Genomic DNA, 230,686 nt, shown 5'->3' on the forward strand with positions numbered 1-230,686 from the left:
ATAAATGATACTCGAATCTAAACCGGCCTGCCCCGTATAATACGTAAGTGCTAAAGTCGGCACTTGCCATGTCTCGTTTTTCTTTAATAAAGCAAACAACCGATCGGCTTTCGCTTCATCGTAATGCTTGGCTGCTTCAATATCCGACTCCATAAATTCATAGTAGTAAGTCGTCTTTCTAGCATCTGCACGAACCTTTTCTTCCTGATCTGAGGTTGCAAGAAACATACCGATCAAGTGTTCAATACTTTTCAACCCAAGATTCGAAGCATCTTCAGCACGTACACCCATAGGCAAATGTCCTGATACATGTATCCCTTGCTTGTTGGCCTCATCCATAATATGCAGCAAAATAGACTCGGGAATATGAGCATATGGCTTTATAAAGCTTGCTCCATGCCCTTTCATCGCTTGAACGGCTTCCCTTGCTTCTTGCTCCGTTCGAACATTAGGCTCTCGATACCATGGTGGATTGGTATCGAGTATGGAACCAGGATGCATAATTCTCGGAGCCAGCACTCCCTTCGCTAACAAGTTATGCCGTCCTTGAATATCATCCGCTCCAGCCCCCATATCTCTTAATCCAGTGACGCCATTGGCTAGCAGCAGCGGAAATGCCGTCTCATATTGATCATTTAGATGTACATGCATATCCCACAATCCTGGGATTACATATTGCCCAACTGCTGGATACACCTTTGCTCCCTCGGGTATAGGTACGAATTCTTTTGAATCGATACGCGCGATTCGGTTGTTCTCGATAACAATAGATTGATTAGGGATCAGTTCGCCCGATTTAACATCAACAATAGTAACATCCTCAATGACCGTTGTGGCGACAGCTTTTGTTTCCACTTGCTCAAATGTTTTGAATAAAGAGGGCACATATACAACCATTACAAAACAGGTTAAACTTGCAATTACAGCAACCAATAATAGACGACTACTACTATATTTCCCCATTACCATTCACCCCATTTAACAACATTTCGTAACAGCATATTCATATCGTAATCTAACAAGCTTCATACAGTGTGAGCTCCATATTAGTGAAAGGCTCGCACAATTTCCAGACAATATAATCCAATTAATTGAAAATAGATACAAAAAAAAAGACTGCTAACGTTCAAGATAGTATTCTTGATCCGATGCAGCCTTTCCCCATTCTATATATTTTTATTGTTCGTTGTTGCTATTGGTTTTTGTTTCACTGTAAATGACGTCATCTGCTTCCACACCCATTCAAATGGACCTAGCTTGAAGTAGCGCAGCCATACATGAGAGAACATAATTAGGATAACTACAATAAGCAGCCACATGGCAACAGGGAACCATGCAAAGTGTGCTTTGGCGAACCCATGTAAGTTTAGTCCCCAACCGTAGAAAATAATCGAAGCAAGAATATTTTGCATAATGTAACAACTTAACGCCATTTTACCGACCTTTTCAACGCGAGCAGCCAGCCAATTATCCTCCCGCTTCTCCATCAGCTTCGCAATAAGTGCCATATAGCCAAGTGCGAGCAGCGGTGCAAACAAATAGCGCTGGGACATGGCAAACAGTTCGGGACTCGCTATAACTAGCAGATGCAGTGGTCCACCTACACCCACACCCCAGATTAACATTTTACGGCGAATGGCTTTACCCTTTTCATCAGCAGCGAATGCACCTGAACGCATGAGCATGACACCTGTTAAGAAGAGAAGGATGTTCATAGGAATGATGAATATCGCTTCAGCACGGAAAATGAGGAAATGTTCAAGGCGGAACAATACTTGATCCCACCAGCTTCCAGTCGTATATACAGCTGTATCCATCCCCCCCATCCCAGCATCTCCACTTGACATAGCCATCGTCAACATGACCATAAACGCAACATGAATACTTCCAGCAATGATCATCGCCCATTTGATTGCTTTTGTACTCCGCTTAACAATATAAGCAACAATGATAGCAGTGACTGCATAACTCATCAATACGTCATATTCCATGACGAGAATAAAATGAATGAGTCCATCTAAAAATAGCAGGAAAGAGCTCCAAATATAAATGCCTGGCCATGGCCGAAGCTGCCGCTCTGCTTGGCGTCGCTTAATTTCTAACCCGACACCGAACAGAATCGTCAACATCCCTAGAAATTTCCCATTCACGAACAGCGTAAATAACGACTGTACCATCGCTTCTGCACTAGCCCAGAATGGTACTCCTGCTTGCCCCGTAAGAAAATCAATTTCACCTACCGAAGCAAATATCCAAATATTCGTTCCTAACGTTCCAATGATGGCGAATCCTCTCAAGATGTCAAGTAATCGAATTCGCTGCATAACTCCACTCCTCCTATTTATCTCAATCTATTATGTCAAGCCATCTTAGGTCAGCTTCCAAGTGCAGAAGGCCTCCTTCGACAAGCCAGATCATATCTTTATCACTCTGCTCATCTAAGCTGTTCTTGAATTGAGTTAGGCTCAATATCTCTTTAATGACGAGGCTCCGCTGCTGCTTGATCATTTCTTGAACCGCCCCAAACCCTATTTTTCTGGCACATAAAATTTTGAAAAAGAACTCATCTCGCAGCAACGATCGCTCCACAGGCTGCATCAGCCAACTTCTCAGCTCTACTCGCCCAGCTTCTGTAATCTCATACTGCTTGCGGTCCTTTGCATCTTCACCCAACGTCTCTACGAACTCATCTCTAACGAGCCGATCGAGTGTTGTATACACTTGCCCCGTATTCAGCTGCCATTTTTGATAGACGAGCTCATCAAACTGTGTTTTAATCTCGTATCCATGTCTCGGCTTACTATAAACAAGTCCTAGAATGGCATGCTTTACAGACATTTGACCACCACTTTTGCGCTATAATTATGAATCACTTGCTCGTATGCTATTCATATTTCATCGCGTACGCAATGCTCCAATTGACTGCTCGATACGCTGGCAGCAAGCACGCTAACAGGGATATGCCAATACTTGTCGCAGCAGCAGCGAACAGATCTTTCCATGGAATGATGAACTGAATGGGAAGATGAAGATAATATCCTTGAATGACCGTTAAATACATCGAACCCAATCCAACTAAAATACCGATGACAGCTGCTATTGCACCGATGATGAATGCTTTACTAAGCAGCAGCTTCACAACTTGCCAACGGGTAAAGCCTACAGCTCGCATCATCCCCAGCTCTCGGGCATACTCAACTGTGTTCATAAACATAGTGTTCATAATTCCAATTGCCGCAATAAAAATGCTCAAATAAATAATGAGATTAATAATGCCAAATGTCTTCTCTAGCTGTTGCTTAGACAAAAACATAATGTCACTCATCGTCCCTATGCTTTTAATTGGCATATCATGTTTGGCTAGCAATGTTTCCTTTAACAAAGTAGGGTTATCCGTTTCAAGTATAGCCATATTGTTATGTGGAAGCCCGATTGACTCCGCCAACGTACGCTGAGAGACGAATCCATTATTGTTCGCCATTCCCCAACCGACTGTTCCTATGACAACAAGCTTTTTTACTCCACTCGGAGTTTCTAGTTCAAAGATATCGCCCTCCTTACCTCCCCACTCCCGAAATACTTCTCTATCGAGCACAATGGTATTTGGACTCTCTAATAACCTTGTATATTTGTTCAACTCACTACTCAAATCTTGATTCACGATAAAAGATTGTTCAGCGCTGTTCAATTCCAAGAGGCGAGTCCAATGCTGCGTATGCTGAGGCTTCCAAGGTAGAAAATAGCTTGCATACGTGGAAATTTGACGGACACCCTGTATCTGACTTAATTCTTGCACCTGCTCGTTTGATATCGCATTCGCATATTTCACAGTCACAACAGGTGTACTAGACGATTGTTCGAGGTTCATATAGAAAGAGTTTCCTAGTGCACTAATATAAATAAGCATCGTTATTCCGAAGCTCAAAATGGTAGAAGACGTCATAAAATGGCGACTTGTGCGCAGCATTTGTTTTGAAGACATGCTGCCTTCTCTTCCAAATATCAATCGATTCAGTGGTCTTATTGTCCAGTGAACGATCCGAAACAAGTAAGGGAAAATGAGTGCTAATCCTATGAACAAAGGCAGGAACGTTATCATATGATCAATAAATAAACTACCAATAATACAAAGGAGACCGATCATTAATGCAATTTTCCGCTTCGGTCCTTCGCTTTGCTTATCCACTCGGCGAAGTGCATACGATATCGATGTTTCACTTGCTTTTGCTACAGGACTCCATACTGCAATGACAGGCAGCAAAATGCCTGCAATTATAGACAAAATAACGGCCTCTTTCAAAGCCATTTCATACGGCAGTGCATTACCAAACACATTAAGCAGCATTTCCTGTAACTGAATAGCAAGTATAGCTCCTACTCCAATCCCAATTATGCTGCCGATGAAGGCAAGCAGAACAACCTCACGCAAAATATGTCCTTTTATTTGAAGTGAGGTGTAGCCAACCGCTTTCATAATGGAGAAATCTCTTCTGCGTTCAGTAACATTAATATAAACCGTGCTATACATGATGAATGATCCAATTAGTAGGCCTAGCCCACCGATTACGTATAATGTCTGGTATAGCTCTCCCAAACCGCGAACGGCTAGCTGTGTATCTGCAACAGAACGCTGCACATACAGCGCAGGATCGCTAGATATCGCTCGTTCAAGGCTTCGTTTGACTTGATCCGATGAGACTGACTTATCGCTTATCAGCATAACAGCGTGAACTTGTTCATCCACATTAGTTATTTGCTGAGCAACAGCAAGCGGCACAAAGACGTCTACCGGATATAAACGATCTCTCGCTTGCCTCGAATTATTCAGTTGCGATGTATTTTCAATGATTGCTGCAACTTCTAAGTATGAAGAAGCATTCGGCGATGTTGCCTTCAGATAAATGCGATCCCCTACATCCACTCCCCTTAGCTGTGAAGTAACTTGATCAATAACAAGCCCACTAGATGTGAATTGACCCTCAACCACCTTCAGATCAAGAACAGGACTCGCCAAGTCACTCACGCCAATGAGTCGTATATTTTCAAAGGGAACCTCTTGGTTATCTCCTTCTATTCGATCAAGCGGTCGAACGAATGCCATTTCTGCTACAGCAGATTCCACCCCATTAGCAGCTTGCAGCTCCTTCACCCAACGTTCGTCAAATGCTCCCTTTTCACTCGATACCAACCAATCAAATCGCCCAAACGCATCCACAGTGAAAGAATGGATCCATTTATTCGTGGTTTGTACCATACTAATCGTCGCGAGCGTGGACGCTACTCCAATTACGATAGCTAATATCGTCAGTATGGATCGGACTTTTTTATCTTTTATATTCCGCCATGAAACTCGCCAGGATTGCATCCGTATCGCCCTCCTCGCGCGTGGTATCAGATTGGACGCTACCATCCTTAATCATTATGATTCGATCCGCATAGCCAGCAGCTAGTATGTCATGCGTAACCATAATAATGGTGTGACGCTCTTCTTTGTGGAGTTTGGTAAGAAGCTGTAAAATTTCAGTCCCACGCTTGCGATCCAAGTTCCCTGTAGGCTCATCAGCCAATATAAACCGAGGATTTGCGGCCAGGGCACGGGCAATCGCGACACGCTGCTGCTGCCCACCACTCAGTACATTTGGGAATTGCTGAGCTTGATTCTCTAATCCCATTAAAGTAAGCAGCTTCAGTACTCGTGTTTTGATTTCAAGACGGGAAACATGGTCTGCTTCCAAGGGCAGTGCCACATTTTCTTCAACAGTTAGCGTCGAAATAAGCTGATAGTCTTGGAAGACAAAGCCTACATTGCGCCTGCGGAACAACGTTCGTTCCTTCTCCGACAATTGATGCATGGCAATATCGTCAATAAGAACCTCACCTTCCGTAGGGAGATCAAGCCCGCCGATAAGCTGCAACAAGGTACTTTTCCCAGCCCCACTTGGTCCCATAATTGCAACGAATTCACCTTTTTGAATTTTTATATTAAGTTGATGCAGCGCATGAAATGGCTCTTTGCCATTTATAAATGTTTTCGTTACTTGTCGAGTAACAATCATCATTCTCAACTCCTGACTGTGCCACAGCTTCATAAATTTAGTAGTATTCAATGGGCTGTTGTTAGACAGCACATATGGATCACCCCAACAGCTTAAGCGCCACAATAGCTCCGATAATTCCAAATATAAATAACATTCGCAGTACATTTCTCGGCTCTTTGAACAAAAGCATACCAACAATTGCACCACCTACTGTGCCAATACCCGTCCATACGGCATAGGCAGTAGATAGCGGAATCGTCTTCAGTGCTTCTAACAAAAACGCAAAACTTATCATAAATCCGCCAATAAGGATGACATTATTCATAAAGTTGTCTTTCTCAGAGGCCCTCTTTATGCCGATAATTCCAATGACTTCGAAGCAGCCAGCTATAATTAAATACATCCACGGCATTACCCTTCACTTCCTTTACTCGTTACTTTGAGCCCGATAATACACAACAGAAGGAATAAAATAATGCCTACTCTAGCTAAGCTAATCCCGTTAGAAACAACGGCCTCCACGACTACGGTGCCTACTGTACCAATACCAGCGAACACCGCGTATACCGTACCGACAGGAAGCACGGAGGTTGCCTTAATAATAAGGTCAAAACTAATGATTAATGAGATAATTACCGCGAACATGGGGACCGCTTCATATTTGAAGCCTGAAGCCCACACGATCTCTAATGCCCCTCCTAATAATACATAGAGCCATGCTTGATTTGTTGATAAACGTTTTTTGTTACTCACTTTTACAACCCACCCATCTGGACGATTAGAACTATATACTGAGTATATGAATTTATTGGAAAAATGCAACAGTGTTTTTTCAAGTTCTTTACATTTGTGTGATGTAACTGATTTGCTATGTCCATTATTTATGTTCTAATCGTAGGTACATCAGTGGATTGGGAGTACGATCTGGTTTACTTGTAGCAACGTTTTTGATCGTACAACACGCTTGTGTACATTATGTGTAAACAAAAGACTAACACTATCAAGGTTACATAATAATTATTATGTTAATATATAACATAAAAAAACGCCCCGCGTTTTGAGGGACGTTGTTACGCTATAATTTCACACGAATCCATTCGATCGATTACATTTTACTTGTCGCGAATCTATTTACCTTATTCTCCGCTGCTGTAATGGCAGTAAGTAGAGCTTCACTCCGCCCTTCTTGAACTCTTCTAAAATAGAGAGAACGCAACACATTTTTGCTATTAACTCGCGCAATTACTTGTTCACGGCTTCTCGGTCTGTCGGCACATTGCGCCAAATTGCTTATCCACTCAACGATCTCCGCTAGGGGCAATCGTTCTGTTTCAATCATAACATCTATGATATTAGTAATGCGTTCATCCTCTTCTTCGTTAAAGATATGAATACCGTTATACAATACCTCTTGAATAGCGGAAAGCACTTCTCGTTGTACCGTTGCATCGCTTTCCGAACACTGCACGAGCTCAACAAACATATCTGCACCATGAGCAGCACTGTGAGCCCAACCTCCTTCTTCTAAATACCCGCGAAGGTCCTTCTCTTCTGCGTAATAGCGAAGCAGCTCTTTTTTGAGATGCTGAAATTCCGCGATATCTAGAAATGGCTGTTGTCTGTGGCGACGTACGATCAACACGATAGCTAGAGCCGTGAATGTCCTTGTAAAAACGGTTTGATCGTTCTGGCTTCCAATCCCATTGAACAAATGCTCATCATCAAGCAGCACTGCTAACAGACTGCGTAATTCCTCTTCCGAAAGCTTATTTCCTTCCTGAATCCACATATAGAATGTCGGATAGATCAAATTATCCCGTAACTCAGAATCAGGATCCCCAATGTACTTCAGCATCCGTGGAATGAAATCTTGAATCCTTTCTCCTTCTCGAACCTCATATTGCTCCTTCTCAATTCGTTGTAGATCCAGCTTTAATTTCGCTCTGATATCGTTCATTTGTTTATCCCCTTTAACAAAATTAATATTTCCTCGATTACAATTTCAGGTTCGTCATGATGAATATAGTGCCCGCTGTTAGCTGCAATACGAAATGTACTTACTTTTGATGTCGATAGACGCTGTACATCTTGCTGCAGCTTCTGTTCAATCTCTAGTATTGCTTGACTCGGCCATTCACCCTCCCCTATATCCGGCAGCCCCCTTGTAATAATGGAGAGTGGAATATCACCTAAGCAGCTATGCTCAGTGACTTGCTTATAGCTTTGTACCTTATCCATTTTTTCGCTGTTCAACAGTGGATTTTCGTAATATTCTCGATTCCCTTGAATCAGCTTTTTAGGGAGTACTTGCTCATAAGCAAGCTCTTTGTACGCAGGTGCCGCATCTACGAGAACGATGCCAGCAATTAGCTGTGGATGAAGACTCGCGTACAGTCTCGCAACTAATCCCCCAAAAGAATGACCTACTAATATGTATGGTGGCTTTACATTTACCGATAACAACAATTGAGATAGCTCATCAACTAGATCTCGACACGTCCGCAGTCCCGCGGCAGCCTGACTCCTACCTAATCCCGCTCTATCATAGGAAAATGTCGATGTTTCTAGAGATGTACGATCTTGAATGTCTTTCCATGTCTCACAGCTATCGCCCATCCCTGCGATAAATACAACACTCGGTGAACCTTTATAAAAATATTTACTATACAATTGAACATTATTACAGGAATGAACACTTTCAACATAATCATTTTGAAGCAATGGATCACCTCTATTCCTATGTTATATACCTTCTTTTCTATGTAAAAATATTACTCTCTTATTTTGATCTATCAGAATGGAATTGTCAATTTATTCTAAAATATTTATGGGATATCGCTTTTAATGAACGAGTTGCTGGTACTTCCCTCTTGATTCGTATCTCCAGCAAAGGTTAATGAAAGTATAACTACTGCCCATCATGTGGTAACATGAATATAGGCAAGACTGACATCAAGTTGAAGCGTCAAGAAACAGAAAGGATGTGTAACTATGCAATACCGCAGACTAGGTAGAACAGAACTTAACGTATCTGCTATTGGTATCGGCACGTGGCAATTTGGTGGTGAATGGGGTCATCAATATACCCAAGAAGAGGCCGATCGAGTATTACATACAGCAAAAGAAGAAGGCATTAATTTTGTTGATACGGCGGAATGTTACGGAGACCATTTATCCGAGTCCCTCATTGGAAATTTTCTGGCTCGTGATAAACGTGAAGACTGGGTCGTTGCAACGAAATTCGGTCATCAATTCCACTCCCATTTGAATCGTACAGATCGGTTCGATGCGGAGCATGTGCTCACACAATTGGACAAATCATTGCTTGCATTAAAGACAGAATATATTGATCTGTATCAATTCCACTCTGGAAGCGATGAAGCTTTCGATCAGGATGATCTATGGACACTGCTGGATAAGCAAGTAGAGGCAGGAAAGATTAGACACCTCGGTATTTCTTTAAATAAGAGCAACAGTATGCATCAAACAACTCGTGCCCTTTCTGTAGGTGCCAGCACGATTCAAATTGTGTACAATCGCCTTGAGCGTCAACCTGAACAAGAGGTATTCCCTACATGTGAAGCAGATGATCTTGGTGTGCTTGCTCGCGTACCATTGGCGAGTGGTTTCTTAAGTGGCAAGTACAAACCAGGTGTAACCTTTGCCGACAACGATGTAAGAAAACGCAATGAAGGCATTGAACTAGACGAAACGTTAAAGCAAGTTACGCTCATTCAGCAAAATGAAGTTCCAGCGGATGTTCCGATGGCTCAATGGGCATTAGCGTGGTGTCTTCGTCACCCTGCGGTCGCTTCCGTTATTCCAGGCTGCAAAGATGAAGCACAAGTTCGCAGCAATGCACGAGCTGCTGCTTTGCTAGACGCGGAGCATCCTTTAGTTACTTCTAAATAATATGAGATTCACACGAAAAGACCGGTTCAATCGAGCCGGTCTTTTGGATCGTTCATTATTATAATGTGGTCAGATCTAGTGAGCATACAATTTTATTATGATAAATCACCTTCTACTTCTTTATATCTTTCCAGCACTGTTGACTGCATTACTCGCGCTATCGCAGAAGGAGTATGCATAGTATCATTCGCTACGAGCTGGGATGTATTTTATATATACAGCATGAAGCAAGAGTAAAAGCAGTATTGGGACGATCCAGACAAGGAAAGAATATTGGAGAATGTATGGTAAGGAGAGGTCCGGCACAGGAATAAATTCATTGGTTTCTAGATTCACCCATAGAAATAAACGAACCGTAAGATCATGTGTTGCTTGCATAATAATTGCGATAGCTGCAGGCTGCCATGTACGATATTTTCGTAACAAATACACGCACATGATGATATTAATAACAACAATGATATATAAAGAACAAAGAAAACTAATGTATGCTATAATTGCACTGCTAAAGAGCGCTGCGTAGGCCTGATGCTTGCGATATCTAAATGCGACAACGGTTAATAAGCAAGACCAACCAATTAACATTAATAGCAGCACTACCCATGGTATTGTCACAGCACTAATGAACGGTAACAAATAAGAAGTTAGTCCAAAATGACCGTGAAACACAAGAAACAGTACGATGTTAAATCCAATAAACGTTACAATCAGTGCCCATAACGGAGTCTGTTGTTTGCTGCTTGTTCGCTCTCTTAGAATAGGATCACATTGTATCATTTCAATTGCTTTTGCAGCACTTTCTTCGACACTATATCCGCGAATCGTGTAGTCACGGGATAACATATACAGCTGCTTTTTCGTTCTAAGTACGAGTGAAGAGGACTCATCTGATGAACCCAACCGTTGAGATAACCGTTCCAAATATCGTTCAATTGCCTCCATCGTTTGCCCCTTCCTGTTTTGGAATCGTGAGTATAGAGTCAAATGTAACATACATCTTCCATTATTGGGAAGGTAATCATGACATATTTCTACAAAATCCTGCAAATATTCATACGTAAACCTAACGAGCTAGCATACAAAGACAAGGTAATAACGAAGAGCAATACATATCCACGCACTACATTGACTATTTCTTGTTCAACGGACAAAAACCATCTGTACAGTGCCCAACCGGGATGATCATCCTGCCCCCTGCAATCCAATTATAGAGCTTCTTCCCAGCTGCCGTTTTGGCCAGCAGCGCAAGCAACGGATACAATGGCCATAACGGAACCACCAGCTTAGAAATGGAGGTAACCGCATGAATCCCTGATTGAATAGAATTGGATGCAATCCACCTAACATGCAGTTCCTTTTCAACCTCCTCGATAGTTACACCATACTGCCCCAACTTCGTTATTAGCTCCGGCTCGCGTATCGATACAAATTGAAGGGACTTGAACCAATCCAGCTTTAACAGTCGCTTATGAATTTGTTGGCACAAAGGACACCAACTGTCATACCATACTTCCAGCTTTGCCGTGCGACTGGCATTCATAAGGACTACCCCTCTCTTGAAAAAATTCAATATGATAACAACATAAAGATAATAAATCACGAATATATTTACATATAAAATATTATGTTAACATCATTTTATATTTACCTTTATTGCCCTTACCTATCTTATGCCTTACCTATATCAGAAAATGTTAACTTTCTCCACTCGACATCAAATACCTATTCGCTATTTTCTGCCTTGCCTAAATAAAAGAAAGAGACCCATCTGTAGTCTGACAGGTCTCTGGAACTGCATAAATAAAAATTAGAATATAGTATCAGCGATTTACACACACTGTATTGCCTTGATGACTCTTGTTAATTAAATCATATTGAGATTTTTAGAATGCATTATTTCCAGACAATATTCATCTCCCCGAATGATTCCTTGCTCTCACTTAATCCTTCTTCATCATCCGTCCCTATCAACTGTACTTCTCTCTTTGACAAAACGATGGTTTCTTGTGGATGAGATATTTTTCATAAGCAGATTAAGAAATATACGAAGCGCAAAGAACAATTTCCACATGAATGGTTGAGGCTTAAACAACGTCCAACGACACAGCATCTAATTGGATCACTATTCTCCTCAACAGTACCTGTCAATAAGTTGTCTTCTTTTGTGATAGCAGTCCTCACGAAATAAAACAGGTTGAAGATATTAAACCCTCCAACCTGAGAAAAATATCTATTACACGATACTAACTCTACTGAAATCAATAAGATCTGGATCTTCTTCCACTAGTATATCTTCAAATTGTGACCATCCGTATCGAAGAACATAGTCAGCTTCATTCGCTGTGATTGGTATCATCCATACCTGAACAATGGGTAATTCTTCACCCGATTCATACACATGAAACTCCTCTGGATAATATGCTGGGCTTGATACGTAGAGCGCTTCTAACGAGCTTCCTTTAAACACAATACCTCTTGGACCAATGACTTGACCACGCAAATAAGGAGAATGTGCTTGCAACGCTTCTAAACCTAATTGCTGCAACACCTGAACGACCTCATTCTCTCCAAAATCTTCATCAGTAATCATAAATAACTCGTGTCTTATTAATTTATTTGAACTTGAACATTCAAGTTTATGATGACTTATCCCTAACGTTGAATATGTGACTGTTCCTTGAAATGGACCTCTACAATATTTCACAACATCAAATGGTAGCTTCTCACCTTTGGCATCGGTACTCCAGCCTTTTTCAATAGTACCTAACTCTTTTTCGAGAAAGTCAATATACGTACTCATTTTAGAAGTTTACCTCCTGTTACCTTTACTCCTATTACAACTCGGACACTCTAACCTTGTCCCATTTTGATTATTTAACACTTGTTTTCGAGTAGAGTTTTGGAATAATCTATTTGTCCAAACAGGTGTATGGTCAATGTTCCAGTCTCTCTTTTTTCCTGAAGAATGAGGTGTTTTCCTTTGCTGTCCTTCAGTACCGCTACATCCGTGTGACAATAAAGATAATCATATACGTTTCTTAGTCTTTGGTCATCGTAACCGGATTTCCTGAATCATCCCATGTATATTGAACGGTAATTTCGTTCTTTTCGTTCGTCTCATAGATAACGTTATCTCCATCATAGAAGTAGTTTGTCGTTACAGATGGAGTGATAACTAGAGTCCTCTTGCCTGTTTCATCGTAATCTGCTTGGAATAGAACTTTTCCATTCTCGTCTTTAACAAGAATCAATTGATCATGTTCATTGTAACGATACTGACGTTTACCATCCGCTGTCAAGTTTCCACTCTTGTCATACGTGTAGGCAATACCATCGACACTTTCTAGCTCATGAGGTTTCAATACTCTCCACGTTTCCATTTTTGTCATAATGATAAGTCGCTTTATCCATTACTTGACCAGTTGTGCCCGTATTGATATACGACTTCAACTGATTACCTTGGTCATACGTCAAATCTGTCGTTGCGCCGTTGGCACGGAATTGACAAGCATCAACTTTTTTCCAGTTAATAATTATAATTGACCGATTTATCACGTTGCAGAGGATATTGTAACTTTCCTAACATACAAAAAAGACCTATCTGTTATATCAGATAGGTCTGCCCCACTGCTCTACAAAAATAAGTAAAATACCATCAGAAGATTGCTCATATCTACTTACCAATTACTCAATAAGTCCCGCAGTAAACAGCGCCAGATCTAGATGAGCCGCAGCAATGCGCGTTTTCTCTTCATCACCGAGTATTTCTAGCTGCTCAATCGCGCTTTTCAAATTACTTAAATTATCTTTCATCGCATCTGTCGATTCATACTTGAAGGCCGCAAGTCGTGTCTCCATCGACGACATTGGCTGCTTATAAACTTTAACAATTTCTTGTGCAAGATCCGTTTTTTGTTGGTAGCTCAGCCCATTCACATACTCCATATTTCCATATTTCGTAGTGAAATCTTGATTGAATCGTTTTAGCAGCGCAATATACTCTTGTCCCCATTTTTCAAACGAAGTACGTTCTTGTTCTTTCTCCTGCTTTATGCGCTTTTCTTCATTTTCCTGATTGATTCTCTCCTGTTCTTGTTCTTTCAAAAATGCTTCGTACTCTTCTTTGTTCTGCTCAGGAAGTAGTGGTTGATTAGGATCTTCCCAATGATAGCTGATCTTCTCTATAAGATCATTTGTATTAATTCCATTTGCTCTAGCAATTTGAGCTGCTGACATCGCTTCCTGATAATGCTTAGCCGCATATAATTTGAAGGCAGCCATTTTGAAATCTTGTGCGGAATAGATAACGCTTAATGCTGCCCCCTTATTTTTAGCTAACAAGCTAGTGAACCGTTTCTCGAAATCATGCTCTTGCAAAATATGATCTGCCAACCAGTAGTTCACTTGGCTCGACTTAAGCAATTGCTTTTGTAACCGGTCCTTATTATTTTTGAACAGTTCAATTTCCGTCGTTTCGTAGAGTTGATTGAAATGAATGACCATTTGTGCAAGTACTTGTGGATTCTTTGCTCCGCCTTTTGCATTGTAATGCTTATAAATGGAGTCCACCCATTTTGTACTCGTGTCATTATATTGTGTTACGTACGTTTTTACATTCGCTTTAGCTTTATCTACGACTTTTTTCTTTGCTGCAATATTTTTTTGAATGGCTTTTGAAGGGGCACCATAATAAAATACGGGAACCTTCTGATTATATCGGTTATATGCGGTTCCCTTTTTAACATAGTAATGATAACCGGAATACCAGTCACCCGTCATGTTACTCTTGTCTGGATTAAGAATGACGATATTGTTGGAATTTGATAGGTCACCAAGCTGATGACTGCTTAATGATCTTGCAGTCCCCCATAACATGGTATTGCTGAAGCCGTGTCTAAGCTCACCTTCGATATCATAGCGGTTTTCATTCACAGCATTTTCATAACTCTGGTTCGCCTTATCCAAAGCCGCTAAAGCCTTGTCCAAGTTACTATCTCGCTGCTTCATCACTTGCTTCATAGAATTGTCAATCGCTAGCTTATCTGGCATAAGTGGAGTTGTATGCTGTACATATTTCGCTTTACCATTGACAATCTTTTCAATCGCTACCATAGGAACGTAGATGCTATTTTTTGAACTGCTCACTGGATGAGAAACATTTACACTTACATTGTTAAGCAGTATCTTATTTGATCCTAATTGAAGCACTGCTTGTGTAGATCCTTTATCGTGAGAAAGAGTTTTCGTAGAAGCATCGTAAACCAAATTAAGATTGAATGCTTCATTAACTACCTCGTAATCGACGTAGAGCATCTTGTCCTTTGTAAAATAAGAAGTGTCTCCCCCGATAAATGTAAACCGTTTGTTCCACTCCACCGTGCTTTCCTCATGTACTACAATAGATGCCGGATTTGCATTTGACTTATTTGCCACAGCTGCATTACCGTCAAACAAAATGGTGATTAGCATAAGCACTGCGACGAATCCTGAAACCCATTTCTTTTTACTCATATTTACCCCTCCGTATGAATCTAGCTGCCTAGTACGTATGAACCATTCACATTTTACCACAATGTGGATCAACTAGCTTGTATAAAATGGAGCTGCGCTTTGATTTGATCAAGAGGGTAGATTCATCTATTTATATTAACATATTTATTATTATGTTAACTTTATTTTATGATGCTATGTACTTCCTATACATAGAAAAAGCTGCCTCCATAGTCATTTAAGACTTCAAGAGGCAGCAGGCATCTACTCTTCATTCACTCACTATTTATCCAAACCCTTTATAGATATCAAGTTATTTTTTTCACATACATTGTTATGCCATTTACTCCGCTAACTAAGCGTAATAAGCATTCATAAGTTTTTGCGTTTCTTGTTGCTCCCCTTTTTCATTGAGAACTCCTTGCTCTGTCCAGCAAGTACGACAAGCTTCTTCGGTAGCGCAAAGATGTGTGTCATCACACATGTAGCATAATTGAAGGAAGTTACGTGTTACGTTCTGCTCTTTATAGTCAAATGTTGTGAATGTTCTCATCGTTATCACTCCTCTTCTGGATTGATTTAACTATACCATGAAAGGGTGAATTATTATGTGAATTAAATCACAATATAAATTAATAAAATGTGCTTCCTCCTACAAAAAAGAAGCACATTCTTGGTTAAGGTATCAACCACATATAGATGGGAACGAATAAAATAGACGTAATGACACCAGCTAAGCCCATGGCAAGCCCACTGAACGAGCCCTGCTCTTCCGAATTGGCAAGGCATCTTGCCGTCCCGATGCCGTGAGCAGCCGTACCCATGGCAAGTCCGATCGACATGTCATCTCGGAAGCCGAACTTGTGTAGAATCGTAATGCCGAATACACTGCCGAATAACCCTGTGCATACACTGAATACAGCAGCAAGTTCCGGAACACCTTGCAGCACCTTTGTAATCTCAATTGATATTGGTGAACTCACGGACTTTGGCAGCATACTGAGTATGATTTCTTGTGCATCTGTAAGAACCCACAGCATAAACGCTACGCTTACGATGCCGATAACCGATCCGCATACGATCGAAATTATGATCGGTTTGAGTTGTTGTGCAATTTGTTCCCGATGCTTGTATATAGGTACACCTAACGCCACCGTCGCGGGTCCAAGCAGCATCGAAAGCCATTCCCCACCAACAGCGTATGCCTCCAACGGAATGTCGGCCGCAATAATGATAGCAATCAACAGTCCTGCACTGATTAGGATAGGATGAATGATAGGATAACGTCCTTGCACGTAGCGTGCCAATAAATAGGCGCCGATTGTTGCCGCAATACCTGTTATAATAAGAAGTAATTCGCTAAATGTCATAGCATTGTTTCCTCCCTCTTGTTAGTTGGAGAGGAAACAGACTGTTGAACCTGTGTAGAATCCATTAATGGTTGTGATTTCCAACGACGCGCAGACCATGCAGTAGTAAGTAGGACTGCTGTCGTACTGCCACCGATGCCAACTAAAATGCTAAACCAGTGTTCGCCAAGCAATGGTGCAAATGCGATAATACCTACTACATATGGAATGAAAAACAGCAGCATATGCTTCAATAGAAATTGGGCGGCTTGCTCTACCCATTCTAAACGGACCAAGCGCATATATAATGCAGCTAGAAATAATAGCAATCCTATGACATTGCCAGGTAAAGGAATGTTTCCATTATGCTGGAGCCATACTCCTACGAGATGAAATAAAGCAAGGATGAAAAATCCAAGCAGGCCGTACATACTCCATCACCTTTCTATCGTGTGTTAAACTTGTGCGGGACACAACATTTTCATTATACTACGTTATGGAGAGCACTGTGTAACGATTATCATAACTATGATAATTTACGCTATTTACGAATGACTATATAGATGAAAGAGGAGAATTATTATGATTGTTAAAACAGAACAAGAAATCACAAGCCTTAAAAAGATAGGACAAATCGTTGCACTGACGATTCAAGAAATGAGAAAGCATACACGTGCTGGTGTCACAACACGTGAATTGGATGAAATCGGTGCACGTGTACTTAGTGAGCACGGAGCATTGTCAGCACCAAAAGTAACCTATGACTTCCCAGGCTATACATGCATTAGCGTTAATCAAGAGGTAGCACATGGTATACCAGGTGATTATGTGATTAAGCCGGGAGATCTCGTCAACATTGACGTTTCTGCGCAGTTCGATGGATATTTCGCGGATGCCGGTCAGTCTTTTCAGGTCGAGCCTTATGATTCCAAGCTTACGCAGTTATGCGATGATACCTATGAGACGATGATGAAAGTCATCTCCCAACTCAAACATGGCGTACGCCTGAACGAAATCGGCAAAACCATTCAGCAAGAAGCGAAGAATCGCGGTTATGCCGTAATAAACAATTTGTGCAGCCACGGCATCGGCAAAGCGCTGCATGAGTATCCGCAGCAAATTCTTCCCTACTATGAAAAGGGTGATAAACGCACGTTGAAAGAAGGTTTGGTACTCACTATTGAGCCCTTCCTATCAACGGAAGCGGACTTTGTACTGCAGCAATCAGATGGCTGGACACTCAAAGTTCCTGACCAGAGCTTTGTTGCTCAATTTGAACATACGATTATCATCACGAAAGACGAACCAATCATCTTAACGACTGTTTAATCGGAAGTGCAGTAAGCTGATAAATTAGAATACCTATAAATAAAAAATATGTCCCCTTACCTGAATGATGAAGGGAATGTAGTGCTAAACCATCAGCACCCACATTCACCCATTCACTTCAATAAGGGGACTTTTTTCTGTGTAACTTATTGGTCGTGCACAAGGAAACGCCTAACAGTTGTTGCTTGGCTTATGCTACTACTTAATAAATAGTTTAACTACGTCTGTATCTACATCCACATCGACAACTTCTGTGCCGCTTCCTCTTTCTGCTTATCACTAACATGCGTATATACCGTCGTCGTCTGAATAGACGAATGACCGAGCATTTCTTGGACAGTTCGAATATCTGTCCCGCTGCGTACAAGCATCGTAGCAAAAGAATGCCGCAGCTTATGACAGGAATAAGAGCGTTTGCGCATCGTAGTTGCTTGCCCCATATCTTGTTGAAAACGTGCAAAAGTCTGCTCTGCGATCAGCTGAATATTCCGAATCGATAGGCGCCTTCCCTGTTGAGATACAAATATAGCATCTTCGCCAACACGTCGTGGTTGCTTGCGCTCTTGCAGCGCTTTATTTAATTGCTGAATAACCGGCTCAGGTAGAGGTATCGTTCTCCATTTTCTCCCCTTACCGAACACTTCGATGTAACCTCGATCGGGTCGATAATCAGATATGTTCAAGCGATGAACTTCACTCACCCGCAATCCCCCATAAGCCATCAACATTAACACCGCCATATTTCGCTCACGGTACTTTCCATCTGTAAGCTGTACGACACTTCGCAGCTCTTGCGGTTCCAAGTAGACAGGAGCTCGATTCATTTCTGTCTTCGATTTCTTCACCTGCAGGGCAGGATTCGTCTCTGCCAAGTCAAATTCATTAAGTGCCCGATAGAAACTGACAAGTGCACAGTGTTTACGGTTACGTGTTGCATCACTAACTCCTGCTGCTTTTACCTGTGATAAATACGAGACGATCTGCAGCTTCTTCGCATCCTGCACACGTTTGCCTTGAAGGCTGCGCAAGAAACTATACAAATCTCCCATATAATTGCGTTCCGTATAGACGGTGTATCCCGCATTTGACATCCACAAACGAAAAGCTTCGATCTCCTCAGCGTAATGCTCGGTCAGCTCTGCTCTCGTCCAGCTCTCCATAGTGTTCTCCTCTCTGCTATAACTCTCATTATTCCTATTCGAGTTGAGCTCTATTTCCCTACTATATCAACGTAAAAACGCATGAAAATAACTGCATATAATCATTATTATACGCAGTTTTAGTTTGTGGGCGCAAATTATTTGTTTTATGAGGCGTAATACATGTTTAAAATGACGATAATTGGACTGCTTCTTGGATTCCCACCTCCAAAGGTTTTCTCATATAAGATTTCCATGTAAAATGAAGCCTCATTTCTAGACTAGGTCAAAATAAAAAAACTCGCCTCCCACGAAAGGAAGACAAGTTTTAATGTTATTTTTCATTTTTCATATCATCTTACTTCGTCTCACTATTAGCATTCATTTGAGCTTTCTTTTTAGCGCGAAACTTGCGGAATATAAACCACACGATTGCAATAACTACAAATAGTACAGCACTGATGATTGTAAAATATTCATTAATTACATTTTCAGCTAATGAGCCGTAAATATAAAACAAAATCCCTACAATATAAAATTTAGCTGCTCGTCCGATCGCCGCGTACCCCATCAATTTCCATAGCGGGAAATTGGTGCTGCCTGAAAGAATAGTAAAGATTTTGAACGGAATAGGTGTAAATGATCCTAGAAAAATAGCCGCTTCCCCATGACGATTAAACATTTCAGTTGCAGAATCGATCCATTCTTTTTTCAGTATTTTATTTAAAAACGATCGTCCTGCCACTTTCCCAATCCAATATCCAATTGGTGAGCCCAATAAACATCCAATAAATCCAACAGTAGCCAGCCATAAAGCATTGGAAGGATCAACTATACTTAAGGATACTTGTGTAAAGAAGGCTGGAATCGGGAAAATAATCGCATCAATAAAAGCATGGATCATCATACCCCATATCCCGAATTCCTCCAGGAATTTCAATATAGAATCTACCATTCAGTTGTTTCGCTCCTCAATTTTATCTGTATTTATATTTCCAACAATAAGTTTGTTTCTGTTCCCCATTTGTTCGTTCATTGCAATTGCTTCCCTCTTTATCATATGGGGCAAAAATGAACAAAAAACCAAGAAAAAATGATTTTTGTCTCAAATTTTCCTGAACGAAACCTTCATAACCTCTATCTTACCATAGATACAGTTAGAGCTCCTCAACTATATATTGACTTCTTACCTTTTTTTCATGGGATGAAAGGACAATATTCGTTGATGGTGTTCCATATTTCATTGCCTCGTCAATAAAACGCTCCAAACTTTCCACGGAGTGCGTAGCCACTTTTGCAATATAGCTTATTTCCCCTGCTACACGGTAGCATTCCATTACATCAGGATGATGGTTACAAAAATGAGATAGCGCCTTACAATCTTTAGACTCAAACAAAATAAGAGCCATGATGCCACGATCTAACTTCTTTAAAGATACACTGGCGTGATACCCTTCAATTGTATCGTTATCTTCAAGCTTTCTTACTCGCTCAATGACAGCAGGTGATGATAAATGAACGATCTCCGCCAATTCTTTCATTGAAATTTTAGCATTCTTCTGCAGCTCTTCTAGAATTTGCTCATCAATTTTGTCCAAATCTATCCCTGCCTTTCTTTATAAAGAATTTTAAGGCAATAACCATTGTAAGTAAAGCAACGCCCTATGTTAACCATATTCAGCTTATGTGTTGCATGATAATTATTATCTAAAATAATGGGATAGGAGGCGATCAGATGAAAAAAGTATTATTGCTATTAGCGGATGGATTTGAAGCTGTAGAGGCAAGTGTATTCACGGATGTTTTGGGATGGAACAAGTGGGAAGGTAATCGGGCCACAGAATTAATCACCGTTGGCTTGCGACAGCAAATAAAATCTACTTGGAACTTTACCATTCTCGTTGAAAGAGTTGTAAGTGAGATCGATCTTGAAGACTTTGATGCACTTGCTATTCCTGGAGGATTTGAAGAGGCTGGCTATTACAAAGATGCCTATGATGAAAGATTTCTCGAAGTCATAAGACATTTTCATGCTAATCGTAAACCAATTGCTACTATTTGCGTGGCATCCTTACCCTTAGGTAAAAGTGGAATTTTGCAAAATAATCGGGCAACTACGTATAATCATCCAACAAGTATCCGCAAAGAACAATTGCGTGCATTCGGAGCAAATATACAAAACTCACCTATCGTTCAAGATGGACATATTATCACTTCATCCAATCCTGCTACAGGCTTCGATGTTGCGTTCCTTCTACTTGAGACTCTAACATCTACAGAAAATACTAAATGTGTTAAAGAATTAATGGGGTTTAATAACTGATCATAAAAGGAGCTTATATTACCGTAAAAATAGTCATATATGCTCCTTTTATCTCCCCTCTTTTATGCTTTCGATCCCCAAGATAAGGACTCGCGGTCTATTTTAATGTAGGTTATGATTTTGTAAACTAATACCAACAAGTAGGTGATTCATCAACGTAACCTATCATAACCCTCGACATTCTATTACTTGACTGCTATAAATGATAGCGTTTAAACAAGTAGGCAACCTACAGCGAGCATCATCTGCAACGAAATTTTCTATAAGGCGCTCTTTTCGCTTCCCATGCCCGTTTACACCCATACCTTTCACTAAAGCTCAGATGATTCAAAATAACCTGCCTCACAAGATTATATTAATTACTATATGATATTTTCTTTAAATAAGGTTCCCAACTCTAGTTATATGATCTATAATAAGATCACTTTATGAAAGGAGGTGAGTATGAACATAGCTGGCGATTAATTAATAGGAGGTGCATGGACACATAAATTAGATTATTCATAGCACGCTTTAGCATCATCTTTTACAGAAGCTAATCACATAGGCCACAAGTGCTTTGAATTCCATTCCAATACCCAAATCCATGTTAGGAGGAATAATAATATGATACAAACACGTACTTTATTAAATCCTTTTAAAAATGTTCCATTTCTTGCGGCATTTGCAATGACATTGTTACTCGCTCTTGTTTCTGTCGTGTATGCAGAACAAGCTTCTGCACATGGTTATATCGAATCTCCACAAAGCCGTTCTTACAAATGTAAATTAACGACAAACATTAACTGCGGCGCTGTACAATATAATCCACATGACCTTGAAGGACTTAAAGGTTACCCTGCAGCAGGTCCTGCTGATGGCCAAATTGCAAGCGCAGGAAGATCTGCGTACAGCGCGCTAAATGACCAATCGGCTACTCGTTGGGACAAAGTTACGCTGAATGGCGGAGCAAATACATTTACTTGGCATTTAACAGCTGCACACGTTACAACAGATTGGAAATACTACATCACGAAAAAGAACTGGGATCCTAGCCAACCGCTGAAACGCTCTGACCTTGAATTGTTCTGTTCTGTATACGATGGCGGTGCTAAACCTCCACAAAAAGTTTCTCATTCCTGTAATGTTCCTACTGACCGCTCCGGCTATCATGTTATTCTTGGAACTTGGGATGTTCATGACACAGCTAACGCATTCTACCAAGTTATCGATGTTAACTTGATCAACAACGGCACTGGTCCTCAATTGCCATCCGTTCCTGGCAACATCACTTCTATCGTTCAAACGCTGAACAGCATCACATTGAACTGGTCTGCATCCACTGCATCTTCTGGCATCAGCTACTATGAAGTATTCCGTAACGGGGCACTTGTTGGTTCCCCTACTTCACCTTCTTTTGTAGACACTGGCTTGCAAGCTAACACTTCCTACACATACACAATCAAAGCTGTAGACAATAATGGCAATAAATCTGCTGCTTCAGCACCTGCATCATTCACAACGAATAACGGCGGCGGAACGACTGCTCCAGCATGGAGTTCAACTCAAGTATACCTTGGCGGAGCCAAAGTTTCTTACAATGGCGCTATCTATGAAGCGCGTTGGTGGACACAAGGCGAGACTCCAGGCGTAGCTGCAGTTTGGAAAAAACTCTAGTAAGCTATTAACAACAAACAACCTTGCTCCTTTTCTGGGGCAAGGTTGTTTTATACTACTCTACTTTCATAAATGTATATGTTTATCGATCATGCCTATCTATTACATGAAAGTAATGCTGCTCGCTATTCATAGGTAATAAAGGAGTGAAATCATGAATGCAATTGATCTAATCATTTTCAATTTGGAGGAAGTTAGACGTAGAAGTATAAAAGTATGGCAAGCTATCCCCGATGAAATGCTGCATTGGAAACCAGATGAGAAAGCCTTTACATGTGCGGAAATGATTAGACATTTAGTACAAGCTGAATTTTTGTATCACCATGTACTTTTGAATAGAGGGGGTGCAGCATTAGCAAATTTGCATAATCCTTTCGAATCGAAACCATTCATTTCTGTAAATAATGAGCTCGAGTTCTCACAGCCTTATCACGAGAAATTTTTGGAGTATGTAAAAACCATTCCTATCAACGATTTAGGACATGTCCAAATCGACCTATATGATCTAGGTGGTTTTATTAGACCCCTCGGGGATATGCTACTCCGTATTGCTTACCACGAGTCTGTCCACACAGGTCAACTGCTAGATTATATGAGAACGACGGGGATTGACCGCCCTAAAATATGGGATTAAATTTGAAGTGAATTTGGATGATACAGCGTTTAATTAATAACAACCTCGCTCCTATTTTATCGGGGCAAGGTTGTTTTATTGAGGATCACGCCCTTCTTTCGAATACTCCATCATTGGACCTACTGTCCAATCCTATTCGGTAATGATTAATTCCGTCTTATTATCTGATAAACAGCGAAATTGCACGACATGTAGTTGGTCTTTAGGGAAATCTAGAGGCATTCCTACGGAAACAGGATCGATCTTGTTCCCTTCCTGATCGGCCATGTTATGAATATACGAAATACTATCCATAGGCTCTATGTTCGTATAGTGCCAAATACTGTACATATCTTCATACTCAGGAGCGCTCATACAAACTAGTTTTGTACCTCCTTCTCTAAAATCCATCTAACAAGTTTCATTATTTACATATGTTTAGATTTATTCTTAAATAAAATTATTTACAAAAGGAAGTTCACAACTCTATTTCCATGATCTATAATATAAACATTGTGAAAGGAGGTGTACTTTGCTAGAGCTTCTAACTTGAAGGAGGTGTCGTGTACTCGTTAATTGCAGCTATATTCATAGCATGCTTTTGCATGATCCCTTAATAGGGAGTATTGGCACAAATGCATGAGCAGCTTTTGAACTCATTTAACCCAAACCCTGTTAGGAGGAATAATAATATGATACAAACACGCACGTTGTTAAACCCTTTCAAAAATGTCCCTTTTCTAGCGGCATTTGCTATGACTCTTCTACTTGCTCTTATCTCGGTAGTATTTGCTGAGAAAGCTTCTGCACACGGTTACATTGAATCTCCACAAAGCCGCGTTGTAAAATGTAATAAACTTATTAACCTTAACTGTGGGGATGCACAATATAATCCCAATGACCTTGAGGGTCTTAAAGGCTTCCCAGCTGCAGGACCTGCTGATGGCCAAATTGCTAGTGCTGCTAAACCAGCCTACGCTGCACTTAATGCGCAAACAGATACTCGTTGGCATAAAACTACGATGAATGGTGGACCTAACACATTCACTTGGTTCCTGACTGCTAATCACGCTACTACGGACTGGAAATATTACATCACAAAACCTAACTGGAATCCTAACCAACCTCTGAAACGTTCTGATCTCGAATTATTCTGTACATTCACAGATGGCGGAGCAAAACCACCAAAAACCGTTTCCCATACATGTAACGTTCCTACTGATCGCTCTGGCTACCACCTCATCCTCGGAACTTGGGATGTTCATGATACTGCAAATGCCTTCTACCAAGTCATCGACGTGAACCTAGTTAACAACGGTACAAGCCCTCAATTACCATCTGTTCCTGGCAATATTACTTCTATCGTTCAGACTCTTAACAGCATCACATTGAACTGGTCTGCTTCCAATGCATCTGCAGGTATTAGCTATTATGAAGTATTCCGCAATGGCACTCTTGTAGGCTCGCCTACTTCACCTTCTTTTGTAGACACAGGCTTGCAAGCTAACACTTCCTACACATACACGATCAAAGCTGTAGATAATTCCGGTAATAAATCCGCTGCTTCCGCAGGCGTTACATTCAAAACTTTAACAAACGGTGGTGGCACAACAGCACCTGCATGGAGTGCAACCCAAGCTTATCTTGGAGGAGCCAAAGTTTCTTACAATGGCTTTACCTATGAAGCTCAATGGTGGACACAAGGTGAAACTCCTGGTGTTGCTTCCGTGTGGAAAAAGCTATAACCTACATGAATTAGTACCTCAAACAACCTTGCTCCTTTTCCAAGGACAAGGTTGTTTTTATTCTTATCGTCCGCATTTGTTTAATCTATTAAAAACTTCAATCTAATCATCTAAAAATTTATATAAATGGAAGTTTCCTTCTTCCATTCTATGATCTATAATAGAAATACTTAGGAAAGGGGGTGCATCGTTAACTAATGTATGAAGGAGGTGCCGTAACAACCTGAAAGCGATTACAATCTAATCTCTATAGCGCAGCTTCAACACACAGGATGATATACGCTGCCTACCTCGTTTTTACCCACCCAAAACCATTTTAGGAGGAATTAGATTATGATACAAACTCGTACATTGTTAAACCCTTTTAAAAGCGTTCCTTTCCTTGCAGCATTCGCAATGACACTTCTATTGGCTTTGATTTCTGTCGTGTTTGCTCAACAAGCTTCAGCACATGGTTACATCGAATCCCCTAAAAGCCGCTCATATAAGTGTAATCAGCTTATAAACGTAAATTGTGGACAAGTCCAGTACAACCCACACGACATTGAAGGACCGAAAGGTTTTCCTTCAGCTGGACCTGCAGATGGTCAAATTACAAGCGCTGGCCGAGGAACGTACAGCGCACTTAACGCACAAACCTCTACTCGCTGGGATAAAACAACACTAAGCGGTGGACCGAACACATTCAAATGGCATCTTACCACTCCACATGCTACAACAGACTGGAAATACTATATCACGAAGAAAAATTGGGATCCTAACCAGCCAATTAAGCGCTCTGACCTCGAACTCTTATGTACGTTTGCAGATGGCGGTGCTACACCAGCTACATCCGTTTCACATACATGCAACGTTCCTACTGACCGCACAGGATATCATGTTATCCTTGGCACATGGGATGTGTTTAATACAAACAACGCCTTCTATCAAGCAATCGATGTAAACTTGGTTAATAGCGTAACTGCTCTTGAATCTTCATCCACTCCTGGCAACATTGCTTCCATCATTCAATCCCTTAATAACGTTGCATTAAATACCGTTAGTTCCAATCAAACAAGCTACTTCGAAGTATTCCACAATAATACAGTGTAGATTTCACTACTTTATGACGGCCCTAGAGCAAGCCTACGTGCAGCTCAAATGAGCGCCAATATAACATACGTTCTAATGTTTACATCAATAACCTTGCTCCATTAATCGGGGCAAGGTTATTTAATTACTATCAGCTTCATAATTAAAATCCTGCCTGTGTACGACAATGTTCCGCAAGCAGTGCTGTAGCATGATTGAGGCGATCTTTGATCTTCCAGTGTTTATAAATATGCAGCCCCGGCTTAGAGTTGACTTCAAATAACCATGCCTTTCCCTTTTGGTCCACTCCGATATCCAGCGCAACTTCCCCAACAGGCTGCTTGATGCACTTCGTCACCTGATTCGCTACCTGAAGGCTAAGAGTAAGAATCCCTTTTTCAACCGTTGTCGCTTTTAATCCAAACACAGGTTTCAATACTTCTTGCACTGGCTTAATCCATCCGCCATGAGTTGTAACATTCTGACTACCAAAAACATTGGCCCCAATTGCGCTAATCTGCCACTTATGTTTGCCGTCTTTAAAGAGATGTACACGAAAATCAAAGAAATCGTTGTGGAGCTTGGCTAATTGAACATCTGCCTGCACAATATAAGACGCTCGCGTATTTTTACCTACTATTTCATAATATAGCTTGGAAAGATCTTTAGATGTAGATACCATATACCTCTTATTAAATCGTGCTTCCTTAATGAAACTTCCATCGATACCCTTCTTAATTTTATAAATTCCTTTTCCTTGGGAGCCTGTAACTGGCTTAAAAAATACCGCTTGATGGCTAGCAAGCAGCTGTGTCACCTGCGTAAGTGTAGGTGCGATAACACTAGCCGGCAAATGTGAACGAATGGCAGCATGCTTCATTAAATATTGATGGATTGTATCTTTTCGAAAAATAAACGGTGGATTAAATAGCGGAATATGCCGCACACGTGCTTGATGAAGGAACTGCCGAACGTGCGGTCGCTCATATACCTTGTACGGGACGATACGATTATAGATAACATCTGGTATCGGAAGCGGCTGCTTATTCACTCGATACTCGCCTAGCGCACTTCGTGACAAGCTGCGACCATGAATCAATTCTTTCGACCAGTTCACTTCACTAGGAAGAAACGTCACCACAACACTTGCATGCGCGTTCAAATGTCGCTGCATAAGCCCCGCATGATCCGTAATTCGTGCATAAACAATGCCTATAATAGGTCCGAGTCGCAGCTTACCATTCTGGTATGTTAGATGCAAACTTTGTACAGACGGCAGCAATAGCTTTTTTTGCAGCATTTTGGATAGTTGAATCGTGCTAGCATTTCCTTGTTTAGTGGAACGAATCACGGCTTTTACATTTCTCCCACCTACCTGCACAACGTAAGACTGTCCGTCTTTTAGCCCCCACCGAGTATGGAGCGCGTTAGGCAGCATTAGTTCATCAGCGGATGTGCTTACCCACTGAATGTGGACACGTGTAGATCGGCTCAATCGACTCACCTCTTCAGTACCATATCGTAATCTAGGTGATAGAACGAATAATACGATGCTTCCTTAATATTTGAATGATATAGGCAGCTCGATGTTTGTAAGAGTGTCTTGCTACTGCCCGTAATGCGTGCTGCTGCATTTCTTTTCGTTTTTTCGGGTTATTCAAATAATACGTTAACCATGTAAACGTTTCTTGTTCTGATGACGTAACGATACAGTCCCTACCTGGCTTGAATCGGCGTCTTACTTCAGGTGTATCTGCTGTTATCATGCAAGCACCCGAGGCCAAAATCTCATAGGTGCGTTGTGTGAGACGATCTGGAGAGTTCTGTGGACATAATACAATGTCAGCTGAACTATATACTTTGTTTGCTTCTGTATAGGTTAGATATGGGTGGAGCCATTTGCGTGGAATTGGCCGTCTAAACATTTCCCTCAATCGACGCCAATCGTTTCCGTATATATTCAGTGTATAGCCTTCGGACAAAGAAGGATTAATCATATGTTTAAGTGTCTTGAATCTAAAGTCGTTCGGTTTTCTTGAATAATAAGGAGCATACCCATTGGCAACTAGTGCTAACTGTGTTTTATATTTGGGTTGAACAGCTGTTGGATGATGGACACTTCGATGATGACCGAAATCTAAATGAGCGGCTGGTATTTTTCTTCGTTTGTATTTAGGAACGGATGCTCGATGTATCGTAAACACAAAATGAGGCTTCACCCTTCGTATATAAGGCAGAGAGAAACGCTTCATGAATCCCGGGTCCTCTGTCGCCCAATAAACATGAGGAACATGGGCAGCCTGCAAATGTTTAGATAAGAATAGCTGTTTCTCTAACGTATCATTAGTAGGCGTCCAACCCATCGTTATGATTAGCTGAGGACGGAATGAAGCGAGCATACGAGGCAGATGCTCATCGGATGTACAAATTGCTACTTGATGCCCCAAATCACGAAATCCGTTTGGCAGTCCGTATTTCCACATCGGATGGTCTTCTACAAATAATATCCTCATGCAATCCTCCCTTTTTGCTCCATGAACATCATGATAACGTTGCTATGAGTATATGCCAACGATTATCACTAGGTAATGGACAATTGCCATACTGTAGTGAGATCAATTATTCTATTCGGAAACCGTACAACATAAAAAAGCTCTTTCATGTTAAAGGATTAACACGAAAGAGCCACTCTACAGTTTGTTTTTTAAGAAGATGTTTCAGCTTATATGGCCAATTCACCGTGTTGTGCTTTTCGTTCAATGTGAGCCATTCGTAAGAACAATGCTACAGCACCTATAGCTAAGCCTGCAATTAGGCCAACCCAATATCCATAGGCCTCAAGCGAGGTAGTCTGAGCAAGTACATATCCTACAGGAAGCCCTACAATCCAGTACGAGCAAAACGCAATAATAAATACGGACTTAACATCCTTGTAACCGCGCAGTATGCCTTGAACAGGTGCTGCAATAGCATCTGATAACTGGAAAAATATCGCATATACCATAAATACTTGCGTAAGCGCAATAACTTGCGGATCGTTTGAGTATAAACGAGAAATATTTTCATTGAACAAAAATAAAAATACCGCACAAAATACAGACAGCGATACCGCAGATAAAATGCCAATGCGAGCATATTGCTTAGCATCCTGAATTCGTTTCGCCCCAACTTCGAATCCAATTACAATCGTCATAGACATTGCAATGCTCAGCGGTAGCATATACAACAAGGAAGCAAAGCTCAACGCAGATTGATGAGAGGCAATCGTAACGGTGTCGTAATTGCTCATTAACAATGTGACTGCGGAGAATACGCTAACTTCGAAAAATATCGACAAGCCTATTGGTACTCCTATCGTCAGTACCTCTTTCCAATGAGCAAACGATATAGCTTCAAATTGTCCAAGCATACCTAACGAACGCATCATTTCATTTCTCTTCATTAAGATGACCGCAATAATGAAAATGACGATATACGTAATAGCTGTCGCTACTCCAGCACCTACTCCACCTAGTCGAGGCATTCCAAACTTACCGAAAATGAAGCAGTAGTTGAGAAATACGTTGATTGGAAAAGACAATAATGTAATGAACATCGTAATTCGCGTTTGCCCCAAGCCATCTATACTTGCACGAAGCACTGTGTATAAAAACAATGGAATAACACCAATACCGAGAGCGGACAAATATTCTCTGGCTACGCGTGCAACCTCTGGCTCAAGCGTCATCCAATTAAATATTGGGTCAAGTACAAATGCCCCGATTACAATAACTGCTGCACCAACGATTATAGATAAGTAAGCGGCTTGAATAAGGCTTGATGCGATTTTATCTTTTCTACCAGCCCCTACATGCTGTGCGATAATCGGCGTTACCGCTAGGAAAATACCGCTCAATCCGGTGTACACCGGAACCCATATACTTACAGCCATAGCAACTCCGGCTAAATGTTCTGTGCTAAATTGGCCAGACATGATCGTGTCGAAGAAACCCATTAACTGCATCGTAACTTGTGTAACTAATATTGGTAGTAATATGGCAAGCAATTGTTTAATCTTCTGCTTGCGTGAATATGTCTGAATCATATGCTGCACCTTTCTCATTTTAATAAGTCGATTCAATACTGATTTAAACGCTCTACATAGTGTATATGTTTACACATGAAAAAGAAAGAAAATCATGAAAAAAACTGTGATTTCAAAATAATAGTGAAAATCGTTACATGTCATCTCTTCATCGGCGCTTTAGCTTTTGATGGAATGCACATATAATAATAGATATCATCATAGGAATAGGGTTACATGTAAACAGTATTAACTTATGAATTGAAGGAGTAACAACATGTCTATTCAAAAAACTAAAGACCGCGCTCGATTGGATGAAAAACTCCCGTCTATGCCGTGGTTCGTGCAACAATATATCGAATTTAAGATGCCAGACTTATCTCCCTCCACTCTATTGGAGTATGTACGGGACTATGAAATTTTTTTCAACTGGCTGATCGTTGAAGGAATTAGCAAAGCGACCACCATGCAAGAAGTAACTCTATTAGATCTTGAATCACTTCGTATGGAGCATGTTACATCGTTCCGTATTTATCTCACTACGTACAAGGAGCAGACGAACAGCAGAATTACAGTATCTAGAAAGCTATCTTCACTTCGCTCCTTGTTCCATTACTTGAGCCAAATAGCAGAGGATGAGAACTTCTACCCGCTCCTGAAACGTAACATTATGGCAAAAATTGAGATTAAGCGAGTAAACAAACCGAAGGATACAGCCGCCAAGCTAAAAGGGAAATTACTTGAAGAAGAAGAGCTCGGAGAATTTATCGACTACGTGCGCGAAGGCTATGCAGCAGATGTGGCAACCAATAAGCAAGCCTTATATTCACATGAGCTAAATGCCATACGTGATGCCGCTATCGTCAGTTTAATCTTGAATTCTGGCCTGCGTGTAAGTGAAGTTGTGAATTTAAATATCGAGGATATCGATTTGAACAATAGGCTTTTGTATGTATTCCGCAAAGGTAACAATGATGAGACGTTCAAGACTCCCGTTTACTTCCGTGAACGAGCGAAAATGGATCTTGAGCAATACTTCATGCTCCGCTCTACTCGATATCACGCCCCTAAGCAAGAGAAAGGCTATTTCTTAGCCATCAAAAATGGAGAAAAAGTGGGCAAGCGCATGACCAAACGAGCCATGCAGCAAATGATACTGAAATATGCAAAGCTGTTTGGCAAGCCTGCCTTAACGATTCACAAGCTGCGCCATTCCTTTGCTACCGATTATTATTTGCAAAATGATATTTACAAAACGAAAGAACAACTTGGCCACGCCTCAACCGAAACGACAGAAATCTATGCTCATCTAACAGACAAAACGATGTCTGAAGCCATTGATAAGTAACTGTGTACATAGTTTACATACAGAAAACTCCCCAACGTTCACTCTTCTTGTGAATGATTGGGGAGTTCTGTATGTACGCTAATTTACAGAGCTACTGACAAAGCTTTATAGAAGACATGCCATGCAGCATGAACGACCTGATCAATTTCGTGTTTTTGCAGCTGTTCGTAATGAATACCTGCGATTACCGTGACCGTAGTTCGCAGCCGTTTTGCCGCTTCCAGCGCCATAGGCTCAGACAATATTGCTTCTTTATGACCCGGCACAACATGCGTCATCGTATAAATTTGCTCAGGTGATCCTGTATGACCAGCATTTTTATAATTCTTCATACCTGTATCACTAGTAGTCATTGATATCGGTATCTCATCTCCCGTTAGACATGTATCATTCACGCTGCAAATACACTCGTCTACATCGGATATAACCACTGACTCAACATAGTAAGCTGTAGATACAGCTCCAATATGATGATGATGAGTATGAATTCCTCCTGACAACCGAATCAGATAATCCCGACCCAGTTGCGTAACCTCACAAGAAATTGTATGTTCCCAACTCAGCGTTAGGAGATTGTCTTTATCATTCATGCGTTTAAATAATCCCTCTAATTTCATCGAGCGATTGAATATTTTCTAGCTCCATATAGCTGTTGATGCCTGCTAATAATTCCTCTCCAGCACGCAGGTTCATAAAGTTATACGTACCTATTTGCACGATGGACGCACCTGCCATAATGAATTCGATCACATCAGATGCCGATGCAATTCCTCCCATACCCATGACCGGCACTTCTACTTGTTTGGCTACTTCATGCACCATCCGAAGCGCAATCGGCTTGATAGCAGGGCCGGATAGGCCTGCATACATATTTTTAAACACACTTGTACGTTGATAAATATCAATCTTCATTCCTGTGAATGTATTCACTAAAGAGATCGCTTCAGCACCTTCTTCTTCACACATCACAGCCATATGAACGATATTTTCCGCATTCGGTGATAACTTTACAGCCAAGGGCAGCGAGGTCATCTGACGCACTTCTCGAACCACTTCCCTTGCCACTTCTGTCTTAATACCGAATGCCACTCCCCCTTCCTTAACGTTTGGGCATGAAATATTCAGTTCTATCATATCTACGGCTCGACGATTTTGCTTACGCCTCTCTTCAGCATCCTGCGTTATTTTCATCGCGCCAAGTACATATTCCTCTATATTGCTCCCACCAAGATTAGCGATCTTCACAGGTTCGATCGTTTCCCAAAATCTCATTTCCTCGCGCAGAAATGCATCAATCCCTGGATTCTCCAATCCAATACTATTTAACATTCCTCCTGATGTCTCCATAAGACGGGCGCCGCCATTGCCTTTACGTGGATGCAGCGTCAGCCCTTTACAAGAAATACCGCCTAGTTTATTGATGTCGTACATCTTGGCATACTCCTTGCCAAATCCAAAGGTACCAGATGCCATAACTATTGGATTACGGAAGCGTATCCCAGCAACTTCACAAGCTAAACTCTTCATGCCAGTCAACCTCCTCAGCTAAAAATACAGGACCATCTGTACACACTTTCTTATTTCCTTGTTTCGTTGATGTGGAGCATCCATAACAGGCTCCGATGCCACAGGCCATCCTTTTCTCGAATGAGACATATACCTTGACATCGAGCCCTTTGGTCAAGTTGGCAACCGCCTTCATCATTGCATACGGGCCGCAAGTATAGACATAATCGTAGCGGGACCATTCAATATGCTCCAGAACGTTACCGTTCACACAAATGTGCAGTTCATTTGCATATGGCTTATAAGCCTCCGTCAAATAAGATTGATCACGAAAGCCTAGAAAAATATCGGGTTTATTGCGGAACTGTTTGGCTGTGTATAACAGCGGTGCAATTCCAATACCTCCGCCAATTAATGCAACACGCCCCGACTGATTCACGAAACCATTCCCAAAAGGCCCTTCAAGCTGAATGGAATCTCCTTCTCTCAATTTCGCGAACAATCGAGTACCTTCTCCAACCACCTTGTACAAAAATTCAATGTGATCATGTTCAACATTGCACACACTGATTGGTCGCGACAGGATCGGATGGTTCTCCCACGCTCGAAGCATAAAAAACTGCCCCATGTTCACTTGAAAATGTCCTTTCACTTTCATCGCGTATATTCCCTCAGCAATACATTCGTTAGATAAGATTGTGTGCACGGCTATACTCCTTTGTAAGCATTCAACATCTTAACTATGTCATGCTTTAGAAAGGATCAACTGTGAAATGAATCACAGTTTGAATGACGGAACCTCGAAAGTTGACAAAGTGTTCAGAATATTAGCAACATATGCTACATGGTGCAGCCTTAATCGTTCACATAAATGGAATTTAAAATGTTGTCCCATGTAGATTCAAAATACCAGACCGGATCACGGGGTACGAGTACAACACACAAGGATGGATGCTTATGATGGCAATCCATAATATCAAAAACGTCAGCTTGTCTTATATATAGAAATACATATGAACCTGCCACCTGTTTATCCAATATATGAAGTGTTTCTTCCATTGGATAATTCCCGCTTTCCTCCGTGCGAATAAATAATATTCGCTTACCCGAAGACATGTCATCCAACATTCGCTTAATTCGTCGATTCAACTTGCTTATCACTTCAGGATACTGCTTCAACTCGGCTAACGTATTTTGATAGACATCGAAATCATGGACAGAAGAAACCTGATAGAACGTATCTTGTACGATATAATGCGCTTTTTGATAGCTTAGATCGCCAGTAATCGTAATATGTTTAAGTGACAAGAAATCTTTAAATTTTGCCTCCAACAGACGGTTGACATGAGGTAAGGATCTAGAAGTCATCCAATCTAACGGCCCGCTACATGGGCGAAGATTACGTGATTGAAGTTTGATAGCAGGCAAACAAGAAGATCCTAAACTATAAATCGCATCATATCCTCCGCGTACTTGTGCGAGATTCATGACAACACTCTCCCCTATCAATTTATATAGATTATGAAATTCCAAGAGAGGGAGTGTTGGCGTTTGTCGCTTACGTAACGCTTTTCATAGACCATCTTAAGTCAATTGACAACAACTGGAGTTGTGAACGGAGTCCATCACATGCATATCCCCATTTCTTACAGGACATAACAAGAGAACAGCAGTTTACGGAAAGGAGGGTACATAATATGCAACGATTGCTTTTTATCATTTTGCTGGGATTAACCTTATCTGGCTGTTCTAACTCACAGCAAGTACATCAGGATGTTGTATCAACGACACATGATCTGACAACGCCTGACACAGCTGAACAGCAATATAAGCCCGAACAACACAATTATTATGTTCCAACACTTCCCGGTTCAAAATCAAACATTTCAAATAGTAAGGAAAAAAGTAAGCTTGCTCCACAATCCGCTGCGGAAACTAAGAAAGTGAAGCAGCCTGAAAAACAAGTTGCCTTGCATCAATCATCACAACAAAAAACTCGTTCTACCCAGCAACGAGCACGACAACAAATCCAAATGAAACAACGCGTGAGCAAAAGATTATCGATTGCTCAACTGCACAATAAATATCCCCAGTTATTTAAGTTAAGAGGGAGTTCCCAAGCTGGCAAAAAAGTCGCACTCACCTTTGATGATGTGCCTGACCAAACGATTACACCTGTTATACTCGATATTTTGAAGCAAGAAAATATTAAAGCGACATTTTTCCTAGTCGGCTATCGTGCAGAACGTAATCCTGCTATCGTAAAGCGCATGGTGGACGAAGGTCATATTATTGGCAACCATACGTACAATCACCCGCTGCTAACGCGTCAAGATTTGCCCAAATTTATTCGACAACTAAGACAGACGGAAACGATTATCGATGACATAATTGGCTATAAGCCAAGGTATTTCCGTCCTCCTTTTGGAGAAATTACTGAAGAACAGCTTCGATGGGCCGGCAAACACGGTTATTTGGTCGTAAATTGGGATGTAGATTCCAATGACTGGCGAGGAATACCAGCTGCCGTTATGGAGAACAATATTATAAATGAAGTGTCTCCAGGGTCCATTGTTCTTCAACATGCAGGTGGAGCAGGCAAAAAGGGCTATCTAGACAATACCGTTAAAGCATTGCCTTCTATTATTAAACGCCTTAAGGCACAACAGTATGATTTTGTAACCATCCCTGAATTATTACATGGTTCGAAAAACAAAAAGTAACGTAGTAAGGGACCAATCACACTTAATGCGTTGGTCCTTTTTTTGTTTACATAATAAATATTATGTTAAATATATATTTAATTGAATTTTCCAACTCCCTAATTTACTACACTAGCATCCATTTCTATGATCTCTTCCAGTCGTCCATACCATTCTAATTAATCCTCATATATTGATAATGGGGGTGATTAGAATGGCAAAATTTCTTGATGGCCAAATATCACAAAATGCTAGCTATGCAGGTTCCATCTCTATTCCTGCAACAACTGCGCCTGCTTTATTTGGAACACTCGGATTAAATCTTACTGGCGCAGGTCCGAATGTTCGCGTTAATTATGAAGCTACTGTATCTTTGTTCAGTCTTCTTGGTATTCTCACCACTGCAACGATTACAGTTGTTCGCATAAGCGGTGGTGTGCCTGTGGTTGTTTATACAGCAAATCAAACTCTACCTGCAATCGCTCTAACTACATTTAATTTCACAATATCCGGGATTGACAATAACGTTCCTGTTCCTGCTGCACCAGGCTTCGTTACCTATCAAGCCTTTATCAGTGTAGGCGGCTTGCTCTTAGCTAGCCGTGTTGGTCCAGAAAGCTTTAGCGCAATTGCTTCCTCTGACTAATTGCAGGTTCCATCATTCTTCTAGGCGGATTGTATAATTCGCCTTCTTTCTGCTTATACTATGTAAATCAAAAGAAGCCGCGACATACACGGCTTCTTTCTCCCAAACAAACTATAGTCATTGACTTGCAACTTTACTTCTCTACTATTACTTCAACACGTATACTTGCACGTCTTGTACACCAAATTTACGAGCTTCTTTTTGGCTTAGCGGCAAGAAAATATCAACTTTGTTCCCTTTAATCTTACCACCTGTATCTGTTGCTGTTGCTACTAGACCACCTTCTGGCAAATGCTTAAACTGGTAACCTGTAATAAATAGCTTCGTACCAAGTGGAATGACATCAGGGTCTACTGCTACCGTACCTAGCTTAAGTGGATTACCTAGCGCGTCAATTGGGCCCCAGCCATTTTCACTTGGATGATCTGTATAGGATGTAGCTTTCATGTTATAGGAACGTTTAAACGTCATAGGTTTACCGTTAACACTAATTACATTTTTCGGTGACTTGCTAACTTTTTCGTCTGAGCTTGAGCTTTTACGATCCGCCGTTGTCACCTTTACAGGTTGAGCAGCTTTACGGTTAGTCTCTTTATCATCAGACTTAGCTGACTCTTGCTTTTCTTCTTGCTTTGGTGCAGAAGCTTGCATAGGCTTATCTGCATCCTTCAAACTTACTGCCATCACGGCTGGAATGCCCTGGTCCATATTTCCCCATATCTCTTGTTCATTTATCATAGGGTTCGCGGCTTCTTCAGCTGGAATGCTCGCTGGAACGCTCTGAGCCTGCTCTTCTAATTCTGTTGCGGTAGTAGACTCCGCATATACAGGTAGTATTTGAATAATCAAGATAGCTACCAATAGTACTCCTGCAATTTGTAACGTCATTTTTTTATTCATAAATATCCTCCTTGAAGCATGCGTCCATTACAATTTCCATGGACTAACATCAACGCGGTGATCATAACATAGAATTCTAGCCTATGATCAGGTAGTTTCTGTAAAAATGCGCAAGTTCACGTGTGCCAACGACTTCAATCACTTGATCTATTGTTTGGAAAATGACATTTCTGACTTTATTTTTACATATATATCCTTTCTCGCAACACCCTTTTTCTATTACCCATCATTGCAAAAGTGAAACAAAATCAAGCAATACGAAGCAACTATTAATAGGTCTCTCCTCTATTAATAAGCCATTCAAACATAAAAAATAGGTTAATGAAACGTCATTTTTACGCTCCACTAACCTATTCCCTTGTTTAAATCAGTTATGATCAGTCCGTATTACCCTACGAATCGCTTACTGAAATACGTATAAACCCCACAGACTAGTACGCATATTCCTGTACCTATCAACAAGCTTTCTACCCGCACTACATCAGCCAACGGCCCGAAAAGGATCATTCCTAATGGCAGCGCACATGAACTAGCAATCTGGACGAAGCTAAATACACGGCCATGCATAGAAGGCTCGACTTTTTCCTGTAGTAAGACCGTAATCGGCGCATTAAAGCACGGCATTGTGATTCCTATTAGTACATTACATATTAAATATACGAGAAATAGTGGTGCGACTCCTAGCCCGATCATCATCAATCCATAAAGAGCACATGCAACTGCCGTTGTATGCATGCGATTCCGAAACCCTCCCCATGCTGTAATCAAAGCACCACCCATTACTGCACCTATGCCAAACGTCATTTCACTCGCCGTCAGTCTCCACATTTCAGCCCCAAAAGAGCGACTTACCATTAGAGGTGTTAAAAAGGCTGCTGGACTAGCTAGTATCATAATAGCTACCAATAACATGAGCAGTCTTTTAATGAACGCATGAGCTCTCAAGTATGCGAACCCTTCCGCGATTCCTTGTAAGTTCGATTTACTCTGATTCTTTGGTAGCAAATAAGCTGGCAGTCGCAGCGTTAACAGAATACAAATTCCAACGCCTGCCGTTATTACATCAATCAATAAAATGCTCTCAATCGGTCCAATTGATAAAATGGCGCCACTTGCTGCTGGAGAGAGAACCATCATTAACGACGTAATGGTGCTGTACATTCCATTTACCTTCATTAGCTGTTCTTTCGGAACAAGCTGGGGAATTAACGCATGAATGGCTGGTGTTTGTATACCAGTACCTGCTGAACGAATCAACAATACGATAAAGAGCAGCCACACATTTTTATACCCTGCCAGAAATAATATAGCCAGTATCAATGTTGCAGCAGCAATCATCCCATCAGATACGATAATCATTTTTTTACGGTTATAACGGTCCACCCAAACACCTGCGAATAAAGAAATGATAATTTGCGGCACAAATCCACAAACCGTAGCAATGGTCATCATTGTCCCCGATGAAGTCGTGAGCGTGATATACCAAACGATTGCGTACTGCACTAATGAAGAACCAAACAAGGTAATCGTTTGTGCAGTTAGAAATAATGAGATTTGAGACTTCCAGTTATGATTAGAGCTATCCATGTTATCGTTTACACCTCTTCTAAGATTTCAGCTAACTAGATACGTTCTCCACTTTCAGCAGGTTAATTTCGACTCCTCTTTTCCTTATAAAATAAAAAAAGCAGAAAGCTGCGTCATTAGACGCTAACTCTCTGCTTCGTGATTAGGTTGTACCAAATGAGTACAACCTTCTCGATTCAATGAATGTGTATACCCCATTGATATCGCCACAAACACAAAGAGCCATAGACAAAGCATTGTCCATGGCTCCTTAATCTACTTAGACATCGGCAAATAGTCATAATTAAATAAGCATAGAAGCCCTACACTTTTTAACCAGACGATTCAGCCGATGAATATAGGAAACATCACATTTCCTGATTAAGCTCCGTACAACGCTTCATCGTATACGTTTGTGCGGAGCGAAGTTTCATCACAAGTTTAACATGTTTAATATAGAGCATTTCATGCACCTTCCTTGTTCATTAAGGCGAATTTTAGCATAGTTTTCTAAATGGGGTCAAGTGAACATCAGCCCTTCAGCATGCTAAGCAATGCGTAGTTGGTACGTGTTAGCCTGGGCCTCAATTAAAATACAGAGGGCTACATGTTTACATAATATATTTTATGATAACTTATCTTCGAAATCTCCCAAATCGTTCCTAATTTCCTTCCGACAATATTGCTTTACATGAAAAATAATGAAAAACTATTGCCAACATAGCCCAACATAGGTTAAGTTAGAGTCAATTGCATAGGAACCAATCCGGGGGCTTGAGTGAGTCAGGCTGAGATTGTAGCCGTAACTGCTACTGACCGTATATCTGAACTGGATAATGCCAGCGTAGAGAATTGATATCGAGAACTTTGTGTATTCAACCGTCTATACGTCTGCGTATTCAGGCGGTTTTTTTATGCAAATTTATAGAAAAAGAGGGGTAACCATCATGCAGCAAACATCTAAAGGATTGAAGTTCTCTGACGTGCTCATTACCGTCGTCATTGCACTCGTATTCGGAGTCCTTTTCAAAGTATGGGATCATGTCTACAGTGCTTCGAAGCTTCTCTTTCCTCAATCCGGTCAATTGACTTATGGATTATGGTTTATGGCAGGCCCATTCGCCTACTTACTACTTCGCAAGCCTGGTGTAGCATTCCTAGCAAGTTCAGCGGCCGCTGTCATTTCGATGCTGCTCGGCTCCACATGGGCATTTGAAACGGTTATTTATGGTGTCGTACAAGGATTAGCAGCAGAACTCATATTTTTACTTGTTCGTTATCGCAAACATAGTCTTGTTGTAGCAGGTGTCGCAGGTATGATGTCTGCGGTCGGTTCCTTCTGTGTTGACCTGTACTTCGGTTATGCTGACTATGAAACATGGGTACTCGTTTTGAAATATGGCTTGCGTTTCTTCAGTGCCTTTGTATTCTGTGGAGTATTCGCTTACTTCCTTGTTCGCGCACTTGAAGCAACAGGCGTAACGAAGTCTATTCGTCCACTATCGCAATCTGACTATGCGGCACTTGATAAATAAACGTTGCAGCGTTGAATAAGTGCAGTATGGATTGAGGTGTAATTCATGAACGTAACACAACATAGTTCAGACCTATCTATCACCAATCTAAGATTAAAATTTGCAGGAGAGTCGTCCTTTATATTTAAGGACCTCTCCTTCTCTGTTCCTCAAGGTCAGAAAGTATTATTACTAGGGCCAAGCGGCTGCGGTAAATCTACACTGCTGCAAGTGCTGAGCGGGATTATTCCTGCTTCCATAGAAGTTCCTATGAAAGTTGACGCGATACAGAAATCTGACAGCTGGGGATTCGTTTTTCAAGATCCAGACACTCAATTTTGTATGCCTATGGTAGACGAAGAATTAGCATTCGTGCTAGAGAATCTATCCATCCCTCGTGAGCAAATGGAACCAGGCATGACCCGTGTATTAGAAATGGTTGGTCTGCATCTTGACGAACTGCATGTTCCTATCCAGAGCTTTTCTCAAGGTATGAAGCAGCGCTTAGCACTTGCAACAGTGCTCTTACTTAATCCTGAAGTGTTATTTCTCGATGAGCCTTCTGCCCTGCTTGATCCCGATGGCACCATTCAAATATGGAAGGCTATCAAAAATGTCGCCAGCGAGAAAACCGTTATTATCGTTGAACATAAAATAGAGCACGTCATTTCCTTCGTTGATCGGGTTGTCCTATTCAATGACCAAGGTGCAATCATTGCCGATCATACACCGGATTTTGTATTCTCAAATTATAAAGAAAAATTGATCCAATACGGCATCTGGTATCCTGATGTGTGGAAAGACTACTCGCAATCTGATACATACCTATCGATTATGAATGAGAAGCATTTGTATAGCCAATCACCTTCTATTCCAACATTATTACGAAAGCAACCGCCATTGTTATGGCTGCATCAATTTGCAGGTTATCGTGAAAAACAACGCAGGATCTATGTACGAGAAGCTGCCGTACATACAGGTGAATGGATCGCGATCACCGGAGAAAACGGGGCTGGTAAAAGTACGTTCCTCCTTTCCCTTATGCAGCTTCTGCAGACGGATGGGACATACGTTATTGAAGGGCATTCTATTGTACAAACACATAGTCGGCTCAAGAAACATGCACCACCAAGTCAGTTGGCTTTTGTTTTTCAAAATCCCGAAATGCAATTCGTAACTGATTCCGTGTATGACGAAATAGCCTTTGCTCTTCAATTAGACAATCAACCACAAAAGGAAATTGATCGTATTGTCAAAGAAATGCTTCTGTCCTTTCATTTGCATGTGAATGAAGATCGGCATCCGTATCAGTTATCAATCGGACAGAAGCGCCGACTTAGCGTTGCCTCTGCCATCATTCAGAATCAGCCTATTTTACTGTTGGATGAACCTACATTCGGATTAGATGCAAAAAGCACATTTGCTATGCTGGAACAACTAGAACAACTACGAGCTGACGGAGTATCCATATTGATGATTACTCATGATCCGAATATCATTCAATATTTTTGCGACCAAGTTTGGGACATTCGCGAGGGAAAACTATCGAGTATTTCTAAAATACAAAGAGCGGCAGAAGCAACCACATCTATACATGATCACAACAATGAGGCAGATAGGATTGAAAGAAATATCCTTCACTGCGAAGCCGCAGCAGAGAGGAGTACATAGATGAAACTGTTCACTCCTCAAAAAGAAACGTGGTTCTATCACGTCAATCCAGCATTCAAGTTTTTATTAATATTGATAGCACTCTTAGTCACCTTGTTCAATCGGAATTTCGCATTCGCACTTCACTTACTTATCCTCTACATTCTATCGTTAGTACTGTGGAGCGGCTATTCTTGGCGAAAATTATTGCTGTTATTAGCACCTTTCATACTTATATTTATTTCTACCGCATCAACAATGATTCTGTTTGGCAAAGGCGATGTGATCTGGTGGACATGGGGCATTATTAAAATTTCAGAAGAAAGCTTTTTTCGTGGACTTCTACTATCGATGAAAACGGTCAGCTTCGGGGTTATGGGCTTATTGTTTGTATTAACAACAAAGCCGCTATTATTTTTCTACGCGCTCATGCAGCAATTTCATTTACCGCCAAAGTACGGATATAGCTTTATCGCTGCCATTCGTTTACTACCAACGGTATGGGAAGAGTTTCATACTCGGACCAATGCTTTAAAAATACGCGGTGTTCGATATAAAGCAGGTATAAAAGGTATATACGAACGTATACGGCTGTATGCCGTACCGTTACTTGCTCAAAGCATTCGTCGTGCGCAGCGTATTGCCGTTGCCATGGAAGCAAAGCAGTTTCACATCGGCTCTTCACGTACCTATTATTATGCGACGTCCTATTCGCGTTTAGATGCTGTATTGTTGCTCATTATCGTCGGCCTATTGTTATTCGCATACACAAGCGCACAGTATATCCCCCTATTTGAATGGGAACCACCGATACAACAGTAATTTTCTAATGAAATGAACCAACAGACGCGTACATCATATATGTTTTGTTCATTACAGATAAACAGCATCACTTGAATCACAGTACACAAAGGCCGTCCTAGTAGCATGGACTTTCCCTCGTAAGGGACCGTTCATACTCCAGAAGGACGGCCTGTTTTGTACGATAATTATTGCTCATACATGCTTCAACCTAATTAATTACTTTTCTTAAAAACTCTTGCGTACGTGGATGCTTAGGAGCTTGGAACACTTCCTCAGGTGTCCCCTCTTCTACAATGTTGCCGCCATCCATAAATAAGATGCGATCGCCTACTTCTTTGGCAAAGCCCATTTCATGTGTAACGATAACCATTGTCATACCTTCTTGAGCCAATGACTTCATTACTTCAAGCACTTCTCCAACCATCTCAGGATCAAGCGCCGAAGTTGGTTCATCGAATAACATCACATGCGGCTTCATAGCTAAGGCACGTGCGATCGCAATCCGTTGTTTCTGTCCACCTGACAGTTTGCTAGGATATACATGGGCCTTATCTGACAAACCTACTTTATGAAGCAGATTCATAGCAATTTGTTCGGCTTCACTTTTCGACTGCCCTTTCACCTTAATTGGCGCCAGCGTTATATTATCTAGCACAGTCATATGAGGGAATAGGTTAAATGATTGAAACACCATCCCCATCTTTTCACGCGTGTTATTCACATCATGGGCTTTCTCATTGATACACTGACCTTCGAAATAAATCTTGCCATCGCTTGGCTCTTCGATCAAATTCATACAGCGAAGTAGCGTGCTTTTACCCGATCCGCTCGGTCCGATCACAACCACAACTTCACCTTGTCTAATTTCAGCATTAACACCTTGCAAAATATGCAGCTTTCCGAAGCGCTTATGCAGCTGTTCAATTTTTATCATTTGTGTTCAACTTCCTTTCCAGCCTGCCAATTAACTTGGACATTGAGAATGTCATGATGAAGTAAACAATTGCTGCCCCTACTAAGGATGGGAATGGTTGATACGTTTTCGTCCGAATGAGATCCGCATTGTACATTAAGTCCGCAAGTCCGATAACCATAACGATGGACGTTTCTTTAATGATAACGATAAATTCATTACCGATAGCTGGCAATACCGAGCGCAGTGCTTGTGGAATTACAATAAAACGCATCGTTTGTTTCTGCGTCATTCCAAGTGAACGCGCCGCTTCAACCTGCCCTTTATCTACACCTTGAATTCCAGCACGGAAGATTTCTGCCAAGTAAGCAGCACTATTTAATCCAACTGCAATGACACCTGCTGTAAATTTGTCTACTTGAATAGGAAGTGCGAAATAAATAATAAGCAACTGAACGAGTAGTGGCGTTCCTCTGAATACTTCAATATAAGCAGTTGCAAGCCATCTTAATGACTTAACCTCTGATAAACGCATAAATACAAGACCGAAGCCTAGAATTACACCAAATAGAATCGAACATAGCGTAAGTAATAAGGTGACTCCTGCACCTTGTAAATACATCTCTTTATATTCCCACAGCGTTTCAAAAACAGCCATAACATCTGACGCCCCTTTCTCTGTCTACATAACAAAGGACGGCCTATCAGCCGCCCTCTTTATACCAACATTCAACTCGTTTATTGGGAATCGGACAATGCGTTCGCTTCCGTAATAAACTGATCCAGCTTGCCTTCGTCTTTTAAGCGCTTGATCGTCTTGTTGATGGCATCTTTCAGCTTATCACTGCCTTTCGGAATTGCTACCGAGTAGCCGTCTCCGATTGGTTTAAGGGCAATAGAACTAACTGTAACCTTGTTATTATTACTAGCGTAAGCAGCAGCTACCGGCTTCTCTACAAGCACAGCGTCTACACGATTTGTTTCCAAAGATAGAACAAGGTCATTTACTTTTGGCAAACGATCAGCCTGTGCATCAGGAATCTGCTTCAATACCTCTTCAAACGTACTTCCACTTTGCACACCGACTTTTTTGCCTTTCAAATCTTCAATGGATTTATATTTGTCAGCGTCTTCTGCACGTACGAGCACACCAACTTCAGCTTGATAGATTATATCTGAGAATAACATTGCCTTCTCACGCTCAGGAGAACGATCAATTCCCGCAAGTGCCATATCAGCGTTTCCTTTATTAATTGACTCTAGCACAACGTCAAATTTCATATCTTGAATTTCTAGTTCTACTCCCAAATCCTTCGCAATTTCTTGCGCTACCATAATATCGTAACCAACAATTTGGTCTTTACCATCGATATCTTTATGGAACTCAAATGGCGGGTAATCCGCACTTGTTGCCATTACAATCTTCTTATTTTCTAGAACCGTATCGTACTTATCTTTGTTAGAGCCACAGCCTGCTAGCACTGTCATAACGAGCATACATACCATTAATAGAAGCAATAGTTTTCTCTGTTTCATCTGTAATCCCCACTTTTGTCTGTAGTTGTCATGTCTATGTTTGTTATTATACATACTTATGCATAGTTATACAACAACTTTTTTTTAAATCTCTTTTTATAGTAGATAGGAATAACATTCTCAATTTTCGTTATTTATAATACAATGGTTAATATATTAATCGTTGTATTCGCAAAGGAGCTGCTTATGAGCACAAAGACACGAATTGCAGAAGCCATTGAACAGAACCAGGCAGAATTTATTGAGATATCAAGCTTTATCGCGGCTAATCCTGAGCTAGGCCATGAGGAATTTTTAGCATCAGAACGACTTATTCAGTGCTTGCACAACCATGGTTTTACAATTCAATCACCTGTATTAGAGATTCCAACTGCTTTCATCGGGACATATGACACGGGTAAACCTGGACCGATTGTTGCATTTTTATGTGAATATGATGCATTGCCACAATTAGGGCATGCATGCGGTCACCACTTAATATGCATGATGAGCATCGGCGCAGCTGTTGGCCTCAAAGCTGTAATGGACGATATCGGTGGAGTTATTCGCGTATACGGCACACCTGCCGAAGAGACTGCGGGAGCCAAAGTTCCTATGACAAGAGCAGGTCTATTTGATGATTGTGACATTGCGATGATGGTACATCCTTTCTATCAGTACGAGCAATCTGGTACTTCACTCGCTATGGATGCCATTAAAGTCGAATACTTCGGCGAGGCGGCACATGCAGCAGCTTCACCTTATAAAGGTATTAATGCATTAGATGCAGTAATTCAATTGTTTAACGGTGTAAATGCAATGCGTCAGCAAGTACGCAGTGACGCGAGAATACATGGTGTCATTACTAACGGTGGCCAAGCGCCTAACATCATCCCAGATTACGCTGCAGCTGAATTCTATGTTCGCTCTGCTGACCGTCCCTATACAGATGAACTAAAACGCCGTTTCCAAGCTATTGCTGAAGGAGCTGCACTGCAAACAGGATGCACAGTCAAAGTCCATGAAGATCCTTGCGCTTATGACGAGCTTCGCACGAATGAAGTGCTGTCACAGTTGTTTAACAACAACCTGATCCAAGCAGGTATTCAATCAGACGAAATTAAGATCGGTAAAGACCATGGTTCACTGGACCTTGGCAACGTATCCACACGGGTACCTACGATTCACCCGTATGTACCGATTACACATGAGCCTTATGATCTGCATACGATCCCGTTCCGTGATGCAGCGCAACAGCCTTATGCCTATGAACAAATGATTTTCGCTTCCAAAATGATGGCTTATACTGCCTATGACGCTGTATCGGATGCTGAACAACTCGCACGAATTAAAGCCAGCTTTACTTTAAAATAGATGCATACAAAAGGAGCTTCCCCACATCTGTCTAACAAGTAGTAGTGTGGATAAGCTCCTTTTTATATCGAATCATTACTTCCTTTATTACATGCTTATCACGATTCAACGTCTCGTCTTATTCCGAGTGAATTGTCATCTCGATTGGAAAGCTGATAAATACAATGGTGCAACCAGGCTGCGAATGAAAAGTCATCGTTCCTCCATGTCTCTGTACGATGCTATAACAGATGGCAAGCCCTAGTCCTGTTCCCGTTTCTTTAGTAGTAATGAATGGGGTACCCGCTTGTTGCAATACAGATGGGTCAAAACCAGCCCCTTCGTCTTCCACTTCCAAAATAACGTTATTACCCTCATATTTTGTACGAATACGCAGTACCTTGTTAGCCTCCATCGCTTCTAGTCCATTGCGTATAATATTGTGCAGCAGCTGCCTTATTTCCTTCTCGTCCAACATAATATAAGGAAGTGATTTCAAGTCCAGCTCAATATGCTGACAATTAACAGTCGCGGTAGCTTGAACTAGCGGATAAATATGTTCAATAATATCATTTATCGACTTCGGCTGAAATTCTACAATTTTATGCTGGGCCAAAGTCAAATATTCGGTAATGATTGTATTTGCTCTTATAATTTCATCCATCATCGTATCAAAATATACATGCTCATGCTCATGTTCTGGTTTATTGCGCAGCAATTGCAGAAATCCTCTTACTGTCGTTAACGGATTCCGTATTTCATGACTAATCGCCGCTGCCATCTCTCCTACGATTTTAAGGGCACTCATACGCTTAATCTCTTGTTCGAGCGCAGCCTGCTGCCGCATCGTAACCAGCATATCGTTCATGTTCTGTGTCAATTCTCCCCATTCATTATCCCCACGAACACTAATCTTTCCACTTAAATCCCCAGCAGCTATTCGTTGTGACGCCTCCACTAAAGTTCGAAGTGGACGTGTTACGAAACGCTTCATCCACCAATAAACAAATGCATAAATACTTACTAACAGAGCGACCCAAACGCAAAAAATAATAAAAAACACCTTCATCAGTGTCTGGTCTACTACTTTGGTTGGTAGAAGAATGACCGCTTGCCAATCAGCCTCTTTAATAGGAGTCGAAATCATATATTGCTGTTCGCCCTTATTATTTGTAATTTCTATTTGAGAGGTCATTTGTTGTTCATTCATTGGCGCGAGAAATTCATATTCAGATTGTGCTTGTGTGTCATCCCACTTAAAGTCCGAGGCGCCCGTATCAAGCAACAATTGTCCTGTTTTGTTCAACAGGACTACCTTACTTTTTGGATGGATACTGAGATGACTGGAAATTTGGCTGAGGTCTTGGAATCGCAGATCAACGCCTGCAACCCCTATGAGTTGATTATCGTGATCATAGACAGGTGTGCTAATCGAAATAATGGGAATATGGGTAAAATGATCAAGGTAGGGTGACGTGATGTATGTACTGCCTTTTTTGACAGGACCATGATAATAATCATATCGAGGGTCGTCGCGTAGCTTAGCTGATGACTCATCTAACCACTCTGGGATAGTTATGCCTTGCAGCTTACCTTCTAAGTTGTAACCATACCACGACGTATATTTTCCTTGCTTCTCATAATTGGATTGATAGGAATACCAGTAACCTGCAACATAGGGGTTCGTTTGACTAGCAAACTTCTCTATTATATTGTTACGCTCTTCCTTTGAGTCTTCTCTCACATAAGTATGTTGAATCATACGGGCATACGTTTCTAGAAGCACTTTCTGCTGGCGGATGATCGCATCGACTTCAGAAGCTGCGATCATCGCTTTTTCTTTATAGTCTTGATGAACATAGCTTTGGATCGTTGTACGTATCGCCTCTGAGGACAATATGAAGATGAAAGTAATCGCTATTGTAACCGTCAGAACGAGCCGTACGACCATTTGATCATGTATCGTCCGTCGTCTCATAACTATCCCCCGACATACTATTATTCACTCTCTCATAGGTGATATTCTACAGGTGATATTCTAGATGTAACAAACTTGCTAACTTCCTCTAGGTCAAATGGCTTCGTGAAGTAAGCAATAGCTCCGGCTCCCTTCGCTTTGCGTACGAGTTCCTTTTCTCGGTAGGCTGAAATGATAATGACCTCTGTCTTGGGTCGCAAAGCACGCAGCTGGTGCAACCAGTCTATTACATTCATATCAGGTATACGGACATCCATAATAACAATAGAGCAGCGATGAAGCTTAATGATGTCCATTGCACGACATCCCGTACTCGCCTCATGCACCTCAACACTTTCCGATTGAAGCGCTTCCCTTAATAGCAATCGAATAGCAGGCTGATCATCAATAATCAATATGGAGGCAGGCTTATCCGGCATAGGCACTTCCTCCGACTTAATAAACATGGATGGCACTGCTTGTTCACGCAACACTTCTAGCTCTTGGCTCTGAAGTCGCTTACGATAACCTTTACATATTGCATATACAAGGAAAGGAACAGCCGCCATAGTTGTAGCGAACCATAAAGTCTGCATTGCTTGTTTCTCCTTCCCGATTATGTGGGTCAACATACTTATCTTTCGTCTTCATCTTCGACAATGATCGACGAACTCCCCATTCGCTTCCAACATAAACCGACACCTCTTTATTATAGTATGAAAGTTCAATTTAGCCTATTATTATTTGAGATCGAATAAAGCCGTTGGCATTGGCCAACGGCTTTATTCTAGAAAATCAAATCCTCATAAAACGCATATACTTATCTACTCTTCATCTTCTGCAACTCGTGCGGGCGGCACATAATCCAGCGGTAAATCAACGATAACCGTCGTACCTTTACCTTGTTCGCTGATAATACTCATTTCACCACCATGAACTTTTACAATCTCATCCGTTATCGCAAGACCTAAGCCAGTCCCACCATGCTCTGGATTAACTTGGTAAAATTTATCCATAACTTTGGTAAGATGTTCCTTGCTGATTCCAATTCCAGCGTCAATGATCCTCACTTCATAATGCGTATGCGTTCGTTTTAAACGGACTTCTATCCTAGATTTTTCAGGTGAAAACTTAATTGCATTATCCACCAGATTGAGGAATACCTGCTTAAGACGATTGGCATCACCATTTAACTGTTCATCAGAATCACTATTGGTCATATCATCATTTAAAGTTAAACTTATTTGTTTCTGCTCTGCTTTCATGCGAACCTGAAATAGTGTTTCTTGCAGCAGTTTATAAAGAGACAGCGGCTGCCAATTCAGTTGCAGTCGATTCTGCTGCAGCTTAGAGAAATCAAGTAGTTCCTCTACAAGTCCTATTAATCGATCGGTTTCTTTAGAAATGATATTGAGTCCTAACTTCGTCTCTTCATCGACTTGATTCATATTACCTAGCAGCAGGGTCTCACTCCAACCTTTTATCCCGGTTAGCGGCGTTCTAAGCTCATGAGAAATGGAGGATATGAAATCATTTTTAAGCTGATTACTTTTCACGATTTCTTTGGCCATATAATTGAGTGTCCGAGCAAGATCACCCAACTCATACTTATAACCTTCCTTAGCCCTGACTTGGAACTTCCCTTTAGCCATCTGCGCCGAGACAATCGTTATCTCATTAATCGGCTTCACAATAGAATCCGCCAGACCGACACTAATTAGGAAAATAATAAGCAGCACGGCAATAGAAATAAGAATGGAAAGCATAATGATGCTCATAATTTTACTATTGGCCGCCTCTAGCGATGTTGTCATTCGCAAAACATAAGATACATTACCATTAGCCAACAATGGTGCTGAGACTGACATTACAGTCTCGCCCGTTTCAGGAACCTTCCCAATCCAACGCTCAATCTTGGCATTGTTCGCTGCAACTAAAAAATCTGATGTTTGCACTTTCTCTAGAACGGGAAAGTTTGACGAAGTGATAAGCACTTTACCTTCTTTGTCAAGAATTTGTACCTCTGCATTGTCTATGTTGAAATAACTGTGCAGCTCTGGCAGCCAACGTTCACTGTTTTCATCTGCTAAAATACTCGTGTAGGTCTTATAGTATTTCATACTATTCGTGGCATGACTCTCTAAATAGTTCGAGATCGTATCGTAATAATAACTCCGTACGAACACGGAGAAGATGATTTGCAAAATTAACATCGTTAAAAACACTACGATAAAATAATGCAGTACGACCGAACGGCGTATACCTGGCTTTATGATAAAACGATTGCCTTCCATTTATATCCATGTCCCCAGACGGTTTCTATATATTTTGGTGAAGATGGTTCATCTTCGATCTTTTGACGCAGACGACGAATGTTGACGTCAACGATTTTGGGATCGCCCATGTAATCTTTGCCCCACACATGATCCAACAAAATGTCGCGACTAAGCGTGACATCTTCTTTTTCCATAAAATACTGGATCAAGGAGAACTCTGTAGGTGTCAAGTCAATTGCCACTTGGTCCTTCGTGAAACGCTTCGCAATGAGATCCAATGTGAATGGCCCTGATTGATACACCACTTTTTGCAACGACTGCTGATAAGAATGTACACGACGCAGCAGTGACTGAATGCGAGCCACCAGTTCAGTAGGACTGAACGGTTTACTGACATGATCATCGGCACCAACGGATAAAGCGTATACTTTATCTTGCTCTTGTACTTTAGCTGTTAAGAAGATGATACCGATCCGCTCATTATGCTCACGCACACGGCGACATACTTCGAAACCATCCATACCAGGCACCATGACGTCCAATAACGCGACGTCAATTCTCGGATCTGCCATTAGTTTTTCAAGTGCTTCTGGTCCATTGGAAGCTTCAACAACCTCAAATCCATTTCGTTTTAGATTAATAACAATAAAACTGCGGATAGATTCTTCATCTTCAAGAATAAGTATTTTTGTCAATCGATCCAGCCCCTCTTCCCATTTCTTAACGTTTCGTCCTATTTATTCGTCTTTACGTCTTTGTTCTCTTCCAATGGAAGCTTAGGCTTCAAGTCCAATACATCTTTACTGTTAATGCCTATGACTTGATCGCCGTACGCAGCGAGATACATCCACTTATCCTTATAACGTTCCCAGGATCTAACGCTAAAGAATCTTATTTCGGCCAGCGGTTCATTCGTAAACTGATCGATAAATAAAATGTGATCGTCTACTTGCGACTTGGTGTCAATCGTCACTCGCCCATACCACGATCTTGGCAGGGTGAATTGGAACCGATCTTGATGATCACGATATTGCTTCTCAACAAGTTGGAATCCATCCTGACCATCCCATTGATAGTAATTTGTGAAGTAAGGAATTTCATATTTCTCATACAATTCCCATCCGCTAGGTTCTTCAAGTGAAGCAATCTCAATAATATTGTCAGCATTTATATCTACACTGCGAATCACATTAGCTTTATAAGTTAAGTTTTCACTAAGGATATTTTTCAGCTCACCATTTTCAGTTAAAGTGACAACTTGTGTTAAACCTGTATTCGATTCGGTTGATGCGTCTAGAACAAGGCCTCGTTTATTTTTCGAAATAAAACCTGACGTAACATAATTAAAGTTATGTGCTTGGCTATCTAACTGTAGTTCTCCTCTTTTAACAAAAGTATTCTCCCTATAACCAAACATACTAAGCTCATAAGGGGAATCTTTTCTCTTGTTAACGATAAAGAGCTCATCTTTCTTATCTCTGTTCAAATCATCAATAACAAATTGGGAATAAGGTTGCTCGAACAACTTCGGCAGCCCAGAATCGGTATACGTATATACAACTAACCCTTTCGTTAGTTCAACATCTCCTGGACCGTATCCCACTACAATCTCAGTGCGATTGTCTTCATTAAAGTCCACTAGCTCCACACGATCCAAATTAGGTCCCGCACCTGCAAAGTTAATTAACTTTTTCCATACAGAGCCATCATATTTGAGAATCATACCGTGTATACCATCCGCTCCGTCTGGTCTGTAAAACGCTATTGCCTCATGAATTCCGTCTCCATCAATATCCCCTGTTCGAATGGCACTATTGTCCTTGGAATTCAGCGGACGGATGAGAACACCATTCTCCTTCTTGATTTCCTGATCAACAACGGAATTCAAATCCTCTTGCACTTCAGGAAGTTTAGGAACCCTTAGCAAAGATATAGGATCAGCAACTACTTGACATCCAGATAACAATAGCGTTAACGCAACGAGCATAATTGTGCTGCGGCGGCGTGCACGCCTCTTTTTCACTTTCATCCCTCGATTCTTTCGTACCTAACATAAATTGTGCTCATTATTCCAATCTTCAAGCTTTATCATGCCATCATACCTATCCATGTTAACCTCTGAAAGCAGAGCTATGTTGCTTCCATTGATACAGCCCTAAGACTACTGTGACAATATCTAAATCATACTATTTTTCGAGCAAATAGGAAATCAATACAAACGATTGCTCCACCGAGTCCTGCTTCGCTCCTACTCGCTACCTTACTTGCAAATCTATCAATCTCCATCTTCTCATTATAAAAAAAAAGAGACATCCTTAGGTGACAAACCCATTACAATTTGTCTAAAGATGCCGTAATCTTACAATTTGTGGACATAGCAATCAACACTCATCCTAATCCTCAGCCTCTTTCACTAGTAGTACAATTTATTAAGAGGGCTCTGTTCATCCATTAGCGGCTGCAAAGCATATATGGATATAGGAAAATACACAAATCCATAAACATATGCGGCTAGTTGATATAAATCATAAAAGAGTACAAGAGACTTATCGGTTAAGTAAAAAGGCTGGTCCGGTGCGATTGCTGTAAAAGGTTCCAACGTCGGAATCTCTCGCTCCTGAATCTGTCTAGCGACATCTTTACTTAAAAATGCCACATAAGGCGCACTCGGACGAAATAATTCCGCCAACGTATAATGATGACCGCTGTTCACATCAAAGGTTAATCCACGCTGATACGTCATACCATGTGCTGCACCTTTTGTGTATCCATAAACCGTAAGTGTAAGACTAAGCAGTTCACGTTCATTTAACTTGATTTCATACGAGCCTTGAACCTCGGTAGTTTCATTTTCTTCATACCCCGTTAGACGAATCAAATCTAGAACATTGCGGTATATCATTTGATTGATTTGCACGGCAGCATGCGCATACTTCTTATCATCCACTTGCGGAAAAATAACTTTCAAGCGAGGCTTGTGAATGACATACGAACGTATTTCAACTGGTAAAGGATATAAGGTCATCGCTATTCCCCTTAACATACTGATGATTGTGAACATTACACTCATCCTATGACAAGAGTCATGTAAGCGTGACTTTAGCCTAAATTAATATCTGATATCAAATTCCTACAAATTCTAATTCCTACAAATAGAACACCATTAATAAAATGAAAAACTTCAATCAATTTATGGATAGCCGTTGCTTTTCCGTCTGAAGTAGTCTGCGTCCCATCACATCTACTTCTATTCTACCATCAGCAAGCCCAATAACACGAGTCGCATATTTTTCAGCGAGTTCTACCTGGTGCAGGACAGCTACTACCGTCACTTGTTCTTTCAAAGCCAGTTCACGCAGTGTGTTCATCACGCTTTCTGCTGATTTCGGATCTAACCCAAGTACTGGCTCATCAACTAACAGCACCTGCGCACCATGAACTAATGCGCGAGCGATAGCAACCCGTTGACGCTCTCCACCACTTAATTCTGATGTCAGCGTATGAGCCTTGTCCAACAGCCCCAGACGTTCCAGCGTGTCCATCGCGCCCATATAGTCATCATTCCGCACCATACCTGTCATCATACGCCATAAAGGTGTTTGTTGGGATCGGCCGATCAATACATTTTTCAGTGCTTTTCGATTCACATTCAATACAGGTGTTTGTTCTAAGTACGCACATTCACGTCGTATTTTTCGTTTTCCTGACCATCCTTGTGCAGTAATAGTATGATCACCCATACGGTATGTACCACTTGTCCATGTTTGCTGCATTGCAAGGCATTTTAACAGCGTTGATTTACCGCTACCACTCGAACCTACGATGCCAATAAATTGTCCCTTTTCTATCTCAATATCGATTTGCTGCAGAGCTGTCTCAGAAGGCGGATATACTTTGCTTAAATTTTCTATTTTTAGCATGTGATATGCTCTCCTCTCCACGAACCAAACTATATGTATAGTCTAAAAAAGGTTGTCCCATTCGCGCAAGCAAATCTTTCACCTGCATGGAATAAAGACAACCTTAAAAGCGCTAGAGCACTTCATTTCACTATTTATAATATTACATTTACAGCACGATTACGAATCCGCTGCTGAACGTATTGTTCCTCGGAACTTGAAGCCAAGTACAGAGAAAACTATAAAGAAACAAGCAAGTATATAGAATATACTTCCTATCGAAATATATTTGATACCCATTCCTGCTAAGTACGGGCCTAACAAGCTGCCGATACTAAAATGCAAGGACGCGAGCATGTTTGCTGAGGGCAAATATGCTTTTGGAAGTATGTCTGCTGCGTATGCAAGTCCAAGTGAAAAGAAGGAACCTACGAAGCCACCAGCAAGCATAAACAGAATAAGCAGCATCCATGTATTGTCGCCTACCATTGGAATGAACACAAATACGAGACCGCCTATAATTCCGCAAATCATCAGTACAGCTTTACGGTTCCAACGATCACTTAGCATGCCAAGCGGCAATTGCAAAATAAGGCCGCCTAAACCGAAGAATGGAAGCAAGTAAGATATCGATGCTTCGCCCATGCCTAGACGCATCGCATAGACAGGGAAACCACTGTTCATAGAAGCTTCCATATATCCGAACAACATCGCGGGCATTAAGGCAAACCAAGCCCATTGATAAGAACGGCGATAGCGCTGTGGCGGCTGTTCCATACCAGTTGATGCGTCCGCTTTGCGATCAGGCAACATCCACCAAACAATAGCTAAAATAATGATAAACAACACCGCTGTTACAATAAAAGGTGCTGCATCGTTTATTTTCAATAAATTGATTCCTAATGGCCCTAGACTGAACCCTACCCCATACGCCATTCCGTATAAAGAAATGTTGCGTCCACGACGATCTGCTGGGCTAATCGATACAGCCCATAATTGAGTAGCATAGTGCAAAGCACTATCACCCATTCCTACAATTAAACGAAGAACGATCCAAAACCCAATGCTTGGAATAAGTGGAAACAGCAGCATTGCTATCGTTACCGCTATCATTCCGCCTAGCAGCATACGCTTAAATCCCACTTTAATCAAAATTCGCTCAACGAAGAACATCATACCAAATACGCCAACATATAGCGCTGTAGCATTTAGTCCGTTTATATCAGACGGCACACCCATGCGCTCCAAGAAGATAGTAAGCAACGGCAATAACAAGCCTTGGCTAAGACCCGTTATCATAACAACCGCAATCAAAATAACAAATTGCCATGTAGGAGACGTTGTTGTACGTCGTGCTGTAAGCATATTCTCCCTCCACATTATGTAGTTTTTTATATAAGTTTTACACACAAAAAAACATGAATTCGTTTAACGAATTCACGTTGTTAGTGTCAACATTTCAATATTATAGTGGACAACTGCTGTAAACACAATTCATAATGAATAAGGAATAATGCCCAATGCAATTCTATAAGAGATTGTTCAACCACATCCATGTTGACATCGTTGGACACTCATCATTAAGGAGGACCGTGTAATGGCCCTTCACATTCGAGTCGAATGTTCAGCCGTTTACGAGTTTATCGGTAGTTTCATGCTGTTCGTGCAGCGCAAATGGATACATAATGTAGATGATGGCTTAGAATGGGTTCGAGATGTTGAACAGCAGGCTCCTGACTCATTCCTTATTCGTTCTTCTCAGCTTCAGAACTATTGCATTAATGAGTTCGATATGTTATTCGCCGCATCGCTCAAGTTAAATCATGCGCACCATGTTTCTTTGTTTTTGACTCAATTGCAAGAGATGAGCGACAATGCTTGGTTGAGCCTATTTGCTGACAGCGGACTGCCATACGATAATGAGCAAGTTATCAGATTAAGGCAAGATTATATCCCATTACTTCATGAATGGTACGAGCACTATTTTCGTTGGTCTGTGCCTAATTGGGAGCCTATTCTCATTCAAGATGCCGCAGAGAAAACACGCCTATTGCATAAGATGTCTCCTGTAGATTTAATTGAGCTTGCAACCAATGGAGCTGTCTTTGAAAATAACGATCACATGCGTGAAGTCGTGCTAGCTCCAATGTGGCATTACCGACCTATTATCAACACTTGTACGTTTACAAATACAACGCTAGTGTTATACGCAACAGATTCCGAAGAAGAAGACGATGTTCCACCTAAGTCACTTAAGCGAATGATTCACGCATTATCTAGCGATGTTCGTTTAAAAATGCTGCGATATCTCTCGCACGAATCTGTCACTTTTTCAGAACTTGTATCCTTTGTTCAGCTCGAAGAAAGCACTGTTCAGCAGCATCTCGTTATTTTACGTGCTGCGGGCTATATTCGTACGTTTTGGAATGGCAAAGTAGAACGAATTTTCCTACGCCAAGAAGGAATTGCTGATCTATCCGCATTTTTAGAAAATTATGTACAGTCTTGATCGATCGTCATGCAAGAAATAATGTTCGAATGTATACGAGTAAGTCAACATTGAGCGATTAATTTCCAGATGACCGTCAAGCTCCATGGAGGTGAATCGCGATGAGCCAATCTACACAATCCGTCAAACAAACGTTATTGTTCGATCTGGATGATACGCTTATCCACTGTAATAAATATTTTGATATCGTCATTGCTGAATATTTGAAATTAATGAGTCGTTGGTTCGTTGCCTATCGTGTTATGCAACAGGACATTTTATCTATTCAATCACGCTTCGACTTAGAGGGTGTAAGTGCGAATGGATTTGTCAGCACACATTTTCCACAGTCTTTAGTAAAATGCTATGAATTTTTGTGTGAACAAACTGGACGTGCCTATTCACAAGCTGAGTACGAGATTTTGTGGAAGCTCGGGCTCAGCGTATACGAGATGGAAGTTGAGCCGTACCCAGGCATGCTGGAAACATTAAATCGATTACGTGATGAAGGGCATGATCTTTTCCTATACACGGGTGGCGAGACAGTCATTCAACAACGTAAGATTGAACAAATGAAACTGTCTGTTTACTTCGATGACCGTATTTTTATACGGCAACATAAGACAACGGAGGCTCTATCCTCAATTCTCCATCAACTGGAGACGGATCCGTTGCAAACTTGGATGATAGGTAATTCTTTGCGCACCGACGTAATCCCTGCCCTTACGAACGGGATCAATTCTGTCTATTTAAAACAGAACAATGAATGGGCCTACAATCTTGTAGATGTAACCGTGGAGCCTAAAGGTGCATTTTATACGATTGATCGACTAACATCCGTACCTGATGTGATCCAACAATGGTGTACAGACCGGGACGTTCGCGTCTTTTAAGTTCAGCAGCAATCTATTGCGATCACTATATGTACCTGTTCATGTAGCAAGGTGCTTCATCAGAACCCCCTTCGATGTTTGTAAAGGAGTTTAGGTAATTTCCTTTTCCATCGTAGGGGTATTTTTGATGCTCGATTATAAAAAAACACTCCAAACCTACATACAGCGGAGTTTGGAGTACTTACGTCATATTGTGTTGGTCAGCATGTATAGATTTACTGCTATCACTTAGGCTTGTCTTTATCCGAAGCTTTGAATTGAAAAGTAATTTTTGAATCTGTAGCGTTCCATACTAAAGCTGCTTCGAATACTTTATCACCTTTTTTGAAGCCCTTCAGCATCGAAGTTTCTCCCTTAGCGAGCAATCGCTTCACCGTTGCAGAAGATATTGCCTTACCAAGAATCTTTTTCGATACCGTGAACCGGCAATTTGGATATCCTGTACAACCATACATCACTTTCTTATCTACTACAGGCTTTGTGCATATCGGACATGGCCCTAGTTCATCAGAGTGAGCATTCCCCTTTCCATGACTAGGAGAATTCTGCTCTTCTTGTTCAAGTGGTTGGATGACAAATGACCAGCTCTTCTCATTATCAATAGCATCTTGGATCAGTTTATGGGTTAATTTTTTGGCCTGTTCCATAAACGATTGCGGTGAGGCTTGTCCTTGGCCAATCTCATGCAGACGCTGCTCCCACTTCGCTGTCATCTCCGCTGAAGCTAATACACTTTCACCAAGTGCATCAATAAGCATAATTCCTTTAGGCATGGCATAAACCATGTTTTTCTTTACATCGATATACTTCCGATCTTTCAGCACAGAAATAATACCTGCTCGGGTAGCTTCAGTTCCTAGCCCTTCTGTCCGTTCTAATACTTTTTCCAGCTCAGAATTGTCTAAGTGTTTGCCCGCCGTTTTCATTAATGTAATTAATTGACCCTCTGTATATCGCTTAGGAGGCTGTGTTTTACCTTCCTTTACTTGAAGACTCGTAACATGGCCTACTGCACCTTCCGCCAACTGTGGAGGAATCATCGTCTCCTCGTCATCATCTTCCTGTCGATACAGCACTTTGCGCCAGCCTTCTTGCATAATCTGCTTGCCTTTGGTTACGAATGTGTCTTCCTCAGCGACTGTTGTCGTTAATTTCGTATAATTAATAATCGCTTTTTCATAATGCGCTGCAATTAATCGCTTGGCAATCAGTTCATAAAGACGCCTTTGCTCTTCTTTCAAACGCATTAGATTGGGAACTTGCTCAGTCGGTACAATTGCATAGTGATCACTCACTTTAGCAGCATTAACAAATCGCTTGTTACCAATTATCGATGCATTTGGCAGTGGGTAGTAAGATGCCAAAGATTCAAACCGGGACAGCTTCTGTAGAATATCTGGGAATTGCTTCGCCTCTTCTTCTGTTACATAAGCTGAGTCAGACCTAGGATAAGATATGTATCCTTCCAAATAAAGCTGTTGCAAAATGTTCAATGTTTGCTGCGGTGAATATTTGTAAATTTGGTTCGCAGCAGCCTGTAAAGCAGACAAATTGAACAACTGCGGAGGTTGAAATTCTTTACGCTCCGTATGAATGCTCGTAATTGTAGCAGGTTTATTCTCACAGCGCACGCGTGCTTGTTCTGCCTCCTCAGCAGAAGCAAAGCGCGTTTGCTCTCCTTTAAACCAAGTACCCTCGTAGTTCAGACCATCCATGTCAAACTGAGCTTTAAGCTCCCAGAAAGGTTCAGATTTGAAGTTCTGAATCTCCTTCTCCCTAGCTACGATCAATGCCAAAGTCGGGCTTTGTACGCGACCTGTTGAAAACACTTCTCGCACTCCTCGCCGTTGGAACAACAAGGAATATACCCTAGAGCCATTCATACCCACAAGCCAATCTGCACAAGAGCGGCTTACCGCCTCGTAATATAAGTTCCTTGTCTGTTCTTCTTCCATTAAGTTGGAGAAGCCTTGAACAACAGATTTGGGTGTAAGGGAAGAAATCCATAAACGTTTCATTGGTTTCTTTACACCGCTCAACTGAATAATAATTCGTACAATGTATTCCCCTTCTCGCCCAGCATCACTTGCAATAATAATTTCTTTGACATTCGGACGCTGAAGCAAGCCTTTTAATAATTGAAATTGTTTGGCTTTAGATGGAGTGACTTTGTGTTGAAACTTCGGCGGCAAAATAGGTAAAGTGTCCAAATTCCATCGTTTATAAATGGGATCGTACGCCTCTGGTGGAACCAATTCACAAATATGCCCTACCGCCCATCCTACATAAGCACCCTCTGGGAACTGGGAACATGGAGCAATTTCAATATAGCCTTGCTGTTTCTTATGCTTGAACGGAGCTGCTAGCTTCGCCCCTTGATCTGGCTTTTCCGCAATAATTAGCTGCAAACGGTGCAACCCCTTCTCAAGAAGTAAAAAAGGTCGAGATCCTCACCTCGACCTAACTTTATCAATAGCCATTATTTTATCACATGTCAAAAATGTACTCAATCCATCTTGAATCCTATTGACCGTTGGCTAAGTCTAATCATCGTCACCACTGCCCCTGTGGAATAGCTTCCTAATATTATATAAGCTTGATAACACTAACTGCTGGTGCACCTATAGTTGCTGCCGTTGCAAATACATTGGTAAGAGTAAGTATGTTAGGCGCTATGCCTGTATTAAATACTGCACTGCCGCTAAATGCAGGTTGTATAGTAGCATTAGGTGCTGAATTGGCCACGGCATTAATAGAGCCCGTTATTTGCGTTCCGTTCAGGAACAAAGCAAGTCCTCGAAGAGTACCCCCCGCTAATGCACCTGCAGTTGCATTCCAAGTAGCAAAATAGGTTTGGTTAGGGGCTAGAAGTATATCTGTTGAACCCGCAGCATGCGTTATCGCAGTACCATTTAAGGTAGCAGTCGTAGTAAAAGGAACGCTGGCATTGCCTGCCAAGACAACGGTTCCCGTATTTGCCACTGTAGCATTGTTCGCCGTTATTAATGGCCCGGTTGGGCCCGTCACTCCGGTCGCTCCACGACATTTACATTTGTGATCTTTTCTTTCTAGTAAAGTCTTCAATAAATGAATACATGATTCTATTGCGCGGATAAGTTCATTATGGCATCTTTTTATACATACCGCTATTGCAAGAAGTTGTTTGAACAAAATCAATAGCTTTTCAATTAACACTTTTGCAGAAATGCGATCTTGCTCTATAAAAGTTTGTATCATCTTTATTTTTTTTCGTAAATTCAGTTTTGAACACATCAGATATACTCAAATCATTCATAGAATATGTTAAGTGATTTAGCAGGCGATTCAATTGCTCTTTACGTTTTTTTCAGGACTCAGCATACATTGTTGGCTCAAACTTACCAAATCATAAAGTTGTTTAGTTAGCATTAGTTAGCATAGAAGCTTGCTGAGATGTTATGGCACCGTTACTTTTACGTCCAACATGTTTTCTTTTTTATCGCTTTTCTTTTGCCCACAGTTTTTTTATTAGTTCGTTTTAAACGTTTTCGTTTGGCATATTCAAACTGCGTAGAACCTTCTGGTAATTGCTCCTTCGTAGTGCTTCTTCTAATTATAGCTATGTGAATCACCCCCCCTATATCATTACCATATGTAGTTGTATTGAAGATGGATTATAAACTGGGGGGATACACAAATACATTAGAAAGATTAACAATTGATACATATACCTAGCACCTAAAAATAAATGCTCCATATGGAATAAATCAACAAATGTGTAGCACAGCCTTTTCTACAAATGAATTTTTATATATTGGAAAAATATAGAACTTTAATGTAACTTAGCTGTTCTTATACTTATATGAACTGTAATCTCTGTCCCCTTTATCTGACTTGTCCCAAATAATTATCAAAAAACGGTTCCTTCACAAAAAGTAAAGGCCGAGATCTCCTCTCGACCTAGTATCATATAGAATTCAAATTTTAACATGTAATGATATTCTCAATCTAATTAACTAACTCTAATAATCGTTACTGAGGCACCTGGAGCTGTCGTTGCCAAAGTAGCTGCACCCAGTAAACCGAACAACTGTAAAGATAAGGTTGCACCAGCTGGTATTGAAGCAATAACGTTCGCCTCAAATGCACCTAATGCAACGGTTGGCGCATTAATGGTTGCGGCTAACGGCGTGCCATTTACAATTATTTGTGTACTGACAAGAACTGAAACGGCTAAATTGATTCTATACGCGATATAATAATGCCCGGCTGGTGCTATTGTAAATATAGTGTTGGCGCCATTAATCGTGATTCCTGCGCCTATATCTTGAGCATTAGGAAGCGGAACGTTAGTACCGCCTAAAACTACTGCAATTACTGTTCCTGATGTATTCGCAGCAAACGCATAGTTATTTGTAACTCCTATGCCAGTAGCGCCGGTTGCTCCCGTTGCTCCTGTTACTCCGGTTGCCCCTGTCGCTCCCGTTACTCCTGTCGCTCCCGTTGCTCCTGTTGCTCCAGTTGCTCCTGTTACCCCGGTTGCTCCCGTTACTCCGGTTGCTCCCGTTGCTCCTGTTGCTCCCGTCGCTCCTGTTACCCCGGTTGCCCCAGTTACTCCGGTTGCTCCGGTTGCCCCTGTTACTCCGGTTGCTCCGGTTGCCCCTGTTACTCCGGTTGCTCCTGTCGCACCTGTTGCTCCCGTTACCCCGGTTGCTCCCGTTACTCCGGTTGCCCCGGTTACTCCGGTTGCTCCTGTCGCACCTGTTGCTCCCGTTGCTCCCGTTGCTCCCGTTACCCCGGTTGCTCCTGTTACTCCGGTTGCCCCGGTTGCTCCCGTTACTCCGGTTGCCCCGGTTGCTCCCGTTACCCCGGTTGCTCCTGTTACTCCGGTTGCCCCGGTTGCTCCCGTTGCTCCTGTCGCTCCCGTTACCCCGGTTGCTCCTGTTACCCCGGTTGCTCCCGTTACCCCGGTTGCTCCTGTTACTCCTGTCACTCCCGTTACTCCTGTTGCTCCCGTTACTCCTGTTACCCCGGTTGCTCCCGTTACTCCTGTCGCTCCGGTTGCTCCCGTTACTCCTGTTGCTCCTGTTGCTCCCGTTACCCCGGTTACTCCGGTTGCCCCTGTCGCTCCCGTTGCTCCTGTTGCTCCCGTCGCTCCTGTTACCCCGGTTGCTCCCGTTGCCCCGGTTACTCCCGTTGCTCCTGTTGCTCCTGTTGCTCCCGTCGCTCCTGTTACCCCGGTTACTCCTGTTGCTCCCGTTACTCCTGTCGCCCCAGTTACTCCCGTTACTCCTGCTCCTGTCACTCCTGTCGGACCAGTTACCCCGGTCGCTCCCGTTGCTCCTGTTGCTCCCGTTCCCCCGGTTACTCCTGTTACTCCGGTTGCCCCTATCGCTCCCGTTACTCCTGTTGCTCCCGTTACTCCTGTCGCCCCAGTTACTCCCGTTACTCCTGTTGCTCCTGTTGCTCCCGTTACTCCTGTTGCTCCCGTTACTCCTGTCGCTCCAGTAACTCCGGTTACTCCTGCTCCTGTCACTCCTGTCGGACCAGTTACCCCGGTCGCTCCCGTTACTCCTGTCGCTCCTGTTGCTCCCGTTACTCCTGCTCCTGTCACTCCTGCTCCTGTCACTCCTGTCGGACCAGTTACCCCGGTCGCTCCCGTCGCTCCCGTTGGTCCTGTAGCTCCAGTAACACCTCGAATTTTACATTTATCTTCAATTTTTTTAAGTAACTTTTCTAATACTACAATCGCAGATTTTATATTATGAATAAGTTCTTTATGACATCCTTTTAAACATACTACTATTGCGAGTAATTGTTCGAGCAGAATTAACAACTTTTCAATTAACGCCTTCACGGAAAAACAATCCTGATTCATTAAGGTTTGAATGTTTTTAATTGTCTTTCGCAAATTAGCCTTTAAGGTGTCATATATACATAATTCGATAACAAAACTGTTTAATCTATTCAGTAGGTGATTCAATTGCTCTACGTACTTGTTTTCGGGATTCAATATGCACGGTTGAATAAAAGCTACCAAGCTTTGAAGTTGTTTAATCAGAACTGAAGATTGTTGAGGCGTCAGCACACCATGACCTATTTTATTTCGCAACCCATTCTTTCTCTTTTTCTTCGCTATCTCTTTTCTCTTCCTTACTGTTGTCTTCCCTAATCGCTTTAACAATTTTCGTTTCGCATATTCAAATTGCGTAGAGCCTTCTGACAATTGCTCCTTCGTTCTACTCCCTTTATTTGTAGCTATGTGAATCACCTCCTCTACCTACACCATATGTAGTTATACCTAATATGGATTATAGGAATGGGAGATTGTATAATTCAGTATCTTTTGCAACCTAATCTTCATAAGATGCTGCATAGGCATGTGATTACACAAAACAGCTCTGTTACCTCTCTTATGTCATATGATTTAAGACATTAATTATTCACCCCCTAAATAATAACGAACAAGGTGAACCTGATGAACAAACACAACTACCGCATATTAATAGGCAGCCCTATACATCAAAAGCCTCACATACTAGCAGAATTCCTCCAATCGTTGCTTCAACTGCATCCGCAGCAGATTGAATTTCATTACTTTTTCATTGATGATAATATCGATTCAAAATCCCGAGAACTCCTTAGCGAGTTCCAAAAAAGCACGGATTGTGCCCTTATTATCCGTTCTGATGAGCAGCAACATTACGAGTGTAATGATACAACTCACTATTGGCACGCCGACTTAGTCTGGAAAGTAGCCGCTTTCAAAAACAGAATCATGCAACACGCAATTGATAATAAATTTGAATATGTGTTCCTTGTTGACTCCGACTTAGTTCTACACCCAAATACGATAGAACAGCTAGTCAAAGCCGATAAACCGATCGTCTCGGAAATTTTTTGGACGAAATGGATACCCGAAGCTTTGGAGCAACCTCAAGTATGGCTGTATGACGAATACACTCAATGGGAACATCGCCCTGATGAGCTGCATGTATCTGAAGAAGAGCAAATACATCGATACACACAATTTTTGAGCAAAATGAAAGTACCCGGATTATACGAAGTAGGCGGACTTGGAGCCTGTACATTAATTCGTCGGGATGCCCTATTAGCCGGAGTATCATTTACACGAATCTCAAATATATCGTATTGGGGCGAGGATCGTCATTTTTGTATTCGAGCTGCAGCATTAGGTATTCCTCTGTACGTCGACACGCATTATCCTGCCCTTCATCTATATCGGGAATCTGATCTTGAGGAGTATCTTCAAAGTAAATCTCAAAAAAAACCAACCCCTACAAATTACGAACACACTCCTCCTATAGAAAACAGTAGTGAGATTCCAATTCCTATTACTGTCCGCGAGCGTCCTAAGCTTACGTTGACTATGGTTGTCCGAAATGAGGCCAATCGTTATCTCCGCCAAACGCTAAGTATGCATCGTGAATACATTGATGAAGCTGTCATTATCGATGATGGCAGTACCGATAACTCTTCAGACATATGCAAAGAACTGCTAGGAAACGTGCCACTTCGCCTCATTCGAAACGAACGTTCCAAATTCAGCAATGAGATTCAGCTACGACAGCAGCAATGGATAGAAACGGTGCAGACAAACCCGGATTGGATTTTAAATCTGGATGCCGATGAGCAATTTGAATCCAGATTTGCCGACCATATTGACGATATGCTCAAGGCCAATTCTATCGATTGCTATTGTTTCCGTCTGTTCGATTTATGGAGTGAGACACATTACCGTGAAGATCAATATTGGCACGCCCATCTTTATTACCGTCCATTTTTGATTCGCTATCGTGAACATTTTCAACCTATCTGGAAAGAAACGCCACAACATTGTGGCAGATTCCCGCTCAATGTACTGGAACTTAGTCATCAGCTTTCTCCACTTCGATTGAAACATTTGGGCTGGGCAAAATATGAGCACCGTCTTGAAAAATACAATCGCTACATGCAATTGGATCCAGGTGCACAATATGGTTGGAAAGAACAGTACGACTCTATCTTGGATGAAGAACCTATACTCATCCCTTGGTCACAATCCGAATTTTAGAGAAATGGAGACCTATTCATCTATGTCCACCATAATCCACACGCTTCCTCTGCTTATTCGTAATTCACCATATGATCAACTTGACCTCAGCATGTTACAGCAGTGTCTGCAAAGCTTGAGCTTTAGTGAACAGCCTGTTGTCGTAATATACAATCAAGGCAGTATGAGCAATGATGAAGTGAACCAAATTTGTCAATTGATTGGATTGCCTTTTCATCTTCTAGGCTCGGAAACTAATATTGGGATTGCTCAAGCTCGACAAAAATGCTTTGAATTTATATGGGAGAACTACCCTAACACCGATTTTATTTCTGAAATCCACGTCGATATGATTTTCCCACCTAACTGGTATCAACCTCTTATTGATCATTTAGAACAATCCGAAGAACCTCTTATCTCTCCAGGAATACTGACCGCTGAAGGAGTTCTTCAACCGCTCGGAACGCATGTAGAAGTCCCTTCTTCCTATGAACAATTGTGTTCATTGCTCAATAGCTGCTCACAAACATCTGTTATGAGCGCCTTCGTTCATCCTGTAATACATCGTGCAAACATTCTACGCGCAATTGGGGGGTATGATATTCGTTTTCTCCGCGGTAAACAAGGGTATGAGGACGATAGTTTACTACTAGCGTATTTATATTACATGGGTCTTAGGAGCAATTGGCGACCAAAATGCTGTCTAACTTCTTGGGTGTATCATGCCACCTTAGCTCAGCGTATGAGTTTGCCTGATAAACATTTGCATTTTGCACAAAACGAGCATGGATTGATTGAACAATATGGAGCACATGGTTTACAGCATCTCCAACGCCTATATCCTGACTCAACCATATTTCAGCAACTATTAGATACTTGGCTTGCAGCACGAGATAGGCCTCACTCTACACACATTGATAATTACGAACGGAAATAGGAGTTGTGTACATGAAACAAGATCAAAAAGAAATTTGGGATCGATTATGGTCGCACGAAGTGTCCTATCAATGGGACCCATTAAGTCAAACGATTCTAGAATCCCTTACCCACTCCATTGGAGCAATATCTGGACGCTCCATGTTCGAAGCAGGATCTGGAACAGGAAAAATATCACTCCGTCTATCCCAACTTGGAGCAAATGTGACTTTAGCAGACTATTCCCAAATGGCATTAGAAAACAGCCGTGCTGCGTTCGAACAGCATCAATGCAAAGCTGATTTTATATTAACGGACATAAGGAATACACCTGTTGAAAATAATAGCTATGACGTTGTTTGGAATGCAGGCGTGCTCGAGCACTTCACTTATGAGGAAAAAGTGCAAATATTGAAGGAAATGCGAAGGATAACGAAGCCTGATGGCATGGTCATTATTTTCACACCTAACGCACAAAGTCTGCCATACCGCATAGGGAAACATTACGCAGAACAATCTGGTGCATGGATGTATGGTATAGAAGAGCCTGTTTTGTCTTTACAGGACGAATTTCAAGACAGTAATATTACGTTGCTGAATGAACATTCCATTGGCTTTATAAATAGTCTGGACTTCCTTGATTTTGTGCCTAATTCTAATGTCCTTAAGACGCAATTAAGAGTATGGTATGAGCAATTGGATAGCGTGGAACAAAGTTGGTTTCCAGGCTATTTGCTTGCCAGCATCGGAAGAGTATCAAAAACCTGAATAATATCATGTCACTTAAATAAGCTGCGACTAGTTAAACTAGTGCGCAGCTTTTTATATTTTACATTTAAAATTAACAACATATCTTATTAGTATAATGAAATAAGTGCAAACTTTTGATTAAGGTAACATTGATGAGCCCATCAAATATTTATCTACCTCTCGCGCAGCTTCACGTCCTTCATTAATTGCCCATACGACTAGGCTTTGTCCACGACGCATATCACCAGCAGTAAATACTTTGTCTACATTTGTTTTGTAAACGCCATATTTTGCTTTTACATTCGACCAACGATCCGTCTCTATACTTAATTGCTCGGGAATTGTCTGCTCTGCTCCATCGAAACCGATAGCGATCAATACAAGATCCGCCTTGAATTGGCGTTCCGTCCCCGGAATTGGTTGATAAATTTTACGTCCTGTCTCGTCAACAATACGTTCAATTTGAACCGTTTCAAGCGCATTGACACGACCATTTTCATCACCGATAAACTTGGTTGTCATAATCGAGAATTCACGTGGATCACGTCCGTAAAGAGCCTTTGCCTCTTCTTGTGCATAATCAAGCGTATACACGTTCGGGAATTGTGGCCAAGGATTATTCACTTCATCGCGCTCTAGCGGAGCCTTGGCATGTGTACCAAACTGTGTAACACTTGCACAACCGTGGCGGAGTGCAGTCGCTACACAGTCCGTACCCGTATCGCCACCACCGATTACGACTACATGCTTATCTTTGGCATTAATGTATTGACCGTCTTCTAAATTGCTGTCCAAGAAGCTCTTGATCGTTGTGTTCAGGTAATCCATTGCATAATGGATCCCTACTAGTTCACTGCCTTCGATCTTGAACTGACGCGGTCTTGTAGCTCCACCGCAAAGTACAACAGCATCATAATCTTTCACAAGTTGTTCAGATGAAATATCTTTACCGATTTCGGTATTTGTAATAAACTGCACACCTTCAGCAGCCAACAAGTCAACTCGACGCTGAACAACACCTTTACTTAGCTTCATCGTTGGAATACCATAAGTGAGCAATCCACCGATCCGATCAGCACGCTCATATACCGTTGCGAGATGACCCGCTTTGTTCAACTGTGCCGCAGCTGCTAGACCAGCAGGTCCAGAACCAACAACAGCTACCTTTTTGCCTGTACGCTTCTCTGGCGGTTGTGGAGTAACCCAGCCTTCGCTAAAGCCTTTATCGATAATCGCTTGCTCGATCGTCTTAATCGTAACTGGCTTGCCAATCAATCCTACGGTGCACGAACCCTCGCATGGTGCTGGACATACACTCCCTGTAAATTCAGGAAAGTTATTTGTCTTATGCAAGCGATCCAATGCCTCTCTCCATAGTCCACGGTAAATTAAATTGTTCCATTCAGGAATCAAATTGTTGACCGGGCAGCCTGAAGTTCCGCCTGTAAGCTCGATTCCAGTATGGCAATAAGGTGTTCCGCAATCCATACAACGAGACCCCTGTGTACGGAGCTCCTCTTCAGACATATGCTTATGGAATTCTTCCCAGTCTTTAATTCTCTCTAGTGGATCACGATCAGCAGGAATCTGTCGTGTGTACTCCATAAATCCTGTAGGTGTTGACATGCTAGTTCCTCCATCCGTTCGTCTGCGTATCTATTTATTGAAATTTTATACATCAATATAATACGTAATCCCTAACACAAGCAAGAAGGAAATACATTGTCCGACAAATAATTATGTAAAGTTTAGCGTAAATAAACAGAAAACCATATAGAGAAAATATCGTTTAGTTTGCACTGCTTTACACTAATAAAGGGGCATATAAAATAAGCCCCTACTATTTGTTACGCTCGTATACGGTGAAACGATGAGGAACTGGATTTTTCTCGTCCATTGCTCCTTCTGTTTCCTCAACAAGCACCCACTCGGACTGATCATAGTCAGGGAAATAATCTGTACCTTCAAATTCTGCATCAATGAAGGTAATTAATAATCGATCCGCATGCGGCATAAAGAGGTGGTAGATCTCTGCACCGCCCATGATCATGATTTCTTCTTTCTCTGCAAGTTCCAGCACCATTCCGAGATCGGTAATGGTTTCAACACCTTCAGCCATCCATTGTGGATTGCGTGTTAATACAAGATTACGCCGCTTTGGAAGCGGACGCCCTATAGAATCATAGGTTTTTCGCCCCATGACAACCGTTTTTCCACTCGTTACACGACGAAAATACTGCATATCATTCGGCAAGTGCCACGGCAACGCATTATTCCGACCAATTAATTGATTACGATCCATAGCCCAGATCATATGAATACTCATTCCGGCGTAGTCCCCCCTACTACTAGAAATTCATCACAAGTATTAAATTGCAACTGGAGCTTTAATACCAGGATGATATTCATACCCTTCGAATTCAAAATCCTCATAGCAGTAGTCAAAGATGGATTCAGGTTTGCGCTTAATCACTAACTTTGGCAATGCAAGCGGTTCTCGAGATAATTGGGTGTGTACTTGCTCCATATGATTCGAATAAATATGCACATCTCCGCCAGACCAAACAAACTCTCCCACTTCCAAGTCGCACTGCTGTGCAATCATATGCGTTAACAAAGAATAGCACGCAATATTAAATGGAAGTCCCAAAAACGTATCTACAGAGCGCATATTTAGCATGCAGCTGAGCCTTCCATCTGCTACATAGAACTGAAATGCGTAATGGCACGGAGGAAGTTTCATATTATCTACCTCACCTACATTCCAAGCAGAGACAAGTAGACGACGAGAATCTGGATTCGTCTTAATTTGTTCGATCACATTTGTAATCTGATCGATAACGCGTCCGTCTGCCGCTTCCCACTTACGCCATTGAGAACCGTATACAGGTCCAAGATCTCCGTTCTCATCAGCCCATTCGTTCCAAATTCGAACCCCATTCTCTTGCAAATACTTAATGTTCGTATCACCACTAAGAAACCAAAGCAGCTCATGAATGATGGATTTTAAATGAAGTCGTTTCGTTGTTACAAGTGGAAAACCTGCTTGTAGGTCAAAACGAAGTTGACGCCCAAATACGGATACCGTACCTGTACCTGTACGATCTTCCTTCCTAACACCGTTGTCTAATACTTCTTGTAGTAGGTCTAAATAATTTCTCATGCTGATAAATTCCTCCGTTCTTTCCCTAACTATCTTAACAGTGTACCATTGCAATGAAAAAAAATCATCATTGACAAGGCTTTCATTTCAATACGAAAATTTTCTCAATGCTAATAAAGATTCCTATCATCAATCTGTTTTATTCATTGGTTCCTAAGCCAGAAAGCAAACCCCTACTCGTACTAATTCAATATCGCTAGCACAAAAAAAGTCCCTGTCGTCGAATAGACAACAGGGAAAAAATAAACCATATAGAACCGTAACAAATAAAACAGAATTAATAAGAGAATAAAGTTACCTTAGCTATGGATCGGATGACCCAATACAACCTCAGCAGCTTCCATTACGATTTCACCCAATGTTGGATGAGCGTGAACAGTCAATGCCAAGTCTTCCAATGTAGCTGCCATTTCAACAGCCAAGCCCAATTCTGCGATCAAGTTAGATGCTTCAGGACCCACGATTTGGGAACCTAGAACGATACCTGTCTCAGCATCAGCAACGATTTTCACGAAGCCATCAACGCTTCCGCCAAGGGACAACGCACGACCGTTAGCTGCATATGGGAACTTACCGGATTTAACGTTCAAGCCTTTACCTTTTGCTTCGGATTCGGACAAGCCTACGCTTGCGCACTCTGGATCCGTGAAGCAAACAGCTGGCATAGCTTTGTAATCAACAACGCTAGGCATACCTGCGATTGCTTCAGCAGCCACTTTACCTTCGTAAGAAGCTTTGTGTGCCAATGCAAGACCAGGAACGATATCGCCGATAGCGAAGATGTGTGGAATGCTAGTACGACCTTGGTGGTCAACTTCAATAATTCCACGATCTGTCATTTTAACATTGATCATATCAAGACCAAGCTCACCGTCAGTGTTTGGACGACGACCAACTGTAACTAGCAAGTACTCTGCAGTTACTTCTTTCGTCTCTCCGCCAACATTGAACTTAACAGTAACATCTTTATCTGTTTGCGTAGCACCTTCAGCTTGCGCACCAGCAAAGATCTCAACGCCTGTTTTCTTCATGTTTTTGGACACGATTGTAGTCATGTCTTTGTCAAATCCAGGAAGAACCATGTCAGCGCCTTCGATGATTGTTACTTTTGTACCGAACTTGGAGTACATTTGGCCAAGCTCTGCACCGATGTATCCGCCACCGATAACGATCATGCTCTTAGGAATTTCAGGCAATTCCAACGCTTCTGTGGAAGACAAGATGCGTCCACCGAACGGGAATGCTTTCAATTCAATTGGGCGAGAACCTGTAGCGATGATACAGTTCTTGAACATGTAACGAGGTGCTTCTTGATCATTGAAAACACGTGCTTCGTTTTCGTTGATGAACATTGCTTCACCTTTGAATACTTGCACTTTGTTCTTTTTAAGAAGCGCACCAACGCCACCTGTAAGTTTTTTAACTACGCCGCCTTTGAATTGTTGAACTTTGGAGAAGTCAACTTTGACGTTCTCCGCTGTAATACCAATTTCAGAAGCGTGTTGTGTTACTTCGTACTGATGAGCTGCGCTAATAAGAGCCTTGGAAGGAATACAACCACGGTTCAAGCACACGCCGCCAAGCTCAGACTTGTCGACGATCAATACGCTTTGTCCTAGTTGAGCAGCACGAATTGCTGCTACGTATCCACCAGGACCTGCCCCGATTACTAGTGTATCAATGTTTAAAGACGCGTCTCCTACTACCATTGCTTATACCTCCATGACCAGCAGTTCTGGGTTAGCCAACAACTGCTTGATATAGTTCATAAAGTTTTGAGCTGTAGCGCCATCGATTAGACGGTGGTCGAAGCTCAAGGACAATGCCATAACAGGTGCTGCAACAATCTCGCCGTTCTTCACAACTGGCTTCTCAGAAATACGTCCTGTACCCAAGATCGCAACTTCAGGGAAGTTGATGATCGGAGTGAAGAACATACCACCTGCGGAACCGATGTTTGTGATTGTAATTGTAGAACCTCTCAACTCGTTAGGAGCAAGCTTGCCGTCACGACCGCGTGCTGCCAAGTCACGGATATCATCAGAAATCATCCAGATGCTACGACGATCTGCGTCCTTAATAACAGGAACGATCAAGCCGTTGTCTGTATCTGCTGCGATACCGATGTTGTAGTACTTTTTGTACACGATTTCTTGTGCTTCTTCGTCGATCATTGCGTTCATAACAGGGAACTGACGTACCGCTGCTACCAATGCTTTCACGATGAATGGCAAGTAAGTAACTTTCTTGCCTTTTTGCTCCATAACCGGCTTCAAGCGGTTGCGGAATGCAACAAGTTCTGTAACGTCAACTTCGTCCATAATTGTAACGTGTGGAGCCGTGTAAGCAGATTTAACCATAGCGTTGGAAATCGCTTTACGGATACCTTTGAACGGAGTGCGCTCTTCTTCTTGTAAGCGATCAGCTGCTGGTGCCGCTGCTTTGTCAGCTTTCGCTGCTGGAGCTGCAGTCGTTTCAGCTGCTTCTACCTTAGGAGCTGCTGCTGGAGCGCCACCTTTGGAGAATGCTTCTACGTCTTCACGAGTGATCTTGCCGTTATTACCTGTTCCAGGAACGTCAGCAATGTTAATGCCAAGCTCACGAGCGAACTTACGAACGCTAGGAGTTGCCAATACTTCACGGTTAGGAGCTGCAGGTGCTGGAGCCGCTGCTGCTTCTGCTTTAGGAGCTTCAGCTGCTGCTGGAGCCGGAGCTTCTTCCTTCGCTTCTTCTGCTGGAGCAGCTTGCTCAGGAACGTCGCCTTCCGCATCGATAATAGCTACAACTTCACCCATGTGCATTACTTGGCCGTCTTTTGCAAGAACTTCAAGTACAGTTCCGTTCACAGGACAAGGAACTTCTACGATTGCCTTGTCATTTTGTACTTCCATGATAATGTCATCATCAGTTACTTTGTCGCCTGGCTTGATAAGCATTTTGATAATTTCGCCTTCATGTAGTCCTTCACCAAGCTCTGGGAAACGATATTCAAACTTTGCCACAGGTAGGTACCTCCTTCACTTCTATAACGGTTCTATCTATATTAGAAATTCAATACTTTGTTAACTGCAGTTACGATACGTGCAGGAGATGGCAACCATTGATCTTCGATTTGAGCAAATGGGTAAACCGTATCTGGACCTGCAACGCGAAGTACTGGTGCTTCAAGGTGAAGAATTGCTTTCTCGTTGATTTGAGCAATAACTTCTGCCGCAACACCGGATGTTTTTTGAGCTTCTTGAACAACGATCGCACGGTTTGTCTTCTTAACAGACTCAACGATTGTATCGATATCAAGCGGCAACAACGTACGAAGGTCGATAACCTCAGCTTGTACGCCTTCTTTTTCAAGCTCAGCAGCAGCTTTCATAGCTGTGTGAACCATAAGTCCGTAAGCCAAGATTGTTACATCTTTACCTTCGCGAACTACTTTGGCTTTACCGATCTCAACTGTGTACTCACCTTCAGGTACTTCGTCACGGAATGCATGGTACAAGTTCAAATGCTCCATGAAGAATACAGGATCGTTTTCACGGATTGCAGAGATTAGCAAACCTTTTGCATCGTACGGGTTGGAAGGTACGATAACTTTGATACCTGGAGATTGAATAAGCAAACCTTCCAAGGAATCCGTGTGAAGCTCAGCCGCTTTAACGCCACCACCGAAAGGTGTACGGAATACGATTGGCGAGTTGTAACGTCCACCGGAACGGTAACGCATACGAGCTGCTTGAACAACCATTTGGTCAAGTGCTTCATAGATGAAACCTACGAATTGAATCTCAGCTACTGGACGGAAACCAGTTACACCAAGACCTACTGCCATACCACCGATTGCAGACTCTGCAAGCGGCGTATCGAATACGCGCTCTTCACCAAATTCTTTTTGCAATCCTTCTGTCGCACGGAAAACGCCACCAACATGACCTACGTCTTCACCGAAAACAAGGACGTTAGGATCTCGTTTCAACTCGACGCGCATTGCGTCGCGAATCGCTTCTTTCATATTCATTTGTGCCATTGATTCGTATCCTCCTTACATCGTCGCAAAGTAATCTTTGCCTGTCCGCTCATCGAATTATTTCGAACTTCATCTATATAAATGAAATCTTATTGGAAGTCTGCTTTTTGCTCTTCAAGGTGGTGTGGCGTTACTTCGAACATTGTGTCGATTAGGCCAACAACAGTCATTTTCTCTGTTTGCTCTGCACGCTTGATTTCTTCGTTTACTTTCGCTTTTGCTTCTTCTTTTACGCGAGCTGTATCTTCTTCAGTCCAAAGACCTTTGCTCTCAAGGAATTTACCAAAGCGAACGAGAGGATCTTTAACAGACCATTCAGCTTCTTCATCTTTAGTACGGTATTTAGAAGTGTCATCCGCCATGGAATGTGGACGGTAACGGTATGTCAACGCCTCGATCAAAGTTGCACCTTCACCGTTGCGACCACGCTCAGCAGCCATTTGAACTGCTTTAATAACAGCCAATACGTCCATACCATCGATTTGCATACCGTGAATACCAGCTGCAACTGCTTTGTGAGCAATAGACTTAGCTGCTGTTTGCTTCGAGAATGGCGTCGTGATTGCATAACCGTTGTTTTGTACAAAGAAAATAACAGGTAGGTTGTATGCACCTGCGAAGTTCAAGCCTTCGTAGAAGTCACCCTCGGAGGAACCGCCATCACCTGTGTAAGTAATTGCAACATTTTGTTGCTTTCTAAGTTTGAAGCCTTTAGCGATACCCATTGCATGCAAAATTTGTGCACCAATGATGATCTGTGGCATCAATACGTTAACACCCTCTGGAATTTGTCCACCATGTTGGTGACCACGAGAGTACAAGAATGCTTGGTATAGTGGCAAGCCGTGCCATACGATCTGTGGCATATCACGGTATGCAGGTACTACGAAGTCTTCTTTGTTAAGTGGGTATACACTACCTACCATGGAAGCTTCTTGACCAGATACTGGTGCGTAGAAACCAAGACGACCTTGACGACCAAGGTTGATTGCACGATCATCCCATGCGCGTGTAAATACCATACGGTACATAATTTCTTTCAATTGATCATCGCTCAATTCCGGCATCATGTCCGGGTTGACGATTTCGCCTTCTGGTGACAAGACAGATAGTGTTTGTACATCTTCCGTCTGAACTTCAAATGGGAACTTGCTCATCATTTTCACCTCAATAAAAGTTTGAAGATTTTGTTTCTCTGTTATAGAATTATTATACACCTGTTCTACTCAATTGGTCAAAAGAAATAGCGGAAAAAGTGAATATTTTGTTCTCTTGTAGCTATAACAGTTTCTTTTAACTACTATAACAGGATAAAACAAATCAGTCTAGTTCCAGTGATATTTAGCACATACATTTTGATATGTATTGTGTTCAACTTCTAGATCCATTACGCTCTATACTTTCAAGATTAATGAATGTGGACAGTTGATTCGTTCTTAGTGTTAACCAATTTCGATAAAATTTTGCATAGGTGGTGTTGCGAATGTCAGATTCCGCATACTTCAAACGTACAATTGTTAAGCATGATGTTTCTTCATCTATATTGCCTACAGGAACTCGCTCGCTGCGAGTCTATTTACCTCCAGGTTTCAACGAGATTCTCAGCTACCCTGTCGTTTACTGCCAAGATGGCGAGGACTTCTTCAACTTTGGTCGCATCGCTACAATCGCTAACAAACTGATACTTGATGGCGAAATTGAGCCTATTATCATTGCAGGCGTTGATGTCGACAAAAAAGTCCGCACCGAAGAGTATTCACCAGATGGAACATTGTTTGAAACGTATACAAGATCATTTGTGGAAGAAGTCGTTCCTTTTGTAGAAGCAACTTACCCTGTACGTACCGATTGGAATGACATCGTTTTAGCAGGAGACTCATTAGGCGGTACAGTGTCCTTGCACCTTGCTCTTAAGCAGCCTGAAAAGTTCAAGCAAGTCATCTCCTTATCGGGAGCATTCTACTCTGCATCCTATCAGATTCTAGCCGCTCAACCTGATTTCAGTTGGCTTCGTATCTTTATGATTGTTGGGTTGCAAGAGACTGCGTATGAAACAGACCGTGGTGTATTTGATTTCTTGCAAATTAACCGCGACGCCAATCAGCTACTTTCCGAGCGCGGAGCTCATGTTCATTATGAAGAGCATGACGGGCAGCATCTATGGGGCTTCTGGCAAAAACATATCCCAGATGCTCTTAAATATTATTTTGAAGTCTAAATTTTACTAGCAGCATGGTTGAAGGACTGACTGATTCCTGTAGTTGCTCGTTTGTGAATAACGATTTTAGCTATTAGCTACGACATAAAGAAAGAAGTGACATGCAGCGTGCATGTCACTTCTTTCTTCTGTTTACTTCTCTAGAAGTTTCTTAACTTCAGCAGGAAGTTAACAGGGCTATCGTATTTCTATCTATTTTACATCTATTACAAGGAATGCTCTACGCGAATTCGCTGAAGCAATCGCTCACAACCCGCTTCCACTAAACGATAGACTTCCTCAAAGTTACCCGTATAATATGGGTCAGGAACATCCGCAATTTGCTCCTCAGGTAGCAGCGTCATAAATGTAAACACATGCCCTGTAGCTGTCGATGACCCTTCCCAAGCAATTACATTCCGCTCATTACTTGTATCCATACAAACGATATACGTAAACTGCTTAAAATCTGCAGCTGCGATTTGTCGAGCTTGTTGACCTTGATAAGAAATGTTTCGCTTATCCAGTAACTGACGAGTACCTTCATGCGGTTGATGACCAATATGCCAGTCACCAGTACCAGCACTATCAATGGATATTACGCTAGATAACCCTAACTCCGTTACTTTTTGCCGCATAACCGCTTCCGCCATTGGCGAACGACAAATATTACCCAAACATACAAACAACACAGATACCATAATCCTATTTCCTCCTTCTCTTGCTACCATTGTAGCCGCATCATTTCTGCTTTTCAACATTTGTCAACTTTGCAGCTAGTAACTTGGTCATAATATAATTATCCTATATACTAGATATAGAAAATACATACCTGTACCGAATATTAGAGGATTGATGAAGGAGAAAAGAAAATGTCACAACAGAAGCAGCAGCTTTCTCATATATATAATGAAACAACACAAAAGCTGCACGCTGTAATCGTCGCTGGCGGTGAACAGCCAGCATGGATCGTAAATGAACTCCAATCAGCAGATATCATTATAGGGGCTGATCGTGGTGCATTATTTCTCGTAAAGCATGGCATTAAACCTACCCTTTCGCTAGGCGATTTCGATTCCGTTGATGAGCAAGAAGAACAGTTTATTGCTGAAAACAGTGAACGAATGGTTGGCTTTGACGAAGTAGACAAAGATTATACCGATACTGAGCTGGCCTTGCATTATGCAATTGAATATGGAGCAACTTCGATTACTATGTACGGCACGACAGGAACACGACTAGATCATACTCTTGCTGGCATTCATCTCCTCCGGCAAACCTATGAAGCAGGCATACCTATGAAAATTGTCGATGAGCACAATTCTATCCAACTTACCGGAGATTATTTAAAAATTGACAAAGACAGATATACGTATATGTCACTGATTCCACTAAGTATGGATGTTACTGGTATCTATTTAGATGGTTTTGTTTATCCTCTTTCAGATGCAACCCTGACAATTGGACAGTCATTAGGTGTAAGCAATCGTTGGAAGGAAGAGCATGGCACCATAAAGATCAATAGCGGACTGGTCCTCGTCATTTGTAGTCGAGATTAATACACTTTCCCTAGTCATCAAAAAGCTCTTTGCCACGGATGACCACAGCAAAGAGCTTAACTAGGATTGGATGAACCTCATTTGAAGATACTATTTATTTAGTTATACAACAAATAGAAGTACATCTTTCTTACTTTATACGTATAACAATTATATTTTCATTTTCCCTGCATTTTTTTGTTCTGATATTTCAATCAATTCACTAACCGTAACGAACTGGTATCCTTCATTTAATAGAATAGGAAAAAGACGTTTGACAGCCTCAACGGTTTGCTCTCTTTCCCCGCCTCCATCATGAAGCAAGACAATAGAACCGTTCTTCATATTTTCTAACACTCTATCAAAGATAGCATCCGCTCCAGGATATTCCCAATCTCTTACATACATATCTCGTGACCAAAGTGCTAATCGATAGCCCATTTCTTCAACACGCTCTAATGTTTCCATACGAAACACACCGTAAGGAGCTCTAAACAGTTGACTCCGCGTCTTTGCGTGAGTAATGATGGCTTCCTCTGTAGTTATTATTTCTTTATCGACCTCATCATTAGTTATTGTAGATAAATTTGGATGGAAATAGGTATGATTACCAATCTCATGGCCTTCTTCCACAATACGCCTTGTAATGTCGGGAAATTCATCTACAAATTCTCCAACTACAAAAAAGGTTGCTTTTGCGTCATATTGCTTAAATAAGTCTAGTAGTAAGGGGGTATATTCTGTAGGACCATCATCAAATGTGAAACAAACGTATAATTCACTCTCATCAGGTAGCCTGACATCTCTTATAATCCGATGATCAAGATTGTCTACTAATTCAGGATTTTCACAAAATTCTCGAAAGTCAACAATATCAGCTGCCATATACAATCACCTTCTCATGTAGAATTGGAATTACCCATGTTATATTAAGGAGAAATTGAACGTATTTCACATATGATAAATTAAAAGATGTTGGACTTTTTGACGTGCACAAATAGTTTCGAGTGTTACTGTGTTATAAACTTTTCTAAGCAGTAGACGTTCAATTAAAGAGGCTAGTATGTTACATGGAGTAAATTTCTGGTATGTGCCTATATTATCACATTTGAGGTTAAAGAGTCTCATTTTATTTACTATATTGAGTAGTATTTAGGCAATTTTTATAATACCTATACCCATATGCTAATGCTAATGTTATTACCACTTATTTTCCCCTTGCAATGTGTGATTACAAGAATACAGAAGAAGAGGTAATGAAATTAAAAAAGAGACTGATAAAAAAGCTCCTACGTCTTGTAGGAGCTAGAGAACAAAGTATATAAAATGATATCGTTATGTTATTTGTACATTGACTTATTCAATTTTGAACCAAGGAGCTAATTGTTTGTATATCTGAATCGCCCCTTGCTCAGCACCTAGCTCACTAGATGCTATCGCAGAGATTACTGCCACACCATCCGCTCCTGCTTTAACGACCGGAGTAACACGCTCAGCATGTATCCCCCCGATAGCAACAATGGGAACTTTGACACCAGCTCTACGCATATCCATAATTAATGACGGACCAATAACAGGATGAGAATCCTGCTTTGTCTGGGTAAAGAATATCGGTCCCACTCCAATATAGTCTGCCCCTTCATACTCTGCATCGAGAGCCTCTTCCACGTTATGGGTGGATTGACCAATAATCGTCCCAGCAGGAAGAAGTTTGCGCGCCTTCGTTAATGACATATCCTCTTGCCCTAGATGAACGCCATCTGCCCCCAACTGTGCAGCCAGCTGTACATCATCGTTTACAATAAACAATACGTCATGTTGACGGCATAAATCTCTGAGTCGCGTACCGAGTTCCATTCGTTCATTTTCATTAAGACTTGTTTCACCAACCTTCTCTCTCCATTGAAAAGAGGTAATACCGCCTTTAATTGCACTCAGCAAAGTCTCTTCAATGCCTTGAGGACAATTTACGGAACCTGCAACAAACATAAACATCAATTTTTTATGTAATGACACAACGAATCTTCCCCTCTATCAAGCATACGCGTAGCCCAATGATTAACTGGGCCATGTCCATTTCCAACAGCAATCGGATATTTGATCGCCATATGAATATACTGCTTTGCTTTTATGACCGAGTCAAGCACAGAATATCCCTTTGCCAAGTAAGCCGTTATCGCTGAAGATAACGTACACCCTGTCCCATGGGTTCTCATCGTATGATGTCGCGGCCCTTCAATCCACCAGCCTTCAGCACCGTCATAAAGCAAATCAGCAGAACAATCCTTATCTGGTCCATGTCCACCTTTTACAAGCACATTTCGTGCTCCTAGATCATGCAATCGCTTAGCTGCTTCCAATTGGTTATTACGGCTATGAATGACTATCGACGCTAGCGCAGCCGCCTCAGGGATATTAGGTGTTATAACGGTAGCAATCGGCAGCAAATGTGTTCGCAGCTGTTCAACCGCATTTTCTTCTAGGAGGACCGTCCCGCCTTTAGCAATCATAACAGGGTCAACGACAATATTAGGCCAATGAAAATTTGCCAAACGTTCAGATACAAGGTGTATGGTTCCGCCATCTGCAAGCATCCCTGTCTTTACCGCATCTGGACGAACATCTTGTTCAAGTGCGTCAAATTGAGCTGCAATATGTGCAGCAGGAATACGGTGAACATCATGTACACCAAGCGTATTTTGAGCCGTAAGTGCTGTTATTACACTCATACCATAGACTCCACACTCTTGAAATGTTTTAATATCAGCTTGGATACCCGCTCCACCACTGCTATCTGATCCTGCAATAGTTGCGGCGCGAGCCGGCACCCTTAATGACTCAGCAGTTGAATGGACACTTGCAGACTCTAAAGAGGATCCCTCTTCCCTTTCCCATGGTATTTTATCAGAACTTTCCAATGCTGAGAAATAGGCTTCACCGCTCAGTGTATAGATTTGAATAGGCTGCTCAGCCCTCATGTCGGCATGCCTTCTAGTGGGCTGCTAGCTGAAGCATAGCGCTTCATGGGAATACGACCCGCTTCATACCCTAGTCTCCCAGCCTCTACCGCCCACTTCATAGCTTCGGCCATCTTGATTGGATCTTTTGCTCCTGATACGGCTGTATTTAACAATACCGCATCCGCGCCAAGCTCCATTGCCTTAGCAGCATCGCTCGGCGTTCCGATGCCGGCATCCACAATTACAGGCACCGTTGCTTGCTCAATAATGAAAGTAAGATGATGTGGATTCAACAATCCGAGTCCTGTTCCAATCGGAGATGCGCCAGGCATTACGGCATGCACGCCAAGTTCTTGTAATCTTCTGGCTAATATAACATCATCGGATATATAAGGCAGCACGATAAACCCTTCGTCCAATAAAATCTCACAAGCACGATACGTTTCTAATGGATCAGGAAGAAGTGTTTTAGCATCACCGATGACTTCTACTTTAATCATATCGCACAGTTCAGACGCTTTTGCTAAACGAGCAATACGTACAGCTTCTTCCGCTGTAGACGCACCGGCTGTATTCGGTAAAAGTGTATACTTATTCAAATCTAAACTTTCTAAAAAGTTTGGTTGGTTCGGCTCAAATACATTCATTCTTCTTATAGCAAACGTTAGTATTTCCGTCTTAGACACTTCCACAGCCTTACGCTGGATATCAAAGTCAGGAAACTTCCCTGTTCCTAACAGTAATCTCGATTCAAATGCATGTGGTCCGATACGTAAAGGTGATCTCATTATTTTTATCCCCCTCCAACAAAATGTACAATTTCGATCCGATCCCCATCTGACAATAGCGTTGTTTCATATGCTTGTTTGGCAATGATATTTCCATTAAGCTCAACAATTACGATTCGCTGTTCCATTTGCAAATGACACAGCAACTGATAGATATGATTTTGTTCTTCAGAGAAATCAATTGAGTCTCCGTTTATAATCAGTTTCATATTCACCAACCTCTCTAATCGCTGCACACTATTACCCGATTATCTATGTCAGCTATGATTTCAATGAACAACCTGCGGCATAGGCGTATGGCGTAGTGGATCAAAGGCACTCATCCAAGTCCAGGGCATATTCCCCGTTTGAATCCAAGAAGCGACACCAATTCCTGTAGCTGCACTTAACAATATACCGTTGCGATAATGCCCTGCCGCCAACCACAATCCTTTAATGTGGGAAACCAGCCCGATATAGGGAAGTCCATCCGAAGTGGCTGGCCTAAGCCCCGCCCATGCAGTGACAAGCTCTGCTTCATGCAAGCTCGGAACGTACGATATCGCATTTTGAATCAAATTCGTAATTGACCCTGCGCTTACTTTTCGATCATAGCGATATGGATGAGAAGTGGCGCCTATGTATACATGTCCTCCACTCTTCGGAACGATATACGTTCCATTACCATACAAGATCGAATCAAATGCAGTGTCCATGCGTACAACGGCCAATTCCCCTTTAACAGGATAAAAATGAGTGCGAACATCTGTCTGATCATTAAAGCTGTTACTATCTACTCCAGCACATACAACTACATGCTCTGCAGTCCATGTCCCCTCAGTTGTTTGGACACCTCGAATAGCACTATTTTCATATATAATTTTATTTACTTCCTGGTATTCTTTAAACTGAACGTCTCTTTTTCGCGCCGCTACTATTAATGCTTCCATCAGCTTCACTGGCGAAACATGACCTTCCTGAGGTACTTCATATACACCATATATAGTAGGATTAATATATGGATACATTTCTGCTCCAGCAAGTAGATTTCGCCAACTTATATGTCCGCCAGTTTCCACCTCTTTTGCAGCATTTTGAAGTTCTGCACCAACTAAAGTCTGTTCCTGCTGCGAATGCACAGGAATGAGTAAGCCCTTCCGCCTAAACTCCAAGTCCACTTCACTATCCAGCCATAATTGTTCTGCCCATCCAGAAAAAAGATCAAGGCTCGTATAAGCAAAATGAGCAAGATCTTTATTGTCAAATCGCTCAGCTGTTGGTGCTAGCATACCAGCAGCAGCTCTTGATGTACCATGACTCAACTCGCCTCGCTCCAATACGGTTACCCGCATCCCAAGCTTTGCGCACTCATAAGCTACAGCGCACCCGATAACACTTCCGCCAATCACCAATACATCAGAATGTCTTGAATGGTTCATGTCTCCCCATCCCTTCCATGCTTTTCCCTTAATTATCTGCATTCATGAACATCACTTTGCATGCACACTGCTGAGCAATGCTTCCCGAAAGATACGAGCAGCTACTCCAGGTGACTCTGCGTTCCAAATGCCAGACATTACAGCAACTCCTGATCCACCTGCCGCAACAACGTCCACAATATTCTCTGGTTTAATTCCACCTATCGCAATAATAGGTACATCCACTACTTCTCGGCATGCCTGCAAACCAGCCAATCCACGTTCCGGAATCCCAGGCTTACTTGACGTATCAAACACATGACCAAACAATAAATAATCAGCACCATCTTGTTTCGCAAGCGCAGCCTCAGCTTCGTTATGTACAGATACTCCTACCGTTAATTGTGGATATATACGTCTAACCATTTTGCAAGGTAAAGAATGATAGGCGAGTTGCACCCCTTTCGCTTGAACGGCTGCTGCAACATCACATCTGTCATTAATGATCCACTTCTGAGTAGGTATTCCGTAGTTCTTACAGCTTTCAACTACCTCCCACAGCCTTTTCGCTGGCCATTCTTTCTGTCGGAGATGTATAAAATCTGCATAGTCTGCTATCTCAATAGCAATACGTATGACCTCATCTACCTTTTGCATCGGTGGAGAAATTACATGTAGCCAAGGTACAATCATCATTCGTTATGCCTCCTCAAACAACAATTGCTTCTCTTTTTGTAAAAAGAATTGGAGGAAGTGGTGATGGAACGATAAGTAAAAAAGGACCACTCTTATAGAAAGAGTGGTCCTTGGTCTGAGCAATCCGATAGCTACAACGTAATAAATACACGCAATAGGCACATATCTATGTCAACCACCGACGATAACGTATCTAGTTACAACGCATATCGTGCAGCTCATCATAAAGGCATACTTACATTATGTACGCTTAGATCAACATATTGTAGAACTATTCTACAATACTGGGCGCTAATCTAAGGATACACAAGCCTTTAAAATAGACATGTCGGTTTTATCATTCCAATCCACACTTCCCTACGCTGGTATAATCCAGATCAGGTCGTTAAGAGTCCGAAGCCTATGCTTCATCTCAGCCGATAACCGGCCCCCCTAGTGTTGGATAGTTCTGGTATGTTTTGCTTCGTAAGTGTAACATGAATACGATGTTTTGGAAAGAGAGGAATCCCAATAATGGGGACACACTTAGAAATGCTAATAAATGATTCACATTTACGTCGTCTCCCCATCAATAACATCTCTTTACATAATACCCTTTACTCACAGCTTCTCGCTCGCTCGCAAAGGTTTCGACATAGGAGGAGGGTGCACAACGTTCTGGATAAGCGACCTTTACATTATTTTCAATCGAAGCAAACCATGTTTCACGCTGCAAAATTCGTGAACCTCCCAGCGCATAGTGATTGTACGTAAATGCACCAACCTGCATCCCCTGTATGAACGACATGATACTTATATCGTTAATCGTATTATTCCACTGTTCGGTTGGTATCATCGGCATCGTAAAGAGGTACGATACCCCATTGCGTCGTGCCCACTCATTATGGTGATTGATATAGTATGCAAGTTTGTGTTGAATCGTTTGAATAATTGTCATTCGCCGCACTCCATCAAATCGCACTTCATCTTGAAGTAGCGAAAGGCTTGATTGATGCTTCAATTCATGCTGATAACCACTTATCCATGTACGTGTTGATGAATCATACACGGTTACATAATCATCTAATGTGAAAGTGTACACGTTACCTTGTTCATCAACATAAGAATATGGCTGCACTGGCTCCCAGACATGACCAATTCTCTCGTCCCCCTGTACGGTTGCATAGCGATCATTTACATAAAAGTATGCACCATCATAACCAATGATTGTGATTGCAGGAATATAAAAAAATAAAGCTTGTTGAGCTACTACATCGTCTTCAATATCCAAATTAACATAAATAGAATGAAGTAAAGTAGTTACCGCCTGCTGTTTATTCAGAATTAGCTGTTTGTTCGATTCATATGAATCATCCGTTGCTTTCCAAGCAGCCGTCTCTTTTAATATTTGAGACGCATCATCTACTGCATTGTTCATCCAACGATTATACTGCTCTTCTACAAATAGCTTATAGCGGTATTCGTTAACTTGCTGTCGATGCGACCAACTAAACGGAAGTATGATGCAGACAAAAAAGATGGCCCATTTAATGAGTCTCATTCCGCACCATTCCTCCTATTGGTATACTAAAAGCAACTGCCGGATCTGCATCAAACGTAAGCCAACGTGTTAATCTACTTGAACGAGTCTCATCGAGCCTGTGCAGTGTAACTTGAAAGTAATCCCCTGCTTTTAAGCGGTATAAGCGAGAAGAGTCCGATAATCCCACAGATGTGTTAGGGAAGAGTTTATTCATCATGCCTTTATGATGGACCAATTGATAATGCATCATAAATTCATTTTGAAAAGAGTTATGCTGTACTGGGTCAGTATATGTAGGAACATAATGTTTCTCGTAATGCTCCATTTCAATGTCATAAACGTAACCCGTCCGATGAAGATCCTCCATTAACGATTTCCACATTTGAGGAGTAATTACACCTTTATCACGAACAGCGTCGACATAAGCAGTGGCAACCTTCATTGCAACTAACTCACTCAGCTCATCATGACGTTGAAAAGTATCTCGTAATGGAAAAATAAACAATAGCAACATGACTAACATTAGAGCAAGCCAGACACGCATGGCATCTACCATACACTCACCTCTTATCTGTATTGAATTCGAAGCAAGCGACCAGATGCATCACGGTTATGCTTAGGCACATACATACGATGAACACTTATTAAATGAACTGGCATATCCTCCAGATCCATATTTGGGTGAAATGAATAACCATCCACTTCAATGACTACGTTGGAATCTTTCAGTTGTGTCAACATCGAAACGATATCAGCTCCTTTAGTGCTTAGTGGAGCAGTGATTTCTAGCGTCTCCTGAACCGTGCGGTCCTGTCTTCCTGAATCTAATAGCAATGCGTTCAACAATTTACTAGAGTGCTGATAGTAGTTGACGGCCATACTTAAAGCGCCTACAAATATGAGGATAGCGCAGGAAAAGGCGATAAGTTCTCGAACATTTTCGTTCATAGTGCACAATCAACTCCTGCGCATTTTTATACATCCATACACCCTTTAACTTCTACCTAATATTTACTGCTGTTCAAACACAATTGCTCTTGTCACATTTGAAGTATCTACGATTAATTTGGCAAGAAATTTTCCACTTGGATTTACATATGTATCCAAAGACTCCTTCGTCGCCAGTTCAATTTTATCATTACGTGTATTATTCGAAATCTTGCCATCCGAATCAACGTTAGCTCCGTAGAACATACCAGGATTATTTGCAGCCTTGTCCTTACCTGTTTTGACCCAAATTCCAAATTGATCTTTTTGATGGAACTTACGAATCGCATTTATAACTTGTGATCCACTTACAGTTGTGTTGTCATACACTGTGAAGGATGCTTTACTTAACTCAGTCTGAATTGCTGAAAACTCATTTTGTGCTGTTTTAGTAGCTTCTTGAGCGGATACAAATAACAAGACAACTATGGTAATTAAAGCAATCGTAAGAAATATACCTGCGGCTACTTTTAAAGCCGATTGAGCATTATTCATTGAACATGTCCCCTTTTGTAAATTGATTAAGTAATATTAAATAATGAAAGTTACAACCTCTGAATTTGGGTAAAAGAATGATGCATTTGTTGTGCACTAAGCCAAACTAAAGGAATAACAAGATACATAAATACAATCGCATACATAGGAGCAAACCCAAACCATCGACCCCAGACTGCCTTTGATTCTATTATTTTCTCTTCTTCCTGCTTGCGCATATCTTGTTCATACCACCATGATTGCTCCGCATCATCAAATGCTTGCTTGATCGGTATTTGATCAAACGCCAGTTCCAACTGATCAACAAATCGAACAAAATCAGGATAAGGTATATCTTCCTTTAATTGCTGTAATGATTCCTCTGGACCACTGTCCCAATGAAGCAAACATCGATGAATAGCTTCTTTACAGCAAACGGAACTCCTCATCATCCAATCAAGCATCTGTTCAGAAGTCATACGCTCAAATGCACGGAGCAAAAGCGCCAATGAGTAAAAATGACTTAATTCCAGACGTATCTCCATATTACGAAGCCTCTTTTTAAAAAGAAGCATGCCCGTGGGGGTATAGTAAGCTATAACACTTAGCATAAAGGCCACCAGCAGTTCCCACCACCATAACAAACCTATCTCTTGTTCATAAGCTAGATTCAGGAGGTGTTTGCTTAATTGCACAGCGCGCTCCGGTGTCCAGTCAGCATATGTTCGTACAGCTTGCTCTTGAACATAATGTTCTTGTTCTGCACGATTGGAAGTTTTCAATGTAGCCTCACTTACCCATTTCTTATGGAGAGCTACCTGCTCAGCGTTCCATTCAGATACTATGGACTGGCTATAAGCAGAACCGTCCCATTGTACAGTGCTTTTTGCATCACCACGTGGCAGTACTCCCCACAATGGAGAAATGGACTGCTGTTGCTGTATAACGATATGGATGACAATTGCCATAATAATAGACAGCAGCATGATTACTGCAGCATATGCTAATCTTGTAGCGTACCACCGTTCCAGTGACAACGACTCGTTAGCATCTTTAAGAAGAAATGCATTTGCACTTAAACGTGATGAGGGTATACCTCTCATCCATCGATAAACAATTGAACGTACAATCTTTAAACGTAAAATATCAATATTTTTTCTAGCCGCTTCACTTTTAGGTTTTTCAGCAATACTTTTCCTCCATTGAAGCTGCTCTAATAACCAGTGGCTTACAATAACAGTCAAAAGAACAATTACTTGTACATACCATCCGATTCGGCTATCGTAGAATTGAGTCATATCAGGAAAATATGCTCTACCCCATTGCTCGATGGGATTTGCAAACAAGATTGGAATGACAGCAATCACTTTTAATCCCTTTAAGAATGTATCTAACCTCGTGCGCATTAGATGTTCTGACTGCATATCACGAATCATCATAGATAAGCCTTGCAAAAACGAAGAGCGATTATCCTCTTTAGGGTCACCATATTCAGCTACTAGTCGAGCTAATCGTGCAAATAAGCGATAATGACGATTCGGTGCTGCATCATCATACTTTACAAGAGCTTCATCTGTATCATACTCATAAATACAAGCAAGCAATCTCGACAGATGAGGCCGAATTAATGGTGAAGCACGTTCTAGCGCTTCTTCCACAGCGAGCTCAACCATTTGATGACGCTGATAAGCATGTCTAATTGTTGAAAAAGCCTGCGCAGATTGGCTAAGTACCTTTAATTCCGCTTGCTGAGCAAACATTTGTATACAAAGATCATCAGCTACGCGAAGTACAAGTATAAGCATAAGAAGTGAAATCCAATCCTGTTCAAAACTAATAAATATGAATAAAATTCCACTCAGAACAATAATGATTGCCCAAAGTACAAAAGCAACTTTTTCCCTCAGTAATCGTTCATCATACCCATATATTATTAATAGCTGTTGATATACTTTTGCACGTTTATGCTTAAATCCAACAATTCTCCCGAACCAGTAATAGCTTCGCTGTAAAAATAACTTCATTATATTTGTCTGGCGATTCTTAGATTTAAACGTAACTTGTTTGTTCCATGGCTGCTGCATCATACGTTGAGACAATTTCCATAATAGTAACCCTATAAGCGCGAAAATAATTGCTACTAACAGTAATGAGTTAAGCGACAACATTCTCCCTCCCCGATGCTATCCACTCTCTAAATAATTCTTGATCGTAGTCGGTCATCTGCGAGAGCATCGCTTGTATATGTACGTCAGAAATTTCATTCACCCAAACATATCTATCATTTTGGAACTCAATAATATTTTTGTAAGTATGAGAGCTGCTGTTAGCTTGATCATCATAATACTGAATAGCTGCACTTCTATAGTCCATCCAAGAGTTTGACGATGAAGTTGATACATCCTGTTGATGGATATCCTCTTTTCCTAACTGTCTATTGAAAGTTTGATTACCATTTGTCATTTCCGAGGGAACACATTCAGTAATCCGTTCAATATAGCGCATTCCATTTGCATTTCTGCTTAAATGGATATTAAAATGTATAACTTGCACAACTTGCTGCTCTGCAATTCGTTCATTATGAAACATACCTGTCTTCAACAAAGAATTTCGCAAAGCCCCTATTAAATCAGGAAATGTCTTAGCGTGATGTGTAAATACCGTAAACAGACTCGCCACTTGAGCCATTTGAATCATCCAAGCTGCTACTGGATCGGTTGCAACCTCCCCAAGAATATGAACAACTCCATCTGTTTTCTTTTGCACATCCAAACCTGATTGTCCAGAAATATTTTCCGTTTCTCTCAAAGTTAAAATATTGCGATTGGGATATAGTTGCCTTAAATGAAGTTCAAATGCCTGCTCCTGAACTCTCAAAGGATAAAAAGCGTAGATGGATTGAACTAATGCCATTAAAAGTGTCGTTTTGCCAGACCCTTGAGCACCTGTAACAGCGGTAATACGGGCTCCCTTCATCAAAAATTGGAGCAATCGAATTACATCTGCAGACCCATCAGCTGAAATAAGATGAGATAATGAAGGCTGTTCACGCTCAAACTTACGTACAAAAAATGCCCAAGACTCTGAAAATGGCGGTCTCATAACAACTACCCGAGAACCATCCTTCATGTCATTCACACGATAACCATCTACTTCTGTCAGCGGCCCTGGTGCACCATGTTTGTAAATGGTTTGACATACACGTTTTAATTCTCTTTCACTCTCAAAGCTGAGAAAACCGAGACGGATAGACTTACCTTGATAAAACATCCATACACTATCGTATGAGCGTGGAATTTTCGAAGTATGAATGCCACTCCTTGAAGCTGAATGGGATGAGCCTGTAGCTATACCAGTAGACATAAGCGGCGCAGATTGAATCAAGCCATTTACCCCTCCTGAAACCCCTTCTATTCTCAGATCTCGCAGCTCATCGATAACGGACAAACCTTTATATCGCTCATAAATACGTTGAGCAATGATCCTAATTCGCTCTTCATGCTTCACAACCGGACGTTCTTGGCGATACGCTTGACTGACATCATGCTCATCTACAACATAACCGAGCTCCTCTTCACCCTCTATGTCTCGTTGAGTCTTAATTTGATCCCAGCCGTAACGTTGTACGATCTCATGCATAGCTTCTAGACCATAGCGCTGGAAATATAAATATAGTAAAATATCGAACTTATCTTTGGCTGAAAGCTGAATTGGATCATCAAATGGAACAAGCATCTCCCAGTAGTCCTTGGAAGGTTTTAATAAAGGTCGTATAATTTCCACAATAATATCTTTCACGTATTCCTTTTGCAGCCGATCACCACTATGACAGGAGCGCAGTGACTGTCTTATCATCGTTCGCCTCAACAGTTCCCTGCGATACATCTCATCATTTGAGAAATGATCTAAAAAAGGGTCCGCTGTCCATTTTTGAAGTTGATCGCGAACGATCTGATCGAGTTCCTCCCAAGTCAATGCAGATGGCACAGCTGCTTCCTGATTGGATTTCTGCTTTAAGCGAAGCCGATACAACATCCACAGTATAAGTAGGAATACGACACCAACCAACATTAATACCTGTATGTAGTAATCACCTATCCATTCCATCTTCTTCCCCCTTCACTTGCTTTGCGATTAGGAAGAACTGCCTCAGATAATAGCTGTTCTGAAAGTTGATCCACATAATTAAGCAAGTTTAAAGCGCCTGGCTTGTTGTTACGATACTGTAGTTGTAAGACATAATGTACAAGATGCCCCTCATTGGCATAGTGTCTCAACTGCGTATCGTAAGGTACCGCGTATATCAACTTTCCACGCATATGCTTTTTCAGATTGGCTAAATTTAAATGCGCCTCAGGGTCATAAGAAGGTACCACCCAAATCTGTTTTTGATCGAATCCATATCCATTACTACTATAAAGATACTTGGGATCACGCCATAAACTCACATCTCTTTGATCTTGGGTAAGCAATGTAATGGTTCCTGCGCTGTAGGCTTGCTCTTGCACACATACGTTCATTTCCGTCTGATTTTTACTCTGCTCTTCAAATCTGGCGTCCCGCCGCGGGAGCTGACGGTCCCAATCCCAAAGAACAACATCATAAGCATTAGCCGAAACCTGCATAAGTGTACGCACGTCATAATCGGAGCAAAATCGTTCATTCGTTATTCCTCGTTGGACCGAATTATCATATCTATCAGCTACGCGAAGTACATCTAGACCAGGAATAATGGGAGAGGTACATGCAATAAACATGGGGATATCCAGCAATTCATTTTGAATGAGTCTTTTATATTCTCCCCAGCCATCTGGCACTGACAATTGAGTCAGCTTTTGATCATAACTTCCTGTATGCATAGAAGCGCGAATGAAATATTCAAGCCCTTCCCCCTCGTCATCCCGATGAATAAGTAACACTTTAAGTCCAAAACGTGTAACTAATTCGATGCCAAGTAGAACTGTTGTTAATGATGATCCAAACGCGCGTCGCGAACCATTTTTTATAAACCAATGTTTACATGGCTTCATGCCACCATCGCCCTTTCTTATCGCTTCGCAGCAGTTTTCGCCAGTTACGATCAGATATTGGCCCGCAACTTCGTTCCAACCATATTCGCCATACTGAACGTGCTGACTTCGTATACTTAGACAAATCCATCCTCTCATGCACTTCGTTATAGAGATATGCTGTCCAATTTTCTTCTTCGAATGGTATAAATATAGCTTCCTCTTTTGGAGTAACGTATATAGACTGCAGATGCTCCACAATATAAGCAACTTCTTTAGCATGATCCACGGTATTTAAAATGAGTAGTCGTATTTCACGATTCAAGTCTACTTCATGAAGCAGGCGGAACGACTTTATCCATTCCATATTACGATGAATAGCAAAAGCCTCTACCGTTTGTACCATGACACGTTCACGAGCGCTTATAAAGGTAGTAGCATCACAAAATGTAAGTCGATCTGTATCTATTAAAATATCATCATATGAATCAAGTTCTATCTCATGCTGCCGGCTTAGTTGCATTAATTCTTCCCAATGAAGTATGCCAGACACCGTATCCATCCCGTTCCAACGACACCACTTCTCCTTATTTATCCAAGTTTGATTTCGATACGTTAGCCATGGCATATTCATCGCATCAACGAGTAATACTCGTCTCCCAGCACGTGTAAGTAAAGTGCCTAATCCAAGAATAAAATCCTGTTTATTACATGCGCCTACGAAAAAGCTGATATTAGACATTCACAATCACCCCTTGTTTCACGGTGTAACCGACAGGCTAGAACTATCGTTCTGATATTCCCCAACCTCAACCAGATCTTTATACGTTGAGGTATTGCTTTGATTGGCACCTGGAGCCATATTGTTGCTATTTGAATGAACACCATTCATCGACTTCGTAGGGAGTTCATTCTGCTCAACTCCTACTTCATTATTGTTCATTTGTTGTTTATGTGAGGGCTGTTTCTCTGACTGCTGTCCTTGTTGCTGCTGTTCCGTCTGGTCTCCTTGTTCTGTAGAAGTAGATTGTCCAACAAATGGTGCTTCACGATTTGAAACTTTGCTTTGCCCAGTAAAAGGAGATACCGTTGAGGAACTAGAACCAGAATTATTAGAGCCAGAACCATTACCACCACTTGATAGTACTGTGCTATTTCCATAACTCGTAGCAATTGCCCCTGAATCCAAGGTTACACTAGAACCTATTTGAGATTGGCTATGTTTAATTAAGTCTCCTTCTAAACGCTTCCTAGCTTGTGCTGACATTACGATGTTGGCATCCTTGAGTAAATTCGGGTTGTTGTGTATGAGTTGTGTTACATGTTGATTGATCGGATAATTAACGATTGCTCGTTCTTGTACATAGGCATCGACATAACGCAAGGCATATATTTGACCTCCGTTCAAGTAAGCATCCACACAAGCGCTGGACATCGTTAACAACTCATGCTCTGACATATGGATCCAAATAGTAGAATCTTGAATGCGATGTACTTTCTTATGGGAGAGAACTACATAGTCTTGTCCATCGGGATACCTAATCCGCACATCAATTATCTGATTAGATTCAAGTGCAAGCGGCAATTGAATGACTCCTGTTTCAATCCAACGAATATCCCGACCGATCGATCCTTCATTTCCGACCATAGAGTCTATTAATGGAACGTTAGCTGCTAAATCTATCTTTGCAATGCTTCCTTTTACATCTTTAGGTTCAAGTACGTGCTCCGGAATTAACCTTTTGGGTAGCTCTATTTGTTTTAAATCTGACGCATGTAGCCTTGAACCTGCAACTTTGGATTTTGCAAGTACCCAAACTTGCTGTTGATCTTCTTTCTCTTGTCCTTGAATGATTTGCTCACTTAACTGAGCTTTTTTCATCCAATCCTCTCTTTCTATTTGCCAATTACGCTCAATCCAAATAATATAACCTCCACTAACCGTTGCCATGATGGTAGCTGTCACTACTACACCAATTGCAACCTGCTTCGTTCGTCTTGACCATCTGCCAATCAAGCAAGAACCCCCTTCATCTATTATTTCCTCTTGCTCCAAGAGAACCATCTTCGCTTCTGCTCTTGTACCTTCATCCAGGATTGCAGCCATTCTTCTAAATCCGATCCACCCTTAAATGGATTTGAGCATGTGGGAACGGAGATTATGCTATGGCATTTCAACTGTAAACGTGATGAGCGTAATTCTTCCTCTTTGGCATGTGGCAGAGCAAAAATCCATTGTTGATAATTTAATTCAAGTAAATTGTTCGAGGCCGCTCTAGTATCATCATCCCTCCAAGGAGCTGTTGAACCTAATAGTAAACTGTATGAAGCACGAACAAATTCCTCATCTAATCTACGCTTTGCTCCAATCACACCAAGATCCAGAACAATAAAGTCATATTCCATTTGCAGCTGTGTTACTGAAGATATGGTTAACCCTCCAGAGTGTTCACCCAATTCAATGTAAGAAACCCCTTGCCACTGCCAAACTCTGTTATTCCAATCTTCCGCACAATCACCTTCAACGGATGACAGGATAGAATGGACAACAGAGCGACTTGACTCCGCATTCGAAACATAAGCGACTTTGCCACGGTTACTTCTTGCAAGTCGATGCGCAATCATTAAGCTCATATGCGTACAACCTAATCCTGAAGCTATACCAGCTACAGCAATCGTTACAGCTCGCTGTAATCCATGGTTGGCCTTCCCATGTTGATTCCGCTGTCCTTTATCCATAAATTCATAGGCTGCAGGAAGAACCTTACTATCGGCATGCGACAACAACTCTCTTTTTAATTCATCCGCAGATTGATATCTCGCATTAGGATTCACTTCCATTAACTTAGTGAGAATTCCATAAAATGATGTAGGAACATCTTCATTAAGCATCTGTGTACGAAAAGGTTCCATTCCGCGCCAGCGTCCTTCAGATAACACGTAAGCTAGCAATGCACCAATGCCATAAAGATCAGTACGAGCGTCACTTTGCTTGCCCTCGTGCTGCTCAGGTGCAGCGAAGCCTACTGTTCCTAACTTCATCGTATCCGCTGACTCAGAAGGTTTCATTTGTCTAGCAATACCGAAGTCAATCAACTTTATTCGATGCTGCTCAGCTAACATAACATTAGAAGGCTTCATATCTCGGTATATAATTGGTGGGGTACGTCCATGCAAATAACTTAATGCATCACACAATTGAAGACTGTACGCAATCGTCTCGTCAAACGAAAGAGTGGTTCGCTTTAGTCTCTCAGCAATTGTCTCCCCTTCAATGTACTCCATAACCAAAAAGGCGTGCCCATCTTCATCAGGTGAAAAAAAATCAACGATGAGTGGTAAATTCGGATGTCGAAGTTCAATTAACCATTGAGCTTCCCTTATAAGATGTTCGCGATCATGTGCAAGCGGGATTGATTCTTTAATCGCCCAATACTTGCCCATCAAACGTTCATCTTGCGCTAAGTACACATAACTCATGCCTCCGACGCCTATTAGACGCTTAATTCGATAACGTTCGTGCAACAATGCACCTGCCATTAACTTCGTAGGAGCACGCACTCCACAAACCTCCTTGAAGTAGCCATTGTAAAATAATTAAGGTTGGAAAACGCAAAAAACCCGAATACAGCCAATTAGGCGTATTCGGGATGCTTTCCCTGAAAAGGTTACGTTTATGTTATTGATGTCATTATAGATTCAATTCCATCATTTGTCTATAGCTTGTTTGTAAAATAGCACCGATTAATTTTTAAGCATATACAATGTGATCTCATCACGATTATGGAACAATTGCTTCGCACGAACGATCGTGGCATGCTTTTCGAACATTTCCATGCAATCACGTATCGTTTGCAGCGGCTTCTTATGCATCAACTTCACAGTCACAATTAATGTACCACCATAAACAAGAGAATCTAGAAGCTGAATGACTAGCTGTGCAGTATGCTTCGGACTCCAACTCATATCACATACAATTAAATCAAACTCATTTGGCTCAAAAACTACCTCAGCAGCATTTCGTCCATAATAAGTAAAGTTGGGGTGCTCCATGAGAGTCGGATGCATTTTGGCCGGATCCACAGCCGTTACATGAATGCCACGCTCTAGCAATAAACTGCTCCATCCCCCTGGTGCTGCACCTACATCCAAACCATTTCGATAGGCAGAGAAATCCAATCCAAATACACGTTCTGCTTCTAGCAACTTAAATTTTGCACGAGAAATTTGTCCATCTTCACGGCGGAAACGGATAGCTCCACCCGGCCAATCAGACTGCTGATTAGCGAAAGTTGCTAAGCCTGCATATACTTGCTGCTCATGTTCAAACAAGGTTAAGATGAAATCTGGTTGTTGAACGGCTGCCGTAATATTTTGCTTCGACCACACAGATTGAATAGCAGAACGCCATTGGAAAACAACTTCTTTATCACTAGTATCTTCTGTTTTCACTTTCTTAGGTGACGTTCGCACATGAACAGCCCCAGTCGATTCAGCTTGTATAGACAGACCGCTTCTTTCTAGTAGCGCCTCCCATAATTGCTCGGCATCTTCTTCACTAACGACAGCATCAACCGGAAGAATGATATGAGCAGGATAGACATCACGAATAAAGATAGCTGGCTCACGACGAAGAAGATCCCATACCGCTCCTTCTGATTCAGGAAGTTCCATAAAAGCGACTTCTCCAGAAACTAGTATCGTACTCTTCAATTGACTATACTTCCTTCGCAGTTCTTCCTGCGCATAAGGAATATAGCCATGATTAGCTGTAACGATCCAGTGGGATCCTAGTTCATAATTACGTGTTGGGTGTATTTCATTACTGATTACTGACAACTTATTTTTCCTCCAAGCATTACTACGACTTTATGCGTACCCAAGGCCGGCCTTCCATCCAGTTCACTGCAATAGGCAGATCAAAAGTTTCGGAGAGCTTTTCTGGAGTAAGTACATCTTCTTTAGGGCCAGCGGCTACGAGTTTTCCTTTGTGCAGCAAAGCTACATGTGTAAATAACGGTACAATTTCTTCAAGATGATGAGTGACATGTACGAGATGTACGTCGTTTGCAAGTAATTCCGGCAGGTCTGTAAGCCACATTTCTCTTTCATAAAGATCGAGTCCTGCACAGGCCTCGTCCATAATGAGCAATTTGGGGTTATTCATCATAACACGTGCCAATAAAATTTTTTTGCGTTCCCCTTGTGAGCACAACCCAAATGGCTGTTCTGCTAAATGAGCAAGTCGTACCATACGAAGCTGTTCCACTGCTCTCTCCTTAAGGATATCCGTTTCCTTATCAAACAAACGCAAATGCGCTTGTAAGCCGGTAGCAACGATCTCCCACACAGGATCCCGCAATGTTAATTTTTCCACAAGTGATTGACTTATATAACCGATCTCTTTCCGTATTTCCCGAACATCACATCGACCGTATGTATGACCTAGAACACGAACTTTGCCTGAGCTAGGAAAGTGATATCCTAGTATCATTTCAAGCAGCGTAGATTTGCCAGAACCATTTCTGCCAAGTATCGTCCAGTGTTCTCCAGCCTTCATTTGCCACTGTAAAGGATATATAATTGTGCGATCTTGACGTTCAAATGTTACATCATCGAGATGAATCATCCATGCCGCCTCCTCTTAACCGCTCGTACAGATAAGGGATAGAATGAAATGCATATATTTTCTGCGGATTTGCAAAGGTATTTTGTGAAATCAAACGTTGTTGATTGTGTTTCACTGCAACAGTACGCCAAACAATTAGACAAGGTACACTTTCCACCTGATACGCCTTAGCGAGATCAGGCACTTCATTAACATTTAAGCGTTCAAATTGCAGTTCGGGCAGTAAATGCTCAACAACATCCAGCATTCGGCTAGTTACATGACAAGTACCGCACAATGGACTATACATATATAAAAGATCGATATCGGACGGAACCTGTCCATTCTTTAGGGCTTCACGTAATTGGTCAATCATTATGCTCATTTGCTTAAGCTGCGAACTTGCTCGATTACATGAAGTGGCATGGGCCCATTAAATAGTTCAACCTCATACGGCTTGTTCATATACAGCATCTCGTACATACGACGCCGTCCTCTATCACAAGAGGTGTGCAAATAAATTCGTTTTGCATACAATCCTCGATTGACCATCTCTGCAACTAGCTCTGTACCTGTCGGTTCATCAGGACCTAAGTCATGATCTAACGATAAAATATCGACTTCCGCACCTTCAAGGAGTAATATACACTCCTCCATGTTCCGTGCTAATACAAATCCATCCGGGCATTTGCGCCAATCGTCAAGATACACATGGATCATCTTCGCGCACCCTTTCTATATTACAACGTTTTTCAATATTTCGCGCTAATAATTAATGTAATTAATTATTTTGATAGAAGCGATTAAGCATATCGTAAATACATGTTAATTGGAATATTGCAGTGTTCTCAAGATTTCCCACTCCGCCTGATGAAACGATACATCGCTCGCAGGTGTCTCCAATACATTCATTACTCCATTTAATTGAGGAGTAGATAAAAGCTCCTTCATTGCCGCCAATGGTATTTGTCCTTTACCAAGCTGTGCATGGCGATCTCTCAGAGAGCCGTATGGTTCTGCTGCATCATTCACATGAACAACTTCAACATCATCCCAATAACCTACGCGCTCTCCGTGAAGTATTAGTTGCTCTGTACCTGATTGATCATCTGCATGCCATAAACCACTCACATAAGCATGACACGTATCAAAGCAAAAGCCTATTCGATCCGGATCCATGCACAATTGTTTGATTTGAACATGTTCTTCGAACGTCGAGCCGATACCGCCATGTAATCCTGCTTGATTCTCCAATAAAATGAGTGTTGGCCCTTTATACATGGTCAGTACAGCATTTAATGTGGTTAATATATCGCGATATCCTTCTAGACGATTAGACTTCTTTACAATTCCGAAATGAACAACAACACCAATTGCACCTGTTGCTTCAGCAATTTCCAAGTCATTGCATAGGCTATGCACATGCTGTATAGCCACTTCTGGTTGATCTTGAATCGATGTCGCCAAATTCAAGGGATAGGCAGAATGAATAACCGAGCGCAATCGATATTGTTCCATCAATTGACGACAACGCTCGGCCTCAGCTGTGCTAAAATGTTTCACCTGCAAACTGCGCGGATTCTTTGAAAAAAACTGAAAGCTCGAACAACCATTCTGTTCAAATAAAGCAATCGCTCTTTCAGCCATGCGAACATATCCACCACTTAACTTAATGTGGCATCCATAGCTGAGCTCATTAGCCATGTATACAGACAGCTTCAGGTGCATGCTCATGCTGACAGGAAGAACAGTATACCGCTACTTTTCCGCTTATCACTGCATCAGACAGCTTCGTGCGACACTTACTGCACGGTTCACCTTGTCGACCACTAACTGCATAAAAAGTACTTTCTGGCTGTTCAATCGCTTCTTGAAGCCATTGAACCATACTATTGTATATCGCTTCCCAATCAGAGGAGGATAACGTCTCTGTTTTTACAGTTGGCACAATTCCTGCCCTAAAGCATATTTCGTCTGCGATTGCGGGAGAAATACCAGCAATCAGCGCTTGATTTGTTAGCGCTGTACGAAGTGCAGTACGTCGCTTTGCAAATCGATTTTGGAACAATGCTGCATTTAAATTACGGCTTAGGGGCTCAAGCCCCCACTCCTTCGCAATATCATCCATTTCTTTCGCACTTAGCCATTGAAGTGAAAGAGTCCGTGCACCCGTCACATCCCAGCTACCTTGATCAAATGAAATGCGCAGTTGCGGTTGAATAGCAGTATTTCCGGTTACTGCTATAGTCTCAGTATTTTCATTGATGTCTGACTCTTCATCTGCTACAGCCGCACTATGGAACAGTGCACCATTCCCTACCGTCAACAGCAACCTTCTGCCATCATCTAAATGAAACACAATTCCTTTAGCACGACGCTCCACATATAACAATTGTCTTCCTACAAGACCTTGTTGCAATTGCTCAATGGATACATTTGCCCAAGATTCTTTAAGTAGCGAAATTGCTCTAAAGCGCTGCCCTACAAACAATTGGTTCAACTTTTTACGTTCTCGCTCTAATTCTGGTAGTTCTGCCATCTATTCCAACGCCCTCTCTGTATCATTATTTTCTCTGATTTGCTCGAACAGCTGCCTAACTTGCTCAAGATTATCGAATACATAATCAGGGAGGTCATTACTGTTCTCTCTATACGATGCATAAGATGACTTTGAGGTCACTCCTGTAAGCACTAAAGCCGTAAGACATTTTGCTCGAATACCCGCTTGAATGTCTGTCAACAAATTATCTCCTACCACTATCGCCTCAGCAGGCGTACAATCAAGCTGTTTAAGTGCTACCTCCATAATGATTGCTTCTGGCTTCCCTATACAAATAGGTTTTACCCCAGATGCCGCCTGAATAGCTGCTGCAATGGTTCCTGCACCAGGAGAAATTCCCTTATCTGAAGGCAGCTGTACATCTGGATTCGTTACAATAGAAGCTGCGCCCTTACGTATTGCTATTGAAGCAGCTTCCAACTTGCTATAAGTAAACTGTCGATCAAGTCCTTGAACGACAACATCAATATGCTTTTGTTCTACGACTACAGGGTCATTCGTCCAACGGATATTACAATCCGTTAACGCCTGCTGCAATCCTTCTTCACCTATCATAAATACAAAAGGATCTTTGTAATGGTCTCGAATATACGCAGCTGCCGCCTGTGCAGAAGTCAGCACATCCTCTGTTCGCGCTTGTATACCCATTTCTCCCATAAGCGCTGCTATTTGCTGCGGCGTACGAGTTGAGTTATTGGTCACAAACAAATACGGTACTCCCCACTCCTGCAAGCATTCAATTAAGTGATCAGCTCCATCGATAGCTTGAGATCCGTGAAACATGGTTCCGTCCAAATCAATGAACGCATGAAGCTTGTTCGATATTGTTTTGCTCATGGCGACGTTGTTCCTCTCTAGTTGTTTTTATTCCAATAACGGTGAAGGCAAAAACTCCGCTCAACACAATAATCGCACCGATCCACTGCTGCACGCTCATCTGCTCACTCAACAATAAGTAGGCGAACAGTCCTGTAAATATAGGGTTTAGATTCAAAAACACTCCTGCTTGTGTCCCCCCAACGCGTTGCACGCCAATGTTCCAGAACATCATAGCTGCAACTGTTGCACCAATACTCGTATAGGCAATACCTACCCAGAACCAGGTATCCCCTGTTGTTGAAATCACGTTCTTCCACTCCAATGGCAGCATGATTAGTACACCAATAATACCTCCCCAGAACGTGGACAAAAACGGTGATATGTACATCATAGCCCATTTTGATGCAATTGAATATATGCCCCAAATGAGAACAGAACCTAGCATCCATAAATCGCCAATATTAAATGACATTAACCATAAACGTGATAAATCACCTTGCAGGATGAAATAAATAACCCCGGTAAAAGAAACACACATTGCGACGATTTGCAGTGTATGTAAACGATCACGATAAACGATAAAGCTCAATAGAGCAATCATAATGGGATTTAATGCTGATATTAAACCTGTATTAGTAGCCGTTGTGTGTTCTAGCGCATAAAACATGCACACGTTGAACAGTATTACGCCAGTAAGACCCATTAACAGAAGCGGCAGCCATGCAGCTCGTGGAGGAACTATTTTCTTTTCTTTTATCAATACAATCGGCAGCCATACGATAACCGCTATTCCCCAACGAAATAAGACAAGTGTCATTGGCTCCGCATGATCGACAAGTAATTTGCTCGCTACAAAGTTGCCTCCCCACAGCATGCTTGTAAGGACAAGCAATGCGTAGATGAACCCTTTCATACGCATCCTTCTTTCTTAGTCGTGTGCGATACCGAACTAGTCTGTTTGTTTAGAAGAAGCGATTACTTTATCAACCCAACGCTCAACCGCATACCCATCTGACAAGGTAGGTGCGATATCAGTCCAACGATTGTCTCCCGTCATTCGCAAAATAAAATGATGAAGAGCAGCAAAATGACTGTCTTGGAATACGCCAAGCGTAGCCTTTTCATCTGGCAGTAGTTCCAGACTATCTGGTGTTGGTAAACTTGGTACAGCACCACTAATTAAATGCACAACGGGCATCCGATCTTTTTCCAAATCACACGTCATGCTTCCTTTAGTCCCCACAATATGAATACGGAACGCATCTGATCCGTAAGCAATGCGAGATACTTCTATCGCTCCCCTTACACCCGTTTCTGTTTCTAAATGCATGGAGGCCCAGTCATCGACATGTACTTCAACTTGTTCTGCAGCATGTACAGCGCTTGGTCTGTTTTTAACAAATGTATGCGTACGTCCATCCACTTGTTTAAAGTTTCCGAACCAATGACGAACAAGATCAAGGGCATGTACACCAATGTCCGTAATCGCCCCACCACCAGACAATTCATCACTTAATCGCCAACTAAATGGGCGATCTGCATTTAAATATCCTGAACGCATGTACGCAATATTACACTGCAATACATCTCCGATAATCCCTTCTTTAAGACATTCACGTATCCGCATAACTGCCGGATGGTAGCGGAATGTAAAAGCTAGTTGTTGCGGATAGTGCGCTGGTACAGTGGCTAATAACTTAGCTGTTTGTTCTGCTGATTCTGTCACAGGTTTCTCGCAATAGACTGCTTGATTGAATTGCATGGCCGTTTTTACCTGTTCAGCGTGAAGTGCATTAGGGGTACAAATACTCACTGCCTGCGATTGACCGCGTTCTAATGCTGTTTCCAGTTTATCTGTTACATAATTAAAACCAATTTGCTTCGCTTGCTCTGCCAAAACCCCTGGCCTTCTTGTGACCAACGAATCCAATACAGGAGTGACAGGCAAACGTTTAATGATAGGCAATGTACGTAGCGCCACTAGATGTGTCTTCGCAATCGTACCAAATCCGATAATCGTAAACCCAATATGATGCATGGTGAGTGTCCACCTTTCTTTTCTAAACCATATGTAATTCTAAGTCATTAATGGCTTCCTGTTGTAAGTTGCTTCATTCATTGTAAATAACGAAAAGCATCGTTGCAAGCAAGTTCTATACCCAATACTTCGACATCATGAGATATAGCAACCTGTCGAAATGATGCCTGCTGTTATTTATCCAGTCGCTTTTTCATCTATCTGTCACATCCTGCGCTTTCCCGGAAAATAATCCGTATTGGAAAGATGAAAAAAACGGCTTACGCCGTTCCTTCCTCGTCTTCTGCGATTGTAACAACATGATGCTCTAGGGCAAGTACGGTGTTAGGAAATACATTTTGTGCCTCCGCTAAAAGTTCATCCATCTGTTCCCCTTCTTTGTATCTGGAACTGAAATGATTCAGCGCAAGCTTCTTCGCACCAGCATCCTTTGCAATCTCTGCAGCTTGTTGTGCGGTACTGTGACCATATTCATTTGCATTATCGGCTTTGTCGTGCATATAAGTAGCTTCATGAACTAGTAAATCAGCGTTACGAGCTAATCGCACTGCATTTTCACAAGGTTTCGTGTCTCCCAAAATAGCAACTGTTCGTCCAGGAATCGGCTCCCCTAATACGGAAGCAGCAAACAATAATTCCCCATTCGGCAATTGTACATCTTTACCTTGCTTAAGCTGACCATATACAGGTCCCGGTGGAATCCCTTTATCTCGCAGCAGTTCGAACTTAAGCTTACCAGGACGATCCTTTTCTACAATACGATAACCAAGTGTAGGAATTCGATGCGAGAGCTGCATCGCAGTTACAGCGAATTGTTCATCTTCCCATACTACTCCAGGTTCAATTTCCTTAATTAGCAACGGATAGGAGACCTCGGTTCGGCTTACTCCGAAACAAACTTTCATGTAATCGCCAATTCCTTTAGGCCCAAATACCGTTAATGGAGTCTGACCACCTTGATAAGAGCGACTTGAAAGGAAACCCGGCAATCCAAATAGATGATCACCATGTAGATGCGTAATAAATATAAATTCACATTTGCTCATTTTTAATGGCGAACTCAACAGCTGGTGCTGGGTGCCCTCACCACAATCAAACAACCAAAACGTGCCCCTTTCCTCAGTTAAGCGAAGTGCGAGGCTGCTCACATTTCGCGTTGTCGATGGCATCCCTGCTCCTGTTCCTAAAAAATAAATGTCCATACTAACACCCCGTTCTCAATCTAATGAGGCTCGTTGCCTGTAAATTTGACTCATACGTCTAAACGTTACCTATATTTAGCTTGTAACAAAGCCCCTGCACCGTAATGACGGACAGAGGCTACTTATCCTACTACTATTATGATTCCTAAATCACACTTTATCTACATTAAAATATTGAGCTTGTGGATGTGCAAATACCATCGCACTTACAGATGCCTCTGGCTCCATCATAAATCCTTCTGTTAATTGGACACTTATATCTTCTGGCATCATAAGCTTGAATAGCGGCTCTTGATCTTCAAGATTCGGACATGCCGGATAGCCAAAGGAAACTCGAATTCCTTGATAACGAGCGCCAAAACGCTCCTTCATCGTCATCGTATCAGGATCGGGATAGCCCCATACTTCCCGCATCATATGATGAATTCGTTCTGCCAATGCTTCTGCTAGTTCTAATGCTAAAGATTGCAATGCATGCGAGCGTAAATACTGTCCCTCCTGCTTCCAAATCTCAGCCTGATCACGAATCCCTTCACCTGCAGTAACAACGAGGAAGCCAACGTAATCCATTACACCACTTTCTTTTGAACGAAGAAAGTCTGAAAGACACAAAAATGGCGCTACCTTTTGACGAGGGAAAGTAAACGTATGAAGTACTTCCTCTTGACGTTCGGGATTGTAAATATGAATCGAATTCCCCTCAGACTGAGCTGGGAAAAAACGATACATGGCATTCGCACGCAATTGCCCCGTCTGTTCACCATGTATAAGAAGCTCATCTATCGTCGCTTTTAACTCTACTGCCTTTGGATCTTTAGCAGCTAAGAGCTTGTCTATCGTTCCTTTTAAGCCTAGATGGTGGCCTAATAGCATTTGCATATTCACATAAGGTACAAGCTGCTTGGTTGGAATATCACGAATGACGTGGCGATTCAAATCAGGTGGTAAATACACCTGCGCCTCTCCAATAGCAGAGCGTTCCACTCGTGTTAATTCAGGCAGCTGTTGCTCTTCTTCCGTCTCACTTGCTAGTCTTTCCTTATGCGCTCTTAATTCTTCCACCAATATAGATCGTTCATTCGCGTCCATTAGCTTATTAGCCAAGTCCAATCCATCCATTGCATCTTTGGCATAGAGAACAAGACCATCGTATTCTGGACTTATGCGATTTTTAGTGAACTTACGTGTTAACGCAGCTCCACCTACCATAATAGGAACATCGATTCCAGCGTTGCGCATATCTTGAGCTGTAATAACCATTTGCTGTGCTGATTTTACAAGTAAACCTGATAATCCGATAGCATCCGGCTTCTCCTTACGATATGCTTCGATTAGCTGTTCAGGTGGGACTTTGATGCCTAAGTTCACAATCTGGTATCCATTATTGGATAAAATGATTTCCACGAGATTTTTACCAATATCATGCACATCGCCTTTTACAGTAGCGAGCAAAATCTTACCCTTAACCGCACTCTCGTTCTTCTCCATAAAGTTTTCCAGATGAGCGACAGATGCTTTCATTACTTCAGCACTTTGCAATACTTCCGCAACAATCAGCTCGTTGTTGTTGAATAACCTTCCTACCTCTTCCATGCCTCTCATTAATGGCCCGTTAATTACCTCAAGCGGTGTATATTTTTCCAGGGCCAATGTTAGATCCGGTATAAGACCTTCTTTGGTTCCTTCAACAACGTAAGACGCAAGACGTTCTTCCAATGTAAGGTTGCTAATCTTTTCTTTCTTCTCTACTTTACGATTGCGGAATGCCGCTACAAACTCTGCTAAAGTCGCATCATTTGTGTTATACAGCAGCTCTTCAGACAACTTGCGCTCATGATCAGGAATCGATGCATAACGCTCAAGCTTTTCTGTATTTACAATCGCGTAATCCAATCCTGCCTTTGTACATTCATATAAAAACACAGAGTTAAGCACCTCACGGCCAGCCTCAGGAAGACCGAATGAAATGTTACTTACTCCCAATATAATTTGACATTTAGGCAACGCTTCTTTAATTAACCGGATGCCTTCAATCGTTTCTTTGGCAGAGCCAATATATTGTTCATCGCCAGTACCTACTGGGAATACGAGTGGATCGAAAATAATATCTTCGGATCGTATCCCAAAATCATTTACGAGAATATCGTGAGAGCGCAGCGCGACTTCTAACTTATCTTCTCGTGTAATAGCCTGTCCACGCTCATCGATTGTTCCAACAACGAGCGCTCCCCCATAACGGTGAACGATAGGCACTACTTGCTCGAATTTTTCCAACCCATCTTCAAGGTTAACGGAGTTAATTATTGCTTTACCTTGTGTATGTTTCAAAGACATCTCAATTACTTTTGCATCCGTTGTATCGATTACAAGAGGTACTTTTACTTTCTTAACGACTTCTTGTAAAAAGGCAGTCATATCTATCGTCTCATCGCGATCAGGATCCTGTAAGCAAACATCAATGACATGTGCACCATTTTTCACTTGCGCACGCGCCACTTCAGCAGCTTCTTCAATTTTCCCTTCAGCGATTAGACGTTTGAACTTGCGTGAACCTAATACATTCGTGCGTTCCCCGACCATATAAGGGCGACCGCTATCTTCTATGTACACCGTCTCAATACCAGAAACAGCTGGTGGATGATCGCCATATTCTCTTCTCGGCTCATACTTCGATAACGTTTCTGCAAGCACACGAATATGCTCTGGAGTCGTACCACAACAACCTCCAGCTACGTTGAGCCATCCTTGCTCAGCAAAGGCAGCAATTTTACGGGCAAGTGATTCCGGTGATTCGTGATATAGACCATTTTCATCTGGCAAGCCCGCATTTGGATAACAACTAATAGCTGTCTTCGCTATACCTGCTAATGTCCTTATATGATCACGCATAAATTCGGGACCTGTTGCACAGTTTAAACCGACCATAATAGGCTGCAAATGCTCAAGCGATATGTAGAAAGACTCTATATTCTGCCCTGCTAATGTCGTACCCATCGGCTCGATCGTACCAGATATCATTAATGGTAGCGTTATACCTGTAGCCTCCATTGCACGTTGGATCCCAATAGATCCCGCCTTAACGTTCAATGTATCTTGAGAGGTCTCTAACAACATGACATCTACGCCAGCTTCAATGAGTGCCAAAGCTTGATCATAATACGTTTCGATAAGCTCATCGAATGTGACCCCACCAGTCACAGATAACGTCTTTGTCGTAGGTCCCATAGCACCTATAACATAACGAGGATGTTCAGGAGTCGAATACTTCTCCGCCGCCTCAACTGCTAATCTAGCAGCTTCTAAATTCAACTCTCTTGCACGATCTTGAATATCATACTCTGCTAATACGAGACTAGTAGAACCGAACGTATTCGTTGATATTAAGTCTGCACCCGCAGCCAAGTATTGTTCATGAATATCACGAATGATATCAGGACGTGTAGCAACTAATATTTCATTACAACCGTCTAAGTGTTCCCCACCAAAGTCATCAGCTGTCAAATTAGCTTGTTGAATCATAGTGCCCATAGCACCATCTAGTATAAGAATGCGCTCTTGCATGCGCGCGGTTAATAATGGTTTCGTCATCCGCCTGCCCACCTCTGTCTCAAAACGTTAGAACTAAGTGTAGCAGAAGTCCATCCAATAGGAAAGAATAGGTTTTCCTGTGTGAGTAAAAATGTTTCTTGCCCAATCATTTCCTCTGTACTATAATACCAAGTAAACCTAATGGAATAATACAATTGGAGAAGCGAGGGATCGGCTATGGCACAAATTCGAATCCGCAACACGAATGAAACGATAACCGGAGTGGAGCAAATACGGGAATATTTGAATAGTGTTGGAGTTTTGTATGAACATTGGGATGGAGCTAAACTTCCTGCTGAGCTTAAGGAGAAGTTTATACTTTCAGATGAAGAGAAACAACAAATTTTATCCGTCTATGATACGGAGATTCGGGATTTAGCCTCTCGTCGTGGCTACTTAACTTGGGATATAGTCGCATTATCTGATGCTACGCCAAATATCGAAGAACTGCTAAAGAAATTCGAACAAGTCCATACTCATACCGAGGATGAAGTTCGTGCTATCACAGCAGGCGAAGGTTACTTCATTATTAAAGCTTCTGAAGAAATCGGTTATATCGATGTGCTTGTAGAAGTAGGAGATGTTATTTCCGTTCCTGAAAATATCGCTCATTTCTTCACACTGACAGATAAGCGTCAAATTGTAGCTGTTCGACTATTTATTGAGACTGAAGGATGGATTGCTCATCCTTATGAAGATCCTGCTTTTGTAAAATAATAAAATAATTCAAAGCCCCTAATCCCTCAGGTTTAGGGGCTTTTTTATGTATGTAATTCTATTTCATTTTTCTTACGTATTACTTAACTTTAAATTCTTTTTTCGGCATTGAATGCAGATCTCGTGCATCAACATGAGAAATAACCGTATATGTTCCTGGTTTATCAAAAGTATGTACAAACTCATACTTCCCATCTTCGCTCCATTTCCCTTCGTAGCGCTGATGTTCTTCCCCATCTAACCACCACTCAAACACTACCTTAGCATCATCAACAGCGGCTTCCTTTTGCGTAACACGAGCAATAATGGTTACTTCTTCATTGGCCTTCACGGGTTCAGGTACTGTAAGATCAACTTGTATAGGAATAAGTTTGGCTGCAGGCACTGATGAATCTGTTTGCTGCTTAGTATGTGCACTATGTTGTTTCTCCTTGCCAGTTCCCCCTTCACTTGAACACCCTGCTAGCAATGTCATTGCAACGATAAGTGAAGCCATAACTTTACGCAAAAGACACACCTTCCTCATTTTATGAAATCCATACCTATGCTATTACGTTAACACATCCTACTATAACAAAATATGGATAACGCTAAACAGCTAATTCCGCTCGCTTATGTGAACAATTTATGACATGAACTATGCTATGCATGAAGATGACTAATAAATAAAAATTAACTAACAACAGATATGAAATGGCTTATACATCATAGCCGACTAGTATGTTAATAACAACCAACAAAAAAAGCCCGTCAAATGACGGACTTTCCCCTAATTAACGATCTCCTGCTTCTTGTTAATGGAATCAATTACATCAAACAATTCATGCAAAGACTGTATAGCATACTCAGGTTTAATATCACCTGTCAATGGCTTATCATTACGATTCAACCATGCATTATGCATACCTATGCTCACAGATCCTTGAATATCCGTCGTCAATTTATCTCCAACCATCAAGCCTTCATGAGGACGTATATTTAATAATTTCATAGCATGTTCAAATACGATTCTTGACGGCTTTCCTTCAGAAAAGCGCCCGGAGATAACTACGTGTTCAAAGTAACTCGATATAGCAGGTACGCCATCCAACTTTTCTTGTTGCAGACACGGAGCACCATTCGTCAATAACAAGAGTGGATAATTAGCTTTCAGCTTCTTGAGAACTTCGAACGTATCCTCATAAACATAAGGTCTTCTCCGACGCTCTTCCATAAATCTCTCCGCACAAGCTTGTCCTAACTGCTCATTATCAACACCTAGACTTCTAAGTCCCTCTGTCCAAGCGGCTACACGATACTGTGGTACTAATTTCTGTAACACACGGAATTCTTCATGCTCACCGCCAGTAAAATGAGCCCACAGCGCTTCAAATGGATTAATTCCAATATTCTGAGTAAACGCATATGTCTCATAAGTAGCATACAATTGACGTGCAGAGGCACGAACGGCTTCCTCCAACTGCTTCGGAGCTACACCTGACTGTTCATTTGCATACTGGCACGTTGCGTCAAATGCTTCTTCTACACTGCGTTCATCCCACAATAACGTATCATCTAAATCAAACAATACCGCCTTAATCGTCATCGTTCCCCAACTCCATTACTTCGACAATTTTTCGTATGCGATACCATGCTGCTCAGCAAATTTAATTAAACGCTCACCCATTGCGTCAGTATCATAGCGATTCATAACGCGCGAGAACACCCAGTTTGCGCCCTTTTTCTCAGGCCATATCACGATATAACCTGGCTGGATCGTAATTTTCTTAATACCCTTAGCCTCAAGGACACGAAGACGGTTCCACTTTGGAGTAGAGAGAGAGTCTTTCGATACCTTTAAATAAGGTCGACGTACAAACAAAATAACCCCGAGTGCGACATATGCAATAACGGTCACCCAATATAGTGTTGGAGACTGAGCCATTGCTACAGCGTTACCAAGAAATGCATATAATAAAGATACAAAGATCAGAGTAGACGGCAAAATAAAGTTACGACCTTTAAAGTCATCGTATTGTTCACTACCTACTTTTATTTCTTTATGTCCAGATTTCTGACGCTGCTTATTAAGTGTAGCACTATTTTTGCGTACTTTTCTTTCCCAACTGCGAGACATCGCGGTCCGACCTCCTACTATAATCACTATAGCACATCAACTATAACGAATTCCTTCAATTAAGGACATGAACAATTAATGTACAATATCTGACGAAGAATCCTTACCATTTTCCTCTTCATCTTCTACCCATTGTATTGTGTCCAAATTGTTGCGAACCTGTTGACGGAACAGTCCCAAGTATTCTTCGCGCAACTTCGCACGCTCAGCAGTTTCTTCTTCAGTCAATCCAATTGTCTTATGCTTGCGAGCCAATTCATTAATGCGCGCAATCATATCATCGATGTTCATTGTATTACCTCCGTCTTTACTAGCATATCCTTTACTTTGACACGGTAGCTGGTTAATGTCAAGCAAACTGACGCTAATAAAAAGAGTGCCACAACCGTACATTGTGGCACTCAAATATTATTCAACGATCTAATGAAGAAACGAATGGAATCTCAATTATTTCCCCCACTTGAAGGTGTCTTCCGACTAAATTATTATGCTGCAAAATATCATATACATGTTGTCTTATATCATCTCCGTCATTCATGTACTCCTTAGCTAGAGCCCATACCGTATCCCCCGGCTGAACGATTACTTGCAGCATATTTTCTTGATCCTCTGTTCCCCCCGACCAAGCCTGAACAATAGAACCAAAAGTCACGGAAAGCATAAGTATTAGTAGAGTAAATAATCCTAGCCTCTTTCCACTAAGAAAATGACGTCTCTTCGGTGTATGTAAATGTGTCTCACGTTGACGATAAATGGATTGATAAGTTGTGCGCATACGAATTCCCCCAAACGCTTGTTCTTAATTTCGATCAATAATGTAACACGAACATTTGTTTGAGTCAACGCTTTTTAAGAACCTACGTTCCCTTTATTTTTATTTTGAAATTATCATTATTGCTATGGCTAGCATTTATCTATTAAAACAAACATTTTTTTTAGAACTTACGTTTGTACGAACGGTAGTTCTATGGTATAATTTCTGACAAAAGTGTACTCATTGGAGTTGATAACTTTGTCAAAAATATCGAGCCGTCAACAAGCGATACTCGAATTCATAAGAAATGAAGTTCGTCTTAAAGGATATCCACCTTCTGTGCGAGAGATTGGAGAAGCGGTTGGATTAGCATCCAGCTCAACGGTACACGGTCACCTAGATCGCCTTGAGAAGAAAGGGTTCATTCGTAGAGATCCAACTAAGCCCCGTGCTATTGAATTGCTCACTCATGAACAATCTGAGCGCATGCATGATTTCTCCAACACTATCGCGCGTGTTCCAGTCGTTGGAAAAGTAACTGCAGGCGAGCCTATCACAGCAACTGAAAATATTGAAGATTATTTCCCATTACCTCTTCATATGGTAGGAGATGATTCAAATACGTTTATGTTGACTGTTTCAGGTAACTCGATGATCGAAGCAGGCATACATAACGGAGACTATGTCATCGTTCGCCAACAGCAAACTGCTTCTAACGGAGATATCGTTGTTGCTATGACAGAAGATAATGAAGCGACTGTGAAAACATTTTACAAAGAGAAGGATCATATTCGCCTACAACCGGAGAACTCCAGCATGGAGGCTATTCGACTCCAGCATGTCACGATTCTAGGCAAAGTAGTTGGTCTATTCCGCGATTTCCATTAATGAATGAAATGTTCACCTGCACTTCAACATCTAGCAAGCACAATAATCATCAATAAAAAGGAGCTTTCCACATTTGGGTTTTAACCAATGGGACAGCTCCTTTTTGCTTCCTCATATTAATTAAGTAGTGATCCTATACTAATCGTTCATGAAAATTTCTGGATCTCCATCCATTCTATATCGTGGTCCCGATCGGATATCATTTCACTAAGCAACTTCATTTCTGACTCTATATCAGCTATTTCACTTTCTATTATTACTCAATCATTTTGCAAAGTGGTAATCAACGTTAGACGCCCCATTTGCTCTTTACGTCTATTGCTTAGCTCCTGTAGAATCTCTTTATAGCTTTCACGTACTTGTATGAGGTCTTTACGAGTCTGTTTGTACTGCTCCAATAGTTGCTCCATGTTATCACCTCATTGCTTGTCCGATCCGTATCATGCTACTATAGCTGCGTAATATACTCTTGCTTCTGTTGCGATGCTCCATGTCCGTCCGTTATACGCATAATACCTTCTAACGCTTCGTTTAGTCTCTTTACTTCTTGCAGCCAAAATGTGAGTGCTTTCGCATCGATCTGCTCGCACATCTCCAGCCCGTTTTCCAGTCACGTTCTGTGGCTGGCTGTGCCTGGTTTGATTCCCTTTGCTATTCCGGTTTTTGCAAATCGATCCAAACCTCATTCAGTGTAGTCCGCATTGTCTATTACTCCTTTCATTTATAAAAATAAACAGGACAATTTCCGTTTAATCCGTCGCGTCCATAAGATGGACCAAAATAAAGGAGATGATTAAATGTATTTTAATAATAATCAAGTAAATGGGTTTATTCCTTCTGTTCCTCCTGCATTGGTTCAGATGCCCAACAATCATTATGTTCAATATACATCCGTGCCGGTAAGATTGACACCAAATCGAGACGTTGAGTTCAATTACCAACTAGCAGATTCTAACGAGCATGGACCAGGGTTTAAACTATACAAATGGAAATTTATGCTTAATCGTAATGAGGTCCTAGTTTGTCGCTTACTTGCGGCACCGTCTGAAAAGGTAATTAGTGCAGGTTTTGATACTGGTCCATTAGCTCCTGTAAATGCAATTTCGAATTATCCACGATCCAATAACTACTGGATTACAGTGCTCCAAAATACATCGCCAGAAAGATTAGATTTATTCCTTTATTTGATTGTTAAAGTATAGGGGCAGCTTACGCTGCTCTTTCGTCTACTCATTACCTGTACCTCCTGACTCCCCAATTATGGATAGTAGAGCTGCTTTACATATAGCTTCGGGGGCAATTAATCCCCTTACAGTTGCGCTTATTCCGCGCTGCACCCGTAAAAATATACACTCGTAACAAAGTTCGATCAAATTCCCAGCTATAAAGCTGTTCATATATATTAGTGAAATTATAAAGGAGTGATATTTATCGCAACATTTACAAAGCACAGCACGGGTTGGGAATATCGCTATGTTTACAAATATCCTATTACTAAAAAGAAACGCGAAAAATCAAAAAGGAGCTTTGCAAGAAAAGCAGTTGCGGAAAATGACCTGAACGAATTTAAACGCCAATTAGCGATCGGTATAGAAGTAATAGACATGCCATTGAAAAATTATTTGGACCGTTGAATAAACGATTATAAAAAAGGAACCATTAGAAGAAATACACTACTCTCACATTAAAACAACATTAATACACACATAATTCCCTAATTCCAAAACATCATGCTCAAAGAAATCAAACCTATTATGTATCAAAAATTTATCAATAGTCTTTTAGAAAACAAGTATAGCCGCCGTACTGTCGAAATAGCCCATAGCACTATGCATAACGCTCTTGAAAAAGCAGTTACGATTGGAAAGTTGGAAAAGAACCTTGTAGAGGAACTATTTGGCGACACCAAAACATTTAACTCCCCGAGAGTAATAAAAATCAGCCAATCTCTAATAAATGATCTAAAGGATCACATGAAATATCAAAACCTAAATAAATTAAACATGAATGATAAATATCACCATAAGTTAAATCTAGTGAAGCGTGCAGATTTACCGTCAATACCAATCCACGGACTAAGACATACACATGCAGTAATAATGCTTGAGGCTGAAGTGGATATGAAGTACCTTCAAGAGCGACTCGGACATGGGAGTATGCAGATTACTTCAGATGTCTATTTACACATTTCTAAAAAGTTAGAAGCGAGGAACATGGATAAATATGAGGACAAGCTCAATGCACTCTTTATTGACTCACAGAAAAAGTAGTTGGGCATTTGTTGGGCATCTAAGAAAAAAATGCTTTAATCCCTAAAACACCCACAAAAATAAAAACCCCCAAAGCCTTACGGCTCTAGGGGTTGGAATGATTAATATAAGGTCATGTATTGATCGCGTTCCCATTGGTGAACTTGAGTGCGATACATATCCCATTCGATTTCTTTCAATTCGAAGAAATGTTGTGTCGCATGTTCGCCAAGCGCGCTGATGATAACTTCGTCTTTCAACATTTCATTCAAAGCTTCCTTCAAGTTTGCAGGCAAGCTAGGAATGCCTTCCGCTATACGCTCTTCTTCCGTCATCACGTAAATATTACGGTCTGTAGGAGCTGGGAGCTTCGTATTTTTCGTAATACCGTCAAGACCAGCTTTCAAAATAACTGCCAAAGCCAAGTAAGGGTTAGCAGATGGGTCTGGGTTACGAACTTCTACACGTGTACTCAAGCCACGGGAAGCTGGAATACGAATCATCGGACTGCGATTGCTCGCGGACCATGCAACATAACAAGGAGCTTCGTAGCCAGGTACGAGACGCTTATAAGAGTTAACTGTTGGATTCGTGATCGCTGCAAAGCCACGTGCGTGCTCTATCACACCTGCCATGAAAGAACGAGCATCTTTGCTCAAACCAAGCGCATCTGATTCGTCTACGAACGCATTTTCTTGTCCATTGAACAAGGAGATGTTGCAATGCATACCAGAACCATTTACACCGAATAGCGGCTTAGCCATAAACGTTGCATGCAAGCCATGCTGACGAGCAATCGTCTTAACAACGAGCTTGAACGTTTGAATTTGGTCTGCTGCTTTAATTGCATTAGCATATTTGAAGTCAATCTCATGTTGGCCAGGAGCAACTTCATGGTGAGAAGCTTCGATTTCAAAGCCCATCTCTTCGAGCTTGAGTACGATCTCACGGCGACAGTTCTCACCAAGATCAGTAGGAGCAAGGTCAAAGTAACCACCTTGGTCATTCAGTTCCATCGTTGGATTGCCTTTTTCATCTGTCTTGAACAAGAAGAATTCTGGCTCAGGACCAACGTTCATAGCTGTGTAGCCCAATTGTTCTGCTTCTTTAAGCGCACGCTTCAAAATACCGCGTGGACAACCAGCAAATGGAGTTCCGTCTGGCATATAAACGTCACAGATTAGACGCGCTACACGGTCTTCCTGTACCCAAGGGAAGATAACCCAAGTATCCAAATCTGGTACAAGATACATATCGGATTCTTCAATACGTACATAACCTTCGATAGAAGAACCATCAAACATCATCTTATTATCCAATGCTTTTGGAAGCTGGCTTACTGGGATCTCAACGTTCTTGATAGTCCCAAGCAAGTCTGTGAATTGAAGACGAATGAAACGAACATTTTGTTCTTTAGCAATCTGCAAAATATCTTCTCTTGAATAACCCACGTGGAACCTCTCCTTTACCTACACATTTATTTCCTAAAGAAACGGGACAACTCACCTTGAATAAGAGATACCTGTCCCGGTCTCTTGCCGGCCAATAGTTGCTGTTTCAGCATCCGATGCAATTGAAGATCTGACATTTCTTTGCGCTTCGTCTCAGAATCTTCACTGAGTACAGTCGCTTCATCAGAACCTTTAGACATCGGGTTCAAAACTTGCTTAATTCCTGCTATGTTGACGCCTTTCTCTATCAATGCCTTAATTTCAAGCAAACGCTCTACATCATTAAACGAAAATAGACGTTGGTTACCTGAAGTTCTTGCTGGCATTATCAATTCATGTTGTTCATAGTAACGAACCTGACGTGCCGTCAAATCCGTCAACTTCATGACGATACCGATTGGGAACAACGCCATATTTCTGCGAATTTCATCGCCCATCGCTCATCAACCTTCCTCAATTCATTCATCACGAATTACCTTTATTTTACCGTTGGGAAACAAATGTGTCAACCGATGTTAGCAAAACTAACAAAGAAATTTCGTACACAGGTTTGAAACTATAGTTTAACTGCTACTCTGCAGCATTACTACCTACTCGATCGTGAGCAAGTTACGGTCAATCATCGTTTGCACTGCAATCAAAGCACCCAGCTTGGCATGAGCATAAGTTAGACCACCCTGCATGTACGCCGTGTAAGGTTCACGAATCGGTGCGTCCGCTGACAATTCAAGACTTCCACCTTGCATAAAGGTACCCGCTGCCATAATGACTGGATGCTCATACCCAGGCATGTCCCAAGGCTCTGGCACAACATGAGCGTCTACTGCAGAAGCTTTTTGAATTCCTTGTACGAATGCAATCAAGTGATCAGCAGAATGGAAGCGAATCGCTTGAATGAGATCCGTGCGAGAAGCCGTCCAACTCGGAGACGTAAGGAATCCAAGCTTTTCAAATAGCGCCGCCGCAAATACACTCCCGCGTACTGCTTGTCCAACAATACTCGGTGCAAGGAACAGACCTTGATAAATAGAACGAGTCGTTCCAAGCATTGCGCCAACCTCACTGCCGATTCCCGGCGCCGTTAAGCGCTGAGCAGCTTTATCCACATAACACTTTTTGCCTACAATATACCCACCTGTCGCAACAATACCACCGCCAGGGTTTTTAATTAACGAACCTGCCATGATATCGACACCATGCTCAGTAGGCTCTGATTCCTCGGTAAATTCACCGTAGCAATTATCTACAAACACAATGACATCAGATTTAATTTGCTTAACTCGCTTCACCATCTCAGCAATCTGCTCTACAGTAAATGAGGCTCTCCATCCGTACCCACGAGAACGTTGGATCCCAATCACTTTCGTTTCAGGACGAATGGCCTTTTCAACTGCTTCCCAATCAATATCATCTTGATCGTTAAGTGCCACTTCATCATAGAGAATACCCCAGTCGCGCAGCGAACCTGTCCCGTCTCCTTCTTTGCCTATTACCTTGTGCAAGGTATCGTACGGTGTCCCGCTAATATACAACAACTGTTCACCCGGTCTAAGCACGGCAAATAGCGCCGTAGCAATGGTATGCGTACCCGACACAAAGTGCGGTCGAACCAATCCTGCCTCAGCGCCAAAGACATCAGCATATACCTCATCCAGTACTTCTCGGCCACGATCATTGTAACCATAACCTGTTGAGCCTGCAAAATGATAATCACTTACCCGGTGTTTCTGAAATGCCTGAATGACTTTCCACTGATTGCGTTCAGCAATCTTCTCTATCCCACGAACCTGCACAGCTATCTGATCTTCTACTAACTGCTCAAAATGTTGTAACTGTGATGACAATTGCATGACATTAATTTCCCCTTGTTATCATTTAAGCTGATTCATATATAAACATAATACCGAGACACAAGTGCTGTGCACGATACATTAAGTATTACGAGTTCTCACCTTATGAAAATCAAATCTATGTTATACATGAGCTACCGCAAGTTTACCTATGAATAACATAAGATGCAAGCTTTTACCCTTGAACTTCTGATTCCGCCTTATCCAATCGCACACGAAGACAAACTGCTTCTTCATCATGATCCTGTTCCAGCACTTGACCTAGACGATAAGCAAGAGCAATTAAATCACCGCGATTCGCAGGGATGCGGTAGGAAACTGTTTTTCCTACAAGCTGTTCTTGAACAACTAATGAGACACGCTCCAAATCCTGCTTATCAAGCGCACTCACCAGCATATGTGTGCGATCTTGGTGCAACAACTGCAATCGTTCCTGCGAACAGAGATCCCGCTTATTGTATAGTATAATTTCTGGTTTAGAGCCGGCGCCCAGCTGTTGTAAAATATCATTCACAACGCTCATTTGAGCTTCTCTCATTTCACTTGAAGCATCAACAATATGTAAAATCAAATCCGCCTCGTTCACTTCCTCTAAAGTCGCTCGGAACGCTGCAACAAGATCATGAGGCAGATTTTGAATGAATCCAACCGTATCTGTTAGTACAATTTCTATTCCATTGGGCAGTTGCCAATTTCTTGAGGTAGGATCCAACGTCGCAAATAACTGGTTCTCCACATACACATCCGCAGCTGTTAATTCACGTAGAAGCGTAGACTTACCAGCATTCGTATATCCGACCAAAGCAACTTGAATCACACCACTCTTCTTCCTCCGTTCACGATGCAGCGTGCGATGTCGGACAACTTCTTTTAGTTGGCGCTTCAAATCGGTAATACGATTGCGAATATGCCTACGGTCGGTTTCTAGCTTCGATTCACCAGGACCTCTCGTACCAATACCACCACCGAGACGCGAAAGATTTTTCCCATGTCCAGATAGTCGAGGCAGCAAATAAGATAGCTGTGCCAATTCAACTTGAATAATACCTTCTCTTGTTTTGGCACGCTGAGCAAATATGTCCAATATAAGCTGAGTGCGATCAATAATTTTTGCATCCAATGTTTCTTCCAAGTTCCGTACCTGAGCCCCTGATAAATCTTGATCAAAAATAGCAGTGTTGGCACCCAGTTCATCCATAACTACCCTTAGCTCTTGCACTTTCCCCTTGCCTATGAACCATTTTGGATCTCTAGTGTCTCTAGACTGCTTCATCGTCGTAAGTACGTCTACACCTGCTGTCTCTGCCAATTGCACAAGCTCTTCTAGTGAATAATAAGGGTCGATGCCGCTTCGCTTCACTTCATCCGTTATAAGACTTACAAGTACAGCGCGATGTATAGTCGTCGTTTGCGTATCATGACTCGTTGTTCGCATTCGTATAAGGAATCTCCTTTGACGTCAGTGTCGATTAGTAATCAGTATACCTTATTTTCGCTCCACCATTAAATCATCGATTCTTAACGTCATTAACTCTTGCTTACTAGGCGACTGAACCGGGTATTGCTGAAGCAATCTTACCGCTTGATTGCGCATCGCCTTTTCCATCACATTGCGCACATAACGAGCATTGCTAAAAATATGAGAAGTTTGTATTTTCTCTGTAATGACCATTTCCTTCAACTGTTCCAATGCCTGCGGCATTAAGACATAGTCTTGTTCCTTAGAGATGGATTCAGCAATCTGAATTAATTGATCAACCTGATAGTCTGGAAAATCGATTTGAATTGGAAACCGAGAAGGCAACCCTGAATTCGTCTGCATAAACCAGTCCATTTCATCGCGATAACCAGCTAATATTAGAACAAATTGATTTTTATGATCTTCCATCGCTTTTACAAGACAATCAATGCACTCCTTACCAAAATCTTTTTCCCCACCACGGGCCAAACTGTATGCTTCGTCAATAAACAATACGCCACCCATCGCCTTTTTAACTAAATCCCTAGTCTTTTGTGCCGAATGCCCAATATACTCTCCTACCAAATCAGCTCGCTCCACCTCAAGGAGATGGCCCTTGCTCAATATACCAAGCTTCTGGAACATCTTTGCCATGATGCGCGCTACCGAGGTCTTACCTGTTCCCGGATTTCCTTTAAAAAGCATGTGATAGACATGGGATGGGCTTAACAAGCCCGCTTCTTGCCGCCTTTGATTCATTTGAATAACAGCGTACAACTCGAACGCAATATCTTTAATATGCTGTAAGCCTACAAGACGATCAAACTCTTGACTCACCTCACCAAAAGCACTGTGCTGAGATTGAGTAAGCATTGCCGATTCTGCAAGCTCGGTTGTTGCAGCCGCAGGCTCCGATCGAGGTGCTGATGTCTGTTCGTTTGGTCGCAATACAATGTTAATTTGGCGTGAAGGACGCGACTTCGCCATCGCCATCTGAGACGCTGAAGATACATTACGCATCTGCACCCTGTTCACCTCATTGTTAGTTGTTAAATTCGGGAGCGACCACTTCTTGTATGTATACAAGCGGTCACGTACTCAGCTTATTCGGCTAGACATGTCCATATGTTTGTCACTACAACCACAGCTTGTCCCATTTCCATTTCGTATAGGCTAAGCTTTCTCGTAAAGGGTGCCAAATCGGTGATAACACCTCACTCTCTACCGTCTCCACTTCTATTGCAGCATACTGTAACGTCTCTGCTATTTCACGTGCTCTCGTACCATGAAAATCATGAGTAACTATCGTGATGCTGTCCCACTGATTATTTAAAACGATCGCCTTAGCATATAATAAATTTTCTAACGTGCTTGTGGACTGATCCTCTTCTAACACACGCTCTTGTGGTATCCCTTGTTCGACCAAATAACGTTTGCTCCCCTCTGCCTCAGAGTACAAGTCTTGGGAACCTCCTTTCCCGCCTGTAGCGAGAATATATTCAAACCGTCCCTGTTGATATAATTTCACAGCTAAATCCAGCCTTTCTCTTAACCCCGGGCTTGGCTTAGCCCCCCACATAGACGCACCAAGGACGATACCTACATCCGTTTTCTCTCCTGTCGATGCACCACCTGCTTGCGCAATTTTAAACTGCGTATATCCAAACCACACACAACCTACTAGTAATAAAACAGCAAATAGAATCATCATTCGTCGGAACATTTTTCGCCAGGGATTTGACCGTTTGCTCGAATATCTTGATTTCATCTTACATCCTCCTGTTCATTCTTCGGTTGAGATATAGATAAAAAAAGAGACACGCAATGTTTTCTGATGCGTGTCTCTGTCTCTGTAGGCTATCTCATTTCAGTTGTTACATACTGAATAAAATGCATTCACACAACTGCGTTAGGCAGCATATCGCTCATTCATTCTATTCATTCCTGTTGTAGCAGGTGGTAGTTGACTTCCTTCTGCTGGAGGCTGTTCCGGAATGACTTCACCATTAGAGGAATTGGAACCTGGAGTACCTCCCCCTTCTATAGGGTCAGTAACTTCAGTTGATCCACCGTTTTGACCACTATTTTCGTTCCCACTACCATTGTTATCTTGGCCATTTCCATTATTACCAGCGTTATTGCCATTGCCGTTGCCATTGTTGCCATTGTTGCCATTTCCATTGTTCTGTCCGTTATTATTTCCACTATTGCTACCGTTGTTACTGCCATTATTGTTGCCGTTTCCTTCGCCTGTACCAGATTCATTTCCTTCTCCACCTGTATCCGGTTGCTCTGGATCAGTCGGCGTGGTTGGATCAACAGGCGGTTCTGTTACTTCTTCTTCAGCTGCAATGGAAACAGGAACCTCACTTGACTTCGCTTCGCCTTCTATCTTGCTTGAAGTGGCTACTACGTAGTACGTGTACGATTCACCAGGAAATACTCCGATATCTTCTGCATTCGTTGACTTAAGATCACCAAGCAACTTTACAAATTGCTGCTCTTTAGCAGACTTGCGATACAATTGATAAACAGCATCATCGCCTGGTACTGCAGTCCAATTCAACGAAACCGTCTTCGTATTCTCCGAATATGCCGCAGTTAAACCTGATACTGTAGTTGGCTGCTTAGGAGGTTCAGGACGCTTCACATTATCAGGTCTTTGGAACGAGCCTGAATCTGTCCCTTTAAGCGCCTTGCTCATAACTTGTGAGAATAGCTTCGCAGGTTGAGAAGAACTTCCTCTTAACACATGATCACGGTCCGTTCGGTCGTATCCCATCCATACAGATGCTGTCCACTGCGGTGTATAGCCAACAAACCAGAAATCACGAGCACCTGGTCCGTTGTAGCCCGGAATACCATGTTGGGAAGACCCCGTCTTACCTGCTACAGGTCGATCTATCTGTGCTGCTGTACCTGTACCGCTGTTAACAACTTCTTGCATCATCTGCGTCATATAATAAGAAGTTTGTTCACTCATTACTTGTTCAGGTTGAACCTTAAGCTTATAAACATCTTTACCTTTACTATCCTTAACGAGCTTAATCGTATAGGCATCATAGTATTTACCACCATTTGCAAATGCGTTGTATGCCCTCGACATTTCTAACGGTGAAGTACCATGCGTCATTCCACCCAACGTCAAAGCTAGAGAATAATCATCTTTATGCAAATCAATGCCTAGCTTTTGAGCGAACTCATAACCTTGCTTCATGCCAATTTCATTTAGCAACCATACTGAAGGCAAGTTCGTTGAACGCTTCACTGCTGTCGTCATATCAATCGCGCCAACATATTTATTGCGCCCGAGATCAGTTGGACAATAGCTGCCGAAGCATTGTTTGTCATCACGCAAGGTAGACCATGGATACCAGTCCCCTGTATCAACTGCAGGGCCATATGTCGCGATCGGCTTCATTGTCGATCCAGGCTGGCGCTTATCCGTTACACGGTTGCGGCCTTTCTTCTCATAATCACGACCACCCATCATCGCCATAATCGCACCGTTGGAGTGATCTGTGATAACCATAGCTGCTTGTGACTTGATTTCATCTTTGCTCTTTTCAAAGTTACTATCATCATTGAACTCATCATACATAACTTGCTGTGCATGAGTGTCCATTGTCGTATAGATGGTATAGCCACCACGATACAATTGATCCTCTGTTAGGCCAGTTACCGTTTCCGCTTCTTGAACCATGTAATCAAGATAGGATTGGTACGCTGTATTCGTCTTCGACTTCTCTTGATGCTGTTTGCCTACACTCGGATCATATTCCACATCCCATGCTGCTTTCATTTGCTCTTCTGTGATGTAGTTCTCCTCACGCATTAGCTTCAATACGACCTGCCTGCGCTGCTTCGATTTTTCAGGATTCGATATTGGATTATAGTGAGATGGAGCCTTCGGGATTGCAGCTAATGTTGCCATTTCCCATATTTCCAGATCATTCAAATTATCCTTACCGAAGTATGTCTTGGCCGCTGCCTTGACACCATACGCACCTTTACCAAAGTAAATTCGGTTCAAGTACATGGTCAATATTTCTTCCTTCGTGTAATGATTTTCCAATGATACAGCTATCGATACTTCCGTTGCTTTACGGAAGAACGTCTTGTCGCTTGTTAAAAACATATTTTTAGCAAGCTGCTGAGTGATCGTACTTCCACCCTCTACAAGACTTCCAGCCATTATATCTTTCACCATCGCACGTCCGATAGACCACAAATCTACACCTTGGTGATTCATAAATCGCTTATCCTCTGTTGCAATAAATGCTTGACCAAGATGTTCAGGAATATCCTTGTACTCTATAATATCACGGTTGCTCACTTGTTGACCCAGCTTAGCAATCTGCTTCCCGTTTCGGTCCATTACGATAGATGCTTCAGCCATCTTGAACATATCAGCTTCTTTATATTCTTTCATTAGGCGTTCACCATTCAACATAATGAACAAGTAGCCACCAACCGCACAAAAGATCGCGAAAGCCGTCGTGAAAAAGAACAACCACCACGTTTTTTTCCACGTCCACGTTTTCTTTTTGCGCATTGTCGGCTTTGGCTTTTTCGGTGATTGCGTTCGAGATAGTTTATCTTGATTTGCCATTTTCTCCGACTCCCCTTACATCATTCTTGCGTCTCCAGCATAAAGTAATTCTGAAGCGCAACTTTATGTCTTTACCCTTGCATGAATTGTCTAGAAACATCTTGTACAAGCACAATAGACAATGATTAGACGGCATACGAATAGAAGTTCCCTTCAATGAAACATGATACACGAAAATAAGCCCACTGTATAATCACGTCAACATCACTTGTAAATGATATTTTACCTGCTTTATCGTTCACCCACAGCCCATTCACCCCAGTAATGAAAAGAACAACCCGTTGGGGTTGTTCTTAAGCACCACTATACATTTGACGTACTGTGCCTTCAAAAAGTTTCATTCCGAATGCTAGATCTAATAACTGTAAACATTATTAATTGTCATTTTGTTGATCTTGCATTAGGGATACGTTACGCAGCGGCGTAAATGTCGAGATGGCATGCTTATATACCATCTGCTGGCGGCCGTCACTGTCAATAACGATTGTAAAGTTGTCAAATGCACGGATTACACCGCGAATTTGGAACCCGTTCGTTAAGTAAACCGTAACAGGTATGCTTTCTTTACGAAGTTGATTTAGGAATGTATCTTGGATATTGATGGATTTGTTCATCGTCCGTACCCCCATATCATGAGATTGATTGTGTTGAAATATATTCAACCTGTTATCGAAACTTTCCTGCTAACAAACTGCAAATTTGTAAGAAATGTTCTTCTGCTTCATTTCCATCCGTCACATCCACCCAATGAATATCTTTCATCCGGCGGAACCATGACAATTGGCGTTTCGCGAAGTGGCGCGTGTCTCTCTTCAACAATTCAACTGCCGATTCGTAGGAGCGTTCTCCAGCTAAGTACGAGGCTATTTCTTTGTAGCCCAAGCCTTGCATAGCAACAAGAGAACGATCATAGCCTGCTTGCAGCAAACTTTCTACTTCCTTGACAAGCCCTTGTTCTAACATTTCATCAACACGTGCCTCTATACGTTTATATAGCAGTGACCTATCCATTGTCAAACCTATTATACATAATTCATAGGGAGACACACGTTCTTGTCCCTCCAATTGCTCGGACATTGTGCGCCCAGTCATGTGAAAAACTTCCAAAGCTCTTATCACTCTTCGCGTATCGTTAGGGTGCAGACGTGCAGAAGATGAAGGATCAATTGCCGCCAGGCGGTCATGAAGTGCCTGTGCACCAAACTGCTCGGCATAAGAAGCCATTTCCGTACGAAACGACTCATCCCCACCACTCTCCGAAAATTCAAAGCCGTACGCGACGGATTCAACATACAATCCAGTTCCACCAACGATAAATGGAAGTTTATTTCGTGATGAAATATCTTCGATTAAAGAAGTGCATCGTGTTTGGAATTCAGCAACAGAGAAAGACTCATCAGGATTATGAATATCCATCATATGATGTGGGATTCCTTCACGATCTTTCACTGCCAACTTCGCCGTTCCGATATCCATCCCCCGATATACCTGCATGCTGTCTCCAGATATAATCTCAGCATCAAATTTCTTTGCGATATCCAAGCTCAATCGGGTCTTACCTACAGCTGTTGGCCCGACCAACACAAGGAGAGGTGTTCGAGTATTACTTGTAGCTGTCAATTGCAATCACTCCATACGCCAGTTTAGAGCCGGTTTGCACCGTGTCTTCGAATCCGAGTCGCTTGAACTCGCCACTATACTTCAACTCTTTCAAGACGATAGATCTGCGTGCTACTCGTTTCGCTTCTACAATGACGTCTTCATGAAGAGCCTCATGATTCGCTACATTACGGAGCGGATCAATAGCTGCAGAAGTACGAACAGGCTTGCGGAACATCGGATCAAAGTATACGACGTCCACCGAACGGTCGGGAAGGGACTTCAACAAGTCCAAGTGATTGTTATGAAGCATTTCAATACGACGCATTGCTTCATTGACTACTTCCAGCTCTGTCGTATAAATTTGCAAACCCTCTCGCACAAGTGCATACATGGCCAACTCACTCTCACAAGCAATTACTCGGCCCGATGCTCCTGCTGCGACCGCAAATACGAGCGCATCTGAGCCTAGACCAGCTGTACAGTCAAGAATGGTATCACCAGCTTGTACATTTGCTGCACGAATCATGACATCCTCTATCCCACTAAGATGCCGCTTAATTCGCAAGTACGCCATGCTTGGATGATAAAATAAATCTGTTTTGCCAACCTGTGTAAAACGCACTTCATCATCGGTAAGGACAATGAATTGATCATCGCCAAGCCTCTTCATTATACGAGGCAAAGACTGCTTTCTGCGTTCGACAAACGGGACTTCGATATGCTTCGCTAGCTGCCGCGCCCGCTCTATCACGGCTTCCGAAGTCATATCCCCTGTCGTAATAATCATAGGTTCCTCCTCATTATAAACGGTTTTGAAACATAAACACAAATGATCATGCTGTATGAAGAACCTAACTTCAAGAATGCTACATTATTCGCTTGAACATTTTTTCCAAATCCGTAGTTGTGAATTTAACAATTATTGGTCTTCCGTGCGGACATGTATAAGGTTGTATACATGCCCCAAGCTGTACTAGCAGTGCATTCACTTCGAGCTCGGTTATACGCTGATTCGCTTTAATCGATGCCTTACACGAACACATAATGGCCGCAGCTTCACGAATTTTACCAATGTCTATCGCCTTTTCCTCAAGTACCCAATCAATCATTTCTTGAATAATAGCTTCCTCGTCACCTTGCGGGAACCAGTACGGATGGGAACGCACTAAGAACGTTTGTTGACCGAACGGCTCTAGACCAATTCCAACCTGCTCTAGTAAGGGCAATCTATCCAAAATCCGTTTTGCCTCATTCGGTGTAAATTCAATCGTTAATGGGATTAACAATTCTTGTGACGCATCTGCTGGCTTTGCAAATTGCTCACGGAATCGCTCATAGTTCACCCGTTCATGAGCAGCATGCTGGTCAATAATATATAAACCCTCTTCATTACTGCATAATAAATACGTACCATGCACTTGTCCAACATAGTGAAGTGCCGGGAATGCAGGCAAAGAAACATCATCAACCGGCAACTGAGACACAGCCTGATTCCAACTAGTAGTAGATGTACGATAAGTATCTTTTGAGCCTAGTGTTGAACTAGCTGAAATAGATTGCCTATTTGAAGGACGAACAGCATTTTGCTTATATTCCGAACTATCCTTCGACTCGCGCCATGCTGAAGATGGAGAGGTTGTACGAGATCCGTTCGCTGCTGATCGTGGACGTTGCTCATCATAATATGACTTAGCTACATCCAGACGTTCGGCATCTTCTGAATTCTCACTTTTCTCCCTATTCGTTACAACGCTTGATGTCAACTTGTTGCTCACAGCCCCCGAAGCATCTATGACAGTCTCCACTGCCGGATCTTTTGTAGCTTGTGGATGTGAAATCTCGTTCTCCATCCGCTGTTTATCTTGTTTTCTGCTCTGCTCATACGATGCACCAGATTCACGGTCCAATTTTGCACCAGTTAGAGGCGTTTGCTCGCGCTCCCGCACATGCATATTCACCGTTGGCTCTGGAGGAGCAGACAAGGCTCCCATGCCTATTTGCGACTCATTGCCGCTCACACTGGAAGCAGTCCAGTCCAGGCTAACTTGTTCCACCATTGTGCGAACTTTTGCCTTTGGAGGCGCTGCTAATGGGATCAAAGGTTGTCCTAGCAATTGATCATGAATTGCTTGTTCTACGAATTGGACAAGCTCTGCTTCCTTACTGAATCGAACTTCCATTTTCGAAGGATGAACATTGACATCGACTAACGTAGGGTGCATGGACACCTGCATCACCAGTAACGGGTAGCGATTAATAGGAAGCAAGGTATGATACGCACGTAGAACCGCCTGATTTAATGGAAAACTCCGAACATAGCGTCCATTCACAAACCATGACATCGCATTGCGGTTTGATCTAGTGAGTTCAGGTTTCCCTACATAGCCCTCAAGTCGATAATCTAAATGTTCTGCTTCGATGCGTACCATTTGCTTGGCGGTATGCACCCCATATATCGCAGCAATCACTTGCAGCAAATCACCGTTCCCGACAGTTTGCAATAACGAATTTCCATTGTGCTTCAATGTGAATCCGATACTCGGATATGCCAGTGCCATGCGATATAAATAGTCAGAAATATGGCCTAGCTCCGTCTGAATGGATTTCATATATTTCAATCGAGCAGGCGTATTGTAGAACAGCTCTCGAATCGTAAACACCGTTCCTTGCATCGATTGCACATCTTCATTCACCATACGCTGGCCGCCCTCAATGACGAAACGACGACCCAGTCCGGTCGTCTCAGACGATGTGATAACTTCCACCTTGGACACCGCTGCAATACTCGGAAGTGCTTCTCCGCGGAAACCAAGACTGCGGATAGCAAACAGATCCCGATTCGTACGGATTTTACTAGTTGCATGACGCTCAAACGCCGTCTCCACGTCTTCCGCTTGAATACCTGAGCCGTTATCCTTGACTTGGATGAGCTGAAGTCCACCTTCCTCGACACTTACATCGATATGTTTAGCGCCAGCATCGATTGCATTTTCAACAAGCTCTTTGACAACAGATGCTGGACGCTCAACAACTTCACCCGCTGCAATCTGGTTTGCCAATTGCTCCTCCATCACTTGGATAATACCCATATTTGTTCCCTCCCCGCAGTCTTTTACTTTTTACTATTTTTCACCAATCACTATTCTTGTACATACGAAGCACGCCGCTAGAATTATAAAATATACAGCGTGCAATGTACCTACTTGCTAACGCTTTATCGCCTGACGTGCCTCACGCATAAGGGCATGCAGCTGATTCATCGCTTCAAGCGGCGTCAACTCCAGCACATCTACCTCACTTAACTTTTCGATCAGCTGACGATATTCGTTATTGCCAACCGAATGATCAGTTTCTATAGAAGCTGCTGCTTCTCTTTCATACGAAACAGCAGACTCATGTAAGCTTTGGGCTTCTTTCTTAGCAGCTGTCGCAGCTGCAACCGAAGCTCCCGTAGAAGGAGCCGACTGAACCACTTCGCTTCTTTCGCCAAACAAATCAAGCTGTTCGATTGCTATCGCTTCATAATGAATAGGCATCTGCTGTTGCTGCTGCTCATGCTCACGGTCAACATCACGGATAACAGTTTGTTCCTGACGTTCAATAACAGCCTGCTTTTCCTTAACAAGATGAGTCTGATTCGGTACATCTGACTCATAATCCGTTAGCAAATCATATGCTCGATCTATAATGGATTCCGGCAATCCTGCCAATTTAGCACAATAAATACCGTAACTTGTACTTGCAGCTCCGTCTACCAATTTGCGCAAAAATGTGACGTCACTGCCACTCTCTTGTACAGCCATCGATACATTGCGAAGCTTATCCAAATGGTCTGCAAGATGTGCTAGCTCATGGAAATGTGTCGATACAAGTGCTTTACATCCAATATGATGATGGACATATTCAATAACCGCTTGCGCGATAGACATCCCTTCGCTCGTTGAAGTTCCACGTCCAAGCTCATCAATAATGACAAGACTGCGCTTCGTTGCCTTCGCAGTCATGACTTGAATATCCATCATTTCAACCATGAACGTACTCTGACCGCCGATCAAATCATCTGCTGCTCCAATACGGGTAAAAATACGATCAACCAACGGGATGACCGCATGTTCTGCTGGTACGAAGCATCCGATCTGAGCCATCACATGAAGCAAAGCCACTTGTCGCATGTACGTACTCTTACCTGCCATGTTAGGTCCGGTAATTAGTAGCATCGACGCAATTTCTTCACTCAGTTGAGCATCATTCGCCATGAAGCTGCCTTGCTGCATCACTGCCTCAACAACCGGGTGACGGCCATTTTTCACATCAAGATGATAGCCTTCATGAACTTGCGGCTTCACAAATCGCTGCTTCGCACTAACCGCCGCTAACGATTGATACACATCAAGTTGGGCAATCGCTTCCGCTAAATGCTGCAATCTGCGGACATGTCCGTTGATACGCTGTCTAAGCTCACTGAACAACTCATACTCCAAGCCAACCATTTTATCTTCTGCCTCAAGTATGAGTGCTTCCCGCTCCTTAAGCTCAGGAGTGACGAATCTTTCAGCATTAGCTAAAGTCTGCTTGCGCTCATAACGTCCTTCTGGCAAAGAGGATAAATTGGACTTAGTCACCTCAATAAAGTAACCAAACACCTTATTAAAGCCCACTTTGAGTGACTTAACCCCTGTCACTTCACGTTCTTTACGTTCCAGTTCGGCAATCCAGCGCTTGCCGTTAACACTTGCTTCACGAAGCTTGTCCAAATAATCGTGATAGCCATCTTTAATAAGATTACCTTCACGAACAGAGATCGGAGGCTCATCTTTAATCGCGGTCTCAATCCATTCCTTAATATCTGAACAAGGATCCATTGATTGAGCCAACTGCTGCAGCGTATTCGAAGACGTCGCCATACAGCGCTCCATCAGCGCAGGTACGCGTTCTAACGAAACCTTTAATGCCGTTAAATCTCTACCATTTGCTGTACCGAATGCAATACGCCCAACGAGACGCTCCAAATCGTATACGGATGATAATTGTTCCCTCAGCTCTTCACGAGCAATAAAATCGTTATATAACGTTTCTACAGCCTCAAGACGTTGATCGATTGATTTCCGATTCAATAACGGCTTGTCAATCCAACGACGAAGCATACGCCCCCCCATGGAGGTTTCTGTTTGATCAAGAAGCCATAGCAATGAACCTTTCTTCGCTCTTTCTCGCACCGTTTCTGTTAGTTCAAGATTGCGTCGAGTAAATGGATCCAGGACGAGATATTGATCAGGCTCTAGTTCTTGAATCGTTGTAAATTGACTTAATGAACGCTTCTGGGTCTCGTGCAAATACGACATCAGCAAGCTAACAACTTTCTGACGTTCTTTATCCAAACGTGTCCACACAGCTTCTCCAAACTGCTGGCGTGTCAATGCTTCATTAGTATCTTTCCAGGCCGTAAACAGCACTTGACGGTTCCAAGTCATCGTCAGCGGCTTGACCGTATCCAGCAGATGCTCATCACCTATCATTTCACTAGGCACATATACGTTTACCTCATCGAGCAGCCAATTGCCCTCCATCGGTGCAGAAGAAACCGTAAGTTCCCCTGTAGACAAGTCGCATGCAGCCCAAGCATGCTTACCTTCCAGTTCCGTAACGGCTAACAAATAACGGTTGGCCTTCTCTTCAATCGTTTTGCCATCCATCACTGTGCCGGGCGTCACAATACGAACAATTTCGCGGCGTACAACTCCTTTCGCCTCAGATGGATCCTCTACTTGCTCGCATATGGCAACTTTGTAGCCTTTTTCGATCAAGCGCTGAATATAGTTCTCAGCAGAATGATGGGGCACACCGCACATCGGGATCTTCTCCTCAGATCCTCCGCCACGGCCAGTCAATGTTATCTCCAACTCTCTTGATGCCAACAATGCATCATCAAAGAAGAGTTCATAAAAATCTCCAAGGCGGAAAAATAAAAAGGCGTCCTTCGCCTGTTCTTTCACTTTTAAATATTGTTGAATCATTGGCGTGTATGTGGCCATCGTCAACCCCCATTGCCATTCTTAAAGTACGTTTGCTCATATCACAGTTGTTGAATACTCTCTTTAACTTATCTAGTATAACAAAAAAAGCACAGGAGCTCACCCCGTACTTTTCATCGTTTCATTCTATGACTTAAGCATGTATCCAGGCATTCTTGACATCCGTATGTTCTCTCCAGCTCCACTCTTCGCGCAATCGTTGAGTCAAGTGAGACAACAATAACTGCTGCTTGTCATCTGCGAACACCTTCAGCTCTGTCAATCGATGAATGGCAAGATCTTTATAGACTTGCCGCGCATCCTCGGTATATGCAGTAATAATTGGAGCACGTGCAGCCTCTCGTCCTGGCAGCTTCCAGTAATGACGTACGATGATTTCAAACACACTCAGCAGTTCCGCACTTAAAGACGGATCCACAAAAAAGTTCCATAACGTTCGATATTCAAAGCCACCAGCTCCATTATGTGGATGCTGACGCACATCACCTAGTGTTCCATAACCCGCTCTTCGCCTATGCTCACTTCGCTCTCGTTTCTGCTCTAGAAGCGAGCAAGGCAACGCCAAGTAAGTGTCCAACGCACGAATAAGCTCAGTAGTACACATTTTCCCTGCTACATGCAAATGAGCCCCGATTGGAAACCGATTTAAAGGTTTCGATCCTGCCAAGCACGAGATGACAGAGCCTTGATCATGATCTCCCTGCTGTAATGAAATTGAAGCTGCTCGCATCAATTTACGGGTCGTAGAAACTAATGACACAGCATAATCAGTTGGCTGCGGACGAAGCTCTAATAATGGATATATAACCTTTCCATTAATCCGTACCGCATCACACCCAACTTCACCAGCCAAATCAAAAAATCGGGATGCCGGTATAATTTTTCTGTTTTCAGCATCGTACAAAATAAACTCCGCATCTAAGCCAAATGATAAATCTAATCTTTGTCGACCTTCACTTCCACGCTCTTCACCTAACAATATCGCATCTAGTTGGATTCGCTCCTCATACTTTCTCCACACCCACTCCGGATCCCTCCGAGTAACGGGAGCTGCTCGTACAACGGTATCCCCCTCCTGAGGCTCATCCAATGCATAGCAACGCGGATTCGAGCTCGGATCATTCTGTATAGGTATTACCGTCGCATCACTTGTACTTTGAATGGTGACAGAGCACGTATCCCAGCCAAGTGCGTAGGCAGCCCGCTCCGCCATCCTTGCCAGCCTGCGATAAGGTGGATCAGACCATTTTGTAATAGGCCGATGCATACCGATTACCTGCGGCATACTGTGGCAGTGTGCTGCCGCGATAACTTCGCACTGATACACCCAAAAGGTAACCGTACGAATGTACTGAGAATCCTTGGTTCGATACGAATCATTCCAGACCGCATCATAGGAAGTTGGCAGGGCAAATTGCCGCAGCCTTCTCACCATTGTCCCGTTTTGCCACGGGCGCGCATAGCGATTCAGTACTAGCGCTCTGCCCTGCGGATGAACTGCATCCAATTGTTTAGCAATATCCACATAGTTCCCTGTTGTTCCAATAAGCCAATGGATTTCCATCTGATGCGCACGATCTTCCAAGCTGTGCAGCCGTTTGATGTTAATACTAGAAGATCGATTAAGCTCCCACGGCAGCCAATTTGTTCGAAAAGTGGTCGTCTTCGCCACCGAATGAACCTCCTTTTATTCCATACCTGAAAAAAAAGCAGCAAATGAATCACATATTTAGAAAAAAAGAGGGCTCCCGCCCTCGTCGAACATGCTGCCTATGCATATAGTGATGTTGTACAGGAAACAAGAAGCCGCCGCATACGGCTGCGGCGAGCTTATGTTTCTTCATCCGGTAAATATGGCTCTAAATCTTCATAATCATCGCTTGAATTCGCACTGCTAAAATCTAAATACTTGTCTTCCAGATCGGATGCGCCGTTTGGATTAACAACGACCCATACCTTCGTTTCAGCGACCATTTCCACAAGAAATTCCCGCTCGACACGAATGATAACACTTGTTCCACTTGAAGAAACTGTCGCTTCCACACAACTAGGTTCTTGGGTAGCTTCTGCGGCTACTTCTACCGTAGCTGCACGGTGATGTGGATCAACATAAGCTAACGATACAAGATCGGCATATGATACCGTCTCTTTAGCAACATCGGTCTGTGAGTTATTATTGTAGGAATACCAGATGTTGATATCGTAAGTACCAATTACCTCAATCCCATCCCCCGCCCGCACCGCCTCATATTGATGGTTTATAATCCATGCCCCCAATATGCTGGTCGGATTGTGAGGCGGAGTGACCGTATGTGTGACGACGGAGAACTTGCGACCTTTACCGCAAATCGCTTTCGTAATGATTTCACGGCTGTGGTTCTTATCTCGAATTGCCATCCTATGGACCTCCTCCATACAATCATTCTTTTAAAGTGTATGCAGGACATAGGCGAATGTTGATAAAATGAAGCACACTAAAATTATTTTCCTTGTCCATCACTGTCATTAGCCGCCATACTCAGGTCTTTTCACGTCATCGCAACATTGGTCGATACACTAATTCGCTATCGATTTTCCTATACATAATATGATTTTCCCGCTCGGCACATGCAGTGAAGTACCACTGCCTTTTCCTTCACTCAACGCTTTCCCTATGTAAAATGATAAAAAGCCGACCCTTCAGGATCGACTTCTCTTTCTTATGCAAAACATTTTCCAAAAGCGATTACCCTTCAACGGTCAGCTCTTTCTTATCTTTCTTTGCCACCTTCAAATACACTCTCAACTCACGGAATACTTGAAGAATTGCAGCTCTTACCTCCAACTCCTCACGTGTCGTAGGCAGCGGAAGTTCACGAAATTGCGGCTCGAGTTCATTAAGCAACCGTTCCGTCGTTCCTGTATATAGCGGATGCTTCACATCTTCACTCAATTGCTCAAATAAGTTAGCTACGAGTTGGTTGTACGGCATCGTTTGATAAATTTGCGACAGCAGCTGCATTAAATTTTGAATAGAGTCCAATTGTGTCTTGCGCATATAGAAATATAACAGCCATTTCTCTTCAACCATCTCTTCTTCAGATGGCAGCAATCGGTTCTCCAGCGCCTTAGAGGCAGTTGCGATACCGCTCTCAATATTGGCAGCAGTATCAATCATTTCTTTGCCGTCCCACACATAAGCGGCATCCCTTAAGTTACGACTGAGCTGCAAAAAGATAGCAGAGAAGCAGGCATCGATTTCTTTGCGAATATCCCACAGCTTTTCGTGTTCCTTGGGCATGTAAGCCAAATTGACTAGTGTGGCCGCACCTAAACCACAGCTAAGCAGCAGCACTTCATTCCAAAGAATATGTAGCGTTACTTGCCCCTCCGCATAAAGGTGAAAAACCACAACGGCACTCGTAACGATGCCTTGCTTGAAATTCAAACGTGCCACCAATGGGAACGTTAACAATATGTACGCCGCCAGTACCCACAAATGGAAACCAAATAGTAAAAACAAGCACGATGCAACGGCAAGGCTAACAATGGAAGCGAAAAATCTGGCAGAGGTTGAGCTGATACTCTTTTTACGTGTAACTTCTACAGCGAGTATAGACAATGTCCCTGCACCAAGATGATTATCTAATCCAAGTAGATCAGCTACAATAATGGCGAGAATGGCTGCAATAGCAGTCTTAATAACGCGAAATCCTACGAATCCAAATAACATGATGTTCACCCTCTATCGATTGGATCGTTTATGGTTAGTATGTGACTACTTTTCAACATCATACCACGTTCGCATGCAGCCTGTCCGCATCTAACACCCTGTAGCCTCACTTCACTTTATACTTATATTAGATAAGTATGAGCACGAATTTATATGGCTTATCAAATGGACAAAACAAAAGCGCTCCCATTCGGGAACGCCTTTGCTAAAGATGTTACCTGCTATTTTACATCATTTAAGCACTTCGTTTAAGCAATCAATTAAGTGGTTACATCCGTTTCTTGAGCTGTATCTTGGCTGCTAGCTTCATCATTCGCTTCCAACGTACTTGGTAGTACAACGGAAGCTAAAATAATATCTTCTTGTGTGAACAAGGATACCTCCTTAGGCCATGACACATCCTTCACAAGTAGCTTTTCGCTAATGTCAAGCGAAGATACGTCTATTTCAATGGAAGCAGGAATGTGATCCGGCAACCCTTCCACTTCTACACTTGTTTCTTGGATATCCAATATGCCTCCGCTTTTCGTACCTGGAGCAATTCCTATATATTCAAGTGGTACACGTACTTTAATTGGTTTGTTCTTATCTACCTTAATCAAATCCACATGCTGCCATTTCTCATCTTGCCGCTGGACATCTTTAATCATGACAGGAATCGGTTTCTTCCCATCTACAACTAGATGAACAACATCGGTTAACCCTTTCGAGCGAACATAATTGATGATTTCTCTAGCATCCACACTAAGGGAAATACTGTCTATTCCTTGCCCATATACAACAGCCGGCAATCGTCCTTGTTTCCTTAATCTTTTTGAGGTCGAACCACCCTCAACTTTCCTGCTTTCCGCTTTTAGTTGGAAAGACGTGCTTGTTGTGCTCATCATTAACAACCTCCTCGTCGGTAGCTACTCACGGTCGAGCATGTTATCGACGTCTATTTTTACGTGAGTGAAATTTGGTATAACAGATATTTACCCAGTTCCTTCGCGCTTATAACCAAACAAGAAGAAAATTTTTATTGCGTGATAAGCACAGTTGTATTTCATCTATGGCAAACTCCCGCTGCTAAATCGCACTTTACTTACTGTTTGCATGGCCAATAAGTCTTCGCTCCAAATAGGAAACGGCTTCATACATTATCGTAGCAACTATCGCAATCAGCACTAGAGAAGAAAGGACAAGCGTAAAGTTAAACACTTGAAATCCATATATGATTAAATAACCAAGCCCTACTTTGGACACGAGAAACTCGCCAACGATGACACCCACCCATGCAAGACCTACGTTCACCTTTAGCGTAGATACAATGGACGGAATCGTTGCTGGAAAAATAACTTTACGGAATACAACACTTTTGCTGCCGCCAAATACTTTCACAACTTTCACATAGTTCGAATCAACCTCGCGAAAGGCGTTATATACAACAAGGGTCGTAATAAGCACTGTGATCGACAACGTTGTAGCAACAATGGCCGTAAAGCCAGGACCAAAGCCGACGATGAACAAAGGGCCTAAGGCGACTTTAGGCATACTATTAAATACAACCATGTATGGATCGAGCACGTTGGCTAAGTACCGTGACCACCAAATCACTACCGCTAATAAGGTACCGAATACAGTACCGAGCGCAAAGCCCACCAACGTCTCTCCTACTGTCATCAACAAATGCGGCCATATACTGCCGTCCGCAAAGTCTTTCCACAGCTGCACTCCTACTTTGGAAGGATAGCTGAAAAGAAGCACGTCAATCCATTTGAAGCGTCCAGCCAACTCCCAGCATACGAGCATCGCCGCCAACAAACTAAATTGCGTGACCGTGACACGGGTGCGGTGTGAACGTTCTGACTTTTTATATTTAGCAAACGTATCCGCCATGAGCGCCTTCGCTTCTGGAGAATAGTAAATGGCTGAAGTTTCCGCTCGCTCCCTGCTCATTTCACATCCCTCCCGTCTGATTATCAGAGGCTTCAAGCTCTTTCCACAGCTCGTGGAACCAATCATTGAAACCTGCCTGCTCACGGGCAAAAAATGGGGTTGCAGAGCGAATCGGTTCTGGAACATCAAATACGCGTCGAATGCTGCCTGGATTGCGATTCATTACAAATACACGATCGCTGACAGCCAACGCCTCCGATAAATCATGCGTCACAAGAATGGCCGTCTTCTCATGCGCCTTTAACGTATCTACAACAAGGTCTTCGAGCTGCAGCTTCGTCTGATAATCGAGCGCAGAGAAAGGTTCATCGAGCAAAAACAACTCCGGCTCAGTGGCCATCGTCCTTATAAGCGCGACACGCTGGCGCATTCCTCCTGACAATTGGTGCGGAAACAGTCGCTCTGTTCCTTCTAATCCCATGCCTTCAAGCATCCGCACAACGCGTGATCGACCGGCCTCATTCAGTTGATTCGTTAATTCTAAACCCATACATGCATTGTCCAAAATCGTCCGCCATGGAAACAAGTAGTCTTGCTGCAGCATGTAGCCGACCCGGGAGGAGCTGCCTATTACACGTTCCCCATCTACAAAAACGTTACCTTTGGTTGGAAAATCAAGCCCTGCAATTAACGACAACAAACTAGTTTTCCCACATCCACTCGGGCCAACAATACTTACAAACTCACCAGGATATATTTGTAAGGATACATCCTCTAGCGCAAGCTGTGCCCCTCGCCCTGTCACATAAACATGCGAAACGTCTTGGATTTCTACCATTGTGTGCATGCAGCTGCCTCCTTTCGGCTCATACTCAAATGACACGGTCTCATTTCACCGTTTGCTTCGCTTGCTCTGCGAAGCGGTTATTAACTAGACGTTCAAGTGGAACATCCTGCTTCAATTCCCCAGCAGTCCGCAGCACATCATGCAAGTTGTTCCATTCCTCTTGCTCGAACACCCCATCAGACGCATAAGACCCTTGCTCTTTATATCGTTTAACTGCATCGATAACGATTGAGCGATCCGCATCTTTAAAATAAGGGAGTATCGCATCTGCGATATCCTCAGCAGAGTTAGTAGCTACCCAGCGTTGAGCGAGTTGCAAAGCGTTCGTGAACTTCTGCACCACATCAGCTTTTTCATCTAAATAACTGCCTTTAGCCATATAGGCCGTATAGGGCAATTGCCCGCTCTCTATCCCAAAGGAGGCGACAACCGTACCGCGCCCTTCTCGTTCAAATATAGAAGCTTGAGGTTCAAACAACTGAACGTATTGACCAGTTCCCGATGCATACGCGGAAGCAACATTTGCAAAATCAACATTTTGGATCAAATTCAGATCCTTCTGAGGATCAATGCCATGCTTGCGCAAAGTAAATTCCCCAGCCATTTGCGGCATGCCACCTTTACGTTGACCAAGGAATACGCTTCCTTTTAACTCATTCCAATCAAACGTCCCATCATGCTCTCTCGCCATTAAAAAAGTGCCATCCGTTTGCGTCAGCTGTGCAAAATTAATGACTGGATTGTCCGCTCCCTGCTGAAATACATATATAGAAGTTTCAGAGCCTACCAAAGCAATATCAATGCCCCCAGACAGCAATGCCGTCATCGTCTTATCTCCACCGGCCGTCGTCTGCAGCTCCACATCAATTCCTTGTTCAGTAAAAAAACCTTTAGCTAATGCGACATACTGCGGAGCGTAAAATACCGTGCGAGCTACTTCGCCTACACGAACCTTTGGCTTTCCGCTATCATTGCCGCAAGCGGCAGCAAAGATAGACAGCATTAACATGACAATCAAAGCACATGCATAGAATCGAAAGCGCAGCCGCATTGTCATAACCTCCTTCATTAGTTGCTTGATATAGTCATACAGCTTATGCAACAGCAGAAGTGATGGTTAACGCCTATAACTTTGCTCAGTTCCTTGCTTGTCTCGTTACAGCGCATAACAAAAAGCCGATCTGCTTGCATCACGCAAACAGATCGGCCCAACGATGAAGTTCTCAACAATAAACGTAAATTGGAGAACTGATCATTCGCACAAAATGAAACACACCACATGTGCTCGTTATATTAACGGCTCTTCACTAACATAGAAATAGCCTCTTGAATCACTTCATCTGGACTTTCACCCGCTTCAAGCTGCTCTTGCACACACTTCGCCAAGTTAGCTCCGATAACGAGTCCGATCGTTCTATCCACAGCTGTACGTGCAGCTGACAACTGTGTAATCACATCGCGACAATCCTCACCGCGCTCTAGCATATTAAGAACGCCTCGAATTTGGCCTTCCACCCGTTTCAGTCGATTGCGTATCGCCTCTTGATGTTCCACATTTACACCCCCTACTTCCATTTGCCAACATTAAATAAACAAATTCAATCCTGCCTCTTCTGCATCTCCCAAATAAGTAGCGACACCACCTAGTTCAACACCATCGATAAGCTCTTGATGTTCAATACCCATCAGTTCCATGCTCATCGTACAAGCTACGAACTTGACTCCAAGCTGTTGTGCATTAAGAATCATCGTTTCCAGATCATCCACATTGTTGCGTTTCATTACATTTTGAATCATTTTTGGACCAATGCCCGCAAAATTCATTTTCGATAAAGGAAGACTGTCCGCACTTTTGGGCATCATCATGCCAAACATTTTTCCAAACATATCTTTATCCGTTTGAGCAGCCGCTTTCTGTTTCAGCATATTTAAACCCCAGAACGTAAAGAACATCGTCACCTGTTTACCCATCACCGCCGCCCCAGTAGCGATAATGAAGCTGGCGATTGCTTTATCCAGATCGCCACTGAACACAACCAGTGTCGCATTATTTTTCTCAGCAGTTGGGCCAGCACTTGTTGCAAGCGTATTTGGATTTATTTCTTCTGAGTCAGGCCTGGGACATTGTCCTTTTTGCACATATACAACAAGCTCATGATTGACGTTCTCGGTACGCAGCATCGTATTTCCTGTCTTCTCCGTCCATTGCTTCACATCTGAAGCGAATCCTGGATCCGTTGCTTTAATTTCAATCACATCGCCTGTATCAGCACGTTCTACCGCCTGATATAACTGCACAATTGGACCAGGACATTGCAATCCTCTTGCATCAATCACTTGTTTCGGCGCAGTAGCCATAAAAGTTCCTTCCGAATTCGATCCAGATTGATTCGATTGATTAGCTTCTCTTTCTTTTTTCATATAACTATAGGTCTTGTATCCACCATCGACGTTAAACACTTTAAAACCGTACTGCTCGAGCATTCTTGACGCAATATACCCTCGTAAGCCTACTTGACATGATACGTAAATCGGTTGATCTTTTGGCAAAGTAAGATGAGCTTGGCGCAAGTCATTCAACGGAATATTTGTAGAGCCCGGAATGTTCCCAGCTTGTACTTCCAATGGTTCGCGCACATCGATAAGTAGTGCTCCCGATCCAATCAAACCGTCCACTTCGTGCCATTGAACTGTATCTACAAGCTCGTCCATCATATTCGATGCGATATAACCCAACATATTGACAGGGTCTTTAGCAGAAGAATACGGCGGTGCATAACACAACTCTAGATCAGCAAGATCATATACCGTTAGTCCACCACGAATCGCTGTTGCTAATACATCAATACGTTTATCCACACCATCCGCCCCGACACCTTGAGCACCTAGTATACGGCCATCTTCAGGCGAGAATAGGAGCTTCAAAGATATCGCCGCTGCGCCTGGATAATATCCAGCATGTGATACAGGATGCGTATGAACGACACGATATGGAATGGAAAGTCGTTTAAGCGTCTTTTCATTATTGCCTGTTGAAGCAACTGTGAGCTGAAATACTTTCGCAATAGAAGAACCGTAAGCACCCTCATATCGAGCTGGACGTCCTTGAATAATATCCGCTACAAGACGACCTTGGCGATTCGCCCCCCATGCAAGCGGTACATAAGTTGGCTGCCCGTTCACACGGTCTTTCACTTCAATAGCATCACCTAGTGCATAAATGGACGGATCACTGGTCTGTAACTGCTCATTTACACGAATTGCGCCACGCTGTCCCAGCTCTAAGCCCGATTCTTTAGCAAGCTCGTTTTCTGGCTGTACACCGATTGCTAATACAATCATATCTGTGTCCACACGTCTACCACTTTCACAAATAACGGACTTCCCTTCGTTTTCAAACGCAGAGACACCTTCACCTAGCAGTAGTTCTACACCATTTGCACGCATATTTTGATGTACTATCGCAGCCATTTCCTCATCAATCGGGTTCATTACTTGATTGCCGCGTTCAATCATCGTTACTTCCAATCCACGCTCGCGCAAGTTTTCAGCCATCTCAACGCCGATAAAGCCACCGCCAATTACGACTGCTTTTTTAGGCTGTTGCTCATCCACATACGCTTTAATACGATCTGTGTCTGGAATATTTCGCAATGTAAACAACGCCTTTGTTTCTTCAATACCTGGAATATCCGGTCGAATTGGCTTCGCACCTGGTGACAAAATAAGAATGTCATACGGTTGATCATAAACGGTACCGTCTTGTACACGTCGTATTTGCAGCACTTTGCGATCACGGTCAATGCGCACCGCCTCACTCCAATTTCGAATATCCATTTGGAATCGCTCTGACATGCCTTTTACCGTCTGTACGAGCAATTTGCTGCGCTGCTGGATCGCACCTCCTATGTAATAAGGAAGTCCACAGTTAGCAAAAGAAATATGCTCACCGCGTTCCAACAATATAATGTTGTCTTTCTCATTCAAACGGCGCAAGCGTGCTGCTGCTGATGCCCCTCCCGCTACTCCACCAACGATAACGATTGTACGTGCTTGATTACTTTGTGGCTGGTTCATTCCAAAGTCCCCTCTCATTTAAACGAATCATATACCCACAGGGGTATGTATATGTGCAAAAAAATATCTAAATACCTATAGGGGTATCCTAACACCATTCATAAGTCATGTCAATTCCTGCGATTTGTTACAGCCTGTTCACACACCATACACCGCATTTCCTCGAATTTGTGATACGCTTTGAACAAGATAGTTAGACTAACCATGTACACGTACACAAGGAAGTGATTCCATGAGCATCATTCAAACAAATCAGCTGCGTCCTGAGCTGCAATATGTATGGGAAGAAGCCCAATCTTTTGTAAGCAACAGTTACGCCGAGCTAGGACATTCAGCTGCTATTATACAGCGTCGTTTAGACAGTATCTTCGCAGAGCTTCACGAGAAAGGCACTTATGCACATACGACAGAAGAACTTGAATATGGTGCAAAGTTAGCTTGGCGCAACAGCAATCGCTGTATTGGAAGACTATTTTGGCAGTCTTTGACTGTTTTTGATGCGCGGCATCTTCATACAACAGAGCAATATGTCGAGGCTATGCTTACACATATCCGCTATGCTACAAATGAAGGCCGTATTCGTCCCACTGTGACTATTTTCCGACCTACAGAGCCTGGCAAGCCTGCTCCGATGCGCATCTTAAATTATCAGCTTATTCGCTATGCTGGCTATAATACGACTACAGGCATAATCGGTGATCCACACTCTGTTGGCTTAACGGAACAATGCGAACAGCTCGGATGGAAAGGCAAGCAAACGAACTTCGACCTCTTGCCGATCATGCTGCAACAAGCAGGTGAACCTCCACAATGGTTCGAGCTCCCTGAGCAGGATATTAAACAAGTGAAACTGCGGCATCCATCCTACGCGTGGTTTGCTGATCTTGAATTGCAATGGTACGGCGTCCCTATTGTATCCAATATGCGACTAGAAATCGGAGGTATTTCATACGAAGTAGCCCCATTCAATGGCTGGTATATGGGAACCGAAATTGGCGCGCGGAATCTCGCCGACACGGATAGATACAATATGCTGCCCGCAATTGCGGATCGAATGGGACTAGACATGTCATCACTCGCCACACTTTGGAAAGATCGAGCCTTGGTTGAGCTTAATGCCGCTGTACTACATTCCTTTAAAGAAGACGGTGTCAGTATTGTAGACCACCATACGGCAGCATTACAGTTCGCCCAGTTCGAGAAACGTGAGCAAGATCAAGGTCGAAATGTTACAGGAGACTGGACATGGCTCATTCCACCCGTGTCGCCAGCAACAACACATATTTTCCATAAATCCTATGACGATACGTACAATCGTCCGAACTTCTTCTACATGGAAGAATCAAAATAGGCAAATGAACCGTATCAGCTCCAACTTTGTGCTTGCGAAGCATTCGAAGTTGGAGCTTTTATTATACAATCATAAGCTTGATAATCCTTCCACTATTTTCTAGAATAAAGAATGAAGGAGTGATTATATATTGTTGATAACATGGCAGCATCATGATTTTTCCTTGTTGGAATTGGATGATAGGCAGTTGGTAGACACCTGCTTCAACCCTCTCATTCAAGCATTCAAACAAGTACGGATTCACAACGGAGATGAAGCAGCATTTTATGATGAACTAACGCGTGGACAGCAAGCATTGTTTATATTTCGAGTATATTATGACCACGCAATGGTTTCTCAGGAAGAGCTGTATTGGTGGAGTGCTTATTTTTATGCCCAGCCACGCAAATGGTCTGCGCTCAAGCGAGGAATCGAGTATTTACATGCCGAAGACGCATTCCAGCTTGTCACAGATATCGAACATCTGCTTGCAACTAGAGAATTTCCTCGACAGATAGACAATTTCACCATTACGATGAAAGATCTTGAATCTGATCCTCCTTTACTAACAGCCTTTGAACACTACTATACTAAGTTTCAGCAATTATCGGATGCTGCAATCCAACATGCAGCTCAATATATTCGCGGCAACTTAGACGAATTTGTGCAACGTACATCAGATTCCTAATGCTTAAATATCACTTTGTTCATAACGAAAAGCGCCATGACCGTAGCATGGACATGGCGCTTGATTTCATTTGCGGTCTTTGTATCACATTGCGATTGCCCATTGTGACTCGATGAGTCAACTTCACAACATTACAGCTTATAGATATCTTTCGTCTTAGCTGTCAAATAATCAACAAGATACTGCGGATTTAATGGCTCGCCTGTCATCTTCTCGATTATTTCTGCAGGCGTCAACAAAGAACCATATTGATACACATGCTCGGTAAACCATTCTTTAATTGGCAGCAGATCGCCTGCTTCGATCTTCGCATCCACATCTGGCATTTCCTGACGTAGCGTATTCATCATTTGCGCGCCGTACATATTGCCAAGTGAGTAGGATGGGAAGTAACCCAATCCACCAAATGACCAGTGCACATCTTGCAGCACCCCTTCTCCATCATGAGATGGACGAATGCCTAAGTAGCTCTCATACTTGCTGTTCCAAGCTTCTGGAAGCTCATCCACTGACAAGTTATCATTAATCAACATTTTCTCAAGTTCATAACGAATGATGATATGTATATTATAAGTAACCTCATCCGCTTCAATACGAATTAAAGAAGGTTCAACACGATTGATCGCACAGTAGAACTGCTCGACATCAACATTAGCTAGTTGTTCCGGATATCTGCGCTGTAGCTCACCATAGTAACGTTTCCAGAACTCACGGCTGCGTCCCACGATATTTTCCCACAAACGGGATTGAGACTCATGGATACCCATGGAGGTGCCTGTAGCCAATGAAGTACGAGCAAGATCCGAGCTGATGTTCTGCTCATACAAGGCGTGACCACCTTCATGCAAGGAACTAAACACCGCACTTGTCACATCATTTTCCAAATATTTCGTCGTGATGCGAATATCCTGCGTATTGAGTCCGATCATAAATGGATGTGCGCTCTCATCCAGTCTGCCCGCTTCGAAATCATATCCAATCTCCCCAAGCAAATAGGAGCTGAAATCCTTCTGTATTTCGATGTCATAAGCTTCTTGTAGGAAGTTTGCATCTGGTTTGTTCGTTGATTGCTGCACTTCATGTACAAGCGGCACCAACTGATCTTTTAGTTGGCCAAAAATACTATCCAGCTGTGCTGTAGTCAAATTAGGCTCATACATATCAAGGAGCGTGTCATAGCGTGTATCTTTGACACCCCAGTAGTCGATGAACTGCTGTGTCATCGTAATAATATTTTGCAAATACGGCTTAAACAGTTCGAAGTCGCCTTTATTCTTCGCCTCTTCCCAGACTGTCTCCGCTTTGGATGTTAGGACAACATATTCTTCATACAGCTTTGGCGGGATAAGCTTGCTGCGATTATATTCCCGGCGAGCGTCTTTCACCATCTTCTTCATCGGTGCATCTAGGGAATCAAACTGCGCTTCTAGTTGATCCAAGCAAGCACCCATCTCTTCCGAAACAGAGAGTTTGAAAACTTCAGATGAAATCTTACCGATTGCTTCTGAACGAAGCTCTGCACCTTTACGAGGCGCTCCTGTACGCAAATCCCAATGCATGAGTGAAACGGCCTCACTATATGCTTTCATCTTCGAAATGATATCCAAAAATTGCTGTTCAACTGTTGATAGCGTTGTCATTTCCATCCACTCCCTGTTGTAATAGGCTACCTCTTGATGATACGCCCTACACCATATATAATCAACAAGCAAAAGGACAAGAACAACTTAATTTGTTCGTCTATGTAAGTGGGGAAATTCCATGCATACATACTTACATAGTTGTTGGATGATGTAGAAAGGAGCGTTGTCGCTATGGACTTGCAATTTACTGAACTAGCGCTCCAAGCCATCATGAATCGCGGAGTCGATGAACACGCAGTTATCAAGCTTGCTTATGATACCGAAGGCTGTGGTTGTGCAGTCAACGGTGTACCAGCCCTTTGGATTATGAACGAAGAAGACGTGGAATCCTTTGATGAGCTTATTAGCTCCAATGCACCGTGTCGAATTGTTATCCATCGTCAGCATGCTGTATTTTATGAAGATTACTTAACGCTAGATTTGACAGCTGACAAGTCATTCCGCCTGTACGGCAGAGGACAAACCTATTCGAACCATGTACGCTGCGAGGACAAACGTCATCGCTGAATAAAAGGGGGAATTGATTTGACTAACCAACCACTTACTAACACATCTCAGGAATCATCTGCTACGAACTTAACCAGCATCTTGGCGTATAATGAGCAGTTCGTAAACCGACATGAGTATGAGCAGTATTTGACAGACAAGTTTCCTGACAAAAAAATGGTCATTTTCACATGTATGGATACTCGCTTAGTTGAGTTATTACCCAAAGCGATGAACCTACGTAACGGTGATGTCAAAATCATTAAAAATGCAGGGGCTATCATTTCACAGCCATTCGGCTCTGTCGTGCGCAGTGTCCTCGTTGCTATTTATGAGTTAGAAGCAAACGAAGTTGTCGTAGTTGGACATTATGAGTGCGGCATGACAGGCTTAAATTCAGAACGTATCGTGGAAAAAGCGAAGCAGCGCGGTGTAGATGATCTCGTTCTGGACACACTTACAAATTCGGGAATCAAGCTTCATCACTGGCTGCGCGGCTTTGACAATGTGCAAGAAGGTGTGCTGAACAGTGTCCGCATTTTACGCAACCATCCATTGCTTCCTTCTGATATTCCTGTACACGGAATGATTATTGATCCGACGACAGGCAAGTTGGATCTCGTTGCAGACGGATACGAATACTTAGAGCAGAAGGCCAAAGGAATCCAATCCAATCAAGGCTCGGATGACCAAACTTGCTCCACACGTTAATATATTGTACAAGCATGAACTGGTAAGGGGTTGTTCGCAGCCCCTTTTTCTGGTAACCTTAATCGTAATGATTACTTTTAGTATCGAAAAGGAGGCCACACCGGTTGATATCATCTATTAAACGATCTGATGACCCTGCTGCCCATCCTTCTCCTCGTTTACTGCAACTCCCTCTCCTGCTCCCATTACTACTATTGCTAACGCTAGTTGGTGTTCTGGCTGCACAGCCACTCGCATCAAATGCCGAGCTTTGGCGCACATTTACAACCGTATTCGTTAGTATTTTACTTGAAGCAATGCCGTTTCTGTTATTGGGCATCATTCTATCTTCGCTTGTTCATGTATTTATTGCCCCAGACTTCTTTCGTAATATGGCTGTTAAGTGGCCCCGACCAGTACTTGTTGTTTTCGCAGCTTTAGGCGGTATTCTGCTGCCTATTTGTGAATGTGGGATGATTCCTGTCGTGCGAAAATTTATGCAAAAAGGCCTTCCACCCGCAGCAGCCGTTACCTATATGTGCGCAGCGCCTATTTTAAATCCAATCGTATATGCTTCAACCGCCACCGCTTTCCCAAGTGCTCCTTGGATGGCAGTTGGACGTATGGCTGTAGCCTTTTTCGTCGTCCTAACCATAGGTTGGATCGTGTCCATAATCGTGCATCGCCGCCATACTTTTTTGCTCATTCATCCGGAATCCTATCGTGAGACAAGCACTCATGCTAAAAATCAAACCTACATACCACTCCCTAACAAATTAAGACATGCAGCCGATCATATGGGCAAAGAGTGGATGGAGACAACGGTATATTTAACGTTCGGCGCATGTATTACGGCCCTGTTTCAGACCTCATTTCCGCGCAGCCTAATAGTGGACGCGTCATGGATGAATCCTGCATTAGAACATATCGGGCTAATGACCCTTGCTTATTTACTATCACTCTGTTCCACATCAGACGCCTTTATCGCCGCATCGTTTACAAGCATGCTTGCACCAGCTTCCTTACTTAGTTTTCTCGTATTTGGCCCCATGATGGATCTAAAAACAACGCTCATGATGATGACCGTTTTTCGAAAACGCTTTATTTTATTGCTAGCTTGCTTGCTACTCCTTATCGTGCCATTGTTTGCAACTATATTTATTTCTATCGTTTTGTAACATCCTGAACTATTTTCAACCAATATATGAATATTCTATTAATGAAAAGGAGTATAAAGGAGTGATAACGATTGAATACAAATTGCTCTTCACTGAGGTCTGAACGCAAGATGAAGCTGTTTTGTGCGTTTTTGTTACTAGGATGGAGCATAATGATCGTGTACATTACAAAACAACAACTTATGCCGTTGTACGTAGCACCGCGGATGGAATGGCTCGTAAAAGGCTCCGCACTCGTCTGTTACATTCTTGGTATTTTCCAAGTTTATATGGCTGCCGTTCCCGCTAAACATCATTCACCTGCCTGTAATTGCACATCACTGGAAACGAAGCACAAACGAGGATTTGCGAACTCTTTGTCCTCTTGTTCTGCTGCAATCACGCTATTATTACCCTTCATCTTGTCCTATATTTGGCCACCGATGCCACTGTCCAGCCAGACAGCTGCTCTAAAAGGCGTTCAATACGCACCATCTGCTTCACTTAAGCAATGGACTTCTGGTCAGGCTTCATCGCCAACAGATGCTGGTTCTTCTCCTAAGTCAGACTCTACAGGCCCGGTCTATGAACCCAGCAACAGTTCGGATCAACAAGAAGTCGAGGAAGAGAGTCAATCAAATAAGGTTGGACAACCAAGTCAAGCTAGCAGCGAACCCCGATCTGCAACAAATGCTAAAGCTCCTATTTTTGAAGCAGATGAATTTACGCAAATATATGCAGATTTAGCAAAGCAGTTATACAACAAAGAAGTCATCGTCGTTACCGAAAAACAGTACATGGAAATTATATTGACGTTGGATTTATATAAAGAGCAATTTGCAGGTAAACGCATACGAATACCTGGATTTGTGTATCAAGACAAGGAGATGGAGAAAGGTAGATTTGCAATCGCCCGTTTCTCCATGCAGTGCTGTACTGCTGACGCCTCACCATTCGGCATTTTATCAGTCAACAAGACGAAACAAAATGTCAAAGCAGATGAATGGGTCGAGGGAGAAGGTGTACTTACGATAGCCAAGCATGAAAATAATCAGGTTATGCTGCTAGAGGTCGATACACTGCGTTCGATACCTGCTAAAGAAGATCCCTATGTTTACCCCGATCTAGATTTCGGCTCCTAAATGTAAAAGGGTGCTCCCGTCAACTTGGACGAAATGGCACCCTTTTTTACTGTGTTTATGCTCTAAGCATATGTTGCAGCTCAACATACAATTGCTCAGCATCCATCTGTTCGCCGATTAAGACGATGACATCATCGATCTCTCCCTGCGGTCTGATAGGGATAAATTCCGTCTGCCTATACGCAAATTGAAACATGTATCGTGTCGTCGTGTCACTAAACGTAACGATACCTTTAGCCCGATATACCTGCTGCGGCAGCCCCTTAAGCCACTGTTCAAACGTATGACTGTCAACAGATGTAGGCAACGCACGTGTCCAGACAGTTACATGTGCATGTGAAGATTGATGATGCGCATGCGCTTCACAACCAACACCATGAACATGTTCTCCTTGACAAGCACAAGATGAAGGAATAGTTGATACCTCTTCTCGTTGGTAGGAAACATTACTCAGCTCTTCACTTAACATCAAGCTGCGCTGCCACTGCTCAGGCTTCACTTGTGCTTGTTCTGCATAAACAATCGTCGCTTCCTTATTCCATTGTTTTAATTGCTGTTCTACTCGTTGAATATCCTTCTCTTGTACGAGATCGCATTTGTTCACAATTAGCAAATTCGCGGCCCGAATCTGCTCTTGCAGCAAATGCATCATCTTGCGGCTCGGTTTGCTAACTGCAGCAGCATCATCTATCCAATGAGACATTTGCAGTGAATCAACCAATGTTACAATATGAGTCAATTGAATAGGAGCATACAGAGAAACATCTGTTAACGCATCTACTAGCTCCATTGGCTCCGCAATGCCTGTACATTCCACGTATACAACATCTGGCTGATGGTCCTGTACCAGCTCCAATAACTTCATGCCAAAGTCGCCTCGGATCGAGCAGCATATGCAACCACCAAGCAGTTCTTCCATATTCACTTCCTCAGGCAGCAGCTGCCCGTCTAAATTCACATCTCCTGCTTCATTCATAATAACCGCAGGCTTCATTCCTTGCTGTAAACATTGCTGTGTCCACTGCTGTAGAAGCGTTGTCTTGCCGCTCCCTAGAAAACCAGCCAAAATAACAACCGGTATATCCTGACGTTCACTAGAGGAAGTAAGTAAGTCCATTATTGAATGATTATGTTTCATATAACTCTCTCTTTCTCGGCTGCATTCTTCAAATTATTGGTATTCCGCTGTCCGCCGTTCAATATAAGCGGAGACAGCGACATTTGTCCGCGACTCTTAAATAATAGCCACCATATCGGAATTAACAGCAATACGAATACAATGGATACCCAAAAAGCTGCTTGTATACGGTTTACTGTCACTACATGTCCACCAGTGGAAGTATGCCCTAGCATGACAATTGCCGAATAAATAGCGATGGAACATGCACTTAGCAGTTGTTTCACCCAATTAGACAGAGCCGATCCTTGAGCTACATGTTCATTTTCCAGACATACCATGCTCATATGATTGCCTGGCGTCGTTACCAAGCTAACACCAACGCTGCGAATAAACATCGCACTGATGACCACAATAAGCGAAGCATCGCCATTCATAGAAGCTAATAACAGTGATCCAATAAGCATCAGTAATAACCCCGAGAACAGTAGTCTCTGTGGCCCTACCACATCATACAATCTCCCTACTATTGGCGCAAGTAAGACCATAACGAAGGAAGGGAATAACATGATCCAGCCGCTGTCAGCCGCACTCCACCCTTGTACATCCATCAAATAGAGGGGCATCAAATAAGTACCTGCATAAAGCGCTAGCGTTACGACCCCATTCCATAGCATCGTAAACTTCCACAAACGATTTTTAAATAATCGCCAATGAAGTAAAGGCTGCTTGTCCGCAGCGCTACGATAAACGAGCCGCACAAGCATTGCGCTTCCTGCCACCGCTACCATTCCATACCCCCAACCTCCTCCAAACCAATGATGGATTTGGCTTAAGCCAATGATTACACATGCGCTTCCCGTACCGGCCAGCACGAATTGTCTCAAGGGGAACGCAACATAGGAGTGCGACATAGATTGTCGTGGCAGCTGACTAAGACAAACTAACATACAAATATTAAGTACTCCAGTGAATAGAAATAAACTTGACCATCCAAACTGAACGTACAACCATCCACTTATAACCGGTCCAATCGCAGGCCCCAACATCGCCGCCATGGACCACCAGCCCATAGCCGATGCTCTTTTTTCTTCAGCGATATGATGATAAATCAGTGAAATCGTTAACGGCGTAATCACGCCCGCACATAGTCCTGACACAATACGAATGACCACAAGTGACTCCCAATCCGTTAACAAGCTGCCCGTACATGAAAATATCGCAGATATAGCGGTTGCTACCACCAGTACCTTACGTATCCCCCACCGTTCCATCACATATCCAGAAAGTGTCATCGACACCCCAGCAGCTGCCATGAATCCAATTAAGGACCATTGAGCATAATCAATGTTTATGCCCCAGTAGGCCTTCCATATCGGAATCATGACCGTATAACCGCTTATTCCATACATCGACATAAACACACCAAGTAAGGAACATAACAAAAGTGAAATTTCTAATTTTTTTCTGTTATGTATAAAAATCCGCCCCTTTTCAACTTAATCTCTACTTTTATGATTAAAATACTTGCCTATTAGATTTTTTTTCTTATAATGTAGTTGTTCCCATCTCGCACGGCACGTTCAGTGAGGTACATGTATGGATGAACGATATCAACTTCGAATTAGGAAGGAGTTCCTGATATGTTAAATACGTTATCCTATGGTTTGTTGGGGTTGTTAGCCAAAGAGCCGTGTTCTGGGTATGATTTAATGCTGCGTATTCAACCATTCTGGCAAGCGAAACATAGTCAAATTTACCCGTTGCTCGCCAAGCTGGAACGTGAGAACTACGTACAATATGAACGCATTGAGCAGAGGGACAAGCCAGATAAGAAAGTGTACACGATAACCGATTTTGGACGTGAAGCTGTTATGGAGTGGCTTGGTGAACCACCTGCCGAAACCGCTTTCCGAGACGAATTAAGTCTAAAAGCTAATTGCATCTGGATGACTGACCGCAATACAGCAGCCCCTCTATTCCTCGCTCGCATGAAGCAGCTAGAGACCAAGATTGCCTATTACGAAAAGTTATTAACTCGCATCCCTGAAGAAGAACGTCATATTCGTTCCAAACATTTTGGAGATTATATTTTGTTGAATCGTGCAATTTCTCTCGCAGAAGGACAAATCGAGTGGTGTAAATGGGTTATTCAAATGCTTGAGGACGGACAAGATGTGTAAACAAGCGAATAATTGAAGCAAGATACAACCGCAGATTATCCCAACGGACAACTGCGGTTGTTATTTATTATTGCCGTTGTTGTATCGCAGCATGACGAGCTGCAATCACTTCGGAACGATCTCTAAGACTGTGACGATGAATCAGTTCTTCACTCCAGATAGGAGGTTCCAACTTCCATTCCAGCGATTCGCTAAGACACTGAGCTTTACACTGCTCTAATAGTCGATCGTCTGAAATAGGGAGATTCATTACTTCAAAAGCTTCAATAGGCTCCGACTGCATACTTTGTTCTGCATCTTCTTTTACTTTCGCAACACGTCGATCTATTTGCACGAGCAGCTTTTCTTTATCCAAACCCAAAGAATTCCAATCCAAATCTTTGGCATCATTTTGAACGAGAGTCAGCATTTTAAGAGCGCCTTTGCTGTTTCCTCTGCGCTCATGGTACAGGCCAACTGCAATTCTTACGAGTGATAACCATAATGTCCGTTTGTCAGCATCTAGCTCTTCCTTCCACATTTCTTCCATAATTTCATGACATTCGAACCAGTCACGGGTAACGTGAAACTCTATTAAATAACGAACATAATCGTGATTATACATATGTCACCAGCTTCCTCAAGAACATTATTTCCATCTCTATTCAATTTCCATGATTATTGTAACAATTACAAATGTTTTTTGAAACCATTCGTGACTTTATCCGTAAACAATCTTTAAGGAAAACAAAATTATATGATTCATCATCTGAGGAGGCAATTATGCGTAAATTAATGGCAGCTTTCATGGCTATTACACTTCTATTCGCCGTAACGGCACCTGGTATCGTTGACGCTAAGAAGCGCAGCGGCGGTGGTTTCAGTTCAGGGGTTAAGAAATACAACCCAGCGCCGACGAAGAATGATTCTGGCGTATCTTCTACAAACAAAGCAAACCAACCAACGAACAAAGCTACAACTACAACTCCACCTAAGACTTCTAAGCCTAGCTTTGGCGGCAGTTTCCTTAAAGGGATGATGATCGGTGGACTTGCTGGAATGCTATTTGGTGGATTGTTCGGTGACATGGGAATGTTGGGTAACATTCTAGGTCTTATGGTCAACGTATTTGCAATCGTACTTCTATTCATGGTTGCATCGATCATATTCCGCAAATGGCGCGATTCACGTAAAGCTCGCTCTTCACATGGAGGATTCAACTAATGACACTACGATTGTCTATGGACGAGCTTGTTAATGCAGTATGTCTCAATATGGCCATGCGCAGACAAGTTCAACCTACAGATGTCGAGGTAGAATTATGCTGGGAAGAACAATATGGATTTACCGCTCAAGTATGGATTCAAGGCCGACAGCAATATTTAGTAGAGATGAATCTACTAGAAGCGATTGAGCAGTATGTTCACCAACAGTACGGTCATCGTGTTTTCCGTTCTGATATCCAGCTTGATCTCAATGATGACGAAATGTGGGCAGACGTTAACGTCTCTGCTTAATCTTCACAATAACCATTTCATTCTATGAATTACAAAGCGGCTTCTCTACGATGTAACATCGATAGAGAAGCCGCTTTTTTATTGCATCTTTATGGCAAGAATGGCGTGAAATCCGCTTCTATTAAATATTTTTAATCAAAAACGGTCGTTTTGTTACAACATTGTCTTCTCTTTTTAAGGTTGGTTTAATGTTGACTGTTTATTATAAATTCATAGATAACATATACGTTGTAATGGAGGTACAAGTTATGTTGAAAAAAACTGTATATATTGAATTCCAAGATCGCCAAATCCCAGTGTTTTGCACAACTATTTCACATAAGAACACATTCTCCCTACTTAAAGATGCATTGAATCGCAAACTATTCACAGGTAAGCGTGCCATCAAGAAATGTCTTGATACGCTTATAAGTATCGAGATCGTTGGTTCAGAAGCTATCTTGCACTCGAAATGGGAAAATGACACACTCGCTTTATCTTTGTACTAGGTAGAACTAAGAATCATTTAACTCTCGACCCCGACAAATGAGTCTGTCACACTCTGAAGCTCACTTTTCATGGATTGAAATGACACGGAGTGGCTTGCCCGGCAACGGCGTAATAGACGATATTGTCTCGCTATCTAGATTCCACCAAGCGATATATGGCTCTTTACTTACGCCTGACAGAAGAATGTAATTTTCAACCCAACTATGAATACGAATAGAAGAATGGCGCATTGCTCCTTCGAGAGTGATGCGCTTTCTTATTTGACCGTCTCCCCCCCCTCGAATCTCAAGGGTACGATCATCTGTACAGTGGATGAGCAATTGTTCAGGGTGATCTTGCGAGGTTACGATCTGATCAGGCCCTTCTCCCGTGTGAATGACTTTAGAGGGAACGTGCAACGAATGCAAATGCCAAATACGCAATGTATTCTCCATCGCACTACATGCATACAACCAGTTATTATCTATGCTAACTCCCACATCTGCTACTAATGCTCCAGCCTGAATCGTATGTGTAATCTCCCCAGTTGTAATATCTAATATTCTCATTGTCGATGATGTATGACTCGTAAATAGTATCCTTCTTCCATCTTGCAGCGAATGCATTTGATAAGGTATAAAGCCAATACCATAAGGGCCGCCGACAAATATCTTTTTGTCTCTTAAAGCAATGAAACGCATTTGTTGAGATGCTCCGAGCATCCCTGCATAGCAACGTACTTCAAATTGGTTGGTAAATGGTATAATGCTGTCAAAGGAATAACTTTCATCTGTAGCTGTATAACGTTCGACCTGATCCGTCATAGGATAGATTCGTATCCAATGCCGTCCTCCCTGCTCCATTACCAATAACGTATTACCTTGTGCCTCTTTTTCTAAACCGTTTAGTCTGCCCTGCTTCCATTCCCAGCGCCAAACAATGTCTAAGTTCTCATCTAGGAAAACCACAACATTAGGCTCGCATAGAACAGCGAATTGAGCCATACGAATCACCCGTATAATCAGAGTAGCTGCGCACAATCTTCTCAACCTTATTTAGAACCTTGCTTCTCTACATTAACAATTCGCTAGCTAGTAGCTCCCAAGCGTCGTCATTTCCATACCATGATGAGCCAGTAGGCATGAGATATTGCAGCGTATTTTTATTTCTTGCAATCAACTCTGGCTGTTTACAATCACTAGACTCATTTACCAACAACAATTCGAACGGATATTCACGCAAGGTAGATATCGCTTCTTCTAACAATGGTATGTCTTGTTGTGCATAACCCATCCTAATAAGTGTAATTGGCTTATCCATCCTCACATCATCTAAAAATCTACGAATACGTTTCTCCAATGTTTGATAATAGCGCTCATAGTTATACAAAGGGGGTTCTTCCTCAACAACAGGAAAGTCATGAAAGGAATGACAATCCCATTTTCGATCTACTACATGGTAATACAGCCCGTTATCAGTAATGCCGAGAATATCCAAGTTGTCTCTGTCCATAAACGAAGAGAAATTGGATTGAATAAGTGAAGCCGTCAGACCTGCATCAGGCATACCGAACCAATCTAGTGGATAAGAAGCTTGCCTCAAACCTAATCGTCTTATTTGATAGGCTACCGAACAGCTTCCTCCTATACCGATTACAACACGATTTACACGAGATAAAGCAATCAATATCCGTCCCCCTTCCTTTGTAGTGTATATTATGCGGCTCCAACGACAAGTGAATGTGTATACAACGCGGCAGATTAAGAAAAGGGGATGAGCCTAATGCCCTCCCCTCTCGACGCTTCATAACCATTTATTTAACGATTAGTCAGAGACCGCTACAGCACTCAAGCTTTCTGGACCTGTACGGTTGGCTAGATTGATACCACTACCTAGCACGTAAGCAGTATAGATTGGGAAACTAGGCGTTGTCGGAACGTTAAAGTCTGTTGCTGAAACCGTAAAAGTAAGAGTATCCAGGGCGTTGACAGGAAGTGCTGTTGTTGCCGAATAAATTTGGGTTGTGTCACGGAAAATTAGAATCGTTACCGTTCCTAATACTGCTAATAACGTCGTAACGGCAACCGTGGCACTCAACTCTACTCGTGTGTTTGTTGTAGCTGTTGCTAAATTGATGCCTAATGTTCCAAATAAGACTGGAGCAGCAGTTAGTGGAACTGCGATCGAACCTGCATAACTTGCATTTTGCGAAATTTGACTATCTACAAATGTAGACATTGGCTTCACCTCCACTATTACTATATGTATTTCACAAACTCTCGCTTGGACAAATGGTAGATTTATCAAAAATAGACGGCAAAATATTCTTGACACGATACATTTTGTATCATAAAGTACAACTATCAGCTACATCATTCACCATATCTGACTAATCTAATAAACGAAGGAGTATTCCCATATGACGATCGGAGAAAGATTGCGTCGCCTGCGCATTTCTCGCAAACTATCGCAAGAGGAAGTAGCAAGATATATTGGCGTGACGCGTTCGGCATACAGCCATTACGAAATAAACAGCCGACAGCCTGTGTATGATACAGTTCGTAAACTTTCGAATCTATTTGACGTATCCATTGACTATCTTATAAACTCCGACCTGCAAGATCACGAGCCCCAAGAAACAAAAAGACTGCTTCAACTATGGCAAGCCATGGATGAGCAGTCACGAGAGCAAACTCTTCATATGATGCAACATGCTATGAAACAATCAAATTCAAAATTATAAGTCATATACAGGAAGTTCGATATGAAAAGTACTTCCTTGCCCATATGCACTTTGTGCCCATATTCGACCATGATGTAGTTCTACAATTTCTTTGGCAATCGACAACCCTAATCCACTACCACCTACAGCAGAATTGCGAGATTTATCTTTTTTGTAGAAGCGATCAAAAATATAGGGCAAGTCTTCTGGATCAATCCCAACCCCTGTGTCGTTAATTGACATATGTATACAAGATTTAGATACAACATATTGAAAGCGTATGCTTATCTTTCCTCCGGTCGGGGTGAATTTAACGGCATTATATATTATATTATCCAAAACTTGTGTCATTCTATCCAAGTCCATTCTAAGATTCAAACTTACCGGAGGGGCATCTCGATACGTTAAATTGTAACAAGCAAACATCAGTCCCCTTGCACGCAATTCTAATTCATATTGTTCTTCAATATGAGAAATGAAGCGCTCCAAACGCACATCTACCATTTCTACGTTGACCTGGCGAGCCTCCAACTTAGATAATTCGAACAAATCCTCAATCAAATGATTCAAGCTATTAATTTTGTTAAGCATAAGTTTTACATATTTCTTTTGTTCGTCAGGTTCAACAATAACGTCGTCGTAGAGTGCTTCCAAATATCCTCTTATTAACGTCATCGGAGTTCGTAAGTCATGAGATATATTCGATAACAAATGTCTGCGTGAGCGTTCCATCCGTTCCAACTCATCATTTTTGGATTCTAAACTTTCATTCATCCGCACCAACTCTGAAGTACGGTGTTCAATCCTCGTTTCAAGGCCAGCATTTAACTCTCGTAATTCGAAGTAGAGCGATTCTACATCCCCCATTGCCTTTGAAATACGTCTAGATAGCATTAGAGATTGTATAAGTACACAAATAACAAGCCCAAATGGAGCCAAATCCCGAATAGGGGCAAACCCTTGGTAGTATAAAATATCATTAAAAATAAACACTGCAAAAATAATAAATCCTAATAAGGTGATCGTGGCACCAGTCCGCTGACTCTGGATAGCACGAACCGTAACGATAATGGAGAACACGACAGCAAAAACGATATAGATTTGATATAGAATAAGAATTGATGTGAATAATAATGGTGATAGCGTCAAAGTAATGAGTAAAAATAGAATACCAATGCCTATCAAAGTGAAGTAGAATTTTTGAAGTGATTCTTCCTTAAATAAATAATGAACAAAGCTGACACCCGCCATTACAGCGATCGTAATTAGACAGTAATCTAATCTTATGACCCCAGTCCATCGATACCATGAAGTCCAATACATAAGCATCACATCGCCTAGAGTAAGCATTCTTACAGCAATAGCGAGGCATAGCAATCCAAAAAAGAATGTAAACTTTTCTCTTCGCCTTCCCAAGAACATACCGAACTGATACAACCCGATAATAAATAGACATCCAAAAATAAGCGAATCCTTGGCTGTCTCCAGTTTGCTTTTACGAGTCATTTGATTTACAGTACCAATCTCTGGTGCGGCAGAAATCCCGCCCTTATAATGTGCAAAGTTTGCTACTTGGATAACGAGGTCCAATTTGTCTTTTGGTGCAGGAATCATAATTAAACGATTTCTAAAAGAAGGGACTGCTGCATCAGCGTTATTTGCCACTACACCTTCTCTTATGTACAGCTTGCCATTGACCCAAATGTTATAGGAGCTAAATGCGCCAGGCATCCATAAGCCAAGAAGCACTTCAGATGATTTTTTAAAAATTTGAACTCGATAGGTTGCATAGCCTGTACCGCTAAGCGGAACCCCGTTCAATTCAACTTGATTCCACAACTTCGGGACAGATACATAATGCTGATCTTTGCCTGGAGCAAACATTTCTGGTGTACGCAGCTCATTCCAATTGAACTCCCACTTTCCGTTAAGCGTAACAGCCCCGTCTTTTTCAAAATTCCAATTTCGCAAATTCAATACACCATATTGCACTTGTGGTGCAATCTTGGATTGTGAAATATCTCCAATAAGTTGAATTACTATGATAACTAATACTGCTAATGCTACAAATGCATGAAAGGATAGCTTTTTGATGCGAAAACACCCCCAGTACACTTACTAACTGCCATATATAAATTCCTGCTTGGCTTATTCGACAAATACCCTCACTTACTGAGTTGTCATCTTCTACCATTGTTCGCTATAATATGAGATGTGGAGGTGAATAGCCAAGATGAGTGCTGCCAGAATACTTGTAGTAGATGATGAAACTGAGATTACAGAGCTAATCTCCTTGTATTTAAGACGGGAGGGATTTCAAGTCGTAGTTGCAGACAACGGCTATGATGCACTGCAGCTCGTTGGTGAAGTGAAACCCGATCTTATTATACTTGATATTCTACTAAAATCATTAGATGGGATTGAAGTTTGTAAAGAAATTAGAAAAACTTCAAATGTCCCCGTCCTTTTCATCAGTTGTAAAAGCGATGATGTTGATATTATTTTGGGCCTAACTATTGGCGGAGATGACTACATAACGAAACCATTCAGTCCGAGCCAATTAGTTGCACGCGTAAAGGCGCATCTTCGACGTACGACTTTGCATAAATCAGCAGAAAACAACACGCTGCTAGCCTATCCCGGCTTAGAGATCGATCTTAATAGTCACACCGTCAAAACAAATGGACGTCTTATCTCTCTGTCATCTAAAGAATTCGATCTGCTTTCACACCTAGCTCAGACCCCAAATAAAGTATTTCGCTTGGAGCAATTGTACCAGCTAATTTGGAATTCTGAAAGCTTTGGTGATACAAGAACATTAATGGTTCATATCAGTAATCTTCGCAAAAAAATAGAACCCGATCCCACCAACCCGCGATATATTGTAACGGTAAGAGGCGTAGGCTACAAATTCCTTGCGAATGAGTAGCTTTTTTATCTATGTCTCACCTTTCCTTATCTCACAGTAGAATGAACCCCTTCTTTTGTAGTACAATAAGATTTAGTGATTTTTTTGATGACAAGGAAGGAAGACTGGATATGCTATACATGGAGCAAGATTGGAAAGACTACGAATTAATAGATACTGGCAATGGTGAAAAATTGGAGCGCTGGGGCGATGTCGTTCTGCGTCGTCCAGATCCGCAAATCATATGGCCAATCTCTAATGAGAATCATCAATGGAAAAATGTACACGGACATTATTCTCGCAGTTCTTCTGGTGGCGGGCAATGGAATATGAAGAAACCCATCCCAGATCGCTGGTCGATTCAATACCGTGATTTGAAGTTCCATATCAAGCCAACTAGCTTTAAACATACGGGACTATTCCCTGAACAAGCAGTAAACTGGGCATGGATGATGGACAAAATAGCAAATGCGAATCGTCCCATTAAAGTGCTTAATTTGTTCGCTTATACGGGTGGAGCTACTTTAGCATGCGCTTCAGCAGGAGCAGAAGTATGTCATGTCGATGCAGCTAAAGGCATGGTTCAGTGGGCAAAAGAAAATGCTCAGCTATCTGGCCTTGCAGACCGTCCTATACGTTTTATTACGGATGATGTATTCAAGTTCGTACAACGTGAGCAACGTCGTGGCAATAAATATGATGCGATTATTATGGACCCGCCTTCTTATGGTCGTGGACCTAACGGTGAAACGTGGAAACTAGAAGAGAGTCTATATCCATTTTTGGAGTTCTGTACGACAATTATGTCGGACAACCCTTTGTTCATGTTAATTAACTCCTATACAACAGGGCTTTCCCCTACTGTATTGGAAAATTTGTTAACATTGACGATGAAAAATCGTTACGAAGGCAATATTACTTGCGGTGAGATCGGTTTACCAATTACGAACTCTGGCATGGTTCTGCCTTGCGGCATATTAGGACGTTGGGAGTCATCTTAATGAGCGACTCCTACCCATCCATCCCCATTGTATTTGAGGATAATCATATACTAGTTGTAGAAAAGCCTGTGAACATATTGTCACAGGCTGATTCTACTCAAGATTTAGATATGCTTACCCTACTTAAGCACGATGTCAAAACTCGCTATAACAAGCCTGGTAATGTATACATGGGGCTTGTACATCGGCTAGATCGCCCTGTTGGTGGAGCTATGGTATTTGCTAAAACATCCAAAGCAGCTTCCCGCTTGTCCGATACCGTACGGAAGCATGAGCTAGACAAGCAATATCTCACGGTCGTTCACGGCCGTCCTGCCGCCCTATCTGGGAGCCTAACACACTATTTGTTGAAGGATACACGCACAAATAACGTACGTGCTGTACCCGCTCATACGCCTGGAGCCAAAGAAGCTCGTTTGGACTATGAAGTTCTAGAGCACAAAGAAGGACTGTCCCTCATACGAATCCAGCTTCATACAGGCAGATCACATCAAATTAGAGTCCAAATGCAAACGATTGGCTGCCCGCTATACGGAGATCAACGATATGGTGCTAACGTGAACAAACCTGGCCAGCAAATTGCCTTGTGGTCTTACAAATTAGCATTCCCTCATCCTACATTGAAAGAACAGATGAGCTTCACTTGCAGCCCTCCACAAGTTTATCCGTGGGATATGTGGGATAATTTGTAGTGTTAATACACAATGATCATCATGGATACGAACAACTCCTGCAGACGCAGAACAATTCGTAAGCATGATACGAGCGATACGAATATGTGCATAATAGAATAGGTTGCCGCAGCTGCGCTTTTATCACAGCTGAGGCAACCTATTCTTTGTTTCTTTGAAGAAAGAGCATGGTCAATTAATGTAACATAATTTCTTAAAAAATGATTGTTTATAGGTAAATCTGAAGACACATTAAGCTGATACATATATAAGAAATAGAGCCTCAAGTTACTATTCTAAGGATGTCAAATTGGATGATGTGCGGATTCAGCCAAAGAAGAAGCTGCGACACTTGTCAATTCTGCTTGTTGCTTCTTCGTCGTATTCGTGAGCTGATCGATTGGTGATTGAGTGAGCTTATGAAGTAATAACAACAATAGTTGCTGATTGTGTGCTGAAATTCGATTTAGCAGTTCATTCCAGTAAGATTCACGTGCAGCTAAGCCTCTGTTCATCTCTTGTTCTCCAAATGAAGTTAAACTAACCCATACGATACGCCGATCTTCTTGATCACGCTCGCGGCTTATTAATGCGTTCTTCTCCATGCGGTCCAACAATGTCGTTACAGCTGCTGCTGTCGTTTCTAAATAAGGAATTAATGCGGAAGGCTTCAGACGCTTATGTTCTGCCACCTTTTCCAACACAATAAGCTGACTGTCCGTCAAACTAGGGGCTAACGCCTCGTCCATAACGTTGCGATAATCTTTTGTTAATTTAGACCATACTTTCGCAAAATCGTGAGCATGCATCCGATCACCCTCTCCAACACTGTCCCGTACCTACAAAAACAACTAAATTATACCACAGTTGTCATTCATGGTCACGTTCCCTTTCACATATGTTTACAAATGCTAAGAATGAGCGTGCTACACAATGTCAAACTTGTCATATCGTTCACACTGTGCCTAATACCTTCATACAATAAAGTAGGCAATCTCATTTCTGAAAATGAAAGGAGCATGAGGATGGATACGTGGAAGCTGGAATTATTCAACCGTGCAGTTCATGCCGGCATTATAAAAGACCCACAATGGCAAGACCGATTGGATGAACCGGTACCACTGTGGGTCGTGTTGGAGTTAACGATGAAATTAAATGAACTGATAAACCCGCCTCATAAACCTTATGACTGATCCAGCGTCGTTCTATGCATGCTGAGGAGGATGGAGCGCAAATAAATCGACTATCTGCTCATCCTTCTCCAATGGAAGCAATGCTTTACCTATCGACTTTCTATCCATGAGTGGAGCCCGTTCGGTTAACACGGATAGCGTACGTCCACTATCAGTTAATGCGAAAATCGGATAAGCTTCCTTACTAAAGAAAGCACCCATAATAGCAGAGCCGTTTGGCTTTACACGCTTCCCTTCCTTGAACTCAAAGCTAGCCATTCCTTTACCGCCTCGACCCTGCTGGACATAATCAAGCAGCAAAGAACGCTTGCCCCAGCCCAAATCGGTCAAGATCGTAATTTCCCCTTCATCTCCATGCACACTGAGCGCAGTAACAACACAATCCTCATCCTTCAGCTGTATGCCACGTACACCAGCAGCAGCTCGTCCCATTGGATTGATTTCATTTTCTGCAAAACGAATGGACATGCCTTGCTTGGTAACAAGAAGTAAATCATTAGACATATCTGAACCATAAACTTGGATAATCTCATCTTGGTCAGCCACTTTACATGCAACAACTGCCGCGCTTCGATTCGTCTCATATTCTTTAAGCAACGTTCGCTTTACTTGTCCTCGCTTCGTAACAAAAACGAGTGATTGTAATTCATCTTCAAACGACTTGACTGGAATTACGCCGACAACTCGATCCTCTTTGGCAATGGGAATCACGTTGACAATAGCAGTTCCATTATCTTTCCACTTGAACTCAGGCACAAGATGCACAGGTAGTGAGAAGTATTGACCTCGTTGTGTAAACAACAACAATCGATCAAGTGTATTCACTTCGAACACATGTCTAATTTGGTCCCCTTCCTTCACGCCGGAACCGTTCCATTCTCCACCTGAACGATTGAATGAAAGCATACTAGTGCGCTTTACATATCCATCATTGGAAACCGTTACGATTACATCTTCTGAATTAACCATAACTTCAAGATTGACTTTGATTTCCTCAATCTCACCTTGTACAACAGAACGACGATCAATCCCATAGCGATTACGAATATCCGTCATTTCTTTCTTGATGACTTGTAACAGCTTTCGTTCGTTACTTAAAATAAGCTGGAGCTCTGCTACCTTTTTCTTAATCTCATCTAACTCTTTCGTTAATGATGTTAGTTCTAAATTCGTTAAACGATACAATTGGAGAGTTAAGATTGCGTCTGCTTGACGTTCCGTGAATCCGAATTGGTTAACGAGATTAAGTTGTGCATCTTGGCGATTTTTCGATGCTTTGATAGCTGCAATAACTTCGTCTAATATATTAAGCGCCTTTACTAGTCCCTCTAATACATGCGAACGATCCAACGCTTTATTCAAATCATATTGTGTACGCGCAGTTACCACATCGCGTTGATGTTGAATATAAGCCTTCAATATTTGAATAATGCCAAGCTGTTGTGGCGCCTTATTCACGATCGCAACCATATTGAAGTTGTAAGTAACTTGTAGATCCGTCTTCTTGAACAAATAGTTCAAAATACCTTGCGCATCCGCTTCTTTCTTTAGCTCAACCACAATGCGCAATCCATCACGGCCACTCTCATCACGAACTTCAGCAATGCCATCCACTTTCTTCTCTAAGCGAATGTTCTCCATCGCTGTAACAAGGCGCGACTTCACAACTTGATAAGGAATCTCCGTGATAACGATTTGTTGCTTGCTACCGCGCAAATCTTCAATCTCGGTCTTTGAGCGAATGTAAATTCGGCCTTTTCCAGTTCGATAAGCTTCCCGGATTCCTTCTTCACCCATAATAATGCCTCCGGTTGGGAAGTCAGGACCTTGTACGATCTGCATCACTTCATCAAGTTCCATCGAAGGCTTATCGATCATCGCAACACAAGCATCAATAATTTCACGCAAACTGTGCGTAGGTATCTCGGTAGCAAATCCAGAAGAAATACCGCTGACGCCATTCACAAGTAAATTTGGGAACCGTGCTGGGAGAACAGAAGGTTCTTCCGTTGTATTATCGAAGTTCGCTCTAAATAAAACGGTATCTTTTTCAATATCACGAAGCAGCTCGTTCGCAATTGGCGATAGTCTTGCCTCTGTATAACGCATTGCTGCTGCTGGATCGTCATCTAGGGAACCCCAGTTTCCATGCCCATCTACGAGTACATGAGACATTTTCCAAGGCTGTGCCATACGTACCATACCGTCATAAATAGATGAATCACCATGCGGATGATAATTACCCATTACATCACCGACGGTCTTTGCAGACTTACGATAAGGCTTATCTGATGTATTACCAGAATCATACATCGCGAATAAAATACGTCGTTGAACTGGCTTCAAGCCATCCCTAACGTCAGGAATGGCTCTGTCTTGAATAATGTATTTGGAGTATCTACCGAATCGGTCACCAACTACGTCTTCTAGAAACGCAGGCTTGAACTGTTCCGATACGCTCATCTCTAATCACCCTTCTATTCTTCGAACTCCGTAAAGTCCACGTTCTCTACAATCCAACGCTTTCGCGGCTCGACTTTATCACCCATAAGTGTCGATACTCGACGCTCCGCTTTAGCAGCATCTTCAATCTGTACTTGTAACAACGTTCGTGTCTCCGGGTCCATTGTCGTTTCCCACAGCTGATCCGGATTCATCTCACCGAGTCCTTTATAACGCTGAATTTCAGCTTGCGAACCTAACTGTTTTAAGTAATTGTTCAATTGTTCCTCTGTCCATGCGTATCTGACGGAAGTATGCTTCCCTTTTTTGTGAGTTATCTTGAACAACGGCGGTTGAGCGATGTAAACTCGTCCCGCGTCAATTAGCGGCTTCATATAGCGATAGAAGAATGTTAGCAGCAATACTTGGATATGTGCTCCATCCGTATCGGCATCGGTCATAATAATGATTTTGGAATAGTTGCATTCGTCCAGTTCAAACTCTGAACCAACGCCTGCTCCAATTGCGTGAATAATCGTTCGGTACTCGTCATTTTTCAGAATATCTGCAAGCTTAGACTTCTCTGGGTTCATCGGTTTACCCTTAAGCGGCAAGATTGCTTGTGTCTTAGAATCACGCCCTTGCTTCGCAGATCCACCTGCTGAATCACCCTCGACGATAAACAGCTCAGTACGAGTAGCATCTTTGGATTGTGCTGGTGTCAGCTTGCCACCCAAGTTCGTACTCTCGCTGCGTTTCCTACCCGAACGTACTTCTTCTCTCGCTTTGCGCGCAGCTTCTCTAGCCTTAGAAGCTTGAACGGCTTTCTTAACTAACGATTGCGCAACTTGAGGATTCTCTTCCAAGAAGATTTGCATTTGCTCCGTTACGACCGCATCAACGACGCCACGTGCAGAAGCACTACCTAGCTGGTCTTTTGTCTGCCCGACAAATTCCACATCGGACATTTTTACACTAACGACCGTCATCATGCCTTCGCGCAGGTCATTACCTTCAAGATTTTTATCTTTTTCCTTCAACAAGCTATTTTTACGAGCATATTCATTCATTACTCGCGTATATGCTGTTTTGAAGCCGGTTTCGTGCGTACCGCCGCCTCTTGTTGAAATGGAGTTAACGAATGATGCGATCGTTTCCGTATATCCATCATTGTATTGCATCGCGATTTCAACTTCGATCTCATCTCTTTCACCTGTGAAGTGAATTACTTCATGAAGAACGCTCTTGTTCTCATTTAAATACTGTACGAATTCACTTGCACCACCCGCATAACGGAACTGCTCTTGCTTGCCAGAACGTTCATCCTTCACATTGACTTCCAAGCCAGAATTCAAGAACGCTATTTCCTGCAAACGCTCGCTCAATGTATCAAAATTCAGGTGAATGTTACCATGGAACACTTTCGTATCAGGCTTAAATGTTACTTTTGTACCTGTACGATTCGTATTTCCGCCGACTTCCAAGCCAGTAACAGGCTCACCTACGTGTTCCATTCCAGCGGCATCCGTCCATGACTCAAAGCGTTGGCGATGAATCTTGCCATCTCGATAAATTTCTACTTGCAACCATTCTGATAAAGCATTCGTTACCGAGGCACCAACCCCGTGCAAGCCCCCGGATTTCTTATATCCTGCTCCACCGAACTTACCACCCGCATGCAAAATCGTGAATACGACCTGTGGAGTCGGTACACCTGTCTTATGTATTCCCGTTGGAATACCACGTCCATTGTCTCGTACAGTTACGGAATTATCCGCGTGTATGGTGACATCTATAACAGAGCAGTATTTGGCAAGATGCTCATCGACGGCATTGTCCACGATTTCCCAAACAAGATGATGAAGACCCGAGGAGCTTGTACTTCCTATGTACATCCCCGGTCTCTTACGTACCGCTACAAGCCCTTCGAGCACTTGAATGTCGTCAGCGCCATATTCCATTATCGTGCCTGCACCTTGCTGCTCAGGCTTTCCGCCGAACATATCGACTTGGTCGACCATTCATGCTCCCCCTTTGATTAAACTATTGATGATTATCGAATTTCCGAAATCAAAAGAAAATCTGTCGCACCCTGACGTCTGGAACAACGCCTCCAGCCTTTCGGCAACCGTCAGGATGCAAACAGATGTTTCGCTTTCTTAACTATTTTAATTCATCATGTCCTGTTTCGTAAAGACACTGAAAGCAATAAACAGTGCACAAATTGCCCATATGCTTAGTACAGCCAATGAAAATGGGAGTGTCATGCCATCTACTGGCGTTGGAGTTCCTGCCAAATAATCCGTTAATTTCAAATTAATCATAAACAAATATTTTGCAGTTGGCCACGATGATGCCATGTTATACAAAATGGTACCCGCAATTAGCGTCGCCATTAATGTTACAATGCTGGCCGCCGTACTCCGAACAAGTACAGAGATCATAAATCCAAGTGCAGCTACGACAATACTAGCAAACCAGATTAGACCACACTGCATGAGGACATACAGCCATGCTGGCACGATATGAACATCATTGTAATTCACGCTCGTACCCGATATATCAAATCCCGTAAATAACGGAATCGTCCAACCTCCATACCCAAATACAGCACCTGAAATGACATAAGATAGCAGCGCTGTCACAAATACAATGACGCCTGTGAACATCATAAGTACAAGCCATTTACTCATTAATACTTTCCATCTTCTCACAGGTCTTGTAAGCAGCATCTTAATCGTGCCTGTAGAGCGTTCAGAAGACACAATATCACTGGCGATTGCCATGACTAGCAGTGGTATAAATAGATTTACCGAGTTGTCCATAAATGTACGTGTAAACGTTACACCATTGGGCTCTTTCGGATTGACATCATGATCAAGATAATATTGAAGCTGCTGCAAAATAATTTTTCTAAACTTCTTCCATTCCTCAGGTATTCGGTCACTGCCTAGCGAATTCTGCAAATCTGTAATTTGCTGCGTGAGTTCTCTACGCCAGTCCTGATCAAATTTCTCAAGACTATTTTGAGCCACTTTCATTTGCGCGTATGTAAACACAGGTATGAGAATAACTAAGATAAGAAGTACGACATAGAACCGTCGTTTCTTCAATACTTTTATCGTTTCATTTTGAATAAGCGCCAACATACTATTCGATGTGCCCCCCTTCTGTCATTTCTAAGAAGAGTTGTTCTAACGTAGGCATTACACGCTGAATTCCATTCACTTGTACACCTTGCTCGAGCAGCAGTCGATTCAAGTCAGCAATGTGATCAGGGTGAGTATCCGTCAATACTCGACTATCTGGTAAACCTATCAAAATAGACTCATCGATGATTGCATCCGTTTCATTTACGATCCGAGTTAATCCACTTTGCTTCAAAATCTTTGCAGCCTGCTCTACATCCGATACGAACCATATCACATATTGATTTCTTCCGAGTAGAAGCTGATTCACATCATCAACTGCCAGCACTTTTCCATTGCTAATAATGGCAACACGGTCACACATTAACTGAATTTCGCTCAGCAAGTGACTAGATACAAATACAGCCATCCCACTTTCGGCCAACACACGGATAAATTGGCGCAGCTCCTTTATACCTAAAGGATCCAATCCATTTGTTGGCTCATCTAGAATAAGCAGCTTCGGCCGAACGAGCAACGCTTGAGCAATACCGAGTCGCTGTCGCATACCTAGAGAATAGGTCCCTACTTTGTCGTGGATGCGTTTGGACATCCCAACGATAGCGACTACTTCCTCAATCCGCTTCTCATCTACATCCGGCACCATCCTTGCAAACTGCTCTAAATTTTCCCAACCCGTTAAAAAGTTATACATTTCAGGGTTTTCAACGATGGCACCGACGAAACGAAGCGCTTTCTCTGGTTCTTTATTCACATCATAGCCACATACTTGTATTCTACCTTCTGTCGGCTTAATGAGGTCCACTAACATTCGTATCGTTGTTGTCTTCCCTGCACCGTTGGGGCCGAGAAAGCCAAATATTTCACCTTCATGAACGTCAAACGACACATTATGTATAATCCACTTCTTGCCCACACGCTTCTTCACTTGCTGTACGGACAAGACAGGAATGGACTTTTCAGTCATATGACCGCCTCCTGTTTATCTAACTGTAACGAGTCATTACACGCTAACTGACTGCTTTCTCATTTCTTATTTGATACTTTGCACCACTCGTGTAGCAATCGCCTCGTACCCTATTCCATTCGGATGAAAATGATCAGAGGATAAATATTTTCCTATGTTACGCTCAAATAAATCTTGTGTCGGAATCATAATCATATTCGCATCTTTATTTATCGTATTAAACATCGTATCATTCCATTGCTGCACAACTTCATTACCATCTTGATGCATTTCTTTCAAATCAGAAAATGGATTGTACAATCCTACATATACGATAAGCGCAGACTCATTCCATTCTCTAATCTGGTTCAGCACCTGAATCGCATCATTCGTCCCCTTCTCTACTTTCGCCTTGAGAGATTCTGCGTTCAATGGGTTGTTGCTCATCTGATCATCGCGTGCGCTTTGAAATAAATCATTGCCGCCTATCGTTAGAAAAATAACGTTCGCTTGCTTCAATGTATTGCCGACAGATTGCTGTTTCAAACGTTCAACGAGCTGATCCGCACGCTGTCCATTAATAGCTAAATTATTTACGAGTTTAACAGGTTTCGTTTGCTCCTTAGATAGCTGGGCAACAGCACGTCGAACATAACCTTGACCTGTCTCATCCCCTGTTCCACGAGTCAATGAATCGCCTAAGGAGACAATGTTTATTTCTTGCTCTGAACGCTCTGGTTCAACAAGTGGTGCTTGAGACTCAGGTTTCTCTGTAAATGGTATGGAAGCAGGAGCTATAATATCTGCAACAGCCAAACCAAATCCTAAGACAAACAACAACGTCGTCGCTACTCCCCCCGCCATAATAATCGACCACAGCCGAGATTGTTTACGCTTCAAAGATACCCCTCGTTTCTTTGTTCAAATATAACCCTCTGTGCAAGCACGCAAACACATGAGATGGAATCCTCACATGAGCACAACGCTCCATATCGATATTTTTCCAATCAATATCTTTACATTACCTATTTCCTTGAAACAATGCAAACATAACCAGTTCATTCCAATTGACAAAAAACTTGCTAATTCTGCATTTTTCGCCTCACTTCCTAAACGAAAATCAGGACTTTTTTCTATATAATTAGGAATATAATCCATGTACACTGGTCAATTCTCACATTAAAATAGGAAGTATTACCTCATAGACAAGCACACCTTAGAATCGTACTCATGAGATGCAGTTCACTTCATCCTCGAAAGGAGGTTCTGCGCTTTCCTTCATGCCTCACTGTTTTAACTCAATCATCGTATTATAACCCCATTTATTGAAGGAGGATTTTATTTGAGTACAACTTCCTACCGCAAAACGTTAGCTACATTTATGAGCCTAACGCTAACTGCAAGCCTATTGTTTCCAACTTTTGCAGCAGCTGAGCAAGCAGGGCAACCTTCCAAGTTGTCAGAGATTGAACAAATTAAAAACTTAAAAGTAACATCCAAGCTACCACAGGATATCAAGTTACAATTATCCAAATTAGAACCCCAAAATTATTTGCCTCAGGCTTATTCAGAAGGTAACAAACCCATCACTGTTATCGTAGAACTTCAAACAGAGCCTGTGAAAGTTCAACAGACTCAGCAACACCCTGGCATTTTATCGAATGGTGAGGACACCGTTCAACAATTGCAAGTTGAACAAGCACAATTTAAATACGCGCTTCAATCCGAGTTAAACGGTAAAATTAATCAACAATTCTCTCAAGTTTTCAATGGCTTTGCAATCGAGATCAAGGGACAGCAAGTAGATGACCTACTTAAACTCCCAGGTGTAAAAGCAATTTATCCAAATCAGACTTTCTATTCGTTGCCATTCCAAGATGATGCAAATGTGAATCCATTTATGGATGAATCGACGAAGCATATTGGCGCTCCTCTGCTTTGGAAAGCTGATGTGACAGGCAAAAACATTAAGGTCGGTGTACTTGATACAGGTGTTGATTATAATCACCCAAGCTTAAAGGATGCCTATAAAGGCGGATATGACACTATCGACAACGATAACGATCCATATGAAACTAAGCCTAATCCAGCAAAACCACCTAGAAACGGTAGAAACGTAGAAACCTCTCATGGTACTCATGTCGCTGGAACCATTTTAGGGCGAGGCAACCCCGAAATCCCTAACTATGATAAAGGTTGGGTACGAGGAGTTGCACCTGGTGCCGATCTTTATGCTTACCGTGTACTTGGTGAGTATGGTAGTGGTACAACCGCTTCTGTTATTGCCGGGATTGAAAAAGCAGTTGAACAAGGTATGGACGTTCTGAATCTATCTTTAGGCTCACCTACTAACTTTGAATATACAGCAGATTCCGTAGCTGCTAACAATGCTGCTATTGTAGGAGTCCCTGTCGTTATTTCGAACGGTAATTCAGGCCCTAACGGTTATACCGTTGGTAGTCCAGGTGCTGCGCATCAAGCAATTTCTGTCGGCGCATCTACACCACCACTAAAAGCTGCTAATTTCCACGGTGTTGGTACAACCGCTATTCACGGTAATATTGCTACATATGAGAAATTCCTAAAAGACAATCAAGAGTTGGAGGTCGTTTTCGCGGGACTTGGTAAAACTTCTGATTTTACAAGTAAAGATGTTAAAGGAAAACTGGTTCTTATCTCCCGCGGAGAGATTACATTTGCTGAAAAAGCGCTTAATGCTACAGCTGCAGGTGCTGCTGCCGTTCTTATTCATAACAATGCTGACGGAGAGCTAAGCCCATCTGTACCTGATCCTAAAGCCGTGCCTACATTCGGTATTACGAAGAAAGATGGAGAGGCGATTAAAGCGAAGCTCGCTGCTGGAACAACAAAGCTAACCTACCAAACGATTACCGAACAAGATCTAGTAGCTGGCTTTAGTTCTCGCGGCCCTGCTTTGCCGGGATATGCAATTAAACCTGATATTCTCGCACCTGGTGTAGCGATTCGTTCCTCTGTCCCAGCCTTTGACGGAAAATACGAAAAAGCTTATGAAGATAACAATGGCACAAGTATGGCCGCTCCTCATATAGCTGGTGTCGTTGCCCTATTACAGGAAAAAGCCGAGAAGGAACAAAAAGAATTAAATCCAGATCTAATCAAGTCACTCATTACGAATAATGCAGTTTCTGTTAAAACACGCGAAGGTCAAACCTATGATATTGCCTCTCAAGGCGCAGGTCGTGTGGACCTTCCTAGAATCCTAAAAGCAGAGGCCGTTGCTTCAGTAGGTTACATTACAGATGCAACAAAAGATTATGTACCTGATGATTATTCCACTGGTAGTGTTTCATTTGGACAAGTAAATGTCGGTGCAGCATCTGAAAAGCAAGTTACACTTAAAGATATTGCCAACAAAAATCAAGTGTATGATGTTTCAGTAGAAACAATCAGCGGCTCCCCAGATGTTACCGTAACTGCGGATCAAGCACAGGTGAATCTTTCAGCTGGCGCTCAAGCTTCATTCAAACTTACGCTGAACGTGCCTGCTAAGGCTGCTAAAGGTGTATATGAAGGGGCTATATTACTAAAAGAGACTACAAGCAATCATACTTTACGTCTTCCGTACAGCGCCTATGTTGGTGACGATTATGTTCTGCCATCCGTACCTACTGTCACTCCTTCTAAACTTTACTTCTCTCCAAATGGGGATGGCGTGCAAGATGTTATTGATGTTGAGTATGGGGTTGCTGAAAAAGTAAATCAACTAGCCATCAGTGTAGTGGATGCTGTTTATAACGAACAAGGTACGATTGTAGAATCAAATGGCAGTGTCAATAAAGGATATTATGAATTCAGCAAATGGAATGGAACAGTGAAGAAAGACAATGCATCCGTTTCGCTTAAAGATGGTTTCTATTATTTAGTTCCTAAAGTCGATTCTAAGCTTTTACTCAATGCTAGAAGTGAACTTATTGTAGATAATACAGCTCCAGTCTATACATTAAATAAACCCGGAGTAGATCCAGCAAAACCTACTCATGGTACGATTAGTGGTACAATCGATAGCGATTTACTAATCGACCTGCTACCTGCAACAGAACCACTTAAAAATATCATTGGTGTACAAGTAGCAGCAATAAATCCAGATGGTAGTGCGAGCTTTATTGCGGGTACAGTTTATGACAATGGTGATTTCACCATAGATGTGCCATTAAAGTATGGCACGAATGTACTGGGGTTATTTGTACATGATCTAGCTGGGAACGGACTCACTAACCCACAAATTATTCAATTCGATTATGCGCCTAACTCACCAGCAGTAGGAGCCGTTTCAACTGCTTCTGAAGTTAAGGTCGGAGATACGTTCCGTGTAGATGTAAAGGTTACAGCTACAGAGGCTGTTTATGCAGCTAACTTTAGCGTCTTGTACGATAAAAAGTTTGAGTTGGAACTTAGTAATATTCAACAAAGTGTAACGTTGGCTACCTATCAACAGCAACATAATCCTGGTGTACCTTTATCAATTCAATCAAACATTGTTGATTTTGGTCCTAATAAGAAGAGACTCGATTATGCAGTAAGCCTTTCTAATGGGGCTGCTAAAGGCGTCGATAATCTAGTCAGCCTAACGTTCAAAGCAAAAGAAGCAGGCACTTATTTATTCGATGTCCAAAACATTAAGTTGTTAAGTTCAGCTAATAAAGTAGAGGCTGCTGTTCCTTTTGCACCTATCTTAGTAAAAGTAGTTAAGCCTACGCCTGTAAAACCAAACCCAGGTAACAACAACTCATTCAGCGGATATTTCCCTTCTGCTCCTGCAGGAACTAAGCTCAAAGCAGGAACGTTAACTGAGTCCACTAAAGACAGTAAGAAAAATGCTATCTTAGCGGTAGAAGACAGCGTAATTAAAGCTCAATTGGACAACAAAGATGTGAAGCAAGTTCAGCTCGATGTATCTGACGTAGACTTCACGAAGTACGAACAAGTTGAGCTCCAGCTGTCCAGCTCTATTGTTAAAGCTTTGATTGACTCTAAGAAAACATTGCGTGTAAACGGTACTACCGTTGATATTCAAGCATACAACGAAACACTCAGCGAATTAGCTGACAAAGATGGCATCAAGTTCATTATCTCTCAAAAGAATGCCCCATCCACGTCTGCTGTGGCAGGTGTTAAACAAGCTGCACCAACATTGAAATTCGCAACAAACAAGCAAACATGGAAAGCTCCATTGCTAGTCGGTCTCAAAATCGATGCGGCAGTGGCAAAAGATCCGCGTAAAGTGGGCGTTTACGACGCTACGTACAGCGACAAACTAACTTACTTAAATGCTGGATTTAAGCCAGCAACAGGATATCTACATCTTAATGTAGATACATCTGGCTCTATCTTCACATTAGGTTCTTATGAAAAATCTTTCTCTGATCTTGCTAAGCATTGGGCAAAAGACCGCATCGAAGTGCTTGCAGCTCACCATCTGATTGCAGGCAAAACGACGCCTAACACATTCAAGCCGAACGACAACGTAAATCAAGCTGAATGGCTGTCCTTGTTGGATCGTTTGCTTGGTTCAACACTGAAGTGGAACGATCGTGCGAAAGAAAAAGGTGCATTTACAAACCTTACACGTGAACAAGTTGCTGTATTGCTTGTTCAAGCTTTGAAAGTTGATCTCAAATCAACGACGAAGAAGCTTACTTTCAAAGACAGCAACAAGATTAGTGCTGATGCCCAAGCTGCGATCGCTTATGCGGTTGAGCAAGGCTTTATCCGTGGCACAGATAAAAATCTATTCAACCCTAAAGCACTCGTAACACGTGCTGAAGCTGCTGCTATTCTCCATCGTGTATTGGAGCATTTACAGCACCAGCATAAATAATCGTACACACAATCATTAAATGAGAGGCTATTCCAACCGTAGATTTCTACGAGGAATAGCCTCTTATTTTTCCGCCTCTTCCCTCTTTATTTTTCTCGTAAAAATTATTGTTTCACGGTCTAATCATTGGGGTAATTTGTATTTGCCGCACTCCGATTGCATGCATTCCCTTTCATGCCCACTGAAAGCCTCGATCCTTAATAACTAATCTAGAACAAACAACTAGGAGGCCTAATTTATGAATCAAAAGAACGACAAATGGTATTTGAAATTACTCAGTCTTAGCTTATGCATTGGAATTCTACTCCCCTCACCCCGTCTAGATGCATTTGAACACCCGCCAATCCCGCTGACCAATCCATTACTAATACCAAAAAGTTATGTAACGAACTACGACAAAACAAGCAGTACGCCAATTACCGTACTTGTTGAATTACATAGTGATCCATTGAAAGTGCACAACCTCAAAGCCAGAAATGGACTTGTCGCACGTTCGCAAATGCAAACGTATAAGCAGCAAATTAACAGCGAACAAGCTGATTTCAAACAATCCCTGCTGCAAAGCTCGCAAGCACAAATTAATCATCAGTATGTACAAGTGTTTAATGGCGTATCGATTCAACTTCCACAACATGAGGTGGATCAATTATTGCAGCTGCCTCATGTGAAAGCTATTTATCCCAATCAAGTCTTTCACGAAGCGCCTTTAACCTACGCCGATGCAGAAGCTAGCTTGCAGCATACTACTTCGAATACAACGATTAGCCTTGATATTATCGGGGTGTCAGCACTTTGGAATCTAGGTTTCAAAGGAAAAGGAATACGAGTTGGTGTTATTGATTCTGGCGTCGATTATCGCCATCCAAGCTTGGCCAAGGCCTATCGAGGAGGTTACGACTTCGTAGATAACGATAACGATCCGATGGAGACACAACCTAAACCTGACCTCACAGCTGAGGAAAATGCTAAATATGCGACGGTGCATGGGACATTTGTAGCTGGTGTATTGGTAGGCCGTGGTAATCCTAGTACCCCAACTGATCCGTACGGCTCAGTTCGTGGCGTCGCACCTGAAGCGGAACTTTACGCTTATCGCGTACTTGGCCCGTATAAAAAAGGTACAACCGAACACATCGTAGCTGCGATTGAACAAGCAGTACAAGACGATATGGATATCATTAATCTATCATTAAGCGGTGAGAGCAATTCACAGTACACAGCGGACACAGTGGCTTTAAATAACGCTGCCATGTCAGGAATTATAGCTGTAACCTCAAATGGCAATCGAGGGCCTAGTGAATATAGCGTCACCCACCCTACTGGTGCACATCAGGCCATTGCTGTTGGAGCTTCCACGAGTACAAATATCAATCAGCAGCAAATTGCACCATTTAGCTCACGTGGGCCATCTTTGCCAGACTACGAGATTAAACCCGATCTTGTAGCTCCTGGTACAAAGATTCGTTCTACGGTCCCTTCATGGGATGGTGATTACTCCAATGCCTATAAAGAAACAAATGGTACGAGTATGGCTGCTCCGCATGTCGCTGGTACCGCCGCGTTACTTTTGAACAAAGCAGAAATGGAAGGTAGTTATTTTGAACCAGGAGAAATCAAATCAATACTTATGAACAATGCAGTACCACTTACAGATGCAGCTGGCAAAACACACAAGATCCACGACCAAGGAGCAGGTCGATTGTCCATCCCAACGATACTGGAAGCTGAAGCAATTGCACTCATACAAGCTACGACCAATGTTACGAATAACGCTCAACCGGATGACTATTACACAGGCAGCCTTTCTTTTGGACAAGTTATGCCTGGTGCTAACATTCAGCGTGAACTGATACTTAAAGATATCGTAGATAAAGACCAAATGTATAACATATCTATCCAGTTCGATGGGCCCAACCATAAAATAACCAACATAGCCGATCAACATTACAGAGAGGCTTCTAAACAGCAGACAAATCAATCAGCTGGCACCATTTCAGTTAATGGTGCAACTTACGATACCCTCGTCCCACTGCGCGCTGGAGAACAAGCTGACATTTCTATTCAATTACAAGTACCCTCAAATGGAACGGAGGGAAGTAGCTTTGGACACATTATTCTAACGGAAGTAACAAGTGGGCACACCTTACGAGTCCCTTTCAGTGTATTTATTGGAGAGGAATATACATTGCCACCCATATTTTCTCTGAAAATGACACCTAATGTATGGAGCACGAATCAGCAGACAGCGAATATTGAGTATAGTGTGCGCGAATCTATCCAACATTTGAAATTAAGTGTTCAACATGCAGTGTACGGTGACATGGGAACTATCCAAGAGCGAGCAGGAATTACGAAGCGTGGGCACTACGAAGTACGTAATTGGAACGGAACGGTCATAAAAAATAACAACAAGGTTCATTTACCAGATGGAGAGTATACAATAATCCCTACTATAGGGACATCACAGACACCCATTACACCTACAGCAATTTCATTTACGATAAACCGAGGCATGATCGCAATCACACCAAAGTCCACAGCATAGTTCGATGTAATTAATACCTGTACGTAAAAGAAGCTGCCCCTCACCGACTTGGTGTAGGACAGCTTCTTATTGGTTAGAAGATAGAATCATGCAATAGTAGTACACACACTAGACTCACTTGATCACATGTACTTGAATTGGGCAGCTACCAAACCATAATAAGTTCCTTGTTTATCCATCAATTGATCATGCGAGCCTTGTTCTTGAATAACACCTTGATTCAGTACAATAATGCGGTCACAATCTCGAATGGTTGATAATCGATGCGCAATGATAAAGGAAGTACGCCCTTTAAGCAATGTCTTCAACGCATGTTGAATTTTAATTTCCGTATCGGTATCAATACTTGCTGTCGCCTCATCCAAAATAAGAATTCTCGGATCTGCAAGCAGTGCTCTAGCGAATGACAACAACTGCCGCTGTCCCATAGAAAGGGCACTTCCCCGCTCTTGCACCTCTGTATCATAACCCATTGGCAATTTCTCAATAAACTCATGTGCATGAACAGACCTTGCAGCTGCTTCCACTTCCTCATCTGTTGCATCTAATCGACCGAAGCGGATGTTATCACGAATAGTACCCGAAAATATGAACGTATCTTGCATAACGATACCAATTTGCGTCCGCAAGCTGTTCAATTGTACTTCACGTATATCGTGACCATCTACAAGCACACGTCCCTCTGTCGGATCGTAGAAACGACTAATCAAACTAATAATCGTCGTTTTACCTGATCCTGTATGACCAACCAGTGCAATGGACTGCCCTGCCTCCACATCGAAGGAGATATTTCGAATTGCAGGACGACCAGCTTCATATTCGAACACAACGTTGTCGAGCTGAATATCTCCTTTTACAACTGGGAGCTGCTTTGATTCTTTATTCTCATCCACATTTGGCTTCTCGTCCATAAACTCAAATATGCGCTCTGAAGAAGCCATAGCAATTAACATTTGGGAATACATCGTGCCGAGACGATTAATTGGCTCCCAGAAGTTCCCTACATATTGCGCGAATGCGAACAATATTCCAACCGTGATAGCTCCAACTTGAATCAAGTGCGACCCATACCAGAATAAGATAAATCCACCAATTGCGCTCGTAACCTCGATAATCGGGCTGAACGTTTGATTCATCATAGAAGCACGGTCAAAGGAAGCTTTATTGATACGGTTCATTTTATCAAAAAACTTCATGTTCTCTTGTTCTTGCGCATAAGCTTGTGTTACTCGCATCCCTTGAATCGCTTCATTTAAATGAGAATTAATGCGAGATTGCTTAATGCGAACATCTTGCCAAGCCATGCGAATATGACGGCGCAATCGTGTAGAAACAACGAACATAATCGGCACAGTAATCATAACCGCGATCGCTAGTTTAACATTTAAAAACATTAATATAATGACGATCCCCGCCAATTGGAGCAAATCAACGAGAACGTTTATAGCCCCATTGGTAAATAAATCTTGCAAGGAGTTCACATCATTCGTAATACGTACAAGGACGGAACCTGCAGGACGCTTATCATAGAAACGGAAAGACAGCGTCTGTATATGCTTGAACAAATCAGCACGTAAATCATAAATAATGCGTTGACCAATCATACTCATAAACTTAATGCGATATGTATTTGCAGCCCATTGAACAATGTACAAGCCAAGTACGGTACCAGCCACGATATACAGCATTCTAAGAGACGGATCCATGCCATTTGACGGAGCAATAGCTGAATCAATCGCATAACTAATGAGAAACGGAATGGACAGCTTTGTCAGTGTATCTACGATAATAAGTACAATTAGTGCAGGAAGTAGCTGACGCTTGTACGGTCGCATATAAGCGAACAGCCTGCGCATTTGAGCCCAGTTGAACGGCTTCTCAATAAGTTCATCATCTGGATATACAAATCGCGAAGGATTTTTCTGGGCTTCACGTGCAATCGCTTCTGACTCATGCTGCGAAGTAGATGCAGCTGTTGTGGTCCTCATGAGCTCACCTCACTATAAACCCCTTGTTTGGCAAGGTTCAAATAATCTGCATATTGAATTTGGTACGTATCTTTATACATGCCTGGCTGTTGAATAAGTTCCTCATGCGTTCCACGCTGAACAATCTTTCCTTTATCTAATATGAGAATCTCATCGGCATGTCGCAAAGAAGAAATACGATGGGCAATAATAAATACAGTACGCCCTTTCATCACTTCTTGGAACCCGGCTTGAATCGAATGCTCTGTTTCCATATCTACAGCACTTGTGGCATCATCCAGCACTAATACTTTAGGGTCACACAACAATGCACGCGCTATCGCAATACGCTGCTTTTGACCACCTGACAACCCAAGTCCGCGTTCCCCTACTAACGTATCATAGCCTAATGGAAGCTCCATAATAAAATCATGCGCTTGGGCCAACTTCGCAACGCGAATAATTTCATCCATGCTCACATCATTACGGCCGTATGCGATGTTGTTTCGTATCGTTGATGAGAACAAGAACGTCTCTTGAAATACGATAGCGATCTGACTGCGCAAACTCGTAATTTCAATATCCTTGATGTTTCTCCCATCCAGCGTTACAGCTCCTTCATTCACATCATAAGCTCGCATAAGCAGCTGAATAATGGTAGACTTACCAGCCCCCGTGCCTCCCATCAAGCCAATTACTTTACCCGGGGTAGCATCAAAGTCAATCTGGCTCACTGCCACTGCATCTTCTTCATAGTTGAAAGAAACATCACGGAACTGGACATGACCTTGAACCTTATTATCATCTAACACATAAGGAGAATCACTATTCTTGATGTCGATATGTGAATCTAACAATTCCAAAATACGCTCACCAGAGGATTTTGCTTGTGTATAGTTGTTAATATGAAACCCAATCCCCCACATCGGACCAATGATATACCATATCATACTGAAAAATGCGACTAGTTCCCCGAGCGACAACTGTTTCTTGATTACCATCGTGCCACCTACAGTAAGCAGCAGAACCACACATAATAAAGATAGAAGCTCCATGACCGGAAAATATCCGCCCCACAAGTTGGCTGCGCGAAGCTGATTGTTTTTGTAAGCCTCATTGCGGCTTGAGAATTTATCCACTTCGTGTTTTTCGCGCGCGAATGATTTTACCGTACGCATACCAGTTATGTTTTCCTGAGCAGCTGTATTTAGTTCACTGAATGTTTGCCGCATCTCTTGGAAGGCAGGATGTATGGCCGCTTGGAATTTGGACACCGTGAACACGAGTATCGGCATTGTCACCATCGTAATTAGCGTAAGCTTCCAATTGAGCGACAGCATCATTGCTGATCCTAATACGACCATTAAGAACAAATTCAATAATTGCGCAAAGCCGAATCCAATAAACAATCGTATTCCTTCCAGATCAGCTGTAAGCCTCGACATCAAATCACCGGTACGTGCTTTGTCATAGTATCGATAAGATAACGTTTGCAGCTTGTCGTAAGAAGCATTTCGCATCTCATAGGCAACATGATTGGCTACTCTTCCTCCTAGGAATCCGTGCAGGAACTGCATCGAACCTTTCAACAACACGACGAGAACTACAGCTCCCGCCAGCCAAGGTACCCAATGAAACTGTTCTTTGCCAATGACATCATCAATAAGGATGCGCAGCAAGTTAGGATAAACAAGACCAAGCGCTGTTGCTACAACTAAGCATAACAATGAGCCCAGCATCATTTTCCTTTGTGACCAATAGTACGGACGTAATTGACCAAAAATATTCATGGCAACCTCCCTCCTCCTACTCTCTATGTTATGTATTATCGGAGTTTAACACCAGCTTGTAGCAACATCAAAACGCGCATTATCTCATATTCAAGCGGAATATGCGAAATTGAGAGATTTTGCATATATATACCCATATATTTCTTTTAATTCATTGTATTTTCTCAGATAATATCCATATTCCTTCGTTATGCACAAACTGCCCCGATAGATCGGGGCAGCAACTCACGCCATTCATATCAAATAAATATAAGAATGACAAAAAAGATATTTTTATAAGCTTATTTCTCGCTGGAGATTCACTTGCTGGATTGCATCTTGAAGCACTTCAATCGAGATTGTATCAGACGTAACCGATCTCAGTCGATTAACATGCGCAAGCCATACTTCACGCGCTTCATTTTCTAGTTGACTCATTTCATTGTGGAAGCAAGTCGTTATATGTGAAATGAGCATCTGCTGCATGTTGTGCACCTCGATCTTCATTGCCTCCGTACACATCACTTCCAAATGCTGCTTCAAGCTATCACGCCCGCCTGCTTCAAAGAAATGCTTCGCGTTCTTATACCATTTACGCAGCTCTTTGACTTCCATCTGGAGTTGAGGGAGCTTTGCTTCCACATGAGGTGTAGCCCAAGATTCCAATGACGGCCACTCGTAAACATAACCTTCGAACCTAGCCATCATAAAGGAAGAAGTATCTCCCATATGCTGAACGATAAGCCGCTTCGCATGCTGTTCTAGGCGTAGGCTGGTAGCCAATACTTCATTTGTCAGCTCTACTTCCAGATGCCGTCTCCAATCTTGGAATGCAAGTCGCAATGCTAGATCAAGGTCAGATTGATCAGCCCGCAACGATGCCGGATTGAACGCATAGGCAAATCCATCATTAAAACGATATTGGATACGCTGACGAACGTGATACAATAATTCTTCACATTCTTGAGTCATTGCACGGCTCTCATCTGTTTGGGCAAGCTTGCTCAATTGATGTTCAACCTCAGACCAAGATTGATCAAGTTGTTGCTGCTGCTGTTCACGATCCGCAGCATTAGATAATATCGCCCGCTCTAATGCTTGCAGTTGCCCATGTGCACGCTGGATGTCAGCATAAGCTCGCTCCATACTCATTGCAGCGAGTTCATTCACAGCGAATGACATAAACCGTTCTTCAAACGCTTCAAAACCAGCAGCACGGATCTGCGCTTTATCATCTGCCAACTTACCCTCTAACGCACGCAAACTGGACACCGCATTCAATCTCGGGGAACGAATACCAAACTCCAGTAACCTACCTTCAACATAGCTCATAACACTTTCTAACTCGTCCTTACTTGCAGCGAGATCTGCTGCATTGACGATAAAGAACATCTTATCCATCTCGAATGCATCTTTCACTCGACCAAGCTGAGTGAGGAACTGTCGATCTGCTTGAGAGAAAGCATGGTTATAATACGTTACAAATAAAATCATATCTGCATTTTTGATATACTCAAAAGCTACTCCGGTATGCCTTGCATTAATAGAATCCGCACCAGGCGTATCTACGAATACAAAGCCTTGTCGTGTCCATTCACAGTCATACATGTATTCAATATGTTCAACAAAAGCAGAACGAGATTCATCTGCTACATAGGAACGATATTCCGCTTCCTCAACAAGTATTTCTTTACCTATATGTTCTTTGACATGAGCATAGCCTGTCGATATCGCTTGAATAAAGCTATAATGCGGGCGTCCAGAAGGATGCAGCTTATCAGGATTCCAACGCGATAATGAAGCTAGCGCTTCTTCTAACGAGTAACGAACTGCGTTAGCATCGCCCATTTGTACCAAAGCATAGCGCATATCTTCTAATAGTCGCTGCTCGCTCTTTAATCGAATCAAGGCAGTACCATGAGGCCGTTCTGCCGTTGGTGCCGTGATCGTATTAATGGCAGCTGTCGTTGGATTAGGAGAAACAGGCAGCGCATTCGCACCAATTAGCGCGTTAGCAAACGATGATTTCCCCGCACTAAATGCGCCAAACAACGCAACAGTAAAACGGTTATTTGCGAGCCGCTCTGCCTTGTTACGATAGTCAGCAGCAAGCGCATTCATCGAGTCGATACGCTCCAATTGCTGTGAAGTTGAGCGCAGCGCTTCTACGGCAGCAGCAATGCCGCTCCGTACATTAGCTGGTTCCAGTACTGAGGCTGTGGTATCTACTTGCCCTTCTGTGCCTTTAGACAGCGCTTCAACCCCCGTGCTAACAGAAGTAATATACATTTCATCTGCATTTGCTCGCTGCTCTAACGCATGTTCTACACTATGCTCAATATACTGCTCATTAAGCTCATTCCGCCTACTGGCTTGCTCTCTAACCGAATGAATAACGTGCTGAAGTGACTGCAAATCATCTTTTCCATTCCTATCGTTACGGTCAACATTCAGCTGTGATTGCAATTGACTCACTGTTTGCTTAACTTCGTTTAGACGCGCTTCCAATTGATGCAATGCAGCTAGCTGCTGTTTTAACTGTTCGAATTGATTTTCTTGCTGATGAATGAATTCCGCATCTCTTGTGCTCATTTGTTCAAATAATTTATCAGAGCCTGCGAGCACCGTGCGCCGCACTGCTGCCTTCATTTCTTCAGCACGGGATTGACAATAATTCATCGTGTACTCGCCGCTGCCTGCTGAGGACTCCTGTACATGCTGCTTCAGCATATCACTTGTAAAATACGGCAGCTCATCCTCCAGCGCTTGTACCGATTGTCGATCATCAGCACCAGCTGTACGAGCAAGCGCACGATACATAGAAAGCAAATGTGCATACACATGGGCACGTAATTCTTCATTCCATTTTGCGGTGAGCTGGTCTAGTCGACGTTCGCGTTCCGCCTCTGTTTTTCCTGACGTAAAGAGGAGTCCGACTTTGAAACCAGGTTTGCGACTGTCCAAATATTGCTGTGCTGCATCACGAAGCACGGCAGGTGTTAAGTTCGCGTCGCGTAGGAGCCGCATCAGCGCTTGCATCCACTCATTTTGCTGATTCGTGATCTGACCACGCAACAGCTCCAATTGAGATGCTGCAGCGTCATACTCCCCTTGCAGCGCCTGTACCGCTTCCTTGCCGCCGACTTGCTCTTCCCATTGCTCACGTTCTTCTGCTATCGGCTCAGTAGCCCAAGCCTCATATTCTTTCACAATCTCCTGCGAAGCTCTGATCGCTCCAACTTGCACAAATGGTGCTCTATGTTCTACCAACAAACGGAGTGCCGTTTGCGCAGCCATCCACTCATTGCATGGATGCTCAGGCTGGCGCATCGATACGTAATAAATAGCTGCTGGCGCAATATTCCACGCTTCCAAAGCAGCCTCAACGCTATCACGATAACTTTGAAACGACAATTCTTGTTCACGATGTTTATCAATTTGGTTCACAATCCAAATGAGTGGCTTGCCTGCGTCAGCAACCTTTTTAGCAAAAGTAAAATTCAGCTCAGACTGCACATGATTATAGTCCGTTACATAAACGACAACGTCAGCCAGATGCAGCGCTGATTCGGTTGCAGCTCGGTGAGCATCGTCCGTAGAGTCAACACCTGGTGTATCAAGCAACACAGCTCCATCCCGAAGCCATTCTACCTCTTCAAACAGAACGATTCGCTCAATCTGCTCTCCATCGCGGCAAGCGGCTTGCAGCTCAGACAAAGGAATTTGCTCAGCAGTAGTTCCACCTGTAGAATTATGACGATATATTTCAGCACGACTTGTTCCATACCGGACTTCAACAATATTGGCACTAGTTGGTATCGGACTAGATGGAAGCAATGCTCGACCGCTTAACCGGTTGATGACGGTGGACTTACCTGCAGAAAAGTGCCCACACATCGCAATGTATAAAGATTGCTCACGCCATTTAACGGCTACTTCTTTCATTTTCGTTGATGCGCCAGCATTTCCAGCAGTCTCTAATCGAGCAGCTAAAGCCTCCAATTGTTTATCGAAGCTTATTGAATCTGTACCTGAATGTGTTACGGATTGAAGCGTTTCTGAGATGCGATCCCTATTATGCACAATACCCATTCCCCCATCTATAAGCTCCACGCCTTTTAGCAAGACATGGTAAATCGATTTTTTGCATGAAAAAACCGAGAATGCTCGGCTTCCTCATTTTGCCTACAAACTCGGTTATTAGTGTACCATATTTTGTTCTTCAGGGAGAAGAATTTCAAACTGCTTGGCATGCTGTAGAATAATAATGCCTTGATTCTTGTCGCGCATAACAACAACATTATTTTTCTGCTTCATCCGATCCACATATTGTTCAGGCACACTGCCTGCTCCATACACCGTTACGCCGTCCACTTCGATTTCCTCATCGTCTTGGACAGGTTGTTCCAGCAACTTCAAGTATATATCTGAGAATTGTTCGAAGCTATCCGTATATACTGAGATGCACTTCATTTCGATCGCCACCTATCCGTGTAAATAGTATATTATCCATTCTTCCTTCATTTAGCTGCTTTCATACGCCTTTTGCCAAATTTACATATCTCTAGCAACGGACAAACTTCGCAGCGCGGGGACTGAGCTTTGCAGTGATATCTTCCAAAAAAAATAAGTCTATGATGCGTATCCGTCCATTCCTGCTTCGGGATTTTGCGCATAAGTTTCTTTTCAACTTCCAACACACTATCTTCATCATTAGCAAGGCCTAAGCGCTTAGATACACGCTCAACATGTGTGTCAACTGCAATCGCAGGCACACCGAAAGCATTTGAGACTACGACATTCGCAGTCTTACGCCCTACTCCTGGCAATGTTGTTAATTGTTCGTGCTGACGCGGAACTTCACCATCATAACTCTCTAGTAATATATGGGACAGTTTCTGAATGTTCTTCGCTTTATTTCGAAATAGTCCAATTCGTCGAATATCCTGTTCCAATTCATCTAGAGGCACTGCAATATAGTCTTCTGGTCGCTTGTATTTGCGGAACAAATCAGCCGTGACCTTGTTGACCATCTCATCGGTACATTGCGCAGATAGCAAAACCGCAATCGTCAACTCAAATGGATTGGAATGATGTAATTCACAATGCGCATCTGGGAACATCTCCCCAAGCGTATCCAATATGCGGCGCACACGTGCGCTTGTTGCCATTTAAATCCCTCTCTTCTTTTCTTACCCAAGAATATATTATACCATGCTACAAGCTATTATGGCTAGTAAATGTCGTATAACGTCAATAAAAATTCAAAAGAGCTTGGTCTATAATGACCAAGCTCTTTCATCCGTTAAACTAGTGTTTCTCCACTTCAACGACTTTGCCATTCATTAGATAAACCGTAATACTATCACCGTTTTTGAAGGAAGACCAATTGAGCGTCTGACCTTTACTATGAACAAGCGCTTCTGGCAATACGATGAGGCGAGGCTGCGAGCCACTCACACTAGTACGTTGTACGAACAATTCCTTCGTATTCGCATCATATTTCCAGAAGTTATGCTTCTCACCAGCCATTACTTTCAATACGGTTGCATTGTTTGCATCTTTACGAATTTCTATACGCTCTCCTACTTGCAGCGCTGCTGCACTATTCGAAGTTGTACCATTTGCTGCAATAACGGTCACACCATTATTAATCGGATGCGTAGACGTCTGACCTTTGTAATCTTTAATTGTAACGATACCTGCGCTTGCGTCAACCGCTTCAATACGTCCCGTATTTACTGCTACTTTGCGCAATTCTACTAAGCTGCGTCCATTGAACACCGCATTGACAACGTCATCTGTGCGCAAGTCAGATACGGAAAGCTTTTCATTGTTAAATCCGTACACAGGAACCGACAATACAGAATGATCCTCAACTTGGCGACTTGTATCCCTAAGTGTCACGCGCCCGTTGGACGAATTCACTCCTGCAATTTCAAACTGTTTGTTTGTGCGCACAGACATAGACATCGCACTTGCCTGATCTTGGGACAAGACCACTGTCACTTCATTGCCAGGTTTGACGTCAGCAAGTGTCGCACTGCTTTTCCCGTATACATCAACAACGAAGAAGTTAGTTGAGTAAGGAAGCGTAATGATTTGCTCATTTGCAAGCTTTAACGTAATCGTACGGGAAGAGGTGCTGACATTGACAATCGTACCTTCGTATTTATGTGCAAATGACACAAGAAGTACTTTGTCCCCAGTAAACTGAATGTTTACTTTGCGTTTGCCATTCAGCATCGGGATAACAGCAGCGCCGATAATGCTATTGCCATCCAACTCATATTTCGTATCGTCCGTTAAATAGAAGCTCTTAACACCGATATTATCAGCGATGACCGTCAACAATTTTTTCTCTGCATTATAGTATTCGACTTGAGCACCAATAAGTGTCTCTACTTTTCGGCTAAGTACTTCAATGCGTGTAACCTTATCTTCTCCATCGATCGTTAACTTGACACGGTCTCCGTATTCTCCAGCAAGCAAGTTATCCACACTAGTATGTTTCATACCATTAATGACAACTTCAACATTTCGAGCAATCATTTTCGCTTCCAGTCGGTTGTCGTCTTTCAAAATGGTGATACTCGTCTTAGCAGGTCCCAACGCTTGAATCTTACCGTCAATCGTATAGGAAGGAGAGCTGTTTAACGTAATTCCAGTAATGACACTATTTTTAACTGTAAACGTAATCGGATCGTTTACTTTCAAATCTTCAAACTTAAATAGCTGATTCGCATAACTAACGACAGCCTGCTCATCTACTCGGAACGTCTCGCTTGCACCATTATCAAGTTTAACCGTCACATTGCGAGTCGTTTTGTTAATTTCAGTAATAGTACCTTTGCCAGACTTATTGACAGGGCCTGACTTGACCTGAATTTCAAGCACGCGGCGATCTTCCGAGAATGTCTCACGCATAATCGTCAATTCCGAATCCGCTGTTAGCTTGTCTACTGTAATTGTATTTCCGCTTGCATCTTTCAAGATTGTATTTTGCTCATACTTCACTTGTTGCAAGTCTTCGCTGCCCGCTACTTTGAGATAGAGCTTGTTCTCAGATGGAACTACATATTTCAACGTAGCTTGTACATTCTCCACTTGAGGTGCTGCATCTATCAATTCTACATAAGCCGCATTGTTAGCTTCTCCTATAACACGTACTTTTGTATAAGCAGGAATATCTTTAGGAGCAATAGGCTTAGCATTACTGTAATATACTGTTTTCGCATCTACACGATAGTTAACCCATTGGTTGTCCTGATTAAACAAACGAATCGAGTTATCCGAAATGCCACCAGAAATGCCATGGTACTCATTCGCGTATTGTATATCAAGCACACTCTCGCCACGGCTGAAGAATGAAGCGATTTGAGCCCGAGTTACTGTTTCTTTCGGTAGGAAGCGGTTTTTGTCCATGCCTGTCGCAAGCTTTAAATGTGTAGCCACATTCACATAACCCAGCGCATGAGCAGAAATATTATCGTTGTCTGCAAATGTCGTTGCTTGTTTCATTGCTTCTTGTGCATCAGAATCTTTTCCCATAGCTCGAACAAGAATTTTAGTTACCCATTCACGCGTAGCTTTCTGCTCACCCCAGGTTCCTTTTGCTTTAGGGTCAAGCGCTGCTACTTCCTCGGTCTTATTGATCAATCCCTTCTGGATTGCCAATGCTGCATATGGCTTGAAATGATTACCCACTTTAATACCTTCAGGCAACACAACCTCATCAGCATTTGGAAGCTCACTCTTCACATTCATATATTGAAGTGCGATCGTAATTGCTTCTTGTTGCGTAACAGGATCATCAGGACGGAACTTTCCATTATACCCTTTCAAAATACCAAGTGCTGCTAGTTTATGTATATGAGCTTCGCCCCAATGTCCAGATTTCAGATCTGAAAACATAGGACTGAATCCCGTCGTATTTGCTTTAGTTGCAGTTGAGGTAGCCTCAGCAGCCAATGCCGCAGGAACCGTTGACATCGTTAACGATAAAGCCAGTATCGCACTTGTAGCAATACGGATTGGCTTACGAGTTTGATTTACCATGACGCATCTCCTTAATATCCCAATTATCATCTGTTCTTTCAAATATGTACCTATTCGACAACAACAGGGGCATCTCCTGCCCCTGTTGTCGATTGTCATACATATTTAACTATCCGTTAAACATCATTACTATGGTCGCTTGATAGGATGTTCCAATGTCACATGCCCCATCAAACTCTCCGTTGCTTGGCCATCTATTAAAATATCAATGGCTTTCACATCTTCAAATTGGAACAACGTTTGTGTCAGTGCATTAAGCGCGAATTGCTCTCCGCCAGAACCAAGGTTTGCTCCTTCAGGAATGTGAATATCGATTGTCAGCGTACCATTATCGAACTTGTGAGACTTAAACTGAATTTGTTCCCACAATGCGTACGTATTAGGCACGTCCGTCTTTTGCAATGCCGCAAGCACAGCATCGAATCTTTCCTTGTCAGTCGTATAAGTGAACGTTTTATCGTATGATTTCAGTTCCATCAATTGATCGTCAGAAATATACACTTTAATCGTCTGTTCTTTTTTCTCTGGTTTTGGTGTTTCTTCTGGTTTCTGCTCAGGCTGCCCAGGAGTCTGCTCACCAGTTGTTGGTGCAGGATTCTGACCGGTCGTCGTTGGCGGTTCTACCGGAGCAGGTGAAGTAGACTTATCGCCGCATGCAGATACGATACTCATGGCGAGCACAAGCGTCGCTAGAATCATCCAGTTCCTACGTTTCATGTAACATGACCTCCCTTATATACCATATTAAACGATCTAACATATGTTCAGGTTGCAAAATTATTAAGATGAATTATTTTACATTCAGGTAATCTTTAATTCCGTTAACAATTTGTCCTGCCACTTTGTTCTGGAATTCCGCGCTGAACATCTTTTGCTCATCGCTTACATTTGTTAGGAAACCAAGTTCCAATAATACAGCAGGCATCTTCGTATTTCGAATAACGTGGAAATTCCCTTTCTTCACGCCTCGATCACGCATATCCGTTCCCTTCATAATGTACTTATGCAGCACATCAGCCAGTGCTTTGCTGTCTTGGCGATAATAATACGTCTCGACACCATTTACACTTGGAACAGCAATACTGTTGCCATGGACTGAAATGAACAAATCAGCATTCAGGTCATTTGCAATCTTAACACGATCCTTAAGCTCTAGGAACCTATCATCTTCACGTGTCATTACCACATGGAATCGACTGTCCTTACGAAGAATCTCTGCTGTCTTCTTCGCCATTTGCAAGTTAAAATCCTTCTCGTAACGTTTCTTGACACTCACAGCACCCGAATCATGCGCACCGTGTCCTGCATCAAGTACGACTACATATTTGCCGTCAGGACGTGATGGTTTCGAAGGATCAACTGGCGGTTTGACAGTACCTCCATCGCCACCGTTTGAGCCATTGCCGTTATTAGAACCACCGTTGTTATTACCTTGTCCTGTACCCTGTTCAACAGTTATCGATACCAATCCTTCAGTGGATGTACTCACACGATAACTGAGAGCTTGCGTCCCATCAATAACAAAACGCACCGTGTTCGGAGAATTACTAAAGAGCGAGTATCGAATTTGCTTCACGTCTGGATAATCAGTAACCGCGAATGTGCCTTGGCCCATATGCTCCTCGAACCCAAACCGCTCTCTAAACTGTGCTGAAAAGTTTGTTTTAGGAAAGTCTATAACGATGCGCTCTGGATTACTCATCGTCATAATCTTAGGTGTAACTTCTCGATCCAGAGCAACATGTAACGTGTTCTCATAGAAATTCATATCAATGACTTCAGTATCATCAGTAGATGGCTTACCGTTCGTATTTCCGTCTTCGCCTGGACTTATAGGCGGCTCAGGTACTTCATTTCCACTTCCATCAGGTGTGAACAAATAGACAGACTTCGTTGCATGATCCCAATCTACTACTAATCCGAATGTTTCACCAATAAATCGAAGAGGAACTAGGGTTGTCCCATTTACAACCTTAGGAGCTACAGCAAGGTCAATCACTTGACCATTTACATATCCCTTCTTATGACCTACTTCCAATGTAATATCTTTGTAGTTGTCAGAGATACGTACCTTCTGCTCCTTACCACCTTCCCATTTGACACGGTAACCCAATTCTTCTGATACAATTCGAATAGGTACCATTACCACGCCTTGAGTGATTTGAATCGATTCCGTCGTATGTAAGGAACTCCCATTCAAATACAAACTCGGTGCTGCTTGTGCTTGAGTCCAGCTAGGAAAGACTAAACATATGACCATAACTAAGAACAAACTTACACATAACTTTCTTTCTCGCTGCATCTTCACCTCTACATCCTTTCATGTTGTTCTGTCTCTTTGAACTTATGAGAACAATTTCAATGATACAGACGTAAGATTAGACGTGAAATAATGCAAAAAGTTGCGAGATTTTAATAAGTGGTATTATCATACAACTTACCAGATTCCATTGTTAAATGCTGGTTTGTGATCCAAGCGTTAGGATCATCATCTGCAATAATCATCGTATTTCTACGTGCATATAGTGCAAACAACGTTCTCAAACGCTCCGCCTCAAATGGATCGACATGTTTCAATGGTTCATCCATAACCATAATAGAAGGCGCACCTAAAAAAGCCTGCGCCAAAATAATCCGCCGCTGTATGCCTACGGATAAGCTATTCATTCTACGCCTTCTTATATCAACTAAACGGAATAATGTAAGCACAGATTCGATAGATTGTGTAGATAGGTTCCCCTTAAGCCCTGCCATATAACGAAGCAACTGCTCCGTTGTCATCTCTTCATATGCAATTACCTCACTAGGTACATAGCCAATTTGGCTCCGCAGTACACCAAGATGCTGCTTATACGGGATACCATTCCATAATAACTCTCCCTCATCAGGATCAGATGCACTGGCGACTAGCTCCAGGAAAGTTGATTTCCCAGAGCCGCTAGCTCCACTAATTACACATAATCCTTGCCTAATGTGTAATTCGCCAATCTCAAGATGAAAGTCTTTGCTTATTTTCTTTTTCAACCCACGAACCGTAATCATAATGAAGTCACCTTTCGACCATATCCGCCTGTACGAATAATTTTCGCGACGCTGCCAACTGCTAGTATAATGCCAATCGTAAGTGCTATCCCATTTTGCAAGAGATGCAAGGTAGTATTCACCTTCATAATTGATAGTTCATTCATAAGCATATACAGTAACCAAGCACTGCCCGACCAACGATAAGCAGACTGCATCCCTTTTCGATATTGAATCGCGATGAGCATACCCATAACAAGTGTTGCAGGAGCGAGCCAGTTCAGTATGAACAGCATTAACGATAATTGCTCACCTGACAAATAAGCTGACAAAGATCCCCCGAGCCCAAGCACAAGACTGATAGCATACATTAGAAACAATCGAACCATAAATTGCAGCTGTGGTGGATATGGCGTTACCATTTCCAGCTTTCGCATCCCGTCGTTTGAAGATCGAAATGAATATAATAGCCCTGCTCCCATATAAGCAGGGATTGTCCACGGAAACAACTCCCATAGCCAACTCGCTCTTATTTCATTACTACCAGCTACGAATAGTAACAAGATAAACATTGCGGCAGTCGCGATAAAAAATTTGGTGTGATAGACATAGCATTGTAAACGCAACAAGTGTAATAATGATAATCGTTTGGTCGTTGTGGGCTGCAAATTTGCAAATAGGTCATCATTATTGTTTGCTGACAAAATAACGTCTTCCGAATCACGCTGTAAAGCCATTTTAAAATGAGGTCGCAATGCGGCAATGAGACGATCCGTCTCTTCCTGCTTAGGGGGAGACGCTACATAGGATTGTAAAAATGGAGTAAGTTCCTGCTCTAGTTGCTTTTCAATCACTGTATTCGTATTCTTCGCATTTTCATTCGTGCCATGATTATTTTCCATTACGACTCCCCTCCTTTTGATTTCTCTTGTAAGAAAGTGACGAGACAGCGTATTCCATAGGCATTACTTCCTTTAGTACACTCTGTTTATTTTCAATTAACTTCTTCTTCAAACTCCGTAGGGCACCATATAAGTGAGATTTGACTGCACTGAGCCCCAACTCCATCGTAATCGCAATTTCCTCAAGCTTAAAATCATGATAGAACCTTAATATGACAACTTGACGTTGAAGCGGTGTTAACTGATCAAGCACAGCAATCAACTCTTTACGCGTTTCTTGCCGCTCAACTAGTTGTACGATGGTAGATGAAGCCGCTTGCTCTCTACCTAGAAGCTCATGCTCCACCTCATCCATACAATCAACTATTGTCACCTGATTGACCTCAGCACGACGGAAGAAATCTCGACATAAATTGCCTGCTACCCGATATAACCAAGGCTTTACTAACGCAGGCAGCCTTTCTTGCTGCAACTGCTTAATGAGTCGCAAAAATGTCTCTTGTGCAATATCTTCCGCCCGCTTACGGTCATGCAGCATTCGTTCCGCATAGATAACGATCGGAGCATGATAGCGACGGACAATCGCCTCAAATGCCGCTTCATCCCCATCCGCCATTGCTTCTATCAACTGCTCATCAGTCACTCCCACTCCCCCTAACTCTATTATTTAATGGTTAGCCCTGATCCTCACCGACGGAGTTGCACCACCGCTCTCTTCTCTCGAAGAGCCAGATCGCTACTGCAAATAACAAGATCGCACTCACTAAATAAACGATTCGATTAGCAACTCCATGCACGTCCAGATTCCATGTGTAAATAAATGTACTCCACTCTCCAAGTATGCTTCCAGTTGACAGCACTTCCATCATCCACCAAAAAAATGCCGCCAACCAGCCGATATACGCCTGTCTTGTCCATGCCATAAAAAATAATAAAAGGGAAAGATAAAATATAATTGTTGACCAAGCAGTCCACACGACTGCCCACCAGGATGCTGGTCCATAAACAAACCCACTTTCCAATCCTTGGTAGTATCGAATAAAGACTGCATCATATTTAATCACATAAATCGAATACCAAATCGTCTGATAGCACAACACACCAGCAAGCACGAGTACTATTTTTCTTAAATAAATGCGCCCAATTGACACAGGCCACACTGCCCGTATTTCCAACATGGGCAGTGTCGACTCTTTGTACGTCATTACAATGAATACAGCTATAGCAAACGGAACTGCTCCAACTTCATGCATATAGAATGTCATTGGTGGATTATGCTCGATATCGCGCAGCAGTAGCAATACAGTTATCAATCCTATCTCTGAAATAAGCAGCAACGACCACCAAGACAACAGCTGTTTGAGCTCATACATCCAATTCGATTTATTACTCATGGCCCATTACCTTCGTCCATTTTTCGTGAAACGATTGCTCCGTAATAACTGGATATAACCCTTCTGGCACTGGAAGTTCTTTGTTATAAAAATCATCTACAGCATGAATATCGATATAAAGTCGATTATTCGTCTCATAATAATAACGCAGCAGTTTCTTTAGCTGCTCTGACTTCCCTTCCATATAGGCCGTCGTAAACTTTTTAACTGTATGATGTCGCTCTCTCATCGGGAATTTCATCTGTGAGTCTACTTCCATTCGGTACATCTCCAGCAGCATAAGGCGGAGCTCCATGACGAGTGATTCTGATAAATCCACCTTGTAATAAGACATCGATTTGCTCGGCTCTCCAAACAAAATACCCTCTAACACAAGTGGCAACTGATAATCGTCCAAATTGCCATGCTTGGACTGACGTATGTAATAGGAATTACCTACTACCTCTCCCGTATAAGAAGCAGATGCTAGATCTTCTTGCTGCATGTATATAATTTGCTCGATATGCTCGTAGACAGGAAGCCACTGACGATAGTACGCCAACGCCTTTCCTAGTCGACTGGCAAACCTTTCAGCCTCTTGTTTGTTACTAGGCGTTGTAAGTAAAGTTACCTCACTTTGAGGAATATTTACTTCTAGAAATGGTCCGCTCCATAGGTCAATGCCTCTAGCATTCATACTTTCATATTGGCGAACTTGAATATCATTGTTACTATTCTGTTGAGAGGAAGGCAACTCAGAAATATTCGTGTATACAAATTCATCAAATCCTACGAGTGTAAGCCTCATATGATGTCTTGCCGAGCTACGATCGCTTGAAGAACGTTGAAGAGACCCATCACTCCCATACAAACTAGATTGATTTATCAGAGGATACCATGCAACTTTATGCTTAAAATTCATCCCGTCTTTCACAGCCGAGTGCGATATGACTTCATTTCCTTCGCTATAGGATCGGACAACCCCCTCAATCATGTAATGGAACGAGATCGTCGCTTGCTCCCCTTTTTTCCATACACCTTCACTATTGGTAACGAGTATAAATTGGCCCGTACGCTCAAAATTCACAGACTTCCCGTTTACCTTGACATCCTCTACATAAAAAGGAACATCGAGCGTAAAGGGAATAACAGAATGACCTTCTTTCGCAAACGTCCCTGTCAAACTCGCATCAAGCTTCAACGCACGGTCATTTTGTCTCGTAACCTGCACATTTGTTTCTTCAAGTTTCATCATTTGCTCTGGATAGAAATCATTCACTTGTTCAAATATACGTGCCGATTGTGCAAACTTTTCACTCCAAGCCAGTCGTTCCCCCCACATCATCCCATAAGGAACAGCACTGAGTAACAAAAGCGCAACACTTCCAACGAATGCCATTTTCCAAATTTTCACGGTTCGACCTGGCTGTTGACTTTGCAGCAGCACGATCCCACACACGCTCAGCGTAACGATAAAGGCAGTGGCAAATAGTCCATATCGAAGCGTTTCATCCATTAACCAAGGTGTTGCCCATAACTCATGATAGTGAAATCCACCAGATAAAAATTGAGTAAGGTGAAATAACTTCAAGGGATTTAGCTGCAATATTTCAACGAGCACGATATCATTAAAATAAGTCCCGAACATCCAACCACATAGCCCGATAAAATAGACGATACGATTGCGAATCCATGCAGCCAATGCCATACCAATCGTTAATGAAAGTGCATAAGACAGTACATACAGCGGTATAAACAGTGTCAAAGTGCGCCATAACGCATCCGCTGGAACTTCCTTTGCGAGTGAAAGAAATACATATACCCCAAACGGAAATAAAATAAATAATGTCATATAGATCATGCCAACTAACCATTTTGCACTCCATATTCCTATGCGGGATATAGGCAATGCACTCATCCATTCATAGGAAGGTTGAATCATATCTCTACGAATAAGTAGAATACCTAATATCACAGAAATACTTAAAGTTAGGACATGCTGGAGTTTGTTATAGTCATCTAAATAGTAATACAAGTCCTCTGATACAGGGTGCGTACCCACGGAAAGAGTCTGATACATCCACACACCAAAAATTACAGGTATAAGCAGCCATAAGGGTCTATCCAACATTACTTTACACTCATATTGAAACTGCCTAATCCACATCTTCCACCACATTACTTCGCACCTCCAAGAAGCGCCAAGTATCCATCCTCTAGGGAAGGGGTAACAGCAATAGCCTCTACATACGCAGGTTTCTTAACACTTACGATGCGGCACAATACCCCTCGGTCCAATCGCTTCGCAGAGACTAATTCGTCTGGCTGAATATGAACGAATTGCTCATCGGAGACCTTTACTTGCCATACCTTACCTTCTGCATGTGCAGCAAGCCCATCAGGATGACCGACATATTGCAGTTCACCTTGATTCAACACAGCTAACTGATCACAACTTGTCTCGATATCCGCAACGATATGGGTTGATAGTAGAACGATGCGATTGCTACTGAAGCGGTTCAGCAAATTGCGGAATCGTACCCTTTCCTCTGGATCTAGCCCCGCTGTCGGCTCATCAACGATCAGTACGCTTGGATCACCAATCATAGCCTGAGCGATGCCTAGACGTTGGCGCATACCACCAGAATAAGTTTTGACCTTGTCCTTTGACTTCGCTGTCAAATTTACTTCCTCCAACATCTCCTCTACCATCCGCTTACGCGCCGCTGTATGACTGATTCCTTTCATTAACGCCACATAGTCAAGAAACTCTCTTCCTGTCATGAGCGGCTGGGCCTGAAATGTTTGTGGTAAATAGCCAATCACCCCACGAATCCGATGAGCATCGTTTTCCATGGTCATACCATTCACGCAAATAGTGCCTGTGGTCGGCTTCTGAAGAGTTGCAAGCATGCGCAGCAGCGTTGATTTGCCCGCTCCATTTGGCCCTAATAAACCGAACATTCCATTTTCTATCGTTATATTTATATTAGATACAACAGCTATATTCCCCTTATACTGCTTCGTAACACCTTTCAATTCGATCACGTTATAGTCCTCGTTTCATCATGCGTATTTACCGGTATACCACTATAACGACCATCCTCTTAAAATAGTTAGGTGGTTTGCAATTTTTTCAATGAAAATACCCTGCTACCGGATTATTTCCAGACAACAGGGTATTATTTCGTTATTAGTTTATTTCTGCCTCTCCCAAAAGCATCTTCAAATGCTCGTATACATGTTCCACCCTTTGAGTTATCCAGAACTGCAAACACGATCTCATCAAATAACTTACTATAGCCTTCATCTTCAAGTAGTTCTTCCCACCATCCAGCCACCTCAACTGGATGGTTGCGGAATACACCACAGCCGTATGCTCCAAAAATCAAGTATTTTGCCCCTCTGTCCGCGAAAATAGCTAAAGCAAGACGCATCCGATCCTTCATCACCCGCTTAGCTTCGTTGCTATCTTCACCTTTTAATAACACTTGTCCGTAGTTAACGGCAGGCAGTGTCAATACAGAAGCTGTTACCGGCTGCTTCAGCAATTCAAACCGCTCATCTCTAAAAAATACAACATCGGGAGAATAGATAGCATAGTCGGTATACATCATTGTGTTACAAGCACGGTTAGCCAAATAATATTCCTCATTACGTAGTTGCGTTCGATATAGGCCACTGGAAGCAGCCAAACTCTCCTCCTGCGCCATAGCGCCGTTCAGGAATCCACCACCGGGGTTTTTCGCACTTGCAAAATTAAGTACCCCGACTCCACTAGCACCTCTGCCAGCAAAGTCCCGTATCGTTTTTACTGTAGCCTCTCTTCTAACTCGCTGCTCCGCTCGTTTTCCTTCTGCCGGCAGCTCGCAACCCCGTACCAATTCCACTCCCTGCATCGGTGTGATAAGAATACTATTATCCTCTGAATATTTCTGCGAATTAGAGAACTCTATTTTCTGTCCATTGATTGCATAATAGCCCTGCTCCATATAACGAAGTGTATCCTGTGCAATTTGCTTGCGTCTCATATTACTCCCCTTCTTTCTCTAATAACTGATCCCTTACCTCTGTCAGAGCAAACCCGAGTAAATTGGTTCCTCTCCATTTCATAGGATTGTTTGCGGCGGGATCTACCTGAGCCATTCCGATACCCCAAATCCGATCAACAGGGCTCGCCTCTACCAATATTCTATTTTTCGTCGTTCTCAAATAACACCAAAGCTCTATATTTTGTGAAAACTTTGCATAGTTGCCTCGCTTCACAATGTCATAGCAGTTACGATTCCAAATGTCGTTATCAAAGTTTCTTACCGCACGGCCGTATGCTTTCATTTCCTTCGGATGCTTGGCATTCATAATCTTCTTCAGCATTTCTTCATCGTGAAACAGCCGTGCCTTCTCCGCCATCATGAACTGCTCGGTGCAGCTATATGATTCACCATCCACAGTAAAATAACATTTCCACCACTGGCTGAAACAGCTTTGGTTAATACTGCCGTTAGCAGGAGCCCTGTGCCCCCAGAAAAACAAATACTTGTATGTATTACCCGCCTGATAGGCTTTCTTCAAATCTACTAAAGAGTAAATCATCATATCCCCTCACGATTTCTCCTGAACAACCGCGATGGACGGTGCCCAGCATTTTCAGTGTAGTTATCGGTTTCCTCCACGAGATAAGCTACTTTACGGCGGAAAGCCGCCTTCAACAATTGCTTGTCCAAAATGACTTCATACACTTGCTGTAAGTTCGTTAAAGTGAACAACTTAGGCATTAGATGCAGTGCAATATCTGTATACTCCACCTTTCCGCGCAGACGCTCAATCGCATAGCTAATAATCTTGGCATGATCGAAGGCCAAGCCTTCATTCGAGATCATTGAATATTTCATAGCAGATGTAGCTTCCGTCGATGTCATCGTGCACTCCACCACAGATGTTAGCGTCACATCATGACCAATAAGCTTTAACTCATACTGCTTCGTCTTAATAAATCCGTCCTCCAGTAGTTCCTTCTGCTCCTTTAATAAACGGTAATTCACGCTGAACCATGAAGCTTTATGTGCATCATCCCCAGCCTTAACCTGTACCTTAGAGCTATCTATCAACGCCATGTAGGAACAGCTCATAACCCATGTACGCGGATCACGTCCCGGCTCGCTGAATGTGTACAACTGTTCCAAGTAGACATTGTCCACATTCGTCTCTTCCTTCAGTTCACGCAATGCTGCCTGTTCCGTCGTCTCCGTAGGACGAACAAAGCCACCTGGCAGTGCCCAATTCCCTAGATAAGGATGACCTCCACGCTGTATAAGCAAGATTTGCAGCTCTTTCTTCGGAAGCTTGCGGTAATTACTCTCTTCGGAATCCGTAACCGTGAAAATCGCCATATCCGTAGCAACTGAAGGGCGTTCATAATCACCCGCTCGATATTGCTTCAAAAATTCTTGCTCCGTAAGTCCGTTCATATCCCTTTGCTCCATATCACGACCACCCGTTAGTAACTTTTAGTTATTATCAATTTGTTAATATCAAAATACACGATTATCCACATCTTGTAAAGGCTAATTTTCTAACTTCAATAAAGCTTCACCGTAAGGTAGTAAATGATAAAAAGCTGATGACACAAACAAAAAAACCGCAAAAAATGCGGTTTTTAATGGGTTTTAATGCCCTATGTTCTTGTGACTCAAAATTAAGCTTGAACTGGATACGCCAGGCGATCTTGATGAGATACTTCATAAGCAGCAATCTTTTCATCATGCTTTAGCGTCAAGCCAATATCGTCTAGACCTTGAAGAAGGAATTGACGGCGGTGCTCATCTAGATCAAAGGAATAAGAAAGTCCATGTTCATCTGAAATCGATTTGTTTTCCAAATCAATTCGAAGTTGATAACCTTCGTGCTTATCCGCACGTTGGAATAACTCCTCTACCTGCTCCTCTGAAAGGATAATAGGAAGAATACCGTTCTTGAAGCAGTTGTTATAGAAAATGTCCGCATACGACGGTGCAATTACACAACGGAAACCGAAATCCAAGATCGCCCATGGAGCATGCTCACGTGAAGAGCCGCAGCCAAAATTGGCTCTCGAGAGCAACACCGATGCGCCTTGGTAGCGCGGCTTATTCAAATTAAACGACTCAATCGTATTCCCTTGCTCATCAAATCTCCACTCAAAGAACAAGAATTGACCAAAGCCACTGCGTTCAATTCGCTTCAAAAATTGCTTCGGAATGATAGCATCTGTATCAACGTTGACTCGGTCTACAGGAGCAACGAGCCCTGTTAGTTTCGTAAATGGTTGCATCTGTTCGTCCTCCTCTACTAGTTCAATACTTCTGCTTTGAATTCCCAATTGCGTACATCGAAGAAGCGACCCTTAATCGCAGCTGCTGCTGCCATCGCTGGGGATACGAGATGTGTACGTCCACCGCGACCTTGACGACCCTCAAAGTTACGGTTCGATGTGGATGCGCAGCGCTGACCTGGCTGAAGCACGTCTGGATTCATCGCTAAGCACATACTGCAGCCCGCTTCACGCCATTCAAATCCTGCTTCTGTAAAGATGCGGTCAAGACCTTCACGTTCTGCCTGCATCTTCACACGTCCAGATCCGGGTACAACGATTGCGGTTACGCGATTACTAACGGTATGACCTTTTGCCACGGCAGCAGCCGCACGCAAGTCTTCTATACGTCCATTCGTACATGATCCGATGAATACATAATCAATTTCAATTTCTGTCATTGGTGTCCCTGGTGTAAGATCCATATACTCCAAAGCTTTCTCAGATGCTTTACGCTCGTTCTCTGTCTCCATTTCTGCAGGGTTTGGAACAGCAGCCGTAATGTCTGTTCCCATACCTGGACTCGTTCCCCACGTTACTTGTGGAATCAACGACTCAACATCGAACTCAATAACAACATCATAGAAAGCTCCCTCATCTGTTACAAGATGCTTCCAGCGTTCCACTGCTGCCTCATAAGCTTCATCTTGCGGTACATATTGACGACCGCGCAAATAGTTAAAAGTACTCTCATCTGGCGCAATAAGACCAGCACGAGCTCCACCCTCGATGGACATGTTGCATACTGTCATACGCTCTTCCATCGTAAGCTCACGAATAGCATCACCTGTATATTCAATGACGTATCCAGTCGCAAAATCTGTTCCGTATTTAGCAATAACACCGAGAATCATATCCTTCGCTGTTACGCCTACATTGCGTTTGCCAACAAAACGAATTTCCATCGTCTTCGACTTCGCTTGCTGCAAGCATTGTGTTGCCATTACGTGTTCTACTTCACTCGTTCCGATACCAAATGCCAACGCACCAAAAGCACCGTGCGTAGAAGTATGGCTGTCGCCGCAAACGATAGTCTTGCCTGGATGCGTCAATCCAATCTCTGGTCCCATGACATGAACAACACCTTGATCGATATCATTCAAGTCAAACAAACGAACACCAAAATCAGCGCAGTTCTGTGAGAGTGTATCAATTTGTTGTTTGGAAATCGGGTCTGTAATATTGAAACGGTCTTTCGTCGGTACGTTATGATCCATTGTCGCATACGTCAAATCAGGGCGACGGACTGAACGACCGCTCAAGCGCAAGCCTTCAAATGCTTGTGGAGAAGTAACTTCATGAACAAGATGCAAGTCAATATATAAAATGCTAGGCTTTCCTGTTTCCTGTACAATGACGTGCTGATCCCAAATTTTTTCGTATAGTGTCTTCTTTGACATGTTTCCTCACCTCATCAAGTGATATGCAAATTCTCTCTCTTTACGTTTCTCTGTGAAGTCAGATGCGTTCGTCCCACATTGACTGCATAAATCTATTTATCTTGGGACTCAATATACCATTTCTTTCTTAATTGTTCCAAGATATAATATCTATAATATTGATAGGTTAAGACTATAAAGAGGGGGACATATACTTATGGAAATACGACAATTACAATACGCCATTCAGATTGCGGAGGAGCGTAATTTCTCACGCGCTGCGGAAAAGCTTCATATTGCACAGCCTTCATTGAGCCAACAGCTGTCTAAGCTAGAAAAGGAAATAGGCGTTCTATTGTTCCAACGAACGACCAATTCCGTAGAACTAACTCACGCTGGAACGGTATTCGTTGAACGTGCGCAAGCGATTGTGGACTCTCTGGAGCAGCTCAAAAAAGAAATGTTTGATATTTCCCAAACGAAAGCAGGAAAAGTAACAATAGGCACGATGCCTATTACAGGCTCACATTTGCTGCCGCATGTGCTACCATCATTTCATCGCCGATATCCTGATATTGAACTTGTCCTTACCGAGGAACCGTCGACTTCCAATCTAGTGAAATTGACGGCACAAGGCAAAAACGATCTTTGCCTGCTGTCACTCCCCTTGTCAGATCCATCACTTGAGTATGAGCCTATTTTAGAGGAAGAAATTGTACTTGCTGTGCCAAGAAACCATCGGTTGGCTGCAGTGAATGTATCTGATTCATCTACTGGTACAACTGCTATACCGCTTGCAGATGTTAAGGATGAGCCTTTTATATTTTTAAAACGAGGTCAAGGATTCCGGCAGATTACAATGGATCTCTGTAGTCAAGCTGGCTTCGAACCGCGGATCGTATTTGAGAGCAGTAATATTGAAACGGTTCAATCACTCGTTGCTACAGGAATGGGGGTCGCGCTTGTTCCAGCCTTTATTGCGACGGCACCACGCAGCGAGTTCGTTCCACAATATGTCGCGCTTGAAGGGCAGCCTGCTCGCACGCTCGTGCTGGCCTATCGGAGCGGCAGATATATGTCTAAGGCAGCAGAAGCATTTAAAGAAACGCTGCAAGATACATTGAGCGCTCAATTCGGCAGTCGTGTCCGTGCAGCTACAACGAACAGCTTACCGTCTACGACGATAAATTAGCCAAAAGAAAGAGGAGGGCTTTGTTTTCAGCCCCTCCTCTTATTTTCCTAGCCCAAATATCTAAAAGGTTATACGTATCTACTATTGCAATCGATACAGACTTTCACGTCTGTCCTCGAACACTGGAATTCGACTGCGAACCTGCTGTACCAATGAAATCTCGACTTCACCTTGAACAAGACGTTCTTGGTCATCTCCCTCTGCAATCAACTCGCCCCACGGATCAATTATCGTCGAATGACCAAAGAAAGAAGTTGGCTTGCCGTCCGAGCCAATACTCGTCCCCATCCGATTACAAGCAACTACATACATTTGATTCTCAATCGCACGTGCTGTCAATAAGGTTTTCCAATGATGAAGTCGTGGATTTGGCCACTGAGCAGGGACAAACAGTACTTCGATATGCTGCAAAGCCAAGTTGCGGATATATTCCGGGAAACGTAAATCGTAGCAAATAATAATTCCGCATTTTACTCCATCTAATTCGAATATGCCTAGCTCATTTCCGCTATGTAAGTAAACATGCTCATCCATTAATTTAAATAAATGGGCTTTATCATAGGAATGTACCAACTCACCCTTTTTATTAACTACATAAGACCGATTGCGAATTTGCCCTTCTTCTTTTACAGCTACAGATCCACCAACAATATGCACATGATGCAAAGAAGCCAGTTCAGACAGCAGCTTCAATGTTTGCTTTCCACCTTCGTCTGCTAACTCATGTACACGGTCTAGTGCATAGCCTGTATTCCACATTTCGGGCAGGACAATTACATCAGGCTTATGAGCTGCAACTGCCGCTTCAATCTGTTTTATAACTTCTTCTACATTTCGTTCTGGCTCACCAATTCGAATATTCATCTGAATTGCGCATACATTCCACGTCTTGTTCATCGACGCCCCTCCAAAATGTGTAGTTTCTACCATCATACCCTTTCATGGAAACACGTCAAGATGGGTACAGTAAGGAAAGCAGTTTCCTATTCACCATTTTTTCCTTAATGTTTTGGCCACTACAGATCCATCGTTAGGAGTTGACGTATGAATTGTTCAGTTGCACAAGTCAAAGCTTTTCGTAAAATATGCATCTTCCTAAGTGCTGTCCTGCTTACCATAACGCCAAATGTTGTATCAGCTATTCCAGAACAACAGCATAAGTCACCGACGCAAGCTGCCCAAACAATCTTACCCGAGCAACCAACACAACCTTTGCCGCAAGTGCAACTATTTGATATGCAGCAAGAACGAATTGTCAAAACGATACCTAACACACCCGCTATTCAAGCAGAAGCTGCAAAATGGTTGCAATCCGTAACCGGCCTTTCCCCACAGTTAAATATAGGAAGTAAATGTGGTTATATCGTTCGTATCGCCCTCGCCAATCCATACCAGATCAAGCTGCCGAGGCTTGAAGTACAAACGAAGGATGTGTTCTTGATCTATTGCCCGGACAAGCAGCCATTACTGCTCGTGTTTACACCTGAACGCAAACCATTTTTGCTCGAATTCAAACATAATGTCCAACCTTTCATGGAAGAGTTAATGAAGCCTATGCTGCCAGGTGCTGAACAACAATAATCGTTTTGCCGCTTAGCTATAGAATTGCAGTCCGCTAATTTGTGCAAAAAGGCTGTACACACTAGGAAAAACATGCTAAATTATCGACTTAAGGCAAGTATTATCGGCCTAATCGCTGAAGCTAACACTGCACAATTATGTGCATTAGCATGGCATGTCAAATCATATTCCGGAGTGTGAGAGAAAGAATGACCTTGAACTATAAAAGTTCCTTCCCTATCGTTCCTGCGTCGCGCATGCAGCATTTGCCGACGCAGTTTTTTGCACAATTGGTTAAAAAGGCGAATGCACGTATGTCAGCAGGCCATGACGTTATTAATTTAGGGCAAGGCAATCCCGACCTTCCTACACCTGAACATATTGTCCAAGCGATGAAATCAGCGGTAGAAAAACCAATGTATCATCGTTATCCACCCTTCAGTGGTTTCTCCTTTTTGAAGGAAGCTGTTGCAAAACGGTACTTGGAAGATTATCAAGTTAAGCTTGATCCTGAGACGGAAGTAGCCGTTTTGTTCGGTGGCAAGACAGGGCTCGTTGAAATTAGTCAAATTTTGCTCAACCCAGGCGATGTATGTTTAGTTCCTGACCCCGGTTACCCAGACTATTGGTCTGGTGTTGCTCTAGCAGGAGCTGAAATGGCTATGATGCCTTTGACAGAATCCAATGACTACCTGCCCGATTATGATGCCATATCAAGTGATACATTAAACCGTGCTAAGCTGATGTTTTTGAATTATCCTAACAACCCAACATCTGCGATTGCAAATGCAGCCTTTTATGAACAAACCGTAGAGTTTGCCCAACGCAATCAAATTGTCGTGGCGAGCGACTTTGCATATGGTGCGATTGGCTTTGATGGCCATACACCGATTAGCTTCCTTCAAACACCTGGCGCAAAGGAAGTCGGTATTGAATTCTACACTATGTCCAAAACGTATAATATGGCTGGATGGCGTGTAGCATTTGCCGTCGGGAATGCGGAACTCATTAGACTCATTAACCTCATGCAGGATCATATGTATGTCAGCTTGTTTGGAGCTGTTCAAGATGCTGCGGCTGCGGCTCTTAACGGCTCACAACAATGCGTGCATGATCTAGTACATACGTACGAGACGCGCCGGAATACGCTGTTCGATACGATGAAATCAATAGGTTGGGAAGCTACACCATCACCAGGTTCCTTTTTTGCATGGCTGCCCGTACCTACTGGATACCATTCTGCTTCCTTTGCCGATTTATTGCTGGAACAAGCAAATGTCGTCGTAGCACCTGGTATCGGTTTCGGTACACATGGAGAAGGATATGTACGAGTCGGCCTACTTGCTGATCATGCACGCTTGCAAGAAGCTGTTGATCGTATAGGCAAACTACAGTTATTTGGTTAATATGGTTGGCTCTCATCGTGTAAACTGATTATAATAGTCATACAGTCGTTTCACTCCTTTACAGCGATGTAATCTCATGGTAAACTACTGAGAAATTAAGCAGTGAAATACAAGAAATCTAATCATGAAACGCGATGACAGGACCAGTACACGAGTATAGGCACGATTAGAGAGCGGGAGCCACCGGCTGGAAGCCCCGCCGTAGCCCCTCGTCGAAACCTACCCTAGAGCGGTCAGTACGGAATCTACTCGCAATGGCAACAGGCCATCTCATGTCAGTTGCATGTATGCGATAAGTTCTGACCTGAACGGAACTCCACCGTTATTGGATAAAGCAGGAAGATTATCGGTTTGTTATCTGGATATACATAACATTCCGTCTCTTCAACTAAGGTGGTACCGCGGAAGCCCAGACTTTCGTCCTTTATTGGACGGAAGTCTTTTTTGTTGTTAAATCAATGATGCATGAACAGCTTCTGGATACATTTTTTACATTTCCTGCTCAAATAGCACATCAAAATTAGATTTAGCTGATTACGATAGCTTGTACCTAATCACTTGCTAACCTAAAGAATTAATTGAAGGTGAATCCGATGAATCAACGTATTGTCGTCAAAATAGGCAGCAGCTCATTAACGTCCGAACAAGGCGGATTGGATCGCAGCAAAATTGCCTTCTATGCTAATGAGCTACTTTCAATCATAGCGAATGGACACCAAGTTGTCCTTGTTACATCTGGCGCAGTGGCAGCAGGTTTCACACGAATCGGCTACAGCACTCGTCCAAAGCAACTTCATGAAAAACAGGCAGCTGCAGCTGTCGGTCAAGCACTTCTGATGCAAGCATATCAAGAGCAATTCAATTCGCAAGGTGTTACTGCTGCTCAGATTTTACTTACGCGCCAGGACTTTGCGAATCGCAAGCGCGGCCATAATGCATGGATGACGATTGAAGAGCTAATCAAACAAGGCGTCATTCCTATCGTCAATGAAAATGATACGGTTTCAGTCGATGAGCTAAAGTTCGGAGATAATGACACATTATCAGCACTTGTAGCTAATCTCGTACATGCGAATCAGCTTGTCATCATTACAGATACAGACGGATTGTATACAGCAGATCCACGCAAAGATCCGAATGCTAAAAAGTTTGAACATATTGAAACGATCACCGAAGAAATTTACAGCTATGCTGGTGGTGCAGGAAGCACAGTCGGTACAGGTGGAATGCGCTCTAAATTGGATGCGGCTAAAATCGCGATGCGAGGCGGAGTTAAGGCATTTGTAGGAAGAGTCCAACAAGATGGTGATTTGAGACGTGCGGTAGAAGGAATTGGTGCAGGCACTTATTTTGCAACAAAGAAAAATGGTCTCCCTGTTAAAAAACAATGGCTCGGCTTCCACTCCACCCCACTCGGAACAATTGTTGTTGACGCAGGCGCAGAACAAGCATTGCTCGGAAAAGGCTCCAGCTTGCTCCCTGTAGGCGTCCATCTTGTACAAGGTGATTTTCACGCTGGGGATGTCGTTGAAGTAACCGGTATTGATGGTAAAGTCATTGGTCGAGGAATCGTTAATTATGAACATGACCAATTACAGCAGGTAGCTGGCTGTACCACTGCTGACGTACTGAAGAAACTCAACGTACCCCGTATTGAAGTCATCCATAGAGATGAATGGGTTACATTAAGATAAGTATGCTTTATCAACGGGATTACTAAGTTATCATTGTCGATTAGACCGAGTCATAGATGAACAGATGTAAGAGGAGGAACCTAAGATGAGTGAAGTTAGAAATAAGGCACTGCTTGCCAAGCAAGCGGCTGTTATTACGAATCGGTTGACGACAGAAGAAAAAAATAACGCATTGCTCCGCATGGCCGATCAACTTATTACCGAGCAACAATCCATTATCGAAGCCAATCAACTCGATTTGGAGCGAGGCAGAGCAAATGGAACCAGCACGTCGCTGCTGGATCGACTTGCCCTCAACGAAGTACGTATTGCCGACATCGCACAAGGTCTTCGCCTTATCGTCGACCTGCCAGATCCTGTTGGCGATGTACTGCAGGCGTTCGAACGCCCTAATGGTCTTAAGATCGAGCAACTACGCGTACCGCTAGGTGTCATTGGAATGATTTACGAGGCACGTCCTAACGTAACCGTCGATGCAGCAGGACTTTGCCTTAAGACCGGAAATACAGTAGTACTACGCGGTGGCTCAGCTGCCCTTGAAACGAACAAACGTATTGTGGCTGTACTTCATCAAGCATTACGCGAAACCGCAATTCCTGTCAATGCCTTGCAATATATTGAAGATGCAGATCGGGCATCTGTAGATGAGATGTTGACCTTAAACGGCATCTTGGACGTAGTTATCCCTCGCGGAGGTGCCTCATTAATTCAAAATGTGGTGCGCAATGCTACTGTACCTGTAATTGAAACAGGTGCTGGTATCTGCCACACATTCATTGATGCCAGTGCAGAAGCTGAGATGGCTCACCAAATCGCTTATAATGCGAAAGTTCAGCGCCCTTCTGTTTGTAACTCGATGGAGACGCTGCTTATACACCGAGATTATGCGGTGGAACAGACGAAAAAGCTGCTGCAAGCTTTTCAAGATCGTGATGTGGAATTGCGAGGTTGCTCACATACACAACAGCTTCTTGGCAATATCACACTTGCAACTGAGCAAGATTACACAACCGAATATAACGACTACATTCTTAACATTCGAATCGTCGATTCTCTAGACGAAGCATTGCAGCATATTACCCAATTCGGTACAAAGCATTCTGAATGTATCGTAACGGAGAATGCTGAGCATGCAGCTCGCTTCTTACAAGAAGTCGATGCAGCTGCTGTATATCACAATGCATCGACTCGTTTTACAGATGGTTTCGAATTCGGCTTTGGCGCTGAGATCGGAATCAGTACACAGAAACTGCACGCTCGTGGGCCTATGGGTCTGCCTGCGTTGACATCCAGTAAGTACAGAATAAGCGGAACTGGACAGATTAGAGAGTAATCTCGAGTGTAATTCGTCATATGTGCCGTAACCCGTCATCCCCTCATCCATCTAAGACACGAGGATTTGGAATGACGGGTTACTTGTATACAAATAACTGCACACATATTTGAAATAGGAGGTTTCCATACAATGAACCAATCCACTGTGAATGCAACGACAAACAATAAATCACTAACATACTGCTTCTTCGGTGCAGGGTCCCAAGCAGAAGCGATCGTCCGCGGCATGCTGAACCAATCCATTACTGCTCCTAACCAGATTCAAATGATTAATCGCAGCAACCAAGAACGCTTAGCTGAACTGCGTCAACGCTATCATATCCAAGCTGACAACGATATCGACACGAAGCGCCGCTGGCTTAGCGAGGCAGATATTATTATTTTGGCGATGAAGCCAAAAGATGTACGAGATGCATGTCATGAATTGCGCTCGCTTTTGCGTGAAGACTGCCTTGTCATCTCCGTCATCGCCGGGCTTTCCATTGACTCACTCCAGCGGATGCTCGGTTCTGTCGCGGTTGTACGTACCATGCCGAACACATCCAGCACAATAGGTCTTGGCGCGACAGGTGTAAGCTATTCTTCCGAGGTAACTGCTGAGCAGCGTGAGATTGCGATAAATCTGCTGCAAGCGATTGGAATCATCGCTGAAGTAGAAGAAGTTTCGATTGATGCGATAACAGGGGTTTCCGGGAGTGGCCCCGCTTATGTATACTATTTAATGGAAGCCATGATTGAAGCAGGCATCCAAGAAGGACTAGAGCCTGAGCAAGCCCATGATTTAGTCGTTCAGACTGTTCGTGGCGCGGCTGAAATGGTACGACTTACAGGCGAATCGCCTGCCGAATTGCGACGTAAGGTGTGTTCACCTGGCGGAGCAACATTAGCAGCTCTCACTGTTATGGATCAAAACGGTGTTGGAAAGGCGGTGAAATCGGCAGTGAATCGCGCTCGAACTCGTGCCGCAGAAATGGGCGAAGAGATTGGGAGGGAAATACATTGAGTGACACTTGCGTAGCAACATACCGCTTGTATGATGATCGTGCCGATTTTCATAAAAAAGCAGAAAGTATTGCAGTTGGATTAACCGTCGGCAGTTGGACTGACATTCCAGAAACGAAGAAGGCCTCGATGCAAAAGCATCTAGGCCGTGTCGTTGATGTACATATTCACGAAAGCGACGTACCAAATGAACGCTATGCTGATGTTCGCATCGCTTATCCAGATGTGAATTTCAGCCGTGATATCCCAGCACTGCTCGTAACTGTATTTGGTAAGCTATCCATGGACGGACGCGTAAAGCTGCTTGATTTGGATTGGTCATCCACGTTCCAGCAAGCCTTTTCAGGGCCAAAGTTCGGGATCGCAGGCATTCGAGAACAGTTGGGTGTACACAATCGTCCACTGCTTATGAGCATTTTCAAGTCTGTTATCGGTCATGACCTTAGCGCTCTGCGTGAACAATTCTATCAACAAGCGTTAGGCGGTGTCGATCTCATTAAGGATGACGAAATATTATTCGAGAATCCGCTGACACCCATTCAAGACCGTGTTAACGTTTGTCTAGAGGCCGCTAAACAAGTGGAAGAAGAAACCGGCAAAAAGCTGCTCTATGCTGCGAACTTGACAGGACCGACCTTCGAACTTCGCGATCAAGCACGTCGTGCTATTGACGCAGGTGCAAATGCATTGCTGTTCAATGTACTAAGCTATGGATATGATGCCCTGCACGGATTGGCTTCTGATCCTGATATTTCAGTACCGATTATGGCACATCCTGCAATGGCAGGAGCGCTTTACCCATCGCCGCACTATGGCATCTCAGCTCGCTTATTGCTGGGCAAGCTGCTGCGTCTTGCTGGAGCTGACTTCGTACTGTTCCCTTCACCATATGGATCAGTGACGATGCCGCTGGAAGATACGCAGGGGATTCGCGAAGCTTGTCTAGATACAGCTCGTCCAATGAAGCAAAGCTTCCCAGTCCCTTCTGCAGGCATTCATCCTGGGCTCGTTCCGCTTATCATTCGCGACTACGGTATCGATGTTGTCGTGAATGCAGGCGGCGGTGTTCATGGACACCCACTCGGTGCAGCTGGAGGTGGCCAAGCATTTGTTCAAGCCATTGATGCTGTTCTACAAGGAATAAGTCTTAACGATTACGCACAACATCATGAAGCCTTGCATCACGCGATTCAAATATGGGGGACAAAAGAATGAACAACATGAAGAAGAAAGTCATCTTTTGTGATTTTGATGGAACGATAACGGCGAATGACAATATAGTAGCGCTCATTAAGCACTTTAATCCGGAAGGATGGCGGGATATTGTTGAGGATGTACTAGCAGAACGCATCACCATTCGCGATGGTGTCGGTCAAATGTTCGCTTTACTCCCCGCTTCTATGAAAGATCAGGTTATTCGTCAAGCTATTGACCAAGCCGTTATTAGACCTGGCTTCAAGGAGTTTCTAGCTTTCTGCAAACAGCATGAGATTGAATTCTATGTGACAAGCGGTGGAATTGACTTCTTCGTCTATCCATTGCTAGAACCATTCGATATACCGCACAATCATATTTATTGCAATGGCAGCGACTTCAGCGGAGAAAATATCCGAATCACTTGGCCGCATGCATGCCAAGAGCCATGTACGAATGATTGTGGAATGTGCAAAACTACGATCGTTCGTCAATTCCCTGCGGAGCAGTATGAACGAATTGTAATCGGTGATAGCGTGACTGACTTTGCCGCAGCGAAATTAGTGGAATTCGTATATGCTCGTGCACAGCTTATCGATAAGTGTGAAGAGCTTGGACTTCCTCATGCGACATTCGATACGTTCCATGATATTGTCGAGCATTTGTCTGCATCTATTGTTTCCCGAACTTCATAACTAACTTCATCATTCTATTTGAATCACGAAGGGAGCCCTGTGCATTGATCACTCTATCAGCCGAACAGAAACAGCACGCTTTCCAACAGCTCCGCTCCATCAAGGAACAATTTGCTGCACGTCATTGGTTTCCTGGTACGAGCGGCAACCTATCCGTTAGAGTAGGAGATATAACAGATGGACAGTTTCAATTTGCAATTACAGCGAGCGGTAAGGATAAATCGGTTCACACACCTGAAGACTACTTGCTCGTCGATGAGAACGGTGTGCCTACTGACGCAACTTCATTGAAGCCAAGCGCTGAGACACTCATTCATTGCGAAATCTATCGATTAACTGGCTGTGGTGCCATTTTTCATGTACATACGGTATTTAACAATATCGTATCTGAAGTATATGGTGATCAAGGCTTTATTCCCGTACAAGCAGTTGAACTAATCAAGGCTTTTAATATTTGGGAAGAAAATGCTCGTATTGAGATTCCGATCATACCCAATTACGCTCACATTCCAAGCATCGTTCCTGACGTCACGAAAAGCTTAAATCCTAGTATTCCGGGGATTGTACTTCGCAATCATGGTATTTATGCGTGGGGTGCTAACAGCTTTGAAGCTAAACGCCATCTTGAGGCTTTTGAATTCCTTTTTGAGTATGTTTATCGCATGGATCTGCTGCGCCGCTAGCATCTATCCCCAATCGCTAAAGTACAAAAAATATCCCACATCACTATTTAAAAGTGATGCGGGATATTTTATTTCATAACTGATTTATTCATCTGCCAAGTCAGTTATTCAACCGTTGCTAGTTGTCTATCCTTCTTCTTCTTCTTCTTATTCTTCATCTTCCAACAGAACAACCTCCACCGTATTTGAATAGTACGGAAATTCCCTACTAATCGTACCAACGACAGCAGTTGAAATTACGTATGCCGTATTCGAAATAATACCTTCCCGATACTGGGTCACTCTCGCTTTATATTGGATATGGACAATCTGATTTGGCTCCACATTTGAAATGTGAATTCCATCCGCTAATAAACAATCTTTCTGCCATACTCCATCAACTGTAAGCGTATCAGACACAAGCTGTAGGTTAGAAGGCAGTTGATCCACCACTTTTAGCGACAAATTCATATTTCCTGTACTTTGAATCACCATAGCATAGTTAATCGTATCTCCTACCGTTACGACTTTTGAAGAAGTTGACTTCACAACCGTTAACGAAGGGTCATACAACGGAATGCTAGCTGGGGTTATAGCGACTTGACCTGATGTAATCACTCCATCCACCCAACGATAGTCGTATGAAATACTACCTCCAATGACTAAGTTACTGCCATCACTCAACGGAAGGATTCGGATTTGAAAACGAACAGTAATCTTCTCGCCGTTCTTTAGTTGTTGGATGATGAATCCGGCAAATGGATTTTCATCCAGTGACATGCCATTTACGGTCAAGCTGTCAATTACGAAAGCAGCATTTGCGTTCATATTGAATTTCAACAAGAGATTAAACAAATCATCATTTGAAATATTCTCAATGACATATTCCAGACTAATGACATCGCCAACAAAGACGATCGGAGGTATGCTCCTTGGATTCAAATACACGCTCACCTTTTTGTTGCGATTTGGATCAATTGGTGGCGGCGGTGGAATCGGCGGACCTGGTTCTGCGATAATCGCAACACTATTGGAAGAAACAGAGCCTTGGATTTGTTCAGCCGTATATCTAACCGATGCTTGATTTACCAGAATCCTATTTGCTGCATATTGAGTAAGCTTCGCTTTGAATGCGATAGTAATCGTATTACCCGCTTCAATTGTTCCAATTGGAATACCCGCCGTCACGTCGTACCTATTCATATCAGGTAATCCATTAATGGTGACACTGCCAGGTACCCACTGCAAACCACTCGGCAGCAGATCAACGACAAGTAAATTGTAAAGCGTATGTGCCAATATATTTGTAATTACAATCGAATACGCCACTTCAGAACCAACTTGAATGACAGGTGCAGAGGCAGATTTTCGCACAATCAACGGCTCAGACACAATAATTTGCTCTGCTTGTGCGGAATACGTGCTTACAGCTTTACGACCACTTGGCAAATCTATCGTAAATAATGCCCCTACCTCATTCAGAAGCTTTCCTGAACTCGGCCTAGCAATTACTCGCACATCGAATTGTACCCTCACAACCTGACCGATAGTAAATGGTTTCCACAACACTCCTGTTTCTGGTGACTCACTAAGCCTCCGTTCTCCATTTACGAACAAACTGCCTGGAATAAATTCAACTTCAGCTGGTAATTTATCGAAAATAAGCAATTCTCCAGATAGTGGTCCATTATGAACAGCATCAATTTGATAAGTAAACTGACTACCTACCATAACGACAGACACTTCTGCCTGCTTCGACAATTGTACTGCAGATGGAAACAGTTCCACATAAATGATATTTGAACGGATCAATTCTTGTTCGCCATTCACTTGATACGATAGGTTCGCTTCTGTACTCGTTATCTCTCGTTCAGGCACATAAGTAATCAAAACAGAATATTGAATAACGACTTCCTCACCTGGATTGATGTCAGCAAGTAAGATGGCATAAGGCGTCGTTTGTAATTGTTTTACGCCTTGAATGACTACACTGCCTGGGACAAATCGAGAGTATTCAGTTAATACATTCGTCAAAACCGCTTGCCTTATCGTTCTGCTCGAATTGTTCGTCAAAATAATCGTAAATTGAACAATTTCACCAGAAATCGCATCTGAAACATCCACTAACTTCACTAGGCTGACGGCAGAGTCATAGACGGGAACGGCCACTTGATTCGACGAAGTCTGTAAAATGACCGTTCTCCCGCTATATGGCTCAAATTGTATCGTTGCTGCCGCCTCATTCGTCAGCCTGTCGAGGGGGGGAGCGATGTCACTTCAACTTGGAATGTTACTGTCGTCGACGTTCCAGGAGCAATATTGCTCAACGTAACTCCCGTCTGTGGATTAGATGCTGGAGATGGTACGCCATTAATCGTAACACTGCCTGGGACAAATGTACCTCCTTCTGCAATTGGATCGGTCAACACCGTTGAGGCTCCTATATTACCATCATTACTTGCCACAAGCGTGTAGGTTACTGTATCCCCTACTGTGGCTTCACTTTGGCTTATTGTTTTGGTCACCGTAATTATGGCTTGAATTACCGCAACGGTTACCATATTAGAAACGGACGTCCCTGTAAATGTACCAGATGTAAAGCTCACGGTAGCTTGATTCGATAAGGCAGGCGGGTTCGGCAAGGAAACGACACGCACTTGGAACCTAACCGTTTCTGTCTGTCCCGGTGCAATCGTATGGAGATCGATGCCCGAATTAGGCTGGCCATCAGGTACACTTACGTTATTTACCGTGACACTCCCTGGAATAAATACACTACCTGCTGGAATTGGATCAAATACAACTGCATTACTTACCGTTTCAATACCATTATTCGTCACGGTAATCGTATAGGTAACAACATCATTGAACACGGCAACGGTTGCGTTAGCAGACTTGGCAATCGTAACATCGGGTGATGAAACTGGAATGGCCACTGTATTGGATTGGATTAACCCGCTTATGGTGCGTCCCGACGGTAAAGCATACGTATAATCAACATCCGCCTGATTAAGGAGCTGTTGAGATGGCGGCAATGATACAATATTAATTTGGAAAGCAACAGTCACTGATCCACTTGCCCCAATCGTACCAATCGCAAATCCCGTATTTGGATTGGCGCTAGGCTGAGCCGCTCCGTTAATCGTAACACTGCCTGGAATAAACACGCTACCTACTGGCGTTGCGTCCGTGAACACAGCCGTCGCTGCCGTATTTCCTGTGTTTGAGACAACGATTGTATACTGTACGGTATCCCCTACCGTTGCTACTGAGCGTGATGCACTCTTTAAGGCAGCAATTCTCGCTTCATACACAGGAACAGACACTGGATTAGACGGGACGGTCGCACTATAGGAACCTAACGAGAATGATGCGCTAGCTGTATTATCAATCGATTGCGTTGGTGGCAGTGCAACGACACTTAGTTGATAGGTTACTGTTGCCGTTGCGCTTACCTCAATCACCCCAACAAATACACCTGTTGCTGGATTCGCAGCTGGTATAGAGGTACCATTCACAGTAACACTACCTGCTACAAAACTTGCTCCATTTGGCAGTGGATCGTTGACAATGACATTCGTAACCGGTTCGATGCTCGTATTCGTAAGCAGTACGCTGTACGTAATCGTATCGCCTATCGCCGCCTCCGTTGTGGTTGTACCTTTCACTACGTCTAGATCAGGTAGGAATACAGGAATCGTTACCGTATTGGATACGATATTGCCACTCTTCGTTCTTCCATCTGGCAATTGGAAGGAATACGGAACGGAAGCTTGATTGCTCATACTTCCACCATCTGGCAAGGATACAACATTTACTTGGAATGTAACCGTTACATTTACGTTCGGATCGCTTGTAATCGGAATACCTAAAGTCGGATTGGCTCCGGCCACTGGTACCCCATTTACCGTTACACTATTTTGAATAAATACGACATTCGCAGGCAGCGGATCGGTCACGACAGCACTTGCTGTAATATTTCCTGTATTCGTCACGACCACGGTATACGTCACCGTATCTCCGACACTTGCCGCAGCATGGTTTGCACTTTTCGCTGCTGCCAGCGTCGCCTCGAACACAGGTATGCTGAGCGGATCCGCCACAGTAGATCCCGTAAATGTTCCGCGTGTAAAGGTTATCGTTGGCTGAGTAGTTACGTTTGGCGGAGACGGTACCGAATTAACTAGCAACTGATACGAAACGATTACAGATTGACCTGAATTTAATGTGCCTATTGGTATCCCAGCTGAAGGATCTGCTCCAGGTACAGGTGTACCATTTATCGTCACACTGCCAGGAACGAAAGAAGTTCCCGCGGGAATTGGCTCTGTGATGACAACAGCGGTAAGTCCTTGGATTCCATTATTCGTAGCGGTGATATTGTACGTAATGATGTCAGCAACAGACACACTCGTTTGATTAGCCGTCTGAGTGAGAGAGACATCTGGAACGGAGACCGGGACATTGACGATATTCGATGAAGCACTTCCATTCAACGTTCTTGCATCTGGTAATGTAAACGTAAAAGCCGCGGTTGCTTGATTGGATAGTACAGGAGGTACTGGTTGTGATACGACATTTACTTGGAACGTGACTGGCACACTGGCATTGGCTGCCAAGCTGCCAATACTGAATCCAACTTGCGGGTCAGCGCTAGGTAAAGGCGTTCCACCTACTAGAACGGAATTCGGAACAAAAACAGCTCCATTAGGTATCGGATCAGTTATCGTAATATTCGCTGCAATATTACCTGTATTGCTTACTTGAATCGTATACGTAAAGGTATCCCCTATAGATGCATTCGTTAATTCAGAGCTCTTAGCTAAAGTAAGAGCAGGCTGGAAGACGGCAATTACTACAGTGTTGGAAGTAGAAGTTCCTGTGAAAGTTCCCGAAGTGAAAGAAGCGGTTGCTTGGTTTACTAATGTCGGTGGTAGAGGGACAGTAACCACATTTGCCTGGAACGTAACGAGTACGGTTGCGCTTGGTGCGATTGTACCGATGGTAATACCCGTTTGCGGGTCTGCCGTCGGTATTGGTATGCCATTTATCGTTACGCTGTTCGGTACGAATGAAGCTCCATCTGGTATAGAGTCTGTCAAGGTCACATCCGTTACAGGCGCTACACCGCTGTTATTTAGACTAATCGAATAAACAATGGTGTCCCCGATACCTACGGATGTATAGTTGGACTGTTTGCTTAAGGTCAAATTTGGTGATGAGACAGGTATCGTAACGGGATTGGATGTCACAGTCCCAGTAAGCGTACGGCCATCTGGAGCGATATAAGAGTACCCTACTGTTGCCTGATTGACCAGCTCTTGTGGCGAAGGTAGTGTTGTTACATTTATTTTGAAAGACACACTTGCCGAGCCGCCCGCTTCAATCGTACCAAGCGGAATACCCGTTGCTGGGTTAAATCCTGGACGTGGTTCACCATTGACAATAACGCTGTTCGCCAACAACACGGCGCCAGGAGGTACATTATCGATTAACGTCCCGATGACATTAATATTGCCCGTATTCGTAACAACGATTGAGTACGTAATAATATCTCCAACGGTTGCAACGGTCTGACTCGCCTGTTTAGTGGCTGTAAGTATAGGCTGAAATACTGCGATAGATATAGAGTTTGACCAAGAGGACCCTGTAAAGGTACCTGATGTGTAGCTTACCGTCGCCTGATCGACCAGTACTTGTGACGGCGGGAGTGCAGTTACGTTAGCACTAAAGCTAATCGTGACCGTCTGATTCGGCACAATCGTTCCTAACGTTATCCCCGTAGTTGGATTCTCCCCTAATCTTGGGAACCCATCCACAAGTACACTATCTGTCACAAATGAAGACCCCGGTGCAATCGGATCAACAAGGATAGCATTGGTCACATTTTGAATCCCATTATTTCGAACAGTAAAGCTATAAACGACTTCGTCACCAACAACAACCGCTGTAACATTCGATATTTTGGTCACTGTGACATCTGGAGAAGATACAGGAATAGTAACAATGTTCGTTGTTAGAGAACGAGAAACGATACGCCCTGAAGGTAACGCAAACGAATAATCGATAACGGCACTATTGATAATCGTCTGAGTTACAGGCAAAGAAACTACATTAAGTTGGAAAGTCAATACAACAGTCGTGCTCGGTGCCACCGATCCAATATTGACACCAGCAGCGATATTTGCACCCGCAATCGGAACACTATTGATGGTGACCGTATTGGGCACAAAAGTCGTTCCTTCAGGTATTTGATCGGTCACGATTGTGTCAGCAGGTACATCCCCGCTGTTGCTCACTGAAATCGTATATGTGATCGTATCTCCAACTGTAGCATTGGAACTATTAGCAGACTTAGTCGCCTGTATAACTGCATCATATATAGGAACTGAACTTGTGTTCGATACAGAACTACCTGTAAATGTGCCCGAAGTAAAGCTGACAGAAGCTGTATTCGTTAAGAACGGAGGCGCTGGCAGTGAAGTAACCTGAACCTGGAATGTCACATTTAACGTCTGCCCAGGTACAATTGTACCTACATTAATACCGTTTCCGGGATTAGCCGTTGGACGACTGGCACCACCTACAATAACACTTCCAGGTACAAAGGCAGAACCCGCGGCAATCGTGTCACTGACGATCGCATTCGTCACATTTTCAAAACCATCATTTGTAATGGCTAACGAGTACGTTAAAACATCGTTTATAGTCGCTTCTACTACATTCGCACTTTTCACAATGGATATATTCGGGGCAGACACCGGAATAGACAACGGATTGGATACAATGCTCTTGTTTATCGCTCTGCCTGACGGGAGCTGATAGTTGTAACCAATGGTCGCTTGGTTATTCAATGTTTGAGGGGATGGCAGTGAAGTCACATTTACTTGGAACGTGACCGTAATCGTTTCCCCTGCAGTAATTGTGCCCAGAGCAATTCCAGTAGCAGGATTGGCATCTGGTTGGGCTACCCCCGAAATAATGACCGTGTTAGGAACAAAGGTTGTACCTACAGGTATCGTATCTGTTAAAATAGCGCTGGCCGCATAATTGCCTGAATTTGCTATTGCGAAGGAATACGTGATCGTATCGCCTACCGTCGCTCTAGTATGATCAGCACTCTTAGCAGCGGTAATGATCGGTTCATATACCGGAATCGTTAGCGCATTCGAAGCCGACGTTCCAGAGAATGTCCCTGATGTATAGGATACGATCGCTTGAGTCGTCAATACAGCAGTTGGTGGCAGCGTATCTACTCTTACTTGAAACGTTACTGGAATAGACTGTCCTGGCGAAATAACACCAATTGGAATACCCGTTCGCGGATCCTCTGCAGGAGCTGGAACACCATTAATTACGACACTACCAGGTATAAACGATGCTCCTACCGCTAATTGATCGGAAGCAATTACCGCATCAATGTTAGCAACTCCTGAATTGGTTGTGTTTATTGTATACGTAATGATGTCGCCTACCGTCACATCTGGCAAATTAGCTGTGAGCGCCACACCAACGTTTGGAGACGATACTGGAATGGTTGATGTATTGGATTGGATTGACCCTGTCAAAGTCCGTCCGTCTGGAAGCAGGTAGCTGTACGAAACGGTGGCCTGGTTTGATAAAATTTGCGGAGTAGGCAGTGAGGCTACATTCACTTGAAACGTAACGGTTGCCGTGCCCCCTGGATCGATAATACCTACTAAAATACCTGTCCCTGGCGTACTGCCAGGCTTAGGAACACCATTTACAGCGACACTATTCGGAATAAATGCCGTCCCCGCTGGAATCGTATCTGTCACAGTAGCTGTCGCTGCATAGTTCCCCGTATTTTGAATCGTAATTGTATACGTAATCGTATCCCCAACCGTAGCTCGCGACTCACTTCCTTGTTTCGCAGCACTTATAATAGGCTGGAATACAGCAATACTGACCGTATTCGAAGTAGATGTGCCTGTAAATGTGCCAGCAGTAAACAGTACCGTGCTTTGATTTAATAAAGTGCCGCTCGGTTGTGGTATCGAATCTACACTAACTTGAAACGTAACGGGAACCGTCTGACCGGGAGTGATCGTTCCAATCGCCAGTCCTGATGATGGATCTGTCCCTGGGCGTGACACCCCATTCACCGTGACACTATTCGGTACAAACGTTGAGCCGCTTGCAAAGGTGTCCGTCAAAACGGCATTCGTTACATTGTCCACGCCTTGATTTCTTACATTCACCGTGTATAGAATAATATCGCCAATTGTAGCAACAGTACGACTGGTTTGTTTGACAATGGATACGTTCGGTGCAGAGACGGGTATAGAAACGGTATTTGAATTGGCTGTTCGCGTTGTCGTTCGACCGCTCGGCGTCTGGAACGTGTAGCTAATAGATGCTTGGTTATTTAACTGCTGCGATGGAGGTACAGAAACGACATTGACTTGAAAGGTAACCGTCGACGATGCTCCAGCAGCAATCGACCCAACTGGAATTCCCACCGTAGGACTAGCACCTGTCTGGGTAACTCCATTTACAGTCACGCTGTTAGGAACAAACACTGTACCAGTAGGAATATTGTCCGTTAGAACTACCGTCGAAGCGACGTTACCTGTATTGGATAGCTGTACCGTATAAGTCAACGTATTTCCAACTTGCGCAACGGTTTGATTGACGGATTTTTCGGCAGCTACAGTTGAATTATAAATGGGCAATACTAATAGATTGGATGTTGAAGTACCTGAGAACGTACCCGATGTAAAGCTTACCGTTGCCTGATTGTTCCAATTGCTTGGTGCTGACGGCAAAGCATCGACCCTGAACTGAAAAGTAACAGGTATCGTTTGACCTGCTGCTATCGTACCAATGGCAATTCCCGTATTCGGATTCGCTAACGGCTGAGGAACACCAGCAATCGTTACACTGCCAGCTACAAACGATCCAGAAGCAGGGACTGGATCAATGAGAACGGCATTGGTTACAGCAGAAATGCCGCTGTCCGTTACATTTACCACAAACGTAACAACATCCCCTACTACTGCTTCCGTTACATTTGTGCTTTTCACAACATTTACGTTTGGCGAGGATACGGGAATAGACAGTGTATTGGATTGGGATGAGCCGTTTATTGTTCTACCATCTGGTGGTTGGAACGTAAAGGCAGCGGATGCTTGGTTGGTCAACTGCTGGGGCGTCGGAACTTGAGTTACGTTTACATCGAAGCTCACGTTAACCGTACCGTTAGGGGGTACGTTCCCCGAATTGATACCTGACACTGGATTCCCTCCTGGAACCGGCACACCTCCAACCCTTACACTGTTCGGCACAAACACAGAACCGTTAGGGATCGGATCGGTCACCGTTACATTGGCACTAATGCTACCTGTATTTTGAACTGCAATGTTGTAGGTGATCGTATCCCCTACAGTTGCAGCGGTAGAGCTCCCTGTCTTCACCAAATTAATAACCGGCGCTAATACAGGAACACTGCTTACATTTGATACGGAAGAACCTGAGACGGTAGACCCGCCAGAAATACTTTGGAAGGAATAGCTAACAACCGCTTGATTGTTCTCCTGAAACCCTGTAGGCACTGAAGCAACTCTGATTGTAAACTGTATGGTATTCGTACTTCCTGGAGCCAAAGTTCCAAGTGATATACCCGTGCTTAAATTCGGATTACTCAGTACAGTGCCATTCAATCTGACACTATTTGCCACAAGCGTTGTACCTGCTGGAATTATGTCTGTGAATACTGCGTTGGTCGCATTTAATGATCCTGTATTCGTGATGACGACCGTATATGTGATGTTATCTCCGACTACAGCAAAAGTAGAGGAAGTCGACTTGGTTACGTTTACTTGTGGAGAATTGATGTTAATTTGAAGTGCATTGGCATTTACGAGATACGCATCTCCTGATGAAGTCAATTGCAGTACTGCACTTGTCTGATTGTTGCTTAAAGTAGAGGAAACATCCACATTCGTAATATCCCAGCCTTGTCGGCCGCCTGAAATATTGGTACCGGGTGCACCATTTGTTGCATTTCTTGTACCGAAAGTGCCGCTCGTATCCAACGTTCCATCGTCTTTGTTAATTTGGGAAGCAAAAAAATTGTTTGCGAAATTGTTAGGCCCACTCAATATGGTTAGATTACTGGTGTTAGGCCCAAACCTAGCTTGATCGCCCGTTCTATTCGCATCCCCTTCTTGTGCACTAAACAGCGCTCTTCCTGAAACCGTTCCAGATGTAGGTGTCGCGAACCCTGTTATCGAGGTAGAAACAGCAGAACCTCCAGCGCTGATGTACAAAGAACCTACACGAAGAGACATATTGCGAAATGGAAGTGTCGGATTCAAATAAACGACGGCCAGTGTCCAGCCCGCATGATTAGACGTATCATCTGGAACGACGATAGTACCGACTACATTGCCTACCGTGTATGTGCCAGCACCAGCACTGGTAATGATGGAGGTTACATTCGCTGATCGGACATAACCAAGAATACCAGTAGCCATCGTCACGCTTTGTGCAGTCGCGTTGTCTGGTTGTATGCTAAAAGATGTTCCTGCTGGTGTTCGTAAAGTAACGGGATTATTAATATTAGCCGTTAGGTTGACATTCCCGTTAACATAGGTGCCACCCCAAATTAATTCTGCATACAACACGGTACTTCCTGAGGGAATGACTAATACAGCAGCAGCACTATTTAATGTATAGTTTGAAGTAGTCCCGAAAGGATACGTGCCAAATCTCAAAGACGTGTCGACGGTTGTGAAGGCACCTATGCTATCTAGCGTTCCCGGTACGCCCACTGTATCTGATCGACTAAGGCCGAGCGTGTTTCCTGTAAATGTGATGGCGCCTCTCTGATTATCACTATACCTGACAACAAAAGCCATCCCTTCACCGCCCTGTCGTTATTCGTTCTCATTCTATGAAAAGACAAGAATCGAATATAACCTTCTCTTTCAAACAATCAACAGCTTTGTTATATAAATTGGTGAAAACTACATGGTTAGATTGTCCATTTCCCCTAGCAAACCATTTCATACAATGTTAGTAACGTACTAAGGAGGGTTAACATGTCTCAAGATGTAGTTTCTTTGCAAATTTACGCGCAAGTAAGCAGCCCAGAAGAAAAGAAGCTGCTAGACGATCTGCACCAGCATCTTATACGCCATGTTGTACAACTTAATTTATCTGGATTCGCCTCTGTTACGTTGCAAAATGTTGCAACTCCAGCTGATGCGAATGTATTGCCTGATACATCTAACAAATAATTTAAGCCCGCTGCCTATGAATAGCAGCGGGCTTCATTATGATCGGCCATTGCCACGGAACTTTTGAGTAAAGTTACGAGCATCTTCAACCGTTCGTATTTTGTTTCGACTCCATTCTAATAAAATGCGATCGATATATCGGAAGTGTACTTTTCCAGCAAATACAGCCTCTTTTAAAGCCATAAGAATAATAGGTTCCGAATAATGATCATCATCGATCCATCCTGCAATCGTCTCACATTCCATTGGTGATAATGGTCTGCCGAATTCTTTCTCGAAAATATCAAACAAATTAGGAGTGTTTTCCTCTGCGCGGTTTCCATGCTGCTGTCTTTGGCGTTGGCGTTCTTCTCGAATATCCTCTGCTAGAACTACTGCAAGCTTCTCCCATATCCCTTCAAGATTGTAGCATTCACCCTGCACTCGGGTGATCGGGTCAATATGCTCATCGATCGATAGAAAGCCTTCTTTCATTAAACGCTGCAGCGCTGAAATAACTACCGTTTCCGTGGAGCTCATTCGCGCTTGTATCTCATCAATAGTAGGAAAATCTTTACACTCATTTTGTTTGAAATCCAATAAATGAATAAGCAGCATCACTTCTATGTCTGTTAATTGGAGACGTTTATAATGCGAAAACAAAGCGGCAGGAAGCGAGAGTTGTCCACTTTGCATCTGTCGGGCAATGCCCTTCGCATAAGCTCGCCATGCATCTGCGCTCATACGTTTCCCTCCTGTTCCTTCATCCACAACCATCTATAACTTCAAGGTGGCGATCTGTAAAGACTTCCACCTTTGTCTTATTGTCTCATAATTTGCTCACTTTTGTCATGGAAAAGACAATACATCCCGTACCACAAAAGTAGTACGGGATGTATGGAACCATCTTATTAAGATGTTATGGATACAAACGATATAACGTACGTGGGAAAGCAATTGTCTCACGAACATGATCAAGACCACAGATCCAAGCGACTGTACGCTCCAGTCCAAGTCCGAATCCTGAGTGAGGAACCGTTCCGTATTTACGAAGATCCATGTACCATTGGTACGCTTCCGTAGATAATTCATGCTCACGGAAACGCTCTTCCATAAGAGCTGGATCGTCGATACGCTGGGATCCACCGATAATCTCTCCGTATCCTTCTGGTGCGATCATGTCTGCACAGAGCACAACATCAGGACGATTCGGATCTGGCTTCATATAGAATGCCTTAATTGTCGTTGGATAATGTGTAATAAATACTGGTGTCTCATATTTCTCAGCGATAGCTGTTTCGTGAGGAGCACCGAAATCTTCACCCCATGGAATATCGAAGCCTTGCTCTTGCAAGAATGCAATCGCATCATCATAAGTGATACGTGGGAATGGAGCTACAACTTTTTCAAGCTTGGAAACGTCGCGTCCCAAAGTCTCCAACTCCGCACGACAGTTCTTCAATACCGTTTGAACGACATAAGAAACGAACTGTTCTTGAACACGAAGGTTCTCTTCATGATCAACGAACGCCATCTCAGGCTCAATCATCCAGAACTCGATCAAGTGACGACGAGTCTTCGACTTCTCTGCACGGAACGTTGGACCGAAGGAATATACTTTACCTAGAGCCATTGCTGCTGCTTCCATGTAGAGCTGACCACTTTGAGTAAGGAACGCATCCTCTTCAAAGTATTTCGTATGGAACAAGTTCGTCGTACCTTCACAAGATGAAGGTGTCAAGATTGGCGGATCAACTAGTGCGAAACCGCGATCATCGAAAAATTGCTGAACCGCACGAATAATTTCAGCACGTACTGTTAAAATAGCACGCTGCTTCGGCGCACGAATCCAAAGGTGACGGTGATCCATCAAGAAGTCAACACCGTGCTCCTTCGGCGTAATTGGATAATCTTCCGTAATCTGAATAATTTCGATTCCTGTTACAGTCATCTCGTATCCAGACTTGGAGCGCTCTTCTGCACGAATCATTCCTGTTACGTACAAAGAACTTTCTTGTGTTAAGCTCTTAGCAGCTTCCCATACTTCCTCTGGCAATTCACTGCGAACTGCTACACCTTGAATATAGCCAGATCCGTCACGCAGCTGCAAAAATTGAATTTTGCCGCTGGAGCGCTTGTTATGAAGCCAGCAACCGATGCGGACTTCTTCGCCCACATGACGGCTAACTTCACGAATGACACATGTTGTTGCCATTGTCTTCGTTCTCTCCCTTATGTGCTTATGCGTTGTGCAATTTATTTCACGTTGCCAGCAAGACGATACGTATCACGTGCAATCATGAGCTCTTCATTCGTAGGAATGACGAGTACCGCAATTTTAGAGTTCGGTGTTGAAATATAACGAGGCTCTTTAGAGCGGATTTTATTTAACTCTTGGTCAATTTCAACGCCCAAGAATGTTAATTTCTCACACACACGTTGGCGAACTGTAGCCGAGTTCTCACCTACACCCGCTGTAAATACGATTACGTCTGCTCCGTCCATAGCCGCTGCATAAGCACCGATATATTTGCGGATACGATATTCGTACATTTCAAATGCCAATGTTGCATTTGGTTCCCCATTTTGCATGCCTTCTTCGATCTCACGCATATCGCTGGATGTACCAGAGATCGCTTGCAAACCACTGTGCTTATTCAACATAGAGTTTACTTCATTTACAGTAAGGTCTTCTTTGCTCATTGTATATGGCACAATTGCTGGGTCCAAGTCACCAGAGCGAGTACCCATCATTAGACCCTCAAGCGGTGTCATACCCATTGTTGTATCCACAGACTTGCCGCCCTCAACTGCAGTCAAGCTGCCGCCGTTACCGATGTGACAAGTAATAATCTTAAGGTCTTCAAGCGGACGATTCACAACTGCCGCAGCTTGCTTACTTACGTAGTCATGAGACGTACCGTGGAAACCATAGCGGCGAATTTTATGTTTTTTGTAAAGTACTTGCGGAATCGCATACATATAAGATCTTGCTGGCATGGATTGGTGGAATGCCGTATCAAATACACATACTTGTGGAACATTCGGCATATTCAATTCTGCTGCTTTAATACCCATCATACACGCTGGGTTATGAAGCGGTGCCAAGTCGAATAGACGACGAATTTCTGCTTTCACTTCAGAAGTTACAAGTACAGAACCTTTGAATGTTTCACCACCGTGAACGACACGATGTCCAACAGCTTCGATCTCATCAATGGACTTCACTACACCAACTTCAGCGTCTGTCAACTTGTCCAACACTTTGCGAATGGCAGTCGTGTGGTCAAGGATTTCGCTTACTTCAGACGTCTCGTCTGTATGATGAGGCTCATGAACGAGAATAGATGAATCCATGCCAATACGCTCAACGCGACCACTCGCTAGAGCTGTTTCACTTGACATATCATATACTTGGTATTTCAACGACGAGCTTCCTGCGTTTATTACGAGAATTTTCATAGTCTATCCCCATCCTTGTCATACTTGAAAAATCCAGCGCCAGTCTTAACGCCTAGTTGATTTGCACGCACCATTTTTTTCAACAACACAGACGGACGATACTTGATATCCCCGAACTCACGGAACATGCCTTCCATCGCTGCCAATACCGAATCAAGTCCAAAGTGATCAGCCATTTCGAGCGGACCATATTGGAAATTATAACCGATCTTCATCGCATTGTCGACGTCTTCTGGTGTTGCAACACCTTCTTGAAGAACGTGAAGTGCTTCATTAATAAGCACGCAAATAAGCCGTGTAGTTACGAAACCAGGCGATTCATAAACCATAACGCCTTTCTTCTGAACAACTTCTTCCACGAAACGTTTTGTCTCAGAGAATGTTTCTTCAGACGTTTTCAAACCACGGATAATTTCAACCAAATCAATTTTGGATACCGGATAAATAAAGTGCATACCGATTACACGAGCAGGATATTTTGTCGTGCTTGCCAACTCAGTAAGGGATAATGTAGAAGTATTGCTCGCTAATATAATATTACTTGGGCAAACGCGATCAAGTTCAGCAAATACTGCTTTCTTTGCTTCAAGATCTTCAGAAATGGTCTCGATAACCATATCGCAAGCACTTAGCTCTGCCAAGTGAGTAACCTTATTAATGCGGGACAAGATTAGTTTCTTTTCGGCTTGGGTAATTGCCCATTTCTCCAACTGCTTGTCCAAGCTCAGTTCGATCATTGAGTAAGCATGGTCTAATTTCTCTGGCGTTTGCTCGACAAGCAATACATCTAGACCTTTAACAGCAAGCATTTCTGCAATGCCTTGGCCCATAGTACCGCCGCCAATGACGCCTATCTTTTTGAAAAACATGGTCTCTTCCACCTTTCATGTTGCTATGCTCTCCCGATATTGTACCCGAAGGACAGGTATCGTTATCAGCACAAATTGCATAGGTAACTAACCATATCTTATCATTTTTCATGAATATGAAGTGAAAAAACCAGTGATTTTCACACTGGTATTTTCTTACTGTCACAAAATAGACACCTAAATGCATTGCCATCAAGTCTTTCCTCTTGTAGTAGCGGCATAATAGCTTGATCGAACACGGTTCTATTCTGTTCCAACTGTTCACGAACTTTACGATGAAGCTCGTTTAATATTCGATTCATTTCCATTGTTAACTTCTCATTGGATACATGCTTTAGTCTCACAATTCCTAGCTCAGTAAGCCCTGCATTAACCATCGTTTCTACAATATTCAAAGCTTGGTCGAAGTCTCCTTGAGAACCAGTAGACCGATCTCCGTAAAACATTTCTTCTGCTACAGCTCCACCTAAAGCAATCATAATCTGCTCTTCCAAAAAAGGCTTTGTATAAATATAACGATCCTGCTGCGGTTGATGTCGTACATAACCAAG

At 42.7% G+C, this 230,686-nt stretch carries 202 protein-coding genes and 2 riboswitches (2 of these 204 only partly in view); of the genes, 52 read left to right on the forward strand and 150 right to left on the reverse strand.

From position 1 onward, the window contains the following. From IFO66_RS03585 to IFO66_RS03625, 9 genes are all read right to left on the reverse strand, one after another. Positions 1-963, reverse strand: the 5' portion of a protein-coding gene (locus IFO66_RS03585) for an amidohydrolase family protein (protein WP_192023827.1). 714 nt of this gene lie to the left of the window's left edge; 963 of the gene's 1,677 nt are visible here — the first part of the coding sequence; it begins with the start codon at positions 961-963; its stop codon lies off the left edge, out of view. 203 nt (positions 964-1,166) lie between these two features. Next, complete coding sequence (locus IFO66_RS03590; RefSeq protein ID WP_192023828.1) at positions 1,167-2,324, reverse strand: DUF418 domain-containing protein; 1,158 nt, start codon at positions 2,322-2,324, stop codon at positions 1,167-1,169. A gap of 22 nt (positions 2,325-2,346) precedes the next feature. After that, the gene (locus IFO66_RS03595) at positions 2,347-2,838 is read right to left on the reverse strand and encodes a PadR family transcriptional regulator (RefSeq protein WP_192023829.1); all 492 of its coding nucleotides are present in this window, start codon (positions 2,836-2,838) and stop codon (positions 2,347-2,349) included. A gap of 46 nt (positions 2,839-2,884) precedes the next feature. Further along, complete coding sequence (locus IFO66_RS03600) at positions 2,885-5,365, reverse strand: FtsX-like permease family protein (protein ID WP_192023830.1); 2,481 nt, start codon at positions 5,363-5,365, stop codon at positions 2,885-2,887. Then, positions 5,325-6,056 carry an ABC transporter ATP-binding protein gene (locus tag IFO66_RS03605; protein WP_192024248.1) on the reverse strand — a complete coding sequence of 244 codons (732 nt, stop codon included), beginning with the start codon at positions 6,054-6,056 and terminating at the stop codon, positions 5,325-5,327. Before IFO66_RS03605 ends, IFO66_RS03600 begins: the two co-directional genes overlap by 41 nt. A 79-nt stretch (positions 6,057-6,135) precedes the next feature. After that, entirely contained in the window at positions 6,136-6,450 is a 315-nt protein-coding gene (locus IFO66_RS03610; RefSeq protein WP_192023831.1) for a DMT family transporter, read from the reverse strand. After that, positions 6,450-6,791 (reverse strand): SMR family transporter, encoded by a 342-nt coding sequence (locus tag IFO66_RS03615; RefSeq protein ID WP_192023832.1) that lies wholly within the window; start codon positions 6,789-6,791, stop codon positions 6,450-6,452. The genes IFO66_RS03610 and IFO66_RS03615 overlap by 1 nt, the downstream gene beginning before the upstream one ends. 352 nt (positions 6,792-7,143) lie before the next feature. Continuing rightward, on the reverse strand, positions 7,144-7,995 hold the full coding sequence (locus IFO66_RS03620; protein WP_192023833.1) for a DUF2785 domain-containing protein: 852 nt from the start codon (positions 7,993-7,995) through the stop codon (positions 7,144-7,146). Further along, entirely contained in the window at positions 7,992-8,759 is a 768-nt protein-coding gene (locus IFO66_RS03625) for an alpha/beta fold hydrolase (protein WP_192023834.1), read from the reverse strand. The genes IFO66_RS03620 and IFO66_RS03625 overlap by 4 nt, the downstream gene beginning before the upstream one ends. Before the next feature lie 270 nt (positions 8,760-9,029). On the opposite strand from IFO66_RS03625, the gene IFO66_RS03630 reads away from it, so the two are divergent. Continuing rightward, positions 9,030-9,950 carry an aldo/keto reductase gene (locus tag IFO66_RS03630; RefSeq protein ID WP_192023835.1) on the forward strand — a complete coding sequence of 307 codons (921 nt, stop codon included), beginning with the start codon at positions 9,030-9,032 and terminating at the stop codon, positions 9,948-9,950. Positions 9,951-10,133: 183 nt separating this feature from the next. Here IFO66_RS03630 and IFO66_RS03635 read toward each other — a convergent pair whose 3' ends face one another. The 9 genes from IFO66_RS03635 to IFO66_RS03675 all read right to left on the reverse strand — a co-directional run bounded on the left by IFO66_RS03635 (position 10,134) and on the right by IFO66_RS03675 (position 17,220). Beyond that, entirely contained in the window at positions 10,134-10,892 is a 759-nt protein-coding gene (locus tag IFO66_RS03635; RefSeq protein WP_192023836.1) for a hypothetical protein, read from the reverse strand. Between the two features lie 187 nt (positions 10,893-11,079). Next, positions 11,080-11,490, reverse strand: a complete 411-nt coding sequence (locus IFO66_RS03640) for a DCC1-like thiol-disulfide oxidoreductase family protein (RefSeq protein WP_192023837.1) — start codon at positions 11,488-11,490, stop codon at positions 11,080-11,082. Positions 11,491-12,183: 693 nt separating this feature from the next. Next, a complete protein-coding gene (locus IFO66_RS03645; protein ID WP_192023838.1) occupies positions 12,184-12,750 on the reverse strand; it encodes a suppressor of fused domain protein in 567 nt (188 codons plus the stop codon). A 9-nt stretch (positions 12,751-12,759) separates the two neighbouring features. Continuing rightward, a complete protein-coding gene (locus tag IFO66_RS24315) occupies positions 12,760-12,966 on the reverse strand; it encodes a GH-E family nuclease (RefSeq protein WP_192023839.1) in 207 nt (68 codons plus the stop codon). A gap of 22 nt (positions 12,967-12,988) precedes the next feature. Beyond that, on the reverse strand, positions 12,989-13,339 hold the full coding sequence (locus tag IFO66_RS03655; protein ID WP_192023840.1) for a hypothetical protein: 351 nt from the start codon (positions 13,337-13,339) through the stop codon (positions 12,989-12,991). 295 nt (positions 13,340-13,634) lie between these two features. Then, the gene (locus IFO66_RS03660) at positions 13,635-15,461 is read right to left on the reverse strand and encodes a stalk domain-containing protein (protein WP_192023841.1); all 1,827 of its coding nucleotides are present in this window, start codon (positions 15,459-15,461) and stop codon (positions 13,635-13,637) included. Between the two features lie 334 nt (positions 15,462-15,795). Next, on the reverse strand, positions 15,796-15,993 hold the full coding sequence (locus IFO66_RS03665) for a hypothetical protein (protein ID WP_192023842.1): 198 nt from the start codon (positions 15,991-15,993) through the stop codon (positions 15,796-15,798). 124 nt (positions 15,994-16,117) lie between these two features. Beyond that, on the reverse strand, positions 16,118-16,810 hold the full coding sequence (locus IFO66_RS03670; RefSeq protein WP_192023843.1) for an LrgB family protein: 693 nt from the start codon (positions 16,808-16,810) through the stop codon (positions 16,118-16,120). Then, positions 16,807-17,220 (reverse strand): CidA/LrgA family protein, encoded by a 414-nt coding sequence (locus tag IFO66_RS03675; RefSeq protein WP_225445479.1) that lies wholly within the window; start codon positions 17,218-17,220, stop codon positions 16,807-16,809. Before IFO66_RS03675 ends, IFO66_RS03670 begins: the two co-directional genes overlap by 4 nt. Before the next feature lie 151 nt (positions 17,221-17,371). Here IFO66_RS03675 and map point away from each other — a divergent pair, with 151 nt between their 5' ends. After that, on the forward strand, positions 17,372-18,118 hold the full coding sequence (map, locus tag IFO66_RS03680; protein WP_192023844.1) for a type I methionyl aminopeptidase: 747 nt from the start codon (positions 17,372-17,374) through the stop codon (positions 18,116-18,118). A 230-nt stretch (positions 18,119-18,348) separates the two neighbouring features. Here map and IFO66_RS03685 read toward each other — a convergent pair whose 3' ends face one another. The 3 genes from IFO66_RS03685 to IFO66_RS03695 form a co-directional block, all read right to left on the reverse strand. Continuing rightward, positions 18,349-19,278 (reverse strand): tyrosine-type recombinase/integrase, encoded by a 930-nt coding sequence (locus IFO66_RS03685; RefSeq protein WP_192023845.1) that lies wholly within the window; start codon positions 19,276-19,278, stop codon positions 18,349-18,351. Positions 19,279-19,615: 337 nt separating this feature from the next. Then, positions 19,616-20,212, reverse strand: a complete 597-nt coding sequence (locus IFO66_RS03690) for a YqaA family protein (protein WP_192023846.1) — start codon at positions 20,210-20,212, stop codon at positions 19,616-19,618. Between the two features lie 202 nt (positions 20,213-20,414). Continuing rightward, the gene (locus IFO66_RS03695; RefSeq protein ID WP_192023847.1) at positions 20,415-20,855 is read right to left on the reverse strand and encodes an Lrp/AsnC family transcriptional regulator; all 441 of its coding nucleotides are present in this window, start codon (positions 20,853-20,855) and stop codon (positions 20,415-20,417) included. Between the two features lie 137 nt (positions 20,856-20,992). Between IFO66_RS03695 and IFO66_RS03700 the strand changes: the two genes are divergently transcribed. The 3 genes from IFO66_RS03700 to IFO66_RS03710 all read left to right on the forward strand — a co-directional run bounded on the left by IFO66_RS03700 (position 20,993) and on the right by IFO66_RS03710 (position 23,870). Further along, on the forward strand, positions 20,993-21,580 hold the full coding sequence (locus tag IFO66_RS03700) for a DJ-1/PfpI family protein (protein WP_192023848.1): 588 nt from the start codon (positions 20,993-20,995) through the stop codon (positions 21,578-21,580). Between the two features lie 606 nt (positions 21,581-22,186). Further along, positions 22,187-23,236, forward strand: coding sequence for a lytic polysaccharide monooxygenase (locus IFO66_RS03705; protein WP_192023849.1), 1,050 nt, complete (start codon positions 22,187-22,189; stop codon positions 23,234-23,236). Positions 23,237-23,390: 154 nt separating this feature from the next. Continuing rightward, positions 23,391-23,870: a DinB family protein gene (locus IFO66_RS03710; RefSeq protein WP_192023850.1), complete on the forward strand. Its 480-nt coding sequence runs from the start codon at positions 23,391-23,393 to the stop codon at positions 23,868-23,870. A 132-nt stretch (positions 23,871-24,002) separates the two neighbouring features. On the opposite strand, the gene IFO66_RS03715 is transcribed toward IFO66_RS03710, so the two are convergent. Continuing rightward, a complete protein-coding gene (locus tag IFO66_RS03715; RefSeq protein ID WP_192023851.1) occupies positions 24,003-24,260 on the reverse strand; it encodes an SRPBCC family protein in 258 nt (85 codons plus the stop codon). Between the two features lie 281 nt (positions 24,261-24,541). Here IFO66_RS03715 and IFO66_RS24045 point away from each other — a divergent pair, with 281 nt between their 5' ends. Both IFO66_RS24045 and IFO66_RS03725 read left to right on the forward strand, forming a co-directional pair. Next, entirely contained in the window at positions 24,542-25,594 is a 1,053-nt protein-coding gene (locus tag IFO66_RS24045; RefSeq protein WP_192023852.1) for a lytic polysaccharide monooxygenase, read from the forward strand. Between the two features lie 333 nt (positions 25,595-25,927). Then, positions 25,928-26,686: a lytic polysaccharide monooxygenase gene (locus IFO66_RS03725; RefSeq protein WP_192023853.1), complete on the forward strand. Its 759-nt coding sequence runs from the start codon at positions 25,928-25,930 to the stop codon at positions 26,684-26,686. Between the two features lie 142 nt (positions 26,687-26,828). On the opposite strand, the gene IFO66_RS03730 is transcribed toward IFO66_RS03725, so the two are convergent. The 3 genes from IFO66_RS03730 to IFO66_RS03740 all read right to left on the reverse strand — a co-directional run bounded on the left by IFO66_RS03730 (position 26,829) and on the right by IFO66_RS03740 (position 30,749). After that, the gene (locus IFO66_RS03730; protein WP_192023854.1) at positions 26,829-28,160 is read right to left on the reverse strand and encodes a YheC/YheD family endospore coat-associated protein; all 1,332 of its coding nucleotides are present in this window, start codon (positions 28,158-28,160) and stop codon (positions 26,829-26,831) included. Between the two features lie 31 nt (positions 28,161-28,191). Beyond that, complete coding sequence (locus IFO66_RS03735; protein ID WP_192023855.1) at positions 28,192-29,178, reverse strand: CgeB family protein; 987 nt, start codon at positions 29,176-29,178, stop codon at positions 28,192-28,194. 209 nt (positions 29,179-29,387) lie between these two features. Next, entirely contained in the window at positions 29,388-30,749 is a 1,362-nt protein-coding gene (locus IFO66_RS03740; RefSeq protein ID WP_192023856.1) for an MATE family efflux transporter, read from the reverse strand. Between the two features lie 256 nt (positions 30,750-31,005). On the opposite strand from IFO66_RS03740, the gene xerS reads away from it, so the two are divergent. Then, entirely contained in the window at positions 31,006-32,076 is a 1,071-nt protein-coding gene (gene xerS / locus IFO66_RS03745) for a tyrosine recombinase XerS (protein ID WP_192023857.1), read from the forward strand. An 83-nt stretch (positions 32,077-32,159) separates the two neighbouring features. Here the strand turns inward: xerS and lpdD are convergent, their stop codons facing one another. The 4 genes from lpdD to IFO66_RS03765 form a co-directional block, all read right to left on the reverse strand. Continuing rightward, positions 32,160-32,666 carry a prenylated flavin chaperone LpdD gene (gene lpdD, locus IFO66_RS03750; protein ID WP_192023858.1) on the reverse strand — a complete coding sequence of 169 codons (507 nt, stop codon included), beginning with the start codon at positions 32,664-32,666 and terminating at the stop codon, positions 32,160-32,162. A gap of 4 nt (positions 32,667-32,670) precedes the next feature. After that, a complete protein-coding gene (locus tag IFO66_RS03755; RefSeq protein WP_028593707.1) occupies positions 32,671-33,603 on the reverse strand; it encodes a dihydroorotate dehydrogenase in 933 nt (310 codons plus the stop codon). Next, positions 33,584-34,288, reverse strand: coding sequence for a dihydroorotate dehydrogenase electron transfer subunit (locus IFO66_RS03760; protein ID WP_192023859.1), 705 nt, complete (start codon positions 34,286-34,288; stop codon positions 33,584-33,586). The genes IFO66_RS03755 and IFO66_RS03760 overlap by 20 nt, the downstream gene beginning before the upstream one ends. A 149-nt stretch (positions 34,289-34,437) precedes the next feature. Next, the gene (locus IFO66_RS03765) at positions 34,438-35,070 is read right to left on the reverse strand and encodes a DUF1796 family putative cysteine peptidase (protein ID WP_192023860.1); all 633 of its coding nucleotides are present in this window, start codon (positions 35,068-35,070) and stop codon (positions 34,438-34,440) included. A gap of 209 nt (positions 35,071-35,279) precedes the next feature. Here IFO66_RS03765 and IFO66_RS03770 point away from each other — a divergent pair, with 209 nt between their 5' ends. After that, positions 35,280-36,305 (forward strand): polysaccharide deacetylase family protein, encoded by a 1,026-nt coding sequence (locus tag IFO66_RS03770; RefSeq protein ID WP_192023861.1) that lies wholly within the window; start codon positions 35,280-35,282, stop codon positions 36,303-36,305. Positions 36,306-36,498: 193 nt separating this feature from the next. Next, positions 36,499-36,930, forward strand: a complete 432-nt coding sequence (locus tag IFO66_RS03775) for a hypothetical protein (RefSeq protein WP_192023862.1) — start codon at positions 36,499-36,501, stop codon at positions 36,928-36,930. A gap of 147 nt (positions 36,931-37,077) precedes the next feature. Here IFO66_RS03775 and IFO66_RS03780 read toward each other — a convergent pair whose 3' ends face one another. Both IFO66_RS03780 and IFO66_RS03785 read right to left on the reverse strand, forming a co-directional pair. Next, positions 37,078-37,830, reverse strand: a complete 753-nt coding sequence (locus IFO66_RS03780) for a 3D domain-containing protein (RefSeq protein WP_225445480.1) — start codon at positions 37,828-37,830, stop codon at positions 37,078-37,080. 387 nt (positions 37,831-38,217) lie between these two features. Further along, positions 38,218-39,417: an MFS transporter gene (locus IFO66_RS03785; RefSeq protein ID WP_192023863.1), complete on the reverse strand. Its 1,200-nt coding sequence runs from the start codon at positions 39,415-39,417 to the stop codon at positions 38,218-38,220. A gap of 735 nt (positions 39,418-40,152) precedes the next feature. After that, a riboswitch (TPP riboswitch) is annotated at positions 40,153-40,264 on the forward strand. A gap of 79 nt (positions 40,265-40,343) precedes the next feature. On the opposite strand from IFO66_RS03785, the gene IFO66_RS03790 reads away from it, so the two are divergent. Genes IFO66_RS03790 through IFO66_RS03800 form a run of 3 tightly spaced genes read left to right on the forward strand, consistent with a single transcriptional unit; the run spans position 40,344 to position 43,382 of the window. Continuing rightward, on the forward strand, positions 40,344-40,931 hold the full coding sequence (locus tag IFO66_RS03790; RefSeq protein ID WP_192023864.1) for an ECF transporter S component: 588 nt from the start codon (positions 40,344-40,346) through the stop codon (positions 40,929-40,931). Positions 40,932-40,976: 45 nt separating this feature from the next. After that, the gene (locus tag IFO66_RS03795; protein WP_192023865.1) at positions 40,977-42,581 is read left to right on the forward strand and encodes an ABC transporter ATP-binding protein; all 1,605 of its coding nucleotides are present in this window, start codon (positions 40,977-40,979) and stop codon (positions 42,579-42,581) included. Beyond that, positions 42,582-43,382 (forward strand): energy-coupling factor transporter transmembrane component T family protein, encoded by an 801-nt coding sequence (locus IFO66_RS03800; protein ID WP_192023866.1) that lies wholly within the window; start codon positions 42,582-42,584, stop codon positions 43,380-43,382. 190 nt (positions 43,383-43,572) lie between these two features. Here the strand turns inward: IFO66_RS03800 and IFO66_RS03805 are convergent, their stop codons facing one another. From IFO66_RS03805 to IFO66_RS03815, 3 genes are all read right to left on the reverse strand, one after another. Beyond that, a complete protein-coding gene (locus tag IFO66_RS03805) occupies positions 43,573-44,298 on the reverse strand; it encodes an amino acid ABC transporter ATP-binding protein (RefSeq protein WP_192023867.1) in 726 nt (241 codons plus the stop codon). Beyond that, a complete protein-coding gene (locus IFO66_RS03810; RefSeq protein ID WP_192023868.1) occupies positions 44,285-44,935 on the reverse strand; it encodes an amino acid ABC transporter permease in 651 nt (216 codons plus the stop codon). Before IFO66_RS03810 ends, IFO66_RS03805 begins: the two co-directional genes overlap by 14 nt. Before the next feature lie 80 nt (positions 44,936-45,015). Then, positions 45,016-45,813, reverse strand: a complete 798-nt coding sequence (locus IFO66_RS03815; RefSeq protein WP_225445481.1) for a transporter substrate-binding domain-containing protein — start codon at positions 45,811-45,813, stop codon at positions 45,016-45,018. A gap of 186 nt (positions 45,814-45,999) precedes the next feature. Between IFO66_RS03815 and IFO66_RS03820 the strand changes: the two genes are divergently transcribed. Then, positions 46,000-47,166 carry a M20 family metallopeptidase gene (locus IFO66_RS03820; protein ID WP_192023869.1) on the forward strand — a complete coding sequence of 389 codons (1,167 nt, stop codon included), beginning with the start codon at positions 46,000-46,002 and terminating at the stop codon, positions 47,164-47,166. A gap of 118 nt (positions 47,167-47,284) precedes the next feature. Here the strand turns inward: IFO66_RS03820 and IFO66_RS03825 are convergent, their stop codons facing one another. The 8 genes from IFO66_RS03825 to IFO66_RS03860 form a co-directional block, all read right to left on the reverse strand. After that, the gene (locus IFO66_RS03825; RefSeq protein WP_192023870.1) at positions 47,285-49,123 is read right to left on the reverse strand and encodes an ATP-binding protein; all 1,839 of its coding nucleotides are present in this window, start codon (positions 49,121-49,123) and stop codon (positions 47,285-47,287) included. A 32-nt stretch (positions 49,124-49,155) separates the two neighbouring features. After that, on the reverse strand, positions 49,156-49,698 hold the full coding sequence (locus tag IFO66_RS03830) for a response regulator (protein WP_192023871.1): 543 nt from the start codon (positions 49,696-49,698) through the stop codon (positions 49,156-49,158). A 228-nt stretch (positions 49,699-49,926) separates the two neighbouring features. Beyond that, the gene (locus IFO66_RS03835; RefSeq protein ID WP_192023872.1) at positions 49,927-51,396 is read right to left on the reverse strand and encodes a sensor histidine kinase; all 1,470 of its coding nucleotides are present in this window, start codon (positions 51,394-51,396) and stop codon (positions 49,927-49,929) included. Further along, complete coding sequence (locus tag IFO66_RS03840; RefSeq protein ID WP_028593692.1) at positions 51,372-52,073, reverse strand: response regulator transcription factor; 702 nt, start codon at positions 52,071-52,073, stop codon at positions 51,372-51,374. The genes IFO66_RS03835 and IFO66_RS03840 overlap by 25 nt, the downstream gene beginning before the upstream one ends. 38 nt (positions 52,074-52,111) lie before the next feature. Next, a complete protein-coding gene (locus IFO66_RS03845; RefSeq protein ID WP_337912563.1) occupies positions 52,112-53,401 on the reverse strand; it encodes a hypothetical protein in 1,290 nt (429 codons plus the stop codon). Between the two features lie 390 nt (positions 53,402-53,791). Further along, positions 53,792-54,439, reverse strand: coding sequence for a DUF3298 and DUF4163 domain-containing protein (locus IFO66_RS03850; RefSeq protein WP_225445482.1), 648 nt, complete (start codon positions 54,437-54,439; stop codon positions 53,792-53,794). A 124-nt stretch (positions 54,440-54,563) separates the two neighbouring features. After that, complete coding sequence (locus IFO66_RS03855) at positions 54,564-55,298, reverse strand: phosphonate ABC transporter ATP-binding protein (RefSeq protein ID WP_192023873.1); 735 nt, start codon at positions 55,296-55,298, stop codon at positions 54,564-54,566. 159 nt (positions 55,299-55,457) lie between these two features. Further along, positions 55,458-56,642 (reverse strand): MFS transporter, encoded by a 1,185-nt coding sequence (locus IFO66_RS03860; protein ID WP_192023874.1) that lies wholly within the window; start codon positions 56,640-56,642, stop codon positions 55,458-55,460. Positions 56,643-56,874: 232 nt separating this feature from the next. On the opposite strand from IFO66_RS03860, the gene IFO66_RS03865 reads away from it, so the two are divergent. Next, positions 56,875-57,786: an ArsR/SmtB family transcription factor gene (locus IFO66_RS03865; RefSeq protein ID WP_192023875.1), complete on the forward strand. Its 912-nt coding sequence runs from the start codon at positions 56,875-56,877 to the stop codon at positions 57,784-57,786. Between the two features lie 101 nt (positions 57,787-57,887). Then, a complete protein-coding gene (locus IFO66_RS03870) occupies positions 57,888-58,658 on the forward strand; it encodes an HAD family hydrolase (RefSeq protein ID WP_192023876.1) in 771 nt (256 codons plus the stop codon). A gap of 224 nt (positions 58,659-58,882) precedes the next feature. On the opposite strand, the gene IFO66_RS03875 is transcribed toward IFO66_RS03870, so the two are convergent. From IFO66_RS03875 to IFO66_RS03885, 3 genes are all read right to left on the reverse strand, one after another. Beyond that, positions 58,883-61,066 (reverse strand): DNA topoisomerase III, encoded by a 2,184-nt coding sequence (locus IFO66_RS03875; RefSeq protein ID WP_192023877.1) that lies wholly within the window; start codon positions 61,064-61,066, stop codon positions 58,883-58,885. Between the two features lie 178 nt (positions 61,067-61,244). Next, positions 61,245-61,685 (reverse strand): hypothetical protein, encoded by a 441-nt coding sequence (locus IFO66_RS03880; RefSeq protein ID WP_192023878.1) that lies wholly within the window; start codon positions 61,683-61,685, stop codon positions 61,245-61,247. A 964-nt stretch (positions 61,686-62,649) separates the two neighbouring features. Then, positions 62,650-64,908, reverse strand: a complete 2,259-nt coding sequence (locus IFO66_RS03885) for a BclA C-terminal domain-containing protein (protein WP_337912564.1) — start codon at positions 64,906-64,908, stop codon at positions 62,650-62,652. Between the two features lie 207 nt (positions 64,909-65,115). Between IFO66_RS03885 and IFO66_RS03890 the strand changes: the two genes are divergently transcribed. Genes IFO66_RS03890 through IFO66_RS03900 form a run of 3 tightly spaced genes read left to right on the forward strand, consistent with a single transcriptional unit; the run spans position 65,116 to position 68,373 of the window. Further along, positions 65,116-66,711: a glycosyltransferase family 2 protein gene (locus tag IFO66_RS03890; protein ID WP_192023879.1), complete on the forward strand. Its 1,596-nt coding sequence runs from the start codon at positions 65,116-65,118 to the stop codon at positions 66,709-66,711. Between the two features lie 22 nt (positions 66,712-66,733). Then, complete coding sequence (locus tag IFO66_RS03895) at positions 66,734-67,627, forward strand: glycosyltransferase family 2 protein (RefSeq protein ID WP_192023880.1); 894 nt, start codon at positions 66,734-66,736, stop codon at positions 67,625-67,627. 11 nt (positions 67,628-67,638) lie between these two features. Further along, entirely contained in the window at positions 67,639-68,373 is a 735-nt protein-coding gene (locus tag IFO66_RS03900) for a class I SAM-dependent methyltransferase (protein ID WP_192023881.1), read from the forward strand. A gap of 120 nt (positions 68,374-68,493) precedes the next feature. On the opposite strand, the gene IFO66_RS03905 is transcribed toward IFO66_RS03900, so the two are convergent. The 7 genes from IFO66_RS03905 to pdhA form a co-directional block, all read right to left on the reverse strand. Then, positions 68,494-69,981 carry a glutamate synthase subunit beta gene (locus IFO66_RS03905; RefSeq protein WP_192023882.1) on the reverse strand — a complete coding sequence of 496 codons (1,488 nt, stop codon included), beginning with the start codon at positions 69,979-69,981 and terminating at the stop codon, positions 68,494-68,496. Between the two features lie 214 nt (positions 69,982-70,195). Then, positions 70,196-70,681: a dihydrofolate reductase gene (locus IFO66_RS03910; protein ID WP_192023883.1), complete on the reverse strand. Its 486-nt coding sequence runs from the start codon at positions 70,679-70,681 to the stop codon at positions 70,196-70,198. 42 nt (positions 70,682-70,723) lie between these two features. Then, positions 70,724-71,518 carry a thymidylate synthase gene (gene thyA, locus IFO66_RS03915; protein ID WP_192023884.1) on the reverse strand — a complete coding sequence of 265 codons (795 nt, stop codon included), beginning with the start codon at positions 71,516-71,518 and terminating at the stop codon, positions 70,724-70,726. Positions 71,519-71,817: 299 nt separating this feature from the next. Continuing rightward, positions 71,818-73,227 (reverse strand): dihydrolipoyl dehydrogenase, encoded by a 1,410-nt coding sequence (lpdA, locus tag IFO66_RS03920; protein WP_192023885.1) that lies wholly within the window; start codon positions 73,225-73,227, stop codon positions 71,818-71,820. Positions 73,228-73,230: 3 nt separating this feature from the next. After that, positions 73,231-74,520, reverse strand: coding sequence for a 2-oxo acid dehydrogenase subunit E2 (locus IFO66_RS03925; protein WP_192023886.1), 1,290 nt, complete (start codon positions 74,518-74,520; stop codon positions 73,231-73,233). 41 nt (positions 74,521-74,561) lie between these two features. Continuing rightward, a complete protein-coding gene (locus IFO66_RS03930; RefSeq protein ID WP_028593676.1) occupies positions 74,562-75,539 on the reverse strand; it encodes an alpha-ketoacid dehydrogenase subunit beta in 978 nt (325 codons plus the stop codon). A gap of 89 nt (positions 75,540-75,628) precedes the next feature. Continuing rightward, complete coding sequence (gene pdhA, locus IFO66_RS03935; RefSeq protein ID WP_028593675.1) at positions 75,629-76,696, reverse strand: pyruvate dehydrogenase (acetyl-transferring) E1 component subunit alpha; 1,068 nt, start codon at positions 76,694-76,696, stop codon at positions 75,629-75,631. A gap of 326 nt (positions 76,697-77,022) precedes the next feature. On the opposite strand from pdhA, the gene IFO66_RS03940 reads away from it, so the two are divergent. Continuing rightward, positions 77,023-77,757: an alpha/beta hydrolase gene (locus tag IFO66_RS03940; protein ID WP_192023887.1), complete on the forward strand. Its 735-nt coding sequence runs from the start codon at positions 77,023-77,025 to the stop codon at positions 77,755-77,757. A gap of 206 nt (positions 77,758-77,963) precedes the next feature. On the opposite strand, the gene IFO66_RS03945 is transcribed toward IFO66_RS03940, so the two are convergent. Next, positions 77,964-78,437 (reverse strand): low molecular weight protein-tyrosine-phosphatase, encoded by a 474-nt coding sequence (locus IFO66_RS03945; protein WP_192023888.1) that lies wholly within the window; start codon positions 78,435-78,437, stop codon positions 77,964-77,966. Between the two features lie 171 nt (positions 78,438-78,608). Between IFO66_RS03945 and IFO66_RS03950 the strand changes: the two genes are divergently transcribed. Further along, positions 78,609-79,295, forward strand: a complete 687-nt coding sequence (locus IFO66_RS03950) for a thiamine diphosphokinase (protein ID WP_192023889.1) — start codon at positions 78,609-78,611, stop codon at positions 79,293-79,295. A 150-nt stretch (positions 79,296-79,445) separates the two neighbouring features. Here the strand turns inward: IFO66_RS03950 and IFO66_RS03955 are convergent, their stop codons facing one another. From IFO66_RS03955 to metH, 28 genes are all read right to left on the reverse strand, one after another. After that, on the reverse strand, positions 79,446-80,159 hold the full coding sequence (locus tag IFO66_RS03955; RefSeq protein ID WP_192023890.1) for a polysaccharide deacetylase family protein: 714 nt from the start codon (positions 80,157-80,159) through the stop codon (positions 79,446-79,448). A gap of 471 nt (positions 80,160-80,630) precedes the next feature. After that, positions 80,631-81,290, reverse strand: coding sequence for a thiamine phosphate synthase (gene thiE, locus IFO66_RS03960; RefSeq protein WP_337912565.1), 660 nt, complete (start codon positions 81,288-81,290; stop codon positions 80,631-80,633). Then, on the reverse strand, positions 81,269-82,102 hold the full coding sequence (gene thiD / locus IFO66_RS03965; protein ID WP_192024256.1) for a bifunctional hydroxymethylpyrimidine kinase/phosphomethylpyrimidine kinase: 834 nt from the start codon (positions 82,100-82,102) through the stop codon (positions 81,269-81,271). Before thiD ends, thiE begins: the two co-directional genes overlap by 22 nt. A gap of 146 nt (positions 82,103-82,248) precedes the next feature. Beyond that, complete coding sequence (locus tag IFO66_RS03970; protein WP_192023891.1) at positions 82,249-83,022, reverse strand: thiazole synthase; 774 nt, start codon at positions 83,020-83,022, stop codon at positions 82,249-82,251. Between the two features lie 5 nt (positions 83,023-83,027). After that, on the reverse strand, positions 83,028-83,231 hold the full coding sequence (gene thiS, locus IFO66_RS03975) for a sulfur carrier protein ThiS (RefSeq protein WP_192023892.1): 204 nt from the start codon (positions 83,229-83,231) through the stop codon (positions 83,028-83,030). Positions 83,232-83,291: 60 nt separating this feature from the next. Beyond that, positions 83,292-84,440, reverse strand: a complete 1,149-nt coding sequence (gene thiO / locus IFO66_RS03980) for a glycine oxidase ThiO (protein ID WP_192023893.1) — start codon at positions 84,438-84,440, stop codon at positions 83,292-83,294. Between the two features lie 51 nt (positions 84,441-84,491). After that, the gene (locus IFO66_RS03985; RefSeq protein ID WP_192023894.1) at positions 84,492-85,115 is read right to left on the reverse strand and encodes a thiamine phosphate synthase; all 624 of its coding nucleotides are present in this window, start codon (positions 85,113-85,115) and stop codon (positions 84,492-84,494) included. Positions 85,116-85,452: 337 nt separating this feature from the next. Then, positions 85,453-85,559, reverse strand: a riboswitch (TPP riboswitch). Positions 85,560-85,683: 124 nt separating this feature from the next. Further along, positions 85,684-86,655, reverse strand: a complete 972-nt coding sequence (locus IFO66_RS03990) for a hypothetical protein (protein WP_192023895.1) — start codon at positions 86,653-86,655, stop codon at positions 85,684-85,686. Then, positions 86,642-87,193 (reverse strand): hypothetical protein, encoded by a 552-nt coding sequence (locus IFO66_RS03995; RefSeq protein ID WP_192023896.1) that lies wholly within the window; start codon positions 87,191-87,193, stop codon positions 86,642-86,644. The genes IFO66_RS03990 and IFO66_RS03995 overlap by 14 nt, the downstream gene beginning before the upstream one ends. Before the next feature lie 11 nt (positions 87,194-87,204). Beyond that, a complete protein-coding gene (locus IFO66_RS04000; protein WP_192023897.1) occupies positions 87,205-87,585 on the reverse strand; it encodes a hypothetical protein in 381 nt (126 codons plus the stop codon). Positions 87,586-87,648: 63 nt separating this feature from the next. Continuing rightward, positions 87,649-88,119 carry a hypothetical protein gene (locus IFO66_RS04005; protein ID WP_028593664.1) on the reverse strand — a complete coding sequence of 157 codons (471 nt, stop codon included), beginning with the start codon at positions 88,117-88,119 and terminating at the stop codon, positions 87,649-87,651. A 50-nt stretch (positions 88,120-88,169) separates the two neighbouring features. Next, positions 88,170-90,266 carry a GTPase SAR1 gene (locus IFO66_RS04010; protein WP_192023898.1) on the reverse strand — a complete coding sequence of 699 codons (2,097 nt, stop codon included), beginning with the start codon at positions 90,264-90,266 and terminating at the stop codon, positions 88,170-88,172. Continuing rightward, positions 90,253-92,205: an ATPase, T2SS/T4P/T4SS family gene (locus IFO66_RS04015; RefSeq protein WP_225445484.1), complete on the reverse strand. Its 1,953-nt coding sequence runs from the start codon at positions 92,203-92,205 to the stop codon at positions 90,253-90,255. The genes IFO66_RS04010 and IFO66_RS04015 overlap by 14 nt, the downstream gene beginning before the upstream one ends. Continuing rightward, the gene (locus tag IFO66_RS04020; protein ID WP_192023899.1) at positions 92,193-93,128 is read right to left on the reverse strand and encodes a hypothetical protein; all 936 of its coding nucleotides are present in this window, start codon (positions 93,126-93,128) and stop codon (positions 92,193-92,195) included. Before IFO66_RS04020 ends, IFO66_RS04015 begins: the two co-directional genes overlap by 13 nt. Beyond that, the gene (locus IFO66_RS04025) at positions 93,115-93,849 is read right to left on the reverse strand and encodes a hypothetical protein (protein ID WP_192023900.1); all 735 of its coding nucleotides are present in this window, start codon (positions 93,847-93,849) and stop codon (positions 93,115-93,117) included. Before IFO66_RS04025 ends, IFO66_RS04020 begins: the two co-directional genes overlap by 14 nt. An 18-nt stretch (positions 93,850-93,867) precedes the next feature. Further along, entirely contained in the window at positions 93,868-95,214 is a 1,347-nt protein-coding gene (locus tag IFO66_RS04030; RefSeq protein WP_192023901.1) for an SAF domain-containing protein, read from the reverse strand. Continuing rightward, a complete protein-coding gene (locus IFO66_RS04035; RefSeq protein ID WP_192023902.1) occupies positions 95,145-96,668 on the reverse strand; it encodes a protein kinase domain-containing protein in 1,524 nt (507 codons plus the stop codon). The genes IFO66_RS04030 and IFO66_RS04035 overlap by 70 nt, the downstream gene beginning before the upstream one ends. 183 nt (positions 96,669-96,851) lie before the next feature. Next, entirely contained in the window at positions 96,852-97,946 is a 1,095-nt protein-coding gene (locus tag IFO66_RS04040; protein ID WP_225445485.1) for an SAM-dependent methyltransferase, read from the reverse strand. A 22-nt stretch (positions 97,947-97,968) separates the two neighbouring features. Continuing rightward, positions 97,969-98,736, reverse strand: coding sequence for an ABC transporter ATP-binding protein (locus tag IFO66_RS04045; protein WP_192023903.1), 768 nt, complete (start codon positions 98,734-98,736; stop codon positions 97,969-97,971). Beyond that, positions 98,720-99,091, reverse strand: a complete 372-nt coding sequence (locus IFO66_RS04050) for a thioredoxin family protein (protein ID WP_192023904.1) — start codon at positions 99,089-99,091, stop codon at positions 98,720-98,722. Before IFO66_RS04050 ends, IFO66_RS04045 begins: the two co-directional genes overlap by 17 nt. 5 nt (positions 99,092-99,096) lie before the next feature. Beyond that, positions 99,097-99,435, reverse strand: a complete 339-nt coding sequence (locus IFO66_RS04055; protein WP_192023905.1) for a cyclic-phosphate processing receiver domain-containing protein — start codon at positions 99,433-99,435, stop codon at positions 99,097-99,099. Between the two features lie 105 nt (positions 99,436-99,540). Next, the gene (locus tag IFO66_RS04060) at positions 99,541-100,449 is read right to left on the reverse strand and encodes a deoxyribonuclease IV (RefSeq protein ID WP_337912566.1); all 909 of its coding nucleotides are present in this window, start codon (positions 100,447-100,449) and stop codon (positions 99,541-99,543) included. Next, positions 100,412-101,254: a DNA-formamidopyrimidine glycosylase family protein gene (locus IFO66_RS04065; protein WP_192023907.1), complete on the reverse strand. Its 843-nt coding sequence runs from the start codon at positions 101,252-101,254 to the stop codon at positions 100,412-100,414. Before IFO66_RS04065 ends, IFO66_RS04060 begins: the two co-directional genes overlap by 38 nt. Further along, on the reverse strand, positions 101,255-102,112 hold the full coding sequence (locus IFO66_RS04070) for an HAD-IIA family hydrolase (RefSeq protein ID WP_192023908.1): 858 nt from the start codon (positions 102,110-102,112) through the stop codon (positions 101,255-101,257). Beyond that, the gene (locus tag IFO66_RS04075; RefSeq protein WP_192023909.1) at positions 102,072-103,007 is read right to left on the reverse strand and encodes a DMT family transporter; all 936 of its coding nucleotides are present in this window, start codon (positions 103,005-103,007) and stop codon (positions 102,072-102,074) included. The genes IFO66_RS04070 and IFO66_RS04075 overlap by 41 nt, the downstream gene beginning before the upstream one ends. A 36-nt stretch (positions 103,008-103,043) precedes the next feature. Beyond that, on the reverse strand, positions 103,044-104,132 hold the full coding sequence (locus tag IFO66_RS04080; protein WP_192023910.1) for a Gfo/Idh/MocA family protein: 1,089 nt from the start codon (positions 104,130-104,132) through the stop codon (positions 103,044-103,046). 260 nt (positions 104,133-104,392) lie between these two features. Next, on the reverse strand, positions 104,393-105,334 hold the full coding sequence (gene rnz, locus IFO66_RS04085) for a ribonuclease Z (RefSeq protein WP_192023911.1): 942 nt from the start codon (positions 105,332-105,334) through the stop codon (positions 104,393-104,395). Between the two features lie 150 nt (positions 105,335-105,484). Next, the gene (gene metH, locus IFO66_RS04090; protein WP_192023912.1) at positions 105,485-108,922 is read right to left on the reverse strand and encodes a methionine synthase; all 3,438 of its coding nucleotides are present in this window, start codon (positions 108,920-108,922) and stop codon (positions 105,485-105,487) included. A gap of 177 nt (positions 108,923-109,099) precedes the next feature. On the opposite strand from metH, the gene IFO66_RS04095 reads away from it, so the two are divergent. After that, entirely contained in the window at positions 109,100-109,639 is a 540-nt protein-coding gene (locus IFO66_RS04095; RefSeq protein WP_192023913.1) for a 1,2-dihydroxy-3-keto-5-methylthiopentene dioxygenase, read from the forward strand. A gap of 79 nt (positions 109,640-109,718) precedes the next feature. Here the strand turns inward: IFO66_RS04095 and IFO66_RS04100 are convergent, their stop codons facing one another. The 5 genes from IFO66_RS04100 to IFO66_RS04120 form a co-directional block, all read right to left on the reverse strand. After that, positions 109,719-110,156, reverse strand: coding sequence for a FixH family protein (locus tag IFO66_RS04100; RefSeq protein WP_337912572.1), 438 nt, complete (start codon positions 110,154-110,156; stop codon positions 109,719-109,721). Positions 110,157-110,408: 252 nt separating this feature from the next. Then, the gene (locus IFO66_RS04105; RefSeq protein ID WP_192023915.1) at positions 110,409-111,224 is read right to left on the reverse strand and encodes an HAD family hydrolase; all 816 of its coding nucleotides are present in this window, start codon (positions 111,222-111,224) and stop codon (positions 110,409-110,411) included. A gap of 15 nt (positions 111,225-111,239) precedes the next feature. Next, positions 111,240-111,755: a methyltransferase gene (locus IFO66_RS04110; protein ID WP_192023916.1), complete on the reverse strand. Its 516-nt coding sequence runs from the start codon at positions 111,753-111,755 to the stop codon at positions 111,240-111,242. A 75-nt stretch (positions 111,756-111,830) separates the two neighbouring features. Then, positions 111,831-112,046: a DUF896 domain-containing protein gene (locus IFO66_RS04115; protein WP_192023917.1), complete on the reverse strand. Its 216-nt coding sequence runs from the start codon at positions 112,044-112,046 to the stop codon at positions 111,831-111,833. A 121-nt stretch (positions 112,047-112,167) separates the two neighbouring features. Then, positions 112,168-112,530: a LysM peptidoglycan-binding domain-containing protein gene (locus IFO66_RS04120; protein ID WP_192023918.1), complete on the reverse strand. Its 363-nt coding sequence runs from the start codon at positions 112,528-112,530 to the stop codon at positions 112,168-112,170. Between the two features lie 237 nt (positions 112,531-112,767). On the opposite strand from IFO66_RS04120, the gene lexA reads away from it, so the two are divergent. Then, complete coding sequence (lexA, locus tag IFO66_RS04125; protein WP_192023919.1) at positions 112,768-113,397, forward strand: transcriptional repressor LexA; 630 nt, start codon at positions 112,768-112,770, stop codon at positions 113,395-113,397. Positions 113,398-113,657: 260 nt separating this feature from the next. On the opposite strand, the gene IFO66_RS04130 is transcribed toward lexA, so the two are convergent. After that, positions 113,658-113,807, reverse strand: coding sequence for a hypothetical protein (locus tag IFO66_RS04130; protein WP_192023920.1), 150 nt, complete (start codon positions 113,805-113,807; stop codon positions 113,658-113,660). Between the two features lie 38 nt (positions 113,808-113,845). Continuing rightward, entirely contained in the window at positions 113,846-113,989 is a 144-nt protein-coding gene (locus IFO66_RS04135; RefSeq protein WP_192023921.1) for a hypothetical protein, read from the reverse strand. Positions 113,990-114,194: 205 nt separating this feature from the next. Here IFO66_RS04135 and IFO66_RS04140 point away from each other — a divergent pair, with 205 nt between their 5' ends. Beyond that, the gene (locus IFO66_RS04140) at positions 114,195-114,599 is read left to right on the forward strand and encodes a hypothetical protein (protein ID WP_192023922.1); all 405 of its coding nucleotides are present in this window, start codon (positions 114,195-114,197) and stop codon (positions 114,597-114,599) included. A gap of 552 nt (positions 114,600-115,151) precedes the next feature. Beyond that, positions 115,152-115,667: a site-specific integrase gene (locus IFO66_RS04145; protein WP_337912567.1), complete on the forward strand. Its 516-nt coding sequence runs from the start codon at positions 115,152-115,154 to the stop codon at positions 115,665-115,667. A 101-nt stretch (positions 115,668-115,768) separates the two neighbouring features. Here the strand turns inward: IFO66_RS04145 and glnA are convergent, their stop codons facing one another. The 21 genes from glnA to IFO66_RS04250 form a co-directional block, all read right to left on the reverse strand. Continuing rightward, a complete protein-coding gene (gene glnA, locus IFO66_RS04150; RefSeq protein ID WP_192023923.1) occupies positions 115,769-117,097 on the reverse strand; it encodes a type I glutamate--ammonia ligase in 1,329 nt (442 codons plus the stop codon). Positions 117,098-117,123: 26 nt separating this feature from the next. Beyond that, a complete protein-coding gene (locus tag IFO66_RS04155) occupies positions 117,124-117,534 on the reverse strand; it encodes a MerR family transcriptional regulator (protein ID WP_028593642.1) in 411 nt (136 codons plus the stop codon). A gap of 153 nt (positions 117,535-117,687) precedes the next feature. Next, the gene (locus IFO66_RS04160) at positions 117,688-118,947 is read right to left on the reverse strand and encodes a methionine gamma-lyase family protein (RefSeq protein WP_192023924.1); all 1,260 of its coding nucleotides are present in this window, start codon (positions 118,945-118,947) and stop codon (positions 117,688-117,690) included. Positions 118,948-119,122: 175 nt separating this feature from the next. Then, positions 119,123-120,382 (reverse strand): GTPase HflX, encoded by a 1,260-nt coding sequence (hflX, locus tag IFO66_RS04165; protein ID WP_192023925.1) that lies wholly within the window; start codon positions 120,380-120,382, stop codon positions 119,123-119,125. A 51-nt stretch (positions 120,383-120,433) separates the two neighbouring features. Continuing rightward, positions 120,434-121,426, reverse strand: a complete 993-nt coding sequence (locus IFO66_RS04170; protein ID WP_225445515.1) for an AAA family ATPase — start codon at positions 121,424-121,426, stop codon at positions 120,434-120,436. Positions 121,427-121,541: 115 nt separating this feature from the next. Beyond that, positions 121,542-122,174, reverse strand: a complete 633-nt coding sequence (locus IFO66_RS04175; protein WP_192023926.1) for a YdcF family protein — start codon at positions 122,172-122,174, stop codon at positions 121,542-121,544. Between the two features lie 141 nt (positions 122,175-122,315). After that, positions 122,316-125,018 (reverse strand): PBP1A family penicillin-binding protein, encoded by a 2,703-nt coding sequence (locus IFO66_RS04180; protein WP_192023927.1) that lies wholly within the window; start codon positions 125,016-125,018, stop codon positions 122,316-122,318. Between the two features lie 374 nt (positions 125,019-125,392). Continuing rightward, entirely contained in the window at positions 125,393-125,632 is a 240-nt protein-coding gene (hfq, locus tag IFO66_RS04185) for an RNA chaperone Hfq (protein ID WP_028593637.1), read from the reverse strand. Between the two features lie 52 nt (positions 125,633-125,684). After that, entirely contained in the window at positions 125,685-126,638 is a 954-nt protein-coding gene (miaA, locus tag IFO66_RS04190) for a tRNA (adenosine(37)-N6)-dimethylallyltransferase MiaA (RefSeq protein WP_225445488.1), read from the reverse strand. Continuing rightward, positions 126,622-127,407, reverse strand: coding sequence for a class I SAM-dependent methyltransferase (locus tag IFO66_RS04195; protein WP_192023928.1), 786 nt, complete (start codon positions 127,405-127,407; stop codon positions 126,622-126,624). Before IFO66_RS04195 ends, miaA begins: the two co-directional genes overlap by 17 nt. A 79-nt stretch (positions 127,408-127,486) precedes the next feature. Further along, complete coding sequence (gene mutL, locus IFO66_RS04200; protein ID WP_192023929.1) at positions 127,487-129,709, reverse strand: DNA mismatch repair endonuclease MutL; 2,223 nt, start codon at positions 129,707-129,709, stop codon at positions 127,487-127,489. A 117-nt stretch (positions 129,710-129,826) separates the two neighbouring features. Beyond that, the gene (mutS, locus tag IFO66_RS04205) at positions 129,827-132,652 is read right to left on the reverse strand and encodes a DNA mismatch repair protein MutS (protein WP_192023930.1); all 2,826 of its coding nucleotides are present in this window, start codon (positions 132,650-132,652) and stop codon (positions 129,827-129,829) included. 133 nt (positions 132,653-132,785) lie between these two features. Next, positions 132,786-134,324 (reverse strand): putative amidoligase domain-containing protein, encoded by a 1,539-nt coding sequence (locus tag IFO66_RS04210; protein ID WP_192023931.1) that lies wholly within the window; start codon positions 134,322-134,324, stop codon positions 132,786-132,788. A 158-nt stretch (positions 134,325-134,482) separates the two neighbouring features. Further along, entirely contained in the window at positions 134,483-135,049 is a 567-nt protein-coding gene (locus IFO66_RS04215; RefSeq protein WP_028593632.1) for an outer spore coat protein CotE, read from the reverse strand. A 328-nt stretch (positions 135,050-135,377) separates the two neighbouring features. Then, a complete protein-coding gene (locus tag IFO66_RS04220) occupies positions 135,378-136,364 on the reverse strand; it encodes an aromatic acid exporter family protein (RefSeq protein WP_192023932.1) in 987 nt (328 codons plus the stop codon). Between the two features lie 260 nt (positions 136,365-136,624). Next, positions 136,625-137,251, reverse strand: coding sequence for a 50S ribosomal protein L25 (locus IFO66_RS04225; RefSeq protein WP_192023933.1), 627 nt, complete (start codon positions 137,249-137,251; stop codon positions 136,625-136,627). Between the two features lie 193 nt (positions 137,252-137,444). After that, positions 137,445-138,242 (reverse strand): ABC transporter permease, encoded by a 798-nt coding sequence (locus tag IFO66_RS04230; protein WP_420488647.1) that lies wholly within the window; start codon positions 138,240-138,242, stop codon positions 137,445-137,447. 61 nt (positions 138,243-138,303) lie between these two features. Further along, entirely contained in the window at positions 138,304-139,089 is a 786-nt protein-coding gene (locus IFO66_RS04235; RefSeq protein ID WP_192023935.1) for an ABC transporter ATP-binding protein, read from the reverse strand. 40 nt (positions 139,090-139,129) lie between these two features. Beyond that, positions 139,130-140,140 (reverse strand): ABC transporter substrate-binding protein, encoded by a 1,011-nt coding sequence (locus tag IFO66_RS04240; RefSeq protein ID WP_192023936.1) that lies wholly within the window; start codon positions 140,138-140,140, stop codon positions 139,130-139,132. A gap of 242 nt (positions 140,141-140,382) precedes the next feature. Further along, on the reverse strand, positions 140,383-140,643 hold the full coding sequence (locus tag IFO66_RS04245) for a metal-sensitive transcriptional regulator (protein WP_028593626.1): 261 nt from the start codon (positions 140,641-140,643) through the stop codon (positions 140,383-140,385). Positions 140,644-140,673: 30 nt separating this feature from the next. Beyond that, a complete protein-coding gene (locus IFO66_RS04250) occupies positions 140,674-143,166 on the reverse strand; it encodes a CoA-disulfide reductase (protein ID WP_192023937.1) in 2,493 nt (830 codons plus the stop codon). A 232-nt stretch (positions 143,167-143,398) separates the two neighbouring features. On the opposite strand from IFO66_RS04250, the gene IFO66_RS04255 reads away from it, so the two are divergent. Next, a complete protein-coding gene (locus tag IFO66_RS04255) occupies positions 143,399-144,517 on the forward strand; it encodes a nitric oxide synthase oxygenase (protein ID WP_192023938.1) in 1,119 nt (372 codons plus the stop codon). Between the two features lie 130 nt (positions 144,518-144,647). Continuing rightward, positions 144,648-145,184, forward strand: coding sequence for a hypothetical protein (locus tag IFO66_RS04260; RefSeq protein WP_192023939.1), 537 nt, complete (start codon positions 144,648-144,650; stop codon positions 145,182-145,184). A 131-nt stretch (positions 145,185-145,315) separates the two neighbouring features. Here the strand turns inward: IFO66_RS04260 and IFO66_RS04265 are convergent, their stop codons facing one another. Then, positions 145,316-146,830 carry a carboxypeptidase M32 gene (locus IFO66_RS04265; protein ID WP_192023940.1) on the reverse strand — a complete coding sequence of 505 codons (1,515 nt, stop codon included), beginning with the start codon at positions 146,828-146,830 and terminating at the stop codon, positions 145,316-145,318. Positions 146,831-146,998: 168 nt separating this feature from the next. Between IFO66_RS04265 and IFO66_RS04270 the strand changes: the two genes are divergently transcribed. The 4 genes from IFO66_RS04270 to IFO66_RS04285 all read left to right on the forward strand — a co-directional run bounded on the left by IFO66_RS04270 (position 146,999) and on the right by IFO66_RS04285 (position 150,302). Beyond that, positions 146,999-147,334: an iron-sulfur cluster biosynthesis family protein gene (locus tag IFO66_RS04270; RefSeq protein WP_192023941.1), complete on the forward strand. Its 336-nt coding sequence runs from the start codon at positions 146,999-147,001 to the stop codon at positions 147,332-147,334. An 18-nt stretch (positions 147,335-147,352) separates the two neighbouring features. After that, positions 147,353-148,024 (forward strand): beta-class carbonic anhydrase, encoded by a 672-nt coding sequence (locus IFO66_RS04275; protein ID WP_192023942.1) that lies wholly within the window; start codon positions 147,353-147,355, stop codon positions 148,022-148,024. 104 nt (positions 148,025-148,128) lie between these two features. Next, a complete protein-coding gene (locus IFO66_RS04280) occupies positions 148,129-149,181 on the forward strand; it encodes a permease (protein ID WP_192023943.1) in 1,053 nt (350 codons plus the stop codon). A 110-nt stretch (positions 149,182-149,291) separates the two neighbouring features. Further along, positions 149,292-150,302, forward strand: a complete 1,011-nt coding sequence (locus IFO66_RS04285; protein WP_225445518.1) for a TIGR03943 family putative permease subunit — start codon at positions 149,292-149,294, stop codon at positions 150,300-150,302. A gap of 55 nt (positions 150,303-150,357) precedes the next feature. On the opposite strand, the gene IFO66_RS04290 is transcribed toward IFO66_RS04285, so the two are convergent. Together IFO66_RS04290 and IFO66_RS04295 are read right to left on the reverse strand one after the other, a co-directional pair. Continuing rightward, positions 150,358-151,440, reverse strand: coding sequence for a CobW family GTP-binding protein (locus IFO66_RS04290; RefSeq protein WP_225445490.1), 1,083 nt, complete (start codon positions 151,438-151,440; stop codon positions 150,358-150,360). Next, on the reverse strand, positions 151,437-152,843 hold the full coding sequence (locus IFO66_RS04295) for an MFS transporter (protein ID WP_337912573.1): 1,407 nt from the start codon (positions 152,841-152,843) through the stop codon (positions 151,437-151,439). Before IFO66_RS04295 ends, IFO66_RS04290 begins: the two co-directional genes overlap by 4 nt. Before the next feature lie 219 nt (positions 152,844-153,062). Between IFO66_RS04295 and IFO66_RS04300 the strand changes: the two genes are divergently transcribed. Continuing rightward, on the forward strand, positions 153,063-153,602 hold the full coding sequence (locus IFO66_RS04300) for a PadR family transcriptional regulator (protein ID WP_192023946.1): 540 nt from the start codon (positions 153,063-153,065) through the stop codon (positions 153,600-153,602). Positions 153,603-153,669: 67 nt separating this feature from the next. On the opposite strand, the gene IFO66_RS04305 is transcribed toward IFO66_RS04300, so the two are convergent. Continuing rightward, positions 153,670-154,206, reverse strand: a complete 537-nt coding sequence (locus tag IFO66_RS04305; protein ID WP_192023947.1) for a DUF309 domain-containing protein — start codon at positions 154,204-154,206, stop codon at positions 153,670-153,672. Between the two features lie 158 nt (positions 154,207-154,364). Between IFO66_RS04305 and IFO66_RS04310 the strand changes: the two genes are divergently transcribed. From IFO66_RS04310 to IFO66_RS04320, 3 genes are all read left to right on the forward strand, one after another. Then, positions 154,365-154,805, forward strand: coding sequence for a hypothetical protein (locus tag IFO66_RS04310; RefSeq protein ID WP_028593616.1), 441 nt, complete (start codon positions 154,365-154,367; stop codon positions 154,803-154,805). Further along, positions 154,805-155,098: a YxcD family protein gene (locus tag IFO66_RS04315; RefSeq protein WP_192023948.1), complete on the forward strand. Its 294-nt coding sequence runs from the start codon at positions 154,805-154,807 to the stop codon at positions 155,096-155,098. Before IFO66_RS04310 ends, IFO66_RS04315 begins: the two co-directional genes overlap by 1 nt. Before the next feature lie 248 nt (positions 155,099-155,346). Continuing rightward, positions 155,347-155,586: a hypothetical protein gene (locus IFO66_RS04320; protein WP_028593614.1), complete on the forward strand. Its 240-nt coding sequence runs from the start codon at positions 155,347-155,349 to the stop codon at positions 155,584-155,586. A 60-nt stretch (positions 155,587-155,646) separates the two neighbouring features. Here IFO66_RS04320 and IFO66_RS04325 read toward each other — a convergent pair whose 3' ends face one another. From IFO66_RS04325 to IFO66_RS04335, 3 genes are all read right to left on the reverse strand, one after another. Then, entirely contained in the window at positions 155,647-156,570 is a 924-nt protein-coding gene (locus IFO66_RS04325) for a WD40 repeat domain-containing protein (protein WP_192023949.1), read from the reverse strand. 67 nt (positions 156,571-156,637) lie between these two features. After that, complete coding sequence (locus IFO66_RS04330; RefSeq protein WP_192023950.1) at positions 156,638-157,252, reverse strand: DUF1796 family putative cysteine peptidase; 615 nt, start codon at positions 157,250-157,252, stop codon at positions 156,638-156,640. Between the two features lie 138 nt (positions 157,253-157,390). Further along, complete coding sequence (locus tag IFO66_RS04335; RefSeq protein ID WP_028593612.1) at positions 157,391-157,804, reverse strand: hypothetical protein; 414 nt, start codon at positions 157,802-157,804, stop codon at positions 157,391-157,393. Between the two features lie 181 nt (positions 157,805-157,985). Here IFO66_RS04335 and IFO66_RS04340 point away from each other — a divergent pair, with 181 nt between their 5' ends. Next, a complete protein-coding gene (locus IFO66_RS04340; RefSeq protein WP_028593611.1) occupies positions 157,986-158,309 on the forward strand; it encodes a helix-turn-helix domain-containing protein in 324 nt (107 codons plus the stop codon). On the opposite strand, the gene IFO66_RS04345 is transcribed toward IFO66_RS04340, so the two are convergent. Next, entirely contained in the window at positions 158,304-160,259 is a 1,956-nt protein-coding gene (locus IFO66_RS04345) for a sensor histidine kinase (protein WP_225445492.1), read from the reverse strand. The two genes, IFO66_RS04340 and IFO66_RS04345, sit on opposite strands and share 6 nt — an antisense overlap. A gap of 262 nt (positions 160,260-160,521) precedes the next feature. Here IFO66_RS04345 and IFO66_RS04350 point away from each other — a divergent pair, with 262 nt between their 5' ends. The 3 genes from IFO66_RS04350 to IFO66_RS04360 all read left to right on the forward strand — a co-directional run bounded on the left by IFO66_RS04350 (position 160,522) and on the right by IFO66_RS04360 (position 162,889). Then, positions 160,522-161,217, forward strand: a complete 696-nt coding sequence (locus tag IFO66_RS04350; protein WP_192023951.1) for a response regulator transcription factor — start codon at positions 160,522-160,524, stop codon at positions 161,215-161,217. Positions 161,218-161,327: 110 nt separating this feature from the next. Continuing rightward, positions 161,328-162,197: a class I SAM-dependent methyltransferase gene (locus tag IFO66_RS04355; RefSeq protein ID WP_192023952.1), complete on the forward strand. Its 870-nt coding sequence runs from the start codon at positions 161,328-161,330 to the stop codon at positions 162,195-162,197. Next, complete coding sequence (locus IFO66_RS04360) at positions 162,197-162,889, forward strand: RluA family pseudouridine synthase (protein ID WP_192023953.1); 693 nt, start codon at positions 162,197-162,199, stop codon at positions 162,887-162,889. The genes IFO66_RS04355 and IFO66_RS04360 overlap by 1 nt, the downstream gene beginning before the upstream one ends. Before the next feature lie 284 nt (positions 162,890-163,173). Here the strand turns inward: IFO66_RS04360 and IFO66_RS04365 are convergent, their stop codons facing one another. Next, complete coding sequence (locus tag IFO66_RS04365; protein WP_192023954.1) at positions 163,174-163,677, reverse strand: MarR family winged helix-turn-helix transcriptional regulator; 504 nt, start codon at positions 163,675-163,677, stop codon at positions 163,174-163,176. Positions 163,678-163,893: 216 nt separating this feature from the next. On the opposite strand from IFO66_RS04365, the gene IFO66_RS04370 reads away from it, so the two are divergent. Then, positions 163,894-164,061 carry a hypothetical protein gene (locus IFO66_RS04370; RefSeq protein WP_192023955.1) on the forward strand — a complete coding sequence of 56 codons (168 nt, stop codon included), beginning with the start codon at positions 163,894-163,896 and terminating at the stop codon, positions 164,059-164,061. A gap of 12 nt (positions 164,062-164,073) precedes the next feature. Here the strand turns inward: IFO66_RS04370 and parC are convergent, their stop codons facing one another. The 5 genes from parC to IFO66_RS04395 form a co-directional block, all read right to left on the reverse strand. Then, entirely contained in the window at positions 164,074-166,524 is a 2,451-nt protein-coding gene (gene parC, locus IFO66_RS04375; RefSeq protein ID WP_192023956.1) for a DNA topoisomerase IV subunit A, read from the reverse strand. 14 nt (positions 166,525-166,538) lie between these two features. Beyond that, positions 166,539-168,524: a DNA topoisomerase IV subunit B gene (gene parE, locus IFO66_RS04380; RefSeq protein WP_192023957.1), complete on the reverse strand. Its 1,986-nt coding sequence runs from the start codon at positions 168,522-168,524 to the stop codon at positions 166,539-166,541. Positions 168,525-168,671: 147 nt separating this feature from the next. Next, complete coding sequence (locus tag IFO66_RS04385; protein ID WP_192023958.1) at positions 168,672-169,652, reverse strand: ABC transporter permease; 981 nt, start codon at positions 169,650-169,652, stop codon at positions 168,672-168,674. A gap of 1 nt (position 169,653) precedes the next feature. Further along, on the reverse strand, positions 169,654-170,619 hold the full coding sequence (locus tag IFO66_RS04390; RefSeq protein WP_192023959.1) for an ABC transporter ATP-binding protein: 966 nt from the start codon (positions 170,617-170,619) through the stop codon (positions 169,654-169,656). Positions 170,620-170,685: 66 nt separating this feature from the next. After that, positions 170,686-171,498: a GDSL-type esterase/lipase family protein gene (locus IFO66_RS04395; RefSeq protein WP_225445493.1), complete on the reverse strand. Its 813-nt coding sequence runs from the start codon at positions 171,496-171,498 to the stop codon at positions 170,686-170,688. 442 nt (positions 171,499-171,940) lie between these two features. On the opposite strand from IFO66_RS04395, the gene IFO66_RS24050 reads away from it, so the two are divergent. Further along, on the forward strand, positions 171,941-176,458 hold the full coding sequence (locus IFO66_RS24050; protein ID WP_192023960.1) for a S8 family serine peptidase: 4,518 nt from the start codon (positions 171,941-171,943) through the stop codon (positions 176,456-176,458). Between the two features lie 238 nt (positions 176,459-176,696). Next, positions 176,697-179,003 (forward strand): S8 family serine peptidase, encoded by a 2,307-nt coding sequence (locus IFO66_RS04405; protein WP_192023961.1) that lies wholly within the window; start codon positions 176,697-176,699, stop codon positions 179,001-179,003. A gap of 122 nt (positions 179,004-179,125) precedes the next feature. On the opposite strand, the gene IFO66_RS04410 is transcribed toward IFO66_RS04405, so the two are convergent. From IFO66_RS04410 to leuC, 19 genes are all read right to left on the reverse strand, one after another. Further along, complete coding sequence (locus IFO66_RS04410; RefSeq protein ID WP_192023962.1) at positions 179,126-180,991, reverse strand: ABC transporter ATP-binding protein; 1,866 nt, start codon at positions 180,989-180,991, stop codon at positions 179,126-179,128. Next, positions 180,988-182,760: an ABC transporter ATP-binding protein gene (locus tag IFO66_RS04415; RefSeq protein WP_192023963.1), complete on the reverse strand. Its 1,773-nt coding sequence runs from the start codon at positions 182,758-182,760 to the stop codon at positions 180,988-180,990. Before IFO66_RS04415 ends, IFO66_RS04410 begins: the two co-directional genes overlap by 4 nt. Before the next feature lie 273 nt (positions 182,761-183,033). Next, entirely contained in the window at positions 183,034-186,822 is a 3,789-nt protein-coding gene (locus IFO66_RS04420; RefSeq protein WP_192023964.1) for a dynamin family protein, read from the reverse strand. A gap of 117 nt (positions 186,823-186,939) precedes the next feature. Continuing rightward, positions 186,940-187,212, reverse strand: coding sequence for an NAD/NADP transhydrogenase alpha subunit (locus IFO66_RS04425; protein WP_192023965.1), 273 nt, complete (start codon positions 187,210-187,212; stop codon positions 186,940-186,942). A 47-nt stretch (positions 187,213-187,259) separates the two neighbouring features. Then, complete coding sequence (nth, locus tag IFO66_RS04430; protein WP_028593595.1) at positions 187,260-187,910, reverse strand: endonuclease III; 651 nt, start codon at positions 187,908-187,910, stop codon at positions 187,260-187,262. 139 nt (positions 187,911-188,049) lie between these two features. Next, on the reverse strand, positions 188,050-190,797 hold the full coding sequence (locus IFO66_RS04435; RefSeq protein ID WP_192023966.1) for an S-layer homology domain-containing protein: 2,748 nt from the start codon (positions 190,795-190,797) through the stop codon (positions 188,050-188,052). 129 nt (positions 190,798-190,926) lie between these two features. After that, positions 190,927-191,514, reverse strand: a complete 588-nt coding sequence (locus IFO66_RS04440) for a GerMN domain-containing protein (protein WP_192023967.1) — start codon at positions 191,512-191,514, stop codon at positions 190,927-190,929. A gap of 73 nt (positions 191,515-191,587) precedes the next feature. Then, positions 191,588-193,099, reverse strand: a complete 1,512-nt coding sequence (locus IFO66_RS04445) for an N-acetylmuramoyl-L-alanine amidase family protein (RefSeq protein ID WP_192024264.1) — start codon at positions 193,097-193,099, stop codon at positions 191,588-191,590. A 110-nt stretch (positions 193,100-193,209) separates the two neighbouring features. Continuing rightward, positions 193,210-193,839 carry an ATP-binding cassette domain-containing protein gene (locus tag IFO66_RS04450; RefSeq protein WP_192023968.1) on the reverse strand — a complete coding sequence of 210 codons (630 nt, stop codon included), beginning with the start codon at positions 193,837-193,839 and terminating at the stop codon, positions 193,210-193,212. Continuing rightward, positions 193,836-194,720, reverse strand: coding sequence for a hypothetical protein (locus tag IFO66_RS04455; protein ID WP_192023969.1), 885 nt, complete (start codon positions 194,718-194,720; stop codon positions 193,836-193,838). The genes IFO66_RS04450 and IFO66_RS04455 overlap by 4 nt, the downstream gene beginning before the upstream one ends. After that, positions 194,710-195,363: an RNA polymerase sigma factor gene (locus IFO66_RS04460; protein ID WP_337912568.1), complete on the reverse strand. Its 654-nt coding sequence runs from the start codon at positions 195,361-195,363 to the stop codon at positions 194,710-194,712. The genes IFO66_RS04455 and IFO66_RS04460 overlap by 11 nt, the downstream gene beginning before the upstream one ends. A gap of 31 nt (positions 195,364-195,394) precedes the next feature. Continuing rightward, positions 195,395-196,114: a hypothetical protein gene (locus IFO66_RS04465; protein ID WP_192023970.1), complete on the reverse strand. Its 720-nt coding sequence runs from the start codon at positions 196,112-196,114 to the stop codon at positions 195,395-195,397. After that, positions 196,107-198,272 (reverse strand): ABC transporter permease, encoded by a 2,166-nt coding sequence (locus IFO66_RS04470; RefSeq protein ID WP_192023971.1) that lies wholly within the window; start codon positions 198,270-198,272, stop codon positions 196,107-196,109. The genes IFO66_RS04465 and IFO66_RS04470 overlap by 8 nt, the downstream gene beginning before the upstream one ends. After that, positions 198,272-199,141, reverse strand: coding sequence for an ATP-binding cassette domain-containing protein (locus IFO66_RS04475; RefSeq protein WP_192023972.1), 870 nt, complete (start codon positions 199,139-199,141; stop codon positions 198,272-198,274). The genes IFO66_RS04470 and IFO66_RS04475 overlap by 1 nt, the downstream gene beginning before the upstream one ends. Positions 199,142-199,275: 134 nt before the next feature. Further along, the gene (locus IFO66_RS04480; RefSeq protein WP_192023973.1) at positions 199,276-200,124 is read right to left on the reverse strand and encodes a TIGR02452 family protein; all 849 of its coding nucleotides are present in this window, start codon (positions 200,122-200,124) and stop codon (positions 199,276-199,278) included. A gap of 1 nt (position 200,125) precedes the next feature. Beyond that, entirely contained in the window at positions 200,126-200,686 is a 561-nt protein-coding gene (locus IFO66_RS04485; RefSeq protein WP_192024266.1) for an NADAR family protein, read from the reverse strand. Beyond that, positions 200,686-201,576: an NUDIX hydrolase gene (locus IFO66_RS04490; protein ID WP_192023974.1), complete on the reverse strand. Its 891-nt coding sequence runs from the start codon at positions 201,574-201,576 to the stop codon at positions 200,686-200,688. The genes IFO66_RS04485 and IFO66_RS04490 overlap by 1 nt, the downstream gene beginning before the upstream one ends. A gap of 212 nt (positions 201,577-201,788) precedes the next feature. Next, positions 201,789-202,403, reverse strand: coding sequence for a 3-isopropylmalate dehydratase small subunit (gene leuD, locus IFO66_RS04495; RefSeq protein ID WP_192023975.1), 615 nt, complete (start codon positions 202,401-202,403; stop codon positions 201,789-201,791). 17 nt (positions 202,404-202,420) lie between these two features. Beyond that, positions 202,421-203,842 carry a 3-isopropylmalate dehydratase large subunit gene (leuC, locus tag IFO66_RS04500; protein ID WP_192023976.1) on the reverse strand — a complete coding sequence of 474 codons (1,422 nt, stop codon included), beginning with the start codon at positions 203,840-203,842 and terminating at the stop codon, positions 202,421-202,423. A 196-nt stretch (positions 203,843-204,038) separates the two neighbouring features. Here leuC and IFO66_RS04505 point away from each other — a divergent pair, with 196 nt between their 5' ends. Beyond that, a complete protein-coding gene (locus tag IFO66_RS04505) occupies positions 204,039-205,013 on the forward strand; it encodes a LysR family transcriptional regulator (RefSeq protein ID WP_192023977.1) in 975 nt (324 codons plus the stop codon). A gap of 81 nt (positions 205,014-205,094) precedes the next feature. Here the strand turns inward: IFO66_RS04505 and IFO66_RS04510 are convergent, their stop codons facing one another. Then, complete coding sequence (locus IFO66_RS04510) at positions 205,095-205,910, reverse strand: carbon-nitrogen family hydrolase (RefSeq protein ID WP_192023978.1); 816 nt, start codon at positions 205,908-205,910, stop codon at positions 205,095-205,097. 147 nt (positions 205,911-206,057) lie between these two features. Between IFO66_RS04510 and IFO66_RS04515 the strand changes: the two genes are divergently transcribed. The 8 genes from IFO66_RS04515 (at position 206,058) to mtnB (ending at position 214,582) form a co-directional block, all read left to right on the forward strand. After that, the gene (locus tag IFO66_RS04515) at positions 206,058-206,594 is read left to right on the forward strand and encodes a hypothetical protein (protein ID WP_192023979.1); all 537 of its coding nucleotides are present in this window, start codon (positions 206,058-206,060) and stop codon (positions 206,592-206,594) included. Positions 206,595-206,782: 188 nt separating this feature from the next. Beyond that, entirely contained in the window at positions 206,783-207,979 is a 1,197-nt protein-coding gene (locus IFO66_RS04520; RefSeq protein ID WP_192023980.1) for a pyridoxal phosphate-dependent aminotransferase, read from the forward strand. A gap of 593 nt (positions 207,980-208,572) precedes the next feature. Further along, complete coding sequence (proB, locus tag IFO66_RS04525) at positions 208,573-209,673, forward strand: glutamate 5-kinase (RefSeq protein ID WP_192023981.1); 1,101 nt, start codon at positions 208,573-208,575, stop codon at positions 209,671-209,673. An 85-nt stretch (positions 209,674-209,758) separates the two neighbouring features. Then, positions 209,759-211,006: a glutamate-5-semialdehyde dehydrogenase gene (locus tag IFO66_RS04530; protein ID WP_192023982.1), complete on the forward strand. Its 1,248-nt coding sequence runs from the start codon at positions 209,759-209,761 to the stop codon at positions 211,004-211,006. Positions 211,007-211,138: 132 nt separating this feature from the next. After that, positions 211,139-212,011, forward strand: coding sequence for a pyrroline-5-carboxylate reductase (gene proC / locus IFO66_RS04535; protein WP_192023983.1), 873 nt, complete (start codon positions 211,139-211,141; stop codon positions 212,009-212,011). Further along, entirely contained in the window at positions 212,008-213,225 is a 1,218-nt protein-coding gene (locus IFO66_RS04540) for a 2,3-diketo-5-methylthiopentyl-1-phosphate enolase (protein WP_192023984.1), read from the forward strand. The genes proC and IFO66_RS04540 overlap by 4 nt, the downstream gene beginning before the upstream one ends. Next, positions 213,222-213,899, forward strand: coding sequence for a 2-hydroxy-3-keto-5-methylthiopentenyl-1-phosphate phosphatase (locus IFO66_RS04545; RefSeq protein ID WP_192023985.1), 678 nt, complete (start codon positions 213,222-213,224; stop codon positions 213,897-213,899). Before IFO66_RS04540 ends, IFO66_RS04545 begins: the two co-directional genes overlap by 4 nt. Before the next feature lie 44 nt (positions 213,900-213,943). Further along, positions 213,944-214,582: a methylthioribulose 1-phosphate dehydratase gene (mtnB, locus tag IFO66_RS04550; protein ID WP_192023986.1), complete on the forward strand. Its 639-nt coding sequence runs from the start codon at positions 213,944-213,946 to the stop codon at positions 214,580-214,582. 147 nt (positions 214,583-214,729) lie between these two features. Here the strand turns inward: mtnB and IFO66_RS04555 are convergent, their stop codons facing one another. Both IFO66_RS04555 and IFO66_RS04560 read right to left on the reverse strand, forming a co-directional pair. Beyond that, positions 214,730-216,694, reverse strand: a complete 1,965-nt coding sequence (locus IFO66_RS04555; RefSeq protein ID WP_192023987.1) for a DUF11 domain-containing protein — start codon at positions 216,692-216,694, stop codon at positions 214,730-214,732. A 113-nt stretch (positions 216,695-216,807) separates the two neighbouring features. Further along, positions 216,808-225,444, reverse strand: a complete 8,637-nt coding sequence (locus IFO66_RS04560) for a DUF11 domain-containing protein (protein WP_192023988.1) — start codon at positions 225,442-225,444, stop codon at positions 216,808-216,810. A 183-nt stretch (positions 225,445-225,627) separates the two neighbouring features. Here IFO66_RS04560 and IFO66_RS04565 point away from each other — a divergent pair, with 183 nt between their 5' ends. After that, positions 225,628-225,825 carry a hypothetical protein gene (locus tag IFO66_RS04565; RefSeq protein WP_192023989.1) on the forward strand — a complete coding sequence of 66 codons (198 nt, stop codon included), beginning with the start codon at positions 225,628-225,630 and terminating at the stop codon, positions 225,823-225,825. A gap of 36 nt (positions 225,826-225,861) precedes the next feature. Here the strand turns inward: IFO66_RS04565 and IFO66_RS04570 are convergent, their stop codons facing one another. The 5 genes from IFO66_RS04570 to IFO66_RS04590 form a co-directional block, all read right to left on the reverse strand. After that, positions 225,862-226,548, reverse strand: coding sequence for a DnaD domain-containing protein (locus tag IFO66_RS04570; protein WP_192023990.1), 687 nt, complete (start codon positions 226,546-226,548; stop codon positions 225,862-225,864). Positions 226,549-226,723: 175 nt separating this feature from the next. Further along, a complete protein-coding gene (gene asnS / locus IFO66_RS04575) occupies positions 226,724-228,019 on the reverse strand; it encodes an asparagine--tRNA ligase (RefSeq protein ID WP_192023991.1) in 1,296 nt (431 codons plus the stop codon). Positions 228,020-228,060: 41 nt separating this feature from the next. Continuing rightward, positions 228,061-229,266 carry an acetate/propionate family kinase gene (locus tag IFO66_RS04580; protein WP_192023992.1) on the reverse strand — a complete coding sequence of 402 codons (1,206 nt, stop codon included), beginning with the start codon at positions 229,264-229,266 and terminating at the stop codon, positions 228,061-228,063. After that, positions 229,263-230,135: a 3-hydroxyacyl-CoA dehydrogenase family protein gene (locus tag IFO66_RS04585; RefSeq protein WP_192023993.1), complete on the reverse strand. Its 873-nt coding sequence runs from the start codon at positions 230,133-230,135 to the stop codon at positions 229,263-229,265. The genes IFO66_RS04580 and IFO66_RS04585 overlap by 4 nt, the downstream gene beginning before the upstream one ends. 140 nt (positions 230,136-230,275) lie before the next feature. Then, a protein-coding gene (locus tag IFO66_RS04590) for an AAA family ATPase (RefSeq protein ID WP_192023994.1) crosses the window boundary here: on the reverse strand, positions 230,276-230,686 show its end. It continues 1,110 nt past the right edge of the window; 411 of the gene's 1,521 nt are visible here — the last part of the coding sequence; the start codon falls outside the window, past its right edge; it ends in the stop codon at positions 230,276-230,278.

Source organism: Paenibacillus arenosi, assembly GCF_014841135.1.
Taxonomy (GTDB): domain Bacteria; phylum Bacillota; class Bacilli; order Paenibacillales; family Paenibacillaceae; genus Paenibacillus_B; species Paenibacillus_B arenosi.

Coding starts and splice junctions, on each gene's coding strand:
- IFO66_RS04065 (WP_192023907.1), bottom strand. CDS start 101,254: ATGGCAGAACTACCAGAATTAGAGCGAGAACGTAAAAAGTTGAACCAA.
- IFO66_RS04240 (WP_192023936.1), bottom strand. CDS start 140,140: ATGCGGCTGCGCTTTCGATTCTATGCATGTGCTTTGATTGTCATGTTA.
- IFO66_RS03900 (WP_192023881.1), top strand. CDS start 67,639: ATGAAACAAGATCAAAAAGAAATTTGGGATCGATTATGGTCGCACGAA.
- IFO66_RS04305 (WP_192023947.1), bottom strand. CDS start 154,206: ATGTATAATCACGATTATGTTCGTTATTTAATAGAGTTTCACGTTACC.
- lpdD (WP_192023858.1), bottom strand. CDS start 32,666: ATGAATGATAAAGACAATCTCCTAACGCTGAGTTGGGAACATACAATT.
- IFO66_RS03855 (WP_192023873.1), bottom strand. CDS start 55,298: ATGCTAAAAATAGAAAATTTAAGCAAAGTATATCCGCCTTCTGAGACA.
- rnz (WP_192023911.1), bottom strand. CDS start 105,334: ATGGACATTTATTTTTTAGGAACAGGAGCAGGGATGCCATCGACAACG.
- IFO66_RS04485 (WP_192024266.1), bottom strand. CDS start 200,686: ATGATTTACTCTTTAGTAGATTTGAAGAAAGCCTATCAGGCGGGTAAT.
- IFO66_RS03950 (WP_192023889.1), top strand. CDS start 78,609: ATGTCACAACAGAAGCAGCAGCTTTCTCATATATATAATGAAACAACA.
- IFO66_RS04130 (WP_192023920.1), bottom strand. CDS start 113,807: ATGGAGCAACTATTGGAGCAGTACAAACAGACTCGTAAAGACCTCATA.
- IFO66_RS04570 (WP_192023990.1), bottom strand. CDS start 226,548: ATGAGCGCAGATGCATGGCGAGCTTATGCGAAGGGCATTGCCCGACAG.
- IFO66_RS03985 (WP_192023894.1), bottom strand. CDS start 85,115: ATGATGATTGTACCTTGGCTACATGTAATTTCTCCACCGATGCAAAAG.
- IFO66_RS03710 (WP_192023850.1), top strand. CDS start 23,391: ATGAATGCAATTGATCTAATCATTTTCAATTTGGAGGAAGTTAGACGT.
- IFO66_RS03815 (WP_225445481.1), bottom strand. CDS start 45,813: ATGAAACAGAGAAAACTATTGCTTCTATTAATGGTATGTATGCTCGTT.
- IFO66_RS04140 (WP_192023922.1), top strand. CDS start 114,195: ATGTATTTTAATAATAATCAAGTAAATGGGTTTATTCCTTCTGTTCCT.
- IFO66_RS03675 (WP_225445479.1), bottom strand. CDS start 17,220: ATGTACGGCCTGCTTGGATTTTTCATCCTTGCTTTATTTCATCTCGTA.
- IFO66_RS03635 (WP_192023836.1), bottom strand. CDS start 10,892: ATGGAGGCAATTGAACGATATTTGGAACGGTTATCTCAACGGTTGGGT.
- hfq (WP_028593637.1), bottom strand. CDS start 125,632: ATGAACAAATCCATCAATATCCAAGATACATTCCTAAATCAACTTCGT.
- IFO66_RS04045 (WP_192023903.1), bottom strand. CDS start 98,736: ATGATTCATCTCGATGATGTAACATTTGAACGTCAAGATCGCACAATT.
- IFO66_RS04145 (WP_337912567.1), top strand. CDS start 115,152: ATGTATCAAAAATTTATCAATAGTCTTTTAGAAAACAAGTATAGCCGC.
- IFO66_RS04075 (WP_192023909.1), bottom strand. CDS start 103,007: ATGAAAGGGTTCATCTACGCATTGCTTGTCCTTACAAGCATGCTGTGG.
- IFO66_RS03700 (WP_192023848.1), top strand. CDS start 20,993: ATGAAAAAAGTATTATTGCTATTAGCGGATGGATTTGAAGCTGTAGAG.
- IFO66_RS24045 (WP_192023852.1), top strand. CDS start 24,542: ATGATACAAACACGCACGTTGTTAAACCCTTTCAAAAATGTCCCTTTT.
- thyA (WP_192023884.1), bottom strand. CDS start 71,518: ATGAGAAATTATTTAGACCTACTACAAGAAGTATTAGACAACGGTGTT.
- IFO66_RS04465 (WP_192023970.1), bottom strand. CDS start 196,114: ATGAGTAATAAATCGAATTGGATGTATGAGCTCAAACAGCTGTTGTCT.
- IFO66_RS03590 (WP_192023828.1), bottom strand. CDS start 2,324: ATGCAGCGAATTCGATTACTTGACATCTTGAGAGGATTCGCCATCATT.
- IFO66_RS03990 (WP_192023895.1), bottom strand. CDS start 86,655: ATGAGACTCATTAAATGGGCCATCTTTTTTGTCTGCATCATACTTCCG.
- IFO66_RS04155 (WP_028593642.1), bottom strand. CDS start 117,534: ATGGGCGATGAAATTCGCAGAAATATGGCGTTGTTCCCAATCGGTATC.
- proB (WP_192023981.1), top strand. CDS start 208,573: ATGAATCAACGTATTGTCGTCAAAATAGGCAGCAGCTCATTAACGTCC.
- IFO66_RS04415 (WP_192023963.1), bottom strand. CDS start 182,760: ATGAATATTTTTGGTCAATTACGTCCGTACTATTGGTCACAAAGGAAA.
- IFO66_RS03870 (WP_192023876.1), top strand. CDS start 57,888: ATGAGCCAATCTACACAATCCGTCAAACAAACGTTATTGTTCGATCTG.
- IFO66_RS04215 (WP_028593632.1), bottom strand. CDS start 135,049: ATGGCAATTCGAGATAAGAACCACAGCCGTGAAATCATTACGAAAGCG.
- IFO66_RS04585 (WP_192023993.1), bottom strand. CDS start 230,135: ATGTTTTTCAAAAAGATAGGCGTCATTGGCGGCGGTACTATGGGCCAA.
- IFO66_RS04515 (WP_192023979.1), top strand. CDS start 206,058: ATGAATTGTTCAGTTGCACAAGTCAAAGCTTTTCGTAAAATATGCATC.
- IFO66_RS04390 (WP_192023959.1), bottom strand. CDS start 170,619: ATGACTGAAAAGTCCATTCCTGTCTTGTCCGTACAGCAAGTGAAGAAG.
- IFO66_RS04335 (WP_028593612.1), bottom strand. CDS start 157,804: ATGTCTACATTTGTAGATAGTCAAATTTCGCAAAATGCAAGTTATGCA.
- IFO66_RS04120 (WP_192023918.1), bottom strand. CDS start 112,530: ATGCGCACAACTTATCAATCCATTTATCGTCAACGTGAGACACATTTA.
- IFO66_RS03595 (WP_192023829.1), bottom strand. CDS start 2,838: ATGTCTGTAAAGCATGCCATTCTAGGACTTGTTTATAGTAAGCCGAGA.
- IFO66_RS04350 (WP_192023951.1), top strand. CDS start 160,522: ATGAGTGCTGCCAGAATACTTGTAGTAGATGATGAAACTGAGATTACA.
- IFO66_RS04355 (WP_192023952.1), top strand. CDS start 161,328: ATGCTATACATGGAGCAAGATTGGAAAGACTACGAATTAATAGATACT.
- IFO66_RS04300 (WP_192023946.1), top strand. CDS start 153,063: ATGTTAAATACGTTATCCTATGGTTTGTTGGGGTTGTTAGCCAAAGAG.
- parE (WP_192023957.1), bottom strand. CDS start 168,524: ATGGTCGACCAAGTCGATATGTTCGGCGGAAAGCCTGAGCAGCAAGGT.
- IFO66_RS04255 (WP_192023938.1), top strand. CDS start 143,399: ATGAGCATCATTCAAACAAATCAGCTGCGTCCTGAGCTGCAATATGTA.
- IFO66_RS03755 (WP_028593707.1), bottom strand. CDS start 33,603: ATGAAGAGTTTAGCTTGTGAAGTTGCTGGGATACGCTTCCGTAATCCA.
- IFO66_RS03725 (WP_192023853.1), top strand. CDS start 25,928: ATGATACAAACTCGTACATTGTTAAACCCTTTTAAAAGCGTTCCTTTC.
- IFO66_RS04055 (WP_192023905.1), bottom strand. CDS start 99,435: ATGATCCATGTGTATCTTGACGATTGGCGCAAATGCCCGGATGGATTT.
- IFO66_RS04000 (WP_192023897.1), bottom strand. CDS start 87,585: ATGAACGAAAATGTTCGAGAACTTATCGCCTTTTCCTGCGCTATCCTC.
- IFO66_RS03955 (WP_192023890.1), bottom strand. CDS start 80,159: ATGGCAGCTGATATTGTTGACTTTCGAGAATTTTGTGAAAATCCTGAA.
- IFO66_RS03705 (WP_192023849.1), top strand. CDS start 22,187: ATGATACAAACACGTACTTTATTAAATCCTTTTAAAAATGTTCCATTT.
- IFO66_RS04070 (WP_192023908.1), bottom strand. CDS start 102,112: ATGAGCAAAACAATATCGAACAAGCTTCATGCGTTCATTGATTTGGAC.
- IFO66_RS03780 (WP_225445480.1), bottom strand. CDS start 37,830: ATGAATAAAAAAATGACGTTACAAATTGCAGGAGTACTATTGGTAGCT.
- IFO66_RS04020 (WP_192023899.1), bottom strand. CDS start 93,128: ATGAAGCCATGTAAACATTGGTTTATAAAAAATGGTTCGCGACGCGCG.
- IFO66_RS03735 (WP_192023855.1), bottom strand. CDS start 29,178: ATGAGGATATTATTTGTAGAAGACCATCCGATGTGGAAATACGGACTG.
- IFO66_RS04470 (WP_192023971.1), bottom strand. CDS start 198,272: ATGTGGTGGAAGATGTGGATTAGGCAGTTTCAATATGAGTGTAAAGTA.
- xerS (WP_192023857.1), top strand. CDS start 31,006: ATGTCTATTCAAAAAACTAAAGACCGCGCTCGATTGGATGAAAAACTC.
- IFO66_RS03805 (WP_192023867.1), bottom strand. CDS start 44,298: ATGATAAAAATTGAACAGCTGCATAAGCGCTTCGGAAAGCTGCATATT.
- IFO66_RS03865 (WP_192023875.1), top strand. CDS start 56,875: ATGGCCCTTCACATTCGAGTCGAATGTTCAGCCGTTTACGAGTTTATC.
- IFO66_RS03910 (WP_192023883.1), bottom strand. CDS start 70,681: ATGAGTATTCATATGATCTGGGCTATGGATCGTAATCAATTAATTGGT.
- IFO66_RS04110 (WP_192023916.1), bottom strand. CDS start 111,755: ATGTCTCGCAGTTGGGAAAGAAAAGTACGCAAAAATAGTGCTACACTT.
- IFO66_RS04565 (WP_192023989.1), top strand. CDS start 225,628: ATGTCTCAAGATGTAGTTTCTTTGCAAATTTACGCGCAAGTAAGCAGC.
- IFO66_RS03930 (WP_028593676.1), bottom strand. CDS start 75,539: ATGGCACAAATGAATATGAAAGAAGCGATTCGCGACGCAATGCGCGTC.
- IFO66_RS03770 (WP_192023861.1), top strand. CDS start 35,280: ATGCAACGATTGCTTTTTATCATTTTGCTGGGATTAACCTTATCTGGC.
- IFO66_RS04195 (WP_192023928.1), bottom strand. CDS start 127,407: ATGATTATTACGACAGGGGATATGACTTCGGAAGCCGTGATAGAGCGG.
- IFO66_RS03605 (WP_192024248.1), bottom strand. CDS start 6,056: ATGATTGTTACTCGACAAGTAACGAAAACATTTATAAATGGCAAAGAG.
- IFO66_RS03890 (WP_192023879.1), top strand. CDS start 65,116: ATGAACAAACACAACTACCGCATATTAATAGGCAGCCCTATACATCAA.
- IFO66_RS04105 (WP_192023915.1), bottom strand. CDS start 111,224: ATGACGATTAAGGCGGTATTGTTTGATTTAGATGATACGTTATTGTGG.
- IFO66_RS03630 (WP_192023835.1), top strand. CDS start 9,030: ATGCAATACCGCAGACTAGGTAGAACAGAACTTAACGTATCTGCTATT.
- IFO66_RS04180 (WP_192023927.1), bottom strand. CDS start 125,018: ATGGCAAATCAAGATAAACTATCTCGAACGCAATCACCGAAAAAGCCA.
- IFO66_RS04435 (WP_192023966.1), bottom strand. CDS start 190,797: ATGGTAAATCAAACTCGTAAGCCAATCCGTATTGCTACAAGTGCGATA.
- IFO66_RS04315 (WP_192023948.1), top strand. CDS start 154,805: ATGACACTACGATTGTCTATGGACGAGCTTGTTAATGCAGTATGTCTC.
- IFO66_RS04445 (WP_192024264.1), bottom strand. CDS start 193,099: ATGCAGCGAGAAAGAAAGTTATGTGTAAGTTTGTTCTTAGTTATGGTC.
- IFO66_RS04440 (WP_192023967.1), bottom strand. CDS start 191,514: ATGAAACGTAGGAACTGGATGATTCTAGCGACGCTTGTGCTCGCCATG.
- IFO66_RS03830 (WP_192023871.1), bottom strand. CDS start 49,698: ATGCAGACTTTATGGTTCGCTACAACTATGGCGGCTGTTCCTTTCCTT.
- IFO66_RS03970 (WP_192023891.1), bottom strand. CDS start 83,022: ATGAGATCACCTTTACGTATCGGACCACATGCATTTGAATCGAGATTA.
- IFO66_RS04010 (WP_192023898.1), bottom strand. CDS start 90,266: ATGTTGTCGCTTAACTCATTACTGTTAGTAGCAATTATTTTCGCGCTT.
- IFO66_RS03775 (WP_192023862.1), top strand. CDS start 36,499: ATGGCAAAATTTCTTGATGGCCAAATATCACAAAATGCTAGCTATGCA.
- IFO66_RS04410 (WP_192023962.1), bottom strand. CDS start 180,991: ATGAGGACCACAACAGCTGCATCTACTTCGCAGCATGAGTCAGAAGCG.
- pdhA (WP_028593675.1), bottom strand. CDS start 76,696: ATGAGCAAGTTCCCATTTGAAGTTCAGACGGAAGATGTACAAACACTA.
- IFO66_RS03940 (WP_192023887.1), top strand. CDS start 77,023: ATGTCAGATTCCGCATACTTCAAACGTACAATTGTTAAGCATGATGTT.
- IFO66_RS04560 (WP_192023988.1), bottom strand. CDS start 225,444: ATGGCTTTTGTTGTCAGGTATAGTGATAATCAGAGAGGCGCCATCACA.
- IFO66_RS04250 (WP_192023937.1), bottom strand. CDS start 143,166: ATGAACCAGCCACAAAGTAATCAAGCACGTACAATCGTTATCGTTGGT.
- IFO66_RS03610 (WP_192023831.1), bottom strand. CDS start 6,450: ATGCCGTGGATGTATTTAATTATAGCTGGCTGCTTCGAAGTCATTGGA.
- IFO66_RS04095 (WP_192023913.1), top strand. CDS start 109,100: ATGGCACAAATTCGAATCCGCAACACGAATGAAACGATAACCGGAGTG.
- metH (WP_192023912.1), bottom strand. CDS start 108,922: ATGACGAAACCATTATTAACCGCGCGCATGCAAGAGCGCATTCTTATA.
- IFO66_RS03690 (WP_192023846.1), bottom strand. CDS start 20,212: ATGGTAGATTCTATATTGAAATTCCTGGAGGAATTCGGGATATGGGGT.
- IFO66_RS03945 (WP_192023888.1), bottom strand. CDS start 78,437: ATGGTATCTGTGTTGTTTGTATGTTTGGGTAATATTTGTCGTTCGCCA.
- IFO66_RS04480 (WP_192023973.1), bottom strand. CDS start 200,124: ATGAGACGCAAGCAAATTGCACAGGATACACTTCGTTATATGGAGCAG.
- IFO66_RS03655 (WP_192023840.1), bottom strand. CDS start 13,339: ATGACAAAAATGGAAACGTGGAGAGTATTGAAACCTCATGAGCTAGAA.
- IFO66_RS04545 (WP_192023985.1), top strand. CDS start 213,222: ATGAACAACATGAAGAAGAAAGTCATCTTTTGTGATTTTGATGGAACG.
- IFO66_RS03850 (WP_225445482.1), bottom strand. CDS start 54,439: ATGTTCACAATCATCAGTATGTTAAGGGGAATAGCGATGACCTTATAT.
- IFO66_RS04490 (WP_192023974.1), bottom strand. CDS start 201,576: ATGGAGCAAAGGGATATGAACGGACTTACGGAGCAAGAATTTTTGAAG.
- parC (WP_192023956.1), bottom strand. CDS start 166,524: ATGAGCGTATCGGAACAGTTCAAGCCTGCGTTTCTAGAAGACGTAGTT.
- IFO66_RS04530 (WP_192023982.1), top strand. CDS start 209,759: ATGAGTGAAGTTAGAAATAAGGCACTGCTTGCCAAGCAAGCGGCTGTT.
- IFO66_RS04235 (WP_192023935.1), bottom strand. CDS start 139,089: ATGCACACAATGGTAGAAATCCAAGACGTTTCGCATGTTTATGTGACA.
- hflX (WP_192023925.1), bottom strand. CDS start 120,382: ATGCGAACAACGAGTCATGATACGCAAACGACGACTATACATCGCGCT.
- IFO66_RS04080 (WP_192023910.1), bottom strand. CDS start 104,132: ATGCATCATATTGGGTTTACGATTATCGGATTTGGTACGATTGCGAAG.
- IFO66_RS04175 (WP_192023926.1), bottom strand. CDS start 122,174: ATGAAATCAAGATATTCGAGCAAACGGTCAAATCCCTGGCGAAAAATG.
- IFO66_RS03790 (WP_192023864.1), top strand. CDS start 40,344: ATGCAGCAAACATCTAAAGGATTGAAGTTCTCTGACGTGCTCATTACC.
- IFO66_RS04325 (WP_192023949.1), bottom strand. CDS start 156,570: ATGGCTCAATTCGCTGTTCTATGCGAGCCTAATGTTGTGGTTTTCCTA.
- map (WP_192023844.1), top strand. CDS start 17,372: ATGATTGTTAAAACAGAACAAGAAATCACAAGCCTTAAAAAGATAGGA.
- IFO66_RS04310 (WP_028593616.1), top strand. CDS start 154,365: ATGCGTAAATTAATGGCAGCTTTCATGGCTATTACACTTCTATTCGCC.
- IFO66_RS03800 (WP_192023866.1), top strand. CDS start 42,582: ATGAAACTGTTCACTCCTCAAAAAGAAACGTGGTTCTATCACGTCAAT.
- IFO66_RS04005 (WP_028593664.1), bottom strand. CDS start 88,119: ATGAATAATGCTCAATCGGCTTTAAAAGTAGCCGCAGGTATATTTCTT.
- IFO66_RS04425 (WP_192023965.1), bottom strand. CDS start 187,212: ATGAAGTGCATCTCAGTATATACGGATAGCTTCGAACAATTCTCAGAT.
- mutS (WP_192023930.1), bottom strand. CDS start 132,652: ATGGCCACATACACGCCAATGATTCAACAATATTTAAAAGTGAAAGAA.
- IFO66_RS03895 (WP_192023880.1), top strand. CDS start 66,734: ATGTCCACCATAATCCACACGCTTCCTCTGCTTATTCGTAATTCACCA.
- IFO66_RS04285 (WP_225445518.1), top strand. CDS start 149,292: ATGAAGCTGTTTTGTGCGTTTTTGTTACTAGGATGGAGCATAATGATC.
- IFO66_RS03825 (WP_192023870.1), bottom strand. CDS start 49,123: ATGAGACGACGGACGATACATGATCAAATGGTCGTACGGCTCGTTCTG.
- thiS (WP_192023892.1), bottom strand. CDS start 83,231: ATGAAACTGATTATAAACGGAGACTCAATTGATTTCTCTGAAGAACAA.
- IFO66_RS04290 (WP_225445490.1), bottom strand. CDS start 151,440: ATGAAACATAATCATTCAATAATGGACTTACTTACTTCCTCTAGTGAA.
- IFO66_RS03995 (WP_192023896.1), bottom strand. CDS start 87,193: ATGGTAGATGCCATGCGTGTCTGGCTTGCTCTAATGTTAGTCATGTTG.
- IFO66_RS03660 (WP_192023841.1), bottom strand. CDS start 15,461: ATGAGTAAAAAGAAATGGGTTTCAGGATTCGTCGCAGTGCTTATGCTA.
- IFO66_RS03785 (WP_192023863.1), bottom strand. CDS start 39,417: ATGGATAGCTCTAATCATAACTGGAAGTCTCAAATCTCATTATTTCTA.
- IFO66_RS04015 (WP_225445484.1), bottom strand. CDS start 92,205: ATGGAATGGATAGGTGATTACTACATACAGGTATTAATGTTGGTTGGT.
- IFO66_RS04320 (WP_028593614.1), top strand. CDS start 155,347: ATGTTGAAAAAAACTGTATATATTGAATTCCAAGATCGCCAAATCCCA.
- IFO66_RS03905 (WP_192023882.1), bottom strand. CDS start 69,981: ATGTCAACACCTACAGGATTTATGGAGTACACACGACAGATTCCTGCT.
- IFO66_RS03645 (WP_192023838.1), bottom strand. CDS start 12,750: ATGAGTACGTATATTGACTTTCTCGAAAAAGAGTTAGGTACTATTGAA.
- leuC (WP_192023976.1), bottom strand. CDS start 203,842: ATGTCAAAGAAGACACTATACGAAAAAATTTGGGATCAGCACGTCATT.
- IFO66_RS04025 (WP_192023900.1), bottom strand. CDS start 93,849: ATGTCTAATATCAGCTTTTTCGTAGGCGCATGTAATAAACAGGATTTT.
- IFO66_RS04520 (WP_192023980.1), top strand. CDS start 206,783: ATGACCTTGAACTATAAAAGTTCCTTCCCTATCGTTCCTGCGTCGCGC.
- IFO66_RS04510 (WP_192023978.1), bottom strand. CDS start 205,910: ATGAACAAGACGTGGAATGTATGCGCAATTCAGATGAATATTCGAATT.
- IFO66_RS03835 (WP_192023872.1), bottom strand. CDS start 51,396: ATGGAAGGCAATCGTTTTATCATAAAGCCAGGTATACGCCGTTCGGTC.
- IFO66_RS04505 (WP_192023977.1), top strand. CDS start 204,039: ATGGAAATACGACAATTACAATACGCCATTCAGATTGCGGAGGAGCGT.
- IFO66_RS04340 (WP_028593611.1), top strand. CDS start 157,986: ATGACGATCGGAGAAAGATTGCGTCGCCTGCGCATTTCTCGCAAACTA.
- IFO66_RS04135 (WP_192023921.1), bottom strand. CDS start 113,989: ATGTGCGAGCAGATCGATGCGAAAGCACTCACATTTTGGCTGCAAGAA.
- IFO66_RS04370 (WP_192023955.1), top strand. CDS start 163,894: ATGGATACGTGGAAGCTGGAATTATTCAACCGTGCAGTTCATGCCGGC.
- IFO66_RS04170 (WP_225445515.1), bottom strand. CDS start 121,426: ATGCGTAATGTATCTTCAGCGTCTCAGATGGCGATGGCGAAGTCGCGT.
- IFO66_RS03600 (WP_192023830.1), bottom strand. CDS start 5,365: ATGCAATCCTGGCGAGTTTCATGGCGGAATATAAAAGATAAAAAAGTC.
- nth (WP_028593595.1), bottom strand. CDS start 187,910: ATGGCAACAAGCGCACGTGTGCGCCGCATATTGGATACGCTTGGGGAG.
- IFO66_RS03620 (WP_192023833.1), bottom strand. CDS start 7,995: ATGAACGATATCAGAGCGAAATTAAAGCTGGATCTACAACGAATTGAG.
- IFO66_RS04360 (WP_192023953.1), top strand. CDS start 162,197: ATGAGCGACTCCTACCCATCCATCCCCATTGTATTTGAGGATAATCAT.
- IFO66_RS03685 (WP_192023845.1), bottom strand. CDS start 19,278: ATGGAGAGCTGGACGAGAGCAGAGCTGACCGAGCATTACGCTGAGGAG.
- IFO66_RS04220 (WP_192023932.1), bottom strand. CDS start 136,364: ATGTTATTTGGATTCGTAGGATTTCGCGTTATTAAGACTGCTATTGCA.
- asnS (WP_192023991.1), bottom strand. CDS start 228,019: ATGGCAACAACATGTGTCATTCGTGAAGTTAGCCGTCATGTGGGCGAA.
- IFO66_RS04060 (WP_337912566.1), bottom strand. CDS start 100,449: ATGAGCATGCACCTGAAGCTGTCTGTATACATGGCTAATGAGCTCAGC.
- IFO66_RS04405 (WP_192023961.1), top strand. CDS start 176,697: ATGAATCAAAAGAACGACAAATGGTATTTGAAATTACTCAGTCTTAGC.
- IFO66_RS03860 (WP_192023874.1), bottom strand. CDS start 56,642: ATGCTTACAGCACGACGTACAACAACGTCTCCTACATGGCAATTTGTT.
- IFO66_RS04265 (WP_192023940.1), bottom strand. CDS start 146,830: ATGGAAATGACAACGCTATCAACAGTTGAACAGCAATTTTTGGATATC.
- IFO66_RS04225 (WP_192023933.1), bottom strand. CDS start 137,251: ATGATGAGCACAACAAGCACGTCTTTCCAACTAAAAGCGGAAAGCAGG.
- IFO66_RS03715 (WP_192023851.1), bottom strand. CDS start 24,260: ATGGATTTTAGAGAAGGAGGTACAAAACTAGTTTGTATGAGCGCTCCT.
- mutL (WP_192023929.1), bottom strand. CDS start 129,709: ATGGGTATTATCCAAGTGATGGAGGAGCAATTGGCAAACCAGATTGCA.
- lpdA (WP_192023885.1), bottom strand. CDS start 73,227: ATGGTAGTAGGAGACGCGTCTTTAAACATTGATACACTAGTAATCGGG.
- IFO66_RS03670 (WP_192023843.1), bottom strand. CDS start 16,810: ATGACATTTAGCGAATTACTTCTTATTATAACAGGTATTGCGGCAACA.
- IFO66_RS04230 (WP_420488647.1), bottom strand. CDS start 138,242: ATGGCGGATACGTTTGCTAAATATAAAAAGTCAGAACGTTCACACCGC.
- IFO66_RS03665 (WP_192023842.1), bottom strand. CDS start 15,993: ATGAGAACATTCACAACATTTGACTATAAAGAGCAGAACGTAACACGT.
- IFO66_RS04385 (WP_192023958.1), bottom strand. CDS start 169,652: ATGTTGGCGCTTATTCAAAATGAAACGATAAAAGTATTGAAGAAACGA.
- IFO66_RS04365 (WP_192023954.1), bottom strand. CDS start 163,677: ATGCATGCTCACGATTTTGCGAAAGTATGGTCTAAATTAACAAAAGAT.
- IFO66_RS04580 (WP_192023992.1), bottom strand. CDS start 229,266: ATGAAAATTCTCGTAATAAACGCAGGAAGCTCGTCGTTGAAATACCAA.
- IFO66_RS04115 (WP_192023917.1), bottom strand. CDS start 112,046: ATGAACATCGATGATATGATTGCGCGCATTAATGAATTGGCTCGCAAG.
- IFO66_RS03820 (WP_192023869.1), top strand. CDS start 46,000: ATGAGCACAAAGACACGAATTGCAGAAGCCATTGAACAGAACCAGGCA.
- IFO66_RS04455 (WP_192023969.1), bottom strand. CDS start 194,720: ATGGAAAATAATCATGGCACGAATGAAAATGCGAAGAATACGAATACA.
- IFO66_RS04160 (WP_192023924.1), bottom strand. CDS start 118,947: ATGCAATTGTCATCACAGTTACAACATTTTGAGCAGTTAGTAGAAGAT.
- IFO66_RS04050 (WP_192023904.1), bottom strand. CDS start 99,091: ATGATTGACCAATTACGTGAAGCCCTAAAGAATGGACAGGTTCCGTCC.
- IFO66_RS03795 (WP_192023865.1), top strand. CDS start 40,977: ATGAACGTAACACAACATAGTTCAGACCTATCTATCACCAATCTAAGA.
- IFO66_RS03765 (WP_192023860.1), bottom strand. CDS start 35,070: ATGAATCTCGCACAAGTACGCGGAGGATATGATGCGATTTATAGTTTA.
- thiO (WP_192023893.1), bottom strand. CDS start 84,440: ATGAACCATTCAAGACATTCTGATGTATTGGTGATTGGCGGAAGTGTT.
- IFO66_RS04030 (WP_192023901.1), bottom strand. CDS start 95,214: ATGGCTGCAATCCTGGATGAAGGTACAAGAGCAGAAGCGAAGATGGTT.
- IFO66_RS04270 (WP_192023941.1), top strand. CDS start 146,999: ATGGACTTGCAATTTACTGAACTAGCGCTCCAAGCCATCATGAATCGC.
- proC (WP_192023983.1), top strand. CDS start 211,139: ATGAACCAATCCACTGTGAATGCAACGACAAACAATAAATCACTAACA.
- IFO66_RS03740 (WP_192023856.1), bottom strand. CDS start 30,749: ATGATTCAGACATATTCACGCAAGCAGAAGATTAAACAATTGCTTGCC.
- IFO66_RS04450 (WP_192023968.1), bottom strand. CDS start 193,839: ATGATTACGGTTCGTGGGTTGAAAAAGAAAATAAGCAAAGACTTTCAT.
- leuD (WP_192023975.1), bottom strand. CDS start 202,403: ATGCAACCATTTACGAAACTAACAGGGCTCGTTGCTCCTGTAGACCGA.
- IFO66_RS03810 (WP_192023868.1), bottom strand. CDS start 44,935: ATGGCTGTTTTTGAAACGCTGTGGGAATATAAAGAGATGTATTTACAA.
- IFO66_RS03640 (WP_192023837.1), bottom strand. CDS start 11,490: ATGAATGCCAGTCGCACGGCAAAGCTGGAAGTATGGTATGACAGTTGG.